The 230,686-nt window shown below is 40.9% G+C and carries 207 protein-coding genes, 1 tRNA gene and 1 other annotated feature (1 of these 209 running past the window's edge); of the genes, 125 read left to right on the forward strand and 83 right to left on the reverse strand.

What is annotated here, in order from left to right:
• From NSMS1_RS18275 to NSMS1_RS18285, 3 genes are all read left to right on the forward strand, one after another.
• A protein-coding gene (locus tag NSMS1_RS18275) for a B12-binding domain-containing radical SAM protein (protein WP_224086199.1) crosses the window boundary here: on the forward strand, positions 1 to 1,233 show its 3' portion. It extends 357 nt beyond the left edge of the window; 1,233 of the gene's 1,590 nt are visible here — the last part of the coding sequence; its start codon lies off the left edge, out of view; it ends in the stop codon at positions 1,231 to 1,233.
• 289 nt (positions 1,234 to 1,522) lie between these two features.
• The gene (locus tag NSMS1_RS18280) at positions 1,523 to 3,871 is read left to right on the forward strand and encodes a glycoside hydrolase family 31 protein (RefSeq protein WP_224086201.1); all 2,349 of its coding nucleotides are present in this window, start codon (positions 1,523 to 1,525) and stop codon (positions 3,869 to 3,871) included.
• A gap of 515 nt (positions 3,872 to 4,386) precedes the next feature.
• Positions 4,387 to 5,073: a RusA family crossover junction endodeoxyribonuclease gene (locus tag NSMS1_RS18285; RefSeq protein ID WP_067775158.1), complete on the forward strand. Its 687-nt coding sequence runs from the start codon at positions 4,387 to 4,389 to the stop codon at positions 5,071 to 5,073.
• 716 nt (positions 5,074 to 5,789) lie between these two features.
• Here the strand turns inward: NSMS1_RS18285 and NSMS1_RS18290 are convergent.
• The 3 genes from NSMS1_RS18290 to NSMS1_RS18300 all read right to left on the reverse strand — a co-directional run bounded on the left by NSMS1_RS18290 (position 5,790) and on the right by NSMS1_RS18300 (position 7,650).
• A complete protein-coding gene (locus NSMS1_RS18290) occupies positions 5,790 to 6,137 on the reverse strand; it encodes a DUF5615 family PIN-like protein (RefSeq protein WP_224086203.1) in 348 nt (115 codons plus the stop codon).
• On the reverse strand, positions 6,134 to 6,415 hold the full coding sequence (locus NSMS1_RS18295) for a DUF433 domain-containing protein (protein ID WP_224086205.1): 282 nt from the start codon (positions 6,413 to 6,415) through the stop codon (positions 6,134 to 6,136). Before NSMS1_RS18295 ends, NSMS1_RS18290 begins: the two co-directional genes overlap by 4 nt.
• Before the next feature lie 281 nt (positions 6,416 to 6,696).
• A complete protein-coding gene (locus tag NSMS1_RS18300) occupies positions 6,697 to 7,650 on the reverse strand; it encodes a ribonuclease Z (RefSeq protein WP_224086207.1) in 954 nt (317 codons plus the stop codon).
• Between the two features lie 144 nt (positions 7,651 to 7,794).
• On the opposite strand from NSMS1_RS18300, the gene NSMS1_RS18305 reads away from it, so the two are divergent.
• Positions 7,795 to 7,950: a hypothetical protein gene (locus tag NSMS1_RS18305; protein WP_224086209.1), complete on the forward strand. Its 156-nt coding sequence runs from the start codon at positions 7,795 to 7,797 to the stop codon at positions 7,948 to 7,950.
• Positions 7,951 to 8,024: 74 nt separating this feature from the next.
• On the opposite strand, the gene NSMS1_RS18310 is transcribed toward NSMS1_RS18305, so the two are convergent.
• Entirely contained in the window at positions 8,025 to 8,171 is a 147-nt protein-coding gene (locus tag NSMS1_RS18310; RefSeq protein WP_224086210.1) for a hypothetical protein, read from the reverse strand.
• A 143-nt stretch (positions 8,172 to 8,314) separates the two neighbouring features.
• Here NSMS1_RS18310 and NSMS1_RS18315 point away from each other — a divergent pair, with 143 nt between their 5' ends.
• The 3 genes from NSMS1_RS18315 (at position 8,315) to NSMS1_RS18325 (ending at position 9,768) form a co-directional block, all read left to right on the forward strand.
• Entirely contained in the window at positions 8,315 to 8,611 is a 297-nt protein-coding gene (locus NSMS1_RS18315) for a transposase (RefSeq protein ID WP_224086211.1), read from the forward strand.
• Positions 8,612 to 8,613: 2 nt separating this feature from the next.
• Complete coding sequence (locus NSMS1_RS18320; protein WP_224086212.1) at positions 8,614 to 9,162, forward strand: transposase; 549 nt, start codon at positions 8,614 to 8,616, stop codon at positions 9,160 to 9,162.
• Between the two features lie 210 nt (positions 9,163 to 9,372).
• Positions 9,373 to 9,768, forward strand: coding sequence for a tetratricopeptide repeat protein (locus NSMS1_RS18325; RefSeq protein ID WP_224086213.1), 396 nt, complete (start codon positions 9,373 to 9,375; stop codon positions 9,766 to 9,768).
• 105 nt (positions 9,769 to 9,873) lie between these two features.
• Here NSMS1_RS18325 and NSMS1_RS18330 read toward each other — a convergent pair whose 3' ends face one another.
• Positions 9,874 to 12,069, reverse strand: a complete 2,196-nt coding sequence (locus NSMS1_RS18330; protein WP_224086214.1) for a CHASE2 domain-containing serine/threonine-protein kinase — start codon at positions 12,067 to 12,069, stop codon at positions 9,874 to 9,876.
• A 691-nt stretch (positions 12,070 to 12,760) separates the two neighbouring features.
• Here NSMS1_RS18330 and NSMS1_RS18335 point away from each other — a divergent pair.
• The 6 genes from NSMS1_RS18335 to NSMS1_RS18360 all read left to right on the forward strand — a co-directional run bounded on the left by NSMS1_RS18335 (position 12,761) and on the right by NSMS1_RS18360 (position 21,514).
• Positions 12,761 to 13,879: a sensor histidine kinase gene (locus NSMS1_RS18335; protein ID WP_224086215.1), complete on the forward strand. Its 1,119-nt coding sequence runs from the start codon at positions 12,761 to 12,763 to the stop codon at positions 13,877 to 13,879.
• Positions 13,880 to 13,890: 11 nt separating this feature from the next.
• Positions 13,891 to 14,568 (forward strand): response regulator, encoded by a 678-nt coding sequence (locus NSMS1_RS18340; protein ID WP_224086216.1) that lies wholly within the window; start codon positions 13,891 to 13,893, stop codon positions 14,566 to 14,568.
• Between the two features lie 42 nt (positions 14,569 to 14,610).
• A complete protein-coding gene (locus NSMS1_RS18345) occupies positions 14,611 to 16,737 on the forward strand; it encodes a substrate-binding domain-containing protein (RefSeq protein ID WP_224086217.1) in 2,127 nt (708 codons plus the stop codon).
• Positions 16,715 to 17,353: an FHA domain-containing protein gene (locus NSMS1_RS18350; protein ID WP_224086218.1), complete on the forward strand. Its 639-nt coding sequence runs from the start codon at positions 16,715 to 16,717 to the stop codon at positions 17,351 to 17,353. The genes NSMS1_RS18345 and NSMS1_RS18350 overlap by 23 nt, the downstream gene beginning before the upstream one ends.
• 155 nt (positions 17,354 to 17,508) lie before the next feature.
• On the forward strand, positions 17,509 to 18,423 hold the full coding sequence (locus NSMS1_RS18355) for a DUF928 domain-containing protein (protein WP_224086219.1): 915 nt from the start codon (positions 17,509 to 17,511) through the stop codon (positions 18,421 to 18,423).
• Between the two features lie 283 nt (positions 18,424 to 18,706).
• On the forward strand, positions 18,707 to 21,514 hold the full coding sequence (locus NSMS1_RS18360) for a beta strand repeat-containing protein (protein ID WP_224086220.1): 2,808 nt from the start codon (positions 18,707 to 18,709) through the stop codon (positions 21,512 to 21,514).
• Between the two features lie 305 nt (positions 21,515 to 21,819).
• On the opposite strand, the gene NSMS1_RS18365 is transcribed toward NSMS1_RS18360, so the two are convergent.
• Complete coding sequence (locus NSMS1_RS18365; protein WP_224086221.1) at positions 21,820 to 23,934, reverse strand: caspase family protein; 2,115 nt, start codon at positions 23,932 to 23,934, stop codon at positions 21,820 to 21,822.
• 175 nt (positions 23,935 to 24,109) lie between these two features.
• The gene (gene sat, locus NSMS1_RS18370; RefSeq protein ID WP_224086222.1) at positions 24,110 to 25,288 is read right to left on the reverse strand and encodes a sulfate adenylyltransferase; all 1,179 of its coding nucleotides are present in this window, start codon (positions 25,286 to 25,288) and stop codon (positions 24,110 to 24,112) included.
• A gap of 404 nt (positions 25,289 to 25,692) precedes the next feature.
• Between sat and NSMS1_RS18375 the strand changes: the two genes are divergently transcribed.
• The 8 genes from NSMS1_RS18375 (at position 25,693) to NSMS1_RS18410 (ending at position 33,404) form a co-directional block, all read left to right on the forward strand.
• On the forward strand, positions 25,693 to 25,893 hold the full coding sequence (locus NSMS1_RS18375) for a hypothetical protein (protein WP_224086223.1): 201 nt from the start codon (positions 25,693 to 25,695) through the stop codon (positions 25,891 to 25,893).
• A gap of 170 nt (positions 25,894 to 26,063) precedes the next feature.
• Positions 26,064 to 26,315 carry a hypothetical protein gene (locus tag NSMS1_RS18380; RefSeq protein ID WP_224086224.1) on the forward strand — a complete coding sequence of 84 codons (252 nt, stop codon included), beginning with the start codon at positions 26,064 to 26,066 and terminating at the stop codon, positions 26,313 to 26,315.
• Between the two features lie 98 nt (positions 26,316 to 26,413).
• On the forward strand, positions 26,414 to 26,683 hold the full coding sequence (locus NSMS1_RS18385; protein WP_224086225.1) for a hypothetical protein: 270 nt from the start codon (positions 26,414 to 26,416) through the stop codon (positions 26,681 to 26,683).
• Positions 26,684 to 26,716: 33 nt separating this feature from the next.
• On the forward strand, positions 26,717 to 28,867 hold the full coding sequence (locus NSMS1_RS18390; protein WP_224086226.1) for a peptidase domain-containing ABC transporter: 2,151 nt from the start codon (positions 26,717 to 26,719) through the stop codon (positions 28,865 to 28,867).
• A 263-nt stretch (positions 28,868 to 29,130) separates the two neighbouring features.
• On the forward strand, positions 29,131 to 30,525 hold the full coding sequence (locus NSMS1_RS18395; RefSeq protein WP_224086227.1) for an HlyD family secretion protein: 1,395 nt from the start codon (positions 29,131 to 29,133) through the stop codon (positions 30,523 to 30,525).
• Between the two features lie 472 nt (positions 30,526 to 30,997).
• Positions 30,998 to 31,657 carry a hypothetical protein gene (locus NSMS1_RS18400; protein WP_224086228.1) on the forward strand — a complete coding sequence of 220 codons (660 nt, stop codon included), beginning with the start codon at positions 30,998 to 31,000 and terminating at the stop codon, positions 31,655 to 31,657.
• A 77-nt stretch (positions 31,658 to 31,734) separates the two neighbouring features.
• Positions 31,735 to 32,412, forward strand: coding sequence for a response regulator transcription factor (locus NSMS1_RS18405; RefSeq protein WP_224086229.1), 678 nt, complete (start codon positions 31,735 to 31,737; stop codon positions 32,410 to 32,412).
• 95 nt (positions 32,413 to 32,507) lie between these two features.
• On the forward strand, positions 32,508 to 33,404 hold the full coding sequence (locus tag NSMS1_RS18410) for a sensor histidine kinase (RefSeq protein ID WP_411908635.1): 897 nt from the start codon (positions 32,508 to 32,510) through the stop codon (positions 33,402 to 33,404).
• A gap of 427 nt (positions 33,405 to 33,831) precedes the next feature.
• Here the strand turns inward: NSMS1_RS18410 and NSMS1_RS18415 are convergent, their stop codons facing one another.
• The 4 genes from NSMS1_RS18415 to NSMS1_RS18430 all read right to left on the reverse strand — a co-directional run bounded on the left by NSMS1_RS18415 (position 33,832) and on the right by NSMS1_RS18430 (position 36,992).
• Positions 33,832 to 34,380: a transposase gene (locus tag NSMS1_RS18415; protein WP_224086212.1), complete on the reverse strand. Its 549-nt coding sequence runs from the start codon at positions 34,378 to 34,380 to the stop codon at positions 33,832 to 33,834.
• Positions 34,381 to 34,382: 2 nt separating this feature from the next.
• Complete coding sequence (locus NSMS1_RS18420; RefSeq protein ID WP_224086211.1) at positions 34,383 to 34,679, reverse strand: transposase; 297 nt, start codon at positions 34,677 to 34,679, stop codon at positions 34,383 to 34,385.
• Positions 34,680 to 35,086: 407 nt separating this feature from the next.
• Entirely contained in the window at positions 35,087 to 35,866 is a 780-nt protein-coding gene (locus NSMS1_RS18425) for an ABC transporter ATP-binding protein (protein WP_224086230.1), read from the reverse strand.
• Complete coding sequence (locus NSMS1_RS18430) at positions 35,856 to 36,992, reverse strand: branched-chain amino acid ABC transporter permease (RefSeq protein WP_224086231.1); 1,137 nt, start codon at positions 36,990 to 36,992, stop codon at positions 35,856 to 35,858. The genes NSMS1_RS18425 and NSMS1_RS18430 overlap by 11 nt, the downstream gene beginning before the upstream one ends.
• Before the next feature lie 213 nt (positions 36,993 to 37,205).
• Between NSMS1_RS18430 and NSMS1_RS18435 the strand changes: the two genes are divergently transcribed.
• The 6 genes from NSMS1_RS18435 to NSMS1_RS18460 all read left to right on the forward strand — a co-directional run bounded on the left by NSMS1_RS18435 (position 37,206) and on the right by NSMS1_RS18460 (position 41,901).
• A complete protein-coding gene (locus NSMS1_RS18435; protein WP_190466064.1) occupies positions 37,206 to 37,403 on the forward strand; it encodes a hypothetical protein in 198 nt (65 codons plus the stop codon).
• A gap of 165 nt (positions 37,404 to 37,568) precedes the next feature.
• Positions 37,569 to 37,826: a cytotoxic translational repressor of toxin-antitoxin stability system gene (locus NSMS1_RS18440; protein WP_224095271.1), complete on the forward strand. Its 258-nt coding sequence runs from the start codon at positions 37,569 to 37,571 to the stop codon at positions 37,824 to 37,826.
• 104 nt (positions 37,827 to 37,930) lie between these two features.
• Positions 37,931 to 39,517 (forward strand): glucose-6-phosphate isomerase, encoded by a 1,587-nt coding sequence (locus NSMS1_RS18445; RefSeq protein WP_224086232.1) that lies wholly within the window; start codon positions 37,931 to 37,933, stop codon positions 39,515 to 39,517.
• Between the two features lie 616 nt (positions 39,518 to 40,133).
• Positions 40,134 to 40,304 carry a hypothetical protein gene (locus tag NSMS1_RS18450; RefSeq protein WP_224086233.1) on the forward strand — a complete coding sequence of 57 codons (171 nt, stop codon included), beginning with the start codon at positions 40,134 to 40,136 and terminating at the stop codon, positions 40,302 to 40,304.
• Positions 40,264 to 41,397: a HetZ-related protein 2 gene (locus tag NSMS1_RS18455; RefSeq protein WP_224086234.1), complete on the forward strand. Its 1,134-nt coding sequence runs from the start codon at positions 40,264 to 40,266 to the stop codon at positions 41,395 to 41,397. The genes NSMS1_RS18450 and NSMS1_RS18455 overlap by 41 nt, the downstream gene beginning before the upstream one ends.
• Before the next feature lie 330 nt (positions 41,398 to 41,727).
• The gene (locus tag NSMS1_RS18460) at positions 41,728 to 41,901 is read left to right on the forward strand and encodes a hypothetical protein (RefSeq protein WP_171843562.1); all 174 of its coding nucleotides are present in this window, start codon (positions 41,728 to 41,730) and stop codon (positions 41,899 to 41,901) included.
• Positions 41,902 to 42,103: 202 nt separating this feature from the next.
• On the opposite strand, the gene trxA is transcribed toward NSMS1_RS18460, so the two are convergent.
• A complete protein-coding gene (gene trxA, locus NSMS1_RS18465; protein WP_224086235.1) occupies positions 42,104 to 42,421 on the reverse strand; it encodes a thioredoxin in 318 nt (105 codons plus the stop codon).
• Positions 42,422 to 42,646: 225 nt separating this feature from the next.
• Here trxA and fabG point away from each other — a divergent pair, with 225 nt between their 5' ends.
• Positions 42,647 to 43,399 carry a 3-oxoacyl-[acyl-carrier-protein] reductase gene (gene fabG, locus NSMS1_RS18470; protein WP_224086236.1) on the forward strand — a complete coding sequence of 251 codons (753 nt, stop codon included), beginning with the start codon at positions 42,647 to 42,649 and terminating at the stop codon, positions 43,397 to 43,399.
• Positions 43,400 to 43,494: 95 nt separating this feature from the next.
• Here the strand turns inward: fabG and NSMS1_RS18475 are convergent, their stop codons facing one another.
• Complete coding sequence (locus tag NSMS1_RS18475; protein WP_224086237.1) at positions 43,495 to 44,604, reverse strand: MraY family glycosyltransferase; 1,110 nt, start codon at positions 44,602 to 44,604, stop codon at positions 43,495 to 43,497.
• A 158-nt stretch (positions 44,605 to 44,762) separates the two neighbouring features.
• On the opposite strand from NSMS1_RS18475, the gene groL reads away from it, so the two are divergent.
• Positions 44,763 to 46,427 carry a chaperonin GroEL gene (gene groL / locus NSMS1_RS18480; RefSeq protein WP_224086238.1) on the forward strand — a complete coding sequence of 555 codons (1,665 nt, stop codon included), beginning with the start codon at positions 44,763 to 44,765 and terminating at the stop codon, positions 46,425 to 46,427.
• Between the two features lie 311 nt (positions 46,428 to 46,738).
• Here groL and NSMS1_RS18485 read toward each other — a convergent pair whose 3' ends face one another.
• Entirely contained in the window at positions 46,739 to 47,455 is a 717-nt protein-coding gene (locus NSMS1_RS18485; RefSeq protein WP_224086239.1) for a heme oxygenase (biliverdin-producing), read from the reverse strand.
• Positions 47,456 to 48,158: 703 nt separating this feature from the next.
• On the opposite strand from NSMS1_RS18485, the gene glmM reads away from it, so the two are divergent.
• From glmM to hpsP, 5 genes are all read left to right on the forward strand, one after another.
• Positions 48,159 to 49,625 (forward strand): phosphoglucosamine mutase, encoded by a 1,467-nt coding sequence (gene glmM / locus NSMS1_RS18490; RefSeq protein ID WP_224086240.1) that lies wholly within the window; start codon positions 48,159 to 48,161, stop codon positions 49,623 to 49,625.
• A gap of 435 nt (positions 49,626 to 50,060) precedes the next feature.
• Positions 50,061 to 51,719: a hormogonium polysaccharide biosynthesis protein HpsL gene (hpsL, locus tag NSMS1_RS18495; protein ID WP_224086241.1), complete on the forward strand. Its 1,659-nt coding sequence runs from the start codon at positions 50,061 to 50,063 to the stop codon at positions 51,717 to 51,719.
• A 132-nt stretch (positions 51,720 to 51,851) separates the two neighbouring features.
• On the forward strand, positions 51,852 to 52,868 hold the full coding sequence (gene hpsN, locus NSMS1_RS18500) for a hormogonium polysaccharide biosynthesis glycosyltransferase HpsN (RefSeq protein ID WP_224086242.1): 1,017 nt from the start codon (positions 51,852 to 51,854) through the stop codon (positions 52,866 to 52,868).
• Between the two features lie 89 nt (positions 52,869 to 52,957).
• Positions 52,958 to 54,133, forward strand: a complete 1,176-nt coding sequence (gene hpsO, locus NSMS1_RS18505) for a hormogonium polysaccharide biosynthesis glycosyltransferase HpsO (RefSeq protein WP_224086243.1) — start codon at positions 52,958 to 52,960, stop codon at positions 54,131 to 54,133.
• A gap of 79 nt (positions 54,134 to 54,212) precedes the next feature.
• A complete protein-coding gene (hpsP, locus tag NSMS1_RS18510) occupies positions 54,213 to 55,382 on the forward strand; it encodes a hormogonium polysaccharide biosynthesis glycosyltransferase HpsP (RefSeq protein ID WP_224086244.1) in 1,170 nt (389 codons plus the stop codon).
• Positions 55,383 to 55,428: 46 nt separating this feature from the next.
• On the opposite strand, the gene NSMS1_RS18515 is transcribed toward hpsP, so the two are convergent.
• From NSMS1_RS18515 to NSMS1_RS18525, 3 genes are read right to left on the reverse strand one after another with little or no spacing between them, the layout of a single operon-like run.
• Positions 55,429 to 56,541 (reverse strand): substrate-binding domain-containing protein, encoded by a 1,113-nt coding sequence (locus NSMS1_RS18515; RefSeq protein ID WP_224086245.1) that lies wholly within the window; start codon positions 56,539 to 56,541, stop codon positions 55,429 to 55,431.
• Positions 56,542 to 56,569: 28 nt separating this feature from the next.
• Entirely contained in the window at positions 56,570 to 57,295 is a 726-nt protein-coding gene (locus tag NSMS1_RS18520) for a hypothetical protein (protein WP_224086246.1), read from the reverse strand.
• A 32-nt stretch (positions 57,296 to 57,327) separates the two neighbouring features.
• Positions 57,328 to 59,040: a VWA domain-containing protein gene (locus NSMS1_RS18525; protein ID WP_224086247.1), complete on the reverse strand. Its 1,713-nt coding sequence runs from the start codon at positions 59,038 to 59,040 to the stop codon at positions 57,328 to 57,330.
• A 363-nt stretch (positions 59,041 to 59,403) separates the two neighbouring features.
• Between NSMS1_RS18525 and NSMS1_RS18530 the strand changes: the two genes are divergently transcribed.
• Positions 59,404 to 60,042, forward strand: coding sequence for a peroxiredoxin (locus NSMS1_RS18530; protein WP_224086248.1), 639 nt, complete (start codon positions 59,404 to 59,406; stop codon positions 60,040 to 60,042).
• Positions 60,043 to 60,224: 182 nt separating this feature from the next.
• Entirely contained in the window at positions 60,225 to 60,809 is a 585-nt protein-coding gene (locus NSMS1_RS18535) for a Uma2 family endonuclease (RefSeq protein ID WP_224086249.1), read from the forward strand.
• 153 nt (positions 60,810 to 60,962) lie between these two features.
• Here the strand turns inward: NSMS1_RS18535 and NSMS1_RS18540 are convergent, their stop codons facing one another.
• Positions 60,963 to 61,712, reverse strand: a complete 750-nt coding sequence (locus tag NSMS1_RS18540) for a Ycf66 family protein (protein WP_224086250.1) — start codon at positions 61,710 to 61,712, stop codon at positions 60,963 to 60,965.
• A 305-nt stretch (positions 61,713 to 62,017) separates the two neighbouring features.
• On the opposite strand from NSMS1_RS18540, the gene gndA reads away from it, so the two are divergent.
• Positions 62,018 to 63,448 carry an NADP-dependent phosphogluconate dehydrogenase gene (gndA, locus tag NSMS1_RS18545; RefSeq protein WP_224086251.1) on the forward strand — a complete coding sequence of 477 codons (1,431 nt, stop codon included), beginning with the start codon at positions 62,018 to 62,020 and terminating at the stop codon, positions 63,446 to 63,448.
• Between the two features lie 66 nt (positions 63,449 to 63,514).
• On the opposite strand, the gene NSMS1_RS18550 is transcribed toward gndA, so the two are convergent.
• Positions 63,515 to 64,681 (reverse strand): DarT ssDNA thymidine ADP-ribosyltransferase family protein, encoded by a 1,167-nt coding sequence (locus NSMS1_RS18550; protein ID WP_224086252.1) that lies wholly within the window; start codon positions 64,679 to 64,681, stop codon positions 63,515 to 63,517.
• A 5-nt stretch (positions 64,682 to 64,686) separates the two neighbouring features.
• A complete protein-coding gene (locus tag NSMS1_RS18555) occupies positions 64,687 to 65,808 on the reverse strand; it encodes a serine/threonine-protein kinase (protein ID WP_224086253.1) in 1,122 nt (373 codons plus the stop codon).
• A 314-nt stretch (positions 65,809 to 66,122) separates the two neighbouring features.
• On the opposite strand from NSMS1_RS18555, the gene NSMS1_RS18560 reads away from it, so the two are divergent.
• From NSMS1_RS18560 to NSMS1_RS18570, 3 genes are all read left to right on the forward strand, one after another.
• On the forward strand, positions 66,123 to 66,443 hold the full coding sequence (locus tag NSMS1_RS18560; RefSeq protein WP_224086254.1) for a hypothetical protein: 321 nt from the start codon (positions 66,123 to 66,125) through the stop codon (positions 66,441 to 66,443).
• Between the two features lie 127 nt (positions 66,444 to 66,570).
• Positions 66,571 to 66,972: a fasciclin domain-containing protein gene (locus tag NSMS1_RS18565; RefSeq protein WP_224086255.1), complete on the forward strand. Its 402-nt coding sequence runs from the start codon at positions 66,571 to 66,573 to the stop codon at positions 66,970 to 66,972.
• Positions 66,973 to 67,178: 206 nt separating this feature from the next.
• A complete protein-coding gene (locus tag NSMS1_RS18570) occupies positions 67,179 to 68,210 on the forward strand; it encodes a hypothetical protein (RefSeq protein ID WP_224086256.1) in 1,032 nt (343 codons plus the stop codon).
• Positions 68,211 to 68,263: 53 nt separating this feature from the next.
• Here NSMS1_RS18570 and NSMS1_RS18575 read toward each other — a convergent pair whose 3' ends face one another.
• On the reverse strand, positions 68,264 to 69,091 hold the full coding sequence (locus NSMS1_RS18575) for a carbohydrate ABC transporter permease (RefSeq protein WP_224086257.1): 828 nt from the start codon (positions 69,089 to 69,091) through the stop codon (positions 68,264 to 68,266).
• A 178-nt stretch (positions 69,092 to 69,269) separates the two neighbouring features.
• Between NSMS1_RS18575 and NSMS1_RS18580 the strand changes: the two genes are divergently transcribed.
• From NSMS1_RS18580 to folE, 5 genes are all read left to right on the forward strand, one after another.
• Entirely contained in the window at positions 69,270 to 69,965 is a 696-nt protein-coding gene (locus tag NSMS1_RS18580; RefSeq protein ID WP_224086258.1) for an aldehyde oxygenase (deformylating), read from the forward strand.
• A 181-nt stretch (positions 69,966 to 70,146) separates the two neighbouring features.
• The gene (locus NSMS1_RS18585) at positions 70,147 to 71,166 is read left to right on the forward strand and encodes a long-chain acyl-[acyl-carrier-protein] reductase (RefSeq protein ID WP_224086259.1); all 1,020 of its coding nucleotides are present in this window, start codon (positions 70,147 to 70,149) and stop codon (positions 71,164 to 71,166) included.
• 91 nt (positions 71,167 to 71,257) lie between these two features.
• The gene (locus NSMS1_RS18590; protein ID WP_224086260.1) at positions 71,258 to 72,238 is read left to right on the forward strand and encodes an acetyl-CoA carboxylase carboxyltransferase subunit alpha; all 981 of its coding nucleotides are present in this window, start codon (positions 71,258 to 71,260) and stop codon (positions 72,236 to 72,238) included.
• A gap of 489 nt (positions 72,239 to 72,727) precedes the next feature.
• Complete coding sequence (locus NSMS1_RS18595; RefSeq protein ID WP_224086261.1) at positions 72,728 to 73,453, forward strand: SDR family oxidoreductase; 726 nt, start codon at positions 72,728 to 72,730, stop codon at positions 73,451 to 73,453.
• Between the two features lie 211 nt (positions 73,454 to 73,664).
• Positions 73,665 to 74,381: a GTP cyclohydrolase I FolE gene (gene folE / locus NSMS1_RS18600; RefSeq protein ID WP_224086262.1), complete on the forward strand. Its 717-nt coding sequence runs from the start codon at positions 73,665 to 73,667 to the stop codon at positions 74,379 to 74,381.
• Between the two features lie 90 nt (positions 74,382 to 74,471).
• Here folE and NSMS1_RS18605 read toward each other — a convergent pair whose 3' ends face one another.
• Both NSMS1_RS18605 and NSMS1_RS18610 read right to left on the reverse strand, forming a co-directional pair.
• The gene (locus NSMS1_RS18605; RefSeq protein ID WP_224085516.1) at positions 74,472 to 75,662 is read right to left on the reverse strand and encodes a transposase; all 1,191 of its coding nucleotides are present in this window, start codon (positions 75,660 to 75,662) and stop codon (positions 74,472 to 74,474) included.
• A 283-nt stretch (positions 75,663 to 75,945) separates the two neighbouring features.
• The gene (locus NSMS1_RS18610) at positions 75,946 to 76,572 is read right to left on the reverse strand and encodes a phosphoribosylanthranilate isomerase (protein ID WP_224086263.1); all 627 of its coding nucleotides are present in this window, start codon (positions 76,570 to 76,572) and stop codon (positions 75,946 to 75,948) included.
• A gap of 122 nt (positions 76,573 to 76,694) precedes the next feature.
• Between NSMS1_RS18610 and psaK (NSMS1_RS18615) the strand changes: the two genes are divergently transcribed.
• The 3 genes from psaK (NSMS1_RS18615) to NSMS1_RS18625 all read left to right on the forward strand — a co-directional run bounded on the left by psaK (NSMS1_RS18615) (position 76,695) and on the right by NSMS1_RS18625 (position 78,624).
• On the forward strand, positions 76,695 to 76,952 hold the full coding sequence (gene psaK, locus NSMS1_RS18615; protein WP_411908636.1) for a photosystem I reaction center subunit PsaK: 258 nt from the start codon (positions 76,695 to 76,697) through the stop codon (positions 76,950 to 76,952).
• A 227-nt stretch (positions 76,953 to 77,179) separates the two neighbouring features.
• The gene (gene psaK, locus NSMS1_RS18620) at positions 77,180 to 77,458 is read left to right on the forward strand and encodes a photosystem I reaction center subunit PsaK (protein WP_224086264.1); all 279 of its coding nucleotides are present in this window, start codon (positions 77,180 to 77,182) and stop codon (positions 77,456 to 77,458) included.
• A 596-nt stretch (positions 77,459 to 78,054) separates the two neighbouring features.
• On the forward strand, positions 78,055 to 78,624 hold the full coding sequence (locus tag NSMS1_RS18625) for an HdeD family acid-resistance protein (RefSeq protein WP_224086265.1): 570 nt from the start codon (positions 78,055 to 78,057) through the stop codon (positions 78,622 to 78,624).
• Positions 78,625 to 78,701: 77 nt separating this feature from the next.
• Here the strand turns inward: NSMS1_RS18625 and NSMS1_RS18630 are convergent, their stop codons facing one another.
• Complete coding sequence (locus NSMS1_RS18630; RefSeq protein WP_224086266.1) at positions 78,702 to 79,241, reverse strand: phycobiliprotein lyase; 540 nt, start codon at positions 79,239 to 79,241, stop codon at positions 78,702 to 78,704.
• 633 nt (positions 79,242 to 79,874) lie between these two features.
• Here NSMS1_RS18630 and NSMS1_RS18635 point away from each other — a divergent pair.
• The 5 genes from NSMS1_RS18635 (at position 79,875) to NSMS1_RS18655 (ending at position 86,978) form a co-directional block, all read left to right on the forward strand.
• A complete protein-coding gene (locus tag NSMS1_RS18635; RefSeq protein ID WP_224086267.1) occupies positions 79,875 to 81,290 on the forward strand; it encodes an efflux RND transporter periplasmic adaptor subunit in 1,416 nt (471 codons plus the stop codon).
• Positions 81,291 to 81,344: 54 nt separating this feature from the next.
• Positions 81,345 to 84,638 carry an efflux RND transporter permease subunit gene (locus NSMS1_RS18640; RefSeq protein ID WP_224086268.1) on the forward strand — a complete coding sequence of 1,098 codons (3,294 nt, stop codon included), beginning with the start codon at positions 81,345 to 81,347 and terminating at the stop codon, positions 84,636 to 84,638.
• Positions 84,639 to 84,881: 243 nt separating this feature from the next.
• A complete protein-coding gene (locus tag NSMS1_RS18645) occupies positions 84,882 to 85,676 on the forward strand; it encodes a hypothetical protein (RefSeq protein WP_224086269.1) in 795 nt (264 codons plus the stop codon).
• Positions 85,676 to 86,902: a DNA adenine methylase gene (locus NSMS1_RS18650; RefSeq protein WP_224086270.1), complete on the forward strand. Its 1,227-nt coding sequence runs from the start codon at positions 85,676 to 85,678 to the stop codon at positions 86,900 to 86,902. Before NSMS1_RS18645 ends, NSMS1_RS18650 begins: the two co-directional genes overlap by 1 nt.
• Positions 86,865 to 86,978, forward strand: a complete 114-nt coding sequence (locus NSMS1_RS18655) for a type II toxin-antitoxin system YhaV family toxin (RefSeq protein ID WP_224086271.1) — start codon at positions 86,865 to 86,867, stop codon at positions 86,976 to 86,978. Before NSMS1_RS18650 ends, NSMS1_RS18655 begins: the two co-directional genes overlap by 38 nt.
• 40 nt (positions 86,979 to 87,018) lie before the next feature.
• Here the strand turns inward: NSMS1_RS18655 and NSMS1_RS18660 are convergent, their stop codons facing one another.
• The gene (locus NSMS1_RS18660) at positions 87,019 to 88,023 is read right to left on the reverse strand and encodes an SDR family oxidoreductase (protein WP_224086272.1); all 1,005 of its coding nucleotides are present in this window, start codon (positions 88,021 to 88,023) and stop codon (positions 87,019 to 87,021) included.
• An 88-nt stretch (positions 88,024 to 88,111) separates the two neighbouring features.
• On the opposite strand from NSMS1_RS18660, the gene NSMS1_RS18665 reads away from it, so the two are divergent.
• On the forward strand, positions 88,112 to 88,810 hold the full coding sequence (locus NSMS1_RS18665) for a TetR/AcrR family transcriptional regulator (protein ID WP_224086273.1): 699 nt from the start codon (positions 88,112 to 88,114) through the stop codon (positions 88,808 to 88,810).
• 200 nt (positions 88,811 to 89,010) lie between these two features.
• Here NSMS1_RS18665 and NSMS1_RS18670 read toward each other — a convergent pair whose 3' ends face one another.
• Positions 89,011 to 89,955, reverse strand: coding sequence for a glycosyltransferase family 2 protein (locus tag NSMS1_RS18670; protein ID WP_224086274.1), 945 nt, complete (start codon positions 89,953 to 89,955; stop codon positions 89,011 to 89,013).
• A 149-nt stretch (positions 89,956 to 90,104) separates the two neighbouring features.
• On the opposite strand from NSMS1_RS18670, the gene rplS reads away from it, so the two are divergent.
• The 8 genes from rplS to rplL all read left to right on the forward strand — a co-directional run bounded on the left by rplS (position 90,105) and on the right by rplL (position 94,283).
• Positions 90,105 to 90,467 carry a 50S ribosomal protein L19 gene (rplS, locus tag NSMS1_RS18675; RefSeq protein ID WP_224086275.1) on the forward strand — a complete coding sequence of 121 codons (363 nt, stop codon included), beginning with the start codon at positions 90,105 to 90,107 and terminating at the stop codon, positions 90,465 to 90,467.
• A 137-nt stretch (positions 90,468 to 90,604) separates the two neighbouring features.
• Positions 90,605 to 90,677: transfer RNA gene (locus tag NSMS1_RS18680), tRNA-Trp, on the forward strand.
• A gap of 194 nt (positions 90,678 to 90,871) precedes the next feature.
• Entirely contained in the window at positions 90,872 to 91,096 is a 225-nt protein-coding gene (secE, locus tag NSMS1_RS18685; RefSeq protein WP_224086276.1) for a preprotein translocase subunit SecE, read from the forward strand.
• The gene (nusG, locus tag NSMS1_RS18690; RefSeq protein ID WP_224086277.1) at positions 91,096 to 91,725 is read left to right on the forward strand and encodes a transcription termination/antitermination protein NusG; all 630 of its coding nucleotides are present in this window, start codon (positions 91,096 to 91,098) and stop codon (positions 91,723 to 91,725) included. The genes secE and nusG overlap by 1 nt, the downstream gene beginning before the upstream one ends.
• A 6-nt stretch (positions 91,726 to 91,731) precedes the next feature.
• A complete protein-coding gene (gene rplK, locus NSMS1_RS18695) occupies positions 91,732 to 92,157 on the forward strand; it encodes a 50S ribosomal protein L11 (protein WP_224086278.1) in 426 nt (141 codons plus the stop codon).
• A 119-nt stretch (positions 92,158 to 92,276) separates the two neighbouring features.
• Positions 92,277 to 92,993 (forward strand): 50S ribosomal protein L1, encoded by a 717-nt coding sequence (gene rplA / locus NSMS1_RS18700; RefSeq protein WP_224086279.1) that lies wholly within the window; start codon positions 92,277 to 92,279, stop codon positions 92,991 to 92,993.
• Between the two features lie 49 nt (positions 92,994 to 93,042).
• Positions 93,043 to 93,209: a sequence feature (ribosomal protein L10 leader region), on the forward strand.
• Positions 93,210 to 93,267: 58 nt separating this feature from the next.
• The gene (rplJ, locus tag NSMS1_RS18705; protein WP_224086280.1) at positions 93,268 to 93,813 is read left to right on the forward strand and encodes a 50S ribosomal protein L10; all 546 of its coding nucleotides are present in this window, start codon (positions 93,268 to 93,270) and stop codon (positions 93,811 to 93,813) included.
• Positions 93,814 to 93,890: 77 nt separating this feature from the next.
• Positions 93,891 to 94,283 carry a 50S ribosomal protein L7/L12 gene (gene rplL, locus NSMS1_RS18710; protein WP_224086281.1) on the forward strand — a complete coding sequence of 131 codons (393 nt, stop codon included), beginning with the start codon at positions 93,891 to 93,893 and terminating at the stop codon, positions 94,281 to 94,283.
• 431 nt (positions 94,284 to 94,714) lie between these two features.
• Here rplL and NSMS1_RS18715 read toward each other — a convergent pair whose 3' ends face one another.
• Together NSMS1_RS18715 and NSMS1_RS18720 are read right to left on the reverse strand one after the other, a co-directional pair.
• The gene (locus tag NSMS1_RS18715; RefSeq protein ID WP_224086282.1) at positions 94,715 to 96,475 is read right to left on the reverse strand and encodes an ATP-binding protein; all 1,761 of its coding nucleotides are present in this window, start codon (positions 96,473 to 96,475) and stop codon (positions 94,715 to 94,717) included.
• Between the two features lie 182 nt (positions 96,476 to 96,657).
• Positions 96,658 to 96,894 (reverse strand): hypothetical protein, encoded by a 237-nt coding sequence (locus NSMS1_RS18720; RefSeq protein WP_224086283.1) that lies wholly within the window; start codon positions 96,892 to 96,894, stop codon positions 96,658 to 96,660.
• A gap of 608 nt (positions 96,895 to 97,502) precedes the next feature.
• Here NSMS1_RS18720 and lepA point away from each other — a divergent pair.
• Positions 97,503 to 99,314 carry a translation elongation factor 4 gene (gene lepA, locus NSMS1_RS18725; RefSeq protein WP_224086284.1) on the forward strand — a complete coding sequence of 604 codons (1,812 nt, stop codon included), beginning with the start codon at positions 97,503 to 97,505 and terminating at the stop codon, positions 99,312 to 99,314.
• A 123-nt stretch (positions 99,315 to 99,437) separates the two neighbouring features.
• Here the strand turns inward: lepA and NSMS1_RS18730 are convergent, their stop codons facing one another.
• Entirely contained in the window at positions 99,438 to 100,160 is a 723-nt protein-coding gene (locus NSMS1_RS18730; RefSeq protein WP_224086285.1) for an SDR family NAD(P)-dependent oxidoreductase, read from the reverse strand.
• Between the two features lie 34 nt (positions 100,161 to 100,194).
• Positions 100,195 to 100,950 (reverse strand): glucose 1-dehydrogenase, encoded by a 756-nt coding sequence (locus NSMS1_RS18735; protein ID WP_224086286.1) that lies wholly within the window; start codon positions 100,948 to 100,950, stop codon positions 100,195 to 100,197.
• Between the two features lie 232 nt (positions 100,951 to 101,182).
• Between NSMS1_RS18735 and NSMS1_RS18740 the strand changes: the two genes are divergently transcribed.
• The 3 genes from NSMS1_RS18740 (at position 101,183) to NSMS1_RS18750 (ending at position 104,191) form a co-directional block, all read left to right on the forward strand.
• Positions 101,183 to 101,494 (forward strand): winged helix-turn-helix transcriptional regulator, encoded by a 312-nt coding sequence (locus NSMS1_RS18740; RefSeq protein ID WP_224086287.1) that lies wholly within the window; start codon positions 101,183 to 101,185, stop codon positions 101,492 to 101,494.
• A 373-nt stretch (positions 101,495 to 101,867) separates the two neighbouring features.
• Positions 101,868 to 103,055, forward strand: a complete 1,188-nt coding sequence (locus tag NSMS1_RS18745; RefSeq protein WP_224086288.1) for a glycosyltransferase family 4 protein — start codon at positions 101,868 to 101,870, stop codon at positions 103,053 to 103,055.
• Positions 103,056 to 103,219: 164 nt separating this feature from the next.
• On the forward strand, positions 103,220 to 104,191 hold the full coding sequence (locus NSMS1_RS18750) for a cyanophycinase (RefSeq protein ID WP_224086289.1): 972 nt from the start codon (positions 103,220 to 103,222) through the stop codon (positions 104,189 to 104,191).
• Positions 104,192 to 104,263: 72 nt separating this feature from the next.
• On the opposite strand, the gene NSMS1_RS18755 is transcribed toward NSMS1_RS18750, so the two are convergent.
• From NSMS1_RS18755 to NSMS1_RS18775, 5 genes are all read right to left on the reverse strand, one after another.
• Positions 104,264 to 105,430, reverse strand: a complete 1,167-nt coding sequence (locus NSMS1_RS18755; protein WP_224086290.1) for a cysteine desulfurase family protein — start codon at positions 105,428 to 105,430, stop codon at positions 104,264 to 104,266.
• A gap of 5 nt (positions 105,431 to 105,435) precedes the next feature.
• Positions 105,436 to 106,062: a type I restriction endonuclease gene (locus NSMS1_RS18760; protein WP_224086291.1), complete on the reverse strand. Its 627-nt coding sequence runs from the start codon at positions 106,060 to 106,062 to the stop codon at positions 105,436 to 105,438.
• Positions 106,063 to 106,306: 244 nt separating this feature from the next.
• Positions 106,307 to 106,786, reverse strand: coding sequence for a thioredoxin-dependent thiol peroxidase (gene bcp, locus NSMS1_RS18765; protein WP_224086292.1), 480 nt, complete (start codon positions 106,784 to 106,786; stop codon positions 106,307 to 106,309).
• An 83-nt stretch (positions 106,787 to 106,869) separates the two neighbouring features.
• On the reverse strand, positions 106,870 to 107,406 hold the full coding sequence (locus NSMS1_RS18770) for a DoxX family protein (protein WP_224086293.1): 537 nt from the start codon (positions 107,404 to 107,406) through the stop codon (positions 106,870 to 106,872).
• 46 nt (positions 107,407 to 107,452) lie between these two features.
• Positions 107,453 to 108,769, reverse strand: a complete 1,317-nt coding sequence (locus NSMS1_RS18775; protein WP_224086294.1) for an NAD(P)/FAD-dependent oxidoreductase — start codon at positions 108,767 to 108,769, stop codon at positions 107,453 to 107,455.
• A gap of 343 nt (positions 108,770 to 109,112) precedes the next feature.
• Between NSMS1_RS18775 and NSMS1_RS18780 the strand changes: the two genes are divergently transcribed.
• The 3 genes from NSMS1_RS18780 (at position 109,113) to NSMS1_RS18790 (ending at position 113,116) form a co-directional block, all read left to right on the forward strand.
• Complete coding sequence (locus tag NSMS1_RS18780; RefSeq protein ID WP_224086295.1) at positions 109,113 to 109,343, forward strand: NifU family protein; 231 nt, start codon at positions 109,113 to 109,115, stop codon at positions 109,341 to 109,343.
• A gap of 284 nt (positions 109,344 to 109,627) precedes the next feature.
• Entirely contained in the window at positions 109,628 to 111,862 is a 2,235-nt protein-coding gene (locus NSMS1_RS18785) for a glycoside hydrolase (protein WP_224086296.1), read from the forward strand.
• Between the two features lie 204 nt (positions 111,863 to 112,066).
• Entirely contained in the window at positions 112,067 to 113,116 is a 1,050-nt protein-coding gene (locus NSMS1_RS18790) for a serine/threonine-protein kinase (RefSeq protein WP_224086297.1), read from the forward strand.
• A gap of 28 nt (positions 113,117 to 113,144) precedes the next feature.
• Here the strand turns inward: NSMS1_RS18790 and pip are convergent, their stop codons facing one another.
• Positions 113,145 to 114,089, reverse strand: coding sequence for a prolyl aminopeptidase (gene pip / locus NSMS1_RS18795; protein ID WP_224086298.1), 945 nt, complete (start codon positions 114,087 to 114,089; stop codon positions 113,145 to 113,147).
• A gap of 246 nt (positions 114,090 to 114,335) precedes the next feature.
• On the opposite strand from pip, the gene trpS reads away from it, so the two are divergent.
• Positions 114,336 to 115,343, forward strand: a complete 1,008-nt coding sequence (gene trpS, locus NSMS1_RS18800; protein WP_224086299.1) for a tryptophan--tRNA ligase — start codon at positions 114,336 to 114,338, stop codon at positions 115,341 to 115,343.
• Positions 115,344 to 115,617: 274 nt separating this feature from the next.
• Positions 115,618 to 116,709: a threonine synthase gene (gene thrC, locus NSMS1_RS18805; protein WP_224086300.1), complete on the forward strand. Its 1,092-nt coding sequence runs from the start codon at positions 115,618 to 115,620 to the stop codon at positions 116,707 to 116,709.
• Between the two features lie 132 nt (positions 116,710 to 116,841).
• Here the strand turns inward: thrC and NSMS1_RS18810 are convergent, their stop codons facing one another.
• From NSMS1_RS18810 to NSMS1_RS18820, 3 genes are all read right to left on the reverse strand, one after another.
• The gene (locus NSMS1_RS18810; RefSeq protein WP_224095273.1) at positions 116,842 to 118,392 is read right to left on the reverse strand and encodes a GAF domain-containing sensor histidine kinase; all 1,551 of its coding nucleotides are present in this window, start codon (positions 118,390 to 118,392) and stop codon (positions 116,842 to 116,844) included.
• 490 nt (positions 118,393 to 118,882) lie between these two features.
• Positions 118,883 to 119,161, reverse strand: coding sequence for a DUF2442 domain-containing protein (locus NSMS1_RS18815; protein ID WP_224086301.1), 279 nt, complete (start codon positions 119,159 to 119,161; stop codon positions 118,883 to 118,885).
• A gap of 3 nt (positions 119,162 to 119,164) precedes the next feature.
• The gene (locus tag NSMS1_RS18820; protein ID WP_224086302.1) at positions 119,165 to 119,425 is read right to left on the reverse strand and encodes a DUF4160 domain-containing protein; all 261 of its coding nucleotides are present in this window, start codon (positions 119,423 to 119,425) and stop codon (positions 119,165 to 119,167) included.
• Positions 119,426 to 119,617: 192 nt separating this feature from the next.
• On the opposite strand from NSMS1_RS18820, the gene NSMS1_RS18825 reads away from it, so the two are divergent.
• Positions 119,618 to 121,000 (forward strand): hypothetical protein, encoded by a 1,383-nt coding sequence (locus tag NSMS1_RS18825; RefSeq protein WP_224086303.1) that lies wholly within the window; start codon positions 119,618 to 119,620, stop codon positions 120,998 to 121,000.
• A gap of 139 nt (positions 121,001 to 121,139) precedes the next feature.
• Here the strand turns inward: NSMS1_RS18825 and NSMS1_RS18830 are convergent, their stop codons facing one another.
• From NSMS1_RS18830 to NSMS1_RS18845, 4 genes are all read right to left on the reverse strand, one after another.
• Positions 121,140 to 122,543 (reverse strand): ferredoxin:protochlorophyllide reductase (ATP-dependent) subunit N, encoded by a 1,404-nt coding sequence (locus NSMS1_RS18830; protein WP_224086304.1) that lies wholly within the window; start codon positions 122,541 to 122,543, stop codon positions 121,140 to 121,142.
• A gap of 141 nt (positions 122,544 to 122,684) precedes the next feature.
• Positions 122,685 to 123,434: a DUF5331 domain-containing protein gene (locus NSMS1_RS18835; RefSeq protein ID WP_224086305.1), complete on the reverse strand. Its 750-nt coding sequence runs from the start codon at positions 123,432 to 123,434 to the stop codon at positions 122,685 to 122,687.
• A gap of 28 nt (positions 123,435 to 123,462) precedes the next feature.
• Complete coding sequence (gene bchL / locus NSMS1_RS18840; RefSeq protein WP_224086306.1) at positions 123,463 to 124,329, reverse strand: ferredoxin:protochlorophyllide reductase (ATP-dependent) iron-sulfur ATP-binding protein; 867 nt, start codon at positions 124,327 to 124,329, stop codon at positions 123,463 to 123,465.
• A gap of 727 nt (positions 124,330 to 125,056) precedes the next feature.
• Positions 125,057 to 125,320: a TIGR02450 family Trp-rich protein gene (locus NSMS1_RS18845; RefSeq protein ID WP_224086307.1), complete on the reverse strand. Its 264-nt coding sequence runs from the start codon at positions 125,318 to 125,320 to the stop codon at positions 125,057 to 125,059.
• Positions 125,321 to 125,461: 141 nt separating this feature from the next.
• Between NSMS1_RS18845 and NSMS1_RS18850 the strand changes: the two genes are divergently transcribed.
• The 7 genes from NSMS1_RS18850 to NSMS1_RS18875 all read left to right on the forward strand — a co-directional run bounded on the left by NSMS1_RS18850 (position 125,462) and on the right by NSMS1_RS18875 (position 135,769).
• The gene (locus tag NSMS1_RS18850) at positions 125,462 to 127,744 is read left to right on the forward strand and encodes an ATP-binding protein (protein ID WP_224086308.1); all 2,283 of its coding nucleotides are present in this window, start codon (positions 125,462 to 125,464) and stop codon (positions 127,742 to 127,744) included.
• A complete protein-coding gene (locus tag NSMS1_RS18855) occupies positions 127,741 to 128,214 on the forward strand; it encodes a response regulator (RefSeq protein ID WP_224086309.1) in 474 nt (157 codons plus the stop codon). The genes NSMS1_RS18850 and NSMS1_RS18855 overlap by 4 nt, the downstream gene beginning before the upstream one ends.
• A gap of 2 nt (positions 128,215 to 128,216) precedes the next feature.
• Positions 128,217 to 131,981, forward strand: a complete 3,765-nt coding sequence (locus NSMS1_RS18860; RefSeq protein ID WP_224086310.1) for a PAS domain-containing protein — start codon at positions 128,217 to 128,219, stop codon at positions 131,979 to 131,981.
• Positions 131,982 to 132,034: 53 nt separating this feature from the next.
• Positions 132,035 to 132,199 carry a hypothetical protein gene (locus NSMS1_RS35465; protein WP_411908637.1) on the forward strand — a complete coding sequence of 55 codons (165 nt, stop codon included), beginning with the start codon at positions 132,035 to 132,037 and terminating at the stop codon, positions 132,197 to 132,199.
• Positions 132,200 to 132,205: 6 nt separating this feature from the next.
• Positions 132,206 to 132,328 carry a DUF433 domain-containing protein gene (locus tag NSMS1_RS35470; protein WP_411908638.1) on the forward strand — a complete coding sequence of 41 codons (123 nt, stop codon included), beginning with the start codon at positions 132,206 to 132,208 and terminating at the stop codon, positions 132,326 to 132,328.
• Between the two features lie 161 nt (positions 132,329 to 132,489).
• Positions 132,490 to 135,108 carry an ATP-dependent chaperone ClpB gene (gene clpB, locus NSMS1_RS18870; RefSeq protein WP_224086311.1) on the forward strand — a complete coding sequence of 873 codons (2,619 nt, stop codon included), beginning with the start codon at positions 132,490 to 132,492 and terminating at the stop codon, positions 135,106 to 135,108.
• A 103-nt stretch (positions 135,109 to 135,211) separates the two neighbouring features.
• Positions 135,212 to 135,769: a shikimate kinase gene (locus NSMS1_RS18875; RefSeq protein WP_224086312.1), complete on the forward strand. Its 558-nt coding sequence runs from the start codon at positions 135,212 to 135,214 to the stop codon at positions 135,767 to 135,769.
• Positions 135,770 to 135,940: 171 nt separating this feature from the next.
• Here NSMS1_RS18875 and phoU read toward each other — a convergent pair whose 3' ends face one another.
• The 3 genes from phoU to NSMS1_RS18890 are packed head-to-tail and all read right to left on the reverse strand — an operon-like array spanning position 135,941 to position 138,772.
• Positions 135,941 to 136,609, reverse strand: coding sequence for a phosphate signaling complex protein PhoU (gene phoU, locus NSMS1_RS18880; protein ID WP_224086313.1), 669 nt, complete (start codon positions 136,607 to 136,609; stop codon positions 135,941 to 135,943).
• A 49-nt stretch (positions 136,610 to 136,658) separates the two neighbouring features.
• Complete coding sequence (locus NSMS1_RS18885; protein WP_224086314.1) at positions 136,659 to 137,960, reverse strand: PAS domain-containing sensor histidine kinase; 1,302 nt, start codon at positions 137,958 to 137,960, stop codon at positions 136,659 to 136,661.
• Between the two features lie 59 nt (positions 137,961 to 138,019).
• Entirely contained in the window at positions 138,020 to 138,772 is a 753-nt protein-coding gene (locus tag NSMS1_RS18890; protein ID WP_224086315.1) for a winged helix-turn-helix domain-containing protein, read from the reverse strand.
• A 536-nt stretch (positions 138,773 to 139,308) separates the two neighbouring features.
• Here NSMS1_RS18890 and NSMS1_RS18895 point away from each other — a divergent pair.
• From NSMS1_RS18895 to NSMS1_RS18920, 6 genes are all read left to right on the forward strand, one after another.
• Positions 139,309 to 140,292, forward strand: coding sequence for a hypothetical protein (locus NSMS1_RS18895; protein ID WP_224086316.1), 984 nt, complete (start codon positions 139,309 to 139,311; stop codon positions 140,290 to 140,292).
• A gap of 52 nt (positions 140,293 to 140,344) precedes the next feature.
• The gene (locus tag NSMS1_RS18900; protein ID WP_224086317.1) at positions 140,345 to 141,424 is read left to right on the forward strand and encodes a hypothetical protein; all 1,080 of its coding nucleotides are present in this window, start codon (positions 140,345 to 140,347) and stop codon (positions 141,422 to 141,424) included.
• Positions 141,425 to 141,494: 70 nt separating this feature from the next.
• Positions 141,495 to 142,139 (forward strand): SDR family NAD(P)-dependent oxidoreductase, encoded by a 645-nt coding sequence (locus tag NSMS1_RS18905; protein ID WP_224095274.1) that lies wholly within the window; start codon positions 141,495 to 141,497, stop codon positions 142,137 to 142,139.
• Between the two features lie 162 nt (positions 142,140 to 142,301).
• Entirely contained in the window at positions 142,302 to 143,045 is a 744-nt protein-coding gene (locus NSMS1_RS18910) for an ABC transporter ATP-binding protein (RefSeq protein ID WP_224095275.1), read from the forward strand.
• A gap of 88 nt (positions 143,046 to 143,133) precedes the next feature.
• Entirely contained in the window at positions 143,134 to 143,505 is a 372-nt protein-coding gene (locus tag NSMS1_RS18915) for a carbonic anhydrase (RefSeq protein WP_263432522.1), read from the forward strand.
• Between the two features lie 454 nt (positions 143,506 to 143,959).
• A complete protein-coding gene (locus NSMS1_RS18920; protein WP_224086318.1) occupies positions 143,960 to 144,694 on the forward strand; it encodes a carbonic anhydrase in 735 nt (244 codons plus the stop codon).
• Between the two features lie 355 nt (positions 144,695 to 145,049).
• On the opposite strand, the gene NSMS1_RS18925 is transcribed toward NSMS1_RS18920, so the two are convergent.
• The 4 genes from NSMS1_RS18925 to NSMS1_RS18940 all read right to left on the reverse strand — a co-directional run bounded on the left by NSMS1_RS18925 (position 145,050) and on the right by NSMS1_RS18940 (position 150,239).
• Positions 145,050 to 146,042: a phosphatase PAP2 family protein gene (locus NSMS1_RS18925; protein ID WP_224086319.1), complete on the reverse strand. Its 993-nt coding sequence runs from the start codon at positions 146,040 to 146,042 to the stop codon at positions 145,050 to 145,052.
• A gap of 343 nt (positions 146,043 to 146,385) precedes the next feature.
• Positions 146,386 to 146,658, reverse strand: a complete 273-nt coding sequence (locus NSMS1_RS18930) for a cupin domain-containing protein (RefSeq protein WP_224095277.1) — start codon at positions 146,656 to 146,658, stop codon at positions 146,386 to 146,388.
• A 22-nt stretch (positions 146,659 to 146,680) separates the two neighbouring features.
• Positions 146,681 to 147,028 (reverse strand): Mo-dependent nitrogenase C-terminal domain-containing protein, encoded by a 348-nt coding sequence (locus NSMS1_RS18935; protein WP_224086320.1) that lies wholly within the window; start codon positions 147,026 to 147,028, stop codon positions 146,681 to 146,683.
• 685 nt (positions 147,029 to 147,713) lie between these two features.
• Positions 147,714 to 150,239, reverse strand: coding sequence for a type II CAAX prenyl endopeptidase Rce1 family protein (locus tag NSMS1_RS18940; RefSeq protein WP_224086321.1), 2,526 nt, complete (start codon positions 150,237 to 150,239; stop codon positions 147,714 to 147,716).
• A 726-nt stretch (positions 150,240 to 150,965) separates the two neighbouring features.
• Between NSMS1_RS18940 and NSMS1_RS18945 the strand changes: the two genes are divergently transcribed.
• A complete protein-coding gene (locus NSMS1_RS18945) occupies positions 150,966 to 152,162 on the forward strand; it encodes an MFS transporter (RefSeq protein WP_224086322.1) in 1,197 nt (398 codons plus the stop codon).
• A gap of 725 nt (positions 152,163 to 152,887) precedes the next feature.
• On the forward strand, positions 152,888 to 153,661 hold the full coding sequence (locus tag NSMS1_RS18950; protein WP_224086323.1) for a hypothetical protein: 774 nt from the start codon (positions 152,888 to 152,890) through the stop codon (positions 153,659 to 153,661).
• Between the two features lie 34 nt (positions 153,662 to 153,695).
• Here the strand turns inward: NSMS1_RS18950 and NSMS1_RS18955 are convergent, their stop codons facing one another.
• Entirely contained in the window at positions 153,696 to 154,466 is a 771-nt protein-coding gene (locus tag NSMS1_RS18955; protein ID WP_224086324.1) for an SDR family NAD(P)-dependent oxidoreductase, read from the reverse strand.
• A 29-nt stretch (positions 154,467 to 154,495) separates the two neighbouring features.
• Positions 154,496 to 154,708, reverse strand: coding sequence for a helix-turn-helix domain-containing protein (locus tag NSMS1_RS18960; protein ID WP_224086325.1), 213 nt, complete (start codon positions 154,706 to 154,708; stop codon positions 154,496 to 154,498).
• Positions 154,709 to 154,905: 197 nt separating this feature from the next.
• On the opposite strand from NSMS1_RS18960, the gene NSMS1_RS18965 reads away from it, so the two are divergent.
• Complete coding sequence (locus NSMS1_RS18965) at positions 154,906 to 155,373, forward strand: hypothetical protein (protein ID WP_224086326.1); 468 nt, start codon at positions 154,906 to 154,908, stop codon at positions 155,371 to 155,373.
• Positions 155,374 to 155,543: 170 nt separating this feature from the next.
• Here the strand turns inward: NSMS1_RS18965 and NSMS1_RS18970 are convergent, their stop codons facing one another.
• The 3 genes from NSMS1_RS18970 to NSMS1_RS18980 all read right to left on the reverse strand — a co-directional run bounded on the left by NSMS1_RS18970 (position 155,544) and on the right by NSMS1_RS18980 (position 157,793).
• Positions 155,544 to 155,873 (reverse strand): YnfA family protein, encoded by a 330-nt coding sequence (locus NSMS1_RS18970; RefSeq protein ID WP_224086327.1) that lies wholly within the window; start codon positions 155,871 to 155,873, stop codon positions 155,544 to 155,546.
• 175 nt (positions 155,874 to 156,048) lie between these two features.
• Positions 156,049 to 156,951, reverse strand: coding sequence for a S1 RNA-binding domain-containing protein (locus NSMS1_RS18975; protein ID WP_224086328.1), 903 nt, complete (start codon positions 156,949 to 156,951; stop codon positions 156,049 to 156,051).
• Between the two features lie 95 nt (positions 156,952 to 157,046).
• Positions 157,047 to 157,793, reverse strand: a complete 747-nt coding sequence (locus NSMS1_RS18980) for a dienelactone hydrolase family protein (protein ID WP_224086329.1) — start codon at positions 157,791 to 157,793, stop codon at positions 157,047 to 157,049.
• 161 nt (positions 157,794 to 157,954) lie between these two features.
• Here NSMS1_RS18980 and NSMS1_RS18985 point away from each other — a divergent pair, with 161 nt between their 5' ends.
• A complete protein-coding gene (locus NSMS1_RS18985; RefSeq protein WP_224086330.1) occupies positions 157,955 to 158,938 on the forward strand; it encodes a GntR family transcriptional regulator in 984 nt (327 codons plus the stop codon).
• A gap of 210 nt (positions 158,939 to 159,148) precedes the next feature.
• Positions 159,149 to 160,408 (forward strand): FAD-dependent hydroxylase, encoded by a 1,260-nt coding sequence (locus NSMS1_RS18990; RefSeq protein ID WP_224086331.1) that lies wholly within the window; start codon positions 159,149 to 159,151, stop codon positions 160,406 to 160,408.
• Between the two features lie 120 nt (positions 160,409 to 160,528).
• Here NSMS1_RS18990 and NSMS1_RS18995 read toward each other — a convergent pair whose 3' ends face one another.
• Positions 160,529 to 160,762 carry a Nif11-like leader peptide family natural product precursor gene (locus tag NSMS1_RS18995; protein WP_067766174.1) on the reverse strand — a complete coding sequence of 78 codons (234 nt, stop codon included), beginning with the start codon at positions 160,760 to 160,762 and terminating at the stop codon, positions 160,529 to 160,531.
• Between the two features lie 433 nt (positions 160,763 to 161,195).
• Between NSMS1_RS18995 and NSMS1_RS19000 the strand changes: the two genes are divergently transcribed.
• On the forward strand, positions 161,196 to 161,411 hold the full coding sequence (locus NSMS1_RS19000) for a DUF2839 domain-containing protein (RefSeq protein ID WP_224086332.1): 216 nt from the start codon (positions 161,196 to 161,198) through the stop codon (positions 161,409 to 161,411).
• 570 nt (positions 161,412 to 161,981) lie between these two features.
• Here the strand turns inward: NSMS1_RS19000 and NSMS1_RS19005 are convergent.
• Entirely contained in the window at positions 161,982 to 162,122 is a 141-nt protein-coding gene (locus NSMS1_RS19005; protein ID WP_224086333.1) for a hypothetical protein, read from the reverse strand.
• Positions 162,123 to 162,355: 233 nt separating this feature from the next.
• On the opposite strand from NSMS1_RS19005, the gene NSMS1_RS19010 reads away from it, so the two are divergent.
• Complete coding sequence (locus NSMS1_RS19010) at positions 162,356 to 162,700, forward strand: DUF1815 family protein (RefSeq protein WP_224086334.1); 345 nt, start codon at positions 162,356 to 162,358, stop codon at positions 162,698 to 162,700.
• Between the two features lie 379 nt (positions 162,701 to 163,079).
• Positions 163,080 to 163,580 (forward strand): acyl-CoA thioesterase, encoded by a 501-nt coding sequence (locus NSMS1_RS19015; protein ID WP_224086335.1) that lies wholly within the window; start codon positions 163,080 to 163,082, stop codon positions 163,578 to 163,580.
• 64 nt (positions 163,581 to 163,644) lie between these two features.
• Here the strand turns inward: NSMS1_RS19015 and NSMS1_RS19020 are convergent, their stop codons facing one another.
• Both NSMS1_RS19020 and dxr read right to left on the reverse strand, forming a co-directional pair.
• Complete coding sequence (locus NSMS1_RS19020; protein WP_224086336.1) at positions 163,645 to 163,842, reverse strand: hypothetical protein; 198 nt, start codon at positions 163,840 to 163,842, stop codon at positions 163,645 to 163,647.
• A gap of 440 nt (positions 163,843 to 164,282) precedes the next feature.
• On the reverse strand, positions 164,283 to 165,500 hold the full coding sequence (gene dxr / locus NSMS1_RS19025; protein WP_224086337.1) for a 1-deoxy-D-xylulose-5-phosphate reductoisomerase: 1,218 nt from the start codon (positions 165,498 to 165,500) through the stop codon (positions 164,283 to 164,285).
• A 485-nt stretch (positions 165,501 to 165,985) separates the two neighbouring features.
• Between dxr and NSMS1_RS19030 the strand changes: the two genes are divergently transcribed.
• Positions 165,986 to 166,540 (forward strand): PEP-CTERM sorting domain-containing protein, encoded by a 555-nt coding sequence (locus NSMS1_RS19030; RefSeq protein ID WP_224086338.1) that lies wholly within the window; start codon positions 165,986 to 165,988, stop codon positions 166,538 to 166,540.
• Positions 166,541 to 166,701: 161 nt separating this feature from the next.
• Here the strand turns inward: NSMS1_RS19030 and NSMS1_RS19035 are convergent, their stop codons facing one another.
• Complete coding sequence (locus tag NSMS1_RS19035) at positions 166,702 to 169,044, reverse strand: PhoX family protein (RefSeq protein ID WP_224095278.1); 2,343 nt, start codon at positions 169,042 to 169,044, stop codon at positions 166,702 to 166,704.
• 396 nt (positions 169,045 to 169,440) lie between these two features.
• On the opposite strand from NSMS1_RS19035, the gene NSMS1_RS19040 reads away from it, so the two are divergent.
• The 9 genes from NSMS1_RS19040 (at position 169,441) to NSMS1_RS19080 (ending at position 181,371) form a co-directional block, all read left to right on the forward strand.
• Positions 169,441 to 170,382, forward strand: coding sequence for a glycosyltransferase family 2 protein (locus tag NSMS1_RS19040; protein ID WP_224086339.1), 942 nt, complete (start codon positions 169,441 to 169,443; stop codon positions 170,380 to 170,382).
• A gap of 199 nt (positions 170,383 to 170,581) precedes the next feature.
• The gene (locus NSMS1_RS19045; RefSeq protein WP_224086340.1) at positions 170,582 to 171,949 is read left to right on the forward strand and encodes an AAA family ATPase; all 1,368 of its coding nucleotides are present in this window, start codon (positions 170,582 to 170,584) and stop codon (positions 171,947 to 171,949) included.
• Positions 171,939 to 172,502 carry a hypothetical protein gene (locus NSMS1_RS19050; protein WP_224086341.1) on the forward strand — a complete coding sequence of 188 codons (564 nt, stop codon included), beginning with the start codon at positions 171,939 to 171,941 and terminating at the stop codon, positions 172,500 to 172,502. Before NSMS1_RS19045 ends, NSMS1_RS19050 begins: the two co-directional genes overlap by 11 nt.
• Positions 172,503 to 172,631: 129 nt before the next feature.
• Positions 172,632 to 173,429 (forward strand): 30S ribosomal protein S2, encoded by a 798-nt coding sequence (rpsB, locus tag NSMS1_RS19055; protein ID WP_224086342.1) that lies wholly within the window; start codon positions 172,632 to 172,634, stop codon positions 173,427 to 173,429.
• Positions 173,430 to 173,772: 343 nt separating this feature from the next.
• Complete coding sequence (tsf, locus tag NSMS1_RS19060) at positions 173,773 to 174,714, forward strand: translation elongation factor Ts (protein WP_224086343.1); 942 nt, start codon at positions 173,773 to 173,775, stop codon at positions 174,712 to 174,714.
• A gap of 270 nt (positions 174,715 to 174,984) precedes the next feature.
• Positions 174,985 to 175,845 carry a hypothetical protein gene (locus NSMS1_RS19065; RefSeq protein ID WP_224086344.1) on the forward strand — a complete coding sequence of 287 codons (861 nt, stop codon included), beginning with the start codon at positions 174,985 to 174,987 and terminating at the stop codon, positions 175,843 to 175,845.
• Positions 175,846 to 175,955: 110 nt separating this feature from the next.
• Positions 175,956 to 178,427: an ATP-dependent DNA helicase RecG gene (gene recG, locus NSMS1_RS19070; protein ID WP_224086345.1), complete on the forward strand. Its 2,472-nt coding sequence runs from the start codon at positions 175,956 to 175,958 to the stop codon at positions 178,425 to 178,427.
• Between the two features lie 189 nt (positions 178,428 to 178,616).
• Positions 178,617 to 180,221, forward strand: a complete 1,605-nt coding sequence (locus NSMS1_RS19075) for an ATP-binding protein (protein ID WP_224086346.1) — start codon at positions 178,617 to 178,619, stop codon at positions 180,219 to 180,221.
• Between the two features lie 91 nt (positions 180,222 to 180,312).
• Positions 180,313 to 181,371 carry an adenosine deaminase gene (locus NSMS1_RS19080; RefSeq protein ID WP_224086347.1) on the forward strand — a complete coding sequence of 353 codons (1,059 nt, stop codon included), beginning with the start codon at positions 180,313 to 180,315 and terminating at the stop codon, positions 181,369 to 181,371.
• Positions 181,372 to 181,525: 154 nt separating this feature from the next.
• Here the strand turns inward: NSMS1_RS19080 and NSMS1_RS19085 are convergent, their stop codons facing one another.
• A complete protein-coding gene (locus NSMS1_RS19085) occupies positions 181,526 to 183,001 on the reverse strand; it encodes a site-2 protease family protein (protein WP_224086348.1) in 1,476 nt (491 codons plus the stop codon).
• A gap of 219 nt (positions 183,002 to 183,220) precedes the next feature.
• Between NSMS1_RS19085 and NSMS1_RS19090 the strand changes: the two genes are divergently transcribed.
• Complete coding sequence (locus tag NSMS1_RS19090) at positions 183,221 to 183,907, forward strand: MBL fold metallo-hydrolase (protein WP_224086349.1); 687 nt, start codon at positions 183,221 to 183,223, stop codon at positions 183,905 to 183,907.
• Positions 183,908 to 183,978: 71 nt separating this feature from the next.
• Here the strand turns inward: NSMS1_RS19090 and ctpA are convergent, their stop codons facing one another.
• Positions 183,979 to 185,232 carry a carboxyl-terminal processing protease CtpA gene (ctpA, locus tag NSMS1_RS19095; protein ID WP_224086350.1) on the reverse strand — a complete coding sequence of 418 codons (1,254 nt, stop codon included), beginning with the start codon at positions 185,230 to 185,232 and terminating at the stop codon, positions 183,979 to 183,981.
• A gap of 372 nt (positions 185,233 to 185,604) precedes the next feature.
• Between ctpA and petB the strand changes: the two genes are divergently transcribed.
• The 3 genes from petB to NSMS1_RS19110 all read left to right on the forward strand — a co-directional run bounded on the left by petB (position 185,605) and on the right by NSMS1_RS19110 (position 187,721).
• Positions 185,605 to 186,252: a cytochrome b6 gene (gene petB / locus NSMS1_RS19100; protein ID WP_224086351.1), complete on the forward strand. Its 648-nt coding sequence runs from the start codon at positions 185,605 to 185,607 to the stop codon at positions 186,250 to 186,252.
• 281 nt (positions 186,253 to 186,533) lie between these two features.
• Complete coding sequence (gene petD, locus NSMS1_RS19105) at positions 186,534 to 187,016, forward strand: cytochrome b6-f complex subunit IV (protein WP_224086352.1); 483 nt, start codon at positions 186,534 to 186,536, stop codon at positions 187,014 to 187,016.
• Positions 187,017 to 187,280: 264 nt separating this feature from the next.
• Positions 187,281 to 187,721, forward strand: a complete 441-nt coding sequence (locus NSMS1_RS19110; protein WP_224086353.1) for an ATP-binding protein — start codon at positions 187,281 to 187,283, stop codon at positions 187,719 to 187,721.
• Between the two features lie 196 nt (positions 187,722 to 187,917).
• On the opposite strand, the gene map is transcribed toward NSMS1_RS19110, so the two are convergent.
• Positions 187,918 to 188,745, reverse strand: a complete 828-nt coding sequence (gene map / locus NSMS1_RS19115; protein ID WP_224086354.1) for a type I methionyl aminopeptidase — start codon at positions 188,743 to 188,745, stop codon at positions 187,918 to 187,920.
• Between the two features lie 179 nt (positions 188,746 to 188,924).
• The gene (locus tag NSMS1_RS19120; RefSeq protein ID WP_224086355.1) at positions 188,925 to 189,437 is read right to left on the reverse strand and encodes a plastocyanin/azurin family copper-binding protein; all 513 of its coding nucleotides are present in this window, start codon (positions 189,435 to 189,437) and stop codon (positions 188,925 to 188,927) included.
• 345 nt (positions 189,438 to 189,782) lie between these two features.
• Between NSMS1_RS19120 and NSMS1_RS19125 the strand changes: the two genes are divergently transcribed.
• The gene (locus NSMS1_RS19125; protein WP_224095279.1) at positions 189,783 to 190,886 is read left to right on the forward strand and encodes an AI-2E family transporter; all 1,104 of its coding nucleotides are present in this window, start codon (positions 189,783 to 189,785) and stop codon (positions 190,884 to 190,886) included.
• A 389-nt stretch (positions 190,887 to 191,275) separates the two neighbouring features.
• Here NSMS1_RS19125 and NSMS1_RS19130 read toward each other — a convergent pair whose 3' ends face one another.
• Positions 191,276 to 192,625 carry a hypothetical protein gene (locus tag NSMS1_RS19130; RefSeq protein WP_224086356.1) on the reverse strand — a complete coding sequence of 450 codons (1,350 nt, stop codon included), beginning with the start codon at positions 192,623 to 192,625 and terminating at the stop codon, positions 191,276 to 191,278.
• Between the two features lie 157 nt (positions 192,626 to 192,782).
• Between NSMS1_RS19130 and NSMS1_RS19135 the strand changes: the two genes are divergently transcribed.
• The gene (locus NSMS1_RS19135; protein WP_224086357.1) at positions 192,783 to 192,977 is read left to right on the forward strand and encodes a heavy-metal-associated domain-containing protein; all 195 of its coding nucleotides are present in this window, start codon (positions 192,783 to 192,785) and stop codon (positions 192,975 to 192,977) included.
• Positions 192,978 to 193,055: 78 nt separating this feature from the next.
• Here the strand turns inward: NSMS1_RS19135 and NSMS1_RS19140 are convergent, their stop codons facing one another.
• A complete protein-coding gene (locus NSMS1_RS19140; protein ID WP_224086358.1) occupies positions 193,056 to 193,445 on the reverse strand; it encodes a hypothetical protein in 390 nt (129 codons plus the stop codon).
• A gap of 170 nt (positions 193,446 to 193,615) precedes the next feature.
• On the opposite strand from NSMS1_RS19140, the gene NSMS1_RS19145 reads away from it, so the two are divergent.
• Complete coding sequence (locus NSMS1_RS19145) at positions 193,616 to 194,956, forward strand: transposase (protein WP_224086359.1); 1,341 nt, start codon at positions 193,616 to 193,618, stop codon at positions 194,954 to 194,956.
• A 382-nt stretch (positions 194,957 to 195,338) separates the two neighbouring features.
• The gene (locus tag NSMS1_RS19150; RefSeq protein ID WP_224086360.1) at positions 195,339 to 196,628 is read left to right on the forward strand and encodes a Glu/Leu/Phe/Val family dehydrogenase; all 1,290 of its coding nucleotides are present in this window, start codon (positions 195,339 to 195,341) and stop codon (positions 196,626 to 196,628) included.
• A gap of 135 nt (positions 196,629 to 196,763) precedes the next feature.
• On the opposite strand, the gene acs is transcribed toward NSMS1_RS19150, so the two are convergent.
• Positions 196,764 to 198,737: an acetate--CoA ligase gene (gene acs, locus NSMS1_RS19155; protein WP_224086361.1), complete on the reverse strand. Its 1,974-nt coding sequence runs from the start codon at positions 198,735 to 198,737 to the stop codon at positions 196,764 to 196,766.
• Positions 198,738 to 199,189: 452 nt separating this feature from the next.
• Positions 199,190 to 199,783, reverse strand: coding sequence for a DUF2808 domain-containing protein (locus tag NSMS1_RS19160; protein ID WP_224086362.1), 594 nt, complete (start codon positions 199,781 to 199,783; stop codon positions 199,190 to 199,192).
• Positions 199,784 to 199,994: 211 nt separating this feature from the next.
• On the opposite strand from NSMS1_RS19160, the gene NSMS1_RS19165 reads away from it, so the two are divergent.
• Positions 199,995 to 200,486, forward strand: a complete 492-nt coding sequence (locus NSMS1_RS19165; RefSeq protein WP_224086363.1) for a hypothetical protein — start codon at positions 199,995 to 199,997, stop codon at positions 200,484 to 200,486.
• Between the two features lie 123 nt (positions 200,487 to 200,609).
• Here the strand turns inward: NSMS1_RS19165 and NSMS1_RS19170 are convergent, their stop codons facing one another.
• From NSMS1_RS19170 to NSMS1_RS19190, 5 genes are all read right to left on the reverse strand, one after another.
• Positions 200,610 to 200,792 (reverse strand): PCP reductase family protein, encoded by a 183-nt coding sequence (locus NSMS1_RS19170; protein WP_224086364.1) that lies wholly within the window; start codon positions 200,790 to 200,792, stop codon positions 200,610 to 200,612.
• Between the two features lie 153 nt (positions 200,793 to 200,945).
• Complete coding sequence (locus tag NSMS1_RS19175) at positions 200,946 to 202,256, reverse strand: DUF58 domain-containing protein (protein WP_224086365.1); 1,311 nt, start codon at positions 202,254 to 202,256, stop codon at positions 200,946 to 200,948.
• Between the two features lie 32 nt (positions 202,257 to 202,288).
• Positions 202,289 to 202,861 carry a type II CAAX prenyl endopeptidase Rce1 family protein gene (locus NSMS1_RS19180; protein WP_224086366.1) on the reverse strand — a complete coding sequence of 191 codons (573 nt, stop codon included), beginning with the start codon at positions 202,859 to 202,861 and terminating at the stop codon, positions 202,289 to 202,291.
• A 3-nt stretch (positions 202,862 to 202,864) separates the two neighbouring features.
• Entirely contained in the window at positions 202,865 to 203,815 is a 951-nt protein-coding gene (locus NSMS1_RS19185) for an AAA family ATPase (RefSeq protein WP_224086367.1), read from the reverse strand.
• 426 nt (positions 203,816 to 204,241) lie between these two features.
• Positions 204,242 to 206,470: a family 10 glycosylhydrolase gene (locus tag NSMS1_RS19190; RefSeq protein WP_224086368.1), complete on the reverse strand. Its 2,229-nt coding sequence runs from the start codon at positions 206,468 to 206,470 to the stop codon at positions 204,242 to 204,244.
• Between the two features lie 215 nt (positions 206,471 to 206,685).
• Here NSMS1_RS19190 and NSMS1_RS19195 point away from each other — a divergent pair, with 215 nt between their 5' ends.
• The 6 genes from NSMS1_RS19195 (at position 206,686) to NSMS1_RS19220 (ending at position 214,200) form a co-directional block, all read left to right on the forward strand.
• Positions 206,686 to 208,140 (forward strand): cobyrinate a,c-diamide synthase, encoded by a 1,455-nt coding sequence (locus NSMS1_RS19195; protein ID WP_224086369.1) that lies wholly within the window; start codon positions 206,686 to 206,688, stop codon positions 208,138 to 208,140.
• A gap of 584 nt (positions 208,141 to 208,724) precedes the next feature.
• Positions 208,725 to 209,009 carry an HU family DNA-binding protein gene (locus NSMS1_RS19200; RefSeq protein WP_010998076.1) on the forward strand — a complete coding sequence of 95 codons (285 nt, stop codon included), beginning with the start codon at positions 208,725 to 208,727 and terminating at the stop codon, positions 209,007 to 209,009.
• Positions 209,010 to 209,035: 26 nt separating this feature from the next.
• Positions 209,036 to 210,133: a threonine-phosphate decarboxylase CobD gene (cobD, locus tag NSMS1_RS19205; protein WP_224086370.1), complete on the forward strand. Its 1,098-nt coding sequence runs from the start codon at positions 209,036 to 209,038 to the stop codon at positions 210,131 to 210,133.
• A 38-nt stretch (positions 210,134 to 210,171) separates the two neighbouring features.
• Positions 210,172 to 211,641, forward strand: a complete 1,470-nt coding sequence (locus NSMS1_RS19210; protein ID WP_224086371.1) for a dihydrolipoyl dehydrogenase family protein — start codon at positions 210,172 to 210,174, stop codon at positions 211,639 to 211,641.
• Positions 211,642 to 211,901: 260 nt separating this feature from the next.
• Positions 211,902 to 212,956 (forward strand): IS630 family transposase gene (locus NSMS1_RS19215; RefSeq protein ID WP_224085966.1). Its coding sequence is split into 2 segments (ribosomal slippage): positions 211,902 to 212,294 and positions 212,297 to 212,956, totalling 1,053 coding nucleotides; the frame shifts between segments, so codons are not numbered across the junction.
• Positions 212,957 to 213,279: 323 nt separating this feature from the next.
• Positions 213,280 to 214,200, forward strand: a complete 921-nt coding sequence (locus tag NSMS1_RS19220; RefSeq protein ID WP_224086372.1) for an ABC transporter substrate-binding protein — start codon at positions 213,280 to 213,282, stop codon at positions 214,198 to 214,200.
• Positions 214,201 to 214,332: 132 nt separating this feature from the next.
• On the opposite strand, the gene NSMS1_RS19225 is transcribed toward NSMS1_RS19220, so the two are convergent.
• From NSMS1_RS19225 to NSMS1_RS19260, 8 genes are all read right to left on the reverse strand, one after another.
• Complete coding sequence (locus NSMS1_RS19225) at positions 214,333 to 215,280, reverse strand: FTR1 family protein (RefSeq protein WP_224086373.1); 948 nt, start codon at positions 215,278 to 215,280, stop codon at positions 214,333 to 214,335.
• Positions 215,281 to 215,460: 180 nt separating this feature from the next.
• The gene (locus NSMS1_RS19230; RefSeq protein ID WP_224086374.1) at positions 215,461 to 215,895 is read right to left on the reverse strand and encodes a bacterioferritin; all 435 of its coding nucleotides are present in this window, start codon (positions 215,893 to 215,895) and stop codon (positions 215,461 to 215,463) included.
• A gap of 245 nt (positions 215,896 to 216,140) precedes the next feature.
• The gene (locus NSMS1_RS19235) at positions 216,141 to 217,178 is read right to left on the reverse strand and encodes a ComEA family DNA-binding protein (RefSeq protein WP_224086375.1); all 1,038 of its coding nucleotides are present in this window, start codon (positions 217,176 to 217,178) and stop codon (positions 216,141 to 216,143) included.
• Between the two features lie 320 nt (positions 217,179 to 217,498).
• The gene (locus tag NSMS1_RS19240) at positions 217,499 to 217,690 is read right to left on the reverse strand and encodes a hypothetical protein (protein ID WP_224086376.1); all 192 of its coding nucleotides are present in this window, start codon (positions 217,688 to 217,690) and stop codon (positions 217,499 to 217,501) included.
• A 22-nt stretch (positions 217,691 to 217,712) separates the two neighbouring features.
• The gene (locus NSMS1_RS19245) at positions 217,713 to 218,180 is read right to left on the reverse strand and encodes a hypothetical protein (protein ID WP_224086377.1); all 468 of its coding nucleotides are present in this window, start codon (positions 218,178 to 218,180) and stop codon (positions 217,713 to 217,715) included.
• 23 nt (positions 218,181 to 218,203) lie between these two features.
• On the reverse strand, positions 218,204 to 218,827 hold the full coding sequence (locus NSMS1_RS19250) for a hypothetical protein (RefSeq protein ID WP_224086378.1): 624 nt from the start codon (positions 218,825 to 218,827) through the stop codon (positions 218,204 to 218,206).
• A 278-nt stretch (positions 218,828 to 219,105) separates the two neighbouring features.
• Positions 219,106 to 219,576: a transposase family protein gene (locus tag NSMS1_RS19255; protein WP_224086379.1), complete on the reverse strand. Its 471-nt coding sequence runs from the start codon at positions 219,574 to 219,576 to the stop codon at positions 219,106 to 219,108.
• A 54-nt stretch (positions 219,577 to 219,630) separates the two neighbouring features.
• The gene (locus NSMS1_RS19260) at positions 219,631 to 220,644 is read right to left on the reverse strand and encodes a multicopper oxidase domain-containing protein (RefSeq protein ID WP_224086380.1); all 1,014 of its coding nucleotides are present in this window, start codon (positions 220,642 to 220,644) and stop codon (positions 219,631 to 219,633) included.
• 630 nt (positions 220,645 to 221,274) lie between these two features.
• On the opposite strand from NSMS1_RS19260, the gene NSMS1_RS19265 reads away from it, so the two are divergent.
• From NSMS1_RS19265 to NSMS1_RS19290, 6 genes are all read left to right on the forward strand, one after another.
• The gene (locus NSMS1_RS19265; protein ID WP_224086381.1) at positions 221,275 to 221,466 is read left to right on the forward strand and encodes a CbtB domain-containing protein; all 192 of its coding nucleotides are present in this window, start codon (positions 221,275 to 221,277) and stop codon (positions 221,464 to 221,466) included.
• Between the two features lie 225 nt (positions 221,467 to 221,691).
• Positions 221,692 to 222,858 carry a hypothetical protein gene (locus NSMS1_RS19270; protein ID WP_224086382.1) on the forward strand — a complete coding sequence of 389 codons (1,167 nt, stop codon included), beginning with the start codon at positions 221,692 to 221,694 and terminating at the stop codon, positions 222,856 to 222,858.
• A 558-nt stretch (positions 222,859 to 223,416) separates the two neighbouring features.
• Complete coding sequence (locus NSMS1_RS19275; RefSeq protein ID WP_224086383.1) at positions 223,417 to 224,340, forward strand: energy-coupling factor ABC transporter permease; 924 nt, start codon at positions 223,417 to 223,419, stop codon at positions 224,338 to 224,340.
• The gene (locus NSMS1_RS19280) at positions 224,333 to 224,983 is read left to right on the forward strand and encodes an energy-coupling factor transporter transmembrane component T family protein (protein ID WP_224086384.1); all 651 of its coding nucleotides are present in this window, start codon (positions 224,333 to 224,335) and stop codon (positions 224,981 to 224,983) included. Before NSMS1_RS19275 ends, NSMS1_RS19280 begins: the two co-directional genes overlap by 8 nt.
• A 41-nt stretch (positions 224,984 to 225,024) precedes the next feature.
• On the forward strand, positions 225,025 to 225,789 hold the full coding sequence (locus NSMS1_RS19285) for an energy-coupling factor ABC transporter ATP-binding protein (RefSeq protein ID WP_411908639.1): 765 nt from the start codon (positions 225,025 to 225,027) through the stop codon (positions 225,787 to 225,789).
• Positions 225,790 to 225,907: 118 nt separating this feature from the next.
• Positions 225,908 to 226,723, forward strand: coding sequence for a Cof-type HAD-IIB family hydrolase (locus tag NSMS1_RS19290; RefSeq protein WP_224086385.1), 816 nt, complete (start codon positions 225,908 to 225,910; stop codon positions 226,721 to 226,723).
• A gap of 354 nt (positions 226,724 to 227,077) precedes the next feature.
• Here the strand turns inward: NSMS1_RS19290 and NSMS1_RS19295 are convergent, their stop codons facing one another.
• Entirely contained in the window at positions 227,078 to 227,944 is an 867-nt protein-coding gene (locus NSMS1_RS19295) for a DALR anticodon-binding domain-containing protein (protein WP_224086386.1), read from the reverse strand.
• A gap of 271 nt (positions 227,945 to 228,215) precedes the next feature.
• Here NSMS1_RS19295 and NSMS1_RS19300 point away from each other — a divergent pair, with 271 nt between their 5' ends.
• A complete protein-coding gene (locus NSMS1_RS19300) occupies positions 228,216 to 228,974 on the forward strand; it encodes a Crp/Fnr family transcriptional regulator (protein WP_015137174.1) in 759 nt (252 codons plus the stop codon).
• 256 nt (positions 228,975 to 229,230) lie between these two features.
• On the opposite strand, the gene NSMS1_RS19305 is transcribed toward NSMS1_RS19300, so the two are convergent.
• The gene (locus NSMS1_RS19305; protein ID WP_224086387.1) at positions 229,231 to 230,646 is read right to left on the reverse strand and encodes an ABC transporter substrate-binding protein; all 1,416 of its coding nucleotides are present in this window, start codon (positions 230,644 to 230,646) and stop codon (positions 229,231 to 229,233) included.
• Between the last annotated feature and the right edge of the window lie 40 nt (positions 230,647 to 230,686).

A 230,686-nucleotide genomic window follows, 5' to 3' on the forward strand; every position in this document is an offset into this window, starting at 1 on the left:
GATGAGGGCGAGTTGACAGTTCCTCAGTTTGTGGAAGCCTTCAAGCAAGGTCAAGAACAAGGAATATTTCGCTCCCTAGAAAAACCTGATGTCAGCCAAAGCCCGATGCCGCGTTTTGACTTGCTGCAACGAGATGCTTACTTGATGATGGCCATCCAGTTTTCTCGCGGTTGCCCCTTCAACTGCGAGTTTTGCGATATTATTACACTCTACGGTCGCAAACCACGCACAAAAGAGCCTCAGCAAACCATAGCTGAGTTACAGGCTCTTTATGATTTAGGCTGGCGAGGGTCACTTTTCATAGTTGACGACAACTTTATTGGCAATCAGCGTAACGTAAAACGCTTCCTGCGAGAGTTAATTCCTTGGGTGAAGCAGCACAACTATCCCTTCACCTTCATCACAGAAGCTTCTGTGAATTTGGCTGAAGATGACGAACTGTTGCAATTGATGAGTCAAGCAGGTTTCTATGCAGTTTTTCTTGGTATAGAGACTCCTGACCAAGATAGCCTGCAAGTAACACAAAAATTGCAAAATACTCGCCATCCTCTCGTGGAAGCCTGTCGCAAGATCAATGAAGCAGGAATGCTGATTTATGCAGGATTTATCCTTGGTTTTGATGGAGAACGCCCAGGAGCAGGAGAACGGATTCGAGCTTTTGTAGAACAAACCAGTATTCCTCAACCGATGTTGGGCATCCTTCAAGCTTTGCCTAATACTGCTTTATGGAACCGTCTGCAAAAAGAGCAGCGTTTATTAGAGAGTAAGGGTATTGGTGGCACTGAAGTAGGCGATCAAAATACCTTAATGAATTTCATCCCCACCCGCTCCATTGATGAAATCGCTAAAGAGTATGTAGAAGGCTTATGGATGTTATATGAACCCAGCAGCTATCTCAAACGCTGTTTTCAGCAATGCCTGAGTATTGGCTCATTAGAACAGCGAAAGCAAACTATGCAATTTTCTCCAGGTAAGGGGTTGCGGCTCGTTGCTCAGTTAATTTGGCATCAAGGCTTACGGCGGCCAGAAATTCGTGGGCAATTTTGGCAACAACTATGGGCAATTCTGTTGAAAAAGCCTCAAGTTCTCAATATGTATTTAGGGCTATGCGCTGCTGGAGAACATTTTTGGAAGTACCGCGCTTTAGCTAGGGAACGGATTACTCAACAATTAGGCTACGATCCACTCAAAGTCTCTGTGTTACCTAAGCCAGAACCAATGTTGATTAAATAAGCGGTTTGGTTCTATTGATTAGGAACTGAATCAGAAATGTATTGACGAAAAATCGTTTTGGATCTAAATCTTATCTTTGCTGTGTCACTCTAAGGAGAAGAAAAATGGGCTATTAGGGCTATTAAGTGTCAACTGTCAACAGATGTATGCTTAAGGAGTATATTCATTTGTTTGGGGTAATAGTAAGCTGAACAATGATTGTTCATCACCCAAGTAATCTGCCTGCCATATAGGCAATTACGAATTACGTAGGCGTAAGCCTTGTCGCAGACTATTACGAATTAATTCCATGCCCCAATACTTTGGACAGTTGCATACTACCGAGCCATCTTGGACTACTTTAGGAGCAGTACAAGCAATTGAAGAAAGCGATCGCCATATCTCATTTCATTGTGGCGGCCCCTGCTTAAAAATTAGTGTCATTGCCGCAAATTTAATTCGAGTTAGAGTAACGCCTACTGGTGAGTTTTCACCGCGTAGATCATGGGCAGTTACACAGGATGATGAACAATGGCAGGCGATAGAATTTGAGGTAAAAGAACAAGCAGATGTTGTGGAAATTACAACACAGCAGCTACGGGTTGTAGTACATCGCCATCCTTGTCGGGTGGAATGCTTTGACTTGAAAGGACAAGCGTTTGCTGAAGATGTTAATCAAGGTGTAGGCTGGCGTAAGGGTGCGCTCGCCGGATGGAAGAAAATAGCGGCTGAAGAACATTTTTACGGCTTTGGGGAACGCTCAGGTTTACTTGACCAAATAGCTACAACTAGAACCAACTGGACATTTGATGCTCTTGATTACGATGTTCTGACAGACAACATGTATCAAGCCATTCCCTTTTTTATGGCGTTACGTCCAGGGTTAGGTTACGGTATTTTCTTTAACACAACTTTTTGGAGTCAGTTTGATATCGGCGTTCAGCAGCCTGGGGTGTGGCGGATGGAAACTCAGGGAGGCGAACTAGACTATTACATCATCTATGGCCCGGAACCAGCAAATATTATTAATACTTATACCCAGTTAACTGGAAGGATGTCCTTACCTCCAAAATGGTCACTGGGTTATCATCAGTGTCGTTGGAGTTACGAATCACAAGATATAGTTCGTCAATTGGTGCAGGAATTTCGCCAGCGTCAAATTCCTTGTGATGTCATCCATCTTGATATTGACTATATGGATGGTTATAGGATATTTACCTGGAACCCCAAACGTTTTAGTGAACCGAAAGCTTTAATTGATGACCTCAAACAAGATGGTTTTAAAACGGTAACAATTGTTGATCCTGGGGTGAAGTATGAGCCGGAAGCCGATTATTTAGTCTTTGATGAGGGATTGAAGAACGATTATTTTGTCAGGAAAACCAACGGTCAATTATTTCACGGGTATGTATGGCCAGACAAAGCTGTGTTTCCTGATTTTGTGCGTCCACAGGTAAGAGATTGGTGGGGTAGTTTGCACAAACATCTTACAGATATGGGTGTGGCTGGTATTTGGAACGACATGAACGAACCAGCATTAGAAGACCGTCCTTTTGGCGACCCTGGTCACAAAATTGACTTTCCTCTTGATGCTCCCCAAGGCCCAGCAGATGAGATTAGTAACCATGCGGAAACTCATAATTTGTATGGGTTGATGATGGCGCAAGCATCTTTTCAAGCAATGGCAAAATTGCGATCGCCTGAACGTTCATTTATTTTGACACGCTCTGGTTATGCGGGTATTCAACGCTGGTCGGCAGTTTGGACTGGTGACAATCAATCTTTGTGGGAACACCTGGAAATGTCTATACCCATGTTGTGTAACTTGGGTTTATCTGGTGTAGCTTTTGTAGGAGCCGATATTGGTGGTTTTGCGGGCAACGCTACAGCAGAACTATTTGCCCGGTGGATGCAGTTAGGAATGTTGTATCCATTGATGCGGGGACACTCGGCAATGAGTACAGAAAGACATGAACCTTGGGTATTTGGCGATCGCGTTGAGAAAATCTGCCGTGAGTATATTGAACTAAGGTATCGTTTATTACCCTATATTTATACATTATTTTGGGAAGCTGCAACCACAGGTGCGCCCATTCTCCGCCCGTTACTGTATCATTTTCCGAGCGATCGCTACACCTTCACCTTATCAGATCAAGTAATGCTTGGGGCTTCATTATTAGCAGCACCAGTTTACCGTCCTGGCATGGAATATCGAGCAGTATACTTACCCGCAGGTCGTTGGTATGATTGGTGGACAGGCGAAGCTTTTACAGGCCCGACACATATTTTAGCCCATGCCCCCCTAGAACGGATGCCATTATATGTCCGTGCTGGTGCGATTATACCGATGGCTCCAGTCATGCAATATGTAGACGAACAGCCGCTTAACTCATTAACCATTCGCATTTGGCAGGGTGAAGGTGAGTTTACCCTATATGAAGATGATGGTCGGAGTTTCGAGTATAAAAATGGAAGTTCCTGCATAACGAGCTACCGTGTTTATACGCAAGAGAAACAACTCATAGTCGAGATTGGCCCACGCAACGGAGAGTATTCACCAAGACAACGAGAAATAATTGTGGAATTAGTTGGGGTTGGGCAACAGCGTTTTGTTGATCATGGCGCAGGAAGAAGGTTAGTTTTTAGTTTAAATGATTAAGCGGGTTACATCTGACGCATAGACGCAAAGAAGATAATTAAATAGCGAAATTCTTGTCTAAACATTCCTTATAGTTAACCATTGTGAGGAAGTTTATGTAGAAAATATCTAAGTGTAGTAATTTAATAAGTGTTTCTTCGTCTACATTTAGACGTTGGGAAGAAGAAGATAAATTGCGCCATGAGAGAACATTAGGTAATCAACAAATATACTGGATGTTGTTCCATTGGAAGTTGTGCAGAAAATTCCGTTTAATAATCTAAATTGGGATGTTATACGGAAAAATTCTTGATAATAGCAAGAGATATACGGAAAAATTCCATATAATTCTCCTATGAATGGTAGTTATACGGAAAGAATCGGTATATTACCAAAATAAGGGTGTAAAAGAAAAGGTTTCCGTATATTCAGACAGGAGTTAGTTGTAACGCTTGATATATTAGGATTGAGAAGAAGATTATACGGAAACTTTCCGTATAATAAATAGTTACACCTCTTAAAACTAAAGTGGATTAATGACTGACGAACTGCTTGAAGAGTTAGATAAAGCAAGTCGCGGCGAAGCACCATCACCATTTGGCAAGGCAGAATTTATAGTCAAAGGTTCTCCTGCATCAGTTCAAGCCAGCAACGACAAGCGCGATCAATATATTAATTCAATTAAAAACCAGTTCAAGCCCCTGAGTTATGTACTGACTGGGGATATCATTCTGAATATCACATGGCTTTTACCGACAAAAAGTCGATATGAAACTGATGCAAAGGCAGATATTGATAATTGTCTTAAACCTATTATTGATGCTTTCACAGGGAGAGACGGATTATTTATAGATGATTGTCAATTAAGAGGTTTATATGTATGCTGGCGGCATATTGAATCTGAAGATGAACGAGTAATCTTTGAGTTTGAATTTGTTTCCAGTGAATTTTCATTAAAGAGTGAACTTGCCTTTGTACGATTAGAAGGTGCTCTTTGCACTCCAGTTAATCTAAATTGGTCACATGCCGCTAAAGTAATGTGGGCAAGTTTTCTGAAATCTGGTCAAGCATCAAAAGGTGTTTTGGAAAAGTTGGGAGTTTCTTATCCAGCAGTTGCAGGTTTTCTAGGTTCTAGCCGACCATTTCATGTAACCAGAGTTAGGGGATTCAAGATTATCAGCCTCAGTGAGTTTGTTGAGAAAAAATCAGTGGGCGAAGTATAACAATCCGCCTGCACCCGACTGTTTAGAGTCTTTTCGTTGAGTTCGAGAGGTTACTAGCGGCGGGTGAGGCGGAACGTTAGGCGGCTTCATCTTTTGGTGGAGATGGTACATCAAACATATCTGTCAACACGCAAGTCCATCGGCATTTCAGGGAACTGTGGGACAAATGGAACAGGCAAGATAAAACTTATTCATTGTGTGATGCAGTTAGTTTTGTTTTGATGCGTCAACGTGGAATGACAGAGGTATTGACCACTCCACTGGTCGACATTTTGAGCAGGAGGGCTTTATTAGGTTGTTACAGTCAGCCTCCTAACACTGCGTTGGTGTGGACGGCACAAAGGTTATCTGTGGGTGGGTGTTCAAGGTTATTTGCCGTCGCACAACTTCGACATTATGTCGCAAGTCTTCTGTAGTAGCCATCTGGAATGAACTTTGTATCTAGTATTTTAAATACTTGCTTCTCAGTCTCCTCGTTTTGAGCCTTATCCCTGTTTTGTCACTCCAGTAAGAGAAAAATCAAAGTAAAATTTTGAACTGTAGATAGAACTGGCATTTGAACGTTTATTTTCTAACACAATGGCTAAAATTATGTTTTTTTGATAAACGTTTTATGCTGACAGCATTCCAGATTATTCATTAAAGAGGGTTAAGCCAAGATAGTAGGATAATATTGACGGAGCAGCATTTTGAGGTTTATGGTGGGGCGATCGCCACTAAATATATCGAACCTGATTTTGCATCTCGTCTGAGGTAACTTGATTGAGAATGACGAGTAATCTTTGTGCGACCTCTTGAGGAGAACGACGAACAGCAAAAATTACTCCGTAGTGCGTCTGTTCCGAATCAAAGTAATTCTGTACAAGTTCCTCAAAATCAGTTCTGTTGTGAGTAACCAGAGTTCTTGCTTGACTTACAGCATAGGCAAGTTGCTCTGCATCAGTTGCGCGAAGTTGCCCTGCATCTCGTGCAGTAATGACATCAAAACCTCTTGCTTGAAGCAAATCGCCTACTAGTACATTGACATCTTCATCCAAATACAGACAAACAAATATGCTACTCACAAATCTCTAACTAATGGATCTATCAATTCGCTAGGAATGCGGTTTTTTTCAATATATTGATTAATTTCGTCCTGGTGGTCGCTGTAGTAAGTTAATGCTCCAAAGACTTGCCCCAAAGTCAGGTGTGGCATCCCTTTGGGGATTTCCTCTGGTGCAATACCCATTCGCCAAGTTTCGACTATTGCTCTGACGGGTGTCCGAGTTCCTCGGATGATAGGTTCTCCATGTAGAATCTCATCATCCCGAACAACATAAAGATATTCCGTTGCTTGAACCATGCTAACCTCTCAAGTTGGCTATTCTTTATTGTATGGTTTAGATCAACTGTCCCAGTGCATCAGGCGGCATAATGGGAACGTTATGCCGCTTAGTCTTGGGTTGGGGCGCAACCAAAAGCTTACCTGTCGGCATTTAAAGTGAATTTTATCGCGTTTAAGAGGTATTGCTAGGATTTCGGCAGCTATGGAGGAAAATAACGCTCAAACGGATTATGTCGTCTATCTGACCGTTGAGAATATCAAGAGTGGTGGGTGAATCAGCGCCCGTCTGCGTTTAAACCTCAAACCTCACTCATCGCCGCTTCTCGCCGTCTAGGCACTTCATAAGCCATAAAATCATAAGCCATATTTGTATTAGGAAAAATAGCACGAGCCTCTTGTAGCAAATCCTTCAACTCCACAGTATTCCCAGGCGCATAACGAGGGCTAAAATGAGTCATCAATAACCGATGTGCGCCAGCCGCCAAAGCAGTTTGTGCTGCCATTGTCGTTGTTGAGTGCAACCTTTGAAAAGCCATCTCTGCATCTTGATGAGCAAAAGTAGCCTCATGAATTAACACATCCGCATCTTTGGCTAATTCCACTGCACCATCACAATAAATTGTGTCTGTACAATAAGCAATCTTCCGCCCAATTTCTGTAGGGCCACATAACTCTGCACCATTAATCACACGCCCATCAGCCAGGGTAACAGTTTCCCCCCGCTTAAGTTGACCATAAACCCGACCTGGAGGAATTTGCAAAGCTTGGGCTTTTTCCACATCAAAACGTCCGGCGCGGTCTTTTTCGGCTACGCGATAGCCAAAGGCGGTAATGCGGTGATGTAAAGGGCCACAAGTTACGGTAAATTCTTCATCTTCATAGACGACACCGGGACGAACAGCATGAACTTTAATCGGATAGGAAAAATGTGTATGGGAGTAACGCGAAGCGGACTGGATATACTCATTTAATCCGGCTGGCCCATAAATATCTACTCGTTGGACATTACCCGCCAAGCCACAACTAGCAAGAAGCCCCAATAAGCCAAAAATATGATCCCCGTGCATATGGGTAATAAAAATTCGGGATAATTGGCTCATTTTCAGGTCACTCCGCATAAGTTGATGCTGAGTACCTTCCCCACAGTCAAATAACCACAACTCGGCCCGTTGGGGTAATCTGAGGGCAACACTGGATACATTGCGCGCTCTTGTGGGTACACCAGAACTCGTCCCTAAAAATGTAATCTGCACAGCGTTTTCTAGCCTTCCTCTTGCTATTGTTAAAGCTATGTTTTCTATAGTGGCACGGTTACAGGATAAATTGTTGGGAATTTGGGGACTGGGGACTGGGAATGTGGAAGCGTTAAAACTCAAGGGAAATCTGGAGGTACAAGGATGAAAAAAAATTATCATCTTGGTTCATCTGTTGATGACTTGTTTGAAGAAGAAGGGACACTTAAAGAAATTAACCTGATTGCTACAAAACGTGTTATTGTATGGCAAACTAGCGAAGCCATGAACAAACAAAATTTGAACAAGATTATTTCGTAGGGCAATGCACTGCCCACCACCCACTTATTGAGAAGGTGCAAGAGATCAGTGAAGTCAGCGATTTAAACAGTGTCTTATGCACCTGCTTTAAACATTCTTGCTATAGCATCAACATCAAAGTATGTTGGTGTGTTTTTAGCTTGTGTGTAAGCAATTATTAATAAATCAGGGTCAATAACTTGTAGCCCGTTGGTTTGAACGTAAGAATTTCTTGTAACCATTAGCACTGCCTGCTGTTGGTAGAAAATGATAGGAGGATTTAGACAATAACTATTGTATGGACTATAGAACCCATTTGATATCTTTTTGGTGATTGAGTAGAATCAACAGAAATTAGGTGCATGGAAGCAGATCAGGATTGAAAATGGGTTATTCAAGCGATTTGACAGACAAAGAGTGGGAAATAATTGAGCCATTATTGCCGACGAAGAAGAAAACCAGACCCCCTGTGTGGACAAAGCGGCAAATCCTTAACGGTATACTTTATCAACTGAAGAATGGTTGTAATTGGGCTGACTTACCTAGAGATATGCCGCCATATTCAACAGTATTCTGGTATTACCAGCAGTGGTGTGAAGGGGACATCCTGACGAAAATCATGACTGAGTTGCATCAGCAGGTGCGGGAACAAGTAAAAAAAAACCGCAGTGGACGACTCTAATCATGATTGACTCACAAGCGGTGAAAAATACTTGTAATGCCAGTGTTGAGTCGAAAGGGTTTTGCTTTTACAAATGCACTAATGGCATCAAAAGACATTTGGCAGTGGATATCTTAGGCTTCCCTTTCTTTACCCACTGCACCAAAGCTAATGTATCTGATGACCAAGGGTTAATTGAAATGCTCTCGAAAAACATTGATTACTTCAAATCTAAACCTGTGGAGCAACCCATGACGACTATTCTGGTAGATAACGGCTATCATCCTGATCAATTGACACAAGCCTTGGAACAGATTTACCCAGAGATTATGACTAAAATTCAATTTGAACTTTCAGCCAAACCATCAAAAGCACAGAAACAGACGAAAGGACTATCTGGATTTGTGCCTGTTGCTGCCAGATGGGTCATTGAAAGATCGAATGCTTGGGTGGAGAGATGTAAAAGTTTAGTCAAAAATTTCGACCGCACACTCGAACGTTCCAATGCCAAGCTCAAGCTATGTTTTATTCGGCTAATGCTCAAACGGCTAGCTGTCGCAGATACCGCCTGAAAAGATATCAAATGGGTTCTATAAAGAATACTGACGACCACAAAAAATGCAGTTAATCTAGAAAGATGACTGCACTATAGCATCTGCCACATAGGTAAGGACATAGAGCTAATTATAAAACTCTTATAGAAAATAGCTTTTGAGCCTGTTTCCTATTACCTGTCCTCTGTTGCCTGCGATAACTAACTCTTACCTTGGAACTCGAAAAAAGTGAATAGCGATCATCAATACCCTAGCTCAGTAGAAATACCAGAGATTAATCGATATATTCAGCAGGCTTATACTCGCTTTGCCCAAGGAGATATCGAGGGAGCGATCGCGCATTTTCATGCAGCAATTTTTCTCCATCCCCAGAGCGCAGAACTTTACACCGCCAGAGCGCAGTTTCGTAAGAAGAATTTAGGTGATTATCGTGGTGCAATAGAGGATTATACTCAAGCAATTTATATTAATCCTCACAATGCCTTCTTTTATTATTGGCGTAGTCAAACCTATCAAGAACTGGGTGAGCAGCAAAAAGCAATTGAAGATTACAATGCTGCGATGAATCTAGCGCCTGAAGGCACTATTTATTATGTTTTTGATAAAAGTAGTAAACAGCCATAGGTGAGAATTAATTGGTAATTGGTAATTGGTAATTGGTAATTATAAAAGTCAGACGAAATTTAGCTTTGGGGCTTTGAATCTGTTTACTTAGAACTCAGCACTCCCCTATAAACTTTCCACAATATTCAGCACTTCTGTTGCTGATTGGTATCTTTGTGTGAAGTCAAGTTGTACCATTTTATCTACCACTTTAGTTAATGCTTCGGTGGTGTCTGCGAGTTCCCACCAATATTTCCAAATTTGTTCACCAGTCTCCGATGTGATGGGAATAATTACCACACCTGTATTGACATCTCTGCGGAAAACTTTGGGATTAACTCCACTTAAGGCTTGTATCACAACTATTCCCAAAGCATAAATATCACTGTTAAGTCTGGGCATACCGCTCATTTGTTCGCCGGGTGCATAAGCAGGAGTGCCAACAGCAATAGTCTGATTTTCTTGTTCCTCAGATTGCATTTGAGGTTGGACTTGTTTGACTGCACCAAAGTCAATCAAAACAATGTGTCCATCGGCTTTTCGCCTCATCAAGTTATTAGGTTTGATGTCTCGATGAATTACATCGTAGCTGTGAACAAAAACTAGAATTTGTAAAACTTCCTTGAGTATACTCATCACATCAGCTCGTGAACGAGGTACTCCAGGAGTTAACTCTTCTGATAAGGGATGACCAGCAATAAATTCTTGGGCTAAATAAAATAGCTGCTCTTCTTCAAAGAAGGCTAATAAATAGGGTATTTGTGAGTGTTTACCTAGAGTTTCCAGAATATATGCTTCATTATTAAACAAGCGTCTTAGCACACTCAAATATTGTTCATCTTGGGTGGCTGGACGCATTTGTTTCACAACACAAACAGGACTTCCCGGACGTTGGATATCCTGGGCTATATAAGTATTGCTAAATCCCCCAGTACCTAAATTTTCAATAATTTTGTAGCGTTTTTTGAGTACTGTGTTCAGCGCCATTGTTTGCCCCATAGGATAGACAGTGGGAGCAATGGTAGCCTGAGTTTGTCTGTTTGGGTTTTGCGAGGCGTATGCTTGTAACTGAGCAATTAAATCCTTTTGCTCTTGCACTCGTTGTAAAATCTTCTCTTTTTCTTGTTGACTTTGATAGGCGCTATAAGCAAGGACACTACCAGCCGCAACTACTAAACCCAATGCTGGGGAAATTACAGGAAACCATCCAGCTTGGATGAAAATGGCATAGTTAATGCCAAATAAGGCAGCTAAAGAACCACCTTCTGCCAATCCTAAGCCTAATGGGTGGCGAATGCGCCAAGCTAAAAATCCCCCCACTACAGACCATCCACCTATCCACAGGACTTCACCCCACCCAGGCAAAAACCACAACAGACGTTGGTTATTCAAAACTGCGCCTAGAATTTGGCTGATAATTTGGGCATGAATTTCTACTCCTGCCATCCTACCCGCGTCATCGGCTTTGCCAGTAGTATATGGTGTATTAAAAACATCTTTTAAGCTCGGTGCTGTAGAACCAATTAAAACAATGCGGTCTTTAATTAATTCCGGTTTGACGCGACCTGAGAGTACATCTGTAACGGTAACTTGTTGAGCTATCTGGCGAGGAGAGCGGTAATTTAAGAGAATTTGGTAGCCTTGAGTATCTGCATTTTCGTAACCACCGGAGTAGTTTTGCAGAGGTTTTAAGACTACATTACGTAATTGCAATTCTTTTTTGGCAGTTAACTGGGGTTGAATACCTGCGACTTCTAAATATTTGATGGATAATTGCCAACTTAAAGAATAAGGGCTTTGGCAAATTTCGGACTGAGCCACATTAACTGAGATCAAATTCCGCCGAATAGAGCCATCGGTATCTTCAACAATATCACTAAAACCTACTCGCTCTGGTTCTACTCCCCGTGGGGGTGCAATACCAGCATTTTTAGCATCGGCGTGTTTACAAACAGGAACAATTAAATCGCTTTCTTGTAGGCGTTTTAGTAGTTTTTCGTGACCTGGTTGTACTGGTAAGTCACGATAAATATCTAAACCGATCGCTCTAGGTTCTAATTGTTCTAGTTTACCTAGCAGTTGGTCTAACACTTCGCCCGGTAGAGGCCAATTCCATTTTTGTAAATCTTCTTCAGTCACAGCCACTATTAACAGACGCGGATCTGTACCACCGTCGCCCTTAGCCTGAATCATCTGGTCATAGACTCTTAATTCTAGAGGCTCTAATATTTGCAGCTTTTGTAGTCCTAGCATGAAAATTGTGGCGATCGCACTAGAAATAATTACTGGTTGTTTTAATATTCTCTTAACATTTTCCAACATTTCACTAGGAATTTATTCAATAAAATTTAAGTATTTATCATGTTATTTTATGTTTTTAATATCACTGGATGATATTTACAATTTTTATAATTAGGTACTGTATATTTTTATATATTTTCTAGAAAAATTTAGGTTTCAGCAGGCAATACTGTTGTCGTTATAACTTATCATCATTATACTGACAGTATCAATTCTGTCTCCTACTTAAAACACTCAAAATTAATATCGAATTAACAAAAAACATTTACTTTCCTTGCCAGCAAATTGAGCAATATTATCAAAATTTTATTGTTCACGATCGCGGTGTGCGTTAAGTGTCAATTATTGGTTAATAATTTTTAGTTCCGTTAAAACGTAACACTGCGATATCTAAAACGGTTTAAACTTCTGTATTTGTGATAGTTGAAGCTGTGTCATAAAACTTACTCTATTAGTTCATTTTTCTTTACATAACCTATTGCAATTGAACATAATCCATTCTGCATAACTTTAGAGTGTTCGTTCATATTAGAACTTACCTATGAAAACAAAAAAGGTTTTGGCAAGGGTATAAAGGTGCAAGGGGTAAGGGCTTTAAACCTATATCCCTATATCCTTACACCCTGTCTCCATAGATAACCTCGGTGCGTAAGTCATACATATTATTGGGCAGTGGAATTAAGTCATTTTAGTGTTCAGAGGTTGCGGTGCTATGAACGGGAAAATTTTTCTACCAAAAAAAGAAATCACTATCCATGATTTAAAACCATCAAACATTCAGACATATTGTCAATTGCAGTCTGAACAATTAACTAATCATTGTCCCATTCTTTTAGCTAGGATTGTCTATTATGATTGTTTGGCAAAAAAACATCAAGAGGTAATTAACCATGCTAAAAATCAAAAGCCATTATCACGGAATAATTTAGCATACTTACGTTCGGAATCATGGCTAAAAGATTTTCCGCCAGTAGGACAAGTATATGAGTTTTCCATGCAGTATCCAAATTTATTTGTATACTTTTGTCCTACAGGTTATAGGAATGAGAAAGCCGAGTATATTCAGATAGTTGCAGAACAACCTATTTCTCAGAATGTTCAAGAGTATATCCAACAATCTGCTATGCTCCTTAGCAATTATGCCGACATATATTTGGACTATGGCAGACAAAAATCGGAAATTAAACTGTTAGAACAAGTGCTACATCGAGTCGGACACCAATTGCGGAGCTATTTAGCATTGGTGGGGTTGTATGCTCATAATTTATGCTTTAGTTTAAAACAAAGTCCTGAATATGAACAAGCAACAATCATTCGTGACAGTATCGAAGATATAGATAATAATCTCACCGAACTGATAAATTGTGGTCAAGGAGAAAAACTCAAAGTTACGCCACAAGATTTAAGAAATTTAGTAGTAGAAAGTATCAAGACTCTGCAACCTCTACTTGATAGCAAACAAGCGAAAATATCAATTCCCGAAAATTCTACCACTTTGTTAATTGACTACTTACAAGTCAAGCAAGTTTTTAACAATATATTAAGTAATGCTGTGTACTTTAGTCCTGAGTCTGGCACGATTACTTGTAGTTGGCAGATTTTTCAAACAGAAGTGTTAATCAAAATTTCCGATGAAGGTCAAGGACTTTCTCCAGAAGATATGCAGAAAATATTTACCCCTTTTTATACTCGCAGACCAGGAGGTACAGGACTAGGTTTAACTATTGCCAAAAAAATTATCTTAGACCATCACGGAAACTTGTGGGCGCAGAGTGTAGCAGAAGGGGGAGCGCAATTTTGCATAATTTTGCCTCGAACCCAGAATATATAGGAGTGTCAAATATGGCTAGTGACAATCCTTTAACGGTTTTGTTAGTAGAAGATAATGAACGCTTTCGCCAAGGCTTACGGACTCTGTTAAGTTTTTATCATGGTAACGGTTCATTACCTCTAGAGATAGTAGGTGAGGCTAACTCTTTAGACCAAGTATTAAAATTAACAGCAGAGAAATCACCAGATTTAATCCTCCTAGATTTGCAACTAGTTGGTAGTGATGGTATTAGTGTTTTGTTTTCTTTAAAACAAATTGGTTACTCTGGCAAAGTCTTAGTCTTATCTGCTCATCAAGAAGACGAGTGGGTTTTTCGTGCTATGCAGGCGGGAGCATCTGGTTATGTGTTTAAAAATCACTTGGGAACTCAACTATGCGAAGCTATTAGCACAGTAACTAAATCAGAAATTTATCTACCTTCAGAGGTTGCAAGTCGATTTTTCCGATTTTTTCAGGCTTATTCCGACTCTTGTTTGCGTGCTTGTCATCAACTACATTTAACAGACAGGGAGCAGGAAGTTTTATACTGGTTAACCCAAGGTGCATCTAATGAAGAAATCGCCAAACATTTATATGTGACTGTTGCTACAGTCAAGGCTCACCTAACCAGTATTTTTGAGAAACTGAAAGTTAATAGTCGGACTCAAGCTATAGTAACTGCATTGAAGTTAGGACTCGTGAGAGCTTGAGCGTGGGTTTATGATGAATATAATTTTGCCAAATACTAATATATGACCTCATTTGGTGGATTTTATCGAGAATATGCCTGTGCGTATAACAATCCTTTAAGTTGCGATCGCCCATTGGAAACGGCACAAGAACTTAAAGGTGCTAAATTTTGTTTAGAATGCGGCTTTCCTGCCACTTTACCAGAGCAAGCTGAGATTAAAGGCAATGGAGGTACTTATCAGGTAAATAGTTATTTAGGGGTGCGGGGTTACGGACGTTTATATGCAGGTGTGCAAGTTAAAGACAAACAGCCTGTAGAAATTAAAGAATATCTCTTACCCAACCGTTGCTTTAATGAACAAGAAAGTTTGCAGCGTAAACAAGTTTTTCAACGGGTAGGGGGAGTCAAATTAGCCGACAGTAGAGTCCAGAATTTTCGTTTAGTGAGTACGATAGAAGCTATTGCCGATGAAAAGGCAGACCGTTGTTATTTAATTAGTCAAAAAATAGAAGCATCCCAAACCTTAAATCAATACCTGACAGAGAAGGGGAAAATGACAGCCTTGCAAGTCAGGGAGGTATTGAATCAAACTCTCCAAACTCTCGAATTTCTCCACAGCCAAAAATTGCGTTTTCCTTCCAATCAAGTCCAGGATGGCATAGCTCACGGTAATCTTAATCTCGATAGTATTTTAATTAAACTCGCTAATAATCAACAGTTTTATATATATCTTTGTGATTTAGCTATTTGGGAGAACTTATTTATTCCGCCAGCTATTACCCAACCTGCACCCGCACAAAAAGAAAAAGATTTAGAAGCTCTAGGATGGGTAGCTTTTTATTTACTAGCAGGACGTACTGTTGATTATTCTAATCAACCTCTTGACCCTAGAGACTCTCAACAATGGTCTACTACAGATACTCATTTAAAACAGTTCATTGAGCGATTAATGGGTTTAGCTGCACCCTTTACCAGTGCAGAAGCGGCTCGTCAAGCACTCATCCAATTGCCGAAAGAGGGTCAGGCAAATAATTCATCATCATCGGCTGAAGATACACCAGAAAATCAGAAATTTAAAAAACTTTTATTGTGGTTATTAATCTTAGCGTTGTTATTGCTAGGAGGCGGAATTGCTTATTATTTCTGGCGAGATAAAGGAGATGATGATAGTAAATATCTCCAATGGTCTAGTTTGTTGCGGCTGTTTGCTGATGTACCTAATGTTAGTCCGGGTAGATTTAGTTATGCGGGGGAGAGAACGGGAACATGGAGTGTGATTATTAGGCAACAAGTCGATAACTCTGTTTTAGAAGATGTACTGACTAATCCTATTCCCAATGCAAAAGCAATATTTCAATACAATCCTGTGGCATCAAATTTACAAAGTCCAAATAGACCTGTAACAGCCGTGAAAACAGGGAATAGCAACTTTGCTATTACAAGTGTGACTAATAATATTACAGATGAATTAGATAAAAAACCTGTTGCTTATGATGGATTACTGGTTTATGTTGAATTTAGTAAGAGAGATACTAATTTGGCAAATGCTTTAGGAGGAAAAATTACCCTTGAGCAATTGCGACAAATTTACACCGGAAAAATTACCAATTGGCAACAAATTAATAGTAAGCTGCCAAATGTGAAAATTACACCTTATAAACCAACTGAACCAGAAGCCATTAGTAAATTTCAAGAAATCGTTCTCAAAAATGACCCGCAAGACATAGCTTTATTTACTAACAACGTCACCGCACTAGATACCACCAGCACTCAAAACCAAATTCGTGAGGAAATTCTTAACACAACAAAAAGTGGGATTATTGCTTTTGGGATTCTGAGTAAGACTAAAGGTCAATGTACTGGCTACCCATTAGCGATCGCCAATGGTAATACTACAGCCATTCAACCCCTATTTCAAAAACGCGATCGCCGTCCTATCAACACCGCAGATGACCTTTGCCAGCATGATGATTACTTTTTTGATGTTGATACTTTTAAAACTTACCCTTTGGGCTACCCTATATTTGTAGTTTATCCCAGAGACAATAGCCTACCACCAGCCGGGTCTAAATTTTCTGAGATACTAACTACTCGTCAGGGTCAGTGTTTACTTAATAAAGTAGGTCTTGTCCCTTTACAACCCATACCTGATGCTATAAAGAACTATGCCTGCCAATCGTTGCCCTAATCCTAGTTGTGAATATTTTAACCGCACCTTACCTAATAGTGCTAAGGTTTGTCCTTGGTGTTCCACTCCCTTGGGTAATGTAGTAGCGCCTACACCCACACCAAGTAGACCTAATCCTCCACAACCCATTCCCCAACAAGTTACCCCTCAACAACCTGTTCATCCATCGCCACCAGTCACACCCCAGCCTACTTACCAACCCCCCGTTGAGCCAGATCGGACAAACTATCAGCAAAGACAACCCGTACAACCAACACCGCCAACCTATAACCCCCAGCCTCCCAGATTACCACTACTGAAATTTATCCACACTTCCGGTAGGGAATTTCAATGGTCAGGAGAAGCAGGTTTTATTGGTCGTCGTGGTAAAAGTGTGAGTATTCCCCCAGAAATTGATTTGACTGGTATCCCCAATGAAGGTATAGTTTCTCGTCGCCATGCGCGAGTTTCTTGGGATTGGTCGCAAAGTAGTTACATGATTGTTGACATGAGTACCAATGGTATTTATTTGAACGGAACTGCTTTAAGTCCTGGCGTGCAGTATCGTCTAATGAATGGTGATTTATTGCAGTTTGGTCAAGAAAATTTAGTGCGGTTTAGTGTGTATGTGATGTGAGGAAAAGAGCGATCGCCACTCAAAAACTAGGAACATAAACCCCAACAATTACGTATTATACTTAGTGGGAGGAATGACAAAAGCGCATAAGCTGCTAGCAGCAATATTTATGTTATCCACAACACTCTAAATTAATAACAATAAATATTTATTTTATGAAACTTCAACTTTGGGCAAGCTGTCTGCTTGTTAGCTTGGCGTGTCTATCCTTAGATTTTGTTAGTCAAAATAAAGTTGTGGCAATCAATCCAGTTGGGGAAATTGCCCAAAATAGTGGCGCTTATAACCAAGCTATGCAACTCGGTTATACAGAAACTAGACGGAGAAACTATCGCCGCGCTTTAGGATATTTCCAGCAAGCACTGCAACTACGCCCTAATGATAAGTATGCCACAGCAGCCGTAAGAAATGTGAGAAGCTACATGCAGCGACGCACTAGTTTAATTAGTTTTGTTCCTGGCAGACCTGGGAGATTAAGAGCTGCTGCATCCAGGGGAAGTTGCTTCTTAAATGGAATATCAGCTGTTCCGCTAATTCCTAGCAACAAGGAAGCACAACTAACAACAGCAGCAAATCCCACTTTCTTTTTCTACATTCCCCAAACACCTAAACCAATACAAGGGTTAGAATTTGTTTTGCGTGATAGTGAAAGTGTGACACCTTTATATAAAAAAAGTTTTCAACCTGTAGGGCAAGCAGGTATTGTTAGTATCACTATCCCTGCACAACAAGCATCATTAAAAACAGGAAAATCTTATAATTGGTCTTTTTCGATGATTTGTGATTCTCAAAATCGTGACCAAGACCTATTCATGAAAGGTAAGATTGAACGTGTGCAAGATGAAAACCTTGCTGAACAGATACAGGAAACCAACCAGCCATTAGACCAAGCAATTATTTATGCAACGGCTGGATTTTGGGAAAATGCCCTCAGTACTTTGGCCAATTTACGCCGCCAGCGTCCTAATGATCAAGAAGTTAAAAAATATTGGACTGATTTACTTAGCTCTGTTGAATTGACAGATGTTGCAGACCAGCCGCTTTTACCCTGTTGTACTGCACAGGAGTAAATAGCTGGACATAAATAATTGTTACTTGGGTAAGGCAAGAGGGAAGAGTTTTTTAGCTACTTGACTAGAACTCTTGTATTTCAGTTTATTTGCGTCTTCCTACTTAACAGGACTTTTGTATATCTCGGCTCAACACTGGGGTAGGTGAAGGTACCTTAACTGAACTTTTCTCTGAAAAATTATCTGAGCCAAAACAGAGGTTTGAACTAATATTTCCTCTAAAATAAACCGTTAATTGTAGTTTATTGTTCACATTATCTACTTTTAATGGAAGGGAAGTAAGATGGCTTCTACTATTTTGACAGTCAATACCACAGCCGATCAAAATGATGGCAGTGCTGCTAATGGTTTATCTCTAAGAGATGCGATTTTAATCGCTAATGCGAATCCAAATACTGATTATGAAATACAGTTAACAGGAGGGACAACGTACAATCTGACATCAAATGGAGTTAATGAAAATGCAGCCCTGACAGGAGATTTAGATATTACAAATCGCAGTAATGTGCTTTATATTGTGTCAGTTGGTGGGAAAGCAACTATTGATGCGTCAGGTTTATTAAATAGCGATCGCGTTTTTCAGGTACTGGATGGTGGTCAATTAAGCTTACAGAATGTAGTGGTTACGGGCGGCAACACATCTAGTAATGGTGGAGGTATTAGGGTTGATTCTAATGCCGCTCTCGATTTGTATAATTCGACAGTTACGGGCAACAAAGCGTCCGGTTCTTATAATAACGGCGGCGGCATCTACAACAGTGGTTTCGTCTCCCTACGCAACGGCAGCACAGTTGGTAACAATATCGCAACTGGAGGCTCTAGTCAAGAAGGCGGCGGCATATACAATTCCGGCGGTACACTGATTGCAACTAACTCAACAATTAGTAACAACCAAGCGGGACTTTACGGTGGTGGCATCTCTACCGTTAGTGGATCGGTGACTCTGGTCAATACTACTGTTAGTGGCAATAGTGCGGGATATGGGGCCGGCATCAGAAGTAACGGCACTTCAGTTGCCTTACTTAATACTACGGTCAGTAGCAATAGTGCTAATTATAAAGGTGGCGGTATATATGCTTCTACTGATGGAGTGTTCAATTTGCTCAATAGCACTGTTACCAATAATACTGCTATCAGCACAGCATCCGGCGACGGCGGCGGTGGTATTTATAGTCTTAGTGCCACAGTTAACCTCAAAAACACGATTGTTGCTGGGAATATAAATAGTAATGCTCCCGATCTTCTCTCTGGTCTTTTGAGTTCAGCAATATTTAATGGTAACAATAACAACCTCATTGGTAGCTTAACTGGTGCTAAAGGCACTGTAGGCACAGGTACAGATATCGTTAACCCCAACCCCGGACTCGGCCCCTTACAAAACAACGGCGGACTCACCCTTACCCATGCTCTCCTTCCTGGTAGTCCTGCAATAAACGCCGGTAACAACAGCTTAATTCCTGCTGATACACAAGACCTTGATGGCGATGGCAATACAACAGAACCCACTCCCTACGACCAACGCGGTTTGACGCGGGTTGTTGGCGGTACAATTGATATCGGTGCATTTGAGGTACAAGCAGCTACCTTACCCAGCCTCAGCATCCAAGATGTTACTGTTACCGAAGGTAATACAGGGACAAAGAACGCTACTTTTACTGTGACTCTTTCTGCCGCCAGTACCTCTGTTGTCACAGTTAACTATGCTACTGCTAACGGCACAGCCACAGCAGGTAGTGATTATACCGCCACCACAGGTACATTAACTTTTAATCCCGGTGATACCAGTAAAAGTCTCAATGTTGCGGTGACTGGCGATCTCACAATTGAACCGAACGAAACTTTCTTGGTTAACCTCAGCAATGCCACTAATGCAACCATTGCTGATAATCAGGCAGTAGGAACGATAACCAACGATGACACTCTGCCGACTCTCTCTATCAATGACATCACTGTTGTTGAAGGGCAAACTTCGCAAGCTGTCTTAACCGTCACTCTGAGCAGTGCCTCTAGTCAACCAGTCACAGTTCAATATGCTACAGTCGCTGGAACTGCTACTGCCAATGCAGACTATACCACCAGCAGTGGAACTTTAACTTTCGCTGCCAATACTACCACTGCCAAAATTACTGTTCCCATTCTCAATGATAGTCTCAGCGAAGCCAACGAAACCTTTAAAGTTAACCTTTCTAGTCCTACCAATGCAACTTTGCAAAAATCCTCTGGGACTGTCACTATCACTGATACTTTGCAAGCTAGTATCACCACAACCTTAGCTGATGGGATCGAGAATTTAACTCTAACTGGAACGAGCAATATTAACGGCACTGGTAATAGTGGCAATAATATTCTGACGGGCAATAGTGGCAATAATATTCTGGCTGGTGGTATTGGGAATGATACCTACGCATTCAATGCTTCTACCCAATTAGGTAGCGATACCATACAAGAGACCAGCACAGGCGGCAGTGATACTATTAGTTTCAGTGGTACTAGTACTGATGTCCGGCTGAATTTGGGTGTGATTACGACGCAGACAGTCAACAGTAACTTGAAGTTGACTCTATCTGCGAATAATGTGATTGAAAATATAGTCAGTGGTAGTGGAAGCGATCGCCTGATTGGCAATAGCCTCAATAATAATCTCAATGGGGGCAGTGGCAATGATGTGTTAACAGGTAGAAGCGGTGCAGATATTTTAATCGGTGGGGCGGGAAATGATATTCTTTCTGGTGGAAGTGAGAGCGATCGCTTTTGGTATAGTAGTGGACGAGCTTTTACCAGTAGCGATTTTGGTAACGATACCCTAACTGACTTTACATCTGCCAGTGATAAGTTGGTGTTGAGTAAACAGACTTTTACCGCTTTGAATAGTATTGTGGGTGATGGTTTGAGTCAAGCTTCTGATTTTGCTACCGTAGATGATGATGGTTTAGCTGCAACTAGTACAGCATTCCTAGTTTACAGCCTCAGTAGTGGCAGTCTTTACTATAACCAAAACGGCAGTGCTGCTGGGTTGGGTACTGGTGCTGAACTGGCTAATTTGATCAATTTGCCTAGTTTGACTACTACTGATTTTACGATCATTACTTGATCCTAACCTCAATAGGGTTAAGTTAAAGGTGCATGAGTTCGACAGATTGTAAAACCCCACTCCAAACCTCTCCCCTGCAAGGAGAGAGGCTTTGAAAGGCTAATTTTTCATTAACAGGTAAGGAAAATTCAGCCCCTCTCTGCATCGAAACAAAAAGTCTGAGCGCTGGCTTCCGGCGCTCAAAACTTTTTAAGAGAGAGGGTTTAGGGAGAGGTTCATCGAACTCACGTTAGTTTTATTTTTACTTTATAAATAACCTCTAATTGGAGAAACCTCTGCGTTTTAAAATATTCCCTCAATTTTATTTATGCTATTTGAAAACTAAAATTGAAACTTGCCCAATTATTTACATCTAAAATATACGAATCTGTAGCTGTACCATTCATTTCTGCTTTGATGGCGCTGCCATTATGTAAGTCTTGCAATAATGCTTGTCCAACTTCTAAGGGATTAATTAATGTAGCTATGGGTTGTTGGTCGCCTGCGGAATATTTAGCTTTTTCTAAAATATCTACAGTGGTGTTAAAGGGTGCAGTGCTGAAAATTAGTTGGTGTTCCCATGTGGAGGCTGTATCAGAAACTACCCATCCTGATGCGGGTGGTGTCTGTGGTAAAGTTATAGTCTCATTAGGGGCAATAATTACTTGTTGGAGTTGGGGTTGGGTGTCGGGGTTAGGTTCTTGTGGAATTTGCCAAGGGTAAAAGGCGATCGCACTACGATGATTCTTCAGTCCCAACAGCATAAAATATATAGGGCGATCGCTCAAATTCTGCACGCGATATTGTATTTTACTGCCAATCGGAATAATCGGATTGTTGAGTGGCTTTTTAGTGGCTTTTTCCGTGTCGAGAGTGCGTACGGTTTGCTGTTGCATTACCACCCGTGGCGATATACTGCTAACTATCTCTAACGTCACCTTAATAGGTAAGCGGGAAGAACCTTGATTTTGGGTGAGTCGCCATAACTTCGCCGCCAACAGCGTGGATAATTTTGCTGATAAACGTTGTGCTGCTACTTTCACCGCTTCCCCCACACCGCCATCTGTGTTAGGAATGATTTCACCACCCAAGGTAAATAAACCGTAGCGGCTGGGAGTCTGCGGTAGTTTGCCAAATAAGTAATCTGCTGGTTGTTCTGTGGCTACGACAGTAGAAATATGACCAACTCCAGCAAAGGCGCTAGTTGCATCTACTCGCTCAATTCTTTCTAACTTAGTATCTAAAGCTAATATTAAGTGAATATTGCGGGGTAATACGCGCACAGTCTCTTGAATTAATTGCCCTTGCAAGGGAGATGTATCGGCAACTTTTGAGACTAGGGCTTTAGCTGTTAATCCTGTACGCGATCGCACCACCAATTGCCCTCCCGTTGCTAAAATAAATCTAGAATTAGCACCGTAATATTCCAAAACCTGAGTAGGTAGCCCTCCTAACCAGACTTGGGCAGTTTTCCCATCTTCTTCTATTGCCAATATCGCCCCTTCAGCACCATTGCGGCTATCTGGGAGTAAATTATCTACAGTCACCACACCCGGTTGATTTTTCTTCTTAGTTAATAACCCAGGCTGTTGTTTACTTCCCAATTGCTGCATAGAACTTGCTGCATGGGAGAGACTGACTTGAATGGCTGTGGCTGGGGTTGACTGCCAAAGTTGTTGTGTTAAAGCATAAGTAAATAAACCTGCACTAAACCCAGACATCATCACTTCTCTGGCGGCTTGTTGTGGTTCAGAAGTGGCAGATAGGACTACAACTGGGTTAAGTTCAGGTTGGGTTTTGATTTGTTTGAGAAAATCGAGTTCTGCGGCGGCTAATTGCGTTGTGGCTGACTCCTGACGGGCGCGGAGTCGTAACCCTGATGGTTGGGTGGCGCTGGGAAGTGAGTAGCTAGTATCTAAGACGGCTGTAACATGATTTGTAGGGAGCGATCGCAACAATACTAATAAAGTATCTTCTAATAAATAATTAGCTATTTGAGAATCTGGCGGTTCTTGATTTTCATTAGTTGTAACTATAGCGTTTTGTAGTGTCTCTGATTCTCCTGATAACTGAGTACCGTAACCGCTAAAGTGAAATACCACCACATCCCCTGGTTTAGCTTGCTTGACGAGATGATCTCCAATAGCTGCTTCAATAAATTCTCTGCTTGCTTGTTCTTCAGTTAACGTCAGAATATCGCTAGCTTGAAAGCCAAACCGATGTATCAACAATTCTTGTTGCAGTTCAACATCGGTGAGACAACCACTCAACGAAGAACTTTTGCGGTATTGATTAATGCCAATTAATAACGCCAATTTTCGCGGTGTAGGCTGCGCCAAAGCTTGATAATAGCTATTGCCCATAGCCAACCACTCAGCCTCAGTTATACCCAACACCGCCAGTATTGAGCCAATTCGTTGTACAAAAGTCCGACGCTTCATAAAAACCATCAGTCCTCAGCCCGTCAGCTAACAGCTTATAGGGCTGAGGGCGGGGTGTAAAGACAGTTGACAGTTGACAGTTGGCAGATGACAGGGGGTAGGAGGCAGAGGTTAAAGACTTTTTCCTTTACCCTTTACCCTTTACCCATACTCCCTACTCCCCATTCAGCACTCCCTAAGCTAAAACCTTCACTCGCATTGCCCGTGCTAATTCGGCTGCTACTTCGGGGCGAGAAAATTCTGGTGGGGGTAATTCACCGCGACGCAGCATTTCTCTGACTTTGGTTCCCGATAAATGAACACGTTCTTCTGGACGGCTGGGGCTGGTTTTGGTGGTTGCCATTTGTTTAGTGCGGGTGCAGTAAAAGGCGTGTTCAAATTTCATGGGTACGATGCCTAATTCCCCTGGCTCAAATTCATCGAAGATATATTGAGCATCATAAGTACCGTAATAGTCACCCACACCAGCATGGTCTCGACCGACGATAAAGTGGGTGCAGCCGTAATTTTTGCGGACTAAAGCATGAAAGATGGCTTCGCGGGGGCCAGCGTAGCGCATGGCGGCGGGATTAATTGCCAAAATTACCCGATCTTGGGGGTAGTAGTGTTCTAGCAAGATTTCATAACAACGCATCCGTACATCGGCGGGGATGTCGTCTTCTTTGGTAGCCCCTACCAAGGGATGTAAGAATAAACCATCCACGGTTTCTAAGGCGCACTTTTGAATATATTCGTGGGCGCGGTGAATGGGGTTGCGGGTTTGGAAACCGACTATGGTTTTCCAACCCTTGTCTCTAAACATTTGCCGAGAAGCAATTGGGTCAATTTGATAATCGGGGAATAGAGGATGAGAACTGCGTTCCAGCAGCCAGATATCACCAGCTAAATGTACAGGGCCTTGGTTATATAGAACTTGTACTCCTGGGTGCTTGGCTTCATCTGTGCGGTAGACGTTGATGGCTTCGCGGGTTTTGTCGTAGCGATATTTTTGGGTGAGTTGCAAAACCCCAATGTACTCGCCTCTGGGGTTATCTAAACGAACTAAGCCACCTTCTTGTAAAGAAGCAGCTTGTTCTTCACTAACTGAGAGTGTGATTGGTATTGACCATACAAGACCGTTAGCCAAGCGCATTTCTGTGACTACGCGATCGTAGTCTTGCTGGTTCATGAACCCGGTAAGTGGGCTAAAACCGCCAATCGCAATCATTTCTAAATCAGAAACCGCCCGTTCGTCAAGTTGCACTCGTGGCAGGAACTCAGCTTTGGAAAGAAATTCTTCTCTTTGTTCTGGGGTGGCTATGCGATTAACCAACTGTCCACCGTGCGCGGCAATGGCATCTGGATGCTGACTCAACTTCAATCCCCTCTTAAGCGATAACTACAATTGTTGCAAACTGTGTACTAACTAACTTATCAAAATGCTGGTACACAAGGTAAAAAAATTTGAAATATGACAGATGATGCTTTTATCCCCATTACCAATTAATTAACTTATATGCAGAAAGGCTGTATGAGAGACGTAATCATCGACAGTAAACAGCATAGAAAGTTCAATTGTATTTTTCAGAAACTTTACTAGCTTAATTAAGTATTTGAGTCTTCTAGGTTAGGCAAATAAGTTTACATAAATTACAAATGAATTAACCCTTCTTTCCTCGATATTGTATTAAGCAAGCAAGGAGTTAAACAGCCAACGCAAAGCAAACAACTCTAAGCTTCACAAAGTACAAACCTAGTTTATCAATGGAGACCAGTCTCATGTTATCTAATACAAAAAATAACCTGTTCACCGTAGTTAATTCTGAAGAGTCCGCTATTGTTAGTGGTGGAGCAACTGCATTGACATTTAATTTAGATGATTACATTTTTCTTGTAGGTGCTGGTCAGTTATATGGCAACCCTGGTTTGACTGCTAATGAACTTGATGCTGCTTGGGAGCAAGCACTAGGTATTAAATAATAACCACAACTGGTTAGTGTTTTAACTTAGCTCCTAACCATTCAGGGTTAATTCATTAATTATACATTCACTAAATACTGAAACTTATTTAACAGTTTCAGTATTTAGATTAATTAACTGAAAACCTACTCCGGAAAATAATTACTAATCGACTGAAGAAGAAAATAGCAATGAATCAAAAATACATCGGTTTTAGTTTACTATCTCATGACGAATCTTGTTCTGTTCGTGGTGGTATTGCTGATCCATCATTTGTAGTTATATCTGAGCAAGAAGGTAAACTTATAAACGCAAACTCGCGTGGTGATAGTGTAACGCTTGTTTCCAATAAGCAGAAGATTACAGAGGGTAATAACATTGTTGATCCTCTCTTGATAGCTTTCCCATCAGTTATTCCCCAAAAGGAGACTACTTGTACTTAGGGGAAGTTTTAACAATTAAGTAATCATAAGTATCATTATTTGATTGATGTTCCAGTTTTGTCAAATATATTATGTGAAACCTATCCTATGAGGAAACAGTGAAAGAACAAAGCCAACTTTTTACAGAACTATCTTCTAAAGAATCTGCTGCCGTCAGTGGGGGAATAGGAGTTAGTTTTGATTTAGATACTTACTTGTTTATTTTAGGCGCTGGTGTTATGTTTGGCAATCCTGGACTTACTTCAGATGAGGTTCATTTCGCCTGGATGAGTGCATTTGTTTTTACAAATAAGAGGACAAGTGATAATGACATTGGTGTCAGTAGAGTCATTAGAAGAAACTCTAGAAGGTCGAGTTTATATTTCTAGCTTTATATATGTAAAAAACAGACATTTTAGGTTATGAAATATATTTATGTTTTACAACACAGTCAAGAAGATTGTGGTGCTGCTTGCATTGCGGCGATCGCTAAATATTATGGACGCAATTTAACTCTCAGTCGCATTCGGGAAGTTGTCGGTACAGGACAATTTGGTACGACTTTATTAGGCTTACAAAGAGGCGCACAAACTCTTGGTTTTAAAGCGCATTCTGTAAAAACTTCACCAGAACTTTTCAACCGCATCAATGAAGCACCATTACCAGCAATTATCCATTGGAAAGGCAATCACTGGGTAATTTTATATGGTAAAAAAGGTAAAAATTATGTAGTTGCAGATCCAGCCGTCGGTATTCGTTATCTCTCCCAAAAAGAGTTAAGCGAAGGCTGGAAAGATTTATTAATGCTGTTGCTAGAACCCGATGCAGAATTATTTTCGCAAATAGAAAGCGATCGCACTTCTGGTTTTTGGCGTTTCTTCAAGCGTGTTTGGAATTTTCGTAGTATCTTAGCACAAGCTTTACCCCTAAATTTACTGCTGGGAGTCTTATCATTAGCTTCCCCCTTTCTATTGCAAATTCTTACGGATGATGTCTTAGTTCGTGGTGATACAAAACTACTGACGACGATGGCGATCGCAGTAGTAGTTATGAATATTATTTCTAGTAGTCTAGGTTGGGTACAATCTAACTTAATTGCTCATTTTGCTCAACGTTTACAACTCAGTTTAGTAATGGAATTTGCTAGACAAATTCTCCGCTTACCCCTCAGCTATTACGAAACTCGCCGCAGTGGAGAAATTGTTAGTCGTCTGCAAGATATTAACCAAATTAATCAATTAGTAGCTCAAGTTGTTATTAGTTTACCTAGCAAATTTTTTATTGCAGTTATTTCTTTTAGTCTCATGACTTTCTATAGTTGGAAGTTAACTATAGTAGCTTTGTTAATATCTGCTATTATGACGACATCCACAATCGTCTTCCAACCGATTCTCCGCAATAAAACTCGTGAACTTCTAGTCCAAGAAGCAGAAGCACAAGGAGTTTTAGTAGAAACATTTAAAGGTGCATTAACCCTAAAAACTACCACATCAGGTTCACAATTTTTTGAGGAATTTAATAGCCGTTTCGGTCAACTTGCTAATTTAACCTTTCGGACAATTCAAATTGGGATTATCAACAATTCATTTTCTAGTTTTGTATCTGCCGTTGGTAGTATATTTTTACTTTGGTGTGGTGGTAATTTAGTCATTAATCCTTCAGAAAATTTGAGTATTGGTCAACTTTTGGCTTTTAACTCCATGAATGGTAATGTGTTGGGATTAATTGCCACTGTCATTAGTTTTGTAGATGAATTTACCCGCGCAAAAACTGCCGTACAACGTCTCACAGAAGTGATAGATACTACACCTGAGAACGCCAATGACGGCAAAAAACCTTTTGCAAAGATTACAGGTAAGGATGACATTATTTGTACAAATGTCAACTTTCACTATGTTGGTCGAGTTGATTTATTAGAAAATTTTACTCTGACAATCCCCGGCGGTAAAGTGACTGCAATTATAGGAAAATCTGGCTGTGGTAAAAGTACCTTAGCTAAACTCATTACCGGATTATACACTCTGCAATCAGGTAATATTCGCATCGGTTTATATAACTTAGATGACCTCTCCCTTGATTGTTTGCGTCAGCAAGTAGTGTTAGTTCCTCAAGATGCTCATTTTTGGAGTCGTTCAATTGTTGAGAACTTACGTTTGGGAGCGCCCTATGTTACCTTTGAGCAGATTGTCAGAGCTTGTAAAATTGCAGATGCTGATGAGTTTATTAGTAAACTACCAGAAAAATATCAAACAGTTTTAGGCGAATTTGGGGCTAATATCTCCGGTGGACAAAGGCAGAGGTTAGCAATAGCAAGAGCGATAGTTACAGAACCCCCAATTCTTATTTTAGATGAATCTACAGGTGGGCTTGACCCGGTAAGTGAGAGCCTAGTATTAGAACAGTTATTACAACACCGTCGAGATAAAACCACAATCTTAATTAGCCACCGTCCGCAAGTAATTAGTCGGGCTGATTGGATTGTTTTTCTAGAGCAAGGTAGATTAAAAATGCAAGGCTCATTACAAGATTTACGTACCCAAGTCGGAGAGCATTTAGATTTTCTAATTCATTAAATAAGTAGGTGGACATAATTATTTAGAAGACGCATTTCGACTACGCTCAATGCTCGATCCTAGACAAGAGGAGGGTTGAATTTCGACTACGCTCAACTTCCGTGCAGTCGAAACCCGGCGACCCCTTTTTTAGTTTAATTTATTCCTTCTACTTATCATAACCTAGCTCCATTGAGTTCGTAGTAAGGACTTTAGTTCTTATTTGCTTCTTAAAGGACTAAAGTCCTTACTACAAACCTAAAATTATTTACACAGTTTTCCTTATGCTTTATATACAAAATCAGAAATATATCCCACGAATCCCAGAAGATGATGCTTTACCACCTGTTAGTGTTTGGACATCTTTATTAGGGCTATTTCTTGTAGCATCTGTTGGTAGTGCGATCGCACTCTCTTCTTGGGTGAAATACAATGTCACTGTGAAAGCACCTTCTGTTGTGCGTCCTATCGGTGATGTACGATTAGTACAACCCGAAATGGAAGGGACAATTCAAAGTATTTTGGTTGCAGAAAATCAAGTTGTCAAACAAGGAGATGTAATTGCACGTTTAGATACTGATCAATTACAAATCAAAAAGAGTCAATTGGAAGGTAATATCCAACAAGGTAAATTACAACTCATCCAAATTGATAGTCAAATCGGCTCTTTAGATACTCAAGTACAAGCTGAATTAAATCTTTTGGAACGAACAATTGCTTCGGCGCAAGCAGATTTAGCCCGAAATCAGCGAGATTATCAAGAACGACAAATTACCACAAAAAGTGAATTTTTGGCTGCTTACGCAGGTTTACAAAAAGCCGCAGCCGATTTACGCAAAGCTCAAGCAGACTTAGATTTTGCTAAAGTGGATCGCGATCGCTATCAGCAATTAACAGAAATTGGTGCTATTGGTAGACGGGAATATGAACAGAAAAAACTCGTAGTTGAACAGACTAAATCAGCATTGGAAGGCGAAAAAAGGTCAATGGAAATAGCCCAAGCTAAGTTGCAATCAGCCCAAGCTGCTGTTAATCCTAGCACGGCAACGGTAGCGATCGCCCAAGAACGTATCGCCCAAGAAAATGCTAAAGGTGCTTCCACCATCGCTACCCTACAAAAAGAGAAACAAGCCTTAATCCAGCGCCGGATAGAGATGCTTTCCCAACTCAACCAATCTCAAAAAGAATTGCAACAAGTAGAAAAGCAACTGCGAACTAGTGTTATTCGTGCTACCAGTGACGGAATTATCCTGAAGCTAAATCTGCGAAACCCTGGACAAGTTGTGACTACTAACGAGGCGATCGCCCAAATCGTACCCCAAAATACTCCCCTTATAATTAAGGCGATGGTTCCTACCGCAGATATTAAAAAAGTGGAGGTAGGACAAAAAGTGCAATTACGCATTAACGCTTGTCCTTATCCAGATTATGGGACTTTAGCAGGTGTAGTGAGCGCAATTTCTCCTGATGCAATTACTCCCCAATCTAACAATTCAACTACGGAATCGGTTGCAGGTTATTTTGAAGCAACTATCCAGCCTCAAAAGAGAGAATTTGGTAATGGCGATCGTCATTGTTATATCCAAACAGGAATGGAAGCGGAAGCTAACATTATTTCTAAAGAGGAAACAGCACTGCAATTTATACTGCGAAAGGCAAGATTAATTACCGATTTGTAGACTCAAACTATTGGGTTAAATCTTTTATAGCGATTTCCAGTTTGAGTTATAGAATCAATATTTTAAACGCAGAGGGGCGCAGAGGTTTTGCTGATTTTATTAGCAATGTACTCGTAACGCAAAAGACTATTCTTTGTGTTCTCTGCGTCGCTGTGGTTTAATTCTTTTTTCTAACTAGAGGGAGATAAAAATATATTTGGTAATTGGCGTGTATTAGTATTTATACACGCTTAATTTATATGAGAGTACAAAATAATTGAGATAAATATAACTAACATTAAGTCATTTTGTATTGTGCCAATTTTACTCCTCGCAGCAACATTTTGGGAGATAAAATTGTAAAATTTAGACAACCAATTTGGCATAAATATATCGTGAAATACGTAATAACATTCTTTTATGATAACAAAATAGCAAACACATTTATTTGTGAGCTAGTTGTAAACAAATTATACTTTTAACTATCTGAGTTATGACCATAATTTCTTTCCTGACACCGTACCATAGAGTTCAAAAAGCATTACAATGGTGGTCTTACAGGCAGTCAGCCAAGCTATTGTGGGAAGCCGAAAAAATTAGGGATGGTCTGTTACAGGAAACTTTCACAATGCGGCGTAACTTAGACTTATTACTTCTAGACAATTTAAACTTACCAAATGACAAAATTATAGACTCATTAAAAAGAGTGGAGAACTTTCACTATTCTTTAGTAAAATTAAGCGATCGCCTATTTCCCGAATCTCTCCAAGATAGTTTTCCTTTAGCAATTGAGTCTTTAGTAGAATCTTGGCTTGTGTCTCATCCTCACATAGATTTTCAGCTAGATATGCCAATCTACTGGCGAAATGAACCGAGCGAACGTGGTTTGATTATTTTAAGTTTCTTGGAAGAGTTATTAACATTAACCTTGTCAGAAGTAACAATCCCAACATCAATTCATCTCAGCTTAAAGTCCCATAATAGTTTAGGCAAGCTAACTGTAAAAATTAATTATTATCAGACATCAACGATTTTTTTTAACTCTCGTCTAATAGAATTAGATTATCTGTCTCACAGTTGCCAATTATTAACATCAGGAAAATGTATTTATCATATTCGTAACCTTACAGTTTCCTGGTGTTTCTCTTGGTAAAAATTACAAAATTAAACATTGTATATAGAAGATATTGATGCTATATACAAAATCATTCAAGAAATATGGTGTTGATTATGAAGCAAAATACACCGGAAAAAGCATTGCTGCAATTTCTAGTCATCGATGATCATCAATCTGTTCTTAATGGAACAGTAGAGTTACTCAAAAGGCACTTTCCCGAAGCTGAATTTATTACGGCTATTAATGCTGAAAATGCTTGTGAACAATTGGCAAGTTTGCAACCAGACCTTTTAGTGATGGATCTTTCTATTCCAGAGAAGCCAGGAACTACAGCGCGTCCAGATATAGGCGTACAACTTCTGAGAAAACTGATGAAAAACTATTGCGATTTGAATATCATAGTTCAAAGCGCCCATATTAGAACATTAGTTAGAATTAGACCTGATATTGATATTCATAAAGGAGGCTTTACAGTAGCCGATAAAAGTCTTTCAACTCAAGAAATGTTGACAAGAGTTAATTGGGCATTACAGGGTTTAACCCATACAAAAGATATTAAAGGTATCCACACTGGCATAGAAATTAAACCAGAGTGGCTGAGGGTGTTAACTTTGGCATTTGAAGAAGGTTTACAAGATAAAGCGATCGCTGAAAAAATGTGTATATCTGAGCGCATGGTGCGGCATTATTGGAGTAAGCTGCAAGATGCTTTAGGCGTTTATCCTGATGATGGCAAAAATATCCGCATTCAAACTGAGAAACGGGCTAGAGAAGAAGGGTTAATTGATTAATTTTTTAGCGAGGACAGTGGACAGGTGTTGAGTCACTAACCGTTAACTGTCAACTGTCAACTATTAACAAAACCTACAGACTAGGAGAAAAGCCTATGCAGCCTGGGCTTAGGAGTATTTTTAAAAAAGACATTTGCAATTGGTATTTAGTATTTACTACTCTGGCTATAGCTAGTTTGTTGATTATTAATTACATATTTATGTTCTGGGGTTGGTGGGTTCCCATCATACCAGCAATTTTAGTTTTGATGATTAATGGTGTGGAACTCATGGCTTTATATAAACATGACCATACCTTACGTTTGGGAATGAAAACACGCCAAGCGGTGATAGAGAACATATTTGAAACTATCCATAATGGCCCGTTACAGAGTTTAGCCAAAGTTTTGAAGTTAGTCAGATGTAAAGATATTAAAACTGAGGATTTGCTACCAGAGATTGAAAAAGAACTAGAAAAGTTAAACTATGAACTGCGAGGAATTTATGAGTTTTTGCAACAAGAATATCCCAATCAAGATAATAAGCTTTATTTAGGAAATAATTTAGTAATTAGTTTGCAAGACCCTTTACATGAAGTCCTCTATCAAGTTTACACCTATACCTTAGACCGGAAATTTCCTTGTTTTAAAAGTATTAAAGTAAAAATTCATGCTTTTGAACCAGTAGATGAGACATACTTAAATCTCGAACAGAAGCGGGGTATTGCTAGATTCTTAGAAGAAGCATTATGCAATGTAGGTAAGCACGCCACAGGAGCAACCAAACTCCAAGTTACCTGCTCATTATCCGCAGGCTGGTACACTTTACAAGTGATAGATAATGGTATAGGCACAAACTTACGCAAACAGGGACGAGGAACCCAACAGTTTATCAATTTAGCACGACAACTCAAAGGAAAATTCAGGCGATCGCCCCTTTCCCCCCAAGGAACCATTTGTGAATTATCCTGGCCTGTAATTTCAAAGCCCTGTAAGCTTTATGGAAAAATATAGATCATACCCGTAAGCAATCATTATGCACAGCACGTTCTAATGAAATCACTGCTTTGGCAAGAAATACACATATCATGCCATTCACCCAAAAACGTTTATACTCGTGGGCCAAATGCTTTGCAATATCTTAGAACAAATATCAAGATTTTCACAGAGGTAGTGAATAAAACTAAATGTAAAGCTAGAGAAAAATATTTTCTCTCAATATGACAATGTTAGAATTTTTAACAGCTATTAATGGTGCTGGACAGCTATGGGCTGGTAATGGACAATTTTTGGGGGTGCTGTCGAGTAATCAATACGATGTGAACTCGATTAGTAATCAGTATGGTATGTACGGAAGTCAACACGGCTTATATAGTATTAGTAATCAGTATGGTATGTACGGAGGTCAACATGGCTTATATAGAACCCATTTGATATCTTTTCAGGCGGTATCTGCGACAGCTAGCCGTTTGAGCATTAGCCGAATAAAACATAGCTTGAGCTTGGCATTGGAACGTTCGAGTGTGCGGTCGAAATTTTTGACTAAACTTTTACATCTCTCCACCCAAGCATTCGATCTTTCAATGACCCATCTGGCAGCAACAGGCACAAATCCAGATAGTCCTTTCGTCTGTTTCTGTGCTTTTGATGGTTTGGCTGAAAGTTCAAATTGAATTTTAGTCATAATCTCTGGGTAAATCTGTTCCAAGGCTTGTGTCAATTGATCAGGATGATAGCCGTTATCTACCAGAATAGTCGTCATGGGTTGCTCCACAGGTTTAGATTTGAAGTAATCAATGTTTTTCGAGAGCATTTCAATTAACCCTTGGTCATCAGATACATTAGCTTTGGTGCAGTGGGTAAAGAAAGGGAAGCCTAAGATATCCACTGCCAAATGTCTTTTGATGCCATTAGTGCATTTGTAAAAGCAAAACCCTTTCGACTCAACACTGGCATTACAAGTATTTTTCACCGCTTGTGAGTCAATCATGATTAGAGTCGTCCACTGCGGTTTTTTTTTACTTGTTCCCGCACCTGCTGATGCAACTCAGTCATGATTTTCGTCAGGATGTCCCCTTCACACCACTGCTGGTAATACCAGAATACTGTTGAATATGGCGGCATATCTCTAGGTAAGTCAGCCCAATTACAACCATTCTTCAGTTGATAAAGTATACCGTTAAGGATTTGCCGCTTTGTCCACACAGGGGGTCTGGTTTTCTTCTTCGTCGGCAATAATGGCTCAATTATTTCCCACTCTTTGTCTGTCAAATCGCTTGAATAACCCATTTTCAATCCTGATCTGCTTCCATGCACCTAATTTCTGTTGATTCTACTCAATCACCAAAAAGATATCAAATGGGTTCTATAGAAATAAACCTATACCTTATCTCTGTGCTTAATTTCTCATACTTCTATCAAAAACACTACTCCCACCAGACAGATTTTTCTGGATGTTGCATAAATCCCAAAATTTTTAAAAGCTGACAGTTAGAAGCACTAATATATTAGGCGTTGCTGATTAATGGGATGATTTTTGTCTCACGCAAAGGCGCAAAGACGCAAAGAGCAAGAGTTTTAAAAGTAGAATCTTATGATTTCATCCCGCATTTATGCAACGCCATATATTACTTCCTTACTTGAAGGTGGGGAGCAGGGGAGCAGGGGAAAAAACAACTGTCAATTGTCAACTGTCATCATTTACCCAAGTAAGCTTCTAAAACTTTAGAATTGGTTTGAATTTCTGCCGGGGTTCCATCAGCTAAATTCTGTCCTTCAGCTAGTACCCAAACGCGATCACACAAAGACATAACCACATCCATGTTATGTTCAATAATCAGAAAGGTCATTCCTTCCCGATTCCAGCCTTGGATGCGATCGCAAATATCATCAATTAATCTGGGGTTAACTCCGGCTGCTGGTTCATCTAGCAAAATCAACTTGGGATTAGTCATCAAAGCTCTACCCATTTCTAGCAGCTTGCGTTGTCCTCCAGACAAACCGCCAGCGTAATCATAAGCTTTTTTCGCCAATCCTACAGATTCCAGCAAAAACATTGCCCTTTCTTGTAATTGCTTCTCTTCTTTAGCTACTACATGGGGTTGTAACTGCACTTGCCAGAAATTTTCCCCTGTTTGTTTCTGTGCAGCTAATAACATATTTTCTAACACCGACAGCTTAGAAAGCGTCCTAGCTACCTGAAAAGTACGCACCAAACCTTGTTGAGCAATTTGGTGTGGTTGTAATTGCTGGATAGGTTCCCCATCAAAAATTACCCGTCCTTTATCTGGGCGAATGAAACTGGACAGGAGATTAAATAAGGTAGTTTTACCAGCACCATTAGGACCAATCAATCCTGTAATACTACCTTGGGCAACTTCAATGCTTGCTTCTTTAACAGCTTTAATCCCGCCGAAGCTTTTACACAGCCCGGAAGCTGCTAACAATGGAAGTGGGGATGACTGGTTATTTACCAAGGGTAAGTTCCTCCTTTTTACCTAAAATACCTTGAGGTCGCCAAATCATCAGCACCATTAAAATTAAACCAATTACCATAATACGGAAAGCACCTAACCGCGCTTCATCTAGGGGAATAATTCTTGGTAAAACCTCACGAGTCACAGCATCATAGGCGAAGTATATTACAGCACCTAAAATAGTGCCGATATTATTACCAGAACCTCCGAGAATCACCATAATCCAGGAGTCAAATGTCAGCTGGGGTTGGAAATTATCTGGATAAATTGCGCTGAGTTGCCAAGCAAACAAAGCACCTGCCACACCAGCGATCGCCCCACCCAACATGAGAGATTGGAGCTTATACCAAAAAACATTTTTCCCCATTGCTTTAGGTATTTCTTCATCTTCGCGGATAGCTTTTAGCACACGACCCCAAGGTGATCGCACCAAATATTCCAAACGCCAAAACACAAACCCTAATACCAACAACGAAACAAGCATTAAACCAGCTTTGGGGATGTAGTTATAAAGTGTGATTACTCCAGAAATATAAATTGCTGTTGCGAGTAACCCTAAAATAATTCCTACACTCAAACGAGAGACAAACTCTTGCTGACTACCAGTTTTGTAAACAGCTGCATCAGTAATACGGGATTTTCGGGCGCTACTAATCCAACGCCACAACGAAAATACTGTCACAGCAAATAGCAACGTTAAAAGCCCAATCATCAACAAGCGGAAAAATAAACTTGGTGGAGTTGATAAAGGTATAGGATAACTTTGCACCCCAAACGCCCCATCTACCCAAGCATTACCCACAGGTAACTGTTGGTTATTCACCACCAAACGAATCAGTTCCCCCGTCCCAATGGTGACAATGGCTAGGTAATCTTCCCGCAAACGCAAAGTAGCAAAACCAATCACCAGCCCCAACAAAGCCGCGACAACCGCGCCCACAATAGCCGAAATAAATAAAGGCACACCCTTGAAGCTTAATAACACTGTAGTATAAGCACCCAAAGTCATAAAAGCGATGTGACCAAAATTAATTAACCCTGTAAAACCCCACTGTAAGTTGAGTCCCAGACTAAACAGGGCAAAAGTTGCTGTAGAAATTGCTAGAAAAATTAAATATTCAATCATTTTGTCAATAGTTAATAGTCAATAGTCATTAGTCCATAGTCCATAGTCACAAGGCAGAACTCTTTAATTCTGAATTTTGAATTAATTACTCTCTTGTCTTCCCCCACTCCCCATAACTAATTCCCGACATTGTATCTCGACGTGACTATCACCGTTAACCATCGATAATTTTTGGGAACAATATCCTTGTGTTTTGGGTAATACAGAGAATGTATGAACTTACTGAGAATTAGAATCCATCACTTAATTGAGCAGTTAAGCGATGAAGAACTTGAAAGCGTATGGCATGACATTCACGCTTTGCATTGTGACTTTTATATGTTAGATGCCATACAACAAGTCAAGCGATCGCAGCAACCGTGGGACATCTTAACTCAGGAAGAAGCAATACGGATGTTGATGTTTGTTTAAGAAAGGGAGTAGGGAATGGGGAGTAGGGAAAGACAGAAGAATCTTTCTTTACTTGCTTTGTCTAACTGGCCTTTTATCCTCCTCATCCTCCTCATCCTCCTCATCTCCCTCATCTCCCCCCACTCCCCACTCCCCACTCCCCACTCCCCCAATATGGTGACTTCAGTGAGTTTAGAAACACGTTATGCCAGGTCGTTTTTAGTAGACCTGAGAAGTTTAGAGCCTGCTGCTTATCAACGAGTGTATGATTTTGTTTTTTTTGATTTTGCCCAAAAGAGGTCTTTACATTATTTGCCCGAATTGCGACGACTGGATGATGAAGGGATCTTTCATCGGTTTACTATAGATAATTATTTAGTTGGCATAGAAATTAGGGGTGAGATTGTAAAATTTCTACGGGTCATACCTATGCCGGATGTTTAAGGTGAAGAAATTTTCAACACTTAAAACTGTATAAGACTAAGCAGGGATGGCTCTAACCTTACATTACACTTGTTTTTGAAGGACACTTTACTAGAGATTTCCCTATGGATGCGAAGGCACTTTGGCAACGATACCAAGAATGGTTATATTTCCACGAGGGATTAGGACTGTACCTAGATGTCAGTCGGATGCGTTTTGATAATGCCTTCGTAGAGTCGTTGCTGCCGAAATTTGACAAAGCGTTTACGGATATGGCGGAATTAGAAAAGGGTGCGATCGCCAATCCAGATGAGCAGCGTATGGTAGGACACTATTGGCTACGCAACCCAGACTTAGCGCCTACACCAGAAATTACCCAGGAAATTGTTCAAACCCTAGAACAAATCGAAGCCTTTGCAGAAAAAATCCAAACGGGTGCTGTTCATCCTCCCAAAGCAAACCGCTTCACAGATATTATTTCCATTGGGATTGGTGGTTCTGCCCTCGGCCCCGAATTTGTCGCTGAAGCCCTCGCCCCTGAATTTCCTCCGCTAAAAATTCACTTTATCGACAATACCGACCCCGCAGGCATTGACCGCATTCTTACCCAATTGCGTAACAATCTTGCCAGCACCCTGGTTTTAGTCATCTCCAAATCTGGAGGTACACCAGAACCTCGTAACGGCATGATTGAAGTCAAGAAAGCCTACGCCGGACAAAACCTAGACTTTGCTCAATATGCAGTAGCTATTACTAGTACAGATAGCAACCTAGACAAATTAGCCAAATCTGAAGGCTGGTTAGCAACATTCCCCATGTACGACTGGGTGGGTGGACGTACCTCAGAAATGTCCTCTGTTGGTCTAGTTCCTGCCGCATTACAAGGCATCGACGTTCGCGCCATGCTAGAAGGTGCAAAAGAGATGGATGATGCTACCCGTGTCCCAGATGTGAAAAAGAACCCGGCGGCGCTACTAGCTTTATCTTGGTACTACTCTGGTAACGGCAAGGGCGAAAAAGACATGGTAGTCCTACCTTATAAGGACAGTTTGCTATTATTTAGCCGTTACTTACAACAGCTAGTAATGGAATCTTTAGGTAAAGAAAAAGACCTAGACGGTAAAACCGTTTATCAGGGTATTGCTGTTTATGGTAACAAAGGCTCAACAGACCAACACGCCTACGTCCAGCAGTTACGCGAAGGTGTACCTAATTTCTTTGCTACCCTCATCGAAGTTTTAGAAGACCGTAACGGCCCATCCCCAGAAATAGACCCAGGCGTAACCTCTGGTGATTATCTCTCCGGTTTTCTCCAAGGAACCCGTCAAGCCCTGTATGAAAATCAGCGCGATTCCATTACAGTAACGATCCCCCAAGTTAATGCCCGGACAGTTGGTGCATTAATTGCTTTGTATGAACGTGCTGTTGGTTTGTACGCTAGTTTGGTCAACATTAACGCTTATCATCAACCAGGTGTAGAAGCAGGTAAAAAAGCTGCGGCTGTCATTCTGGATTTGCAAACTAAAGTAGTAAGCCTACTGCAAAAAGAGAAAACAGCCCTATCTTTAGAGCAAATCGCTGATAAAGTCGGTGCTGCCGACCAAGTTGAAGCAATTTACAAGATTTTACGTCATCTGCAAGCTAATCAACGTGGTGTTGTCTTCCAGGGAAATTTGGCACAACCCAGCACGTTGAAAGTTTCCCTTGGCTGATAAGTTTCAATAAGTTCAACAACGATTTTTGTTCTTTATTTAGAAGCATCCTAAACCGTAGTTTTTAGGATGCTTTTATTACTTGTACTTTATTTAAGTCAGGACTTACGTAACTGGCACAGTAGTAGGTAGGGTGCGTCAGATATGGAAAATCCTTTAATGTGTAAACAATTATTGGGGCTGAAGCACCCTACAGTTAATTTGATTATGACACTTACTTAAGTTACACGAGTATTAAAATTATCTACACCTATATAAGAAGGAGTAACAATACTTAGAAGCTATAGCCAAAGAAGTTGCTTTTTTCGGTAATATCGCCGCCAATCTCCCCTAGACGAAACTTATACGCCTGAAATTGCGTCTACATTAGGGTGTATTATTCTCGCGCTTTTAGTACAAATGTTAGTTTTTCTAAACCTATTCAAAAAATTAGGCATCTGCGTTTACTCTAAGTAAATGCCCCATCAGTGATTTCAACATATAACTTTACAAACTTTAAAATTGACAAAATCGCAGCAAACATCCAATATACAAGGATTTCCACGATTTGAGATTGAAGAAAATACCTGATTAAGGAAATTTCTGCATAAAGTTCGTCAATAGAGACGTAATAACAATGGAATCGTTGATACGTCTTCCACAAGATGACGGACTCACAAGTGGACTGCTAACTCAAAAGATAAGTGCGATAAATGGGGGTTGTGATGCACACTTTAAAGAAGGGTTTCGAGGAGTGCAATCAGGTTATGGCATCGGAAGCAGAAAAACTAGCCCAATTTTGGCGTAAGCGGCTAGTTGCGGAGTATCCAGAACAAAATACAGCCGCAATAGAAAGTATCACTCTGTGGCTGTTAGGACGCGATTCACAACGGCTTAATCTGCTCAATGGTAAAGAACTTGACATTGCCAAGCAAGCAATGGAGTATCGTTGGAAGATTTTAAGCCAACGCTACTTAAATGTAGGACGGGAACGTGCATATCGTAATCTGATTACACGATTGGGTAGTTTGGCAACATTACGGCATAAAATTCAAACTTGGATTAGTTTAAGCCGCGATCGCCAACGTACAGTTATCGACGTTTTGCAAGAGGTAATCCAAGAGTTAATGCAAAACGATACCTACATTCAGCAACAGATGGCTTACATCGCCGAAGTCGCTCTAGACAAAAGACTTAGAGACACTTTGCTGTTTGCCACTGTGGAAGAATATTGTTTACGTCCAGTACGCAACCAGCCCTTGTTGGTGTACCGTTTCGTTAACTACTTACGCCGTTCTCAACGTGGTGGTTTAACTCAAGTCCCAGGAGGCGATTTAGTTCGCTTAGTTTCCGAGGAAGTGCTGACAGATGATAGCGATAATCGCATTAACTTGGTAGATAACCAAGCGATCGCGGAATATCAAGAAGCACAACAATTAGAAGAACAACAAACACTGCGCCAAACAGTACAACAAGAATTTGCTACCTACTTAGAAGAAAACTTGGGAGCAGAAGCAGTTGAATGGTTAAAAATGTACCTGCAAGGTAAAACCCAAGATGAAATAGCTAAGAAATTAAACAAACCCATCAAAGAAATCTATAGACTGCGAGAAAAAATCAGCTACCATGCAGTGCGTGTTTTTGCCCTCAAGGGTAAACCAGAACTCGTAGAAAATTGGTTAGCAATTTCTTTGCAGGAGAATAACCTGGGTTTAACACAAAACCAATGGCAAGAACTGTATGCAAATTTAACTCCCGTTGGGCGAGAAGTACTGGATTTACGCAAAGCTGGTAACTCCATAGAAACAGTAGCCCAAAAATTAAATCTCAAACCTCATCAAGTTATGGGCGAATGGACTAAAGTCTACCTCGCAGCGCAAGCCATCAGAACTCAAGAATAACTATGGTAAGTGTTGTTAGCTGTAGTAGAGTGTTGAGCCTGTACGGAGAAATAAGAACTGAGTGCTGAGGGCTAAGTACTGTTAGCAAGGTGGTGTGTAAGCCTGTGCCTAGAAAAACTCTAGCCTCTAGCCTCTAGCTTCTTGACTGCTTGAAATTATGTATATCCCTTATAAATTACTCGGCATCATTCTTTAGGTAGAAATCCGCAATTGCCACCAGGACAATTGGATATAAATTATGTCATCTTTAACTAGAAATTATATTTGGTAGTTGCACTCTCTAGTTTGAGCTACTGCCACAACATTTAGATAAAATCTTGCTCCTAAGCTATGGCTGATAAACACCACAAAATTAAATTTCCCCTTTGGCAGTATCTCAACCAACCATTGTTGAACCGTGACTTAGAGTTGAATCCCCGACGCTTCGCCTACAATTGGCGTATTGGACTTTTAAAGCGGTGTTGGCATAAAGAATGTGATGCCAAAGGGCCTCAACAGCATTGATAATTTGTAATTCTTAATTTTGCTAGTATCTTGAACTAATTTATCTATCGGATTCTTTCTATTAATGCTGAGTTCGGTAGAACATAACTCCAACCCCTTCTTTTGTGGAAGGGGCTGAAAATCTCTAAACTTAATATCAGACAAATTAATAATAGTTAATATTTAGAGATGCAAGTATTTGCATCTCTAAATTAATAAGTATTTAAAGGAAACTTTGCAGATGTTGAACTAACTGTGGTGCTTGTACTACACCTTCTATCCGCTCTACTGGCTGACCTTGTTTGAACAATACCAGTGTTGGTAAAGCAGCAATTTGATACTGTGTAGCTAGTTCTGTGTATTTCTCAGTGTCAATTTTGACGATGCGTATGCGATCTTGCAGTTGAGTATTCACTTGCTGTAAGATTGTCGCCATCATTTGACATGGGCCACACCAATCAGCATAAAAATCTACTAAAACAGGTAAATCAGAACCAGACAGCATCTCTTCAAAGCTGTTGAATTGTTTTTTAGTAGTCATGTGACACACCAATTTTTTATCGATTGAATTTAATATTAATGTCTGATTTCTGAAAACGGTGTAACATTATTTTATTTTTATTGTTGCGAAGCAGTTAATAATTGACGGTTGACAGTTGTCAAGTTGTTTCCACTGTTGACTATGGACTAATGACTAATGACTGTTTTAGGTACAAATCGCCATAAGATAATTAGCGCGGGAATTTAGAAGCTAAAGGAATATTTTATGGCCGTGTTAACTGAAAATTTAAAAGGACAAGTAGCAGTTGTTACAGGCGCTTCACGGGGGATTGGACGAGCGATCGCTTTAGAGTTAGCGAATTATGGCGCTACTGTCGTGGTTAATTATGCTAGTTCTAGCACTGCGGCTGATGCCGTGGTAGCAGAAATTACTAATGCTGGTGGTGAAGCGATCGCCCTACAAGCTGATGTGTCCCAAGTAGATCAAGTAGACAACCTTATCAATACTGCGATCGATAAGTTCAAGCGCATCGATATTTTGGTGAATAACGCCGGGATCACCCGCGACACTCTCCTACTCAGAATGAAGCCGGAAGATTGGCAAGCTGTAATTGACTTAAATTTAACTGGTGTATTTTTATGTACTCGCGCCGTTAGTAAACTCATGCTGAAGCAAAGGTCTGGACGGATAATCAACATTACCTCCGTTGCCGGACAAATGGGTAATCCTGGGCAAGCAAACTACAGCGCTGCTAAAGCTGGTGTAATTGGTTTTACCAAAACCGTTGCTAAAGAATTAGCATCTCGCGGCATTACAGTTAACGCCGTCGCCCCTGGTTTCATTGCCACAGACATGACTAGCAACCTCAAAGCTGAAGGCATTTTGCAATACATTCCTTTAGGACGCTATGGTCAACCAGAAGAAATCGCAGGTATGGTGCGCTTCCTGGCTGCCGACCCTGCCGCCACTTACATTACTGGACAAGTGTTTAATGTCGATGGCGGCATGGTGATGTAAATTAGTCATTGGTCATTAGTCATTAGTCCATAGTCCACAGTAAACAGTGAAAACAACCTAACAACTGTCAATTGTCAATTGTCAACTGTCAATTGTTACTCACTGTTCCCTGTCAACTGTTCTCTATTCCCTGTTCTCATTCTTTGCCAAACTGTAAAGCCGAGCAGAAGAATAATACTAGTGGCTGTGGCAAATATGACCATGAAGCTCATGCCTTGGACTCTCATCGCTAGTACGTTACAACCCAAGGTGATTGACCATAGGGTAAATGCGGCACGGCGTTGAGAGAATCCCCAAGCGAGTAAACGGTGGTGTAAATGGTCTTTGCCAGGGGTACTTAAGGGGTTTTTGCCTGCCAGTAGTCGCCGAACGAATACTTGGGTAGTATCTAGCACTGGCAATAAGAGAAATAAAACTGTAGGACTGAGAGCAAATATGGTATTACGTTGCAGGCTACCTAAAATACTAGTTGCCGCTAACACATAACCGAAAAAGTATGCTCCAGCATCCCCCATGATGATTCTTGAGGGATGGAAGTTATGGCGCAAGAAGCCTAAAGCTGCACCTCCCAAGGCTGCCAAAACTAAGGTAGCCGCAGCCCGATTAGGAAATTGGGCAGATACGCCTAACAAACTCATGGCGGTGATGAAACTAACTCCTCCCGCCAATCCATCCATCCCATCCATCAAGTTGACGGCGTTGGTAATACCTACTACCCACAGCACAGTGAGCAACATTGAGAGGATGGAATCAATTGGTGTGCCAAATTTCACGTCAACACTGATGCCATTTGCTACCAGTAATAATGCTGTGACAATTTGCGCCCATAAACGTACAGAGGGGGGTAATCCGAACTGATCGTCAATAAATCCGACCAAGACTAGGATTGAACCCCCTAGTAAAATAGTCAATACTTGAGCTAAAACGCTTTGCAGCTCGATGGGTCGCAAGAGGCTTGCTAAGACCAAAGCGGCGATTACTCCCGCGTAAATGGCTAAACCCCCTGCATTTGGCAACGGTTCTCGATTAAGCCGTCGGGCGTTTGGTTGGTCAGCCCAACCCACCCGCAAGGCAAATTTACGTACCGTGGGAATTAAACGCCACGTTACCAGCCAAGCCAACATGAATGTAAATACTACTGCCAACCAGCCGGAGCCGCTAGGGTCAGCAATGCCTATAGACTTAAGGGAGTTGTATATATTCATCTCCCGATTTAACCATCACTGCTATTGTCCCAAATGAGCATCAAGTGTATATTAATCAATTTTTTTTCATTCCACATCCGGTTTGAATTTTTGAAGTATTTAGCACTCTGACCCTGTGAGTGCTAAATTGTCTAATGGAAGCGCTAGAGAAAGGAAACATGGCAAAAATTATTGCATTTGACGAAGAGTCACGGCGTGCTTTAGAGCGGGGTGTTAATGCCCTGGCTGATGCGGTGAAAATCACTTTGGGGCCAAAGGGTCGTAACGTGCTTTTAGAAAAAAAGTACGGCACACCCCAAATTGTTAATGATGGTATCACTGTTGCTAAAGAAATTGAATTAGAAGATCCTTTAGAAAATACTGGTGCTAGATTAATTCAAGAAGTAGCATCAAAAACCAAAGATGTAGCAGGTGATGGTACAACCACAGCAACAGTTTTGGTACAAGCTTTAATTAAAGAAGGTTTGAAGAACGTAGCGGCTGGTAGCAACCCAGTGAGCTTGAAGCGTGGGATTGATAAAACTACTGAAGCATTGGTAGCGGAAATTGCTAAGGTAGCCAAGCCAGTAGAAGGTAGTGCGATCGCTCAAGTTGCTACCGTTTCGGCTGGTAACGATGAAGAAGTTGGCAACATGATTGCCGAAGCGGTGGAACGAGTCACCAAAGATGGTGTAATCACCGTAGAAGAATCCAAATCCCTTACCACCGAACTAGACGTAGTAGAAGGGATGCAGATTGACCGAGGATATATTTCCCCCTACTTCATCACCAACAACGAACGCCAAACGGTAGAACTGGAAAATGCCCGGATTCTGATTACCGACAAAAAAATCAACAGCATCCAAGAGTTAGTCCCCATTCTGGAAAAAGTAGCGCGTTTGGGTCAACCCTTACTCATCGTTGCTGAAGATGTAGAAGGAGATGCTTTAGCAACTTTAGTAGTGAATAAGGCGCGGGGTGTACTTTCCGTTGCAGCAATTAAAGCCCCAGGATTTGGCGAACGCCGCAAAGCGTTATTGCAAGATATCGCCATCCTAACCGACGGTCAGCTAATTTCTGAAGAAATCGGTCTCAGCTTGGATACAGCTTCCATCGAAGCTTTAGGTACGGCGCGGACAATCACAATTGATAAGGAAAGTACCACAATTGTTGCAGGTACTACCACCAAGCCAGAAATTCAAAAACGCATCGGTCAAATTCGCAAACAATTAGAAGAGACTGATTCTGAATACGATCAAGAGAAATTACAAGAACGCATTGCCAAGTTAGCTGGTGGTGTGGCAGTAATTAAAGTTGGTGCGGCTACCGAAACCGAACTCAAAGACCGCAAACTGAGAATTGAAGACGCACTCAACGCTACCAAAGCTGCTGTAGCTGAAGGTATTGTTCCTGGCGGCGGCAAAACCTTAATTTACTTGGCTAGCAAGGTAGACGAGATTAAAGCTAACTTTGAAGAAGAGGAAAAAATCGGTGCTGATATCGTTAAACGCGCTTTAGAAGCACCCTTACGACAAATTGCCGACAATGCCGGTGCTGAAGGTTCCATAATTGTCTCTAGAGTTAAAGACAGCGAGTTCAACGTAGGTTACAACGCTGCTACCGGTGAATTTGAAGACCTGATTGCAGCTGGTATTATCGACCCCGCTAAAGTTGTTCGTTCTGCATTGCAAAACGCCGCTTCCATCGCTGGGTTAGTTCTCACCACAGAAGCGATCGTTGTAGAAAAACCAGAGAAGAAAGCTGCTGTTCCTGCTGATCCCGGTATGGGTGGTATGGGCGGTATGGGTGGTATGGGTGGCATGGGTGGCATGGGTATGTTCTAGAGAGTGCGGAGTGATGAGTGGGGAGTGCTAAGTAGAGAATTTTGATCTCCCTTGTCTTCCTTGTCTCCCTCATCCTCCTCATCTCCTCCATCCCCCTTATTCCCTAAAACATTAGGGGCATCCTCCTTGCGATCGCCTGCTTCTAAAGCAGGTAAACTCAGGGAAGCTGCCCCTTTTTAATTATTCAAAATCCCTTAATTTTGAATTTTGAATTGCTATAGCTGTAGTCGCATAAATGAGGACATCTTGAGGCTTGTTTGCCACCAGCAGTAATGTTGTTACCTCCTGCCTCCTGCCTCCTGCCTTCTTTACTACTCAGCCGTAGCTAATTCGGTGTTGCCGCGTGTGCGTTTGCGGGTCAAGGTGTTGTATACCATCATACCGATCGCCTTGATTAAGTTGCCTTCTAGTTCTTGGAACATTTTCATGTTCATGCCAAAAGCAGCGTTGGCTTCATCAACGATGCGATCGCCTGTAGCATCATCAATTGGTAACTCATCCAAAGTTTGACGGTATTTGGTTTTAAAAGCTTTCTCATCAGGAATATCAGCGAACTCATAAAAGGCTGTTCCTTGTGCGTCGGTCAAGTTCATTGCTGTTACAGCAATATTCTTGAGGATTTGTCCTCCAGATAAATCACCTAAGTAACGGGTATAAGAATGAGCAATTAACAGTTCTGGTTCGGTAGCTGAAATTTCTCGAATGCGTTGTACGTAAGCTTCCCCGGCTGGCGAAAGTTGGATTTGTTCACGCCAGTTAGCGCCGTAGTAATAACTCAGGTCTTGTTCTAAGCTCTGCTTACGGTTCAGTTGGGGAAAATTAATTTTGGAAACAATTGGGTGTTGGCGATGCTTTTCCATCTCCTCTTCCATCGCCGAGTATACGTAGTAGAAGTTAGCCACTAGCTTCCGGTAAGAGCTTTTTTCTACCACTCCTTTTAAAAAGCATTTGACAAAACCTACGTTTTCTGCCATTGTGTGGGCTTTTTTTGTACCAACACGCAGTTTGCTTGCTAAATTGCTGCTCATACTAAATTTCTCAACTTTAAAAGGTCAACTACCGGAGTTTTAAATTACGGACAGCTAAAAAATGCCACTAAAACGTAACATTAGAACTATTTGATGAGAATTTATATTAATATTTTTTAAGTACAGAGAATTTATACTTTTGTTAACTGACACAGCAATCAAGACCGTAATAGTAGTTAACAGTCATCATCAGTTGCGTACACAAATAACTCATGAAATCTTTCTTAACGTCTTCACTACTTGCTCAAGGAATGACCTTTATTTTCATAAGATTTTGATGAATTTGTCTAATTGCTACTGGCAACTATCACAGTCAAAGGTTAGACTAAGTGGCATCAAAATTATTTATAAAATTTTTATGAAAAAATTACACTAAATTAAATTTGTTTCAGTAACAATACTGATAAAAATCAAATTAAATTTCTTATTCAGAGAAAAATAATTATCATATAAAGTAAATCCAAAAGTATTTATTCATAGGTTGTGAATAAAGTGTAAAGTGGCATGAGTTTATCGATAGAGGTAAGCTTACTTCTTTCTTAAGTGACTTGCTTGGCTGTGTCATTCGAGGTAGGAGTAGGATAAGGCTGAAATCTAAAACAGAAAGCGAATTTTCTATTAGTCTCAGTAGTCAGCATTTGAAATTTATCAAACTGACGTTAAATTAATAATTTTTAGTGTGATGTGTGGAGTGTAAAAAATAATGGTTTCATCTATATCTAGAAGCTATATCAGAGAAGTTACACCTGAATCTAAGGGTTTAGGAAAAGTAGTAGAGGGCAGTTTTGCACCCAGTATGATATCTTTACCCGCTACGCCTTTGTTTGGTACGGATGGTATTCGCGGCAAGGTAGGGGAATTATTAAGTGCGCCGTTGGCTTTACAAATTGGTTATTGGGCTGGTTTAGTTTTACGTAGCCATGCCAGTCAATTAGGCCCAGTCATACTAGGACAAGATTCTCGCAACTCTAGCGATATGTTGGCGATGGCTTTGAGTGCTGGTTTGACGGCTGCTGGTTTAGAAGTTTGGTATTTAGGGTTATGTCCTACCCCTTGTGTAGCTTATCTCACCAGCGTTAGTGAAGCTATTGGTGGCGTGATGATTTCTGCTAGCCATAACCCACCAGAAGATAATGGCATTAAGATTTTTAGCGCGAATGGTGGCAAGTTAGCCCAGGCTTTACAAGCAGAAATTGAAGATGGTTTAAGGGGAAATCTGCCTGTTCCAGCGATTCTCGGTAATTGCGGACGGCATTACTCAAGGCTAGAGTTAGTCAGAGATTATGGTGAAGCCTTAAAACAACCCCTGCAAGGCGCAGTAAATCTGCAAGGGATGAAGATTGTACTAGATTTAGCCTGGGGTGCAGCCGTTGGGTTAGCACCAGCAATATTTCAGGAAATGGGAGCAGAAGTTATTTGCTTACATAATGCCGCAGATGGCGATCGCATCAACGTTAACTGCGGTTCTACCCACCTAGAAATGTTACAAGCGGCTGTAGCTGAACATCATGCCGATGTTGGTTTTGCTTTTGATGGTGATGCCGATCGCGTTTTGGCAGTTGATTCCACTGGTCGTCCTGTAAATGGCGACTATATCCTCTACCTGTGGGGATTGCATCTCAAACAACAAAACCAACTGCCAGATAACTTAATTGTTTCTACAGTAATGGCAAATCTGGGTTTTGAGCGGGCTTGGCAACAACAGGGCGGTAAATTAATTCGTACAGCCGTCGGCGACCAATATGTGCAAGCCGAGATGGTCAAAACTGGGGGAATGTTAGGAGGTGAACAATCAGGTCATATCCTCTGCCGCCATTATGGGATGACTGGTGATGGTGTGTTAACCGCTTTGCATTTGGCAAGTTTGGTCAAACAAGCTGGTGTTTCCTTAACCGAATTGGTAGACCAAAGCTTCCAAACCTATCCCCAATTGTTACGGAATGTGCGAGTGGTAGACCGCGATCGCCGTTTAAACTGGCAAAATTGCGAACCAGTACAACAAGCGATCGCCCTAGCCGAGACTGCAATGGGTGATGCTGGTAGAATCCTAGTCCGGGCTTCTGGTACAGAACCTGTGATTCGAGTCATGGTAGAAGCCGCTAACGCTGAACTCGCTAACCATTGGACTAGTGAATTAGTTGCCCAAGTACAGCAGCATTTAACACCATAACATCACCAATAGAGGCGCACAGACATACGCCTCTACTCAGTTTTCACCAATTCATAAATTTATTACAAATTACTTACAATATCCTAGTAAAATTGGCTCTAGTTAAACACTAGGGCTTATACTAACATGATAATATTTACGTATTAAATATACAGTAATAATTACACTGAGAGATTAAAAAGACTAAAACTCTCTTGACCACTTTTAAATCAAAGCCGCCACTAAGTAAATATTAATTTATATCTACGCAACAAAAGTATTTATAGGGTAATCAATGCCCACTTTAGTAAGTTTATTTATAAAACTATTGTTTTAAATATAAACGGGAACAAGAGAGAATCAATTAATTACCAATATAAAAAGATGAACGTAGATAAATTTTTACTTCAGTTCAGTGAACCCTGTAAAGGCTAAGTAATAAATTACAATGCACCTATGGCAGTAACAAAATCAAAATCTAAGCGTTCTCAGAAATCAACCAAGAAGTCACAGGTTGACACCCCTAGCCTGAGTATCAAAGAACAGCTAGCACAAAAGCGTAAAGCAGCACAAGCCCGTAAAGAACTCATTAGCACAATCACTACTGTTACTTTTGTCAGCTTATTTGCAGGACTGGTAGCGTTTTTAGTTAGTGATATTAAAACAGCAGTTCCTGTTGTCTTAGGGATCATAATCATGACCCTGTGTTATAAATATCCGCTTATGGGGATGGTAGCATTTTTAATATATGTACCTTTTGGCGGAACCATCACTTACTACATTGGTAACAGTCCAATTTTGCAACTAGCAAAAGATACTTTCTATTTTCCCGCACTAATTGCTATTTGGCAGGCTTGTCGTCGGCAAAATTTACCTTTAATTGTTCCCCAAGCTATTAGAACACCACTTTTTATTTTGTTAGGTGTGTGTCTTTTAACATTGTTATTTGTCAATGGCGCACAGCAATTTAGTCCTCCTGATTCAGGCCCATTTAGACAAGCCAACAATGGAATACCTTTAGGTATGGGTATTTTAGGGTTAAAAGTACTTATAGGTTATTTACCTTTAATAGGCTGTGTCTATTACTTAATGAAGGACAAAAAAGATTTCCTCTTTATATCGCGTCTCCAAGTTGTCCTTATACTTATCTGTTGTGGATTAGGTATTTTTCAATTTTTACTACTACGGGCTGGGATATGTGAAGGTACTAGATATGCTACGGGGGATGCTTTATTTAAGGCAACATTAGAAGCCAGATGTTACGTAGGTGGTTCTTTAGTTTATAGCCCTGATCAGGGAATGATTAGACTACCAGGAACTTTTGTTGCACCTTGGCAATGGGCATGGTTTTTAATTTCTAGCACTTTTTTGGCTTTTGCTACAGGTTTCTCTGATCCTTCCGTAATTTGGCGGTTAATTAGTCTAGGATCTATGGCTGGTATATTTATTAATGCAGTTATATCCGGGCAAAGAATCGCTTTGGTGTTAGTACCTGTTTGTTTTGTAATTCTGCTTTTCTTGACAGGTCAAATAGGTAATTTGAAACGCTTTATTCCTATAGGTGCAGGGTTAGCGTTTTTGTTAGCAATTGCAGTGTTCTCTAACCCTACGGTTGTTCAAGAAAGATTAGATAGCTTAACTAGTCGCTGGGCAGCTTCGCCACCGCAGGAGTTTATCGTTCAACAATTTGAGGATTCGCTTAGGAGTTCAAATAGTATTTTAGGGAATGGCTTGGGTCGAGCTACTAACTCTGCACGGACTTTAGGCCCCACAAGGTTGATTGAAACTTACTATCCTAAACTACTGTATGAAGTGGGCATAGTAGGTACACTGGCTTTTCTAGCATTAGTTTCTACAATTACTTTTGTAGCTTTTAAAACGTATAGGTCAATAAAAGACAAAAGCTTACGCACTTATGGGGCTGCTTTATGGGTGTTTATCTTGTTTATTAGTTACAACACTTATTACTATCCTCTAGACGTTGACCCGGTAGCCGTCTATTACTGGTTCTTTGCTGGAATGTTGTTTAAATTACCAGAAATAGGTAAACAAGAGAAAGAAGATGCTAATCCTCAACAAAAGAATAAGAAGAAACGTCTACAACTAAAACTTTGATAAAAAGCCTATCCAAGAAAGGATAGAGCTAAAAAGACTGACATACGCAGTGCAAATAAACTACACTCTCAGTAGGTACAAAATAGATATGGCAATCTCAGCAACCAAATCTTAACTAGGTAGAAAAGTTATATGGGTAATTTGCCTTTGATTACCGTAGTCATACCGACCTACGGACGAGAGGAACCGCTAAGAGATAGCATTGTAGATATTCTTAATCAGAATTATCTCAACTATGAGGTTTTGGTAGTAGACCAGTCGCCAACACATAAACCAGAAATTCAAGCTTATTTAGAAGAAGTAGCAGCAGCCGGGAAAATAAAATGGTTTCGCCTTAATTGGGCAAGTTTACCAGGCGCACGCAACTATGCTATACGGCGGTCATCTGGAGACGTAATTCTATTTATCGATGATGATGTCAAGTTAAAACCAGGATTTTTAGCAGCCCATGCGAAAAATTACATCGAAAATCCCGAAGTAGGGGCTGTTGCTGGGCGGGTATTTGACAGAATGAAATTAGGTGATTCTGGTGGAAAGTTGGAGATTGAATATTTACCACCAGAAGCGATGGACCCTGGAATTGCTTGGTATCACATTGACCTCGTACATACGATAAAACCCCAGCAAGTGTTAACAGCTAGGGGCTGTAATATGTCGTTTCGGCGAGAGACTTTCACTAAATATGGACTGAGGTTTGATGAAAGATTTCGCGGTAGTGCAGTCCGGGAAGAATCTGATTTTTGTCTCAGGTTCCGGCGGACAGGGTATAAAATTTGGTATGACCCAGAGGCGGATTTAATCCATTTAGGGGAAGAAACAGGGGGGTGTCATGATATTAGTACGCGATCGCTGCAATATCAATTCACCTTCTACCATAATCATTTCCTCTTAAGTTTGAAAAACCTCAACTTTAGCCAATGTCTACGCCTCTACTCACGTTTATTTGATTGTCACGTTTTGGGTCGTCCCCCTTGTCATAAAAGTGGTTCTCCCATCAAAATCCTTACCCGTGCAGTATTTTTCGTATTAGGTTTTTTCAACGCCTTGGGAAGCCTCATCCAATCACCTTGGAATGATGGTCAAATTTATACTCGTCTTGATAAAGAGTCAATAGTCATTAGTCAAGAGTCATTAGTTCATAGTAAATGACCACTAACCCCTGCGGGGAACAGCAGTTGCTACCAGTCGGGAAACCCACCCAAAGCACTGCCTCACAACTAACAACTAAATAAATATTTATGAGAATTTTAGTTGCCAGTCATACTTATATCGTAGACCTGAACTGCGAAAAACTCCGTGCTTTGTCTCAACTAGAACCAGGAATTGAAGTTACAGTTGTCGTCCCTAAAACTTGGAAACCTGGGGGTGTACAGAATAAAATTATTGAAACCGAATACCGTGATGAAGGTGCATTTAAAATAGTTCCGGTTTCTAATTTTAGTCAAAATCATCAAGGTCTACTCACGTTTGGGGCTGATTTAATTTCATTGTTGCGTGAGTTTCGCCCCCAAATACTACAAGCAGAACAAGGTTCTAGAGCGCTGGCTTATGCTCAATTGATTGTCTTAAACCAAATATTAGGGCTAAAGGCAAAAAATGTCTTTTTCACTTGGTGGAATTTACCTTACGCACTAAAACCACCAATTGCCCTATTAGAAAAATTTAATCTCAACAATAGCCACGGTATTATTTCTGGTAATCAAGATGGGGCTGAAATTCTCAAACAACGGGGATATAAAGGCCCTATTAAAGTTATGCCCCAGTTGGGTGTAGATGAAACTCTATTTACACCCAAAGCACAACCAGAATTAGCTGCCAAGTTGGGCATTAACATAGGTGAATTTGTTATTGGTTTCGTTGGACGATTTGTGCCAGAAAAAGGTTTACTGACACTGTTACAGGCATTAACTAAATTACCCTTAGAAAAACCTTGGAAATTACTATTATTAGGTCGAGGCCCATTACAAGAGGAATTAATTAAAATTGCTTCAGACAATAATATTCAAGATAGGGTTATTTTGGTAGAAAGCGTACCTCATAACGAAGTAGCCAACTATATTAATTTAATGAGTACTTTGCTACTTCCTTCAGAAACAACTTATCAATTTAAAACTTTAACTGCTGCTGGTTGGAAGGAACAATTTGGTCATGTATTAATCGAGGCAATGGCTTGTCAAGTCCCAGTTATTGGTTCTGATTCCGGCGAAATACCTCATGTAATTGGTGATGCGGGTTTAGTCTTTCCTGAAGGTGATGTCCAAGCATTAGCTAACTGTTTATTACAACTGATGGAAAACCCATATTTAACTCAAGAACTTGGTGAAAAAGGTTATCAAAAATCTATGGTGCAATACACAAATAAAGCCTTAGCCAAGCAACAATATGAGTTTTACCAAGAATTAGTTAATATTTAGATAAACTCTTCTCTGTGCCTTTGTGCCTCTGTGGTGAAATTAAACACAGAGGCACAGAGACACAGAGTTTTAAACAAACATGAAAATTCTCCAAATTGTTCCTTCAATTTCTTTGATTTATGGCGGCCCTAGTCAAATGGTATTAGGGTTAGCACCTGCGTTAGCTAAAGCTGGGGCGGAAGTGACAGTAATTACAACTGATAGTAATGGTGATAGTGGTCAAGAACCTTTAGATGTACCGTTGAATGTTCCTATTAAACAAGATGGTTATGAAATCATCTATTTCCGTTGTTCTCCATTCCGCCGTTATAAGTTCTCTTTGGATTTACTCAAATGGTTAAATGTTCACGCTCATGAATATGATATAGCTCATATCCATGCTTTATTTTCTCCTGTAAGTAGTGCGACGGCTACTGTATGCCGTTTCAAAAAACTACCTTATATTTTGCGACCATTAGGAACTCTTGACCCGGCTGATTTACAGAAGAAAAAGCAATTAAAAAAGTTATATGTAGAAATTATCGAACGGCGTAATTTAGCTGGTGCAGCAGCAATTCATTTTACCAGTGAACAAGAAGCAAAAATATCTGCAAGATTTGGCGTAAATACCCATGATTTAGTTATTCCTTTGGGTGTTATCGCTTTGCAAAAACCAGCAGATAATGCAGTGCTGAATAAATTAGGAATACCTCAAGGTGTGCCATTAATATTATTTATGTCGCGGATTGAACCTAAAAAGGGTTTAAATCTATTAATACCTGCTTTAGAAAAGTTACTCGCCTCTAATAATAACTTTCATTTTGTCTTAGCGGGAACTAACCCCCAAGACCCAGATTATGAACAACAAATAAAAGACCAAATTACTAATTCATCACTGCGATCGCACACTACGATTACAGGCTTTGTTACTGGTGAATTAAAAGCTAGTTTACTACAAGTAGCCAATCTATTCGTCCTCCCTTCCTACTACGAAAACTTTGGTATCGCCGTAGCTGAAGCAATGGTTGCAGGTATACCCGTAGTCATTTCCGATCAAGTGCATATCTGGGAACAAGTGCGTGATAGCAACTCAGGCTGGGTAGGCAAAACAGAGGTAGAATCACTTGTGGAATTATTACAACAAGCACTACAAAATCCCCAAGAACGCCAACGTCGAGGACTAAACGCCCAAAATTATGCCTTACAAAATTTTAGCTGGGATGCGATCGCCCAACAAATGATTCAAGCGTATCGGGAGGTGAGGGAGTAGGGGAGATGAGGGAGATAAGGGAGAATAACAACTGTCAACCAACTGACTAATTCGCTCTTTCCCATAGCCGTTGAATTTCGGTGATAGTTTCTGCGTTTGGTGGTGGTATGGTTTGTACGGTTGGTTTTACCTCAGCACCGGGAATATTTTGATTCCAGGGACTTTTCGGTACAGATTTTAAATCAACAGCATCATTTACCGGACGAAAACCATACTCAACCAATACAGACTGTTGTGCAGGTTGGGTTACAAAGTCGAGGAACTTCTTGGCTGCATCTGCCTTTCCTGAGTCAACATCCCGGCGGACAATGGCGGCTGTGGCTGTGGATTCAATCGAAGGATTGAGATAATAAATTTGATAAGGTCTACCACTACTTGCACTTGACTGTTGCCAGCGATAAAGGGCTACACTCTCGTATACTGTAGCTACATCAGCATCATTGGGGCCTCTAGTAATAAACTCTTGCAAGAGAATATCTGTAGAACGGGGTGGCTGATAAACTGATTTTTTCACTAAACTAAACAAAGACTGCACAGATGGGTTATTGAAACTATTATTATTAACTTGTCCGCCTAATTTTGCTTGTGTCCACAGGTTTAACGTTACCTGACCGCTATTAGAACGGGTGGGGTCTGTAGTAACAAAATCAAAGCTACCCCAGTCACTAGAACCACCAATTTTTTGCCAGTTACTAGCCTGCATAGCTTGTTCGACTCTTTGCCATTGAAAGCGGCCATCGGGAAACAGAACTTTACCCCTTTCCTGCCAAGCTATAGCCACCAATATGGTTTTAGCTATAGGTCGAGGCGAGTCGTAAAAGGGGGAAGTGTTATCAGTGGCGCGGAGGCGATCGCTTAATTCTGTTAAAATTTCCCCATTAGCGGGAATTAATACAGTTGGTTTAAAATCATTTTTTTGGTCAATATATTTATTGACCATATCCTGGGAACCTTGAAATTTTAGTTCCAATTTAATATCTGGATGTTCCTGCTGAAACTTGGTTGCTAACTGTTGTAATGGTTCTTGTAATTCTGTTCCACTGACAATAATTACAGTTTGTTGTGACCCAGGCAGTGGGACATAAGTGAAAACTAATGATGCAGCAAGAATTGCAGTGGATGTATAAACTTGGGAAGACTTGGACTTTTTCTTAGCCATAAAATTACTTTCTCATCTTGGTTATCTATTATTTACGAACCAACAAATCGAGATTTTCTGTTAGGCTATTTAGTTCATCACTCAGTAAAATCATGCCATTAATTTGCTCAGAATCGCTCAAGTCTGAGTTACGTATTTTTGTTTGCAAACGCTGTAATAAACCCGCCGAATCTTGAATCAGAGTATAAATATTTATAATTCTTGCAAGTCTAGTATCTTCACCCTCTTTTGTTAATTTTATATTCCGTTGCAAACTATCTGCTAATTGTTGCCAATGTTGTTTAGCAACCCCAGAACTAGATTGAATTTTCTGTTTAACTTCCTGCAATTGTTTTTGCAATGTATCAACTGATAGTAAAGAGTTATTACCATTGATATTCCATACTAGATTATCAATTTTGCCAGGGATTTCAACAAGGCGATCGCCACTCATTTGAATCCCTGCTAAAAGTTCCAATTGAAAAGCATCTGTAAGTAATTTCTTCGCTTCCAATTGTAACTCATTCGCTTGATTAACCAAGGCTAAAGCCGAGACTTTTACATTATTAATTTCCAGTTCCAACTCTGGATTATTTAACTCTAAATACTGTGGTTCCCGTGAATTGAAAAAACTAGCTCCAGCAACAGTAATTCCCACCGCCACAGGAATTATTACCAAACTCGGCAACCGTAAAAACCTCACCCCAACAAATAAACTCACCCCTCCAATAAACACAGCTACCGGATAATAAAATGGATTCGCTAACTTCACCATAATCTCAAAACCCTCAGCGCCTACATCTGTGTTTAAAATTCCACCTGCAAATTTGACATCAACCGCGAAATTGTTTCAGGATCACCCTTAGAATAGTAACCCCCATTTGATTCAGCAATTTTCTTTAAAGCATCGGGATTAAATTCCCCTTCTTTCCCATAACCAACGGTAAAAAAGCCGATGCGTTGGTCAGTAGAAAAACCACTCTTTTGTAATTCTGTTGATAGCTGATCTAAAGATATTTCAGAACTAGAATCTTCACCATCAGTTAAGATTAAAACTGCATTAATTGCCTCTGGACGACGATTTTTCTGTAACCAATTCCGCGCTTGCAAAGCAGCATCATATAATTTTGTGCCACCATCAGCCTTGAGACTACTAATAAATTGCAAACCGCGATCGCGTCCTGCGGGAGTACCATCAACTAATACAGGCTCTCTAATTTGTGAGTCAAAATCAATTAAAGCAATTTGCTCTTTTTTGCCCAAATTCTTAATATAATTTTGTAGAGTATTTTGGACGGCTGGTAACTTATTACCCTCCATCGACCCAGAAGAATCAACCACAACCACAACCAAAGATGGTTTTTTAGAAGCTTCTTGCCAAGACTTCAGCATTGCATCCACGACTTCCGGCTTTGGTGGTCGCAGAGAATCATACTTTGCCTGTGCTACTACACCAAACTCAGGAGAAAACTTTGCCCCCAAAGCTACCCCAGGTGTTCCCGGACGTAAACCTAAGTCAGTGGCAATTTTTTGTGTATCAGGCGATCGCCAATAAGTGATAAACTTGTCCGCAGCCGCCTTCTCATTAGCATTCACCCAAGGCGCATTAGGCACAATAGCCCTCATATTAGAAGTAAATGTGGACTTGGGATAAACCGCCTCATAACGCTCCTGTCCCGGTTGCAAGCTAGAATTGGCAGCAATGACGCTAGATTCATACACCGACCCTACAGAAGCCCAAAAAGGCCCATTCTTCACCATTGCTTGGGCGAGAGAATTGGTAGAAACCCCATAACGAGTAATCTTGCTTTGAATTTGCTGAATTTGCGGCTGAAATTTCTGCACATCAGCCAGCGTCAAATCTTCTGGACGCTTACCAGAAACACTAGTATATTGCGCTACTAATGTTTGCAAACCCGAATTAGAACGAGTTGGTGCAGTATGGACATAATTAACTGTGATAGATGGTGCAGTCGGATCGATATCTTTGTGAGTTTTTGCCGTTACCAAAGCTTTGTAAGGATCTGGAACCTTACGTAAACCAGAGGCTACATCTGCCTGTGCCATAAACACCATTGGCGTATTAGCCAACAATGGTGCGTCAGTAATTTCGGGAATATAATTCTGCCCAGGAAAAACTTGATTAATCCGATAAATTAACTGACTGTGATAAATATCGCCATCTAAAGAGATTATTGTCGGAAATTCATCTGATTCCTCGTCTAAAGTCCCATTCTTCAATCTAGTTGCCAAATTTACCAACTTGGTAACGATATCACCACTACCCTGTGCTTCACACTCCACCCGAAAAGCATTACCATTATCTAACTTGGGTTGCGTTGCATTAAAATTTTTTGCGGCTTGGTTACAAAAGTCTCCTAAAGCACTACCTACCAAAACTTTGATTTTTAAACCCGTAAAATTATCCGTTGAGTTCGATGCACTGGTACAAGCGGTTAGTAACAGAACACTCCCAACCACTACGAGGCACTTATTTAACCAAGACCCTTTGCGAATCATGTATTTATCCTAGTATGCCGTTTATGCAAAATCTCGACATTATATAACTAGTAACGATTCATTTATTAACACAATCCATGCAAATTAGTGTCAAATGGCACTAATTACCAAAAACCACAAATCTTGACCCAACGATTCCAGAAAATTAGTCAAACAAATTAATTAACCACCAGGAAAAAAGTCATCCTATTTATGTAATAATCAGAACTCGCCAGTGTTATTCCCCATCAAAACAGTCTGCTTGAGGGTTGAGAAATTAAAATTTTGTTAAAAACTACTTAAAGCCGATGGGGAAACCGATATTTGTTGATCGTTATGGCAAGATAGAATACACAGGCCTTACTTAACTACAGGGAATCTCTTATGGCTCTCCGTCTTGGTGATACAGTACCCAACTTTACACAAGCCTCCACACACGGCGATATAGATTTTTACGAATGGGCTGGTGACAGCTGGGTTGTGCTGTTTTCACACCCTGCTGACTACACCCCAGTTTGCACAACAGAATTAGGCACAGTTGCCAAACTCAAACCAGAATTTGACAAGCGTAATGTTAAAGCGATCGCCCTCAGCGTTGATGATGTAGAATCGCATAAAGGCTGGGTAGGTGATATCGAAGAAACTCAAAGCACCACCCTCAACTATCCAATTTTGGCAGACGCAGATCGTAAAGTTTCTGACCTTTACGACATGATTCACCCCAACGCTAACGCAGCCGTCACAGTACGCTCTGTATTTGTGATTGATCCCAACAAAAAACTGCGCCTCACCTTCACCTATCCCCCCAGCACTGGACGCAACTTTGACGAACTGTTGCGAGTAATCGATTCCTTGCAACTCACCGACAACTACAGCGTAGCGACCCCAGCCGATTGGAAAGATGGTGAAGATTGCGTAATTGTTCCTTCCCTCAAAGACCCAGAAGTCTTAAAAGAAAAATTCCCCAAAGGCTACAAAGAAGTTAAACCCTATCTGCGTTTAACACCCCAGCCTAACAAGTAATACCAATTCAAAATTCAAGAACTTATAACTTACAAGAGTTTCTGAGTTTTAGATAATTGGTGTAAACCCAAAAACCAATCCCATCTATATTTAAGACGCAAAGAAGCAAAGTTTAATCTTCGCCTCTTTGCGTCTTTGCGTCTTTGCGTGAGAATAAAAATAAATCCGTTGGGCAAAGCATCATGCTATCATCACCCTTAATAATTCAAATTCCGCCATCAATGCAAATGACAGACGAGCAGTTTTTTGAGTTCTGTCAAATCAACCGTGACTTACAAATTGAGCGCGATAAATTTGGACACATTTCAATCATGCCGCCTACAGGTTCAGAGACAGGAAATCGTAACTTTAATGTAGCTTTACAGCTAGGGGTTTGGTCAGAGAAAGATGGTACAGGTCTTTGCTTTGACTCCAGCGCAGGATTTACATTATCAACAGGAGCAGAACGTTCTCCCGATGCCTCATGGATAAAATCAGAACGATGGAATAGTCTCACACCCCAACAGCAACAAAGATTTGCGCCAATATGTCCTGATTTTGTCGTAGAACTGCGATCGCCTAGTGATAACCTGCAACCCCTCAAAGATAAAATGACAGAATATATGCAGGAACCAGGGGTACAGTTAGGCTTGTTAATTGATAGAAAAAATCGTCAACTATATATTTACCGCCCTCAACAACCACTTCAATGTTTAGATAATCCTGACACAGTTAGCTGCGACCCTGAACTACCAGGATTTGTCTTAAATATGACTAAAATTTGGTAAATAAAAACTTTTATAAATTGAAACCCAATACTGTGTTCCATCAACACTGAGTTCTATTTCAATAATATTAATTTCTATTCAAAAATAATTATTGAGGAATAGGAAAGGCAGTAATCAACAAATGATCCTACTCCCTATTCCCCGCTCCCCGTATTAGCTAGTCGGCGGCAATGCTTCCGGTGGTGCTTCTGCGGGGGGAGCAAGTACCGCATCAGGCGCAATTTCTTCTACAGGTATGGGTTCCTTATCTTCCGGTTCAGGATGTGGCTGTGCAGCTTCCACCAATTCAGGGGATGGGGGATTAGGTGGAATAACTTCTGGGATCACTTCCGTTGTAGATTCTGTCTTAGTAGCAACATCTACCACTGGAGTTTCCACTGTAGGAGAGGTTTCAATAGTAGTAACTGCCTCCTGAGTTGGTTGTTCTGTTTTATCGATAATCTCAACAGATGGTTTTTTTGTACTTGCTGTTGGGGTAGTTGTAGCTTTTTTAGTATCTGTCTTTTGTGCCTTATTTTTCAACCCTCCCAAGGTGTTGCCAATACCTTGCTGTAACTGAGCAACTTTTTCTTGTAAAGAGAATTTAGCTGCTTGTTCTTGGATAGTTGATTTTACAGCTTCAGCACTAGGAACGGCGGTTTGTTGTGCCTGTGGGGTTACTAAGCGACGTAATGAGAGAGTTTGCCAACCAAACCAGACTAACAGCGCCACACTAGCTATATGACCCAGTAATAATCCTCCAGTAATTTTCGGTGCAAACACCCACAAAACTAGAGCATAAAAAAGTCCTACTCCACTCCAAATAAAATCATTCTTGCGGTGGATTTCGGGGAAGAAGAAAGCTGAAATGTATATTGCTAAACTACCAAGGCCAACCACCAAGGCTAGGATATTTGCCAGCATTTTATAGGTTACTCCTTTTGTTTGGAATTGGGGGTCTGGAACAGTGGACAGTTGACAGTGAAAAGTGAACTGTGGAAATAAGCTGACAACTGACAACTGTTCCCAGTACCTAACCCCCAACCCCCAATTTCGCAAATTTTACAAGTTAATTGCGGATTTGGATACAAATTAAAACTATTTATCTGTGTTCCCTGCGAGCTTTTATTCTGCAAATTAACTCTTAATGTCTTCTTTAGGGGAGAAGTGAAAAACTCGTTTTACCCTTAAAGATGAAAGAACCTGCAAGAGTTAGCCAAACATAGTTTATGACACTACAAAGCTTTGGTGTGATTGGTTTAGCCGTTATGGGCGAGAATATCGCTCTGAACGTAGAGCGTAATGGCTTCCCAATTGCAGTTTATAATCGTTCCAGAGAAAAAACCGATGCCTTCATGGCACAGCGTGCTGGCGGACGCAACGTTAAAGCTGCTTTCACCCTGGAAGAGTTTGTTGCTGCACTAGAACGTCCCCGCAAAATTCTAGTGATGGTGCAAGCTGGTAAACCAGTGGATGCAGTTATCCAACAGCTAAAACCCCTGCTAGATGAAGGCGATATCATCATCGACGGTGGCAACTCTTGGTTTGAAGATACCCAAAGACGGACTCAAGAACTAGAACCAGCAGGCTTACGCTTCCTGGGCATGGGTGTCAGTGGTGGTGAAGAAGGCGCTCTCAACGGCCCTTCACTGATGCCTGGCGGTACACAAAGTTCTTACGAGTATCTGTCACCCATTTTCAACAAGATTGCTGCTCAAGTCGATGACGGCCCTTGTGTTACCTACGTTGGCCCTGGTGGTTCTGGTCACTACGTGAAGATGGTACACAACGGCATTGAGTATGGCGATATGCAGTTGATTGCTGAAGCCTACGACTTGCTCAGAAATGCTGGTGGACTGAGTGCAAAAGAACTACATGAAGTATTTGCTGAATGGAATACTACCGACGAACTCAATTCTTTCTTGATTGAGATTACAGCGAATATCTTCCCCTACGTAGACCCAGACACTAAGCAACCCTTGGTAGACTTGATTGTTGACGCAGCAGGTCAAAAGGGTACTGGACGCTGGACTGTACAAACTGCTTTGGAATTGGGCGTTTCTATCCCCACCATTACCGCAGCCGTAAATGCTCGGATTATCTCTTCAATTCGAGATGAGCGGATAGCAGCATCTAAGCAGCTAACAGGCCCCAGTGGCAAGTATGATGGCTCTACCAAAGAGTTTATCAACAAAGTCCGGGATGCACTTTACTGCTCTAAGATTTGTTCTTACGCTCAAGGTATGGCGCTGCTATCCACAGCTTCTACCACATTTAATTGGAATTTGAATCTGAGTGAGTTGGCGCGGATTTGGAAAGGTGGCTGTATTATTCGCGCTGGCTTCTTGAATAAGATTAAGAAGGCATTTAACGAAAATCCCGCATTACCCAACCTGCTACTTGCTCCTGAATTTAAACAAACAATTCTCGACAGACAAACAGCTTGGCGGGAAGTCATTATTACAGCTGCTAAACTCGGTATCCCTGTACCTGCGTTTAGCGCCTCCTTAGATTATTTTGACAGCTATCGCCGCGATCGCCTACCCCAAAACCTCACTCAGGCACAACGCGACTACTTCGGCGCTCACACCTACCTGCGTACCGATAAAGCTGGCACATTCCACACCGAATGGGTTCCCATCACTGAAGCTAAAAAGTAAGCTTATCGTTTCCTGATTTCTCAACTTATTTTTTGGTGACTCTATATATTTAGGGTCACTTTTTTATTAATTTAGTAGATAATCAGCAGTTAAATATTGAGGCTCAAGTTGATTCTCTCTAGGAAGATAGATAGCAATTGGAATCCCTATATTATGTAAGTAACGACACATAACTGGTCCAACTTCAGACCAATTTAAGTTACCTAAACCGCAACCCAAAGCTGGCATTGCTAAAGATTGAATACCAAGTTCATGATAATTTTTCCTTACCCAGTCTAAACCGCCTTCAATGTCATCTAAACGGGAATTTTCTCGCCATTGTCTTTTCGTAGCAAATAACAAAAACCACTTTACAGCATTGGAACTTACAAGAGGGAGACTTAAATCAGCTAGTTCTTGGTCTAAGGAAGCCTCGCGTTTATAAAGATAGGGTTTTGTCGCAGTAAGTTGTTTATTTCGGCAAGCATCTTGATAAACTACATATACATCAGGAAACTGATATTTTGCCCGTGATGCTAATCCTTTACCCATTACGCCTTGAAGATTGACACTAATTGTTAAAGTTTGCATCTTGGAAAAGAACATATCCCCATCGATTAAGGAAATATTATTGCCAATCTTGGCAGCAGATATGGGTTGAAAGAACATATTGGGTTCAGGAATCACTGGTACTCTAGCTGAACCTATAAGTTTTTCTACCTGCTCTTTAGCTTTATAATCTGCTACAAAAATAGAATGAATTAGCTCTGGGCTAATCATTTCTGGCACTAAGCATTCAGCCATGATTTTGCGTTTTGAACCATCAAGCTCATTCCACCATTCATTTTGAATAATTTTCCATTGTTTCTTGAGTAGTTCTACACCTTCTTTAATAGGAAAGAATTGCGTTGGATCATTGGCAGCATTTCCATCTGTAATTAGTCCGCCTGCTGCTGTTAACACATCCGGTTTAACTCCAATAACTGCAATATCCCTTCTGTCTTTTTCATGAACTACCCGATACATCATGGGGTTACGCGGCTGGAAGTATAAATTAGCATACTCCCATAAACTACTCCTTGCAGGTGTAGCTTTATCTTTCCGTTTACTGACAATGCTACTGTCGTAAATTGGTGTGTATGAAACTGTTAATTCTTCAACTTTTTTGTGGGATAAAATTCCTCTTTGTAGTATTGAAGGTAAATTTTCAATGTGTGTGATGTAGTAGAGACTTTTAATATCTGATTTTGTCATTGAGTTTATACGTTATTATTACCAAGATATTTAGCTTTTAATTCCTCTAACTCTTTATCAATTTCACTTTTCTTGGTTGGGGTATTAGTTGTAGGCTGTGGTTGTATGTTTTGTGGTTTTGGTTTTCCTCCAACTAAAAATTGAGTTTTTAATTCTTCTAGTTCCAAATCTATCTGACTCTGGGTTTTAGCCATAGGTGCTGGTGGTGGTGCTGGATGATTTACCTTAGCTGGTGGATTTGGTACAGGAGAATGTTGATTTAAGTCTTTGAGAACTTCATCTACCGTTTGATAGCGTCTAGCAGGAATACTTTCTAACATTTTGTTGAGTACCTGCTGTAAATTATTGCTAACTGGCGTGGTTACATATTGCTGCCAAATCCAAGTATCGTTATTAGTGTCGTAGGAATCGAAAGGCGATCGCCCAGTTAATAAATTAATACAAGTTGCCCCTAAACTATAAATATCACTGGCAAATAAAGCTCTACCTCTCATCTGTTCTGGAGCCACATATTCTGGTGTACCGATACTTGTACCAGTGTGACTTAAGGCTGTACCAGTGGCAGATTTGGAAGCACCAAAATCTACTAAAACTAATTTGCGATCGCTACTACGTAAAATAATATTTTCTGGCTTAATATCTCGGTGAATTACTTGTCTGGCATGACAAAATTGCAGAACAGGCAGTAAATCATGAAGTAACTGCCGAATCTGTGTTTCACTGAAAGCACCTTGATGTGCTAGTTCCTGGGCTAAATTTAACCCATCGATAAATTCTTGGACTAAATACTGGCGATCGTCTTGGGTAAAATAGGCTAAGAGTTCGGGTATCTGTAGATGTTTACCCAATTCATCAAGCTGCACAGCTTCTTGGTTAAATAACTCCACCGCCTTTTGGACTGTATTAGTACCTTGGGCTTGGGGGTAAAATTGCTTAATGACACAGCGAGGTTTAGACGGTTTATCCTCATCTACAGCCAAAAAAGTTCTCCCAAAACCACCTTGTCCAATAGGTTTAACGGCGCGGTAACGTTCTTTGAGGTGTAGCTTAGAACCGCAACTCAGGCAAAACTTAACATCATCAGAGTTTTCGGGTTTTGGACAACGGGGGTTAAGACAGTAACTCATTGGCAGGATGGCGTTTTTGTTCGCTCTTACTGTCTTTATTTTGCCCTGTACTAGCCAAGAGTGGTCATGTTTGCCAATTATCTATTTGAATACAGAAGGCATTACAGGTTGGTAATGATTGTTTACATAGTAAACGTTACCCATAATCTAAGTAAAGTTCTGTAAAACAGTAACAATTGTTGCTAATAGAACCTATTACTTGCGCTAGGATATCTGCACTAAGTTTGATAATCAACTCATAACTTAGCTTTAACCTAAATTAAATAATTACATCTTCACTCTTGAGAAAAACTTGATAATAGTTACAACGAGAAATGACGAATTTTAATGGGTTTCAAAAACTGATAGCAATTGCCAATGAATATGGAATTATTTGCTATGCAACTCCAGAGGAGTGCTTGGTTGCATCTTTACCCGGATATGATGATTTTTTATTAGCTTTTAGTTGGTCTGGTGCTTTTGAGGGAGAACCACCAGAGCATGAACTGATAGCGATTAGTATACAGGATATTACTAAAGAAGTAACTGTTGCTGCTTGGCAAATTCCTACTTATCTGTTTGGTAATGTTTTAAGACAGGCACAGATGCTTGTTACTGCTCACCAAGATTTTATTCTAAGAACAAATAATTCATAGTTAAAAGCTATACATATCATTTTCAGTCTTTACTATTACTTTGGTTGGTATACCTCCGAAGATAGATACTATTTACTGTTAAAAAGTTTACCTTTATGAAGAACTGTAAAGGGATAAATTAAAAAATATGGCAGACATTGTTGATACTGCTGTGAGTGCTGGCTCATTCAATACTCTAGTTGCTGCTGTTGAAGCTGCTGGACTAGTAGATACTCTAAAAAGCCCCGGCCCTTTTACCGTTTTTGCACCAACTGATGAAGCATTTGCAAAGCTTCCAGAAGGTACAGTAGAAGCGTTGCTCAAGGATATTCCCAAGCTTAAGAAAATCCTGACCTATCATGTAGTTTCAGGTAAAGTATTGGCATCTGACGTAGTAAAGCTGAAGTCAGCTAACACTGTTGAAGGTTCTGGTGTAAAAATTGATGCTTCAAATGGTGTTAAAATCAATGATGCCAATGTTGTAACCCCAGATGTTGCAGCTGATAACGGAGTTATTCACGTTATTGATACAGTATTGATTCCTGCATAAGTTAGGTCTTAGTATCTAAATTTATAGTTGCAGGAGAGAGGCCGTAGCCAATCTCTCTCCTGCAACTTTTTAGGTGTAATTTAAAGCATAGAAAATTTATAACTTTGCGTAAGCCCTTATCTAGTCTTGAGTTGAAATATCAATAGAGCCAATGTCCCCAGATTGTGTAATAATAAGCCGACTCCCAGAGTAATAAGTTACCAACTGTGCAATCAACGGACAATATCAACGACCTTGCTGCGGCTTTACAACAGCCTGCGGATCTCACCTTTGAACTGCCAGATCCCGAAGATGAACAAATTCCTGAGTCAGATTTCCAACAACAACTGGATGTAGCATGGCAGGTATGCGATCGCTTTGATTTGCAAACCGAAATTTGGCGGGGGCGCATCTTAAGGGCTATCCGCGACAGAGAGAAAAAAGGCGGTGATGGACGCGGTACAGGCTTCCTCAACTGGCTCAAGGAACGAGAAATTAGTAAGAGTCAAGCTTACGCCTGGATTCAACTAGCCAATAGTGCTGATACCCTTTTGGAAGAAGGTAAGCTTGAGCCTAGCGCAGTTAATAATTTTAGTAAACGCGCTTTTGTGGAAACCTCCAAAGCCTCCCCAGAAGTGCAACAAATGGTAAGCGAAGCCGCAAGTAAAGGCGATCGCATCACTAGGCGCGAAGTCCGTCAACTCACTGACGAATGGACAGCCATGTCGTCAGATTTGTTACCAGAACCAGTTAAGGTAAAAGCAGCCGAAAATTCCCTTCCTCCCCGCTACATTGCCCCTTTGGTGAAGGAAATGGAAAAGTTGCCAGAAGCACACCAGAAATTCATCCAAAAAGAAATAGCTGCTAACCCAGATGTGGACACCCTTAAACAAGCCACCACAGAAGCCCGTCAACTAGCTAAATATCTCAAATCCGCCGCCCAAGTCCAAGCCTTAACAGAGAATGATGTAGACATCGAAACAGCCCTAGAAGAAGCTCAGAGAGTCGGCTGTTTGAGTATAGCTGCTGACTTAGTAAATCAAGCATCCCAGATGGAACAAACCATTGCTAAGTTATACATGACTTGGAAACGCATCAGTAATTTGGCGGATAGGTTATATGTAGATACTGGTGCAAGTACCCCCAACTTGCGATCGCTCCTGGGTTGCATAGAACCGCTAGGTACTGAAGTCATGGAAATACAACTCACTGGTGCAACTGAACACACCGTCCGTTTGCAAATTCAGGAGACGAATTAGTCAGTTGACAGTTGACAGATTATTTCCATTGTCAATTGTCAATTGTCCACTGCTTAATTCTTAATCCCCGTCGTAGCAATACCCCTGATAAACTGACGCTGACCGATGAGGAATAGCACCATCACGGGTACGGTAGCAATAGTTACGGCTGCCATCATCAAAGGCCAATTGTTGGTAAACTGCTCCTGAAAGTCTGCTAAGGCTAACTGGACTGTTCTTAATTCTGGTCTTGTGGTGAAGACTAAGGGCTTAAATAAATCATTCCATTCACCGATGAAGGTGAACAGAAACAGTGTCACCAAGGCAGGACGGGCTAAGGGTAACATGATTTGCCATAAAATTTGTAGTCGGTTTGCCCCATCGATGGTTGCAGCTTCTTCCAACTCTACGGGAATTGTCTGAAAATACTGACGTAAAAGGAAAATCCCAAAGCCATTGACAGCCGTTGGTAAAATTAATGCACCGTAGGTATTAATTAAGTGACCCCACTTCAAAACTAAAAAGATGGGAATCACCAATAATTGAAAGGGAATAATTAAAGTTGCTAAGACAATTAAAAGTAGTGCTTGCCTACCTCGGAATTTCAGTCTGGCTAAAGCGTAACCCGCTAAAGCCGAAGTCACAATCTGAAATGCCGTCACTGCGATCGCTACCAAGGTAGAATTAGCAAATGCCAACAAAAATTTGCCTCGTTGCCAAGCTTCGCGGTAATTCGCTAATGACCAATTATTTTTAGGTAAAAGTTCTACATTTGAACCTGGAGGTAAAAAGGAAGTAAGAAAGACCACAAAAAGTGGTAACAGGACGATGAATGCCCCCAGTAGTAGCACTGCTAAACTCCAAAAGTCAGCAGATTTCCAATTCCAGTTTAATTTGGGCATGAGTTAAATAGTCAAACACTTATTTCTTTAGTATTAGTAAGAAAGACACCAGCAACCGCTAATCTATAACATAGGCAATTGTTAAGTAAAATTAAACCACAATGAGTAATACCCTAAATTCATAGGGTAAATTAAAGTTTGGTATCAAATAATTCTGGTTTACAGGAGTAAACATATCATGCAGCAGGTTGCAGCCGATTTAGAAATTGATTTTCAGAGCGAAAAATATAAAGATGCTTATAGCCGTATAAATGCGATCGTTATTGAAGGTGAACAAGAAGCCTACGAAAATTACATCCAACTAGCTGATCTGCTGCCAGAACACAAGGAAGACTTAATTAGGCTATCCAAGATGGAAAGCCGCCACAAAAAAGGATTTGAAGCCTGTGGCAGAAATCTGGCAGTTACACCAGATATGCAGTTTGCTAAGGAATTTTTTGCTGGACTACACGGTAACTTTCAAAAAGCGGCTGCCGAAGGTAAAGTTGTTACTTGCCTACTGATTCAGTCTCTCATCATCGAATGTTTTGCGATCGCCGCATACAACATCTACATCCCTGTTGCTGACGACTTTGCTCGTAAAATTACCGAGGGTGTAGTAAAAGATGAATATAGTCACCTCAACTTTGGCGAGGTTTGGTTACAGAAAAATTTTGCCGAATCAAAAGCAGAATTAGAAGAAGCTAATCGTCAGAACCTTCCTATAGTCTGGAAAATGCTTAACCAAGTCGAGCATGATGCCGCAACCTTAGCTATGGAAAAAGAAGCCCTAGTTGAAGACTTTATGATTCAGTACGGCGAGGCTTTAGGTAATATTGGCTTCACTACCAAAGATATTATGCGCTTGTCAGCACATGGTCTCAAAGCAGCATAAATAATGCCTTTGTTGGTAGTAAGGACTTTAGTCCTGCATTTTCTAAGCCCTAAAGTGCTTACTACAAACTTAGACTCACTAATTACTTTTACACCTTCTGTAGTATTTTTGAGAGTTAAGTATTATCTCTTACTAACTGATTGCACGCATTCGCCAAGCCACACGCTTAATATATCACTCCATGTTTGGTCTAATTGGACATTTAACAAGTTTAGAACACGCTCAAGCGGTAGCTCAAGAACTGGGATACCCCGAATACGCCGACCAAGGGCTAGATTTTTGGTGCAGCGCCCCACCGCAGATTGTTGATCACATCAAAGTTACTAGTATTACTGGAGAAGTAATTGAAGGAAAATACGTAGAATCTTGCTTTTTACCGGAAATGTTAGCAACTCGCCGGATTAAAGCCGCAACCCGTAAAGTCCTTAACGCAATGGCTCATGCACAAAAGCATGGTATTGATATTACAGCCTTGGGTGGTTTCTCCTCTATTATCTTTGAAAACTTCAAATTGGAGCAGTTCAGCCAAGTTCGTAATATTAAGTTAGAGTTTGAACGCTTCACTACAGGTAATACTCACACAGCCTATATTATTTGTCGGCAGGTAGAACAAGCATCAAAACAACTTGGCATAGAACTTTCCCAAGCAACAGTGGCCATATGTGGTGCTACTGGTGACATTGGTAGCGCCGTCACTCGCTGGCTTGATGCTAAAACTGATGTCAAAGAACTGCTATTAATCGCCCGTAACCAAGAACGGCTGCAAGAGTTACAAGCAGAATTGGGACGTGGCAAAATCATGGCTTTGGATGAAGCACTACCCCAAGCTGATATCGTTGTTTGGGTAGCTAGTATGCCTAAAGGTGTGGAAATTGACCCCACAGTTTTAAAGCAGCCTTGTCTATTGATTGATGGTGGGTATCCGAAAAACTTAGGTACAAAAATTCAGCATCCTGGCGTTTATGTGCTAAACGGTGGTATTGTAGAACATTCGCTGGATATTGACTGGAAAATTATGCAAATAGTCAATATGGATGTGCCAGCACGCCAATTATTTGCTTGTTTTGCGGAATCTATGCTTCTGGAATTTGAGAAGTTGTACACGAACTTTTCTTGGGGGCGTAATCAGATTACCGTAGACAAAATGGAGCAGATTGGTCAAGCATCAGTAAAACATGGGTTTAGACCACTGCTGGTTTAGTCAATAGTCCATAGTCATTGGTCATTAGTCTAGACTTGGGCTTTTGACTTTTGACTTAATAACTCAACCCTTAACCCTTATAAATTTTACGATGGCTACAACTGAGCGTAAACCACTACTGTTGGATTTTGAAAAACCACTGGCAGAACTGGCAAACCGGATTGATCAAATTCGGCAATTGGCAGAGGAAAATGGTGTAGATGTGTCTGGTGAAATTCGCAAGCTAGAAACACGCGCCATGCAGCTACGGGAGGAAATTTTTAGCACTCTCTCCCCAGCCCAAAGATTACAAGTAGCCCGTCATCCCCGTCGCCCCAGTACCCTCGACTACATCCAAGCGATTAGTGATGAATGGATGGAGTTGCATGGCGATCGCTGTGGTGGTGATGATCCAGCTTTGATCGGTGGTGTAGCGCGGTTGGCTGGTCAGCCTGTGGTTATGTTGGGTCATCAAAAAGGGCGGGACACCAAAGATAATATTGCTCGAAATTTCGGCATGGCTACCCCAGGTGGTTATCGTAAAGCGATGCGCCTGATGGAACACGCCAATAAATTTAGAATGCCAATCTTAACATTCATCGATACTCCAGGCGCATTACCTACAGTAATAGCAGAACGCCAAGGCGCTGGGGAAGCGATCGCCTATAATCTACGGGAAATGTTCTCTTTAGATGTGCCAATTATCTGTACCGTCATTGGTGAAGGCGGTTCTGGTGGTGCTTTAGGTATTGGTGTAGGCGATCGCTTATTGATGTTTGAACACGCCGTTTACACTGTAGCTACCCCCGAAGCCTGCGCCGCCATTTTGTGGAAAGATGCCAGCAAAGCGCCCCAAGCAGCCGTTGCCCTCAAAATCGTTTCCCACGATCTGAAAAACTTAGGCATCATTGACCAAATCTTACCTGAACCCATCGGTGGCGCGCATTCCGAGCCTTTAACAGCCGCTACAACCCTCAAGCAAGCCCTTTTAGACAACCTAGAAGAACTCAACCGTTTAACCTCTCAAGAACGCCGCCAACTACGTTACGATAAGTTCCGCAAAATAGGCGTGTTCGCAGAAGTTAATCATTAATGAGTGCTGAGTGCTGTTAGCGGAAGCGGCGCGTTTAGCGCGTGCTGAGAAATTCTTAATTTTGAATTTTGAATTTTGAATTGATTTGCCTCCCGTCAACAACCCTAAGTAAGAGAATCTTTTCTTAATAACGCCCTCAATTGATTTATTCCCCAAAAGCAGTGTTATAATTACCTGTGGCTACTTAAAGATTTTTAACAATCTTCTCAGCCACAGGTATTTATATCTCAAAAAAGCCACCAAATGTAAATGTGTGGCTGTACCAAAGTATTTGCTAGTTAATTTCTATGACCTAGCTAGTTTTTGAACTAGCTGGCGTTATGTCTGTATGAAAAACAGTTGAAGAGAAAACTAATAATAACAATAAATCGTAGCATTTGTCAGAGAATATCATCGAAATTTAAGCTTAATTTAATCTTTTTAAGTCAAAAAATTTCGATAATTAGGTGGCAAGGGCTTGCAAAAACTGCCTAAAGACTGGGAGAAAGCATGAGTTGGGAGCAGAAACGACGCGCTCTAATTACAGGGGCAAGTAGTGGAATTGGTAAAGCAACAGCGTTAGCTTTTGCGAAAGCCGGAATAGATGTAGCTTTGGTGAGCCGTTCCCAGGAGAAATTAGCATCTGTAGTAGAAGCAACAAAACACACAGGAGTTGTAGCCAAAGCCTATAATGTAGACTTAGCCGATGTATCGCAAGTAGAGACTAAAATACAAGCGATCGCCACCGATTTTGGAGACATAGATATTCTCGTAAATAATGCAGGCATAGGGTATACAGGTACTTTAAGCGAAACTCCTTTAACAGACTGGCAGCAAGTAATTAACTTGAACTTGACCAGTGTTTTTGAGTGTATTAAAGGGATACTGCCCAGAATGCGTGATCGCCATACAGGCACAATTATTAATGTGTCTTCGATTGCCGCAAAACAAGCTTTTCCTGGCTGGGGAGCCTATAGCGTCAGCAAAGCCGGATTAATGGCACTTTCTCAAACCTTGGCACAAGAGGAACGTGTTAACGGCATTCGTGTGACCGCTATTTGTCCTGGTGCTGTTAATACTGAAATTTGGGATACAGAAACCGTAAAGGCTGACTTTGACCGCTCTAAAATGCTGACCCCAGAAATTGTCGCGCAATCAATTCTCCACGTTGCCTTGTTACCACCACAAGCTGTAATTGATGAATTGACACTTATGCCCAGTGCCGGCGCACTTTAATTAGTCCTTGTTGTCTATCCATAGTCATTTATTGTTAAGCTGTTGTACATTTAACTTGCATAACATGGGCGGGCAAGATGCCCACCCTACAAGACTTTGATTTAATTTCAAGGTGCAAAATAAATGTCTTCTACTTTACCCATAACAAATGACTAATGACCAATGACCAATGACCAACGATCAACGATCAATCCATAACCAAGACTGAATCATGACTATTGCTAGTTCCAACGGCTCCAACGCTTCCAACCGCTCTCAATCACCTTTAATTACCGACTTGACAGAAGCCATCAATCCCAGACCCGACCGCAACACCCACGATGGAAGGGAACCCGATTTGCATCCGCCTTCAGAAGAACACATGGAGCAAATGATGAATGCTGTCAGGGACATATTAGTGGGTGTTGGCGAAGACCCAGAAAGAGAAGGTCTATTGAAGACACCAAAGCGGGTCGCAGAAGCAATGCGGTTTTTGACTAGCGGCTATAACCAATCTTTAGAAGAATTACTCAACGGTGCTGTCTTTGATGAAGGCCATAACGAGATGGTACTAGTTCGGGATATCAACTTCTTTAGCTTGTGCGAACACCACATGTTACCCTTCATGGGTAGAGCGCACGTTGCTTATATCCCCAACCAAAAAGTAGTAGGACTAAGTAAATTAGCCCGTATTGTGGAGATGTATTCTCGCCGCTTGCAAGTCCAAGAAAGGCTAACCCGCCAAATTGCCGAAGCAGTACAAACAATTTTGGAACCGCAAGGTGTAGCTGTTGTCATGGAAGCCAGTCATATGTGCATGGTAATGCGCGGTGTACAGAAACCAGGTTCTTGGACTGTAACCAGTGCAATGTTAGGTGTCTTCCAAGAAGAACACAAAACTAGAGAAGAGTTCTTTAACTTGATTCGTCATCAAGCAGCATTCTTCTAGGGAGTAGGGAGTGGGGAGTGATGAGCGCTGAGTAATTTTCTACACATCTCCCCCCACTCCCCCTACCTGACAGGTGTAGGTTTTTTACAATTAGGAGGAATTGAAGCAAAAGAAATCGTCAACAGGAGTATGAGGAAAAGCACTCCAACTGGGAAGATGAATAGGAAGATGGTTGAGTAAATCAGCAATCAGGGTCAACAGGCCTAACAAAAAACAAGAAATCTGACGCTGAGGATGAAGGTGGAAAGGCTGAGAAAAGACAACATGTCGAGGTGGAAGTTGTTCGAGAGTTGGGGGAGAAGATTGATTTTCCGCTTCGCCCCCCAGCATCACCATCCAAAGAGTGGCAACAGCGATGGCTAACCACAAACGTTCAGCACGTTGTGGTGAGAGCAAACGAGTATGATGCCAATCCCAACCATCTCCTTTGACATCCCGATAAACACATTCTGTAGAAGGACGTAAACCGTACCAGAGTGCAGAGGCGCTCATGGGTTCAAGGTCAGTCAAAATCAACCAAGGGTCTTTGTAACCAAGATCCCAACGGGCAAGCAATGTACATTCAACGGGATTGGTGACAAAGCAAATAATTCGACCTGACCAAGATGTTCCAGGGGTACAAACCACATCTTTTAGTGGATGCCATGTATTCCCAGATGGCAGGCGATAAGTTCCTTGATGGTTAATACGTAAAAACGGATGCCAGCCAGCAGCCACAATCAATTCATACAACCAACAAGCATACAGTCCTCTGTCAGCAGTGACTATGACATCAAACTCAGTTGGGATGGCATCTTTGATTGCTGTGAGCAGATTGTGCCAATGCCCTTTCCAACTTCCTGGCTCATGTGCTTTGACCACACACCATGCTATCGGGATTCCACAACCCGCCAAGAGTATGTTTACTGATAAGACTACAAACTTATTGCCGATACTGGTTGCGTCTAGTGCTAGCGCAATACGCTTGATATTGGTAGGTAGCAAACTGATCACCCATAACAGCAATGGCGCAAAACAACTACTTACATCTAGAGTCCGACGATGAAGCCCTTTTTTGGCAGAGGCTTCCTCATACCATTCTTTTAATCTTTGACGTACTGTATTTGCCTTTTCTGAGTTGACTTGAGCTATGAATTTTGACACTTTGCTCAAGCTACTTGATCTTGTCATCACTATGCCAAAACTCCATGTTGCCAGCCCTACCACTTGTGGTAACGTCAGATGTGGCATTTTCTGTGACACTATATTTGTCCATTGTTTGAGGTACTCATTTTTCAGCATTTGAGCCTCTGTTTCACTTTGTCAGTCTGCTTTTATTTTCTGTCAAGCGTGAATGAATGCTCACACTCTTGTAAAAAACCTACACCTGTCAGACTCCCCCTACCTGACAGGTGTAGGTTTTTTACTTTGTATTCCAAAAACGTTGGTTTTAGGGTGTAGGGGTGTAGGGGTGTAGGGGTATAAGGGTGTAAGATTTGATGAAACAATAATTTTCTCCTTAGTTTTAGAGTCCGTACTCACTGCTTAGTTAAAAACCTACACTTGTGAGACTCCCCCTACTCCTTCATCTCCCCAGCCTCTCAAATAACAACGCCACCTTATCCAAGTCCTTATCCCCTGGTTTAAGTTCAACACCACTAGATAAATCAATGCCATCAGGGTTAAGTTGACTTAAAGCTTCTAATACATTTTCTGGTGTGAGTCCTCCAGCTAATAACCAAGGGCAACTGGGACGAAATTGTTGTAACATCTGCCAATCTAAAGTTTGGCCAGTACCGCCCAATTGTTGGGGATGATAGGCATCAAGTAATAAAGTATCTATATATTGGGTGTAAATAACTGCTTGTTCTAGATGCTCCAGATTACGTACTCTCAAAGCTTTGAGGATTTCAACTTCAGGTAGAGATTCACGCAACTGTTCACAAAATTCTGGGGTTTCGTCACCATGTAACTGCACACCAGTTAACCCAGAATCATGTACTGTTTGACTTATTTGGGCAACACTACTATTGGCAAAAACGCCGATTGTATCAATATCTTCTGGCAAGGGTGTCACAGCTGCCCGAATTTGTGTAGACGTGACGTAACGAGGAGAGGAGGGTACACAGATAAATCCTAGCGCTGTTGCACCCAAGGAAGCGATCGCTACTGACTGTTGTGGTTGAGTAATGCCGCAAATTTTCACACGCATAAGCATTTCCGATATTGGGAAGTAAAAATGAATTTGCTAGATGAAGTTTGTTGTGTCCTAACTAACTCTATAATTTTCTAGGTCTAGATTAACTTTGTCTTATATATTTAGGAGACAAGAACTTGATTACATCAGCTTTATTAGCAGCAGCTTCTGCAACCGTACCTACAACACCCCAATGGTCGCCTACCGTAGCAATTATTATCAGTGCTAGCAGTGTGGTGGCTCTTTTATTCGCTCTGAGAATTGAAAAGCCTCAAGTCGGCCCTAAATTCCCTGGACTACCTATAAGCATTCCTACCTTTATCGGTGCAATGGCTTTCGGTCATCTTCTTGGTGTTGGTATTGTCTTGGGATTGACTAATATTGGTCGTCTGTAAAATTTGATATTGCTAAGACCTAGTATTCTGGGTCTTCTCATCTTGGTTCTTTCTCCAGCCGTGGGACTTGCGAACTTAGTGCAGTTAGCTTCTAGATCATTACCTCAACTTTAGAAGGAGATTAAAACCTTTCTTGTGAAAGAGGATTCTTCGACTTCACCAAGAGGAGTATTGATGTTGCTGCTAACTGACAGCTAAATCAATTTTTTCACGCAGGAGAAAGAACTATGCTCTCATCAATCCTACTAGCGGCTCAACCCACAGTAGCTAACACAGGTACAACATGGAACTGGACTGGCACACCTATTATTATTGGTAGTTGTTTATTAATACTTTTAATCGTCGGTAGATCAATTCGCTATCCACACACCGGGCCAAAAATGCCTTTGCCTTTCCCTTCACTATTCAATAATCCCAGCGTAGGTACATTTTTGGCAGCTATGAGTTTTGGTCATATTATTGGCGTTGCTGCTGTGTTGGGATTGACTAACCGGGGTGTTATTTAAGCAACTCGGACTCAATTCTCCGCTCTACACCAGGGGCGCAATCGCATTCTATTGTATAGATTGCCACAAATTTAACGATTTGGATTTTTGAAGAGTCCGGCTACTAGCAAAACAATGCCAATTGAAAAAATATAAATACTCTGGAGTAAAAAACAATCACCACTAAGTCTTAAGTAGGCTGCTCTTATTTGTGGATCAGTGTTAAATCTACTACCAAGTATCCAATTTATACTGATTCCAAATTGTAATGGTAGTGACCAGATGCTGATAAAGGAGATTATAGTTAGTACAATACCAGTGATTATTAAAGTCTGATTGAGTGAAAAGCGTCGTAACATGGTTTAGATAGTGAAATTTTGAGCTACTAAAATAGTATGGGAATATGCAATCAGGTTCAAAAATTACTTTAAGGCAGAAAAATTAATTATGTTTGGGTTTTTGGGACAATAACCACGAAAAAACTGTTGTCACAAGCTACTACTATTCCTCATAACTAAAAGAATTTACTAAAAGGCTTATTTCTTAGGGTTATTTCACAATTTACAAAAATTTCCTAGCCTAATCTTAGGTTCGCTAAAGCATAGGGTAATATTTGTATGACAGCTAATGTTTCTAATGACATCAATAAGAATATCAATGGATCGCTAGTAATTGGCGTTCTCTTGGTTGTTTTAGGAATTATTGCGATCGCTATACCCACTATTTCTACAATTTTTGCGGAAACTTGGGTTGCATTGATTCTAATTTCTTCAGGATTTGCCAAACTAGTTTATGCTACTCAAACCCGCCAGCAAGGTGGTTTTATTTGGAAAATATTATTGAGTGGTCTTTACATCGCTACAGGTATGATGTTGTTTGTTTACCCCAGAACAGGTATTCTGACACTCACCTTGTTATTGGGTAGCTTTTTACTAACAGAAGGTACATTCGAGCTAATTCTCGCTTTCCGCATACGTCCTCAACAAAACTGGACTTGGGTTTTGGGTGACGGCATTATTACCTTAATATTAGGCGCAATGGTTTGGTTCCAATGGCCTTTCGACGCGCCTTGGTTGTTGGGAACTCTAGTAGGTGTTAGCGTTTTATTTACAGGAGTCTCCCGCGTTATGCTTTCCTGGAATGCACGTACTGCACTCAATGAATCTGATTCAGCAGCAAGTGTTTAATTAGTTGTTAGTCATTAGTCAATAGTCAATAGTCATAAAACTGCAACTATTGACTGTTGACTATGGACTATGGACTACTAAACTATTCTCTTTTCTAAATATTGACCTATCATTATCTGTTCACCTGCACGAGAAATTATGGTCTGTCTGGTACGGTATTTGTTACCTATTAGCTTTAATTCTTCTTCAAATACCGAACCCTTATATTCAGTTCGCAAATATAGAGTTTTGGTGTTAGGGAAATTATACTTGGCGGTGACTGGTTTGGATGTAGCGAAACCGCGATCGCGGTACAAGTTGTTTCCTAACGCACCAAACAGAGTTGAACCTTGCGACTCAGTTCTATCTTTTAGAACATCCGTACTGCACCAATTCACTTCTGCACCACACACTAAAATAACTGACTCAGGTAATTCATGTATCTGAGCCAGTTTTTGTAGTTCTTCACAGCCTTGTTCTAAAAATCGAATATTGATAATACTCTCCATCTCCTTGGTTTCTCCATCAGGGAGAGTATAGTAACGTCTCTCGGAACGCCACTGACCAACAGATTCTTGAAAGAACTCAATAATTTGCGACTCATCAGCTGTGTGTGCAAGTTTTAGCGGTAATGTCACTCTTATTTTTCCTCGCTTAAATAAAATAAATAGTTGATTTTACCCGTATAATACATCGTAACAAAACACAATTTATCTTAAGAAAAGTTAATATTCTTACGAAATACTCAAAATTTTTTATGACATAGTTAGTATTTTTGCTAATATTTATGTATATTTAGATTTACTAAATATCTGTATCTTGTGTTAAAAACTGAGAAACTAGTTTAGTTTCCCTACTATCTAAACATAGATAAAACCAAGTTCATAGAAGAAACTAATACCAAATATATATTCCATTCAACAATGGACAATAGACAATGGACAATTAATAATTGACTTTTTCCCTCTCGCGCTTAAGTAAGAGGATTGGAGACAAGGATTTATTTTTTGATTTTTTCTCCTTAAAAGGAGAGGTCTTAAACCTTGAATGAAACAATTGTCAATTATCAATTGATAAAATATCAGCCTTTATTTGTACTTTATATGTCAAAAGTAGTAATTTCTAATGCCAAGAATTAGGTTATCTTAATCATATTTTGCAGCCCGTACTGTATATAGAGAATCGCTAGGTAAAACAGGCTGTTATTGTAATAACTTCGTCACAAAAACGAACTATAAATGATTTTAAACAACAACATTAGAGCAAAAATCATGAAACAGCAAACTTACCCAGCTATCACCCCTTTACGGAAGACCAAGGTTCAATTTATGGAAGCAGATTTTGCCAACAGCCAAGGACTTCCTCAATGGCTATCGGCAAAATCTATCTTATTGTTTACTTGTCTGTTGAGTATGGGAGTATTGACCGCAAGCTGTGGTTCAATGCCTAAAGAAGCAGCAGAAGCTCAATCACAACGGCAGGGAGGGAGAGAAAGAGGAGGGTTAGCACCTGTAGACGTAGCGATCGCCAGTACAGATAGACTAGAAACACAACCAGAATACACAGGTACAACCATACCCTTCCGTACAGTATCATTGCGATCACAAGTAGAAGGTAGGTTATTATCCCTAAACACTGATGTAGGTAACACCGTTAAACAAGGGCAAAACATCGGGAGATTGGATGATGTCCTACTAACTACAGAATTAAGAAGGGCAGAAGCAGAACTCGCCGCCCTGCAATCTGAAGTAGCTAGAGCTACAACTCAAGTAAGTAATGTACGTACCCAAGTTGAAAGAGAAAGGCTACAGGTAGCCCAAACAGAAGCCGATGCCAAACGCCAAGAGAGATTATTCAAAGAAGGAGCCATTTCCGAACAAGCCGCCCAGCAAGCACGCACCGAAGCCAACACAGCCGCCCAAGCACTACGTGCAGCCATAGCCCAGGTACGCACAGAACAACAAGCCGTTGCTGCTGCTAAAGGTAGAGTATTCGCCCAACAAGCCTTAGTTGCTCAAACCAAAGAGCGCCGCTCCTATACAAACCTCATATCACCTATTACTGGTGTCATCAGCGAAAAAGCTACAGAACCTGGTAATCTTCTACAAGCAGGCGGAGAAGTTTTAAAAATTGCCGACTTGAGCCAAATCAAAGTAGTAGTGCAAGTTTCCGAATTAGAACTAGGACAAATTCGACTCGGACAACCTGTACAAGTTCGCTTAGATGCCTTTCCCAACCAAACAATTAATGGTAGAGTCATCCGCATTTCCCCAGCCGCCGATGCTACAGCGCGTTTGATTCCAGTAGAAGTAGTAATTCCCAACACTCAAGCCAATATTGGTAGTGGACTACTCGCACGGGTTAACTTTGCCAACCAGACACCAGAAAGAGTAGTCGTGTCACAAACAGCTATCCAAAAAGAAGGACGAAACCAGGAAACCTCTGCAAATACAGGGCGACAATCACAACCCCAGAACGGCACATTATACGTAGTTACAGATAATCAAGGTAAACCAACAGTCACAGCACGCACCGTCAAATTAGGAAAAAGTGCTGATGGCAAAGTAGAAATTTTATCTGGTTTACAACCAGGAGAACGCTATGTTGCGCGTAGTGGTAGACCTTTAAAAAATGGTGAACCAGTACGCCTCTCAATTCTTTCCGAAAAGATCCCGGCAAGGAATTAAAAATTCAAAGTAAAGATGAGTTTTTTGAATTTTGAATTGGAGTAAAGCAACCTAATGCAGCAAGTAACCAAAAGTAGTGGATTTAGCATAAGTGCTGTATCCATTCGCCAACATATCGGTACACTCATGCTTACCCTAGCAGTGATAGTGCTGGGTATATTTTTCATTATTAATTTGCCTGTAGATTTATTACCTTCCATTACCTATCCTCGGATTGGTGCGCGGATAGAAGCACCAGGAATTTCTCCAGAGGTAGCAATTGATGAAATAACTAGACCTTTGGAAGAAGCCTTCTCCGCAACAGAGGGTGTAGTACAAGTTTTTTCCCAAACTCGTGAGGGACAAGTTAGTTTGGACTTGTTCTTTGAGCCGGGGGGTAACATCGACCAAGCCTTAAACGATGCTACCGCCGCCTTTAATAGAGCTAGAAGCACTTTACCTGACACCATTGAAGAACCACGTCTATTCAAAGTTGACCCTTCGCAATTGCCAGTATATGAATTTGCCTTAACTTCCCCCTCATTAGAAGGGCTAGATTTACGAGTATTTGCCGAAGAAGAATTAGCTCGTGAATTAGGCGTAGTATCTGGCGTAGCTGGGGTAGATGTATCCGGTGGAGTGCAAGAAGAAGTCACAGTCAATATCGACCTAGACCGCTTGCAGGCTTTGGGTGTAGGCTTAACCAATGTCCTAGATGAACTCAGAGATCGCAACGTCGATATTTCTGGCGGTAGGATTTTGGGACAAAATTCCGAACCCTTAACCCGTACAGTAGGACGCTTTAAAAGTGCAGAAGAACTAAAAAATCTGTCCTTTGAAGTGTCTTCAACAGTCAACAGTCAACAGTCAGCAGTCAACACTTCGGCAAGCTCAGTGCAGGGCAGTCAACAGCCAACAGCCAACAGCCAACAGTCCCCAATCCGTCGCGTCTATCTCCGTGACTTTGCCCAAGTCATCGATGGTTCAGAACAACAAAGAATATATGTCTCACTCAATGGTCAACCAGCCGTAAAAGTAAGTATTCAAAAACAACCAGATGCCAACACTATTAATGTTGTTGATGCTGTCAAAAAACGTTTAGAAGAATTGCAACAATCTGGCGTAATTCCTGAAGGTACGGTGATTACACCTACCTTAGATGAATCAAGGTTTATCCGCAATTCTATCTCCAATGTTACTAGTTCTGGCTTGATAGGTACAGCATTAGCTGCGATCGCTGTTCTTCTCTTCCTGGGTTCCATCAGACAAACCTTGATTATCGTTGTTGCCATCCCCCTAGCCACCCTCGCCGCAATCATCTTAATGGGGTTATTCGGCTTATCCATCAACGTCTTTAGCTTGGGTGGTTTAGCCTTGGGTGTGGGTATAGTTGTTGACAACTCCATCGTCATGTTAGAAAGCATCGCCGAAGGTGTGGGGATGACTCCTGGGAAAGACAACAAAAGCCGTTTAAGTAAACAGCAATTGCTTTCCCAATCTGAACAAAGTAGCCGAGAAGTAGAATCAGCCTTAATAGCTTCTACTAGTACTAATTTAGTAGCAGTGTTACCATTTTTACTTATTGGTGGCTTCATCGCTTTACTGTTTAACGAACTCATCCTCACCATCAGCTTTTCCGTAGCAGCTTCCATCGTTATTGCTGTTACTATAGTACCGATGCTCGCCTCGCGGTTATTGGGTTGGAAACTTTCTAGCGGCTTAAGCAACTTCTGGCCATTGCGGAAATTTAACGAGCGTTTTGATGCGGCGACTAGAGGATATGGTAGATTTTTGGCTGGGATATTACGCTGGCGATTAGTTACAGTTGCGATCGCTATTCTCCTACTTGGTGGTGGTAGTTTATGGATGGCTCCCCAAATACCCCAACAAATCCTCCCCCGTATTAGTACAGGACAAGCTAGCTTATTTGCTCAGTTTCCGCCGGGTACGCCCCTAGAAACTAACCGCAAAGTCATGAATGCGGTAGATGAAATTATCCGTCAACAGCCAGAAACAGAATACACCTTCACCACAGCAGGCGGTGCTTTATTTAGCAATACTACCAGTGAAAACCCCTTACGCGGTACTAGCACCATTACCCTAAAATCAGGTACTAATGTCGATGCTTATGTAGAAAGAGTTACCCAAGAATTAAACAAATTAAATTTAGCAGGTATTCGTTTACGCTTGTCTCCTGGTCAAGTCCGGGGATTAATTACCAATAACTCCCCTGTACGTAACGCTGATGTTGATGTAATTCTCCAAGGGAATAACGCAGACACATTACAACAAGCCAGCCGTCAGGTACTAACAGCTTTAGAAGAACAAGTCACCCAAGCTAGATTTCGTCCTGATGCAGATGAACGACAGCCAGAAGTGCAAATCCTCCCAGACTGGGAAAGAGTCTCTGCATTAGGACTAACTACGAGAGAAATCGGGGACACAATTCAGACAGCTTTAGAAGGTAGCATCCCTACACAACTACAACGCGGTAATCGCTTAGTAGATGTGCGCGTCCAGTTGAACGAGTCAAAACTGCAAACAGGTTCCCAACTGGAGAGATTACCTTTATTTGTCGATAACAATCGCCAAGTTCGCCTAAGTGATGTGGCTAAGATTACCGAAGCTCAAGCACCTGGAGAAATTCAACGTATTAACCAACGTCAAGTGGCTATCTTTGCCGGGAATTTAACCGAGGGAGCAAGCCTTAGCCGTGCTATAGAAGAGGTAAATAACGTTATTAGTAACCTACAACTACCAGAAGGCGTAAGTGTTTTACCCAGCGCCGCCGCAGAATCGAATCAACAATTGCAAAGTTCATTGCAACTATTAGGTGGGTTAGCTAGTTTCCTTGTATTTGTAGTCATGGCGGTACAATACAATTCCCTCATTGACCCTCTAGTAATTATGTTTACTATTCCCCTAGCATTAGCTGGGGGTATTTTCGGACTTTACATTACTCAGACTGCGATCGGTGCAACCGTGATTGTGGGTGCAGTGTTACTAGTGGGGATTGTGGTAAATAACGCTATTATCATGGTCGAATTGGCAAATCAAATCCGCGATCGCGACAAAGTTGACCGCCGCACCGCCATTTTGCAAGCCGCCCCCCAACGCTTACGCCCTGTATTAATGACTACCATTACCACGGTGTTGGGTATGTTCCCCCTAGCCTTGGGAATTGGTGAAGGCTCCGAATTTCTGCAACCATTAGGTATAGTAGTGTTTTCCGGTTTATCCTTAGCAACAGTTTTGACACTGTTCATCATCCCTTGCTTTTATACCCTACTCCACGATTTACTCGGCGGCGGTTGGAGTAAGCCTTTGTCTACTCAGTTACAAAGATTGACGAAAAGGTTTAAGTTCTAAGTGGGTTGAGTGGGGCGATGGCTTAGGTGTAAGACTGATTTTAGAATAACCCAACAGTATTAAAGTATTGTTGGGTTATTTTAATTTAACGTGATGAGAGTGCATGGATGAAGAGAGGCGATCTCCTTACGTAAGGTATCAAAATTTTTCTATAATTATTAATATATAGTCGTTATCGATGAAATCTTTAAGGGTAATCTGGATTTATACTTGATTATCTTAGTAAAAAGCTCAAAATCTGTAGTGACTGACGAAAACTTGTATCTCAAAAGATTTTTAGATCCGATCAAAGTTTGTAGACGTTACAAGCCAAAATTTGGCTTAGGGAACCGAGAGGAAGGTCTAAATTTAGAAGGATTTTTATCACTTTACGGTGCAGATCCGTTTTATTCTTGGATCGGTCTGAACTCAGATTTAATGTATGCTGCACACAAAGCTGCTGGTGGTATGACTTCGGTTTATCGACAAGTTGGCAAAGGCTGTGAGAATTTATTTAGGCAGATTGTGATAGACAGCACTGGATATGAAGATCCACGTAATGCAACTTCGTCTTACATTGCTAAAACAAAAAATGATAAAGATAAAACACTATCATTGGATGCTCGATTAGAACTTGATGCCATTCAAAACTACGATGTGAAAGCAAGAGTGATTCGATGGTTAGCTGACTACAGTACATCATTAATGGTGCCTCATCCAGCCAAGGGAGCAGTATTTGAGGTAAGACAAGGATATAAAAGTAAAGACAGCAAGAGACAAAATGCCGACATAGACAATATTGCCGTCGCTTGGGCTAATGGGTACCTACCAGTTTTTGCTATTTTTTCCTCACAAATTGATTCAGACTTAGTTTTACGATACCGAAACAGCCGTGGAGGAATAATGATTGGTACTCCAACAGGCAGCAATCAAACTTCATTATTTGTGTTCTGTCAGGAAGTTTTGGGGTATGATTTAGCAAGTTTCTTTCGTCGTAATTGTGAGCAAATTAGAAGCGAAGTTTACGAAACACTGGAAGCTTTACTAAGTGCAAACTAATGCTAACTACTGCCAAACAAAAATCCGAGTATACTTTCAAAGCAAATCGAAACCTTGGGCGGCATGGATGGCTTAGACTTACACCAGCATACAGTGTAAAGCTAGTTGAAAAACTTCTTATCTGTTTGGAAAAAGATGCAATTATTGCTGACCCTTTCTCTGGTACAGCTACAACAGGACTGGTTGCTGCTGAAAAAGGATATAAAGCGATTACATTTGATATCAATCCGTTTCTAATTTGGCTCGGTAAAGTCAAGTGTGAAAACTATTCTGAAAATTATTTGGCTGATATTCGCCTTCAGGTGCAAAAAGCTCTGGCAGAGTACAAAGCCATAATTCAACAAGAAAATTGGGTTCCACAAATATTTAATATTGAAAGATGGTGGTCTAGACAAACACTCCAAGTTTTAGCAGCGCTGAGAGTTGCCTTAGTAGAGCAATTTGGAGAGCCAATAGAAAATAGTAGTTGTGGTTTAATCTGGGTCGCTTTTTGCCGCCTAGTAATTGAAACTTCATCAGCAGCTTTTAACCATGTTTCTATGTCATTCAATGATAAAGTAACTCATTTCGAGATTGAATATATTGAAGAGCTTTTCTTAAATATTCTCAATTTTATCTTAAAAACTGCCGAGAACAAAATTCTTGGTAATACTAATATTATAGAAATGGATGCTTGTAAGATTTCAAAATTAAGCAATATAAAAGTTAATACAATAATAACTTCACCTCCTTATCCAAATCGAATAAGCTATATTCGTGAACTTCGCCCCTATATGTACTGGACAAAATTCTTAAATGAAGCAAAACAAGCAGGAGAGTTAGATTGGTCAGCGGTTGGTGGAACATGGGGAATCGCAACTAGCCGACTCCTCTCTTGGGAATTACTGGAAAATAATTTACCAGAAGAAATTTTTTCTACGGTAGAAAAAATAAGGCTATCTGATGGAAAAAATGCTCAACTGCTATCCATTTATGTGCTGAAGTATTTTCATGATATGCACCTGCATCTGAGTTCATTGAAATCAATTCTGCAAGATAAAGCGGAACTACATTATATTGTGGGAAATTCTACCTTTTTTGGAAACATGGTTGATACTGCAACATTACTTTCTGCCTCTATGCGTCTTCTTGGCTATTCAGATATTCAGTCAGAAATAATTAGAAAACGTAATTGCAATAAGGCATTGTATGAATATTGTGTCTCTGCAAAGTGGTCATCCTCCTGATAATTGGCATGACTTACTCGCAGAGGCAAAAGGTGAAATTAATCGTTTAGAGAAAGCAGCCAAAGCAGAAATTTAACTGAAGAGAGCGCAAATATTCCTCTAAGTAAGCGACTGTCTTATAAATAGCCTTGAGACTGATACCATAACATCGTATCTTTCAAAGTATGTCTGATAGGGCGAAAGGTTGCGCCTAACTCTCGTTCAGCTTTAGCTGAACTTAAGCTTGCTTTCTCAAATAAAGTCTGGATACCAGCTAGTGGCATCGGGTTAACTCCACCAGTTATACTTGTTACCTGTTCCAAAAACCAAGCGATCGCCAACGCCACACCATCAGGAATTTCTATTCTGGGAGCTTTCACCCCTGAAATCGCTTCCACTTCTAAAGCAATCTCTTTCATACTTGTCAGTGGCCCCGCTACAAGATAACGTCCACCTCGTTCTCCTCGTTCAGCAGCTTTCACCGTGGCCGCCGCCACATCTCTGACATCAGTTAATGAAGCGCTACCATTAATCACCCCTGGCAGCTTACGTCTTAACAAATCTAACACCAGTTGCCCCGCAGAAGTCGGTGCAGCATCCCCAGGCCCCATCATCCAACCAGGAAGAATCATCACTACATCCATTTTGCTAGTCTCTAGAAACCGATAAACTTCCTGTTCTGCCAAAACCTTAGTTTTGAAATAGAGATTCTTTTCGGCAAACGTGCTGTAGGGAGCAGTTTCAGTGGCAGGTCTATCTGGATAAGCTTGAATAACTCCACTTGATGAGATAAAAACAGTCCTTGCTACTCCCTGCGCCTCTGCTGCTTGCAAAAGTTTTATCGTGGCATCGACATTGATACGCTTCATCTTCTCCCAGTCACTACCCGGCTGATAATACTCCCGGAAAAAGGCAGCCGTGTGAAATACCACATCTACTCCCTTTAGTTCTTGAACAAAGGCAGGGACATTCTCCATATCACCTTGAATAAATTCAATCCCACTGTTGCCCAAAAAACGTTTTGCCTTATCAATGGAACGCACCAGACCCTTTACCTGCCATCCTTGCAATACCAACTCTCGACAAAGATTGCTACCTAGTAAACCAGTTGCGCCAGTCACAAACGCTATTTTGCCGCTCATGATACTTATTCCTGTTGATTCTATGAGTTGTAGTTTGAGTCTGCACTTTGTTAATGTGAGTAATAACTCACATCATATTTTGTAGTGTATGAGCAAAAGCTCACATCGTCAATCCCCTGGTGATAAAAAAGTGAAATCACAATCCGAAGATGAAAATCCCATATCTCATCAAAGTCGCCGCAAACCATCAGGCGATCGCGGTCGGCAAAGGCGTGATTTAATCTTGAATACAGCCGCCGATTTACTAGCAGAGGGCGGAGTCGAAGCCATCAATACCAACGCCTTAGCCGAGCGTGCCAATATTTCCATTGGGTCTGTATATCAGTATTTCTCCAACAAGCAGGCAATCCTCACTGCTTTGGGGGAGCGATATATGCAGCAATTGAGCAGTAATACCTTAGCTGCTCTCAAACAGGATGTCTCCAACTTGGATTTTCCTACTATGATTGATCGGGTAATTGACCCCATGATTAGCTTTGAGCGCAAACATCCTGCATTTAGACAGTTAAATGCAGGTCAAGAAGGAGAAGGCACGCTTGCAGAAGAAGCCAAACGTATAGATCAAGAAATATTAGTGACTATCTACGATTTGCTTCTGAGAGTTTCTCCTGGACTGAACCCCACTCAAGGCTGGCATACTGCGCGGGTGACAAAAGCTCTTTATAAAGGTATGAGTTATTTGATACAACAAGAAAAAGAGATTCAGAACGCTGGCGGAAATGTTGATGCTATGATTGCTGACATGAAGCGGATGATGGTGAATTACTTAGAAAATCAGTTGGGGTAAATACTATAATTTTACAGAAAATTGTAATTACTTATGTCTGAACACTGATGATTTATTTGATGTGTTTCTCAACAATTTTCTAGGGGTGAATATTGAGCAGGCGATCGCAGCCCTTAAATTAGCATTAAATTGTATGTAGTAAGGACTTTAATCCTTCTCCAATTCAAAATCAAGGCTAAAGCCTTTACTACAAACAGTAATTACGATTCAATCAATACCAATTTATTAACACGTTCATTACTCATTTGAGATTTGCGTGAATAGACAGCATTGAGCAACAATTTCCAGGCAGAAATGGAAAGTATAGATGTATCTAACATTGACAGGAAACTTGGCAAATTATTCTGTTTCAAAGCAACTATAAGCCAATGAAGTTTTAAGTAATCTTTTATATGCCCTAAGGATGGAATTTGCAAACGATGCTTTTCATTTACTAAGGCATAAATCTTTTCCTTCATCAGAATATTTGTATCCAAACGCTGCTTTAAAGAAAACTTTTGATTATAAGCACCAGTCCAAATTGTCCGGTAAGCCAAGCACTGATTGAGGAAAATAGCATGACCAAACTGGGCAATTTTAATCCAAGAATCAATATCATCACAGTTAGTATTCAGTTGAGCATCCCAACCGCCAGTTTCTAAGAAAGCATCACGGCGACAAGCAACTTGCACTGGTGTACCAAATGGCACAAGCTCCATCAGCATCCCATAATGAATATCGGTTTGGGGAATATAAAAAGCTAAACCAGGTTCAGTCTTAGGAGTGCGACTCAGTTCAACTCCGTTACTATCCACCTGCGCGGCGACACAAGAACAAATCACCGCATCAGGACAGAGTGCGATCGCACAAGCCATCTGTTCTATACATTTAACATCTAGATAATCGTCATCGTCTAAAAATTTAATCCAATCACCGCTAGCCTTTTCCACCCCGGTATTGACGGCCGAGGAGTGACCTTGATTGACATCATTGCGATGATAGACAACACAATCACCCAAACTCCTCACATAGTTTTGTGTCTCATCCGTTGAACAATCGTCAACAACAACCACTTCACAGGGTACAGTCTGTTGCAGTGCAGAATCAATAGCCCGACGTAGCAAATCCAAACGGTTATAAGTGGTGATGACAACACTAAATTTCATAAGTATTACACCTGTAACAAATTCTTCTGCAATATAGCTTTTCTTTTGTGGCTGTCGTATCTGTAAAATTATCTATCAAAAAAGCAGTGGACTGAAACATGATTCTCGATTTATGATGGATGATTGTGAGTTTTTAAAACAAACAGGCCATGAACGCTCAAGAGATCATTCGTTCCATAGAAGCGGAACAAATAAAATCTGACCTGCCCGAAATTTATATCGGCGATACCGTCAGAGTCGGCGTAAAAATTAAAGAAGGCGACAAATATCGTGTACAGCCATACGAAGGTGTTGTCATTGCTAGGCGCAACGGTGGTATAAACGAAACCATTACAGTTCGTCGTGTATTCCAAGGCGTGGGTGTAGAACGGGTATTCCTGTTACACTCTCCCCGCATTGATAACATTAAAGTATTGCGTCGTGGTAAAGTAAGACGTGCTAAACTTTATTATCTGCGCGGTCGTGTAGGTAAAGCAACCCGGATCAAGCAACGCTTCGACCGTTCCTTATAATTTTGTTCAGGGTATGGGAGAAATCTCAGTGAATCGGCGGCATCTGCCGCTTGCTCCCTCAACAAAGGTATGCTATGATGAGGAATCAGTTATGTTAAACAAAAAAGTTTAACATAATAAAAACCAAACCAGCTTGTGCGCTCTTAGTTCAGTTGGTAGAACGCAGGTCTCCAAAACCTGATGTCGGGGGTTCAAGTCCTCCAGGGCGCGCTCGAAAGTAAAAAACACAGCCCGAACCAATAGTACATCTGCTAAAATGGCGGAAAGTGCTATTGATTTCGGGTGTAGTTGTTTTATACTTGCAGCTTTTTTGCTTCCAGTAAATTTGATGGAGTGAAGCTGTCAACCTGGATGAAAATAAGCAGAGTATAGCTGTATTGACTAAAGACGGGGGATAGACGACCGTGGCCAAGAAAAATGAGGCAGAAATCGCAGAGACTTCTGGTGGCGGGTTTAACTTTGGCAACTTCTTCCAAGGAACCAGAGAAGAGTTAGACAAAGTAGTTTGGCCTAGCCGTAAGCAACTAATCAGCGAATCAGCCGCCGTGTTGCTCATGGTGACACTCTCCGCTTCCTTAATCTATTTAGTCGATGGATTGTTTGGTTGGGTAGCAAAGCAGGTATTCTGATGACTTCTGCGACAGACGAACCAATTAACTCGCCGCAGTCAGAGGAAACAGCAGAAACAGCGTCTAAAGAAGCACGTTGGTATGCAGTGCAAGTAGCCTCCGGTTGCGAGAAACGGGTCAAAACGAATTTAGAGCAGCGCATTCAAACTTTTGATGTAGCTGAGAAAATTGTCCAAGTAGAAATTCCCCATACGCCAGCAGTGAAAATCCGCAAGGATGGTAGCCGCTCACACACAGAAGAGAAAGTATTTCCTGGCTATGTGTTAGTGCGGATGGTGATGGATGATGATACTTGGCAGGTGGTACGCAACACATCCCATGTAATTAACTTTGTGGGAGCAGAACAAAAACGTGGTACAGGCAAAGGTCGTGGACACGTTAAGCCGTTACCCCTAAGCCATTCTGAAGTAGAACGGATCTTCAAACAAACCACCGAACAAGAGCCAGTTGTCAAAATTGATATGGCAAGTGGTGATAAGATAGTCGTGCTTTCTGGCCCATTTAAGGACTTTGAAGGCGAGGTAATTGAAGTGAGTCCAGAACGGAGTAAACTAAAAGCCTTGCTCTCGATTTTCGGGCGAGACACACCAGTAGAACTGGAATTTAATCAGGTAGAAAAACAGAGCTAATAAAAAATGGCGAAGAAAGTAGTAGCGGTCATTAAGTTGGCCCTGAATGCTGGAAAAGCCAACCCAGCACCCCCAGTTGGCCCTGCTTTGGGTCAACATGGTGTTAACATCATGATGTTCTGCAAAGAGTACAACGCCAAAACAGCAGACCAAGCTGGGATGGTAATTCCTGTAGAAATCTCGGTTTATGAAGACCGGAGTTTCACATTTGTACTCAAAACGCCACCAGCATCAGTATTGATTCGCAAAGCGGCAAAAATTGAAAGAGGTTCCAACGAACCTAATAAGAAAAAAGTCGGTTCAATTACCAATGCACAACTGCGGGAAATTGCTCAGACTAAACTCCCTGACCTCAACGCCAACGATATTGATGCGGCAATGAAGATTGTTGCTGGAACCGCCAAAAATATGGGCGTAACCATTACAGATTAGGGAAACAGAGTCCATAGTCATGAGTAAACTGTTACATACTCATAACTCAGCACTCAAAACTCATAACTAAAATTATTGGGGGAGAAGCCAAGCTTCGCCAACAACCCCTGGAGATAAAAATGGCAAAGAAAATATCACGCCGCTTGCGGGAATTGCAAGCAAAAGTAGAAGATAGAGAATACGCCCCTCTAGATGCTCTAGGTCTGTTAAAAGAGACAGCTACAGCAAAATTTGCCGAAGCGGCAGAAGCGCATATCCGTTTAGGTATTGATCCAAAATATACAGACCAACAATTACGGACTACAGTGGCATTGCCCAAAGGTACAGGGCAAATTGTACGAGTAGCTGTAATTGCTCGTGGTGAAAAAGTTACCGAAGCCTTCAACGCTGGTGCGGACGTAGTTGGTTCGGAAGAACTAATTGACGAAATCCAAAAAGGCAGAATGGACTTTGACAAGTTGATTGCTACACCAGATGTAATGCCACAAGTGGCTAGACTTGGTAAGTTATTAGGCCCTCGTGGTTTAATGCCATCACCAAAAGGTGGTACAGTCACATTTGACATAGCAAGTGCGATCGCTGAATTTAAAGCTGGTAAACTAGAGTTCCGGGCTGACCGTACAGGCATCGTTCATGTTATGTTTGGTAAGGCATCCTTCTCGCCTGAAGATTTGTTGGTAAACTTGAAGGCGTTGCAAGAAACAATTGACCGTAACCGTCCTTCAGGAGCCAAAGGTCGCTACTGGCGCACGTTTTATGTGTCTGCCACAATGGGACCATCTATTAAAGTCGATATCAACGCTCTAAGAGATTTTAAACTGACTGAAGCAGCATAAACTTGGTAATGGGTAATAGGTAATCGGTAAAATACCATTACCAATGACCAAAATTAAATATACAAAGCCGGAGACAGCAGGTGCTAATTGCTTAAATATCCTGCCGAGGTGAAAGCTCTATGACTGCAGGTGACGCATAATTTTTTGTGTCACCGTAGAAACAAGAGTCTTGATACTGAACCCCGGCTGAGATAGCTGGGGTTTATTGTTTGCACTAGTCAGCCAAAAATCATCACAAGAGAATCGACGATTATTTTGAGGAGGTGAAACCGAGATGGGTAGAACGCTAGAAAATAAAAAAGAAATCGTAGCTGACCTCAAAGAAACTCTGAATGAGTCAACTTTGGCACTAGTAATTGATTACCAAGGTCTGACAGTTGCCGAAATTACAGACTTACGGCGGCGGCTACGTCCTACTGGCACTGTCTGCAAGGTGACTAAGAACACTTTGATGGGTATTGCCATTCAGGATGATGAAAAATGGCAGGCTTTATCAGAGTTGCTCAAAGGTTCTTCGGCATTTTTGTTAGTTAAAGAAGATTTCTCTGGAGCAATTAAAGCTTACCAAGATTTCCAAAAAGCTAGCAAGAAAACAGAACTTCGCGGTGGAGTTTTGGAAGGACGCTTGCTCAAAGAGCCAGATGTTAAGGCTCTAGGAGATTTACCATCCAAGGAACAACTCATTGCTCAAATTGCTGGGGCTATCAATGCTGTGGCGACACAATTGGCTGTGGGTATCAACGAAGTTCCTGGTGGCTTGGCGCGTGCATTGCAAGCTCTCGCTGATAAAGAAAATGGCGATACTGATAGTGCAGCCTAATCAAAGTATTAGTTGTTAGCGCTACTGACAACTGACCACTAACAAATAACTAAATCAACATTACAGGAGTTATATCAATGTCTGCTGCAACCGATCAAATTTTAGACCAATTAAAATCCTTGACTTTGTTGGAAGCTGCTGAATTAGTTAAGCAAATCGAAGAAGCTTTCGGCGTAAGTGCTGCCGCACCTGCTGGTGGCATGATGATGATGGCGGCTCCTGGTGCTGCGGCTCCTGCTGAAGCAGCAGAAGAGAAAACCGAGTTTGACGTTGTTCTCGAAGCTGTTCCAGCCGATAAGAAGATTGCTGTATTGAAGATTGTTCGTGAAATCACTGGTTTAGGTCTAAAAGAAGCTAAGGACTTAGTAGAAGCTGCTCCTAAAGCCATCAAGGAAGCTGTTGCTAAGGAAGCTGCTGAAGACGCTAAGAAGCGGATTGAAGAGGCTGGCGGTAAGGTAACAATTAAGTAATTTGTAATACTTCTTTGGGAAAGCAAGCTACGTAATTCGTAATTTGCAATTACAAAAGTTGGATTTAATTACTGAGATATTCTTCTGATGAAAAAGGAGTCCAATTGGACTCCTTCTTTTGTATTTAGTTATGGACTGTAGAGAATGACCTTCCAATCTGTAAATTATTAATTGTCATAAATTCATACAAAATTACTTTAAGAGACTATTTATAAAGTAAATCTTAAGTAGGGTGCGTCATGGCTTCAGCATAACGCACCCTTAGATCAGATGGTGCGTTAGGCGCTTCTATCAGATTTTTCATGAGAACCTATAGTCAAAGTCTGCGCCTAACACACCCTACAAGAATTTTATTTTTACTTTATAAATAACCTATAAGAGAATTTATCTAAAAAATATTAATTGTGAAACTTGGAAGTGGGAACGAATATTTATTGATTAATACTAGAACTACTATCACTAGAAGATAACATCACTGGTTGTTGGTACAGAGGTACTGTGAAGGTGACTGTAGAACCTAATCCTTCACCAAGGCTGTAAAAATGTACTTCCCCGCCCATAGTCTCTACAAGTTTCTGGGATATGGCTAGCCCCAAACCTGTACCGCCATACTGACGAGTGCGGGAACCGTCTACTTGAGAAAATAGTTGAAATAGTTTGTCTTGTTGGTCTAAAGAAACACCGATACCAGTATCGGCTATCCTGACTCTCACCATCCCAGGAAATTGCTGTTCTTGGAATTTCCCTTTTTTTAGTACCACATCAGCTGTGACTGTAATCCCACCTTCATGAGTAAATTTAATCGCGTTACCGACTATATTTAACATAACTTGCAGCAGCCGTTGGTAATTACCTTCAACGACAATTTCATCTGAGGTGGGGGGTAACTGCATTCGGAAACTAAGGTTTTTTACCTCTGCTTGTGGGCGCATGAAGTTATCTACATCACAAAATAGCTCTTCTAGCTTGACGGGAGCGCAAACTAACTCCATTTTGCCGGCTTCAATTTTGGCTATATCTAAGATGTCGTTAATAATGTTGAGCAGGTGTAGCGATAATTGATGGGCTTCGGATAAAAATTGGTTTCTTTCTTCGGCATCATCTGCCATACCCTCTAAAATTAGCTTGAGGAAACCAATCATGCCATTTAGAGGGGTGCGAATTTCGTGGGAGACGTTAGCGAGAAACTCACTCTTGAGGCGGGAAGCTTCTTCGGCTTTTTGTCGTGCTGCTTCTAATTCTTTGTATAAGGTAGCATGAGCGATCGCTGTTCCTAACTGGTCTGCTACTTCTTTGGCTAGTTCTATTTCCGAGTTAGTTAGCGGACAGCATTCATCAGGTAAGTTGATAGCAATTAAGCCATTGGCTTGGTCTTGATAACAAGTCGCTACTACTAAAATCTTTTGTTGAGGGCAAAGATCATACCCTGGAACTTCCATAATAATCGGTTCCAATGTTGACAAAGCTTGAGCGAAAGCTTGTTCTTTAGTTACATCTATTTCCAAACCCAACATAGAAACGCGGTCTGGCCGATGATATTCGGCAATTACGCGCACTTTTGAGCTACATGGTTGGTAGGGGCAAATAATACAACGCTCCAGCCTGAGTGCTTTGCCCAAACTATCTACTGTTTGCTGCCAAATCGCGTCTAAGTCTAATGTTCTGCGAATATTTCTGGTAATTTTATTTACCAGTCTTTGGTGCTGCTGCGATCGCGAAGTTAGGTCTATATGTGTTGGTGTAGTAATAGATACATTTATTTCTTGGTTATTAGCTTTAACTTGTAATAACCTTCCCATAACTAGGACAGTGGTGGCAGCCGTTCCTAAAGGCGGAATAATCGGACTCATCACCAATTCCAACTCAAATAGATTTTGATGACAACTAAACCACAAGGCGAACTTTTCTGGAACCGAATTGTTCATTACTCGATGCAATCTTTCGGTGTAAGAAATCTTCTCCACTGGGGCAAAGATTTCTTGTGAATTGCCATCAGCAACTATCTGCTCTGGGTTGAACCCTAACAGATCGCTTTTTTGCCAATAAAAGGACAGGTAACGTCCTGTTCCATCCTGCACATATACCAACTCAGCGCCGAGAGTAGCTAATAAACTATTAGCCTTATGATTATTGATTGATTCCAAGTTTTGGGGAAATCTATTTGGCAATTGGGAATTGGCAGTGATAGTCATTGCATCGAATTGAGTTGGATGGACAAATGGCAACTCACAACAGTTTCATGAAGGCTGGACAAAGCTTGGCATAAAATTTTACAGCTTATACATACTGAGTATTGCGTATTTTAAGTTTTATGTCCTTGGAATTGAAAAACTTCACATTTTTCTGCTTGATTCTTTACAGCCTATTCATGAAGTCAATCATTCCATTCTCCACGAGGAGGAACAGGAACCCGATGGGGGCTGCGGGTGAGTTCATCATCTCTGAGAGCCTCACCTCGTAACCATTGGCGAATAGCGACTTCAATCACCTTACTGGGGTCATTAGTCAGGTGCTGAATTTGTTCCAGTAACTCCGAATCCAGTTGGACAGCGATTTCTACCTTATCGGCTTGATTGGATTCCGCGTCGGTAGACCTTTCTTTCATATTCATAGGTTTATATACTCAGAAACTGTCTTGTGACAAGCTTTGAAAAGCGGTTTTATCTGCTGTTCGGGTTATTTTACTGACACAATATGAGAAATTTATAATTACATAGTTCCCCGAAATTTCACCAAACTAACAGCATCAGATAGCTGGGTGGCAATTTTCATAGAACACTCTAGACAATTAGCGTAAAGTCAGAGCGGAGGCTTCCTCCGATCTGAACTTTGTAAAAAGCCTAGAAGTTTTGTCAGTAAATCAGAGATTCCGAGCAAATACTGGTGGTAATTGCCCATCATATCTACACTATGTACTTATATATATTTATTGTACGCTCCAGGTAGATGATTACTAGCAGAGAAAAATAGACTTTATAGAGATTCTTAAAAAGTCTGTGAGTAATCTTTAAATTGGGGAGTGGGGAGTAGGGAGTGGGGAGTGGGGGGAGATGAGGGAGATGATGATTATTAACTCCTTCCTGCCTTTTGACTTTTGACTATGGACTGTTGACTAATGACTAATGACCAATGACAACTGACTAATGACTAATAAAGCATTAAAATACATGAAGTAAATGCTCTTTTAACCTTGGTTGCTGCTTCAGCAAGAATTAGTATATGACTGACGTTCCCGCAGTTCGCATTCGCAATTTTTGTATTATTGCTCACATCGATCATGGGAAATCTACCCTGGCCGATCGCTTACTGCAAGCCACTGGCACTGTTGACGAGCGGCAGATGAAGGAACAGTTTCTCGACAACATGGATTTGGAACGGGAGCGCGGCATTACAATTAAGCTGCAAGCTGCCCGGATGAATTATCAAGCCAAAGATGGTCAGCAGTATGTACTAAATTTAATTGATACGCCGGGACATGTGGACTTTTCTTATGAAGTATCGCGCAGTTTGGCGGCGTGTGAAGGTGCTTTGCTTGTGGTAGATGCGTCTCAAGGTGTTGAGGCGCAAACTTTGGCAAACGTCTATTTAGCACTAGAACACAATCTAGAAATTATCCCAGTTCTCAACAAAATCGACTTACCAGGGGCAGAACCAGACCGGGTAATTAGTGAAATTGAGGAAATTATCGGTCTCGATTGTAGTGGGGCAATTCTCGCCTCAGCTAAAGAAGGAATCGGTATTAATGAAATTCTAGAAGCGATTGTCGAACGTGTTCCACCAGCACCAGATACAACTAAAGAACGCTTACGGGCGTTAATCTTTGATAGCTACTATGACAGTTATCGGGGTGTAATTGTATACTTCCGGGTGATGGATGGGACGCTGAGAAAAGGCGATCGCATCTACCTAATGGTATCTGAGAAAGAATATGAAATTGACGAATTAGGCGTTCTTTCTCCTACACAAAAGCAAGTAGATGAACTCCACGCTGGGGAAGTGGGTTATTTAGCAGCTGCCATTAAGGCGGTAGCTGATGCGCGGGTAGGTGACACAATTACCTTATCTAAAGCTAAAGCCACCGAACCTTTACCCGGTTACACAGAAGCCAACCCAATGGTTTTCTGCGGTATGTTCCCCATCGACGCTGACCAATTTGAAGATTTGCGAGAAGCCTTAGAAAAGCTGCGGCTGAATGATGCTGCACTGCAATACGAACCAGAAACTTCCAGTGCGATGGGTTTTGGGTTCCGTTGTGGGTTCTTGGGTTTGCTGCACATGGAAATTGTGCAGGAACGCTTGGAGCGAGAATACAATCTGGATTTAATTATTACAGCGCCTTCAGTGGTTTATAAGGTGATTACCATTAAGGGCGAAGAACTGTATATCGATAATCCCAGCCATTTACCTGCGCCTAACGATCGCGAAAGGATTGAGGAACCATACGTCCAAGTAGAAATGATTACACCGGAAACCTTTGTCGGCACTTTGATGGAGTTGTCGCAGAACCGCCGGGGTATCTTCAAAGATATGAAATATCTCACCCAAGGACGTACCACCTTAACTTATGAGATTCCTTTGGCAGAAGTTGTCACCGACTTTTTCGACCAGATGAAATCGCGATCGCGCGGTTATGCCAGTATGGAATATCACCTCATCGGCTATCGGGAAAATCCTCTGGTGAAGTTGGATATCATGATTAATGGTGATCCTGTGGATTCCTTAGCCATGATTGTCCACCGTGATAAAGCCTATAACGTCGGACGGTCAATGGCGGAAAAACTTAAAGAATTAATCCCACGCCATCAATTTAAGGTTCCCATTCAAGCATCTATTGGTAGTAAAGTTATTGCCAGTGAACACATCCCCGCCTTGCGTAAAGATGTACTGGCTAAGTGCTACGGCGGTGACATTAGCCGGAAGAAGAAACTATTGCAGAAACAGGCGAAGGGTAAAAAGCGGATGAAAGCTGTTGGTACGGTAGATGTACCACAAGAAGCTTTTATGGCTGTTTTGCGCTTAGACCAAAGCTAGAGGTGGGAATTTCTTCCATAAATGCGACATTGCATAAACGCGCATAATTGTATTAGTTTTTTGGGACGGGCATTTTGCCCGTCCCTTATTTTTATTCCCTGTTGCCCGTTAAATTGTTATTACTTAAGCAGCCGCCTTTTCATACAAGCGTAAGACACTTCCATTAACCATTGATGCTGCATCACTAGCCAGCCAAGCTGTAAATTCACCAATGTCATCAGCACTAACCCAAGTTGGTTGACTACGTTCTCGGCTGCTACGGGTTGCTACCCAACTATGAACAACAACTTCATTAATCCGCACAGCACTACCCTTGTTTTCCTGTATCAACACTTGAGCTAACATGAGTTGTCCAGCAGCAGTAATACTGACAGGACTGACATTAGGAACGGGAACTTCGGCGGCCGCGCCACCAATTAGGGTGTAACTAGTACCCTTATGTTCCTTGAGAACTGGGATAAAGGTACGCGCGGCGATGAAGTGACTGGTTAAATTACTATCCAAATATTGTTGCCATTCGGCAATTGATACTTCAGTTACAGGTTTGTTTCCCGACCACCAACCGCCAAGGGAAGCAACTACGGCATCAAGCTTACCAAATTGTTTGAGTAGTTGGTCACGGATAGTTTCGGCACTATCAACTGTACCAATATCCCCCACGATAGGAATAAAGCGTTCTGGGTGAGCTAATTCACCTAGAGAAGTGCGTAGTTCCTCAAGTTTCTCTGCTTTTCGTGAAGGTACGGCTACTATAGCACCAGCTTTGAGGAATGCTCTGACGATACCTTCACCAACATTACCTGCACCACCAAGAATTAAGGCGATTTTATTGTCTAGTTTGTTCATAATATATGTATGTTGTTGGCTCAAATTGAGGTAATCACGCTGCGAGGATGCCACCATCGACAGCCAGGGTATGTCCATTTACGAAATCGGTAGCATCGGCACATAACCAAAGCACAGCATTGGCAATGTCATCGGGTTTACCTAAACGTCCGGCTGGTACAAAACTCTCAAAGGCTTTGTTATTACCACCTGTTGCTTGACTGAGCATTTCCGTTTCAATTGGCCCTGGTGCGATCGCATTTATACGGATTTTGTGAGACGCATATTCCAAAGCTGCGGCTTTTGTCAGCATGATTACAGCCGTTTTTGAGGCATCATAAATCGATAAGCCAGGTGATAGGGGTCGAAAACCATTGATGGAAGCTGTATTGACAATTACGCCACCATTGCCTTGTGCCAACATCTGAGTAATTTCGTGTTTCATACACAGAAACACTCCCTTCACATTGACATCAAAAACTTTGTCATAGCTTTGCTCAGTTTGCTCTGCCAGCAAGGCATTTTGTCCTAGCATCCCTGCGTTATTGAAGGCAATATCTAAGCGACCAAACTTATTAACAACGCTGGCAATGGTTGATTTTATATCTGCTTCTTGAGATACATCGGCTTTGACAAATAAACCCTCGCTTCCCGCCTGCTGAATCGAACTAACGGTTTCCTGGCCTTCTTCTTCACGCCGCCCAACGACAACAACTTTAGCACCAGCACTAGCTAAAGCGATCGCTGTAGTCCGTCCAATACCAGAAGTTCCACCAGTGACAAGAGCAACTTTGTTTTCTAACGATACCATCCAAATTTCCCCGCTTTCACCAGTAATACCAATTCTTTAAAACAGAACAACAAATGCAGTCTAGAAAAGTCTTGCTACATCTGGGTTTCTTAATTACGAATTACGAATTGGTATAAAGCAGTGTGCCTGATTTGGATTTGCTTCACAAGTACGAACTTTTTGGTAATATAGTTACCTCATGGTATCCAAAAATAACCAAATACTTCTTAGCGCTGACTGCCCTATGCGCCGAATGCTCGATCTGGTAGGTGATAAATGGACACCACCAATCTTGTATCTTTTATCCTCTGGTACTAAGCGTTACACTGATTTTCAACGACAAATCCCCGGAGTTTCCAAAAAAATGCTGACACAAACCCTGAGAAGGTTAGAGTCGGCTGGTGTTGTGCAACGCACTGTCTATCCTATTGTGCCGCCCAAGGTGGAGTATAATTTGACTCCCTTTGGCGAAAAGTTGATTGAACCGATCGCAGCTTTAGCAGATTGGGCTTGGCAGCATCAAGAAGAGTTGCGGCTGATTTACGAACGTCAACAGATACAGTAAACACTCAGAAATAAAAAATTCACAGATTTTCCTGACTTACTCAGGAGTTATTTGAAGAGTTTGTAATTATACAGCTAATAACAAATCAATACTTTCAAATTGCTTCTTTTGGCAGATATATTTTAGGAAGCTGGCACTATAAGCTTTTCTAATTTTAAATCTTACGCTCCTGATACCAATAGGGGGTAAAATACTTCGTTTTATTTTGGCATTTATCAGTTAAACTAATAAACCTGATTTGTGTAGTTTAATAATTTTTGATTACTTAAAACCAAAAAATGTAAAAAAATCCGAAAATTTTAGTAAGTAAATTTGCTATAAGTGCCGTCCTCATAATTTTTAGATATTTACAAGGCATTGGGGAGTCTAGTTCATGAAGATACTGGTACTAAGTTGGGAGTTTCCACCAAGAATAGTTGGGGGTATTGCGCGTCATGTGGCGGAGTTATACCCAGAATTAGTTAAGCTAGGGCATGAAATCCATTTAATTACGGTGGAAGTTGGTCAAGCTTCGATGTATGAGGTGGTGGAGGGTATTCACGTACATCGAGTACCAGTGTCTCATAGCCATGACTTTTTTCATTGGGTGGTGAATTTTAATCAAAGCATGGGACATCATGGGGGCAAGTTAATTAATGAGGAAGGCCCGTTCGATTTAATTCACGCCCATGATTGGTTAGTAGCAGATGCTGCGATCGCTCTCAAGCATAACTTTAAAATTCCCCTCATTGCTACTATCCACGCTACTGAATACGGTCGTCACAACGGTATCCACAACGACACCCAACGCTACATCCACGGCAAAGAAAACCTACTAGCTTACAATGCTTGGCGAATTATTGTCTGTACAAATTATATGCGCCAAGAAGTAGAAAGAGCGCTTGCCAGCCCTTGGGATAAAATCGATGTGATTCATAACGGTATCCGACCAGAAAAGAAACAGCATCACGAAGATTTTCATGCTCAAGATTTTCGTCGCCAGTTTGCCGAAGACCATGAAAAGATTGTCTATTATGTGGGGCGAATGACCTACGAGAAGGGTGTATCAGTTTTACTCAATGCAGCGCCCAAAATCCTATCCGAATTGGGTGGTTACGTAAAATTCGTGATTGTTGGTGGTGGCAATACTGACAATCTCAAACGCCAAGCTTGGGATTTGGGAATTTGGCACAAATGTTACTTTACCGGATTTCTCTCAGATGAATATTTGGACAAATTCCAAACTGTAGCTGATTGTGCGGTATTTCCTAGCCTTTACGAACCCTTTGGCATTGTAGCTTTAGAAAGCTTCGCCTCGCGGGTTCCCGTAGTGGTGTCGGATACAGGCGGCTTCCCAGAAGTAGTCCACCATACCAAGACGGGGATAGTAACTTGGGTGAATAACCCTGATTCTTTAGCTTGGGGAATTTTGGAAGTTTTGAAAAATCCGGGATATCGCCAATGGCTGGTAGATAACGCTTATGAGGATTTGCAACGCCGTTTTAGCTGGCCTAAATTAGCTCAACAAACTGAAGCTGTATATCAACAAGTGGTGCAAGAGCGATCGCAAGTTGATTGGTAACACAATGTAAAGATAAGCTGAGGTTTTTGCCGAATAACTCCGGGAATTAATCGCTACTTTGCTTTATTGGGCGTTAACAAACAGTACAAGCCTTGTACGCTGGGAATTATAGCCTTGGGAGTGCGAAATTAAGCTATAGTTGCCGTTTGCTCCAAAAGGTGCGTATGACAAGAGCATTCCCAAATATAGCAAAGTACATCAAGAATTTAATATCTCGTCTTACAGCATACCTGAAACTCTTGTTTGGGGGCAACACTGTTGATGTTCTTCCTGCCCTAGCTGGCCCTGTCCTTAACTTGGGTGGGGGTGGACTGGATGTGGAAGCAGCTATTCAGTGGATGATTAACCAAGTCAGGGGAACGAGTAGAGTCAATGTTGTCGTTCTGCGTACTTACGGCAGCGATGACTACAATCATCTCATTTATCGGATGACTGGCGTAAACTCTGTACAAACACTGATTGTCAGTAATCGTCAAGATGCTAATAGAGATGATATTGTCCAGAAAATCCACAATGCTGATGTAGTCTTCTTTGCTGGTGGCGACCAATGCCAATATATTCGTAGTTGGAAAAACACCAAACTGGAGGCGGCTGTAGCATCAGTATATCGCCGAGGCGGGGCTGTGGGTGGTACTAGCGCTGGGGCGATGATTATGAGTGATTTCGTCTACGATGCTTGCGCCTGCGAAGACCCCATCGAAACGAAGGACGCGCTAGAAGATCCTTACCAAAATATTACCTTTACCTACAACTTCTTCCAATGGTCGCATTTACGCGGAACTATCATTGATACCCATTTTGATAGCCGTAAACGCATGGGTCGCATCATGACTTTTATCGCCAGACAAATTCAAGATGGTGTGTGTAAGAGTGTGTTAGGGATAGCTATTAGTGAGGAGACATCCGTTGTTGTAGATAAATATGGTAAGGCAAAGGTGCTGGGGAGAAACGCCGCATATTTCGTTTTAGGCGACCATCCACCGGAGGTCTGCAAACCGCGAACCCCACTCACATACCACGACTACAAAATCTGGCGAGTTCCCAGTGGTGAAACTTTTGACTTAAATAACCCACCAGCCAGGGGTTACTATTACCGGAGTGTGAAGCGGGGGAGGTTTGATTCAGATCCGTATTAGTTGACAGTTGACAGTTGTTAGCTTATTTCCACTGTCCACTGTCAATTGTCAATTATCAATTGTCCACTGTTCCTAAACTAAACTTGCCTGTTTGCGTAAACTCTGAATAGTAGCGATCGCATGTTTCGCTACTATATCAATTTCCTCTGCTGTATTGAAGCGTCCAATACCAAAGCGAATTGAGGCGTAGGCTAGTTTTTCTGGGCTTCCCAAGGCGGTGAGGACATGGGAGGGTGAGGTTTTGGTAGTGGAACAGGCGGAACCGGAAGACACCGCCACTACTGGCTGTAAACCTAGCTGGAGTGCAGCACCATCTACGCCTTCGATACTAATATTTAAGTTTCCGGCTAGGCGTTGTGTGGGATGTCCGTTGAGGCAGATACCTTCTAGTTGTGATAGTTGTGACCACAATCTTTCTCTTAGCTGGGTGAGGCGTTGATTTTCTTGTATCTGTTCAGATAGGGCGATTTCTACAGCTTTGCCAAAACCTACGATTTGGGGTGTATACAAGGTTCCAGAACGCATCCCCCTTTCATGTCCTCCCCCATGCTGTTGGGGTGCGAGTTGGACTCTGGGGTTGCGTCTTCTGACGTATAATGCACCGATACCCTTCGGCCCGTATACTTTATGGGCTGTCAGGGACATCAGGTCGATATTCATTGCTTGCACATCTAGGGGAATTTTGCCTATAGCTTGGGCTGCATCTGTATGGAAAATTATATGGCGATCGCGGCACATTTCCCCAATTGCTGCCAAAGGTTGCAATACCCCAATCTCGTTATTAGCAGCCATTACTGATACTAAAATTGTGTCATCACGCAACGCTTTTTCTAATTGTTGTAAATCAATTAAGCCATCTGCTTGAACTGGCAAAATCGTAATCTCAAAACCCAGTGTTTTTAAATATTCACAAGGGTCAAGTACAGCATTATGTTCAGTTGCAACGGTAATAATATGCTGACCTTTCTGAAAATAAGCTTCAGCCACACCCTTAATAGCTAAATTATTCGCTTCCGTCGCCCCGCTTGTAAAAACAATTTCTTCTGGTGTAGCGTTAATAGCTGCTGCTAAAATTTCCCGCGCTTGTTTTACACCTGCTTCTGTTTCCCAACCGTAAAGATGACTAATACTAGCAGGGTTGCCAAACTTCTCTGTAAAGTAAGGTAGCATTGCACTCAGTACCCGCTCATCTACTGGTGTGGTGGCGTGACAATCAAGGTATATAGGACGATTAGACATAGCTTTTAAGTTAAAATTTGACTTAAATTCTTCAAGATAGCTATAACTTCATATAGCTCATTCTTTCGTTTTAATAACGAAAATTCATCAGATATATCGTACATGGGAATATCAGTTTTATTTAATTTCAAAAAAAGAAAATGGCTACCATTTGTCAGTAATCCAAATACAGGCTTTTCTTGATTAGGGCTGGTTAACATATAAGCCAATGCTTGAGGAATATTCTCTAAAAGAGATATACCAGCCCTTTTTGATTCAATTACTAGCAACCATAATTGTTTTTGAATAACTAAAATATCTATTCTTCCTCTAATAATCTCTTCTTCATCTTCTAGAGAAATTTCTACAGATTCCTCAGTCCCAATAGAAAAAGGCTGGCTATAAAATCCTGCTAAATCTAATAATGGCGACAAAACCACCATTTTAACTGCATTCTCTAAAATTGGTGGTCTTTGTGCTAAGTTCAGGAAATTAGATTTCACTCTATCTAAATACTGCTTTTCTAAATCTGTAATTTCTGGCAACTTCTCTAACCATTCCCTAAAAAAGGACTCATCTTCTGCTTTTTGCAGCCCAAATCTTTCTTGCAGATAAGCCAGCCCTATATTTTTCGCTTGGATGATTTGAACCATATTTCATAAAATAGATAGTAACGCACCTACCACCAAGGACTTTGGTGCGTTAAGGCTTACGCCTAACACACCCTACATATACTTAGATTTTTATGGCTACCCCACGCTACGCGAACAGAAATCAAATCGGATTCCTATACTTATTGTAAATAAACTTTTCCTGAGATTAGTTTAATTACAAAAATACGTAGAGCGCAGTATGATATAAATCATTGTAGACTGCGCCAATAGTTTGATAAATATCTCAAATATTTGTTAATTCTTGTATTTTTTGTAAAACTGCTTGAGCATGACCTTTAGCTTTGACGTTAGGCCAAGCATAGGCAATATTTTTATCAGGTGAAATTAAAAAAGTTGAACGCGCTACACCCATGTATTCTTTACCCATGAATTTCTTTAAGCGCCATGCACCATAGGCTTCAATAAGTTGATGTTCTGGATCACTTAAAAGAGTGATAGACAAATTATGCTTATCAATAAATTTGCAATGTGCTTTACCAGAATCAGGACTTACACCTAAAACTTTTGCTCTTAACTTACTAAATTCTGAATATAAATCTGTAAAATCTTTGGCTTCTGTAGTACAGCCTGGAGTATCATCTTTGGGGTAAAAGTAAATTACTACCCATTGATTATTAAAATCGCTCAGGCTTACTAAATTACCATTTTGGTCAGGGGTTGAGAAATTAGGTGCTGGCTGTCCAGTTTCGGGGATGTTGCTCATAATAATATGGGGTTAAATCACAATTGCTTTTAGATTGTACCTAGATTTAGGTTTGTTCTTGTTTCTCTCACCCCTGACTTTATCTAAAAATTGTGGCGTTGCTGTCGGCGGCGTTTTCCACGTAGTTTATTCATGAGGAAGTTAAATATACTCGGTTCAGATGTTGTTGTTGATTCTGTCAGGTTTTGTTTACTGCTTCTCCAATAGTCTACAGAATATATATTGAACCCATGACCAGCAAGTAAGATAAACAACACAATTCCATAACTTAACATTGAGGTTGCTGCACTCCAATTTTGTACTGATGTCACTCCTAATTTCAAAATGATCATGAGTGCAAAAGTAACGATTAAAGCACTACGAGTTGCTAAACCAATTGTGATTAATATACCTACAATTAGTTCGACTGGGGGAACTAAGTAGGAATTAATTCTTACCAGAAATTCAGGGAAGTAAGAATTTTCTAATTGTTTGACAGTGGCTTCCACAAAGCCGGGGATATTACCAATGCGGGTAAATCCATGATTGAAATAATTTACACCTATAAGAATGCGTAAAAGTAAATAGGCGATCGCAATATCTTTGCGATTGAGTCCTAGATAATTTCTGTTGTCAGCCATGATTTTCTACTCCAACTTGAATTAAGTTTGATTGCAGAGATGGAAATCAACGTGATTCTTGTAGATAATGCACATCTGCTTGAGTATTCTGGACACTCTTGCGTTTAGGAGCAAGAATTAAACGAACGTGGCGATCGCTAAATAAATAAGTATGTAGCCAAGTCAGTAACACTAGTAATCTGCTGCGATAGCCAGGGAGGTAAACTAAATGAACCCCCAGCCACATCAACCATGCCAAGAAGCCTGTAAACGCAACCGTGCCAATTTTCCCCACACCTGAATAACAGCCAATAATCGCCAACCTACCTTTGTTGAAATAGCTAAAAGGCTTTGGTGATTTACCTCTAATTTGCAGCCGGATATTCCGCGCTACCGCCACACCTTGCTGGAGTGCTTCCGGCGCAACTCCAGATAATGACTTACCCTTCTGTTCCACATAAGCCAAATCTCCAACTGCATACACATTGGGATGTTCCAACACTTGTAGAGTGGGATGCACTACTATTTTGCTTTTATGCGCTACAGCTAACTCCTCGGAAACTCCGGGGAGGTTGGCTTCTAAACCAGCCGTCCAAATCACGGTTTTGGAGGGGATAATTTCTTCGTTTTCCAGATGAACAAATCCATCGGTAACTTGACTGACTCTAGTTTGCAAATAAACTTCCACCCTTAGCTGACGCAATTTTTTGTAGGTATGGACTCCTAACTTTTTTGGCAATTCCACTAACAAGCGATCGCCCGATTGCACCAAAACGATTCTCACTTCTCTAGAATCTATAGTGGAGTAATATCGGCGTAAGCAGCCTCGCACCATCTCAACTAATGCACCCGCCAACTCCACCCCAGTTGCACCACCGCCGACAATGGTAAAAGTTAGTAATTGTTGTCTTCTAGCTGCATCAGATTCTTGAATAGCTTCTTCAAAACACGAAAAGATTTGATTTCGTAGCGCCACAGCTTCTTCTAAACTTCGCATAGAAAAAGCATATTCTTCAGCACCGTCAACTCCCCAAAACTGAGTACGGCTACCAGTCGCCAGCACTAAAAAATCATAATTGATTGCACCATGAGTTGTTTTCACAACTTGCCCAGCAAAATCAATATACTCAACCTCAGCCATGAGAAACTGAACTTGAGGCTTTTGATATTGACAAAAGGAACCCCGTAAAATTGTGCGGATGGGGTAAGCAATGTACTCTGGTTCTATTTGTCCTGTCGCTACCTGATAAAGTAACGGAACAAAAGTATGATAATTATTGCGATCAATTAATAATACATCTGCACCAGAGTTAGCTAAAGATTGGGCAGCTTGTAAACCACCAAATCCAGCACCAACAATAACAACGCGGCGATTCCTCATCATTCCCCTCTTGATTGAGTTGGCTGGCTAAACTATTTAATGTTAAAAATTTGTAATAAATCGATATTATAGCAATTATAAATAAGTTGTTAGAAAATATACCCTATACCCAAAGGTATAGGGGTGTAAAGGCATAGGAAATGAAAAACCTTCATGTGCTTCTCCAGAGAATGTTGAGATTAGATATCATAGGTTTTGGAAGAAACACAATTTAGCAACAATTCGATCTAGGATCATCTTAAATAAAGCTCAAAATAAAATTTTGGCTGGGTAATGGGAAATTATAGAACCAATCTCTAAGACCCAAAGCCCAATTTACACCGTTAACTTATTAGGTATCAAGCACATGGAACTCACACTGGAAAACGTTGAAACCGTTTTAGATGAAATGCGTCCTTACCTGATTTCTGATGGCGGTAATGTGGAAGTTGTAGAACTCGATGGGCCGGTTGTTAAATTACGTTTACAAGGTGCTTGTGGTTCTTGTCCTAGCTCTACCATGACCTTGAGAATGGGTATTGAGCGCCGTCTGCGGGAAATGATTCCTGAAATTTCTGAAGTTGAACAGGTACTATAAGGACTAGGGATTTGGCAGGAGACAAGGATAAGGAGAGAGTAGGGGAAGATAAGCATAATCTTACCCTCCTGATCTCCCTTCATCCTCCTCATCTCCCGACTGGTGAGCGCAGTCGTACCACTCCGTGGAAGCAAGCTACGCGGAGCGTCTGTCTCCGACACGCTACGCGAACGCAGAGAACCACATCCCCATCCTGCGGGTACTCTGCGAGAACGCTTGCGCGAACGCGTAGCGTCTCGTAAGAGAAGCCAGTTACATCTTCCTTATTCCTCTACCAAATCCCTATGACTCACCCTCTTTACGTTGCATTTATCTGGCATCAACACCAACCGTTGTATAAATCTCCAGACAACGGCCTTTCTGAATTATCCAGTCAGCAGTATCGCCTGCCTTGGGTACGCCTACACGGTACGAAGGATTATTTAGATTTGGTGTTGATTTTGGAAAAGTACCCGAAATTACACCAGACGGTGAATTTAGTTCCTTCCTTAATTCTGCAACTAGAAGATTACATTGCGGGTACAGCTTTTGACCCTTACCTCACGGCTAGTCTGACACCCACTGAGCAACTGACTCAGCCACAAAAACAGTTTATCATTCAGCACTTTTTTGATGCTAATCACCACACCTTAATTGACCCTCATCCCCGGTATGCCGAGTTGTACTACCAAAGGCAGGAGAGAGGACAGGCTTGGTGTTTAGAGACTTGGCAATTACCTGATTACGGTGATTTGTTGGCGTGGCATAATTTGGCTTGGATAGACCCTCTGTTTTGGGATGACCCAGAGATTGAGGCTTGGTTAAAACAGGGGCGTAACTTTACATTAAGCGATCGCCAGCGTATCTATTCCAAACAGCGTGATATTCTCAGCCGCATTATACCCCAGCACCGGAAAATGCAGGAGTCGGGGCAATTGGAAGTTACCACTACACCCTACACTCACCCGATTTTACCTCTGTTAGCCGATACCAATTCTGGGCGGGTGGCAGTACCCAATATGACATTGCCTAATTCCCGGTTTCAGTGGACTGAAGATATTCCTCGTCATTTAAGAAAAGCTTGGGAATTATATTCAGATAGATTTGGGCAAGAACCGAGAGGTTTATGGCCTTCGGAACAATCTGTTAGTCCAGAGATACTGCCGTATATTATCAAACAAGGTTTTGAGTGGATTTGCTCAGATGAAGCCGTGTTAGGCTGGACGTTAAAACACTTCTTTCATCGGGATGGTGCAGGGAATGTAGAGCAACCAGAACTCTTGTATCGACCTTATCGCCTAGCAACTCCAGCCGGAGATTTAGCCATTGTCTTCCGTGATCATAGATTATCAGACTTGATTGGCTTTACCTATGGGGCAATGCCAGCCAAACAAGCAGCCGCCGACCTAGTGGGACATTTGCAGGCGATCGCCAAACAGCAAAGAGAACGCCCCAGCGAACAACCTTGGTTAGTTACCATCGCCTTAGATGGCGAAAACTGCTGGGAGTATTACCCCCAAGACGGCAAATTATTCTTAGAAGCTTTATATCAACGTTTAAGCGACGAACCTCATATTCAACTCGTTACTGTCTCCGAATTTTTGCAAAAATACCCAGCCACAGCCACCATCCCCGGAGAACAACTGCATAGCGGTTCCTGGGTTGACGGCAGCTTTACCACCTGGATTGGTGATCCTGCCAAAAACCGGGCGTGGGATTACCTGACGCAAGCGAGAATCATGCTGGCAAACCACCCAGAAGCCACAGAGGAAAATAATCCCGAAGCATGGGAAGCGTTATATGCTGCCGAGGGCTCGGACTGGTTTTGGTGGTTTGGCGAGGGACATTCCTCAAACCAAGATGCCATTTTTGACCAGTTGTTCCGAGAACATTTGTGTGGGCTTTACAAAGCCTTAAATGAACCCATCCCCGCCTATCTCAAGCAACCAGTAGAAGTTCATGCAGTCAAAACAGATCATTCTCCCACAAGCTTTATACACCCTGTAATTGATGGTAGTGGTGACGAACAAGACTGGGACAAAGCCGGACGGATAGAAGTAGGTGGGGCGCGAGGGACAATGCACAACAGCAGCGTTGTTCAACGCCTATGGTATGGCGTAGACCACTTGAATTTCTACTTACGACTAGACTTTAAAAGCGGTGTCACACCAGGAGGAGATTTACCTCCAGAATTAAACTTGTTGTGGTTCTATCCCGACCAAACAATGCACAACAGCCCAATTCCCTTGGCAGATGTGCCGGATCAAGATCCACTTAATTATCTGTTCCATCACCATTTGGAAATTAACTTGCTTACCCAATCAGTTCAGTTTCGGGAAGCCGCAGAAAATTATCAATGGCATCCCCGTGTCAGCCGCGCCCAAGTCGCTTTAGATAAATGTTTGGAAGTGGCGATACCTTGGGCAGATTTACAAATTCCGCCTGATTATCCTTTACGGATGATTGTCGTGCTTGCTGATGAAGGACGGTTTAGTAAGTATTTGCCGGAGAATGCTTTGATTCCGATTGAAGTGCCTTAATTGGAGTGGGGAGTGGGAGAGATGAAGGGGATGAGGGGGATGAGGGAGAAATGTTTACTCATTACCCATAACTCAGCACTCCTCACTCAGCACTCATCACTATATAACAACTCATATTGATTTAGTAAAGTCGCCGTAATGCTACTGGCATAGATGTAATTTTGAGGTTAGATTAATAACATCTTCAGTAGCTAGCGTTGGGCTATGAATCGCGTTTTGGGAAACATTACAAATTTACATCAGTACAATTTGCAGCAGAACCATCTGGTGCAAATGTGTGGCTCCAAAGACTTATTTTGCGATCGCTATCGCATTTTGCGAATATTAGGTAGGGGTGGTTTTGGCATCACATTCTTGGCGCAAGATGCTATGTTACCCGGAAATCCGTTATGTGTGATTAAGCAGCTTTGTCCAAAAGTTGCTAGTGCCAAAACTTGGCAAAACGCCTGTCAACGCTTTGAAAAGGAAGCCAAAACTCTAGCTAAACTTGGTAGCCATTCGCAAATTCCCATGCTGCTTAACTATTTTGAAGGTAATGGGGAGCTTTATTTAGTCCAAGAATACGTGCGTGGTTATACTTTGGCGCGGGAAGTTAAACAAAATGGGACAAAGACTGAAACAGAGGTAAAGCAATTTTTACAGGAATTACTGCCGATATTGCATTATCTTTATCAAAATCAAGTAATTCATCGAGATATTAAACCGCAAAACTTAGTGCGCTGTGCTGATGATGGACGGATAGTCTTAATAGATTTTGGTGCAGTTAAGGAACAGTTAGCTGATATATGTATAAATTCAGTTCATCAAGCCCAAACTAATTTTGTCGGGACAATGGGATTTGCACCACCAGAACAGTTTTCCTTACGTCCAGTTTATGCTAGTGATATTTATGCTTTAGGGATGACTTGTATTTATCTGTTAACTGGTAAATCTCCTGTAGAACTAGAAAATGACAGCCAAACCGGGGAGATACGCTGGCTCAATGACGTAAATGTCAGTCACAATTTTGCCAGAATTATCAGCAAGATGGTGAAAATGTCTTTAGATGAGCGTTTTCAGAAACCACAAGATGTCATTAAAGCTTTAAATTTAGCAACTGACTTGCCAAACTTGAGTGATTGTTTAACTAGCAAACCCTTAAGTACTAGATATCAAACAAAAGTAGAAACTACAGACAGTTACCTTCCTTCTGTAGCTAGAACTGCGATCGCTATTCGAGAATGGAAGGCTAAACTTAAGCAAAGATCAGTTTAAATTAATTCGTAATTCGTAATTAGGAAATTTAATCAGCAAATTTATCTGTAGCCTCAACCAAAGCACTGCGGATTCCCGTTTCACTCATAGAATGACCCGCATCAGGAACTACAATCAATTCAGCCTCCGGCCAAGCACGATGTAATTCCCAAGCTGAGGTCATCGGACAAACCACATCATAACGTCCCTGCACAATCACAGCCGGGATATTGCGGATATGATGAACATTTAATAATAGTTGATCCTCTGTCTTAAAAAATCCCTTATTCACAAAATAATGACATTCAATTCTGGCGAAAGCATCAGCAAAATTATCTGCACCGAAGGTTTGCATTAGCTGAGGATCAGGAAATAATCTGCTAGTGCTGGCTTCCCAAATTGACCAAGCACGCGCTGCTTTTAGTCGAATTTGCGAATCTGGGCTAGTTAAACGTTTATAATAAGCGCTGAGTAAATCATCACGTTCATCTACCGGAATTGGTTTAAGATATTCTTCCCAAGCATCAGGAAAAATATAACTAGCACCTTCTTGATAAAACCAACGTAGTTCTTTTTGCCTGAGTAAAAATATTCCCCGTAAAATTAATCCTAAACAACGCTCAGGATGAGTTTGGCTATAAGCTAATGATAAAGTGCTGCCCCAACTACCACCAAAAACTACCCACTTATCTATTCCTAAATGTTCTCGCAGTTTTTCAATATCATTAACTAAATCCCACGTTGTATTTTCTGTTAATTCCGCATGGGGTTGACTTTTACCGCAGCCGCGCTGGTCAAACATGATCAAGCGCCATTTTTCGGGATGAAAATACTGTCGATAAAATGGTGGACAGCCGCCACCAGGGCCACCATGCAGTAAAATTACAGGTTTACCTTGAGGATTTCCTGATTCTTCAAAATGTATTGTGTGTAATTGAGAGACTTGTAATTTACCTTCTTTATAAGGTTCTCGGAGTGGATAAAGTTCACGCATATTTATATCTAAAATAGTGACAGCACATTTTACCCTAGTAAATTATACAAGGGCAGGCAAGATGCCCACCCCACAAGATTTATCATATTAAATATGTAGTATATTTATTAACCCTCGCTCAAATCCAACCAATAGCACTGTTGACTATGGACTATTGACTAATGACTATTGACTAATGCCAAAATGAAATGGTTTTGCGATCGCCACTGTAATAAGGTGGGAATTTGAGATAACTAACTAGGATTTATGGGTAAGCAGCGCGTTCTGTCGGGAGTTCAACCAACTGGTAATCTACATTTAGGAAACTATTTAGGGGCGATACGCAACTGGGTAGAGATTCAAGACCAGTACGATAATTTCTTTTGTGTAGTGGATTTACACGCAATTACTGTACCGCATAATCCAGCTACATTAGCGGCAGACACTTATGCGATCGCTGCACTTTATTTAGCCTGTGGCATTGATTTACAATATTCCAACATCTTTGTCCAATCCCATGTCTCAGCCCACAGTGAACTGGCTTGGTTGCTTAACTGCATCACTCCCCTCAACTGGCTACAAGACATGATTCAGTTTAAGGAAAAAGCACTCAAGCAGGGAGAAAACGTCAGTGCAGGCTTGTTAATTTATCCAGTACTGATGGCGGCTGATATCTTGCTTTACCAAGCCGATAGAGTCCCGGTAGGAGAAGACCAAAAGCAACATTTGGAACTGACAAGGGATATTGTTAATAGATTTAATCATCAATTTGCCAAAGATGAACCTGTACTGAAACTACCAGACCCTTTAATTCGCAAGGAAGGGGCGCGGGTAATGAGTTTAACAGATGGGACACGGAAAATGTCCAAATCTGACTCCTCAGAGTTAAGCCGGATTAATCTTTTGGATACACCAGACCAGATTGCTAATAAAATTAAACGTTGTAAAACTGATCCAGTCAGAGGTTTAACATTTGACGACCCAGAACGCCCAGAATGTAATAATTTGCTAACGCTGTATATGCTCCTTTCTGGTAAGAAGAAGGAAGAAGTAGCAGCAGAATGTCAAGATATGGGCTGGGGACAATTTAAGCCACTGTTAACAGAAACAACAATTAACGCCCTCAAACCCATACAAGATAAATATCACCAAATCACAGCCGACAAAGGCTATCTAGAGTCAGTGTTGCGTGATGGGAGAGAAAAGGCTGAAGCCGTTGCTAATAAAACCTTAGCAGATGTGAAAGCAGCGATGGGGTATTCTGTGCCTGTGTAATTCGTAAGTAGTGAGTGCTGTTTGGGGTAGCGAAACCTGCCCTTGAAAGAGATTAGGGAGTGGGGAGTGGGGGGAACAGGGAGCAAGGGGAAAAATTATGGACTGTTGACTATGGACTAATGACTAAATTTCTTAAATTATCAGTGCAAGACTTGTACAAAAAGAGATAATATTAATCTTCTGGAAGGAAAAGTTGCAAAACATGTGTTTGTTTATTCTTTCCATTTATTAAAATCTTCCATATCCAATCCTTAGCGAAAAACTTTTAAATCCCGTGACTTTGAGCTTGTCTGTTGCTAAATCTCATAGCCAACCCTGGCCCGGACTGATAGAAGCCTATCGTGAGTATCTACCTGTTACTGAAAACACTCCAGTTGTGACATTGTTAGAAGGTAACACTCCCCTCATTCCCGTACCAGCGATCGCAGAACGTATCGGCAGACAAGTCACTGTGTTCGTAAAATACGATGGTCTTAACCCCACTGGCAGTTTCAAGGATAGGGGTATGACTATGGCGATTTCCAAAGCTAAGGAAGCTGGAGCCAAAGCTGTAATTTGTGCGAGTACAGGCAATACCTCAGCCGCCGCCGCAGCTTATGCTCGGCGTGGGGGAATGAAGGCTTTTGTCTTGATTCCCGATGGTTATGTAGCTTTGGGTAAGTTAGCGCAAGCACTACTCTATGGCGCGGAAGTTTTAGCAATTAAGGGTAATTTTGATAGAGCCTTAGAAATTGTCCGCGAGATGGCGGAAACCTACCCCATCACCTTAGTTAATTCGGTCAATCCCTACCGTTTGGAAGGGCAGAAAACAGGAGCCTTTGAGGTTGTCGATGCTCTAGGTAATGCCCCAGACTGGTTATGTATACCAGTGGGCAATGCAGGGAACATCACAGCATATTGGATGGGTTTTTGTCAATATCATCAAGTCGGGAAATGCGATCGCCTACCCCGAATGATGGGATTCCAAGCCGCAGGTGCAGCACCCTTAGTCAATGGACAACCTGTCGCCCATCCTGAAACCATCGCCACAGCCATTCGCATTGGCAACCCCGCAAGCTGGGATAAAGCGATCGCTGCCCAAACAGCCAGTCAGGGCAACTTTAACGCCGTCACCGATGAAGAAATCCTCGATGCCTACCGCCTGTTAGCATCATCAGAAGGTATTTTCTGTGAACCCGCCAGCGCTGCTTCCGTCGCCGGCTTATTGAAAGTCAAAGACCAAGTACCAACAGGCGCTACAGTAGTCTGTATCCTCACTGGTAACGGTTTAAAAGACCCAGATACCGCAATTAAACACAGCAATAGCCAGTTTAAACAAGGTATTGAGGCAGATTTAGGATCTGTAGCCAAAGCGATGGGATTTTGAGAGGCTAATGGCTCTTGCTAATTCGTAATTCGTAATTAAGAGACGCAGATGTAGCAAGTATTTCTTGGCTGCATCTGTTGTTTATTTTTGGAGAATTGATATTACTCAATCCTCAGCACTCCCCACTCCCTACTAAATCTCGCTGACTTCGGAAGTTGTAGGTACTTGTAAAGGTAAACTGAGCAAATAGCGATGCCCTGATTCTGGTGAACCTTGAATGGAAATTTGTCCACCATGCAGTTCTGCCAATTGACAACTCAACAATAAACCTAAGCTTTCACGAGACAAACTTGCTTTCCCTTTGGTTGAGTTATCATTAGTGTCTACATCCAAAGTATTAGAGAAAGAATCACCCAACGTTTGTAACTTCTCCAGTGTCATTGGTACACCTCCTACTTCTTCTCGAAATTCAGCAGGTATATCATAAAGGTCTGCTTCACTGGGTAAATCCATTACAGATAATGAATTAAGTCTTAAGTAAGGGTCAACATCAGTGATACCATCTCCCAACCAAGGATGGGAAACCCAAACTGTTAAATTAAGCGTATTTTCTTTATATGAAACATGAATACGCACAATACTACCAGTAGCAGACAATTGAATCACACTGAAAATTAAGTGATACAACATTTGCCGCACTTTGTCTTTATCTAAAGGCCAAATACGGCTACGTCCTGGTTCTATAGATAAACGAATATCTTGTTCTCGACGGTTAGCAGCTTCTTCTAAAGTATTGATTGCTTGTTGGCATAACATTTCAATATCTACAGGCGCGATATTGAGTATATGGGCGTTTTCATCGATTGCGCCTAATTCGGCAATTTCATTCACCAGAGAAAGTAAATACCGCCCACTATGTTGGATGATATCTACATATTCTCGCTGCTTAGTAGATAATGGCCCATAAATCTCTCGCCCTAAAACACTCGCCATCCCTAATACAGATGTCAAAGGTGTCCGTAATTCCTGGGTGAGTTGGGCTAAAAGTTCGATTTTGACTTGCTTTGTTGAATCAGGACGTTTTTCTACACTAGGTGATGTAACCTTAATATTATTAACTTCTTCATGAATTGTGAAGCTTGGAGCGCTCTTGAAGCTACTTGGCTCTGGTTTTCCTTGCATGAGTAGGCGGTTACGCTCAAACTCACTCATGCTCCAACGAGCGATAATTTGTAAAAATTCAATATCTCTGGTTGTAAAGTTGCGCGGTACTAAATCCATGACAGCTAATGCACCAAGGCAATTGCCAGCCGCATCAATTAAGGGTGCGCCTAAATATGCACGAATGCCATAGTCCTGAATTAACTTACCAGGCGCAAGTGCAGGATTAGTAATTTTATGAGTATCATTGATGGCAAGTATTTGATGACTCTCCACTACTTGGGTGCAGAAAGATTCCTGGCGCATCAACTGACGACTTTGCGCTAGTTGATTCATCAGCCCCAGTCTAGATAAACCTATCGCCGATTTAAACCAATGACGCTCTTGATCTATGAAACCCAAAATAGAAATAGGTGCTTCCAAAAAATGAGCAGCAGTTTGAGTCGCCTCTTCAAAGACTGGTATCGTTTCTGGTTGTCGCAAACCTAATTCTAATAGCGCTTTGAGACGTTGTTGTTCTCTGGAGTCTTGAGAAACCCAACCATCTTTGAGGGCAAATAACTTGTTTTCCGGCTCTAACATCGCCACTGCTACCTTAATAAATGCTAGATAATGTAATTTATATAACCGCTAAATATTGGGTTATTATTTCCTATCCTTCATAATTCCCCAATTTGACTGCTGATAAACACGTTGGGAAGAAAATTTTTCTACACCTAAAAAAATAAAGTGCAGGTAACTATGTATTATGTCTTATCAGTAATTATTGCACGACAGTATATTAACCTAATTATTGTTTGAGTTTTAAATAGCAGATAGTGTTAGTTTACAATTTTAAATGGGTATAATAATTAATATTTTTTTGGCGATCGCTAGTTGATGAGTGAGTGCGATCGTTAATTTTCACATTAGATATATTCCCATAACATTAAACGCATTAACCAATTTAGAAATAATTAATAACGTCTTATTCATCATAGTGATATTTACAGGACAGCCTTTTGTTTAATTCCACTCAGCCTAGCTTATATGTACTCTAGTCTACTTATTATTTAAAGCTTATTTGCTTACTTTATTCAATAAAACTTGTTTCATATTTGGGTATAGATTGTTGAGTAACTACAGCATATAAAACATCAGGATCTAAGTCTGCCCCATTATCCCAGTGTATTGTTCCCCATTCACGATTAACCTTAACACTTTTAAAATATTCAATATCATTTAAACGTGCGAAAATCCCTGTAAATTCAATTAATTCTTTAAGATTTACCACTCCTGATTGTCCATCTTCAAACTTCAAATATAGTTGGTAATTATCTTGAGGAATAACTTCTATGATGTCTTGAAGCATAGTTTATTCTAAAGGTTCAATTTTTGTTAATGGGTCATTTTGTCTTGCAAATTGCCAGTTTTCTAAAAGTTCAGACTTGTGCAGAGTTGCCCACTCAATTACTAAATCCCGAACTCTAGGAGTAAGTTGACCTTCTAGAATTGTCAAACTTTCTATCTCAATGATTGCCTTTTGTTGATTATAGCGTACATGAAAATGAGGCGGCGGGTGATCATTGTAGTACATAGTAATAATAATTCCCAAAAAACGACATATCTCTGGCATAATGTTAATTCCTAATTTCTATCATTTTAATACTCTGGCGATCGCTCCTATTCTCCCCTATATTTTTATACTCCTAGCTTATAAGATAAACCCCAACCCAAACTGGGAATACTAACTAGAGTTATAGCTACCAGTTACTTAAATACAAGGTGGCTATTTATTCAGAAAAAGTTTAGCAGTGAGGAGAATATTGTGAGTTTACCAGTAACAGTAACATTCATGCTTGCTGATTGGATTGTCAAAGGATTAGCAAATGGAAGCTTAGAACGAGTTGGAGGTGTAATTCGAGAGGTAGTCAGTAAGCAAGTTGTTACTTGGTTAAGAGACATACCTAATAATTCTCCAATACAAAATAATTCCTCTAACAATTTACTCAATCTTATGTTTTCTGGAGTAAATCTAGTTGCTTCAGGTGCTAACGCTGCTGTGACAGGAAAGGGTTTAGCAAATGTTAACGAGCGTTTAGGCGGACTTGAACAAACAAATTTAGGCAATCTTGCTGTTTCAGGAGGAAATTTAGTTGCAACTGTTGCTAATGCTGCTTTGACAGGAAAAGGTTTAGCAGATGTTAACGGACGCTTAGGTGGTATTGAAAATCAATTACAGGAACTAGGGCAGAATTTACAATTAACTCAAGGAATTTTACATGTAACTACTGCTACTAGTATATTTAACCTTGGTGTTTCAGTGATGGGCTTTGCTCTAATAGCACAACGTCTTAAGGAATTAGAACAACGTTTACAAGAAGCGCAAGAGTTATTAATCAAAATAAATCGAAAAATTGACCTTAGTTTTTATGCTAATTTTCGTGCTGCTATTGAATTAGCAATTAATGCTTTTACAATGACTAAACCTGAAAATCGTAGAAGTAGCGCTTTACAAGCAATTAATAGGTTTTTAGAAGCAGAACATATTTACACAGAATTTACGGATATCGAAATTGAACAACAAAGCCAAATTGCGGATGAATATCTTCTTACTCTATCTTTAGCATACCTAGCTGAAACACGTTGTTATTTAGAATTAGAAGAACATGAAACAGCATTACGTCGTTTTCAAGAAGGATCAAGAGTAATTCGTTCTCGTATTCAAAAGTATGTCGATATTCTTCTGACTTCTAACCCAGCAGCATATCTACAACCTCATTTAAAAGGTCAAACTGATTTAAAAAGATTAACCAGAATTTACCAATGGATCGATACAAATCTAGATGAAAATGATGTATTTGAAATGCACAGAGAAAATCTATTTAGGATAGCACAAGATCATAATAAATGGATAGAATCACTACCACAAGCAATCTTAAGTCGTGTTGAAGTTCAAGGAGGCTGGCTTGGCCCCAATTCTAATGATTTAAAACGAGAAGCGGATAAACGACTTCCTCAAATGCTAGAAGTTATGGAATCTATGATAGAAACCAATTGTCGTTTTGAATCATATCAAACAGAAATACAAGCAATATCTCAACTTGGTATTAGCTTTCATGAATGGCTAAAACTATCCCCATCCTCAGAAACAAAACCCGAAGGTGCAGAATTAATGTTTATTATTCCTTCAACACCTTTACAAATATAATCTCTACACTTCTTATTTCCTTTGCGCCTACCCTGCGGGTTCCGCTTTAGCGGTATGCGTGAAATAAAAAAGGCGAACCTTAATGTTCGCCTTAAATACTCTTTCCTCTGTGTTTCTGTGTCTCTGTGGTTTATAAAACCTAAATCTTCGCCTCCTCCCTTACCAACTTATCCCAACCCAAATCTTTCAAATTATTATTACGACGTAGCGGACGAGTTACCAATTCCAAAATGTCACGCGCATTGGTAAAGCCGTGAATTTGAGCAAAAGTAAACTCCACCGACCACTTAGTATTAATACCCCGCGCTTCCAATGGGTTAGCATGAGCCATACCAGTAATTACTAAATCTGGTTTCAACTCATAAATTCGCTGTACTTGATTATAGTTATCTGGCTTCTCGACAATCTTCGGCAAGGGTACGCCCATTTCCTCACAAGCTTTTTCCAGCATTGCCAACTCAGCAGCTTGGTAACGCTTATCCATGTAAGGAATGCCAACTTCTTGAACAGTCATTCCACAGCGCACTAAGAACCGCGCTAAGGAGACTTCCAATAAGTTATCACCCATGAAGAATACAGACTTACCACGAATAAGTTTTACATAATCTTCCAAACCAGCCCAAATTTGCGCTTCCCTTTCTTCCAAACCTTGAGGTGTAATACCAAACACAGAGCAAATTTTTTCTATCCAAGCACGGGTTCCATCTGGGCCGATGGGGAAGGGTGCGCCGATGAGTTTGCATTTGCGACGACGCATCAAGGTTGTGGCTGTACGGCTGAGGAAGGGGTTAACACCAGCAACATAATAACCTTCTTCCAGCACTGGTAATTCTGTAAAGCGTTTAGCGGGTAGCCAGCCGGAAACTTTAATACCTTGTTTTTTTAATTCTAAAGTTAACTGAGTCACCACAGGATCAGGAAGGGAACCAAACAGAACCAGAGGAGGATGGTCTACATATTCTGATTCTTCTTGGGCTACATCTTCTTTCTTCTTGCCGAAGTTTAAAAGCTTTTGAATGGCATTACGTTCGTTTTTCTCTGCTTCTGCTACTGGTGATTTATCTGGACAACGGTTAGCCATTGCGGCGAGAACTGTGTCTTCCCCTTGGGTAAAGGCGTAATCTAAGCCGTTAGCACGGGCAACCACAATAGGAATGCCGATTTCGCCTTCCAGCTTGGGTGCAAGCCCTTCCAAATCCATTTTGATGATTTCGGTGGTGCAAGTGCCAATCCACACAATGACGCTAGGGTTGCGATCGCGCTTTATTTGGTCGCACAATCTTTTCAACTCCTCATAATCATTCAATTGTGCGGAAATATCTCCCTCTTCCAACTCTGCCATTGCATAGCGGGGTTCTGCAAAAATCATGACCCCCATCGCATTTTGCAGAAAGTACCCACAGGTTTTAGTGCCAATTACCAAAAAGAAACTATCTTCTATTTTTTGGTATAACCACGCCACACAGCTAATTGGGCAGAAGGTATGGTAATTGCCAGTTTCACACTCAAAGTTTAAAGCTGTTGGTTCTTGCGCAATGGTCATTTTGGTTATCTCCCCTTTTAAATTAAAAGCAGGAATTGGAGGGGAGTGGGGAGTGGGGAATGGTAATTTTACCCTACTCCCTACTGCCTATTCCCTATTCCCTTTTCTTGGCACATAGCACCAACTACCAATCCCTTGTATTTATGCGTTGGGGAAGAGACGGGCAATTTCCGATTCATCAAAAACGCCAGCCGGTAATTCTTCACCCAAAAAATCGTTATTATCTTCGGTCTTTTGCAGCGATGTCTCATCACCCCAAACATCAGATAACACATCACTGAAAGCATTTTCGTCTGGTGTGTTCAATTCACTGAGAATTTGTTCTTCCAGTTCTTCTGTTGATTCAGCGATGGTATCGAAGTTGACTTCATCAAAACCTTCTGTTTCCTTACCGTTTGTATGCTGGAACTGGTCTTGTAGTTTAGTTCCATTGGTAATAGAAATTTCCTCTAGGTCATTGAAGCTTGCTACTGCCTCAATTATTAGTGTTTGGTGTTCAGAATCTAGCCCAAAGCCATTTGTTTGGGTGCTTGCCAAAGTTTCATCTTGGATATTGTCTTCAATTGCTGACTCGTACTGATGTGTTTCTTCTTCTTCTTGAGGAACTGAATGATTACCCAATACGATATCTGGGTCAAAATTTAACTCCAGTACCTCAATCAAGGTATCGGCATCAGGATTCAATTTAGAAAAAGGAAACATTAGCTGGGCTAGTTTTGGTTCCAGTGCATTGACTACCCCCAGGATGAGGTAAGAGGGTGGCCGCTTGCCACCGTCTGGCGTATAAACTGACTCCACTTCCATGTGGAGTTTTATCCAGTCACGGTTAGCTTGGAAGAATTGCAACCACTTCTGTTTTATCGAATCTGTAAAACTATTAAAGAAAGCCATATTGACCCCATCCTGAAAATCAGATGATTTATACAATCATCAAGTCTAATTCCTCTTCAGGATTAGGAACCTGGGGTTTACGCGGATTTAAATAAAAATCTGATAATAAAGAGAATAATTCACGATCAGGGGCATCATTGGGAACAACTCCTTCAGGACGCGCTAAAATCTGGTCGGCAATGTTGAGGTAGTAGTCGCAAACGTAGTTCAGGGAAGGATCTGACTCTGCCATTTCAAATAAAGTTTTACCTTTAACGCGGGAAACGCGAATATCTTCAATTAAGGGTAAAACTTCCAAAACTGGCATTGGCACAGCTTCTATATATTTTTCAATCAAGTCGCGCTTGGAAGTACGGTTGCCAATCAACCCAGCTAAACGCAGGGGATGAGTCCTGGCTTTCTCTCGCACTGAAGCCGCAATCCGATTTGCTGCAAACAAGGCATCAAAGCCATTATCTGTAACAATCATGCAGTAATCAGCGTAGTTGAGGGGTGCAGCAAAACCACCACAAACCACATCACCAAGAACGTCAAACAAGATGACATCGTATTCATCAAAAGCGTTGAGTTCTTTTAGTAATTTTACAGTTTCACCTACGACATAACCGCCACATCCAGCACCCGCAGGTGGGCCGCCAGCTTCTACGCAGTCTACACCACCATAGCCTTTATAAATGACATCCTCTGGCCAGACATCTTCATAGTGATAATCTTTCTCTTGCAGGGTGTCGATAATTGTGGGAATCAAAAACCCGGTGAGAGTGAAGGTACTGTCATGTTTAGGATCGCACCCGATTTGCAGCACTTTCTTACCGCGTTTGGCTATGGCGACGGATATATTACAGCTAGTTGTGGATTTACCTATTCCACCTTTTCCGTAGACTGCTAGTTTCACTGTGCTTGCCTCTTATCGTTTTTTATCAAACCTTGTGGCTAAAACATTTGCCTTCACCTAGCCGCAGTTGGCAATGTGTGAGGTATGTGATCGTGATTATTGACTATTTCTCTCGAAAAATAAAGGGGTGGTAAATATGCAAGATGTAGATATTAGCCGTAAAAACTCAATAAATAGAGCAATAAGGTTTATATCCATTTAAGTAGCTATAAATATCTTTTAAAATTAATAAAACAATATTTATACTCAAATTAAATAAAAAGAGTAACAAAAGACAAAAAGCTATGTTTCATACAATTTAAGAGTTTTGACAGATTTAATCAACTCTAAAAGCCGCATTTTAGTGTAATGAGAGCTATCGCCATTAAAATCATGAGTTTGTGGTTAAGAAAAAATCCTCTCTTTGTGGAAGGTACAGTGTACACACAAGTCTGATAATCCATTATCCATAAGGTTTTTATCTCCCCAAGCTACATTTGAAAAAAGAGGGACTTAGGGGGATAAATCTACATTTTGTTCGTAACTCTAAGATTTGTGTACACTGTATCCTTGTGGGGATAAGTTGATCGCCTTGATGTGAAGTAGAGAATTTATAGCTTTAGCACTCTCAAAATCTCAATAATTTAGGGCGCTCATGATGCCTACCCAGAAGATAAATAGTTATTGATTAGTTAACAAGCATGATGTTGTAAAAAATTATTAATTTATCAATAAATATGCTCTTAGCTCATTCCCTACTCCCCACTGCCTTATCTGCTTCCTCAATTTCTTGCAATGATTGCCAGCCGGCTTGCCACTGGAAACCATCTTGTAACAACTTGGCGTTGAGCCAAAAGCGGATTTTGGGGTCACAAGCTGCGACCATCTCGGCATAAACCCATTTACCTTGATTTTTGCGGTTAACTACCTGAAAGTGTCGCCAACCATCTATTTTCTTTGTTGCTGTCCACTTGGAGCCAACTAGGTAAGGAAATTTCTGTTTTTTAGTCATTAGTCATTAGTCCATAGTCAACAGTCTTGCACTGTGTTTGAAATTTAACCACGTTACAGCCTAAGATAACGGCAATTGGCTAATTGAGAATATTTTTTATTCTTACTCATTCATTTTATTTTAATTTCTAATGAGAAATTTATGTCTACTCCTAAAAGCGATGGAAAAATAGGAAAACAAGGTTTGGTTGATGAAGTGGTTGATTTGACAAACTGTGACCAAGAACCGATTCATATTCCAGGGTTAGTCCAACCTCATGGGGTTATTTTAGTATTACAAGACCCTTCCCTAAAAATTATTCAAGTAAGTAGTAATTCGCAAGAAATAATTGGGCAAAAACCAGATAAATTGCTAGGCAAACCCCTGTCATACTTATTGGATGTTAAGCAAATTAATAAGATTCAGCAGTGTTTGAGCGAAGATTTTGAAAGTATTAATCCCATAAATATTTCTATTACAATTTTCAAAAGATCAATTGATTTTGATGGGATTGTGCATCGTTTAGATGAGACAATTATTCTAGAAATAGAGCCACAAAAAGTAAAGGTAAAAACTAACTTTTTTGACTTTTATAATCAGGTGAAGGGAACAATTACGCGCATTCAGAAAGCACCCACTTTGCTAGAAATGTGCCAAATTGTTGTCAAGGAAATCCGGCGTATCACTGATTTTGAGCGCGTTATGGTCTACCGCTTTGACCCAGAAGGTGCAGGTAGTGTCATTGCTGAAGATACTGACCAAGAAACACCTTATCTCGATTTACGCTACCCGGCCTCTGATATTCCCAAGCAAGCCCGACATCTCTACACCCTCAACTGGTTACGCTTGATTCCCGATGCTAACTACCAACCTGTTCCTTTAATTCCAACAAATAATCCCATAACTAATCAGCCATTAGATTTAAGTCTAGCGGTGTTGCGGAGTGTGTCTCCAATTCACTTGGAATATATGCACAATATGGGCGTGACTGCTTCCATGTCTATTTCTCTGATGCAGAATCAAAAGCTTTGGGGATTAATTGCTTGTCATCATTCATCACCCAAGTATATTCCATATAATATTCGCACTGCTTGTGAGTTTATTGGGCAGGTGATGTCTGTAGAACTGGCAAACAAAGAGGCCAGCGAGGACATCGACTACAAAATGCAGTTAAAGGCTTTGCAAACTCAATTTGTTGAGGCTTTGTCCCAAGCTGAGTATTTATTAGATGGGATGGTGCAACTCAAATCTCAATTACTCCATTTGGTAAACGCTACGGGGGCGGTAATTTTCAGTGGTAAGCAGTATATTCATGTAGGTGAAACACCTTCAGAGGGTGAGGTTCAAGCTTTACTCGATTGGATTAAGCCGCATCTGCGTGAAAGTTTGTTTGAAACCCGATCGCTCTCTCAAGATTATCCCCCAGCCGCGTCGTATGCGGCGATCGCTAGTGGGGTTTTAGCACTAGAAATTTCGCGGGTTCATCGTAATTACATTCTCTGGTTCCGTCCAGAGGTGATTCAAACTGTGAATTGGGGTGGTAATCCTAATAAGCCTGTGGAAGTTTCCGCCGATGGTAGTTTACGCATGTCTCCGCGCAAATCTTTCGATTCGTGGCAAGAAACGGTGCGGGGTCGTGCTTTGCCGTGGAAATCTTGCGAAATTGCCGCAGTTTCCGAATTACGTAGCTTGATTGTCGGTATTGTGCTACGTCAAGCTGATGAATTAGCTTCGATGAACTTTGAATTACAACGCAGTAATGAAGAACTCGATTCTTTTGCTTACATTGCTTCCCACGACTTGAAAGAACCACTACGGGGTATTCACAATTACGCTAACTTCTTAATGGAAGATTATGCAGAGGTATTAAATGATGATGGGGTAGCGAAGTTGCAAACCCTGGTGCGTTTGACACAACGCATGGAAGACTTGATTAATTCCTTACTGCATTTCTCCCGCTTGGGACGCGCCGAACTGATGCGACAAACGGTAAACTTGAATGAGTTAGTACAGCAGGCGATCGCCACCTTGACAATTGCCCGACCACAAACTGAAGTAGAATTTCGCATACCCCAAACCTTACCCAACTTAGAATGCGATCGCGCCCAAGTTAATGAGCTTTTCACCAACTTGATCAGCAACGCGATTAAATATAATGATAAACCCCAAAAATGGGTAGAAATCGGCTATATTCAGCAGGAATTACCCTCCCCCATTTTCTACGTCCGTGATAACGGTATCGGTATCTCACCACAACACATTGAGAAAATTTTTCAGATTTTCCGCCGTTTACATGGACGCGATGAGTTTGGTGGCGGGACAGGCGCAGGATTAACCATTGCCCGAAAAATTGTGGAACGACATGGAGGCCGAATTTGGGTAGAATCTACACCAAATCAAGGTAGCACATTTTACTTTACGCTCTCGGCGGAGGAAATCTCTTGAACCGCGATTTAACCTTGTTTGTGCAGAAAAAGCCGCCACTTTTAGTTGTGGAAGATAGTAATGAAGACTTTGAGGCAGTGCAACGGTTTTTGCAGCGATCGCCCTTGACAATTCCTATCCAGAGGTGTGTGAACGGGGAGCAAGCCTTGGCGTTTCTTTATCGGACTGGCAACTATAGCGATCGCCAAAAATTCCCCCGTCCTGGCTTGATTTTGCTCGATTTAAATCTACCCGGAACCGATGGCAGAGAGGTATTGCGACGCATTAAAGAAGATGATAATTTAAAAACTATTCCAGTTGTAGTATTTACTACCTCTGATAACCCTAAAGATATTGATGACTGTTACAGATACGGAGTTAACAGTTATATCGTTAAACCGATCAACTTTGAGCAGCTAAAACGGGATGTGCAAACGCTAGTAAACTATTGGTTTGAAGTGACAACGCTGCCTGAGCGTTCAGAGGATTAATCATGGTTAAAGCTTGGCGTAAAATCCTCATTGTCGATGATTCTCCTGAAGACCGGGAGATGTACCGACGTTATCTATCGTGCGATCGCGATTACGCCTATAATTTTTTAGAAGCAAATCTAGGAACCCAAGGGCTGGAACTTTGGCAAAAACACCAACCCGATGCAGTATTGCTTGATTATAGACTACCTGATTTAGATGGAGTAGAATTTCTTACTCGTTTACAATCATTGACGCAACAGACCTACTTACCCGTGATTATGGTAACGGGGCAAGGTAATGAAGCGATCGCTGTGCAAGCGATGAAAGCAGGCGCACAGGATTATCTCATCAAAGAACAGATGACCCCGGAAGTTTTGCAACTAGGGGTGAATGTAGCGATTGAGACGGTACAGCTACGCATCCAACTGCAACAACGCATCGAGCGAGAGCGGTTAGTATCGCAAATTACCCAAAAAATTCACCAATCTTTAGATTTAGCAGAAATTCTGCAAACGACAGTAACGGAAGTCCGGCAATTTCTTCAGACCGACCGGGTGGTGATTTTCCGATTGCAGAATGGTTGTGGTATTGTGGCAACTGAATCCGTGGGTTTGGGTTGGACTCCCCTGTTATCTACCACTTACCATGACGCTTGCTTTAACGAAAACTACGTTGAAGCCTTCCGCCAAGGGTTAGTAACAGCTAAAACCGACATTTATGATGGTAGCGTCAGTTCCTGCCATGCAGAATTACTAGCAAAATTGCAGGTGCGAGCAAATTTAGTCGTGCCGATTTTGCAGGATAACCAACTATGGGGAATGCTGATTGCCCATCATTGTACAGCACCCCGCCAGTGGCAAACCTTAGAAATTGATTTACTCCAAGAATTAGCAACTCATTTAGGTATTGCATTGCGGCAAGCAGAACTGTATCAACAGGCACAGCATGAACTAGTCGAGCGCCGCAGGGTAGAAGCAGAACTACGAGAGAGCGAAGAACGGTTGCGAGTGGCACTAGAAGCTTCGCGGATGGGAACCTGGGATTGGCATATCCAGACGGGTGTGATTACCTGGTCGGAGAATTTGGAAGCCTTATTTGGCTTGGCAAAGGGCGAGTTTGATGGCTCCTTTGGGATGTTTGTCGAGCGGATACATCCAGAGGATCGCGATCGCGTACTCGCAGCCGTAGCTCATGCCGTCGCTACCGGGGAAGATTATGACATTGAATTTCGGGTAGTTTACCCTAACGGCACAATTCGCTGGGCATTGAGCCAAGGTAAGGTGTTCTATGACCAGAATGGTCAACCACTGAGGATGGCAGGTAATGACATTGATATTACAGAACGCAAACGGTCAGCCCAAGCGCTACGGGACAGTGAGCTAAAGTTTCGTCAGTTAGCAGAAAATATTGATGCGGTTTTCTGGATTAAAGAGGTGGATGAGAAGCGTGTCAGCTATGTCAGCCCTGCTTATGAACTGCTGTGGGGATTGAAGCCGGAGGAATTATATGCAAACCCAAATAACTGGTTTAATTTAATTCATCTTGAAGATCAAGTATCAATTCGTCAAGCTTTTGAGGAAAAAGCGATCGCTGATCAATTTGATGAAGAGTACCGCATTATTTTACCCAATGGCAAAATTCGCTGGGTTAGAGACAGATGCTTCGGGCTGAAAAATGAGGCAGGAAAGGTGTATCGCTTTACAGGTATTGCCGAAGACATTACTGAGCGTAAACAACAGGAACTTAACAAGCAATTTCTCAACCAACTAGACTTGCGGTTGCGTCATCTCCATGATGCGTCAACAATGATGTGGGAAGCAATCAGCAGCCTGGGACAATACCTAAAAGTGAACCGATGCAGCTTAGGCAAGATGGATAGGCAACAAGGTATATACATACTAGAGCAAGAGTGGTGTCGAGATGTGGCCAGCAGTGCCGGAACTTACCAACTATCAGATTTTGCCACACTAGAATTTCAAACTACATTTGCAGCCAATCAACCCGCGATCGTGCATGATATCATCACAGATCCACGCACAGGTGCTTTTGCCAGTCACTACGCCAGCAACCAAGTGAGAGCCTTTGTGGCTATTCCCTGTGTCTATCAGGGACAGTTGGCAGCCGTCTTATGTATTTCCTCAACAAAGGCGCGTGTGTGGACTAACGATGAAGTTATACTACTGCAAGAAAGCGTAGCCCGAATCTGGTCTTTAATTGAGCAAACACGAGCCATGCAGGCATTACGTGACAGCGACGAACGGCTAAACATGGCACTCAATGTCACCGGCATGGGGGTATGGGACTGGAACATTAAAACCAACGAGGTGATCTGGTCGCCTCAACACGAAATTTTGTTAGGGTATGCACCAGGAAAACCCTATCGCACCTATGAAGAGTGGGCGCAACGGGTGCATCCAGAAGACTTAGCCCGTGTCGAAGCTTCTCTACAAGCAACGATGTTGCAAAAAAAGGATTATCAGTGTGACTACCGTGTAATTTGGCCAAATGGTAGCATCCAATGGCTGACAGCTTTGGGGCGATATATCTATGACTCAGAAGGTCAAGCGGTACGAATGCACGGTGTTTTGTTTGATACTACAAATAGCAAACAAGCCCAAATCGAACGCGATCGCCTCTTAGAACAGGAGAAAGCAGCCAGAGCCGAAGCTGAACGTGCTAACCGAATTAAAGATGAGTTTTTAGCCGTTCTTTCCCACGAATTGCGATCGCCCCTGAACCCGATTCTAGGTTGGGCAAAACTACTACAACACCGCAAGTTTGACCCCCAGAAAACAGCCTCAGCCCTAGCCACCATCGAACGCAATGCCTACATCCAAACCCAACTAATCGATGACCTGCTGGATGTTGCCAAGATTTTACGCGGTAAATTTAGCATGGATGAAACTCCCGTCAATTTAGTCATGGTGATTGAGGGAGCGCTAGACACCGTAAGAACATCAGCCGTTGCCAAATCTATCTTCCTGCATCCAGTCCTAGCCCCAGTTGGGCAGGTTTCAGGCGACTCGGCTCGACTCCAGCAAGTTGTGTGGAACCTGTTGTCTAACGCTATTAAATTTACCCCTGAAGGTGGACAGATAGATATTCGCTTAGAGCGAGTGGGCAATCAAGCACAAATTAGCGTTAAGGATACAGGCAAAGGCATCAACCCTGAATTTTTACCTTATATCTTTGAGTCGTTCCGCCAAGAAGATGCTTCCACCACTCGTAAGTATGGAGGATTAGGGTTAGGATTAGCGATCGTCAGGCATTTGGTTGAGGCCCACGGGGGAACCATCCAAGCTGATAGTCCAGGGTTAGGACAGGGGGCAAAGTTTACAGTGTGGTTGCCCTTGTTAGAAACCACAGCCCAGGAAATTCCACCCGACGAATTAACACCAGAAGCAGATTTAACAGGGATTAAAGTCCTGATTGTTGACGATGAACCCGATGCTCGTGAATTAATTCAAGTAGTGCTGGAACAATATGGGGCAGAAGTGTTAGCTGCTACTTGTGCAGATGAAGTTTTAGCTTCTTTGCCATCGTTCCAACCCGATGTATTCATCAGCGACATTGGTATGCCAGACATAGATGGTTACGCCCTCATGCAGCAGGTACGTTCTCTACCACCTGAAAAAAGAGGACAGATAAAAGCGATCGCCCTCTCAGCCTACGCCAGAGTAGAAGATCAGCAGCGTTCCTTAGCAGTCGGTTTTCAACACCATATGTCCAAACCAGTTGATTTAGACAAGCTGGTACAAACAGTCTTTGAATTAGCTAGTTCGTAGTGAGGACTTTAGTCCTCTTGCATTAATACTTTGGCGTTGCTGACAATATTATTTTGAGGCTCACGCATTCGCCGTTAGGCGTTCCGCTTGCGGTAGGCGCAGAGGCACAAAGAAGAACAGAAGTTATATATATGGCAAGAGATTTTATGAATCAATCGGCAGTCACTACCGCATCCCCAGATGCGATGAGTGGTACGTCAGTCTTCGCAAGAACATGAGTACCAGTGGAAACCTTGCTAGATTATTTAAAGGCAGGAGAGTCTATTGATGATTTTTTAGAAGGTTTTCCTACAGTCAAGCGAGAACAGGTGATTGCTTTTTTAGAAGCAGGAGGTAGGAGGGAATAACTGTAGACTGTGGACTAATGACTAATGACCAAATAGAGAAGTAATACTACTCTCAAAAGACGTGAAGACCGATCCCGCTAGTGCTGCGACTCTCCGTAAAATGACGATAGAGAACAAATTGTTCCATCTGCATTTATAAATGGTCGTCCCTCAATCAGCCTATGCAACCAACTAACCCTAATCAATTTACAGAAAAAGCCTGGGAAGCGATCGCCCACACTCCTGAGATTGCTAAACAGCATCAACAGCAGCAGATAGAAAGTGAACATCTGATGAAGGCGCTACTGGAACAAGATGGTCTGGCCAGTGGGATTTTGACCAAAGCAGGTGTGAACTTACAAAAAATTAACGATCGCACTGACCAATTTATCAAACGTCAGCCCAAAGTCTCAGGTAACAGCACCTCAGTTTACCTGGGACGGAGTTTGGATACTTTGTTAGACCGGGCAGACGGATATCGCAAAGATTTTAAAGACGAATATATTTCTATTGAACATTTATTCTTAGCTTACGCCAAAGATGATCGCTTCGGCAGAGCTTTGCTGCAAGAGTTCGGCTTAGATGAAAACAAACTAAAAAATATTATTAAGCAAGTTCGTGGGAGTCAAACAGTGACCGACCAAAATCCAGAAGGCAAATACCAATCGCTGGAAAAATACGGGCGTGACCTCACAGAAGCAGCCCGTAAAGGTCAACTTGATCCAGTTATTGGTCGGGATGATGAAATTCGCCGCACCATCCAAATTCTCTCTCGGCGCACCAAGAATAACCCTGTGTTAATTGGTGAACCCGGTGTAGGTAAAACGGCGATCGCGGAAGGTTTAGCCCAGCGTATCGTCGCTGGTGATGTACCCCAATCCCTCAAAGACCGCAAGTTAATCTCCTTAGATATGGGGGCGATGATTGCGGGGGCAAAATTCCGGGGTGAATTTGAAGAACGTCTCAAAGCTGTATTAAAAGAAGTCACCGAATCCGGCGGTAATATAGTTTTATTTATTGATGAAATTCACACCGTTGTCGGTGCAGGTGCAACTCAAGGGGCAATGGATGCTGGTAACTTGTTAAAACCGATGTTGGCGCGGGGTGAATTGCGCTGTATTGGGGCGACAACCTTGGATGAGTACCGCAAATATATCGAAAAAGATGCGGCATTAGAAAGACGCTTCCAACAAGTTTACGTAGACCAGCCTAGTGTAGAAGATACAATTTCTATTTTACGTGGGTTGAAGGAACGTTATGAAGTCCACCACGGGGTGAAGATTTCCGATAGTTCCTTGGTAGCTGCCGCTACATTGTCCAGCCGTTATATTAGCGATCGCTTCCTCCCAGACAAAGCCATCGACTTGGTAGACGAAGCCGCCGCTAGGTTGAAAATGGAGATTACCTCCAAGCCAGAAGAACTCGATGAAATCGATCGAAAGATTCTGCAATTAGAGATGGAAAAGCTATCTCTGCAAAAAGAAAGTGATGCAGCTTCCCGCGAACGGTTGGAAAGGTTAGAGAAGGAATTGGCGGATCTCAAGGAAGAACAAAGAACTCTCAGCGCCCAATGGCAATCTGAGAAAGATGTCATTACTAAGCTGCAATCTGTCAAGGAAGAGATTGACAAGGTTAACTTAGAAATTCAGCAAGCGGAAAGAGATTACGACCTCAACCGCGCCGCCGAATTGAAGTATGGTAATTTAACCAACTTGCACCGCAGATTGGAAGAGACAGAAAGAGAACTAACTCAAGCCCAAGGCACAGGTAAATCCTTATTACGCGAAGAAGTCACCGAAGCAGACATTGCGGAAATCATTTCTAAGTGGACAGGCATCCCCATCAGCAAGTTAGTAGAATCTGAGAAAGAGAAACTCCTACATTTAGAAGATGAATTGCACCATCGGGTAATTGGGCAAGATGAAGCGGTTACAGCCGTCGCCGATGCGATTCAGCGATCGCGTGCTGGTTTGGCTGATCCTAACCGTCCCATCGCCAGCTTTGTCTTCCTCGGCCCCACTGGTGTAGGTAAAACCGAACTGGCGAAGGCATTAGCCTCATATATGTTCGACACCGAAGAAGCAATGGTGCGGATTGATATGTCTGAGTACATGGAGAAACACGCTGTTTCCCGGTTAATCGGTGCACCTCCAGGGTATGTAGGCTACGAGGAAGGCGGACAACTCACCGAAGCTATCCGTCGCCGCCCTTACGCCGTGATTCTTTTCGACGAAATCGAGAAAGCACACCCCGATGTATTCAATATTTTCCTGCAAATCCTTGATGATGGTCGCGTCACCGATGCTCAAGGTCATACTGTGGACTTCAAGAACACAATTATTATCATGACCAGTAACATCGGTTCGCAGTACATTCTCGATATCGCTGGGGATAACTCCCGTTACGACGAAATGCGCCATCGGGTAATGGAAGCGATGCGAAATAGCTTCCGTCCTGAGTTCCTCAACCGAATTGACGAGGTAATTATCTTCCACAGTTTGGATAAGCGAGAATTGCGGCAGATTGTCCTGTTACAAGTCGAAAGGTTACGCCATCGATTGGGCGATCGCAAGATTTCCCTCCGCCTCTCTGATGCAGCCCTTGACTTTTTAGCGGAAGTGGGTTATGACCCCGTATTCGGGGCGCGTCCACTGAAACGGGCGATTCAGCGCGAGTTAGAAACGCAAATTGCTAAGGCGATTTTGCGCGGTGAATTTAACGATGGGGATACGATTTTTGTCGATGTACAGAATGAAAGGTTGTCCTTTAGCCGATTACCTGTTGAGGTGTTTACTAGTTAGTTGAAGGAAGATTGGCTCACGCAAAGGCGCAAAGACGCAAAGTAAGAAAGGTGCGTCTTTGCGTTTTTTGTATGTATTACCATCAAACTAAGATTCTACAACAATGCTAAAAGATATTATCTTAATTGGCCCTATTGGAACTGGGAAAAGTACACTGGGTAATTTACTAGCCCAAAAGCTCAATTTGCCTCAAGTTTCAATGGATGAATTGCGCTATGAATACTATCAGCAGATTGGTTATGATGATGATTTAGCAAAGAAGCTAAGACTTGAAAAGGGATTTTTAGCAGCATATCAATATTGGAAGCCATTTGAGGCTTATGCAGTAGAAAAGTTGGTTGCTGAACACAGCAATTGTGTAATTGATTTTGGTGCAGGTCATTCAGTTTATGACGATGCTGGGTTATTCTATCGTGTACAGAAGGTACTAGAACCTTACCTAAATGTAGTTTTGGTGCTTCCCTCTCCCGATTTAGATGAGTCGATAAAAATTATTAAAGAGAGAATTGGCGAGTTTCAGGATGGTGAAATGGACTTGCACGAATACTTTGTTAAACATCCTGCAAATTACAAGTTAGCCAAGATTTTAGTTTATACGAAAGGTAAAACCCCAGAAGAAACACGCGACGAAATTTTGAGCTTAATCAAAACTAGTTCTTAGCAAGGAATACAGAATCAATATGCAGTTGAAGTTAGCATATTAGGCTGGGTAGCCGTCCTCTTTTCTAAATATAAAGAATTAACTTGTTCTACTTCTGTAGTAAGTCTGGATGACAAAAAATCCCACCTCTTGATAGGGATGGGACGATCGCCTAAAATATTTCCAACATGATTACGATCGCTGACCAGTAACAATGTATGCTACTCGTTGACCGATGTTAGTTGCATGGTCTGCCATCCGTTCTAGACAACGAATTGCCAAAGCTAGAAGGATAATTGGTTCAACCACACCTTGCACATCTCGTTGTTGGGCTAACATTTGATAAACTCGGTCGTAGGCATGATCTACAGCATCATCTAAGTGCTTGATACTGCGTCCCCCAGCTTCGTCTAAATCTGCCAAAGCTACTAAGCTAGTTGCTAACATGGCTTGGGCATGATGCGCCATAATGGCAATCTCTGGTAGAGATGGGTGGGGTGGATAGGGAAAGATTTTGATTGCTATTTCAGCTAAATCTTTAGCATAATCGCCAATACGCTCTAAATCGCGTACTAACTGCATAAAAGCACTCAAACAGCGCAAATCTTGTGCTGATGGTGCTTGTAAGGTCATGATTGATGTACAATCTGATTCTATTTGTCTATAAAAACGGTCTATTTTTTTATCTAAGCGGGGAAGTTCCTCAGCTGCTGTTAAGTTGCGGAAAAATAAAGCTTGGTGGCTGAGGCGGAATGATTGTTCTACCAAAGCACCCATGCGTAACACATCCCGTTCTAAGCGCCTTATGGCGCGTGCTAACTGAGGATTTTCCGAGTTGGGGCTATACACGACAGCTTTCACACTTGTATTCTCAAACGTGAAGATAATTCTAACTATAGTCTTGGCTTTGTTAGTTTGCCACCACTTCAGGTATATGAATTTGTATCCATGCACCACCTGTTTGGGGATGATTCATAGCTTTGATGGAACCACCATGAGCTAAGATAATCTGCCTGACGATCGCTAAACCTAAGCCATTACCTACAATATTAGTATCTGGCAAAGCTGTGTGCTTACGCGCTTTGTCTCCTCGATAAAATCGCTCGAAAACGTGGGGTAAATCTTCATCAGCAAAGCCTTCACCAGCATCGATGAGGTTTATTTCTAACATTGCCGGATGAGAATTATCTTCATGATTCTTCTTAAAAGATAAAATTTCTGCTTTAATTTTAATACTACTATTGGGCGAACTGTATTTAATACTGTTATCGAATAGATTGAGGAATACCTGATAAATCCTGGCTGAGTCGGCTTTAATTAAGAGCTTTTCCGGGCCAGTATAGGAGATAGATAAGTTTTGACGCTGTGCTAGGGGTTCTAGAGTTTCCCACACAGAAGCAATGAGCGATCGCAATTCTACCGTTTCCATGTGCAGTTGCATGGTAGGGTTAGCTTCCATCTGGGTGAGTTCTAGCCAGCTTTGTACTAAGTTCACCAACCTATCAACTTCCTGCATCAAACGGTCTACCCAGCGATTTAAGGGCGGTTCTAAGCGATTTTGCAGGGTTTCTACTACCAGTCGAATGGAAGTTAGGGGTGTGCGTAATTCGTGGGCTAAATCAGAGAAAGACCTCTCCCGCACTTGATTCATATCTAGTAGGGGTTGGCGATTTTCTAGAAAAACTCCTACTTGTCCATTGGGTAAGGGTAAACTAAAAGCCCGCAACAAAAGCGATTTGATGGTGGGCATTTCTGCCGCATTATCACAGGAGGGATGAAATATCCATTCTTTAGTTTGCGGTTTTTGGCGATCGCGTGTTTGCTCAATTAAGCGGTCAAGTTCATAAGACCGCACCAATTCTAGCAACAAACGCACCTGCCCTGGTTGCCATCTTTGTAAGTAGAGAATTTCTCTGGCTAGTTGATTACACCACAACAGTTGATTTTCTTCATCAACTTGTAAATAACCGACTGGCGCAATTTCTAGTATGTTTTGGTATGTTTGGACTGACTGCTGCAAATCATGCCCATGCTGGTTGAGGGTGGCAATTTTTCGCCGTAAAAGAGGAAGCAACGGCAACGCCACCTTCATTTTAGAATTACGATGTGCAGGTTGGGCGACTTGCGTCAGGTAGCGGTTTAATTGAACCTGTTGCCAAATCCAAAACCCAAGGCCTACCGCTAAACCCAGAAGAAATCCCAATAAAAGCATTTGAGGAGAGAGTTGTTAGTTGCGGGTGATTATTAAAAACTAACAACTATCTCCATAGCTTATCCGAATCGATATCCAAATCCTCTTACAGTCACAATATATTCTGGGTGGCTGGGGTCTAGTTCTAGTTTTTCCCGCAACCAACGGATGTGGACATCCACAGTTTTGCTATCGCCGACAAAATCCGGCCCCCATACCTGGTCTAGCAATTGTTCCCGCGACCATACCCGCCTAGCGTAACTCATGAATAACTCTAGTAAGCGGAACTCTTTGGGTGAAAGATTTACCTCTTGTCCCCGTACTAACACGCGACACTCTTGAGGATTCAAAGATACATCTTTGAATTTCAGCACTGGTAGTTGAGGTAACGCACTTAGGCGTTGACGACGGAGTAAAGCGCGACAACGTGCCACTAATTCCCGCATACTAAAGGGTTTAGTTAAGTAGTCATCTGCCCCTACTTCTAAACCTAAAACGCGATCGGTTTCGCTACCCTTAGCACTGAGCATTAAAATCGGTACTGGGTTGCCTTGATGACGTAGTAAGCGGCAGATATCCAGCCCATTGATTTGAGGTAACATCAAATCCAGAATAATCAAATCGAAGGGAAAATCCCCCCCGTTAGGTTCAAAACTTTTGAGATACTCTATAGCCGAACGCCCATCAGGTGCTGTAACGACTCCATAACCTTCCTCTTCCAGTGCTACTGCTAGCATTTCTTGGATGAGTTCTTCATCTTCTACTACCAGAATCCGACTGGTTTGTCCAATCTCTGTTCTAGCCGAATACTTAATCGATTCACTGGTGTACATTGATATCACAAAAGTTTAAGCCCTGTGTTTGTATCAATATTAATTGAGTTGATTTCTCGTACTTTCACATCTTGGCGATCGCAAATGATTGCCTACGTAATATATGTAACACTGCCAAATATACCATAAATCATTCTAGATACATGCTGACGATAATCTCTATGGTTAAATAGCGCTATACAAAATTTAAAATACACCAGATGGGGGTCACTGGAACGCAAAATTCCAAAAGTCTACAGATTCGAGCTTCATGAAAAAAGGTCAAATTAAAAGCAAAATCAGTTGACAGGCGTTAACTCGTTTGAGTATATTTGTTAGTACATAAATACTATAACTTAAGTAAAGCATACCAAAGAAGCAATAAAGTTCTTGGGGTGAACATACAGATGTTCGCGCTAATTAAAGTTTATTGCTTGATTACAGTATTTCCACTGCGCCGAAAAAGCTGATTTTCAGGCTACCTTGATATGTGCATAGGGTAGTCCTTGGTATTGCTTGTTACTGAAATAATCATCGTTTATTCAAGGAGTTGAAATATGACTACAGTTGCACCCAAAGATAGTAAACAGCAACTAATGCAGGCATTTCAACAAATTCTAGCAGAGCAGAAAAAGCTAGAATCCAAAATCGCCACAAAACAAGAAGAAGCAGATAAGGTAAAAAATCAGGAAATTTTAGCAGCAGCTTCTACATACACTGTTGATAGCATCGTCAAAGGTTTAGCAGATTTACAATTAGAATTTGGCAGTACTATTAACACTCTTGCAGAAAATTTAGCTAAAGAAAACTCAAAATTAGATGAATTAAACCAAGCAATAGAAATTGAGAGTAAGCATTTACAAGAACTTCAAAGAATTAGAATAGTTGCTGATGCCTTGGATGTCTTGACACAAGAACATCAAGAAAAGTTAAAGGCTCTAGAACAAGATATTGCTAGTAAGAAAGAAGTTTTAGAAAAAGAATTATTGACAAAGCGTAAAGAGTGGCAAAAAGAACAAGCAGAGTATGAAGAAGCACTACAAGCATATAATAATTTGTTAACTAAAGAGCGCCAGAAAGAGCAAGAAGAATATCAATATAAGTTAGAAACAACTCGTAAACTGAATACAGACGCTTACGAGTCTAAAAAACGTAATTTGGAAAGAGAAATCCAAGAAAAAACGCAACAGAAAGAAAAAGATTGGACTGAAAGAGAGAAAATTGTCTCGGAACGTCAAACTCTGTTCACTGAATATCAGCAAAAAGTTGCTGCATTCCCCGCCGAGTTGGAAGAAGCAGTTAAGAAAGCTAGAGAAGAAGCAATTAAGGATACCAGCCAGAAGGCAAAAATTGAAGCTGATTTATTTGAAAAAGAATGGGAAGCAAGTAAGCAGAGTTATGAATTGAAAATTAAATCTCTGGAAGAAACTATTCAAAAACAAACAGAACAAATTGAAAGTATGTCTACACAACTGCAAGCAACATTAAAACAATCACAAGATTTAGCAATGAGAGCTTTTGGTAATTCTACATCTAAATAAAGATTAATTTTGTCATATCTGCAATTAGTTGTGTAAATAAGTAGAGGTTGTTATGCCAGTAAAAAAGTTAACCGATAAGAACACAAAAGCAGAAATTCTGCAAGCTTATGAAGATTTAACTAAAGAAACCGCAGCACTTAAGTCTCAAATTAACCAAGTATCTAAAGAGATTTCATCTGCTAATAAAGAAAAACCAAAATCAGAACCAAATACACCTATGAATCAGCCTGCTAATATCCAACAGAGAATGAATTATACAATTGAAAGTTTAGCAAAAATTCAATTAGGATTTGGTAGCGCTGCTAATGAATTATCAGAAAAGTTAACAACACAAGCTTCTAAATTAACAGAAATTAGAGAAGCGGTAGAAACAGAAGTTGAGCAATTACAACAATTACATAACTTAGAAGTAGATGATGACACTTTAAATACTTTGATAACTTCCTATGAAGAAAATGCCAAAGGTTATCAAGATGAGTATAACCAACGCTATGAAGTCCTTTCGCAAGAGATTTTAGAACAAAGAATTACTTGGCAGAAAGAACAAGAAGAATATCAAAGAAATCTCAAAGAACGCAACGAAAACCTCAATAAAACCCGTCAAAGGGATAGTTCAGAGTACAAATATGATTTAGAACTGCGTCGTAAATTAGAAACAGATGAATATGAACAGCAGCAAAAAGCATTATATAAACAATTAGAAGAATTTCAACAGGAAGCAGAAAAACAGTGGACGGAACGGGAAAAGGTAATTGCTGAAAGAGAAAAGCAATTTGAAGAATATAAAGCAAAAGTAGAAGCTTTTCCCAAAGATAAAGAAGCAGCTATTAAGAAAGCGACTGAAGAAGGTAAAGGTATTGCTCACTATCAAGCTAAAGTTAAATCTGATTTATATGCTAAGGAAGTAGAAGGGCAAAAACGTTTTTATGAACAAAAACTACAATCTTTAGAACAGACAATTAGTAATCAAGAAACACGGATTCAAAACTTATCTAAACAATTAGATTCCGCACTCAAACAAGTACAAGATTTAGCAGTAAAAGCTATCGAAGGTACTGCCAATGTTAACTCTTATCAAGCAATCAAAGAAATAGCTTTAGAACAGGCAAAAAGCCAAGTAAAAAATAAATAACTCAAGTTGAAAATTCTTTATGTCTCTGTGTTAAGTAGAAGGACTAAATTAAACTTAACTTGATAGCGCGATCGCTACATTTGGTCGAATTGATGTGCTGGTCAACAATGCTGGACATGGACTTATTTCCGCACTCGAAGAAGTCAGTGATGTTGATATTCACCGATTTTTTGAAACCAACTTCTTTGGAGCGCTCCGTCTGATACAAACTGTCTTACCTGTGATGCGTCAGCAAGGCAGAGGTCACATTGTCAATATGTCATCCACCGCAGGATTAGTGGGATTTGCTGGCAGCCGCCTCTACTGTGGAGCTAAATTTGCTCTGGAAGGTACGTCTGAAGCCTTGGCGAAGGAGGTCGAATCCTTGGGAGTTAAGGTCACTTTAATTGAACCTGGGGCATTTCGCACAGATTTTAACGGGCGCTCTCTGGCAACAGCCAAACAATCAATTGATGCCTATGCTCCAATGATCAATGCTTCATTGCAGTGGTTCAAACAGATGGATGGTAAGCAACCTGGCAATCCACAAGCAGCTGCGCAAGCCATCATTCAAGCTCTGGAAAGTCCTGATCCACCGATGCGACTGGCATTAGGCACGGATGCCATGAGCCTGATTCAGGAAAAACTGGAATGGCTCAAAAGGGATTTGGATACTTGGCAGCAGGTTACTGTAAGTACGGATTATACAGATAGGTGTAGCAACCTGCAATGCTAATCTCTAAATGAGAGGTGACAGGTGATCACAATTCTTTGTGTACTGAATTTTATGATTGATGTAAGTCGTAATGTATCTGGTTGCTGAGGTAAATTATAATTGAGTTTTTTCGCAAACATAGGTTGAACGCCTATGTTTTATCATTTAAAAATAAAGGATTTTATGTCAGGTTCAGCACCAAACTCTGCTCCTCTGCTAGAAGTTGAGAACGTCCATGCAGGATACATCAAGGATGTAGATATCTTGCAAGGTGTCAATTTTCGCGTTGAACCAGGAGAATTAGTTACAGTAATTGGCCCTAACGGTGCTGGTAAATCGACCTTAGCAAAAACCATTTTTGGGCTTCTGACACCCCATACAGGCACAATAAATTTTAAAGGGAAGAATATTGCTGGACTCAAATCAAATCAAATTGTCCGGCTGGGAATGTGCTATGTTCCACAAATTGCCAATGTCTTTCCTTCGTTGAGTGTAGAAGAGAACTTAGAAATGGGGGCATTTATTCGCAATGATAGTGTACAACCATTGAAAGACAAAATCTTTACGATGTTTCCTAGATTAAGCGATCGCCGCCGTCAACGAGCTGGTACTCTCTCTGGTGGAGAACGCCAAATGTTAGCGATGGGCAAAGCTTTAATGTTAGAACCCAGTTTACTAGTATTAGATGAACCTTCAGCCGCTTTGTCACCAATTTTGGTAACACAAGTATTTGAACAAATTAAACAAATTAACCAAGGTGGAACAGCTATTATCCTCGTCGAACAAAATGCCCGTAAAGCCCTAGAAATGGCAGACCGTGGTTACGTACTAGAATCAGGACGCGATGCCATATCCGGCCCTGGACAAGAGTTGTTAAATGATCCCAAGGTAGCCGAACTGTACTTAGGCGCGGGAAAGGGGCATTGATTAGAGGTGATGAGGGAGATGAAGGAGAAATACACCCCTAGCCTTTCTCAGACGAGAATATATTGATAACTATGGATTAATAACTAAGGTGCAGGTGGCTGGTAATGTTGCTAGTGATATGGCGATCGCTAGCTTAGAATATGCTATGTCTGTGCTTGATACAAGGTTAATTGTGGTTCTAGGTCATGAACAATGTGGCGCTGTGGCAGCCAGCGTTAAAAATGAAGCACTTTCCGGTAAGATGAACTATCTTGTGGAAAAAATTAAACCAGCCTTAGCAAAAGTAGAACCAACAAATAATAATTTTTATCACGCAGCAGTTATTGCCAATATTCAATATCAAGCTGAAATACTCCAACAAAAATCAAAAATATTGAGTCAATTAATTGATAAAAGTCAAATAAAAATTGTTAGACATGTCTACGATATTGATACAGGAAAAGTAACAACTATTGCTTAATTTATAACCACATATCGCAAGTATGGCTTTTAATTTTTTGTCTTTGTATACATTATTAATATTTTACTGATGCCTTAATATTATTTGATTATATATTAATTTCTCTGTATATAATATTACGTTAAGTAATATTCAAATAGGGATACTTAGATGGTTGCGAGACTCTCTTATGCCTTATTTAATTGAGAAATTAATAAATTATTACTGTTTTATAGATATAAATCTTTTGTATCCATAATTTTATTGAATCATACATTTATTCAATTGCTAGACATGATTTTGGTATATTCCAGAAAATAACAAAGCTTGATATTACTAGGTTGCAATAATTCGTAACTTTTTTACTTCCCTAAAGGTGGTTTTCAATTTAATTGTTTATACCTTTAGGTAGAGAATTTATGAGTTTTTCAACAGCGATCTAGTGGAATTGTGTGGTTTAATAGTGAGGTGTATCATGAGCCGAATTAACGGGTTTGTTGGCAGACGAAATTTTTTGAGATTAGCTGGTGTAGGTAGTGTTGGTATTGGTGCTAGTGCTGTTGGTAGTTTACTTTGGCAAGGAGAAACAGCTGTTGCTCAAAAACCAACAAATACTACAGAAAAACCTCAACCAGTAAATCCACAAGCAGCTTTGGCTAGGTTACTTGAAGGAAATAAGCGCTTTGTTGAGGGTAAGCGTCTCAATCCTAACCAATCAAGATTGCGTTTACAAGAAACGGCAGTGGCACAATATCCTTTTGCCGCTATACTTGGTTGTGCAGATTCTAGAGTACCTGCGGAGATAGTTTTTGACCAAGGATTAGGGGATTTATTTGTTGTTCGGGTTGCAGGTAATGTAGCTAGTCAAACTGCTATAGGTAGTTTAGAGTTTGCCACAGCTGTATTAGGCGCACAATTAATTGTAGTTGTAGGTCATGCAAGATGTGGTGCAGTAATTGCAGCAACTAAGGGTGATCCTCTTCCGGGAAGAATTGGTGTTTTTGTGGAAGAAATTAAGCCTGCTGTGGAAAGAGTGAGAAATAAAACTGGCGATTTAGAAGAAAATTCTATTATTGCCAATGTGCAATATCAGGCGGAAAGATTAGCAGAAAGTTCGACTATTTTAAGAGGTCTAATTAAAGAGGGTAAACTCAGAATTGTTGGCGGTCGTTATGATTTAGCTAGTGGCAAAGTGACTTTGTTAACTTAAGTTTTGATTTACTGTTTTTAGTGGGGAATATTAATAAAGTAAAATCAGCTAGAAGACATTTATTTGGCATCGTGAAACTAAATAAAAGTCTTGTAGGATAGGCATATTACCCGCTCATATTATGCAAGTTAAATATGCAACAGCTTATTTACTTTATTAAGTATTTTCCTAATAGACTTTGATAATAAGAACCGCCGATATACGCCGATGGAAGTTACACAAATTATGGAACTGGTAATTGACTAAATGGTTTGCGTCCCCTCATGTACAAAGACCCACCAAGGCGTTAGTGCAGCAAAGCTAAACCTGTGCCTTAGCGAAAAATCCTAATTTTTCATCAGCGTATATCGGCGGTTTATATCCTCCCACCATCCTCACCCCATAGCCATCGTTGCTGTTGGGAAGCTCTAAAAATAGAAATACAGACAATTAACCATAACAAACCTGCTGCGTAGCCAATTAGTACGTCAGTAGGCCAATGTACACCCAGATAAAGTCGACTAAAACCGATCGCCAAAATTAGAGTTACAGTAGAGGCTAGAATTGGTTCGCGCCATTGGGGAAATTCTTTGGCTAAAGCATAGCCGATATAGCCGTAAACTGCGGTAGAAACCATTGCATGACCGCTAGGAAAACTGTAATGAACCGCATGTACAGTATAATCCCACAATGCGGGACGCGCTCTAGCAAATATCTCTTTTAACAAGTAATTTAATCCAACTGCACCCACTGTAGCTATACCCAAACTGGCTGCGTCCCGACGGCGATGATTATGCCACAGTTGCAAACCGAAGCTGGAAGATATTAATAACAAGGGTAGTGGTTCCCCTAAAAACGTGGTGGATTGCATAATCCGATCAAGCAGGGGATTATGGAGTTGCTGAATCGCTAGTAATATACTTTCATCTAAACCATATCTAAACAAAAGTCCAGCACTAGAGGTCAGGATAGCGGCTGTTGCTAGACAGGGGATCAATTTGTCTAATTGTGGTTGATGCTCAGGTTTTGTCGCTGACTGTGCAATTGTGGGGAAATTGACTGAAACCTTTCTGTAATCTAAAACAATATTTTGCAGCAAAGAGGCGATCGCATCCAAGGTAAACTTGGGATCAAAAATGACCAGCACATTACCCGTTAGTGGATTTGCCGTTGCCTGAGTAATGATATCTAGCTTTGATAAACGTACTTCCAGATATTTTTTCAGCGCTTCACAACGATAAAGTCCATTTACCTTAAATCTAACTCTACCTTTAACGCCAGTATGTACTGCTCTAATGAAAGAGTAGCCTTTGGATAGATGACTAGAACCATCGTTAATTGTTGATTTTGGCGATCGCTGTAATAACATTCCACGAGGAAATAAAATAGGCTTTTATCTCCTAATTTTAGCGACAAGTTTTGTAGTAAGCGGCTCTAGTCCTCCAAAAATACTAAAGTCTTGACTACGAACTCGATATACGCAGGAATCCGCTCAGGGTTGGCTATTTACTTGTAAAAATATTGTTTAGGCTATGGAGTCGCTACGAGTTCTGAAAAACAACTGATATAAGCAAATTATCTATTGTGCCATCTTAGCTTATAACACTCGCTGCAACTCCATATAATCTCTCAATGAGTGATGAGATATTGAAATTCTTCTACAGTAGAGAAGATGAGAGTCTCACAGAAGCAACCTGATGCCAAAATTTTGGCTAGTTAGCAGAATAATGTTTCTTTACGCCGCCTTTAATTTCCCATATACAAGACATCCCAGACGCAAAAGTAACTAAATCTCTTTTACCTATTTTTATTGGTTGTCTACTATCAGGCGTAACAATAACATCACCCTCTAAAAAGTAACACGTTTCTTGAGTATCATCAGTCCAAGGAAATTTGGTGATTTCTTTTTGCCAAATTATCCATTTGCAAACACCTAACTTTTGAAGGATTTCGGGACTAGGTTGATGCTCAATTTTGATTTCGATGTATCATGTTCTCGCTTGCCAATTAGCAGTAGGACTGGATATCCTCTCCACATTGATCAACTAAATAACATAAAGCGCGAAAACGTAAACCAATAAATTGCTCATACAAGGGATTAAGTTTACACATAGGAGGAATATGGGCAATTATGCGACCAAACAATACGATGTCACGCTCGAAAGGACACTGAGCAGGAATTAATTTAGCAATAAAGTGAGCTACTTTACGATTTTGAATTTCTAGTGCATCAATCCACTGACGTAAAGGTTGCAATAAATCAACTTTACGTTGATGATTTTTTTGTCGATTAACAATGGGGTTAATAACAGCAGATAAGACAATATGTTTTTTTTCAGTCTGTAGCACAGTCATAAGATTCATTCTCCTTTGAGCGCATTACACTTGAGCATTTGGCAATTTACCATACAACTTAAAACCTGAAATTATCGAACTTTGTGAGAATTGACAAACAAGACACAAAATGGTTAATTTATCGGCAATTTGTAGGTAAATAAGACTATCTAATTGTTATTTAATCTTACGAGATGAGTTAGAACTGTCCCGTTAAATACAAAATAACAAAGAAAATATAAAAGTGCTATTTCTTTAACTTATTGATTGCTGATATTGCAGATAGCAATCACATATATTAAATCTAAATCTCTTGTACCCAAACAATACAGTACCTTAAGAGGCACTTTTACCTAAAAAATTCAACTTCGCTGAGGCTATAGCTATATTTCCTAAGAGTTAAACTATACGGACAACTGATTTTAGAATACGCGGTATCAAATAAAATGTTATGTAGGTTACATAAGCTGACATGAATATTATTTAATAAGTTCCCAATTACCCTTTGATAAGGACAATTTAATCTACTATATGCCCAGTCTTCATTAAAGCTTGAATAAACTGGCATATTCACACAGGGAAAATGTCCTTTTATATGGTAAAAATATTCAAAAATTCAAAATTAAAAAGGACAAAATGTGTATTCGACAGAGAATGAGCAGAAATTTAGGCTATGGATTGTAGACCGTTGACTGCTGACTATAAACTAATAACCAATAAGCTTTTTTCCGCCTCCTAAAGCTACTAGCCAGACTGATACTACAATCCAATGGATGAAGACGATCGCCCACAAAGAACCAGTCAAACCATAGGCTATTGTACAGCACAAACCTAAAAGTCCGGTTAAGGTGAGAAAGATGGGATGAAAAAAGGTGGGAAATCCAGCCCGGTAGAAGGTTTTGGCGTTTAAGGGATGATAGAGGATAAATAAGAGTAATATCAATCCTGCCCATAATGTCCATCCATACCAGTTAATTACTTCCAAGGGATGGGGAAGGGGTAATACACGGAAAGCTAGTTCTTCGATTAGGGCGGGTGAGATGATGGTACGGAAGATGATTGCTAGTTGATAGAAGGGTTTGCTGGGGGTAAAACTCCAAAACAAAAAGCCAGAACGTAAACCTAAAGGTATGGCGATCGCACAATATATTAAAACTGTAATGCCCACGATGAGCCAATCACGCTTTTCTGGGATTACCAAGGATGCTAATATGCGGTTTAAGAAAATGGGTATAGGTGCAATGTTAGTGAAGGGGATCGTGATATCTCCTAATCCCAGCGTTGGGGCGACGGGGGCGATATCCGGGTTTTCGCCACCTATTTGATTGGTGCGTAAAAACCAGAGTTTAGCACCATGTCTCAGGAATAAAGAGGCTAGTTCATCATGTGCTTGTCTGGGAACCATTGTCCGCCAACTAGTCAAAGCTGCCCAAAGACTGCGCTCGCGGAAAGGTTTTTTCTCATAATCGATCCCCATGAGATAATCTGCATTGCTTTGCCAGTCTGCACGCACGATCCCCAAAGGTGTTAACTGTCGTTTCAAAGACGAACTCAAACTGACTAACTGTGCAAAGCGTAAAGTCTGGGGATCATCAGGATGATTACTCAACCATTGCTGAATTGCTGGGTTGGAGGCGACTTGCTTAGTGATAATTTGTATGGCAGTGTAAAGTGCTTGGCTAGCATCTTGAACGCAAGAGGTGGCTGGGGAAACCGTGGCGCTACCAGTACCATCACCTGTGCGATAGCGTGCCATCATGACTTTTAACTGTCGCTGAAATTCTGTGATGGGGGAAAGCTTGATCCCGGAAAAATCATAATCTTGAGTCACTGGGGGAAACTTAATCAATACATCAGATATCGGTCTTGTAGCTGCCCATCCCCATTGTAAGTTGCCCATGAAATCTGCCCAAGTATGTCTGCCAGAAATGATCCCATCGGCGTTATTGGCATAAATTTGTTGATACTCAATGGCAAATTGTAATTCTTTGGTGATGGGATCACGCACTACTTGGGCTATACCAAACGCGAAATGTCCTGTGATTGTAAAAGCAGCACTACCTTCAGTCTTTCTCCCACCAATACCGCCAAAGTTATGTAAGACTATGGCGCGTTCGCCTATTTGCCAATTAGATGCAGCGACTTGGGGTTGGCTGGTACTGGGATCAAGTAAAACAGTCCTGATTGTCCCTTTATCTTGGGGTTTAATTTGCCAATTCTGGTTTCTAATATAAACTAACCCTGCTTGTTCCCCTAAGACCACATATTGCGGCTGGAGTTGTAAGAGCGATCGCGGTACTATACTCTGGACAGTAAATATACCTTGAGTATTTTTAGCACCATAAATATACCAACCCGCAATTCCGGCTGGTGATTTTTCTATCTGTCTAGGGGTAGAAGGGGGAATATTTCTAGTATCTACGACCTGTTGGGGAATCCTAATGGTTTCCTCTACACCGTCAAAATTTCCAGAGGCGGGATTATAATGACGCACACGAAAATAATCGCTGGGACAGGGGGGAGTACCTGGACAAGTTGGGGGTACAGGATATTGACGGCTGGTAGGTTCGGGATTGAGAATTTTGACTAAACCATAAAACCTGCCTGTAACCATTACGGGTTCCTGGACAATTTGTAGGCGTGGCTGACTACCGCTTCCAACTAATTGGGCATCATCTAGAGTGACAATCACATCATCATCAGGTCTAGCGCCAGCCAGAGATTGCAAAGGCCCCACTTTTTCACGTCCATCCAGGCGATACGGGTGAATAATACCTTGGGATTGACTCTCCCTTGTACCATCAGTAAAGTTGATATTTTGCTGTATCGCTTGCACATAGGACTGTAACTGGGGTTTATTTTGCCATTCCAAGCGTATAATTTGTCCTACTAGGTTTTGGGCTTCTGGTGGCGCGTGTTGGACTTCCATCCATACCCAATCTGACCCCGGTTGTATCTGCTGCTGATTTGGGAGTAATAATCTACCTACCCACTTTCCCAAAGGTTGATAAAGATTGGAGTTGAGGGTTTGCTTGATAGGATAAAACCATGATTGATTGAAATCTTGCCGTTTGTGAATGGCGTAATTGCTGTCTTTCACAACTGCCGATAGTGATGTTTGATAAAGCAGCAAGATGGCGATCGCACTTAGTACTATTAAGACAGCGAAGGCTCCTATTCCTTTTGTATTTTGATACAACCGTTCTTCCTTATACGGTTTTTTATTTCTCATTGCTGTTAAATCATACCTTTAAGATGACTGAGGTCAGCTTGATCTGTAAGTGTAAGACTATACTAAAGCTTTGCTGAAAGATATGATACTCAAATTTTTTATATACTTAGTGTCTGCTATCAATATTTAAGTATTAGTAATGATTTATTTTTTGTATTTGTGAACACGAATAATATTAACTACTGAAAAAACATAAACTTTGGTAATTTATATATCATTTATAATAGTAGAATTGCATCTCTAATTTTAAGTATATACATATACTTATATATAAAAAATATTTTTAATAACACTTTTAACGAAAATTTCGTACTAGTATTTCCCACATTGTTACTAGTTATACTAAACACTAAAAAAATATCAATTTCCGATTATTTAGGACTCATCGTTAATTGATGAAAAATACACAGGACGTGCTAGCATCAGCGTAACGAGAAGCACCTCAAGCTATTGCTACGCTAACCTACTGCATCATACTGAGATATTTTAGATATAAACTCTGATTCTTATATACTGCTATTAAAAATTTTTAGACATCCGGGCTACTAGTATAAATAATTGAATAAATTAAAAACTAATTTTTTATTATGATTGTGAAGGTGAATATGTTATGTGGAGAAATAAGTAGTTGTACAAGTAGAGACAAATTCTGCATTTTTTAATGCGATTTTCCTCAGATACGTTGTTATACAATTCCACAACCATCTAGAAAATTTCGGCAAAATCATGATTAACTCGGTAAATACCCGCCCCGAAATTTTATGGCGACAAGTTTGGGGATTAGCCACCTTACTTGCAGCCATCGTTTTTAGTTGGATGGCTTACGGATTTTATCAGCCGATAATCTTAGAAGAATTAAAATTTGCCGAACTGGTTGGTTGGTTGGGGATATGGCAAGGCTTATTAGTAGCCATCATAGAACCGATAATTGGCGGACTGAGCGATCGCATCCAGCAGCGTTCGGGTAGTCGCTTATCTATGATTAGTGTTGGGGTAGTATCGGCGGGTTTAATTTTTGTGGTTGTATCGCTGTTAATTCAGCAAAATCTACCAATAGGCATACGCTGGATTGTACCCATGTTGATGACTGTGTGGGTAATCACCATGATGATTTTTCGTACCCCAGCGATCGCACTCTTAACACAATTTGCCCCCAAAAGTGAACTACCCCAAGCTAACGCAGTGTTGGTATTTGTCTTGGGGGGAATAGGCGCTATTGGGCCGATTCTGAATATTTTACTTAATAGTATGGGCGCGTCAGTTACCTTCTTAGTAGGCGCGATCGCTTTAATTTTTGCAGCATATATCCTCCAGCTATTCACTCCTAAACACTCGCTGCATATCTGTAGCATCAATCAGCAGCAGATAGCTAACACCCCTACACAGATGTTTGTGCTGATTTTCATCATTGGTTTAGCAACAGGAGTGGAAATTAATCTGCTACTATCAATATTTCCACAACAATTGCAGACACAATTACCCAACCTCACAGTAGAGTTTATTGCTTCAGCGATATTATTAGTATCTGCGATCGCTTCGGTTCCTTTGGGAGATTGGACAGCACAACTAGGCGCAAATAAATCAATGCTGCTTGGTTTGGGTATCATGACAGCTGCAATGGGATTGACTGTGTTAAATGACAGCGATAAATTAGCGATCGCCTTTATACTAACTTTCGGTATCAGCTTCAGTTTAGTTTTTATTAGTATGATCCCCTGGGTATTGAGTAAAATTCATCCCAGCCGTGCAGGCTTAGGTACAGGATTATATTTCGGTGGTAGTGCTGCTGGTATGGCTATAGTGTCTCTGTTTATCAAACAACTGGGAAGCACATCTATGGGTGCAGCTGCATTTTTGTTGGCTGAACTAGTTTTTATAGTAGCGGCTGTATGTATTGTTATGAGCCAGAAATTTCGTTACTGATTATGGTTCGTAGTTAGTACTTTAGTCCCTCTTTTGTTTCCTTCGGCAGAGAATAATCCTAAACCCCTATTTTTACGTCTATTTTCAACAAGGCGATTTAGATGAGAAAATTAGGATGCGATCGCACAATCCATTATTTTGTTTAGCTTTCAGAATAGGGACTATATTTTTCTCTCCTCGTAGTAACAAAAGAGGGTTAGTACTGACTACGAGCCAATTTAGATATGGAAAGATGTTTTTATTGCAAATTAAGTATAAACATGCAAATTAAACATCAAGTTTATGAAAAATTTAAAAACAACACGAAGCTTCTACATCGCAGACATACAAAGGTTTCTGGGCTTTTAATGTACTTTGACTGAGTACAAATACTTATCCAAATTCTTCAATATCTTTTCAAAATTTTGTAGTATTGTGTTGTTACTGATGGTGTCAAAAGTATCAACACTATTAATTCACTTACATGCTTAAGTATTATCTAGAGTGTGTCAGGCGCAAGCAATAACGTACCGAAACCATTGCTTAAGAGCGTTACGGTGATGCTAACACCACTTGTATTCTATAAATCAAATGTAATCCTTGTATTAGTTTACTTACATACTTAAGTAAGTAGATTGATAAGTATATTTTTTAGTGTTTTTTTTATTTCAGAGCTTAATATGAAATACAACAATTTTTGCTTCTGTACTTTAGCAACAGGCACGAGATACCGTAACCATGCCAAAATGCTTGCTGATGATATTCAAAAGCATTCACATAACACACAATTTATTATCCTGACTGACAAACCTGCTGAGTTTAAACAATATTCTCACGTTCAAGCATTTTACCACCGCCTTCAAAGTGTTAAGGGCTACCATGATAAAAGGTTCGTTCTGCAAAAAGCACTTGAACTGTACGATACTTGTATCTTCCTTGATTCAGACGTAAGAATACTCAGTACAGTATCGGCTGATATGGAATTTCTTCCTGGAATCACAGCCAGAGCAGGATGTAATATACTCAAACACAACAATTCAGATCAACTTAAGCAAAAAAAACTACCTCTTTTTTTAGAATTATCACAAAAACTCTCAATAGACCTAGAGAACACAGGATGGCTTCATGAGTTTATGTTTACTTTGAAAAAAGATCATGGTAAAGAGATAGAGTTTTTAAAATTGTGGGGAGAAATTTCTAAAGTTTTTGAATTACAGGGAATATACAATGGAGAAGGATCAATTATTGGTTTAGCATCTGCTGCATCAGGGTTAACAATCAGGTACGATTCTCACGATAGATTTTTATTTTTTAAAGACATCATCGAAAAAGTCAGAATCCAAAAATGTCAGTCTCAAGCTAACGAGAAACAGCATTTGTTCGACATCCACAGAAGTATTGAATATCCTCAACGTTCTGTATGGGAAAAAGGTACTGATAAGCTAATTAAAAAAACAGTATTTATGTATCGCTTATTGAGATTGAAATTTATAACTAGCCAAGAAGATTTCTTGAATTAGAGTATTGAATAGAAGTCTTTAAACGAACACGAGATTACCAAGGTAATCTCGTTCCATCCCAGGAAAAAAACTGCCCACTATCACCTGCTTGAAGTTGTTCAATCACTGTTAATAATTGGTTAACAGTGCGTTCAACTGTAAATAATTTCTCCGCAGCCACATTTTTCTGAAAGGGACGAGAAAGACTTGTATCTGTGGTTCCTGGATGTAAAGTTACTACCGTAGTTTGAGGACAGCTTCTACCATACTCAATGGCGACAGTCCGCATAAACATATTCAGCGCAGTTTTAGAGGCGCGATAGCCATACCAGCCGCCGAGTTGATTGTCGCCTATGCTGCCCAATTTAGCAGAAATAGTCGCAAAAATACTCTTATCAGTATGTCTAAACAAAGGCAAAAGGTGTTTAGCGAGTAGAACCGCGCCTATACTATTGACTTGAAAGTAACGTAGTAAATTGTCTGAATTGATTTGTCGTAAGCTTTTTTCCGGTTGTAAATTTCCCTCGTGTAACAGTCCTACACAGTTAATTACTAAATGTAATTTACTCGTTTCATCACTAATCTTTTGCAAGACTTCGGTTATCTGCAACTCATCTGTAATATCTAGTGATAGACAAGTTAATCGGGGTGAATATTCATCCTGCAATGTTATTAACTCGGATGTTAAATCTAATTTACGATAAGTGGCATAAATTTTAGCAATTCTCTCGTCTTGTAGCAACTTTTTGACAAAACCTAAGCCGATGCCTTGGCTAGCTCCTACAATCAAGACATTAGCATGAGAAATTTCATCAATAAAAGCCATACAACATTAATATAATCGCTGACTGCAAACTACTCTTGCACCACCTCAACCAACTCCTCAATCATCACATCAAAAGTTTTGGCTAACTTTTGAATGGCGGTAAAATCTACAGTTGCTAATCCAGGCGATCGCGCATAGGTTCTGAGAGTGCTATAAACTACACCAGAACGGTCAGACACTTCCTTCAAAGTCCAACCCCTCACAGACGCATACTCACGAATCTTGAGGCGAATCATTCCCATAAATATACTGAATAAGTGACTTGTATGAGTCGCTAAATAATTGTATCATATAAAACGATCGCCCCCCGGCCTAGGAAACTGAGAGAGCGAGCGTCGTTCTTAAAATAAACATCCCGTAAAAAGCGAGAATTTCCTTTTTTCGCAAGAATTATCTTTTCTTACGAGGATGATCTTTTTTCTTATCAGGATTATCTTTTATGGTATCATCACTCAAACCAAAAGCAATTGTCATCCGTTCATCAAAAATTGTTCACAAATCTTTAACTCCACATCCTCTAGCCAGATTTGTCACAGAAGAAGCAATTTGTTTGATGTTTCGGATTGGGTTTGACGATATCTACACAGTTGAATGTTGGCGGTACGTAGTTTACGTCCACGCCAAGGGTGTAAGTTCATTTGTCAGTTATGCTGATTTCCCGCCAAGAGTTGGAGTTCAACCACCAACCAGAGCAGATTTTATCAAATGGCGCAGGCGGTGGCGCAAACAACACGACCAAGCTCACCGCAAGCAAGCACCAGAATGGTGGGAAGAATATTTTATTAGTGAATTTTGGCAAGCACCAACTGAGTCAGTGTTAAACAGTTGGGGTGAATTAGTTGGGAGTATTAAATTTGCTTTTAGCGAAGATACTTGGTCAGAACTCCGCCGCAACTATCCCCTTTAACAATTCAAAATTCAAAATTCAAAATTAAAGACATTTTCAGTCGGGGCTTAAATCCCCGACTAAAAATATACTACGTATAGACGTAGGGGTCTTAAACCCTCGGATTTACGATAAAAATGATATTACTATCAACATGGTTGTTGGTTTTAGCAAGTTTTATATCAGTCAATTTAACTTCTAGGGGCGTACATCATCACTAAAACGCCTACAAGAATAATAGCGGTTCCTATCCAATCCAAGCGATCAGGTGGAATCTTATCGATTAGCCATCCCCAGATAATGGAAAGGATAATAAAAATACCACCATAAGCAGCATAAGCTCGTCCAAAGTTAGCGGGTTGAAGTGTAGCGACAAATCCGTATGTAGTGAGAAGAATTGCTCCTGCTAATGCTAACCAAACACTTTTTCCCTCACGCAGCCACAACCATATCAAATAGCCACCGCCAATTTCACACAAACCCGCCAGAACAAATAGCAGTATCGAAAAAACATTTGTCATAGACTGGCAGTTTACACGAGATTTGCCCGAATACTTCCAAGCCAGAAGACAATCATGTTTGCAATTAGCATTGCCCTGAATCTATATTGCACAGCCGCTCATGAGATTCGTTAGCTGTCAACCTTTAACAGTCAACAGCCAACAAAAAACATGTACAAATTAGTTGAGCGATCGCTTATTCGTTTACTTTATTAGCGGCTCGATGAGCGCGTGCTTCGGCGGAAGCCATGACTTCATCAAAGTTTTCTAGCACTTCGCCAGGGAAGTTTTCTAAAGCTCTGGTAGAGATAGCTACTCGATTTTTGCCTTCATCTAAGTCAATAATGACTGCTTTGAGTGTTTGACCAACTTGAAAGACTTTTTCTAGCGACTCAATAAATTTTTGGCTGACTTGCTTGATATGTAGCAAAGCACTCAAACCATCTATATTGACAAATACGCCAAAAGGTTTAATTCCAGTTATCTTACCTTCTACTAACTGACCAATCTCTAACTGACTGAAGTTACTAGAACGGGTTCCTAAACGTTGAGACAGAACAAGTTTTTTAGTATTGCGGTCTACTTCTAAAAAACCAGCCGTTAAAGTTGTACCTTTAAGCGATTCTAAATTATCACGTTCTAGCAAGTGCGATCGCGGAATAAATCCCCGCAAAGATTGGAAATCTACGGTGACACCACCCTTATTCACACCAGTCACCCGTACTTCCACCGTCTGGGAATCTTCTTGCAATTGTGCTAATTTTTCCCAGATGTGCTGAATTTCTAATTGCCGTCGAGAGACAGTTACTTGACCTTCTTCATTCTGTTCACGAATAATCAGAAACTCAAGCTCCTCATTCAACGGCAGTACTTGCGCTAAATCGGTAACTGTTCTCAAAGAAGCCTCTTCGCGGGGAAGATAAGCTGACGACTTACCACCAATATCAACGTAAGCTCCATCAGGGTCAAGTTGAAAAACTTTACCGTAAACAACTTGTCCCTTTTGAAACTGATAATCGTGGTTTTCTAGTGCTTTAGCGAAGTCGTCCATTGTGAAAGACGAACTGGCTTTTTGAGATAGTTTCGATTCGGAGTTCATGACTATTGAAATTAAATTGTTTTTATTTACGCTTTGCGTGTCAGTTGACAATTGACAGTTGACAGTTATCAGGTTATTTCCACTGTCCACTGAATTTAGGCTGCCAGTACAGTTCCAAATAGCTGCTTTACTTGTTCCCAAGCGTCAGCTGCTGCTTGTGGATTATAGCTGGCTCGATGGTCACAGAAAAATCCGTGGTCAGCTCCATCGTAGCGGAACACACGATGAGAAATGTTGTACTTTTCTAACTCATTTTCTATTTGGTCTACCTGCTCTAGAGGGATACTGGCATCTTCTGTACCAAAGAAGGCGTAAATAGTACCCTTGATTTCTGGTGTACGGGTAACGGTAGGATTTCCACCGCCAAAAGTGCGAGTAGTTATCCCTGCACCGTAAAAAGATGCCGCAGCTTTGATATCTGGTAAGGTAGCGGCAAGGTAGGTAACATGACCACCAAAGCAGAAGCCAATACAGCCAAAGCCTTCTTTTTTCACTTGGGGCAGAGTTTTGAGGTAATCTATGGCTGATTGAATATCGCCTAATAACTCTGATGCTGTGGTTTGCATGGCATAGTCTCTGCCGACTTCAATATCTTGAGGTGTATAGCCAGTTTCAAAGCCTGGTGCTTGACGTTGGAATAGTGCTGGTGCGATCGCTACATACCCCAACTTGGCAATCCGTTCTGTTACTTCCCGAATATGGGAGTTAACGCCAAAAATTTCTTGTAATACTACGATTCCTGGATAAGAACCGGGTGCTTGTGGTTGTGCTAAGTAAGCAGCGATTTGTAGATGATCTTGCGAAAGTTGTACCGTCTCCGTAACTACTGCTTGCTCAGTCATATAATTTTTACCTGTGCTGTGTGGTTAATTTTTCTGATTATTTGATATAACTAGGCTACTTCTATCAGATAATCAACTACCAATAGTTAAGTTAGTTCGTAATTCGTAATTTGTAATTTGTAATTCTTAATTACAAATGTCAGCATTGAGGAGGTTGGGTGATGATTCAATTCCGTATTCAGCCAGATAGTGAAATTCCTGCATCAACCCAACTATTTAACCAAATTCGGTTTGCGATCGCATCTCGGCAATATCCACCCGGATACAAATTGCCCAGCACAAGGGCATTAGCGATGCAAACAGGGTTACACCGTAACACAATTAGTAAGGTATACCGTCAGTTAGAAGAAGATGGTTTTGTCGAAAGTTTGGCAGGTTCAGGGATTTATGTCCGCGCTCAAGGTCATGAGGGCGGTAGCAGGCTACAATCGCCAATTCTGACGCAACACCCCGAAGCATCGAAAGTTTTGCAGCAAGCCCTGGATGAACTCCTAAATCAAGGCTATTCACTCAGCCAAGCACGGGAAATATTCTTGGCAGAAATTGACTGGCGCTTGCGTTGTAGCGCACGGGTATTAGTAGCCGCACCAACTCAAGATATGGGTGTCGGGGAATTAATGGCTTATGAATTAGAAGAAGAACTCAAAATTCCCGTACAGATAGTAGCCATAGATGAATTAGCCTCTGTACTAGATAAAACTACCTCAGCAACAGTCGTCACCAGTCGCTATTTTATCAACGACGTAGAAGCGATCGCAGCTCCTAAAGCCATCCGCGTCATCCCTCTGGATATCTACGATTACAACAAAGAAATTACCCTCCTCAAACAATTACCCAAAGATAACTGTGTGGGAATAGTTAGCTTGAGTTCAGGAATTGGTCGCCAAGCAGAAGTCATCCTCCACGGTTTACGCGGTGACGAATTATTAATCATGACCGCCCAACCAAAAGATAATTACAAAATGCAGGCGATCGTCAAACGAGCTGAAGTAATTATCTGTGACCAAGCCTGTTACGCCATAGTCCAAGCAGCCGTACAAGCCGCCTCAGAAGACATTATCCGCCCACCAAAACTAATTAAGGTCGAGAATTACATAGGTACAAATTCGATTAACCTACTTAAACGAGAGTTGGGACTGGGTTAGGGAATGGGAGTAGGGAGTGGGGAGTAGGGAGTAGGGGAGATGAGGAAGAGGGGGGAGGCAAGGAAGCAGAGGAGCAGAGGAGCAGAGGAGAACAACTATGGACTGTTGACTATGGACTAATGACTAATGACTAATGACTAACAACTAACTTGCCCAAATAAAGGCGATCGCGTAACAATAAGAGTTATGATTGCTTAATTTCTCTTAACAATGGCGCTAACGCAGCTTAATCAAACTATTTCTCCTCAACCGACACCGCCAGACCAGCGAGGTTACGACTATGATTTAGTCATCGTCGGCGGTGGAATTGTTGGGTTAACTCTAGCCTCAGCATTAAAGGATTCTGGCTTGAATATACTGTTGATTGAGGCTAAAGTCTCATCAGCAGCCGTGGCTAAAGGACAAGCCTACGCAGTCCACATGCTGTCAGCACGAATCTACCAAGGCATCGGCATTTGGGATAAAATTCGCCCTCAAATTGCTAAGTACAGCCAAGTCCGCCTTTCTGACGCTGATTATCCTGGTGTGGTGGAGTTTGCAACCAGCGATTTAGGAACACCAGAATTAGGTTATGTAGCCGAACACCAAGCTTTACTGGAACCTCTACAGGAGTTTGTCCAGAATTGCCCAAATGTCACCTATCTATGTCCGGCTGAAGTGGTGAGTACCAAGTACCACAATGACGTAGTAACTATAGAAATTAAGGTTGCTGAACAATTACGCACAGTCCGCAGCAAATTAGTTGTAGCTGCTGATGGTTCACGATCGCCTATTCGTCAAGCGGCTGGGATTAAAACCCACGGCTGGAAGTATTGGCAATCTTGTATAGTTGCCTTCGTCAAGCCAGAAAAACCCCACAATAATACAGCTTACGAAAGATTCTGGCCTAGCGGACCCTTTGCAATTTTACCTTTACCTGAGAACCGTTGCCGCATCGTTTGGACAGCGCCCCACGAAGAAGCCAAAGCTTTGTGTGCTTTGAATGACGAGCAATTTTTGCAAGAACTTGCCAAGCGTTTTGGTAATCAGATGGGTAAGTTGGAATTATTAGGCGATCGCTTCGTTTTTCAAGTACAACTCATGCAAAGCGATCGCTATGTTCTCCCTCGTTTAGCATTAGTTGGCGACGCAGCGCACAATTGTCATCCTGTAGGTGGACAAGGCTTAAATTTAGGTATCCGTGATGTCGCAGCTTTGGCGCAGGTAATCCAAAAAGCGCATCAAACTGGTGAAGATATCGGCAATATTCGCGTATTGAAACGTTACGAACGCTGGCGACAAGTAGAGAATCTGACAATATTAGGCTTCACTGATATGTTAGACAGAATGTTTTCTAACCAATTTCCGCCAGTAGTATTTGTGCGTCGCTTGGGTTTATGGTTTTTGCGTAGCGTTCCCGCACTCAAAGTATTTATGCTCAAGTTGATGATTGGTTTAAAGGGAAGAACCCCAGAATTAGCGAAACGTTAACTTAGTAGGGAACAGAATATAGGTGGCGATATAGTTATTTTTCTGGTAACAGGTAATAGCGAATAGGTAAATATTTTCTACGATTACCCATTACCCATTACCTATTACCTATTCCCTAATTTATCTAGGATGAATGTGTTTTCTAGGTCCCCAACCTGGATTGATGATAGCAGCTAAATCTTCTTCAGATAATTTGTTAATTTCTGTTTCCAGTTCTTCCTGTGTGAAGTCATAGCCGCTCTCTTTAGCAATCTTAATAAAGGCTTCTGGATTCTCAGTTGCTTTTAGTCTTTGTTTTAATGCTTGATTTTCCTTCACAGCCTTCAAAAGTTGAGCAGCATTTTGTTGAGCCATGATAGCCTCTCCTGTATTAAATATTAGATTTAAATTTAGAGCCGATAAAATTTAAGAACAACAGCTTAAATTATCTGTATTGCTCTATTCCTAGACTTGCACGATTTTTAGTTATTCGTCGTGTACCATAAGAAAGAATAAATAGATTAAAAATCTTGAATAATCTTTGATATTGGTTATTTAATAATAAAAATTAATAAAAAAATATAATAATTAATGATGAGTAAAATTTTTTTACTTTTGCTTTTTATTAAACTTCTTGTCACTTCTACTCGCCTACTCCAACTCCTTATAGGTATAGGATACAATATGCGATCGCCTCTGGTGCGGCAAGCTTCATTTTCAATAAATCTCAACAGTAAAAAACAACGCTAACATCGGAAAATAGGAAATCATCAGTGAATTAATAACCTAGACTGAATGGGGGATAACTATGGGTGAAGCGAAACGTCGTAAAACTACAATGGGAGAAAAATATGGTCAAGACACTCGTATCTTACCTTGGGTTCCCATTACTAAATCTCAATCTGAACTATTTGTTACCTGGACTACTCGTGGTGCGTGGGTAGGCATTGGAGCTATGGTTGTAATTTGGGTAACTATCCGTTTTATTGGGCCAGCTTTTGGTTTGTGGCAAGTAGCAGACTAAAATTTCTCCCATAAGATAGGGGTGTAGGTGTTTATCAGCTCTACACCCCATACACTTAATAAAATCGTTATGTAATTCGTGGCGAATTTACGGCTAATGTCCTAACGTTACAAGCATAATCGGGCAATTTATATTACTATTTAAGCTTTGTATCTATAACTCTTGCTAGATTGACTTAGTGTTAGTCTTAAATATGATTAGCTACAGAGGTATGAGAAACAGCATTCTGCTTAAATGTTGTTTCAAGGGGGAATTATATAACTTACTTAACTTTCTGTTACGTTTAAAGCTACAAAAAATACTGCCGAAATGGCAACATACTTATCTTGAGTTTAGCTATGCTCGGTTTCATGCTTATAAGCATTAGAGCTATAGTGATATTTTTTGCAAGTGTAACTAATTCCCTACCATACTCCGACCATTGCGCCTAACTTTGCACTCTCAAGGTTGTACTATACTGGATTCAACACTTATAGCAGGAAAGTAATATTTGAGACAAAAAAAGTTTGGCTGAATTGTCAATAGTAAATCTGTGATTATACGGCACAACAAGCTAATAGAAAATCTCAACTAGATGTAAAAACTGTGAAAATCACTATTATATAGTGCCAAAATTACAGAAAAACAATCAGTGATTCTCCTCTGGTTGACAAAGGCTAAATCTGAGTTAATCTTGATGCGATCGCTGCTAATAATCATCAACTTAGGCAAAGTTATGTAAATTATACTTAATTTTCTTAACTTACCTGATTATTTTGATTCTGCAAAGTGAATTGTTTGATACGGCAGAGCGTGCAGTTTTCTCTTACCCTGAGCAAGTAGCCAATTAATGGCTGCAATAAACTTTTGGTAATTGTAATGAATAGTTTACAATACCAATTGGTGAGAGAATCTAAAAAAAATATAAAAGAGACTAAAATGACTGTGGTGTCTGGAGGACAAAAGTGTTTCTAAGACTAGCGCATCAACATCGGCAGTTCGTCCAAGACTTGGTAATGAACCTCCAAGCCTTGGCAATTGTACTAGAACGACGGGGCTATCCTGCGTCCTGTTATACCTGTGGCGACCAAATGAACAGTGCTTCATTTATGGTGAGTTTGGGTAATAATCATCTAATTCGCTTCCTAGTATCTGACTACGGCATCACTTGGACAGAAATGCGAGATGATCGCGAATTAATGAAACTAGAAGGTGCAGAAGCAATTAACCAATTAGAGGAATTAGCCAATCTTGTGAAGCAACCTACCCCAGTTACTTCAAGCAACAAGGCATTGGCAAAACGGGTTTAACATCAACTATAAATAGGTTTTTCTAATTAAATTTCACCCAAAATCTAGAGAATTAAAGCTTGTTCGCAATTATTAGCTATTAATAATTACCTTTGCGTAATTAATTAGCTAATCCTTGCACTTGTTTGAATATGGGTGCTGAAACCTAATATAGTTAGTATGTACTTATGTTCCAGACGATAAAGATTTGGAACTAAATTTTGTTTTTCAATTATGTATAGCAGGGTATAGAGAATAGCCACTTAAGCAGGCTATTACGAATTACGAATTATATAAGGCGATCGCAGCTTAGATCGGCATTATTCTTATAAATGCTACAACTCAACTCCTTTTTATGTTATCCCAGAGGTGGAAGAACTAACTGCCGAGTAACAAAAAGATGTCTGAAGAACAATCTAGCCAGGCACAATTGCCTCCTACTGATGCCATAGAACTTGCATCACTACGTCAGTTTGAGAGTTGGTTTGAGTATCCTGTGAGAGTTCATCCCCATCATACTGACTACGCAGGTATTGTTTGGCATGGCACTTATATAACTTGGATGGAAGAAGCAAGAATGGAATGTTTGCGTTCCATTGGTGTTGAATTTGCAGATTTAGTGACTTTAGGCTGCGACTTACCCGTGGTAGAACTTTCTGTGCGCTACCATCGTGCTGTAGAGTTAGGCATGGCTGTGGTGGTTAAAACTCGCATGGTTGATGTTACAGGTGTCCGCATCAACTGGGATTATGCAATTGTCTCCACAGATGGACAGCAATTATTTGTCACTGCCAAAGTAACTTTAGTAGCCTTAGATAGAGAAAGAGGCAAAATCATGCGCCAGTTACCTACAAGCGTTAAAGATGCTTTAGCAAAGTTTTCAACTTTACACAAAAATTGATTAAAGCTAGGTGTATCAGTTATCAGTTTTATTAAACCATGTTAACTGATAACTGATGAAACTTCTACTTCCCAACTTTCACTTGTGATAAAGTTTGTGCAAACTGCATGATTTGATGCCATATATCTTGAGGTGTGATACCAAAACCAACGTTGAGTAACACAAGAACAGATGCAATAGTTATAGCATTGATAATGGTTGCTTTTAATACTTTCCAAACTATGACAAATACAATCCAAGCTACAATAAGAGTAGGGATCATAATATAAATTCCTTAAAACTTAGCTTTGATTTCCAGGCTACTCAATCAGTAGACGTATATTTTTATATTTAATAATCACTGATAAATCTAACGCCAATGTGGTATTATTTACATAATGTTTCTTCCAATAATTGCGTAAATTATTGAGTAATGAGCGCAAATTGATTATACATAAAATAATTACTAGATTTTTTAATTAAAAATAAATTTTTGGCCAAATTTATCAAAGATATTTAATTTAGGAAAATACATACGGCAAGAAACAGGGATAAAAGCCTGTTGATCTATGAATTTTTGCAGAAAATTTGTAATACATTCACCTACAATCTGCTGTATAACTTAACCCTCTTGAACTGTGTGCTGAAAACAGACAGAAATCTTTTACCGCATAAGACCAAAGTAGGGACGCATATCTGTACGCCCCTACGAAAGATATATGTTTATGAGGATTTTTGTAAAATGGGTTGTACAGAAATTATCTGAGGTTGAGTTGCTAAATTTTTAGTAGCTGTTAAAACTTCTTGTCTTGCCCATTTATCTGCTGCCAAAATGTCATCTAAAGAAGGATTTGCACAGTTATCGTTTTGATGGCGATCGCAAACTAATTCGATACAACGAGGAATATCTAAAAATCTGATTTTCTCATCCAAAAATAAAGCCACTGCTTGTTCATTAGCAGCATTTAACACAGCCGGCATAGAACCGCCAGCTAACCCAGCCGCGTAAGCTAACTGCATACAAGGATACTTATGATGGTCTGGTTCACGGAAGGTAAGATTGCCAGCTTTGACTAAATCCAGGCGTTCCCAGTCAGTATAGATGCGTTCCGGCCAAGATAAAGCATACAACAGGGGTAAACGCATATCTGGCCAGCCCAGTTGAGCTAAAACAGAGGTATCCTGTAACTCAATCAATGAGTGAATAATACTTTGGGGATGGATGACGATTTCGATATCTTTGTAATCTAACCCAAACAAGAAGTGCGCCTCAATCACTTCTAAACCTTTATTCATCAAAGTGGCTGAGTCTACAGTAATTTTCCGCCCCATAGACCAGTTAGGATGTTTCAAGGCATCAGCAACAGTTACTTGTGCTAATCTTTCCACATCCCAATCCCGAAAAGCACCACCAGAAGCTGTAAGTATAATCTTCCTTAAACCACTTTTAGGTACGCCTTGGAGACATTGAAAGATAGCAGAATGTTCAGAATCGGCTGGGAGTAATTTAACACCGTGTTTTTCAACTAAAGGCAACACTACAGGGCCGCCGGCGATGAGGGTTTCTTTATTTGCCAAAGCGATATCTTTACCTGCTTCTATGGCGGCGATAGTTGGTAGTAAACCTGCACAACCTACAATACCAGTAACAACTGTTTCCGCATCGCCATAACGGGCAACCTCAATCACTCCCGCTTCACCCCCTAGTAAAATAGGTTGGGGATCAAGGTCTTTAATAGCTGCTTCCAATGCTGGCAATTTTTCCGCAGCAGAAATCGCCGCTATCTGCGGACGAAACTTGCGAATTTGTTCTGCTAACATTTCTACATTACTTCCCGCCGCCAACCCCACAATCCGAAATTTATCTGGGTGCTGGGTGACGATATCTAAAGTCTGAGTACCAATTGAACCAGTGGAACCAACAAGAGTAATACTTTTCACAATTGCTTAAGAATTTACCGACAACTCTCACTATAAATTGCTAAGGACTCATTAATATAGAGCGATCGCCACGCATTGCACAATTAAGGTAGTATATTTTCTCCGAATCCCAAATGTTATGGAATTATAACCTTTCTTAATCTACTGAGGTACTGAGTACATCACGAATAAAATTGGCTAACCCTCCTACAGAACTTTCCTCTGTGTAACTCTGCGTTTAAAAATATTAAATCTGTTTGTTTTCTGTAAGAGTTTGATGATTTTAAGGTTTGTAGTGAAGATTTTAATCCTCTCTGCGTTCCCTACGGGACGCTACGCGTTCGCGTAGCGTGTAGTAGACAGACGCTCCGCGAACAAGAAAAGGCTAAAACCTTAACTACTAGCTTAACCATTTATTCTATTTTTCTTAACCTTTTGTCATTACTTTAAAGCTTATTTATGTGAAATCACAATAACGGTGACTTTTTTACTTTGGAGCTTGTCTAATGAAATTAAGTACAAATCTTGGCCTAGCTACTTTTGCTCTTGCCATTTCCTTAACTACTTTTGAAGTTAAGCCAACACAAGCTGCTGTAGTTAATTACAACTTTACTGTAAATGCTACATCTGGTGCTAATCCAGGTCAGTACTTTGGTTCTTTTAGGTACGACGACTCAAATTTGAATGGAATTGGAGAAGAGAGTCTAGATATTAGCAATGGATTATTATCTGTTGTTTTTGATTATTTGGGTACTCGATATACAGAAGTAGATGATATTGATTTTCCAACGGGTTTAGCACCATTAGTTAGCTTTAGAGATGGTCAACTTTTAGGACTGAGTTATTTAGTTGAAGACCAGTTTTTTATCGGTGGGGATTTAAATACTCCCTTCTTAGGCGGTAACACTTTTTATAGTATTGAGAGTGCTGATTTATTAACCGCTAATCAAGTAGGCACAGTCAGTTACTCTACCGTACCAGAACCTCTGGCTGTTTTGGGAACTGCGATCGCTTCTTTTGCTGGGTTATGTGTAAACCGTCGTAAAAAAGCATTCCTATAATTTACTAAAATTGGCAATTTTTGCTAATTTTATAGTACATTTACACTATTAAGAAAAATCCTGATTCAATCACTCCCCACTCTATCCAGTGGGGTTTTCACATAACAAAAGGGGTGTACATATCATACACCCCAAGAAAAAATTATTTTATGTGAATAGTTTTAGACAAAACTGCCATTGGAATTTTTAGGATAGATACCAATAACACTGGGACGAGGAACACTTGTAGGTTGACCTTTACCACCATCAGCAATGGAGATGTTGCTAGGCCAGCTACTACCACGAGGGACAGTACGAGTTTGATTGAATGTTGTACCATTCAAATTGAGAATTTCTATGTCACGGCTGAGGATAGTGCCATCATTAACGGGACAATCTTCACCAGGATGCTGTACAGAGATAATTAAAGTATCTCCGACAAAAGTCGGCCCAGTCATTTCACAACGCACAGGCCCGTAGGCAAAGGGGAATACTTGTCCAGCATGAGAACCACTGGTGGGAATATAGAATAACCAGTTATTACCAAAGACACCTGTGAAGTTGGAAACGTTACCACTAGCAGAGTGATTAATAGTGGTAGGATTACCAGAAACACCAGTGTTGAAACCGTTGTGGGTGTCGGTGGACATATCTGTTACACCCCAAATATTGGCTTTATTATCGAATGCTAGGTTATCGACATTCGCAAAACCAGCACCATCTATTGAACCAGCTTCTCCACCTTGGGCAAATTTTTGCCAACGGAAGGTTAAACCTGTACCATCAGCGCTATCTTCAATAATTTTGTACAGACCACCTGATTGTTGTGTAGCATTAGGCGCTGTATTGTACTTGGCGACTACGAAAATACGAGAATCTGGATAACCGTCACTACCGGGCGCACCATCGGTATAAGCGATGAATACTTCTTTGGTGCTGGGATGGACTTCGATATCTTCTGGACGTGCGGTGGGTGTACCACCAACTAAGTTACCTGCTAAGAAAGCATCAACGAGAACAGCACCTTGGGAAGTATAAAAGTCAGAAAGACGCTTGTTTTGATAGGCTGGTAATGATGTTGCTTCATTGGTGCGATCGCAAGCAAACGCACCACCATCTTGAGTCTGTCCTGCAATACCATTGCGTCTTGGTAAAGGTAGCAGTCCGTTTCTTTGCGCTGAACCCAAAGCAGCAAACTCTACAGAGGATAATACCGATGGCGGAATTGGATCGGTAGGAGTGTTTAATTGTAAAGGTATCCAGCGACCTGTACCATCTGGGTTATAACGAGCCACATACAAAGTACCGTTTTCCAACAAACTGCTGTTGGCTTTGCTGGTGGGTGAAGACACTACCCCCGAACTGACATATTTCCAGGTGTGTCCCCCACGTCTATCGTCACCCAAATAAGCAACTAATCTCTTTCCTGCTTCGACACGGAGAGCGATGTTTTCATGACGGTAGCGACCTAACGCCGTGTGTTTGCGTGGACGAGAATTGGGATTGACTATATCAATCTCTACCATCCAACCATATTTTTCCCCAACTAAACCAAATCTCTGACCGATGCTGTTGGCAATGTAACCTGTTTGAGTACCATCAGGTTTGACTGCTTCTTGCACAGTACCTTGGAAGTTTTCTTCCGCAGATAAGATCGTTCCCCAAGGTGTAGTACCACCAGAACAGTTAAAAGCAGTACCGATGATTTTATTACCGAGTCCATCGGCACTGAGGTTAAACACTTGAGTAGCAGCTGGGCCAGTACCTACCAAATAGTTATTATCACCTTGTTGATGGCTACGGCTACCCCAAGAAGTCACATTGGCATAACCATCAGTTCTTTGACTATTGATTCCTAACCCGGAAAGACCGTGGATACGGCGGTTTCTTGCATCACCACTGACGACAGTGTAACGTTTTGTGGCGTTACGGCGGTCAATTCTGACAATTGAGCCACCTTGATTATATAGAGATTCGCCATCAACTTCCAGATTCCTAGTTTCGGGTAAAGCCCAACCAATTACAGGCTCAAACGCATCTGGAAACTGTCTTAAATCGCTATTATTGCTGAGTATGGCTTTGGCAAAGGGATAACTCACATATTCATGGTTTACCCACAAATAGCCTATATCGTTAGTTCTGCCGAGGGGGATAAAAGCTGTGTAATCGCAGTTAAAACCAAAATAATCATCACGATTGGGAAATACGCGATCGCCCCAACCTATAATTACGTAGCGTTCATATTCTGGTGGTACTACAACATCATCAATTACGTTGTAAACACTTAAACTGGGATTTGGAGATGGGTTTAGTATCTGTCCTTGTTGAATTCCTGTAGGTAAATAACTTCTTTGTTGTTGATAAATTGGTAAAGGATGAGGTAAGCGTACTGGCGTAAAGCCTAATGGAGTAGTGATTGCTTCTGCAACGTTAGTAAAGCCTTCTAGGAGTTTGTCACTTAATACCGCAGCCCCAGCACTCCCAGCAAAAAATATTAAAAGTTGTCTCCGACCTAACTTAGACATTAAATGCCCCTCTTTTGTAACAGATAAATGTGCAATTAAGAACTCTACAAATTCACTGAAAACATCAGTAATCTGAGATTTCATCGAACTTTCAATATTAAATTTCCAGGCTTCAAGGCTGATGAAAATCGAATTACATCGCTCAACTGCCAAAAAATGACCCACTTTTGCAAAAGTTATTATTAAATGATTAACAAGAGGTTATGTATCGTTTAATTAATAATTATCAGTATTTAGAATAAAAAGAATTACCTTGTTTTTTTGAGCTGATTGTATGAAGCCACTCTTTACACGCAGCCTGAACAAACAGCCTTGATGCGTAAGCTTTGACCAGGAACAGTCTGAAGTACCACACTGTCCTATGCTGGAGATGGATAGTACTGTGTAGGTGAGACTGTGTTTATTAGTGTTGTTATACCGACTTACAACCGCCGTCCGATTTTAGAAAAGTGTCTACGCGCTTTAGAAGTGCAGACGCTGAGTGCATCAACTGCGATTAAAGGCTACGAAATTGTTTTAGTAGATGATGGTTCTACAGATGGCACATTAGATTGGTTAGCAGCACATAAACAAGAGTTTCCTCATGTGCGATGGTTTGAACAAGACCATGCTGGCCCTGCGGCGGCGCGTAATTTAGGCGTAGAGCAGGCACTAGGCGATATTATTATCTTTATTGATAGCGATTTAGTAGTGTTGAAAAACTTCCTACAAGCTCATGCTGATGCGTTGGTGCAGGGACAAGAGAAACTAGGGAGCGATCGCTTTTTTACCTATGGTGCAGTAATTAATACTTGCAATTTCGATAATCCCACGGCTGAACCTTACAAAATCACAGACTTCTCCGCCGCCTTTTTCGCTACAGGTAACGTCGCCATCCCTAAACATTGGCTAGAAAAAGCAGGTTTATTTGATACAGGGTTTCAACTCTACGGTTGGGAAGATTTAGAGTTAGGTGTCAGGCTCAAAAATCTGGGATTACAACTAATTAAATGTCCTGCTGCTGTCGGCTATCATTGGCATCCACCATTTAATTTAGACCAAATACCCAACTTAATAGACAAAGAAATTCAACGCGGACGCATGGGTGTTTTATTCTACAAAAAACATCCCACATGGGAAGTACGGATGATGATTCAAATGACATGGTTGCACCGTTTACTGTGGGGAATACTTTCACTCAACGGTGCATTGAATGAAAAAACAATGGCTCCTTTATTGCGGTGGTTAATCAAATCTGGTAGACCCCAATTAGCTTTAGAAATAGCGCGAATTTTCCTCAACTGGTACAACGTCAAGGGAGTATATGAGGCTTATTCTCAGATGCAGAAAGTTTCATAACGGACTGGAAGCAGCAAGTTAATTCAGCTTTATATTGTGCATAATCCAAAATAATTTAAGGTGTTATATTATATAAATATGTAATATAAATCACCTTCTTGTTGTGAGATTATTATATATGTAAAAAAAATTATTTATAAACATAATTAAATCAAAGACAGATAATTAAAATAAGAATATTACATCAAAATGAGAACTCATGAGTCAGGCAAATTCAGCTAAAAGTAAAAAAAGAGAAACAACAGAAGGAATTACAAAAGTTTCAGTCAGCCGCTATAAGTCTATTTATGAAGAGTGTAGTTTAGCAGTACGTCCATTAACGATTCTTGCAGGTGCTAATAGTTCTGGGAAATCAAGTATTATGCAGCCGCTACTGTTGCTTAAACAAACTCTAGAAGCCACTTATGATCCTGGATCTCTCCTACTGAATGGACCAAATGTTCAGTTCACTTCTACAAAACAATTACTATCTAAATTTCCTGGGAAAGAACGTAATAATAGTTTTAGTATTCAAGTTAATTTATCTGAGCAAAACTTTTTTAGAGATACATTTAAACAGCAACCCAGAAAAGGAATTGAACTGATCGAAATGGCATATAATCTTGATCAAGATAAAGCAATATTAACGCCTGAGATGGATCTGGAAGATATTATTAGAGCCTTGCCTGAACATCTTAAAATATTGCGTACAACGTTATTAGGAGATATAGAATCTACAACAGAATGGAATGTGAAACGGAATCGATGTTTTTTAGGTTTTGAAATATCTCGTAAATCCTCAAAAGATAAGTTAGCAGGAACATCACTTGTTTCTGTTAGTCCTGGTAATATATTCCAAACACATATTCGAAAAATTATTCATGTTCCAGGACTACGAGGAAACCCAGAACGTACTTATAAGACTACAGCTATAGGTAAAGAATTTTCTGGAACTTTTGAAAATTATGTTGCTAGTGTGGTCAATAACTGGCAAATAACTGAAGTTTCACATCTTAAAGATTTGGGTAATGCACTTGAGACCCTTGGTTTAACTTATGCAGTCGAGGCAAAAAAACTTGATGATACACAGGTTGAGTTGAGAGTTGGTCGCCTTCCGCGCCGTTCCAAAACTAGAGCAAATGACATGGTAAACATTGCTGATGTTGGCTTTGGAGTTTCCCAGACTTTACCTGTATTAGTCGCATTACTGGTAGCAGAACCAGGACAATTAGTATATCTTGAACAACCGGAAATACACTTACACCCCCGCGCTCAGGTTGCTATGGCGGAAATTTTAGCTAATGCTGCAAAGCGGGGTGTGAAAGTAGTCGTAGAAACACATAGCGATAGGTTAATTTTAGCAATTCAATCTTTAGTGGCTGAAGGCAATTTATCGCCAGATTTAGTTAAATTACACTGGTTTACACGCCAAGAAGATGGTATAACAAGAGTCAATAGTGCTGACTTAGATGAAACTGGTGCTTTTGGAGATTGGCCAGAAGATTTTGGTGATGTATCTCTACAATTAGAAAACCGTTATTTAAGTGCTGCGGAAGCTCGGTTAATTCAAGGTATACATGGCGGATAAAATAAGTAAGCGTCTTGTTATAGATGCTTCTGTGGCTCGTTCGGTTGGGGGTGAAGAATCTACTTATCCAACTTCAGTACATTGTCGAGAATTTTTGATAGCTGTTTTAAATATTTGTCATAAAATTGTCATGACAGACGATATAAAAGATGAATGGAATAGGCATAAATCGGCTTTCTCGCGTAGATGGCTTATAGAAATGTATTCAAAGAAAAAGGTTCATTATTTGAATATATCAATAGATACTAATTTATGGAAACAAATAGAAAGTATAGCTGCCAGTATCAGCAATAAAAGAATAGAAGAAATGACGAAAGATTTATGCTTAATCGAAGCAGCAAACGCTACAGATAGAATTGTCGTATCATTAGATGACAATACTGCTAGAAAATATTTTAGCGAGGCATCGGCTAAAATAGATGAACTAAAAAATATTGTTTGGGTAAATCCAGATAAAGTAGAGGCAGAACAGCCGATTGCATGGTTACAAAATGGCGCAGCAGCAGATAGCGATCGCCTGCTAGTAAACTATCAAAACAAACGTATGGGTTGACCCAGTGTGTTAACCTATGTGCTAGCCTAGTATGGCTAACCAAATTCCGCACATCTGGGGATTCGGGTGTTTTCCTGTGGGGAAATACGCCCAGGTGGAGGTTTAACCCGAATAGGAGTTACAAAATATATGCCAGTTGTTTCATTGGCTCAGATGATGGAGTCTGGGGTTCACTTTGGGCATCAAACCCGACGCTGGAACCCGAAAATGTCTCCTTACATTTACACCTCTCGCAATGGTGTACACATCATTGACTTGGTGCAAACAGCCCAGTTGATGGATGAAGCTTATAACTATATGCGATCGCAAGCCGAGCAAGGGAAGAAGTTTCTCTTTGTCGGGACAAAACGTCAAGCAGCAGGCATTATCGCTCAAGAAGCTGCTCGTTGCGGTTCTCACTACATTAACCAGCGCTGGTTGGGAGGAATGCTCACTAACTGGGCAACCATTAAAACCAGAGTGGACCGCCTCAAAGACTTAGAGCGTCGTGAAGAAAGTGGCGCTTTAGACTTACTGCCGAAAAAAGAAGCATCCATGCTCCGGCGGGAACTGGCAAAACTACAAAAATACTTGGGCGGCATTAAAACAATGCGGAAAGTTCCCGATGTTGTGGTAATTGTAGACCAACGCCGGGAATACAACGCAGTTCAAGAATGCCAAAAACTGAGCATCCCTATTGTATCCATGTTGGATACAAACTGTGACCCAGATGTAGTAGATATACCCATTCCAGCAAATGACGACGCTATCAGATCAATCAAATTGATCGTTGGTAAATTGGCAGATGCTATTTACGAAGGTCGTCACGGTCAACTGGATGCAGAAGAAGAGTACGACGATTACGAAGGCGCTGAGGAAGAATACGATTACGATGAAAGTGATTACACTGATTCGTTAATTCCCGACGAAGAAGAGGAAGAAGAATAATCCAAAGAAAGAGGATGAAGGATGATGTTGCAAGTTAAAACTTCACATTTTATCCTTCAGACTTAAAATTACATCCCTTTTTCTTCCCCAGCCCTGAGTAAGATAGAAATACTCAACACAGTTGCGTAGTTCTGAGTGCTGAGTACGATCTCAAAAGAAATTTTAGGAAGAATGAGCAAAAAATTGTTGATTTTTTCCCAAATGATTAAGAGTAATAAGTAAATACTTTTAAATTATTTACTTATTACTCAGCACGCGCTAAACGCGCCGCTACCGTAACACAACTCAGCACTTTAATTACTCAGCACTGTTTTATCAAGGTAAAGTTAGGAATTGAGGCAACATGGCGGAAATATCTGCAAAACTCGTCCAAGAGCTACGCCAAAAAACTGGTGCTGGCATGATGGACTGCAAAAAAGCGCTGAAAGAAACTGAAGGTAACGTTGAAGAAGCCATTGATTGGCTACGGAAAAAAGGCATTGCCTCTGCGGGTAAAAAAAGCGATCGCATTGCGGCAGAAGGTTTAGTAGATACCTACATTCAGCCTAGTGGTAAAGTAGGTGTACTGATTGAAGTTAACTGCCAAACAGATTTCGTCGCCCGTAACGATGCGTTCAAAAATCTCGTTAAGAAACTAGCTCAACAAGCCGCGACAGCTGATAGTGTTGAGTCATTGCTAGGACAATCTTATATTGAAGATACTAGCCTTACCGTAGATGAAGCTATTAAGCAAGCGATAGCTAACTTAGGTGAAAACATCCAAGTAAGACGCTTTATCAATTTTGATTTAGCAAATCAGTCAGGAGTAGTAGACAGCTACATCCACACCGGCGGTAGAGTTGGTGTGTTAGTCGAAGTCAACTCTAAATCTGATGCTGCGGCTGCTAACGAAGAAGTACAAAACTTGGCAAAAAATGCAGCCATGCAGGTTGCAGCTTGTCCCAACGTTGAGTATGTTAACGTAAACCAAATCCCGGCTGAAGTTGTCCAGAAAGAAAAGGACATCGAATCAGGTAAAGAAGATTTGGCGAATAAGCCAGAAAACATCAGAGAAAAAATAGTTCAAGGCCGGATCGAAAAACGCCTCAAAGAACTAACTCTGGTAGATCAGCCCTACATTCGTGACCAAAGTATTTCTGTCGAAGACTTGATCAAGCAAGTTAAGGCGAAAGTCGGCGAAGACATCGAAGTAAAACGCTTCGTGCGCTACATCCTTGGTGAAGGTATCGAGAAGCAAGAAAGCAACTTTGCTGATGAAGTCGCCGCTCAGATGGGTGTGAAGTAATTAATTGGTCATTAGTCATTAGTCCATAGTCATTAGTCAACAGTCAACAGACTAGATATGGTGGACTATAAACTTTAGTCAACAGTCAGCAGTGATTTGACTATGGACTATGGACTTTTGACTTTTGACTTTTGACTCTTATTAAGCAGGTCAAGCAGTTTGCGTGACCTGTATTTTATTTATCAGCTATATTAAACTTTTTCGGTAATTATTTTAGAATAAAAGCGTACATTTGTACCATAAATAGGTTCAGGTGGACAAATAGAAAATATGGGTAGACCAATAGAGCGAATTGAGCAGGATATTGTAGTTTTGCAGGAAGCGATAAAAGCGATCGCCTCAGAACTCCACAGCGCTTATGCTGGTTATTTAGGGGTTTTAGGTCAAGCACTAGGCAAGCAGTTAATTCTGGCAAGTTATCATCTTTGTACCCAAGGCTACCCGGAAAATTTCTTGAAGTTGTCCCTAAATCAACGGCAGCAATTACAACAAGGTATCCGTAAATTAGGTAAACAAGGGGCGGAATTGTTGTTGGCTCAGTTGGTGATTCAGGGAGATGAGGGAGATGAGGGAGATGAGGGGGATGAGGGAGATGAGGGGGATGAGGGAGATGAGGGGGATGGGGGAGATGAGGAGGTAACTTCTGTGGCTCCGGCTTCTCAGGTTTATGTGCTGGATACTTCCAACCCTGTAGAACTGGCAAAGTGGCAAAAGCGTGTGGAAGAAGAAACACAACGGACGTTGAGAAAGGTTTCTCACGAAGCCAATATTTTGCTGCAAAAAGCCGATATCCTACCCCAAAAATTACCAGAACCTATTTTAGAAGCGGCGGCGGCGGCATCTGAAGCATCGGCGGAAATGATGCCAGGGCCGCCTAACCTCCTTAGCTTGGTAATTGAAATTGAAAATGAGCAGGATGAGGAGGAATCTAGCCTCACACAAATTACGACAATTAATTTAAGGTTAGGGGAAATAGAATTTGCTGACCCTGCTCTTTCTTCCAGCCGTAGCCAAATTCGCCATGTTTTAGGCAAACTTAATCAACTAGGACGAGAGTATCAAAAAAAGCAAAGGGAACGCTCAATTGCCGAAGCTGAAGCCGCATGGCGTTCTAGTTGGTATGAGGATTAGTCAATAGTCCAAAGTCCACAGTCCAAAGCTGTGTTGACTATTGACTATTGACTATTGACTATTGACCAATGACCAATGACCAATGACCAATGACCAATGACCAATGACCAATGACTAATGACCAACCCGATTGGATAAGATTGCATAAAGCCTTGGCAGTAGAAGCAGACAACGGCTTTACTGACTTGCTGGGTAAACAGTACCGCTTCAGTGAATTTCTCAGCCTTACTTTTGGGAAATTCCCGACTGTTTTACCTGCAATTGAACGTCGTCGTTGGCAAGAGTTAGCACTTAAATTTGCTGACTATCCAAATTTAGGTCAGAAAGAAAGGCAACACCTGATAGCGGAAACTCGTAGGTATCTTTACCAATTGCAAAAGGAGCAGGAAGAACCGCAGGAGGAACAGAAGAGGAGTTATAAACCTAAAATTCCTAATGCTACGCCAGTTGTGGCGGAAGTGAGCCGGAGACTAGCTCCGAAAATTGACCAAAAACTGAGTGATTTACCAGAAATAGGGATTCGCAAGGCTGATAAGTTGGCGGCTTTGCGGTTGTATACGGTGCGGGATTTGCTTTTTTACTATCCCCGTGACCACATTGACTATGCGCGTCAGGTGAATATCCGTGAGTTGCAAGCGGGTGAGACGGTGACTATAGTAGCTACGGTCAAAAAATGTAATTGTTTTACTAGTCCGAAGAATCAAAAATTAACGATTCTGGAATTAACTCTTAGAGATAATACAGGACAAATTACAGCAAGTCGTTTTTGGGCGGGTGCGCGGTTTGCTAGTCGTGGCTGGCAAGAAAGTTTAAAGCGTCGTTATCCAGTCGGTAGTGTGTTGGCGGCGTGCGGTTTAGTTAAAGGTAGTAAGTATGGCCGCTTATCACTGGATAATCCAGAATTGGAGGTTTTAGGGAACCCTGGCGACACAATCGAATCTTTAACTATTGGGCGAGTAGTGCCAATTTATGCACTTACTGAAGGGGTAATGGCAAGTTTGGTGAGACAGGCTGTATTAGCAGCTTTACCTGCGGCTGTTCATTTGAAAGACCCATTACCTAAAGGTTTGCGGGAAAAGTATAATTTGATGGAATTGAAGGATGCGATCGCTAACATCCATTTTCCTGATGAAAGTGCTACCCTACAAGCGGCTCGTCGTCGCCTCGTCTTTGATGAATTTTTCTATTTGCAATTAGGTTTACTACAACGTCAGCAGCAAGCCAAAGCTATTCAAACCAGTGCTATCCTCGCTCCCAAGGGTCAGTTAATTGAAAATTTCTACGAAATACTACCCTTTCAACTCACTGGCGCACAGCAACGAGTGCTTAACGATATCCTCAACGACTTGCAAAAAACCACAGCAATGAATCGTTTGGTACAAGGTGATGTGGGTTCTGGTAAAACAGTCGTGGCAGTGGTAGCAATTTTAGCAGCAATTCAATCTGGCTACCAAGCCGCACTCATGGCTCCGACAGAAGTTTTAGCCGAACAGCATTACCGTAAGTTAGTTAGCTGGTTTAATCTATTACATCTACCTGTAGAATTGCTCACAGGTTCCACCAAAACCGCCAAACGCCGACAAATACATGCCCAGTTAGAAACGGGTGAATTACCTTTGTTGGTGGGAACTCACGCCTTAATTCAAGATCCAGTAAATTTCCAACGCTTGGGTTTAGTCGTCATTGATGAACAGCACCGCTTTGGGGTAAAACAACGGGCGTTGTTGCAGCAAAAAGGCGAACAACCCCATGTTTTAACTATGACAGCTACACCCATTCCCCGGACGCTGGCGTTAACCATACACGGGGATATGGATGTGAGTCAAATTGATGAGTTACCACCAGGAAGGCAAAAGATTCAAACCACATTGTTAAGTGGCCAGCAACGTTCTCAGGCTTATGACCTCATCCGCCGGGAAATTGCCCAAGGTAGACAAACTTATGTAGTGTTGCCCTTGGTGGAAGAATCTGAGAAACTAGATTTGCGATCGGCTGTAGAAGAACATCAAAAGTTACAAGAGAGTGTTTTTCCAGAGTTTAAGGTGGGGTTACTCCACGGTCGGATGACTTCGGCTGATAAAGACGAAGCTATCACCAAGTTCCGCGATAATGAAACACAAATTCTCGTATCTACAACCGTTGTCGAGGTAGGCGTAGACGTTCCCAACGCTACAGTTATGTTAATCGAAAATGCGGAACGGTTTGGTTTATCGCAGCTCCACCAATTGCGGGGGCGTGTGGGTCGTGGTGCAGCACAATCTTACTGTTTATTAATGAGTAGTTCTAGAAGTCCTGATGCACAACAACGTTTAAAGGTATTGGAACAGTCCCAAGATGGTTTTTTCATCTCCGAGATGGATATGCGTTTTCGCGGCCCCGGTGAGGTATTGGGAACCAGACAATCGGGTGTGCCTGATTTTACCTTAGCTAGTTTGGTTGAAGATGAAGAAATTTTATTACTAGCAAGGCAAGCAGCCGAGAAAGTGATAGAGATAGATGTAACTTTAGAGCGTTGGCCTTTGATGAAAGCAGAGTTGCAATATCGCTATGAACGTTTGATGGGTGGAGCGATTTTAACTTAATATTGGGTTCATTTTTAAATAAATAAATCTTTAATACTGTTGTTGTGTCTGTATAGTTGTAAATAATTACAGTTGGCAAAAATCTCTGTAATTATGAAAATTTTAGGCTCTTGCATTTACGTTAAACTAAGAAGTTTTAATTTTTACTTGTAACTCATTGGAGGTATCTATACAATTAAGGGCGATCGCATGGATAATTTTTTTGTTATTTATCAGCTAAAATTAATATTTTGTCTAGCTGCTTGTGTAAATGTAATATTGCTAATATTTTTGTGTAACATCCTGTGGCGCTACAAAATTAAAAATCAGCAGGATGAAGAAAGATTTAATGAACAAGCAGCAATTTTAGATGTTGTTAATGATGCAGTTTTAGTAATCGATATTCACCAGCAAATTACTTTTTGGAATAAAGGCGCAGAACTTTTGTATGGCTGGAAGTCTGAAGATATATTAGCAAAGAATATTACAGAACTTTGGTATGAACAAAATTCAACGCAATTACAAATAGCAATATCAACTGTTATCAATCAAGGTGAGTGGGAAGGAGAGTTACATCAACTAAATAAAAATAGTGATGAACTCATTGTTTTTAGTCGTTGGGTTTTACTTAGAGATGAGAAGAATCAACCAAAATCCATTGCAATTGTAAATACACAAGTTGTAACCAAGAAACCATCGCCAGCACAATTATTGCGATCACAACGCCTCGAAAGTATTGGTACACTGGCAAGTGGTATTGCCCACGACCTCAATAATATCCTTTCTCCAATTTTAATGGCGGTGCAGCTTTTGCAGATGAAATCTCAAGATGTACAAATGCAAAAGGTGCTAAATACTTTAGAAAGCAATGTTAAACGTGGTGCAAACTTACTCAAGCAAGTTTTATCTTTTGCACGAGGTATTGAAGGTAAAAAAACAATTGTTCAAGTCAGACAGTTAATACTAGAAATCGAGCAAATTGTCCAGCAAACATTTCCTAAATCAATTATTTGTCAGATAAACATTCCTGAAAATCTATGGTATGTCTTAGGAGATGTAACCCAATTACATCAAATATTGATGAATCTGGTAATTAATGCTCGTGATGCTATGCCTCATGGTGGAATTTTAAAAATAAATGCTGATAATGTCGTGCTATCTCCTCAAGGTGGAAACTATATTTCTATCTGTATAGAAGATACTGGTTCAGGCATACCTGCGAAAATTCAAAAGCAAATTTTTGAACCATTCTTTTCTACAAAAGATGTAGGTAAAGGCACAGGCTTAGGGCTATCTACAGCAATGAGTATTATTGATAATCATGGTGGTTTTATTAATGTACAGAGTGAAGCAGGCAAAGGTAGTAAATTTCAAGTTTATTTACCTGCTATCGTATCTAATAGCCAACCAGTGAATTGTGTAGAGATAGAATTAGCTATAGGTAATGAGGAATTAATTCTCGTTGTAGATGATGAGGCTATTATCCGTGAGATGACTAAATTATCTCTAGAGGCATATAACTATAAAGTATTAACTGCCAGTGATGGTAAAGAAGCTTTATCAATTTATACTCAGTATCAAGAGCAAATTAGTGTAGTGCTACTAGATATGATGATGCCATTAATGGATGGAGCGATCGCTATCCACAAATTACAAAAAATTAATCCGCAAATCAAAATTATTGCCATGAGTGGGCTATTATCTCAACCAGATGAGAGTGCGATTGCTAACATGGGAATAAAGGCATTTTTATCTAAACCCTGCACAACCAAAGAGTTAATGCAAGCAATTAATGCCGTCCATACTGATAATTAATAGTAAATTTATACAATCTTCCTGAAGAGATAGATTTTTTTTCTGAGTGCATTTGTTAATATTATTGAAATTTTTATATAAAATTAACACTATGGCTTTATATGCAGAATTGCATAGACATCTGGGTGGTTCCGTCGTTCCCCGTGTCTTATGGCGTTATTTTGAACGACACTCATCAGAATTAATTTCCCGTTTTGCTGAGTATCCAGAGTTTGAAGACTTTTACACCCGTCCCCGCAATACTTTAGATGAGTATCTAGAACTACATACCCTTGTAGAAAAAGTGCAAACTGTAGATACCCTACCCTACTTTATTTATCGTCTGGTACGTGGTGCTTACATTTTTGAAAATTTAGCTTATCTGGAACTACGCTACACCCCATACTTACGCACACCAGAACACCTGAGTCAGTCCGAAAGAATTGACAAGATGGCAGAAATTGTCAAAGTCGTAGGGGAAGCTAGTAGTCAGCCAGAATACCCAATTGTTACTAGCCAAATTTTGTGTATGCACACACGCCTACCCTATGAGGTAAATAAGGCAATTGTTGATTTGGCAGTACAAAACAGAAACTATGTTTGTGGGATAGATGTAGCTGGGGGTGATAGCCATTACGCCGATCACATGGAAGAATGGATTAGCTTATTTGAGTATGCGCGATCGCAAAACATCAACACCACTGGTCACTTCTATGAAACTCCGGCTGGATGTTACGCCGAACTGTTACCCTACCTCATGCGAATTGGTCACGGTATCCAAATTCCCCTATTGTACCCAGAGTTACTACCAGAGGTAGCTAGGCGCGGTCAGTGTTTGGAGGTTTGCCCCACAACCTATATCAAAACTGGCACTTTACAAAACATTCGCCAACTCAAGTTAGTCTTTGACCGATGTTTTGATGCTGGAGTAGATATCGCCATCTGTACTGATAACGCTGGTTTACACAATGTCCGTTTGCCCTTTGAGTACGAAAACCTTCTGACTTACGACATTATTAACTTTAAACAGCTACAAGCTTGCCAGGATGCTGCTTTCCGCCATGCCTTTGCTTGGCCTTACGCTCAACGTCCTGCATCTTTATTAACTGGGTTGCTACAGCCAGAAACAAACAACGTTTTGGCGAATGAGAAGTTAGGCGCTAGAGGTTAAACCAATTTTGGATTTTGGATTTTGCGGAAAGTTCTGTAGGCGGGTTTCCCGCCGTAGGAAACTTTTCAAGACGGATTTTGGATTGAAAGCTGGATTATTCCTCTTGTGGGGTGGGCATCTTGCCCGCCCATTTTTATTCAAAACCGCGCAATATCTAAATCTGTAGCAGATTGGCGATCGCCTGCGGCATTGGCAACACAATAATTATCAATAAAGCGATCGCTAATAAACCTAAAATGTCACGTTTGGTATCCAATTCCGTCACATCATTCAAAGCTGGTTCATCAACTAAAGGAATAAATAATAAAATAATCGCCCAGACAAAAAATTCAGATTGAACTAACGAAAGTAATAACAACAACAGCCGGGCAATTTGACCAATAAACATAGCTGTTCTTTGTCCGAACATAGCATGGACAATATGTCCACCATCTAATTGACCCACAGGCATCAGATTTAAAGCTGTGACAATTAATCCTAAAAAACCAGCCACGGCAACAGGATGTAAATCAATGGCTGATTTTGCAGTTAGCGCACTTCCTAAAGCTAACTTAGCCAGCAACGACACCAAAATTGAGTATTGAGGATTTAAAGCATCAGGATTTAGTAACCCTGTTCTGTCAGTTAAGGGAACTACATCCGAATGTGCCAAACCCCAAATAATTAAGGGTAATGTGGCAATAAATCCAGCTAGAGGCCCGGCAATACCCACATCAAATAAAGCCTTGCGGTTGGGGATGGGGCTTTTCATTTGAATGAATGCGCCAAAAGTTCCTAAGAAAAAAGGGATAGGAATAAAATAGGGCAGCGTCGAACGGATTTTGTAGAACCTAGCCGTTAAATAATGCCCCATTTCATGGATACCCAAAATAGTCATTAATGCCAAAGCATAGGGTAATCCCTGGAAAAATATTCTTGGGTTAGTTTGTACTTGTGTGAGGTTAACACCAGCAATTTTTACACCTACCAAGGTAGTAGTAATTAAGGTCGCAGCTAACAGTAATAAAGCCAAACCTGGGCGTGTCAACTGTTCAGATTGTTTGTTTCTAGCTTTAGCAGCTTGTGTGTTAGGAACCAATACAAAAAATGGTTTACCGTTAAAACCTTCTTGAAAGATGAGTAAGAAGCGATCGCCAAATTGGGCTTCAATATTGTCTCTAATCTGCTGGTAAGCTTGTGTAGGTGAAGTCCGCAACTGTCCTCGGCAAATCACAGCTTGGGGTCTATACTCAATATTCTGGACGTAGTATATAGACCAGGGAAAACAGTTGCGTAGTTGGGTTTCTTCCGTTGGTTCAATGGGACGCACAGGCACTGATTCTACGGTAGGATTAATAGCCGATTGTGATGCTGGGGTCTGGGTTGCAGTTTGCGTATCCTTGGGCGTTTGCCGTCCCCACTGAAACAATACCCAGTATAACATAAGACAGACAATTGATGGCCAAAATATCAGTGATGGCGGCGGCGGTTGTTTTACCCCGTAAATCAATGTCCATCCAGTTAACACTAGTGCAGGTGTCATCAACACCAGCCATAACAGCCAGATAGGGGTTTTGGTGATGTTAGCAACACTGCGCTGCACCATCAAGTAAGTAGCAATTCCCAATAGGAGGAGAAACCAAAATGTCATGTTTTCTTCAGTATTTTTGAAAAATGTTCTGCCAGGAGTGTTGACAGTAAAGCCATCACTAAAAGCAGACCTGCAACCCCAGATTTTTAGATCACATTTTGTGTGTCAGTTTTTTAATTGTCTATTAGCAATGACGACTTCAAGAGTTAATAGTGTTTCCCTATCGAAAGCCACCGACTACTGACCACTGACCACTGACCACTACGTTTAGTTTTTCTTATGTGTCCCTTACCTCAACAGCCTAGCCATACAACTAAGTCACCACGGGATGTTTTAGACAGTATTTTTGCCTTTTCACCAAATCGGGACACATTGGGGGCAACCTCTTATTTCATTGTAGGAAATGAAGGGAATATCCTCATAGATTGCCCTGCGTTAGATCAAGCAAATTTAGATTTTTTGCGATCGCACGGCGGCGTGAAATGGTTACTCCTCACCCATCGCGGCGCTATTGGTAAAACCGCAGAACTTCAACAAAATTTAAGCTGTGAAATTCTCATCCAAGAACAAGAAGCCTACCTACTACCAGGCTTAACTGTTACTACTTTTACTCAAGAACTCACCATCACACCCACAGCCAAAGTCATCTGGACACCAGGACATTCCCCTGGTTCCTCTTGCTTGTACTATAACAATTTGGGTGGTGTATTATTTTCTGGTCGCCATTTACTTCTCAATCAACAAGGCGAACCAGTTCCCTTAAGAACAGCTAAAACCTTTCACTGGCCAAGACAAATCAACAGTCTCAAAACAATCATCCAAACCTTTACCCCAGAAACCCTCAACTACCTCTGTCCTGGTGCTAACACTGGCTTCCTCAGAGGTAAACGCTTCATCGACCAAGCCTATCAACGCCTCGCCGCCTTGAATTTGCAGGCTTTGTTAGAGACACAGGCGATTTTGTAGGGAGAAAATTGACAGTGGACAGTTGACAGGTTAAGTTCACTGTCCACTGTCCACTGTCCATTGTCCACTTCCTACTCCCTACTCCCCAACTTAGCCACAACAGCATTATTACTCAACGCATCCAAAGCAGCTTGATATTGCAAATCTGTTTCGGTGGAGATTTCGTCGCGGGTGAGTATTTGTTGGGTGACAACTGTATCTGGTTTGATGCCTAATTTGTTGATATCGCGGTGGTTGGGTGTTTCGTACTTAGCAATGGTTACAGCTAAACCAGCACCATCAGATAACTCAAATAAGGATTGAATTAAACCTTTGCCAAAGGTAGTTTCACCTACTAATGTGGCGCGGCCATTATCTTGGAGTGCGCCGGCAAGAATTTCGCTGGCACTGGCGGTTCCTTGATTGACTAAAATTACGAGTGGGTCGTCTGTCAAAGCTGGGCCAAAGGCTTCAAAGCTACCTTGAATACCTTGGCGATTGACAGTGTATACAATAGTACCTGAGTCTAGCCACAGCCGGGCAATTTCGACACCAGCTTGGAGTAAGCCACCGGGATTGTTTCGCAAATCTAAGATGTAGGCAGCAGCACCTTTTTTCTCTAAACTAGAAATAGCGTGTGCCAATTCCATAGAGGCGTTAGCATTAAATTGAGTCAGGCGTAGATAGCCGAAAGGCGTGCCTTGGGGGGATGAGCGTAATTCTGCCACAACAGGGTTAAGAGCGATGCGATCGCGCGTCACCCTTACTTCCTTTTCGCCTTCGCCGTCGCGTTCAATCAACAGCGTGACTAAACTACCAATGGGGCCGCGCATTCTGGCGGCTGCTTCGTCGAGTGTCAAATCTGTAGTAGAAATGCCTTCAATTTTGACAATGCGATCGCGTGGTCTAATTCCCGCTTTCTCGGCTGGCGAACCCGCAATAGGCGCAACTACTTCTAACTTGCCACTTTGGGCGTTGAGAGCAATTTGTAAGCCAACTCCTGTCAGTTCTCCAGATGTGTTCACCTGTAAACTGTGATATTGCTCAGGGTCTAAAAACCTAGTAAAAGGATCATCTAAGGTCTTGAGCATATTTTGAATAGCGCCATAAGCAGCTTTTTGGTCTGAGATCGGCTTTTCCAATACCTTTTGTCTCACAGCCGCCCAATTTTGATGATTAAACGTGTCATCCAGATAAGTGCGATTGACAATTCGCCACACTTCCGAAACCAGTTTTTGTTCATCCGTCAATGCTGCGGCTGGTTGAGCAAATATTCCTACCGCCAAACTCAAAGCTACTAATAACGAAAATCCTAACCGAAAAACCTGTTTTTGCATGAACCCCATTTTCAGTTTTACCTCAAGCCAAATTGCCTAGAAGAATTACCTAGTTGCCCGATCATTGATGAAATCTATCTCTCGACTATGTTACTTTTTTTATAGAAGTGGTGCATTATTCTCATCAAGTCTTTATGGCAGCTGATATTAGTGCATCCCCTCCACCAAAAGGTTTATGATCTACTTTGTACCCACCAATCGGGTCGGCTTGCAAAGAGAACGCAATATATTCCATATTTACAGAGTGTTAAGTTTGTGAAAACTCTTAGCATTCTGCAAGAGTGAAAAACAAACAAAAAAACCTCCTCTTAAAAGAAAATCCCAAAATTGCCAATTGGGAGATTGAATCAACCGCAACCGATTTTAGGAACTTGAGATTGTATGGCCAACGTTTACGACTGGTTTGAGGAACGCTTGGAAATTCAGGCAATTGCCGAAGATGTGACAAGCAAATATGTACCTCCCCATGTCAACATCTTCTACTGCTTGGGTGGCATTACCCTAGTTTGCTTTTTGATCCAGTTCGCTACTGGATTCGCTATGACGTTCTACTACAAGCCAACAGTTGCTGAAGCATATTCCTCGGTAGAGTACATCATGAACGAGGTTAACTTCGGTTGGCTAATTCGCTCCGTTCATCGCTGGTCTGCCAGCATGATGGTGCTGATGATGATTCTGCACGTCTTCCGCGTTTACCTGACTGGTGGTTTTAAAAAGCCCCGCGAATTGACCTGGGTTAGTGGTGTTATCCTCGCTGTAATCACCGTTTCTTTTGGTGTTACAGGCTATTCTCTACCTTGGGATCAAGTCGGTTACTGGGCTGTGAAAATCGTTAGTGGTGTACCAGAAGCGATTCCCGTAGTCGGTGTACTTATCTCCGACTTGCTGCGTGGTGGTTCCAGCGTCGGTCAAGCAACCCTGACCCGCTACTACAGCGCCCACACTTTTGTTTTACCTTGGTTAATTGCGGTATTCATGCTGTTCCACTTCTTGATGATCCGCAAACAAGGTATTTCCGGCCCCTTGTAATCCAGCATTTAGTTTTTAGTTAGGAGTGCTGAGTGCTGAGTAGTGAGTGCTGGGTGCTGAGTATTGAGTGTTGGCTTGAAAGACTGGACAAAGTATTTAGCACATCAGCCAACAACCTAGAAGTACTAACTCATAACTCAGGACGGGCTGAACGCCATGCTTTTGCTAACATAACTCAGGACTCATAACTCAGCACTATAATTCACTAGTATCTGACAACTAAAAGTTGCAAACAACCTAAAGGCTTTAACTGAATTTTAAGCAGGAGAGCGCATTTAAACATGGCTACACTAAAAAAACCTGATCTGAGCGATCCTAATTTAAGAGCCAAACTCGCCAAAGGTATGGGTCACAATTACTATGGTGAACCAGCTTGGCCCAACGACTTGCTGTATATATTCCCAGTTGTAATCATGGGTTCCTTTGCTTGTATTGTGGCTCTAGCCGTACTAGACCCCGCAATGACAGGCGAACCAGCTAATCCTTTCGCCACACCATTGGAAATTTTACCTGAGTGGTACTTGTACCCAGTATTCCAAATTTTGCGATCGCTTCCTAACAAATTGTTGGGAGTATTAGCAATGGCTGCCGTACCCTTGGGACTAATTCTCGTTCCTTTTATTGAGAACGTCAACAAGTTCCAAAACCCCTTCCGTCGCCCAGTTGCTACCACAGTGTTCTTGTTTGGAACCTTGGTAACTCTGTGGTTAGGAATTGGTGCTGCGTTACCTTTGGACAAATCTTTGACCTTGGGCTTATTCTAAGCTAATAACTTAGAAGTTTCTTGACACCTGTAGGTTTCAGGGGCGCATATCATATTTAAAGATATGCGCTCTTGAAGACACAAAACAGGTGTCAATTTTAGTGATATGGTACAGTCAACAGTTAAAGATTTTGACTATAGACTATGGACTAATGACTAATGACTAAATTAATTTTGGACACAAAAAATTATCCAAAATCTAAAATAGACTGAAGATCATAGATTACATAAATTCTTACTCATAGTTACATTAAACTTACGGTCAATGCTTGGCATCATGCAGCACGACCAACTAACAATTAAGAGCGAACTGAAGCTCCTTAACCTAGTACAGCAATGGTTTGAGGACTTTTCCTTAAAATACCTGTCTCAACTCGGCTGGACAGAATCGCAACTTTATCGCCTCAACTTAGCACTGGCGGAAGGCTTTACCAATGCAGTCCGCCACGCTCATCGTAGCTTACCACCAGAGACAACCATAGAAATTGAGGTTAGTCTATGGATTAACAAAATAGAACTGAGAATTTGGGATCATGGTAAACCTTTTGATCCGAATGCGATCGCCGAACCAGAGCCGGGTACATTACAAGTGGGTGGTTATGGCTGGTTTCTCCTGCGACGCTTGGCTGACCGTGTGGTATACGAGCGTGAAGATGGGCGAAATTGTCTAGTAATAGTTAAGCATCTCAAAGAAGGACAGCATTAAGGAAGGAGTGGGGAGTGATGAGTGCTGTTAGCGGTAGCGGCGCGTTTAGCGCGTACTGAGTGGGAGTAGAGAGTTCTTTCTGAGTTATAAATCTCCCTTATCTCCCATTTGGTGAATCTCGACTGCGCAGTAGTTGAGTACAGCCGAAACTCAACTACCGAGTATCTGAATCACATTCCCCCTCCTGCGTTCTCCTTTAAACCTTAGTGCGGTCGGTCAAAATCTCATAACCTGTTTCGGTTACTAAAACTGTGTGTTCAAACTGTGCTGATAGAGAATTATCTACAGTTACAGCCGTCCAGCGATCGGATAAAGTTCTAGTATGTTTAGAACCTGCATTTAAAATTGGTTCAATTGCTAACGTCATTCCCGCACGTAGCTTTACATTAGGCATTTCTCTTGTGCGGTAGTTAAATACAGACGGTTCTTCGTGGAGGTTACGTCCTACACCGTGTCCTGTAAATTCTTCTACCACAGTAAAGCCATTTACCTTTACATGATCTTCGATCGCTCCAGCCAAATCAAGTAGATATGCGCCAGCTTTGACTTGTTCAATCCCTTTATACAAAGCCTCTTCAGCTACACAAATCAGTTTAGCGGCTTGTGGAGTTACCTCACCAACAGCAATAGTAATGCAGGAATCACCATGAAAGCCCTGAAAATATGCACCTGTATCTACTTTTAATACATCCCCAGCCCGAATCACTTTCTTAGGGCTGGGAATACCATGTACAACTTCATTATTAATACTGGAGCAAATAGAACCAGTAAAACCGTGATAACCTTTAAAGCTTGGGGTTGCACCCATTTCGCGGATACGCTTTTCTGCGTAAGCATCCAAGTCAGCAGTAGTCATTCCTGGTTTTACCAACTCAGAAATTTCCTTGAGTACAGTGGCGACAATTTTTCCTGACTGTCGCATAATCTCAATTTCGCGCGGAGACTTAATTTCAATCCCCCGGCGTTGTTTCTTTACAGGTGTTGGCTTAGGTGTTTGAGAAAGCAAGTTGGTGAGAATGTTCATGGGAAATCAGTAATTACTTGTGCCTTGCCGCTAAAATTGCAGGTTATATCTAAATCAATTGAGAAATAATATCTATTATTTACGTTAACTTATTTTTGTTGTACGTTACGTAATTAGGAATTGTTGACCCTTCGGCTACGCTCAGGGTTAACTGTTGACTCTGGACTAATGACTAATGACTAATGAACAACAATTTCTCCAGTCATCCCTGCTTCAGTATGCCCTGGTATGGGACAGCGTAAGCCGTATTTTCCAGGTTTTAGGGCTACGAACACCCATTCAGCTTCAGCACCAGGCTTCAGTTCTAGTTCATGAATTGCCCCTTTAATTTCTACTTTGCCAGCTTCGAGTTTTTGCGTCCAAATTCCATCAGCGAAGTCTTTGGCTGTAAAATAATGTTTTAATTGGCTGGGGTTGTTGAGGCGTAGCAGGTAGCGTTTACCTGTTATAAATTCCAAGTTATTTGGCTCAAACTTGAGTTCGTTAGCTGCGTTACCTAAAGAAACTTTAATTTCTGTAACTGGTTGTTTGAGCAAATCACTAGATTCCTTTACCGCTAATGCAGTATTTGCATTGGTTAACAAAAAACATAGCAGTAAGCAATATAGTACACAAGTTTGACGAAGGATAGGCGATCGCAGTGAAATAATGAGGTTGATAACTTCGTTAACTTTATTAAATAAGCAGATCATTATTACCGTATTCCTCAATTAGAGTATTTAGCAAGAATTTGGCAACATCTCACTTTCGATAGGTTAACAGGTATTCCTTATGATTGTTTACCTATTGGCACTAATTTGTGTTTATCTCCTCATCATTAGATGATTTTTACTTATAAATATTTGAAGTATGTAAAACTTGAATATTAATTCAAGCTATTGTTTATATATGTGAAATATTAGTATTCGACGATAAGAGGTCATGGAAGGGGCAGATAATTTAAAATTAGTGGAATGAATGTCCATTATATCGTACTATTGATAATAGCAAATCCTGAATAATTCAAATTAACAAAAGGAGAATGAATCATATTAATGATGAATATATCACTTAATCAATTACTTAAATGGTTAATTATAACTTTGTTATTGCCACTAGTTTTTTTAAACGCCTGGCTCATCATTCAAGTTTTTAGTTATTTTAAACCATTAGTAACAATCTTTATATTGGCAACTTTGTTTACTTTTATTTTAAATTATCCTGTGTCATTGCTGCAAGAGCGAGGCGTGAAGCGCGGCTATGCAGTTGCAATAGTTTTTATTTTCACAGTAGTAATTTCAATTGCTTTAGGTATTACTTTAGTACCCATAGCATTAGAACAATTTCAGGAGATCGCTAGAGTTCTTCCTCAATGGATTGATTCTAGCCAAACAAAGCTCCAAAGTTTAAATGATTGGGTAATTGGCCAGAACTTAAAGTTGAATATTGGTCAATTATTAAATAGGGTTATGGATAAGTTACCAGATGAGTTGGAGTATTTTTCTCATAGAATATTTAGCGTTATCATAGAGACTATTGATAGTATTTCCGAAGCTATAGCTACAGTTGTCATCACCTTTTATTTGTTATTAGACGGGCCGAGAATTTGGGAAGGTATATTTAAAAAGTTACCTTGGTCTTTAGCAGGAAACGTAAATCAATCTATTCAAAAAAACTTTCAAAATTATCTTATTGGTCAAGGTACTTTAGCCTTACTGATGGGAACTTCTCAAACCCTGCTATTTTTAGCATTTAAAGTCCAATTTGGCTTACTGTTTGGCTTGACTATAGGCTTTTTAAGCCTCATTCCTTTTGGTGATGTTGTTAGCTTGATTGTAATTACCTTGATTGTAGCAACCCACGACATCTGGCTAGCGTTGAAAATTTTAGCAGTAGCTGTGGTGATTGACCAAGTTATCGATCAGGCGATCGCACCCCGTCTTTTAGGTAGCTTCACAGGACTAAGACCAATTTGGGTGTTAACTTCTTTGCTGGTTGGTACTTATGTTGGTGGGTTGCTAGGATTGTTGATTGCTGTCCCTGTTGCTGGACTGATAAAAGATACAGTAGATGGATTTACTTCTTTACCTGCTGGTATTAATAATGCTTTACCAACTGAAACTGTAACAGAAGCATTCAAATCAGAATCGACATCATTATAATTTAAAGTAACTTTTATTACTTTATTAATTAAGTATTTAGGATTTTCTTGATTTTACGCCTGATTTAGTCGTGGAGATTGGCATTTAAAGTATCAATAGCATACACTTTTCGCCACCGAGATCACACTGAGTTGCAAAATAATCATTAAAGTTATGCGATTTTTGCATTTATGCGGATGCACTAAAGTTCAGTTGATGGCATTCTCTATATTTAGGAATAGAGTTGATGGCATACTTAACACCCCTGGAATTGTCTAGGGGCTTTTTATTTTTTGGTCATTGGTCATTAGTCATTGGTCATTAGTCCATAGTCAAAAGTTTATTCTCCGTTGTCTTCCCCTCCTCCCTCATCTTCCTCACCTCTGCGTTAAGATGATGAAACAAACCATTTAACGTTTGCGTTTCTTTTTTTTGAGTTTGTTTTCTCTATATAGTTTTCGTTCTCGTGGATTTAGCGCTAAATATTGACGGATATCGGCTATTATCTCCTGGCGCTCTTCCATTCCTTGGTAAAGCTTAAAAAGTTCAGAATAGTTTAGAAACCCAGTTTTGAGAATTGCTGATATAGCAACATAAGCAGCTTCATGTACACCTAAAATAAAACGATCCTGAACAAAATCTCGCCAGAAAGAAACACTACGGGTTAGGCGCGTATCATTTGCCAAACACATCAGCAACGGCTCAATTGCTGCTTCACCTTCTGCTATTAAGGCTTGAGTGATGGGATCTTGGCGCAAATGGGGATAACCTGGTTGACCATTTTGGAGGACGGCTACTTCTTCCAAATCTTGAATTAATGCACTGATGCGTTCTTGCTGGTTGGAGTAATTTTCTAGACCCACTGTTAAAGCCTGTTCACGTTGGGGCTGTTTTGCCCGACGTTCTTGGTCAGTTAATAATTCCGGGACTTGTTCTAAAAAAGGAAAGAAATGTGATTCACTATCTGTGTAGCGATACAGGCGATGAAAATTAAAACCACGCTGTTTAGCCTCTTCTTCTACAGCATCCCCTGCAAAGAAAAGTAATTCGGCGCTTAACCGTGTTAGGTTATCGTCTCCTCGCATATGAGCGCAAATAGCCCGGTCGAAAAGCGCCCATAGCCATTCGCTAGCAAGCATCAAATATGGGTCTTTGACATTAACATCATCATTGTCACTTTCTGGTCTGTCACCCCAATTAATTGACCAGACTGCTTCGGCTAGTTCTACTTCTCCCAGTTGCAAAAGCAAGCAAGCCTTAATTGATAGCAATGTTGTGTGGCAAAGAGAATAACTTTCCGGTGTCGCCTTTTCAGGAGAATAAAAGCGGGTAGTATTTTCATATCCACGCTCTTTTGCCTTGATTTTTGCCATCTCTTTTAAGGCTAAAGAAATATCCTTGTGTATATCAGCCTTTGCACCAATTGACGCAACTGGATACACTAAACCATTCCAGCAGATAGCAAAACCCTGTTGATTTTCTGATGAAGTCGGTATTACCCACCCATGTACCTTCATTATCCCGCTATCGCCTTCCCAACAATTCCCAGTCCCCACCTCAATTTCTCGATATTCGCATCCTCGCGGGTCAGCCAGACCTTGCTCAAATAATTTTGATGTGGCGGCGACAAATAACGGGGGTAATTTCGTTGTAGGTAATTGGTTAGGAGTAAATTGTTGTGGTGGAGTGGGGAAAGAGTCTCCCGTAAACTTTGGTGAAGGACGAAATGGGAACTGTTGATTTCCGTAAAAAATTGGCATAGAAATTGCCCAGTTATCAGCAAATGGGAAATTTAATAGAAAACTTGTAAAATCCGCTAGACTCTCTACTCAGGTGGAGAGTTTAGGATAGTTTCAGGCAGTCGCCTCAGTTGTCAAGCTAAGTCTTGATAGTTTTTTCTATTCACATCGTAAATTTATGACAATCCAACTCACAGTTCCCAACATGGCTTGTTCCGCTTGTGCCAATAATATTACAAATGCAGTAAAGACAGTTGATGCTGATGCGATCGTTCAGGCTGATCCTCAGACTAAGTTGGTGAATGTAGAAACACAAGCATCAGAAACATCCATTAAAGATGCGTTAGCTGCTGCTGGCTATCCTGCGGCGTAAATTATGGATACATTGAACCCCAATTTTTAGAAAAACTGGGGTTCTTGTAAATTATGAACTACGAATTACGAATTAACCTCAAAATCTAATACCCAATTGTCCATTAATACCGCGCACAGAATTATAACCAGCACCCACAAATACGTTATCACTAGCGCCTACCTGCACACCACCAGAAAAAGCTACTCCTTTATCCTCGGAATAATACCCCAAACCCACATAGGGAGAAATTACTGGCAAACGGATAAACCTCAACACATCTACGCCAGTAGCGCCATCTGTCCCTACGCCTAACTCTACGCCAAAATCTAAAGCCCTAGCACCCACAGCATAGGTAACATCGCCATCTTTACCACCAACTGACACCCAAGGTTGTGGTACAAGTTGGGCAGAGGCTTGAGAAGGGGTTAATAAAGCCAAAAGTCCTAATGATGTGATAAATGTTGTTGCTAAAGTCGCTATTTTCACATTCTGCTCCTACACTACCAAATTGTTACTCAACTCTAACTGAGCGATCGCCTTAATTAATTGTTTCCCAAGTAACAATACCTTAGCCAAAATAAGAGGGTGAAGAGAGAGGGCTGATGTAGTAGAGTTATTGTCTTCCCAAACGACAACTCAAAAGCCACAATCAACCCATGCCCGATATCTTATCACTCCTGCAATGCCTCCTGCCGCAGATAAACGCTACGACGATGCGGCAATTGAACCAGATAATCCTGGCCATGTTAGCAATGAGTGGCCGAGTGACGATGTTGGGAATTTCTCGTTGGACAGGTAGTGGTGGCAGTTATCGAACGATGTTGAGATTCTTTCATACGGTAATACCTTGGGCGACATTGTTTTGGTTATTCTTTCACAAGCATTTATTTCGTCCGAATGAGATATATTTGCTAGCGGGAGATGAAGTTGTGATAAGTAAATCAGGAAAACAAACTTATGGACTGGATAGATTTTTTTCTAGCCTGGCTGGTAAACCCATATCAGGGCTATCTTTTTTTACATTATCATTAGTCAGTGTTGAGCAAAGGCACTCGTTTCCGATTCAGATAGAACAGGTGATAAAGAGCGATATAGAAAAAAGTAGCTCGTCACCAACCAAAGAAATAAAACCGCAAGAAAAACGTGGGCGTGGGCGACCAAAGGGAAGTAAAAACAAGAATAAAACCCAGGTAGTTCTCACATCTGAATTACTCAGAATTCAGAAGATGATTAAGTCGCTATTTAAGTTATTAGCTAAATTTATTCCCCTTACTTACTTAGTATTGGATGGACACTTTGGGAATAATAATGCCTTGCAGATGGCTCGTCAAGTTAACTTGCATATAATTTCTAAGCTTCGCTCTGATTCAGCATTATATATACCTTATCAACACCCTGACCCCAATAGTCGCTCTCGTCGTAAATACGGAGACAAAATTGACTACAACAACATACCTAAGAAGTATTTATGTCAAAGTACCGTTGATGATGATATCCAAACTGACGTTTATCAAGTTACATTACTTCACAAAGAATTTGCCCAATCTCTAAATGTAGTTATTCTCGTCAAAACCAATCTTAAAACTCATGCTCGTAGTCATGTAATTCTATTTTCTAGTGATCTAAAATTGTCATCTGAAAAAATAATTGACTACTACAAGCTACGCTTTCAGATCGAATTCAATTTTCGAGATGCCAAGCAATTTTGGGGATTGGAAGATTTTATGAACTTAAGTCAAACTGCTGTAACTAATGCTGCTAATCTAGCATTCTTTATGGTCAACTTATCCCATCATCTTCTCGCGGATTTTCGTCTCCTTAATCCCGACTCCGGCATCCTTGACCTTAAGGCTCACTATCGTGGTTTTCGATATGTCCGTGAAATTTTAAAAATGCTTCCCGAAATACCTGAGCCTATTTTATTAACTCAGATTTTTGCCAAACTTACTTCTTTGGGACGTATTCATAACGTTTCTACAGGCGTTGAACCCTCGTAAATTGGCTAAGGTATTGAAGTAATAGATTTCATCTTAAGTAATTAGGAAAAAATCACCATAGTTTTGCATGTGGAAACTATGAAGAAAACCACATACTGTCAAGGCTTTGGAAGAATTAGGTAAAGTGCGTGCAAAAAGCTTTCAGCGATGAACTGACAAATATTGTCGAACACGTAAGTATGAAACGTAAATTACTTACATTTTATATTCTTGCTGGCAACCTTTAATTTATCCTATATTTTCACACCCAACATCTCTTACCAAAAAATTAAAATAAAATTGTAACAAAAACTACAAAATTAGCTTTTTTTATAAAAAAATAAGATAAGCTAGGCATATATATATCTAGTTCGCAAAGATACTGCGAATAGGAGAAAATTTTATGGTTTCCATGCCGACGCTACCATTGGCAGGTGCTACTCCAGGTCATATTTGCCCCTTTGATCAAGCCTGTAGTTACTTAGAAGCTGCTGCTAAAGAATTAAGGTTAGATCAAGGAACACTGGAAATTCTCAGCCACCCACGTAGAGTAGTTACAGTTTCTATTCCTGTAAAACTAGACAATGGTGATATACGGGTTCTAGCAGGGCATAGGGTACAGCATTCTGATATTTTAGGCCCCTACAAAGGCGGAACACGTTACCATCCGGCTGTAACTCTCAACGAGGTATCCGCATTAGCAATGCTGATGACTTGGAAATGTGCGTTGTTGGGTATTCCCTATGGTGGCGCGAAGGGAGGTATCGCCATAGATCCACAAAATTATAGTGTGGGTGAATTAGAGCGAATTACTCGTCGTTATACTAGCGAGTTGATTAAAGATATTGGGCCTGCACTCGACATTCCAGCGCCAGATGTAGGGACTTCCGCCCGTGAGATGGCTTGGATGATGGATACTTACTCTATGAATGTTGGTCACGCTGTACCAGGAGTTGTCACAGGTAAGCCGATTTCCGTCGGTGGTTCACGGGGACGAGAAATGGCGACTGGACGGGGTGTGATGATTATTGTGCGGGAAGCACTTGCAGATATAGGTAAATCCCTAGAGGGCGTACGAGTAGTTATTCAAGGTTTTGGTAATGTTGGTGGTGCGGCGGCTGAATTATTACACCAAGCTGGAGCAAAAATTCTGGCTGTCTCTACAGTTGCAAGTGGAATATATTCTCCTGACGGTTTAGATATTCCTGCATTAAAAGCCTACGCTGCGGAAAATCATAAGAGTATTGTTGGTTTTCCAGGATCTACGGCTATTAGTAATGCAGAGTTGCTAACTTTACCTTGTGATGTTTTAATTCCTGCCGCATTAGAAAACCAAATCACAGAGGAAAATGTAGATCAGATACAAGCACAAATAGTGGCGGAGGCGGCTAACGGCCCTGTGACGTTGGAAGCTAACCGAGTGCTAGAGGCGCGGGGTGTGACTGTATTACCAGACATTTTGGCTAATGCTGGGGGTGTGGTAGTGAGTTATTTAGAATGGGTACAGGGACTTTCTTATCTGTTTTGGGATGAGGAGCGTGTGAACAAGGAAATGGAACACTTGATGGTGCAAGCTTATCGTCAAGTCATGCAACAATCTAAGATACGGCAAGTTCCCTTAAGACTAGCAGCTTATACGTTAGGTGTAGGTAGGGTTGCTCAGGCTTTGCATGATCGGGGTCTTTATCCTTAAGGGATTGTGGATGGGGTAGGGGCGGGCAAGATGCCCACCCCACAAGGGTTAAATCTAATTTCAATATGCAAACTAGATGTTTTCCAACTTACCAAGCAGCGTTTGAGCCTGTAACCTCTACTCTATCCGCGATAATTATGCGCCTTCTCTTAATTTATCTAAGACGCTTCTATCTTCTAGGGTGGAAGTATCACCTGAGACTTCTTGTCCGGCGGCGAGATTTCGTAGTAGGCGGCGCATGATTTTACCCGATCGCGTTTTGGGTAATGCGTCTGTAAAGCGGATTTCACCAGGACGAGCGATCGCACCAATTTCTTTCACTACATGCTGTTTGAGTTCTTTACTCAAGTCATCGCTGGCTTGGTAAGTACCCTCTAGAGTCACAAAAGCTACTACTTCCTCACCCTTGAGTTCATCTGGCTTACCTACTACCGCCGCCTCAGCCACGGCTGGGTGAGATACCAGAGCTGATTCTACTTCCATCGTACCCAGGCGATGCCCTGATACATTCAATACATCATCCACACGCCCCATAACCCAGAAGTAGCCGTCCTCATCTTTTCTCGCACCATCACCAGCAAAGTATGTATAGTTGCCATCTTTGGGGGGAATATGTTCCCAATAGGTGCGGCGAAAGCGTTCAGGATCGCCGTATACTGTCCGCATCATGCCTGGCCAGGGGTATCGCACTGCTAAATAACCACCTTCGTTCTCAGGCACAGAGTTACCCTCTAAATCCACAATATCCGCAAGGATGCCAGGGAAGGGACGAGTGGCGGAACCGGGTTTGGTAGGGATTGCGCCGGGTAAGGCTGTAATCATAATACCTCCCGTTTCAGTTTGCCACCAAGTATCAACAATGGGGCAGCGTTCACCACCAATCACTTTGTGATACCACATCCAAGATTCTGGGTTGATGGGTTCACCAACGGTTCCTAATAACCTTAAGGAAGATAGGTTCCTGGCTTTGGGATGGTGTTCGCCCATTTTGATAAAGGCGCGAATGGCTGTGGGTGCGGTGTAAAAGATGTTTACGCCATATTTCTCAATTACATCCCAAAAACAACCGGGATTTGAAGCACGGGGCGCACCTTCATACATCAGCGTGGTTGCACCGTTGGAGAGGGGTCCGTAAACTATGTAGCTGTGTCCGGTAATCCAGCCTACATCTGCGGTACACCAGTATACATCTGTATCTTGCAGGTCGAAAATCCATTTGGTGGTCATGTGAGTATATAGGTTATAACCACCAGTGGTATGTACAACACCTTTGGGTTTGCCTGTGCTACCAGATGTGTAGAGGACGAATAGCAAATCTTCACTGTCCATTGGTTCGGCGGGACAGTCGGCAGATGCACCTTTTTGTAAATCGTGCCACCAATGATCGCGTCCTCCCAACTGCATATAAATGTCTTGTCCAGTTCGTTTGACGACTAGGACATTTTCGACGCTGGGAACTGCACCATCAGCTAAGGCTTTATCTACCTGTTCCTTGAGAGGAACTATCGCATCTTTTCGCCAGCCACCATCAGCTGTAACTACTACTTTAGCTTTGGCATCAATTAAGCGATCGCGTAATGCTTCCGCACTAAAACCACCAAATACCACACTATGGGGTGCGCCGATTCTGGCACAGGCTAACATAGCGATCGCCGCTTCGGGTATCATTGGCATATAAATACCGACGCGATCGCCTTTCTGCACTCCCAGTTGTTTCAAGACGTTGGCAAACTGACAAACTTCCCGATGCAGTTGGGCATAAGTAAGGGTGCGGGAATCTCCCGGTTCTCCTTCCCAAATGAGTGCAGCTTTATTTTTGCGCCAAGTTGTTAAATGTCTATCTAAACAGTTGTAGGAAATATTAATCTTCCCATTTACAAACCATTTAGCGAAAGGTGGTTGCCAATCTAGTACTGTATCCCATTTTTGGAACCAGTGTAGTTCTGTTTCGGCTAACTCTGCCCAAAACTTTTGCGGATCGGCTTTGGCTCTATCATAAAGTTGCTGATAGTCTTCTAAACTTTTAATCTGGGCCTTTTGGGAAAACTCGGCACTGGGATGAAATAAACGTTTCTCTTGCAGGATTGATTCTATAGTTGGCTGCGGCATAGTTATAAGGATGAACAGTATTGTTACTGAAAACTATTTTTATCGGAGTTGTGTCCAACAATGTTGAGATCCACTCTAGTTTTTACTTTTCGCAATGTGTCAATTTATTCTTTGTGTCAAGTTGTAGCTAAAGATTGTAACTTGGGCTGGGAGTGGGGAGTAGGGAATAGGGAGTAGGAAGATTATGTTGGCACACAATTTAGTATAAGTAAGATAGGTAGATAGCAGGCTGCTTTTACACAGATACAACCTGTCTACTCATTTGTATGTAAAAAGTTTAATTCTTTGTTAGTTTAAGTAGTTATTATTGCTTAGGTTACACAGTAAAGTCTAGAAACAGGTTCTATAAAGATTTATACAACGTATGTGCATTAATTACAAATTACATGGGCATTAGCCTTTGCTGCGTAACGTTACCATAAATTTGTAGGGTATTAGAAATTACCATTACCTTACCAGAAAGGAGAAAAGCTTCTACCGTAATTGTAAAATTGCAATCTGCCGAAACCGAGAAATTGGCTATGTGTTTTTTCTCCTGGAGGAAATGCTGTCACACCAAATAGATAGACTCCTGAGATTGAGGGATTTTGCAAAGGTTTTAAGCCTATAGTGATTGTTTTACCTGGCTCTACTGGTGGATCAAATGTGATGGATACTGTTCTAGCCTGACGATTCTGCACTACATCTTTTAACCCAATGGGCTGTCCTTTGCGGGAGCGTGTACCTTCAAAAGCTACACTGTTTTTGAGGTCGAAGCGAATATTATCTACTCCCTCACGCTGGTTAATGGTGATTTGTTGTAAGGGTTCGCTGGCCTTTTCTGGCAAACTAACGGTGAAATAGTACGTTGCACCCCAAATATTGACTTCATTGTAAGTTGTAGCAGCTTCTACAAGGCGCGGCGGCTCAACAAAATATACTGTACCATCTTGCAATTGAACTGCTTGACTTGGGGGCATGGTACAGCCTTCGAGTATGACTACGCTAGCGATCGCCAAGGGCGGGGCGTAGCCCATCGCTGTCCTTAATAATACTGCAAGGCGCATAACTCTACTTGTTTGACCAGTTAGATAATAATTATATCGTTTATATATTGCTAAATGATTTTACAAAAAACTTTACATTTTTTAGCAATAGATTACTAATATTACGATTGTTACTTAACAATACAATTGTTTTGTAAAAGATAATTGATATCTATTGTCAAAGCTACTATGTAAGTTAGAAACTAAAAATATAACACCAGCAATTATTCCTATGAATACCATTTCTAAAGTTACAGCCAAGCATCCGAGTTGGCAAACTGCGATATTGTTTGCTCTGGGCTTTTGGCTCAGTTCCAGCCTAGTTTTAGATTGGGTAATTATGCCTAGTCTTTACTTATCAGGTATGATGAGTCAAACAGGTTTTACTACAGCAGGTTATGTAATTTTCTGGGGCTTTAATCGCTTAGAATTGTTATCGGCGGCTGTAGTTTTAACTGGCGCATTAGTCTGGCGAAAAAACCATGACTACTGGAACCTGAACATTACATTCGCAGCAATAATTTTGTTTGCGATCGCTATCCTCAATACTTATTTGTTAACTCCGCAAATGTGCGCTGTGGGAGTTGATCTTAATCTGTTTGAAACAGCCTCTACTGTTCCTGCACAGATGAATTTATTACATGGCAGTTATTTTCTGTTAGAAGTCGTTAAATTAGTTGCAGGTGGCGCACTCTTTTATTGGTGTTGGCAACAACCAGAGTAATAATTTATGATGTGATCGCCATAAATTATTTCGTATAGTTTTAGGAATATTTTTTAAATAAAAAGACACAAATGAATACTTTGTGTCTTTTTTAATTTTTAATTACAAGTTTAGGCTTTGTTGTTACTGTCCAAACTCTAGCCTGGCTTGTTCTACTAACTCGGCTGTGACTATATCTTGTTCTGCTTGACGAGCTAACTGTTCAATTCTGGCTTGAGCTTGAGAACGAGCAAAAAAGGGAATATTTTTTAACTTGATTTTTGCTTCTGATGTCCAGCGTAAGCTATCAGTATTATGTTCGCTCATATCACGTCTACCTTTTCTAATCCAAGTTGCTGAGTTGGGCTTGCCAAATCAGACTCGTCACAAAACTTCATCAAAATGACTGTAAATTATCTGATATATCAATGTTTTTATACTAGTTTTCTGTACATCAAAACTATTTAATAACAAATATTATTAAAGTTGATTACGCGCTTTGAGTTGTAAATATCGTTCGACCAACTGGTCGGTAATTTGGTTAGCTGGTGCATCAAGGACTAAAACACCCTTTTGTTTTAACTGGGCAAAAGCTACTTGTCTTTGTGCCAATAAATCCAATGCTACTGCACGGTTATAGGTTTGGGTGACATCTTCTGTAAAAGTGTGGGCTAAACGGTCTACTTGCGGGTCGCGCAAGGTGACGCAAAATGGCAGATAGCGTGGTGCTAGTCGAGTAAGTGCAGCCAAGAGTTCTGTAGAAGCGGTGACATCCACTAAATCGGTAATTACTACCACTAAGGCGCGGCGGGTTTGCTGTTGTACGACATTTGTCACAGCGCCCAGGTAATCTGACTCTAATAGCACTGGCTGAATGGGTGTGAGATGGTCAACTAGACGACTTAAATGATGTTGACCTCGTTCTGGTGCTATCCATGTGTGCATGAGACGGTCAAATACACCCACTCCCACGCGATCGCCACGATGTAATCCGGCTAGAGCTAATGATAATGTAGCATTTAAGCCCCAATCAAACCGTTGTAGACCTTGGACTCTAGCAGTCATTAACCGACCGCGATCTAATAAAATAATCAGTGTTTGTTCTTGTTCTGGTTCCAATACCCGCACCAATGGCGGCCCCACACGACGGGCTGTAGCCTTCCAATCAATTAGCCGTAAATCATCACCAGTGCGATAGTTTCGCAGTTCGGCAAACTCTGTACCAATGCCTAACTGTCGTGATTGTCGCATAGAGCCAGATGATTGTAGCGTCAAACGAATCGAGAGCGATCGCAACCCAATTAAATCAGGGTAAACTTTCACCTGTAAACTTTGGGGAATCTGCCAATCATCCCAAGCTAAACCCCAAGGCGCTAACTGTCGCACTTGAATATTTCCCCAAGCAAATTCTCCACGCTGTTTTGGGTTGACTGTATATTTTATTTCTTCCTGACCTTGCAGGGGAATAGTTGCTTGTAGTACAGGGATAGATACATCAAAATCACTGGGATAATAATCGCGGATTTGAATTACTGCGTCAGTCTTTGCTGATGTAACTCTTAATATCACTGGGTTATCCCGACCAATAGATAAGCGTGGTGGTAATTGACGCTGAATTTCTACCCTTAAGGGACGTACTCGCCTACTATCGATTACCATCAACACTAAAACGGTGATATCAAATAGCAGAGTTAGAGTGATACTCGCAAAAATACCAATTAACAATGATAGGATGGGTGCGATCGCCAGTCCTAAAAGTAATAATAAATAAACTCGTTTAGCGGGAACCATTTTTAATTTGTAATTCGTAATTAAGAAGATAATTATGGGGTGAGTTGTGCGTAACCACCCAGAAAGAGTAACCACATTACTACAATTACCCAGTGAATAAAAACGGAAGGCCAAATAGAACCACTTTGGTAATAGATAATATTACAAGTAATTCCTAAAAGTCCTACCAATAATAAAAAAACTGGATTTAGAGAAGTTTGCCGTCCTGGGGGATAAACTGTTAGACCTTCAAGGGGATGGTAAAGAATGAAAGCCACTACACTAGCAAATCCCCAGAGAAATTGTTGACTAGTTGTAGGATTTTCTGTTAAGTGAGGCAGTAGTAAAACCCGGAATGTAAGCTCCTCCAGGATAGCAGGGATGAAAAGACAACCCGTGACAATCGTAATAATTTTTACTGGTGAGTTTGGTAAAAACTCAAACTTGAGGAAATGACTGTAAAAACCAATAGATAAGGCGATCGCAGTAAAAAGCAATAAAATTACTAATGTCGTTAACCAAGCTTGGATATTAGGCAGCGTAGAGAAAGCTGCTATTGACCGATATCTTAGTTTTGATTTGAGAAATTTCCATTGCTGTTGTATTTCCCCGCGCATAATAGCCATTCTCTACCTTGGTACAGGGACTTGGTTAACTACAGCCGCAATTACCCCATCCATTTGTAAATCATCTAACATAGCTTCAGGCTTAAGAATCAAACGATGACGTAATAAAGGTGAGGCTAATGCTTTCACATCATCTGGAGTAACAAAATCTCGTCCTGCTAACCAAGCTACAGCTTGAGAAGTTTGCAACCAAGAACCAGCCGCGCGGGGTGAAGCACCCAAAGCCAAATCAGGATATTGGCGTGAAGCCCTCACCAGTGCTAACAAATAATCAATGATAGCTTCGGATACCTTGATAGACTTGACTGCCTGCCTTGCTTGTAAAATATCTGCTACTGTTGCTATTGGTTGCAGATTATTAATATCTAAACGTCGTGCAGCAAAACCAGCTTGACGATTGAGTAACATTTGCTTTTCTGCCGCTTGGTCGGGGTAATCTACTACTAATTTAAAAAGAAATCTATCTAGTTGTGCTTCTGGCAAAGGGTAAGTACCCTCAAACTCCAAAGGGTTTTGCGTAGCGATGACCCAAAATAAATCCGGCAAAGGTAAACTTTCCCCATCCAGAGTTACCTGCATTTCTTCCATTGCTTCTAGCAAAGCTGCTTGTGTCTTCGGTGGAGTTCGGTTAATTTCGTCTGCTAGTAAGACTTCGGTGAAGACAGGGCCTTTTTTCAAGGTAAAATTACGGCTGTTTAAGTCAAAAATGTTTGTTCCTGTAATATCCGATGGTAAAACATCCGGTGTTAGTTGCACCCGACGAAACTCGGCTTGAATCAACTGGGCTAAAACTTTTACCAAAAGCGTTTTACCTGTTCCTGGTACTCCTTCTAAAATTACATGTCCACCTGACAATAACCCTATCAGTAGCTGCTGTATCAGTTGCGATTGCCCTACGATGATTCGGTTAAGTTTTTCACTTAGGCTAAGAAAGATGGAATAGGTTTCACTCATAAGTTTTCTTTATAAAAATGGCAGAAGCAGGCGGGAAGAGAAAAAAGTAATAAATTATACTCTTAACTCAGCACTGTTGACTCTGTGAGTCGCTGATTTTGATGTTTAACACATTGTGGTTAATGTACCTCATCAAGTTCAGAATGGCTACATTAGTCATGCGTGTAATGTCTCAGGAAGTATAAGCAAATTTCCATTATGGCTGTTGAATGTTCAACGATAATTAATTTACGACTTTTCCAAGAAATAATTAATGCTTACTCTAACTGCAAAGAGTATTAAAAATTCGGTTTTTTTTTAATAAAACAATGTCCTTTTTTGGATAGGTAATAGCTAATGGATTTTTTTTTGCTATTACCTATTACCTATTAGCAATTACCAGCCCCCACACTATGCTAAATATTTAGCAAACTTGTGATCAAATTTTTAAATGCGATCGCGGAAACCTTGTTTGCCATTTACTGAGTCATAAAGTACATCGTACTGATCAATAAAGGCGATGCTACTATTGACAACCAGAGATTGCTCTATTTGTGGGGAAAGATTCGCATTCCATAGATTAAATCCGTTGCGGTTTCCTGGGGTAACACTATATTCAAAAATACGCGGAATCCCTACCTTGAGAGTATTTCCTGGGGCTAACCTTCCGGGTTTGAGCTTACCCATCAGCGAGGCAGATTTAAACTCAATAAAACTGGTGTTTATGCCAGTATCCACAACCATTCTGCCATTACAAGTATTATTCATGCTACTCTGGGCGATCGCTACACAAACTCCGTTAATTCTAGAGTCCCATCTATTACCAGGAACACCAGTCATTGCTGGCTGTGGAGTTAGAGAAGTTAAATTAAAACCATTACTGTTCTGTGGTGTTAAACCAAAAATTATATTCCCGTTATTATCTCCACGATTACCTGTAATGATAAATCCATTACTTAAATTTCCAGGTAATTTCCTTAAAGGATTATAAGGCAACGACTTTTCTGAATAATTAACACCGATAATACCAGAGAAAGGTTTTCCACTTTTGGCAGAGCAATTAGGTTTTTGGGCAGTACATCGGCGGCTAGTGACGACTTGTATCGGCACAGGTTCTTCAGTAGAAATTAGACCAAACTGCACATTAGCATAAACTATTTCCCCTTCTAAAATAGTCCCATCATGTAATACATGCTTGACTACTTGACCAGTTTTATTAATAGGAGCATTGCCTAAAAATTCTTTAGGAACTCTCAATCCCGCAGACCCCGTATCCAGAAGCACACGCCTTGGACGACCGTTGGCTACTGCTAATTCGACAAAATAACCGCGATTTGTTTGAGCAACGGAACCTTTAGAATACAAAGGAAAGGACACAGTATTAAAACTAGGTTTTCTGGGTCGAAATTGAGAAGTATCACGCCAAGCAGGATTAGTAAATAATGCTTGAAATGTAGCCTGTCGTTGTGAAGCAGGTTCTGGCCCAAACTCCCATAGGCTTTCGTAATAAAAGAAAACCGCACCTAAACCGCGTTCTCTCGCCGCCTGTACTTTTGCCTGAATTAGCTGTATTGAAGTTGGACGATTTCGCAAACCTGTCATAATACCAATGCCAGTAGGTATTAATTGCTGTGCTTCTGTAATTTCTGGAGTGCTAATTGTTGTAATAAAACTGGACAAATCATTGCGGTAAACCTGGACTGCAAGCTCGTCTACAACACCCAAACGCACCCAATTAATCCAATCTTGTAATTGCAGTTTATATGCAAAGTCATAGTAATTAGGTGAAACTGCAAAAATTGCATTAGGTTTTCTGGCTTTTACAGCTTGGTTTAGTCTCACCATAAAAGCTGTGATTTTATCGGCACGCCATTTTACCCAACTTTGAGCTTGAGGATTAGTAGGCGGTGGGTTTCCAGTTTCCTGAGTGTACAAGTTAACAGTGTATTTGTCATACCCAAAATCAACAGGTAAACTCATGTGGTCGTCAAATTGAATCCCATCAGCGTTGTATTTGGTAATAATTTCTACCACAAGGTCGGTAATAAACTGCTGCACTTCTGGGTGGAAGGGATTTAGCCATGCTACTTCACCCGCAGCTGAAATTGATGTTTGGGTTCCATCCTGTTTTTGCGTCAGCCAATTGGGCTTTTGCGATGCTAGTTCGGAAGTTAGGGGAACCATAAAACCAAACTCAAACCAAGGTATAGCCACTAAACCTTGACTACGAGCTTGATTGATGATGTCTGCAATTACATCTTGCCCTTGTGTACCTTTGAAGAAATAAGGAATACCCATACGTTGGGTAATGGCACTAGGATACTTAGTATAACCATCATTCCAAACCACAGGATAAATAGTGTTGAAATTTAACTGCCGCAATTGAGTCAAGGTTTCTTGTACTTTAGCGGGGTCTTTGAGAATATCAAAGTCATTATTCGTCAGCCATACTCCGCGAATCTCTTGGCGTGGCGACTCGGTGAGTTGTGCGGTTACTGGAGTAAGATTCTGTAGTAAAAGTGCTGTGACAAATGATAAGGCAAATAGAACTGGCAGCAATGGGCTATGCCTTGGCGATCGCCTAAATAACCGAACAAAAAACAATTTGAGTAAAGATAATAACTTAGTTAACCAAGTGTTAACTCGGATGCTGTGGTACAAAAATTCAGTTGACATTACTGGCTCAAGATAAATCCTTAATTGAGAACGTTTGCTGCAAGGCAGTCCTAAATAGTTTGTAATAAAGACTTCCGTCATGAAAAAAATCAGGGCTAAAGTCCCGGCTACGAACTTGACGTAATTAATAGCTCAGGAGTGCCAAGTTAGAATTTTAACTGGGACGGTATACTACTCTTCTAAGATTTCAGATCGATCAGACCTTTATCCTTACTATGACTTTAGTTATCGCTGGGGAACGTAGCGGAGTGGGTAAGACAACAGTCACCCTCACCCTTTTAGCATCTTTATCTCGACGCAGTGCCAGTGTGCAGTCCTTCAAAGTCGGCCCAGACTATATCGACCCTATGTTTCACAGTTATGTAACTGGTCATGCTTGCCGCAATTTAGACCCAGTATTAACTTCAGAAGCTTACGTTCAACAATGCTTTGTTCATCATGCTCAAGAGAGTGAATATGCTTTAGTTGAGGGGGTTATGGGGTTATTTGATGGAGTAGGGAGTGAGGGAGAAATCAATTCAAAACTTAGTACTGACTTTGCTAGTACTGCTCATGTGGCACGGCTGTTAGATGTGCCTGTAGTCTTGGTGATTGATTGTAGCCGCTTGTCGGGTTCTGTAGCAGCGATTGCTCACGGTTATTGTTCTTTTGACCCCAGGCTGAAAATAGCTGGGTTGGTATTAAATCGTGTAGGCAGCGATCGCCATCTGTCGTTACTAAAAGATTCCCTTAAACCCTTGCAATTACCAATACTGGGTGTACTGCGTCGCCAAGATGACATCACCATTCCTGATCGCCATCTAGGTTTAATTCCCACCGCCGAACTCCCAGAATTAGATGCGGTAATCAATCGCCTAGCTGACTTAGGTGACACCTGTTTCGATTGGCAAAGGTTATTACCTCTATTGGAGGCAGGAGGCAGGAGGCAGGAGGTAGGAGGTAAAAGGCAGGAGTTAGAAGGCAGAAGTGAATTATTATCCCCCTCATCTCCCACCCTGCGGGAAGCTAAAGCTACATCTCCCTCATCTCCCAAAATCGCCATAGCCCGCGATCGCGCTTTTAATTTCTACTACCAAGACAATCTTGATTTGTTGCAAAAGCTGGGGGCTGAACTGGTGTTTTGGAGTCCTTTAACGGATGAGGAACTACCGTCAGGTGTACAGGGGATGTATTTTGGGGGCGGTTTCCCAGAAGTTTTTGCCCAGCAACTTGCCGAAAACGGCAGCGCTCGTCACTCTGTAAAACAAGCTATTTTGGCAGGAATGCCCACAATTGCCGAATGTGGAGGATTGATGTATCTGTGTGAGCAAATTGTAGATTTTGATGGTAAATCTTGGCCGATGGTAGGAATATTACCCTCATCTGCGGCTATGGGTAGACGTTTAACTTTAGGCTATCGTCGTGCTGTGGCTTTGCAAGATAGCTTGTTAGTAAATGCAGGTACAAAGATTTACGGGCATGAATTTCATCGCTCAAGCTTGATTACACCACCTACTCAGCCCTTATTTGAAACTTACCGCTACGATTCCTCAGAAGATATGGGACTTGAAGGATGGAGTTTACCTAAAAATATTCATGCTTCCTACATTCATCTTCATTGGGGAGAGAGTATAGAGATTCCCCTGCGGTTTATTCAGCAGTGTAGTTTAGTGCTGAGTCATGAGTGGTGAGTGCTGAGTAAAAGTTTCTAACCTCCTACTTCCCATTTTTTGTTAATATTTTGTTACAAATTGCCATAGCGATCGCCTTATAGCTCTTGCTGTGTCTGCCAAGGATTAACCTTAGTCACAAAACTTAACATTTAGTCTTTAAGTGGTCTAAACTGTTGTTCTGAAGCTACAAAACAAAATGGTTGATTTAAAGCTGTCATCCTTTGTCAGTAAGGTTTTCACTAATTTACAAGCAGCCATTTTGAATTTTGAATTTTGAATTTTGAATTGCCAAAGTTACTCTAGCCACAAGGGTATTTACTAGGTATTTTTTCCTACTTTTGCCGTAGTTTTGAGGGTAACAATGAGGCAAAAAATAAAAAAAATCCCGAAATCCATATAAATTAATGGTTTCATCTATCCACTTCTGGCTTGAACACCTTAGAATGATTCATTGAAAAGTAGAGCCGATGGGATGTACAGCCATTTTGAGTATAAATACTCCCAAAGGAAGACTTTTGTATCTCTCCAAACAGAGATTTCAGTACAGATGCGACAAAGTGCATTCGTACTGAATATCGAGTAAACATTACAAGGAGTTCCAAATGAACAAAGGTGAATTGGTTGATGCAGTAGCTGAAAAGGCGAGTGTAACTAAAAAACAAGCTGATGCCGTCTTAACAGCCGCTTTGGAAACGATTATTGAAGCTGTTTCTTCTGGCGATAAAGTAACGCTAGTAGGATTTGGTTCATTTGAATCACGGGAACGTAAAGCTCGTGAAGGTCGTAACCCCAAAACTAACGAAAAGATGGAGATTCCAGCGACAAGGGTTCCTGCTTTCTCCGCAGGTAAATTGTTTAGAGAAAAAGTAGCACCCCCAAAAGCGTAGGTTCTACTGTTAGGAAGCTTAATTTGATGCGGCAACCATCTCATGGGGGAAATTTAGCTTGGGCAGCAGCATTAGCTGGCTGTTCTGCGGATGCAATTGTGGATTTTTCCGCAAGCATTAGCCCGTTGGGGCCGCCTCAAAGTGCGATCGCTGCTATTTGTTCACAAATTAGTAATCTCAGGCATTATCCAGACCCTGATTACAGTGAACTGAGACTAGCTCTAGGTCATTTCCATGAATTACCTATAGAGTGGATTCTGCCGGGCAATGGTTCAGCAGAATTACTTACCCTCGCAGGTAGGGAATTAGCTCAATTAGCAGCAACAATTTTACTAACTCCAGCCTTTGGTGATTACTACCGAACCTTAATGGCCTACAATGCCAAAGTCCTGGAGTTTCCCCTTCTTAGTGCTGAGAGACGAGTACTGAGGGACGAGTACCAATTACCACAACTCATCAGCCCCGCTACCGCTAACAGCACTCATTACGCTTTATTACTGAACAATCCCCACAACCCAACAGGAAAGCTATTTACACGCGAGGCAATTTTGCCTTTATTATCACAGTTTGCTTTGGTGGTGGTGGATGAAGCATTTATGGATTTTGTCGCACCAGATGAGGAACAAAGCCTGATTCCGGTGGTACAAGAATATCCCAACTTAGTAGTATTGCGATCGCTCACAAAATTCTATAGTCTCCCCGGACTGAGATTAGGATATGCGATCGCTCACCCCGACCGTTTGCAAAAATGGCAGTTGTGGCGTGACCCCTGGCCTGTCAACACCTTGGCGGCGGCGGCGGCCATAGCTGCCCTTACGGATAGAGATTTTCAACAACAAACTTGGCAGTGGCTACCACCAGCACGCCAAGAATTATTTCAAGGATTAACCGCCATCCCAGGATTACAACCCCTCCCCAGCGCCGCCAACTATTTATTAGTGGAGACACAACAATCGAGTTTGCAGTTACAGCAAAAATTACTCCAACAACACCAGATTTTAATCCGAGATTGTCTAAGCTTTAAAGAACTAGGCGATCGCTTTTTCCGCACAGCCGTCCGTTCCCACACCGATAACCAACGCCTATTAACAGCCATTAAATCAGTGCTGAGTGCTGAGTTGTAAGTCAGGAGTGTTGACTATGGACTATGGACTAATGACCAATGACAATTGATTACGATGTCGTGATTATTGGCGGCAGTCTTGCGGGGCGCTATGCTGCCTTAACTGCCACACAACTAAGAGCTAAAGTGGCATTAGTTGAGCCTCAGCTAAATAACAGCGTAATTTTTCACCAAGCCATCAGTGAGGTTGCTAACCTTGCCCAAAAATCCCGTGATTTGGCTGGTTTTGGTATTAATACTATACACGCTGATACTGCCGAAAAGTGCCAAATCTCTGTAGCATGGACAGAAGCATTGCGATCGGCGCAAGGTGTTGTTGCTAATATCCAAGAACAAACATCACTAGCTAACTTGGCAGCACAAGGAGTTGATGTCATTGTTGAAAGTGGTCAATTTGAAACTACCCCTCATTTAGCATTTGCTATTAATCAGCGTTTACTAAGAGGTCGTACTTACTTACTCGCCACTGGTTCTCTCTCAGCAACTCCTCAAATTGAAGGACTACAAGCTACTGGCTACCTAACACCTACCAATCTTTGGCAATATCTACATAAGCAAGCTTTCCAATCTCCAGAACTACCTAAAAATTGGGTAATTATTGGTAGTAGTCCTCAAAGTATTGAAATATCACAAACTTTAGCAAAGTTGGGTTGCAACGTGACTTTGGTAGTTAAGTCTCCTCATCTTCTACCTCATCTCGACCCGGAAATTGCCCAATTGCTGCAAGCACAGTTAGAAGCTGATGGTGTGCGGGTGCTGACTCAAAAAGTAGTCACGCAAGTTATGCGCATTGAGGATAAAAAATGGATTCAAGCTGGAGAAAAAGCTATTGAAACTGATGAGATTGTAGTAGCTATAGGACAGCAACCAAACATAGCATCTTTAAATTTGCCACAGGTCGGGGTGAAATGGCATCAGCATCGTTTACTCGTCAATGATCAACTACAAACTACTAATCGCCGAATTTATGCTTGTGGGGATGTCATTGGTGGTTACGACTTACCCAACATTGCTAATTACGAAGCCAGAATTGCCCTCAACAATGCTCTATTTTTTCCCAGGTTAAAGGTTGATTACCGACCTATTCCTTGGGCAATATTATCTTCCCCAACCCTAGCGCAAGTAGGTTTGACGGAAAATCAAGCAAACCGACAATTTAACAAACAAGAAGCTTTAATTTTACAAAATTACTATAAATCAATAGCAGCATCACAACTCAGGAATGAAATCAGTGGTGTTTGTAAGTTAGTTGTGAGGCGCAACGGTGAGATTTTAGGCGCAACTATATTTGGTGCAGAAGCTGGAGATTTAATTAATATCATTGCGTTAGCTATCTCTAGGAATATTTCGATTCAAGATTTAGCTAATTTATCTACTATTTATCCCAGTTTTTCGGAAATTATAGACCAAACAGCAAATCAGTTTAGTCAGCAGAAGTTAAATAACAACTCGGCTCGACAAGAATGGTTAGATGACTTCTTTCAATTGCGCCGTAATTGGAATTTATAGTTTATCTGATATTCTTCTTGGTTAAAAATCATACTTATAGAAAGTTTAAAGAAATAGTGATTTGTTATCTATACAACATTGTTTTTTTCGGTTTATCACTATATATTATGTAAAGCTTTTCTACAAAACCTTGTATATTCTAAGGCGAGTAACACAGTCATCAAGATTTGCTTTTGAGAGTATAAGTAGAACAAGGTGAAAAAACCAAAGTGTGTAAAGATAAGTAAATACATAAATGTGTCTACCAAGGTAACAGGGATATGGGCAGCCGTTTAAGGGTATTTCTGACTCCTAAGCAAGATAAAATTTTGTTCAACCTGAGAACGGCAGATGTACCCCAGAAAGTGAAAGACCGAGCCGAAGTGATCAGATTAAGCGCACATGGTTGGTACGTAGAGAAGATAGCAGATCACTTTGACTGGACTGCCCAAACAGTAAGAGAAGTTTTGCATAGATGGGAAAAACAAGGTCTAGAAGGACTGTGGGAGAAAGCAGGGCGGGGAGGAAAATCAAGGTGGGCAGAAGCTGACATGGCGTTCTTAGAAAAATGCTTGGAGCAAGAACCACGTACATATAATAGTGTTCAATTAGCCCAAAAATTAGAGCAAGAACGCTCCGTGAAATTGAGTCCTGACTGGTTAAGGCAGGTACTCAAAAAAAGGGGGTCATTTGGAAGCGAACTAGAAAAAGCCACAAAGGAAAGCAAGACAAAGTATTGCAGCAAATCAAACAGGCAGACTTAGAGATGTTGGAATTATCTGCTGCTGCTGGAGAAATCGATTTAAAGTATATGGATGAATCAGGGTTTTGTGCCTGGAGTGAACCCAGTTACAGTTACTACTTCCGAGGTCAGCAAAAACGCCTGGAGCAGAGTAAGCGTCGGGGTCGAAGGTTAAGTATTATTGGGTTTCTTCAACCCCTAATTAGTTTTGTGTACGGTCTAGTGATTGGTGGCGTTTCACGCAAATCCTATATTCAAATGATGGAGCTTGAAGCACTTGAAGCCCAAAAAGCAGGTCGTATCAGAGTCATCGTTCAGGACAACGGCCCGATACATCGGTGCAAAGAAGTTCAGCAATTATGGACAAAGTGGGAAGAGATGGGTTTGTACATCTTCTTTTTACCTAAATATTGCTCAGAGATGAATCCAATTGAATTGGAGTGGCAACACCTGAAAAAAAATGAACTAGCTTCTCAAAGTTTTGAGGATGAATTAGACCTTGCCTATGCTGTCATTGATGGAGTTCAAAATAGAGGAGAAAAGGGAAACTACAGTACGCAACGTGTAAAATTTAACTCTTATTCTTCTGCTTAATTCTTTGTTACATACTTATAAATTTTCTCCACGACTTACTTAGACTAGTGTTTATACTCGCTTTTTTTCTTCAATATGTAGCAACTAATAGAACTGTTTAAAAGTGGATGACTTAAATTCCTGGCTGGGGAGAGGCTGAAAAACTTGATTATTGTATACCAAATAAAACGACGTAAAAAACCGAACTATGTAAACAATAGTGAAATAGGCTAGAGCCTTCTTCGCTCCTGCTTGGTTAATTTCGACTACCGCCTAGCCGAACCACCACTGCCTTCTGCTATATTGTCTTTGCTATATTTTTGTAGCGAAAAAGGAATTTTGATATGCTGCGTCGCTGGATAGTATCTACTTGTGCCATTCTTTTATGTATATTTTTAATAGCGTGTAATACTACAAATACTCCGCAACTACAGACACAAGCTAAACCAAGTATTACAACAGCTAATAGTGAATCTCAAGAATTACCCAAAATATCTGCTAAAAGAGTTATCACTCTTTCTTCTTTAACTACTGATATTATCGCTCAACTTGATAAAACAAAACTTGTGGGTATTTCTGGTAGTGCATTGTTTAAAAGTGACCCACGTTTTCAAGATATTCCTCGTGTTAGCGAAGGTCAAAGTCCTCCTAATTTAGAAAAAATTGTTGCCCTTAAACCAGATTTAGTCATTGGCGCAGAAGGCTTCTCTAACCAACCAATTCAACGTTTACAGCAATTAGGTATTGAAACTTTGCTCACTCAAATAAATACTTGGTCATCTTTGGAAGATATTACTAAAAAACTTGCTCAGTTAATTGATGCTAATCCTCAACCTTTATTAGAAAAATATAATAGTTTTCTTCCAGAGGGAACAAAAACAAATATTTCGACTTTAGTTCTGGTAAGTAGTCAACCAATTTTAGCTCCAAATAAGAATAGTTGGGCTGGAGATTTGTTAGAAAAATTCCAGGTAAAAAACTTAGCCGCAGAGTTACAAGGTAAAAGTCCGATTTCTGGTTATGTGACTCTTTCAGCAGAGAAGGTTTTAGAAGCAAATCCAGAAGCAATTATTTTAATTAATTCTCCTCAAAGTAGTTCCAAAACGGCAGTTTTGGATGATTTCAAAAAGCAGGGTTTTTGGCAAAAATTAGCAGCAGCTAAAAATAATCGAGTATATGTTTTTGATTATTATGGATTAGTAAACCCAGGTAGTATAGAGGCTATAAAAAAAGCTTGTGAGCAGCTTAAGCAAGATTTCTTATAGGTAGTTAACACAGTTAAGTTAAGGCTAAAAATTAGAACTAGTAATTTAAAAACAGATGATAAATAATTCAAAGTTTGTAGTAAGGATTTTAGTTCTAAAAAAAGGGCTAAAGCCCTTACTACAAACGAAATTTTATCTTTGAGAAACTGATACGGTTTTTGTCGCTTTCTCCGAACCACCTGTTAAACTGCGGAAATATAAACCGCCTACAGTGAGTAAAAATACGAGATAGCCCACTGCTTCTACAATATAAAGATGTTCTCTATAACCAAATAATGATTTAAGAACTATTCCTGGAAACTGCTCATCAGGTAATATTTTTTCAGTATTCCAAACAAGCGGTCCTAAAATACAAGAGTGAATTTTAGTAAAGTGTTCGTAATAGAAACAAAGGTCTTCTGAGGCGCGGTTGCTTAGAGCTAAATTAGCTATAGCTTCATCAAAATGATTTAGGGCAGAAACTACTAATCCTGCAACAATTAAAACTAATAAAACGCCCATCACTTGGAAGAACTGGCGGATATTAATTTTAACGCCCAGCTTAAATAAGAGTACACCGATCGCAGTTGCACTAGCTAAACCCGCGATCGCCCCAACTGCTGGGACAATTCCCTGTTGAAAGTTAGCGGCAACAAATAATACCGTCTCAAAACCTTCGCGGACAACGGCAACTAATATTAAACTAAAAACCCCCCAGCCAGCATTAGCATCTTGCGTTAGCGCCTCAGTAATTGCCCCTTCAACTTGGGCTTTCATGAATCTGGCTTGTTTCGTCATCCAGAGTAACATCCAACTGAGCATGGCGATCGCCAAAACACTAAACACACCTTCTAGCATCGGCTCAACTACAGAGGCGTATTGAGGATTAGCAGCTGTGACTACCTTAATTATCCAAGTGAACAGCACCCCAATCAGCGCACTAACAACAATACCAACGCCGACACCAGCATACACCCAAGAATTGAGGCGGCTTTGCTTGGCTTTTTTCAGTAAAGCCAACACAATACCAACAACTAAGGCGGCTTCTACTCCCTCTCGGAGTGTAATGAAATAAGTAGGTAGAGCAGTACTAAAGTCCATGATGTTAGTTATTAGTCAACGGTCAACAGTCAACAGTCAGCAGTCAACAGTGAGTCCAGTCCTGTAGGCGGGTTTCCCGCCGTAGGGAACTGGCGAACCCGTTCGCGTTAGCGTCCCGTAGGGAAGGGTCAATAGTCAACAGTATTAAACTATAGACTATGGACTATTGACTCTGGACTATTAACTAAAATCTCTCAGCATTTTTTTCAATTCGAGATTGTGCATCTCTTCTTGTCCAATCATGCCACGAGCAAATTCTTCTAGGTAAACACTGGCATTAGTTACAGTATCTAGCAAAGCTTTATACATATCCAATGCCCTTCGTTCATGGTTCAAGCTTTCTTCTAAGATATCCTTGACTGAATGCTTATGGGTTTCCTCCATTGGGGCAATTCTTAAGCTAGGATGTCCATCTAATCCCGTGAGAATTTCGCCTGCTTGTTGGGCATGAAGTAAGGATTCGCTGGCTTGTGCTTTGAAGAAAGCCACGATGGGAATGCGATTAGGCCCAGTCACCATCAAAGAATAATGGGTATAGCGTACTACCCCAGCCAGTTCAAATTCCATGATGGCATTGAGTAAGTCGATGGTCTTATTGTGGTCAAGCTCTTGCATTAGTAGATAATCACAATTATGAATGGAGCGTCATGAGTAAAAGGTTACAGGTGTTAAAAGGTTAAATAATGTTCACTTTTAACTTTTAACAACCTTATACCAATTCTTTGAAATTAAGCAACAGATATTAACTCCAAAACCCTTGTAATATCTGGTTTTCTTAATTTTAAATTTTGAATTTTGAATTGGTATTACTCCCCATTTATTTTAAACTTGTCAGTTTCCGCATCCAACCGAGTAGTCAGCTATTTTTGCGCTTGTGTACTTGATTGATCAATCACCTTTTGAGAGTTTGCCTCAATATCTTTGATTAATTTAGTTACTTCTTGGGTGGTTTTAACTGGTGTTGCTGGAGGGATGGCGGCTGGCCAGACTTTTTTGAGTTCAGCAAAGCTAGTTTGTATGGCTTTGTTGGCTTCAGGGTTTATTTGCGCTAATTGAGAAGAAATCCCTTGATAGAGTTCGTCAGCGTAGAATACAAAGCCGCGAGAGTCTTGATATTCGATGGCAGCAGAAATTTTACCATCTGCGATCGCCGCGCCGTATTCGGAGTTAGCTGCATCTAATAAACCGTTGACTACTTGCAAGACAAATCCGGGTTTGTTGCGTTGGGCTTCTGGTAAAGTGGCGATCGCGCCATTAATAGACTGCTCTGAAGCACTAAAATTAGTCTTGACTTTGGCATCTTTTGGTTTAGATTTGACTAAATCTTGCAAACTTACCAAAGTTGTCTTAAATTCTTTAACCTTACGTTCATTTAATTGGTCTTCCACATCCACGTAGATTTCCTCTACAGGGTGTCCAATGTGGGGTTCTGCTTGTTTGGGCTGATTTTGGTCAAGTAGTTCTTGGGCTACTAATAAATGTCCTTTCATCAAGCCCAGCTTTGTCATGTAATCAACATCTTTGGCTTCACCCACTAACACAACTTCTTGTACAGTCACCTGATCCTTAATTTGGTCGAACTGTTCTTGAGTAATAACTTTCTTCGTTACTAAATCTTCAGGACTACCGTAGGGACGACCAGCTTGAATTTTGTTTGATAAGGCTGGCACACCTAACTTACCTTCAAACTTATCCAACTCTGACAAAATAGCTGTGTTGATATTGATTTTGGCTTTACTAGCATGTCCAGCATGATTGACAGTTTCCGTCGTCTGAGCGGTAGAGTTAGCAGTACCTGATTGGGAATTATCTGCTGTGGGTGTTCCTCCAGTGCAAGAACTTAGGGAAACGATGAAGCAGGCGGCGACAGCCAAGCAGATGTAACGAAGTTTAACCATTGTTGTTTCTCAAGGTAGGAAAAGCTAGTAATTACTAGGTTTTTAAGCTATTGCTTATGAATAAAATTTGATATATTTTTGCAATAGATATTATGAATGTTTACCATAAATGATATTCTTTATCAACTATCAGAAAAATTTTCCTATTAAACTTAATGATATTTTCCAACTTACTGAGTAATTTACAAAACTATGAGTTTTATAATCCAATCAGGCCCTTGCCTAGTTTTAGCAATTCCCAGGTTGCCGCCTGGGAATCAAAACATACGAAACAAATTAGACTCTATGTTCGCCCACTGCTTTTAGGCTGCATAGGGTCTTTACTTTACTGAATCTGCGTATAATTTGCCTTCTACTGTCAGAGATTTTACATGAAACCCCTGGAATTTTTCTTTCTGACTAACACGAAACATAGCTACAGGGTAGCTAACAGCCATCAGGCTAAAAACACCAACTAACATCCAGACGTATTTGTGCATTTGTCTACTTGATGTGTGGTTTGTTTGCCGCATAAATTTACTCCTGTGTGTACTTTTAACTCAACGGTAAATAAGGGAATAAAGGATGCCAAGTCATAGCTGTAGCGGCAATAAATAAAACAAACATCCAGAAAAATATGGTTCTAGATTTAATTTGTTTATTTCGCCAAATCATTGAGAGAAACACCCAACTAATTAGCCAACCTAGCAGCAACATAGTTTCTTTGCCTGTGTAACTGCCAATATTGCCCCACAATTTACTCGTACTTTGGCTTCCAGGTATCCATTTTCCTAGTTCCCAAACTAGTTTTTCTGTGTCTTTGGATGTATCCGATAAATGATGCGTCACCATCATGGCAAAACAGCCAATTCCTGCACTAATTAAAGCCGCAGCCGCCGGGCCAGAAACAATTGGGGGATTTTTTGCACCCTCTGCTAGAAATTTCGGAAATCCCTTCAACTGATTCCATATTTGACTATAAATAGGTTCATAGTCTGATGGTGAAGATATCTGCCTTGTCATTACTCTTTCCTTCAATATTGCGATTACAAAGCGTGAATTTTCGCCACACCCAAACCTGTAACTAAGCCACCCATAGAGAAAAACATCATTGCCATTAAAGCCACACAAGTTGCTGTTAAAACTGGACGATTTTGTTTCTCTAAAATTGAGTCGCCATACTTCCATAAAATCCAAGTACAAGCTACGCCTAAAGGCAATGTAAACAGTACACTAAATTCGTGATACTCCATGAGTACATACTGTCCCAGAGGCGAATTTTCTTTTAACCACGCCCTCGCACCACCAAATTCTACCCCGGCACGATAACGCATATATGCCAAGTTACCTGTAGCTATTCCCAAAAATGTAATTAAGCTCGACCAAAATGTGAGGGTTCGCATTTGTGGCAGAATTTTACTTACACCCCTCAACAAAGGAAAGGCTAAATGTCCTGTGTATACAGCTACAACTGTTGCTAATAATGCACCAAAACCATGAATTGTTCCCATCCATCTTTGCCAAGGGCTAGGATGTAATAAATTGAAGAAAGGCAGACTCAGAAACATTCCTGCTGACAAAATGCTTAATCCATAAACAGCAACCTTAGCAATATCTAGCTGTTTAGGAAAATCGTAGGAATTTGCATCTACCTGTGAGTTTAGTACCATAAAAGCCTCTAAGGAGTAGTAAACGTTATTAGTTCTAATACAATGGCAGGTAAAACTTTTTCTCCATTCGATTACCAGAAGAATGAAGAAATATTTTTCGTACTGATTAGAATTAATTAACTCTTAAGGTTGATGTAATTAACAATACCTAGTTATTGGAATAAAATAAATGTTTATCAATACGAAATATTCTATTTCTTTCCAAAATGGTGATAATTTTTTCTTATTTTATTGAAGACAAAAATAGTTAAATTATTTTAAATTTTATTGTAATAGATTTAATATTTACTACACGGTTTTAACGCACTTGTTATCTGTTGGGATTGCTGCTTGTGCTGTACATGATTGAATATATTCTTCACTTGTTCAATATTTAATTTTTCTTGTTGGCTAACCTGCTCAACTCCTAAATTATTAACTTGCGAGTAAATACTCACTTCATATCTTTGTGTATATTTTCGGCGATAATCAATAAAATCTAGATGTTCGGTAAAGTAACGCTGACAAATTCGACAGTAAAATTGGCGGCGAGGCAAATTTAAGTAAACAGGTTTACCAAATGCGGCTAAGTCTCTGACTAAAATTGGTCTGACTTGGTGTAATTCTTCTGTGTAATGAGAATGTGGGCAATACATTCCTTTAGCCGAAATTGTTAAGTTAAAAACGATCGCTTCTTCAGAAATATCCTTGGATTCTACTTGCACGCCTTGTAAATCCAGTAGGTTTGTTAACTCCATATTCATGTCCATATCTTCTCAAAAAATAAATGAGATAATTTATCATTTAATTGATATGATTGAAGATTAAGCAGATGAATTTTGAGGATTGTTCGCAACAACTTCAAATTGACCCATACAACCGTTCTCGGCAAGTGCATCTTGATGAGGATGGAACATATACTTACCTGGATAGCGAAACGCAAACTCTAGTATGTGTCTTTCCGCAATTCCCATCGTCAAGACATCAGTTTTCTCACTAGCCTGCATACTCATGCCATATCTATACACATCAAAGAAGTTGGCGTGGAGGTGAAATGTTACAGCCGGATCAAATTCGATAATGTTGAGGACATATAACCGCACTAACTGATTTTGATAAATCTGAATCGGATTATCCATATAGTGATGGGGTAATCCGTTAAAAGCATAAAACTCATTATGGTTATCATCGTTAATGTCATAACCAGCCATCACCAGCACTATCTCATCAGCCGGAGGACGAGGTGTCGGCGGATCGATGATAAACATTCCATATAAACCTTTGGCGATGTGGCGGGTAACAGGTTCAATATGACAATGGTACAAGTGAACGCCGTAAGGTTCTGCGTCAAACTCGTAAATTGTGGCGCTATTATTACTTACTGGACGTATCCCATCCATTTCGGCTGGATGTACACCATGAAAATGTAGCGAGTGGGAATGTCCAGCTTGGTTGTGAAATAGTACTCTAATGCGATCGCCTTGTTTTGCTCGTAGTGTCGGCCCTGGTATGCGACCATTAAGATCCCAGATGTTGTAGGATACTGCACTATTTAGCTGAATAACCGAAGTACCAGCCGTTAACTGAAACTCTCGAATAGTGCGACCATTTTCTTTTTTCACCGTTCCATAATCAAACTCTCGCAGCATCCGCATGGGTTGCGCAACATTGTCAGGTGCGTCCATTTCCATTTGCGGCACTCTGATCACAGACTTACTCTGTGACAAGGTATTCCACAGCACCGCCGCACCCGTTACGCCAGCACCCGATATCCCCAATTTCAGTAATTGACGACGACTCCACAGACTTTGATTACCCAGCACAAAATTATCGGGCATGACATTCAACCACAAAAACAAAACAAGTTGCAAATCTTTTGCAACTACACTTGTGTATACTATAGGACACGAGAATTATTGTCAATAATATCAGGAAGTTATCAGAATTTCCTCAACACAATTTTGCCTACTTTGCACCGTGTAGCTCCTGACTGTGTTCCGATGCGTTAGCTGGTTATAATAAATTTATTTCATGAATACGGCAAAGGTTAAACCTCAGCGAAAGATGTATTGTAGAATTTATTAAGGCTAAAAATAGTATTACTTAAAAATCCTGTGTACTTCTTTTGTTATTTATATGTACTTTCTGTGTCAATTTTATTTATTAGAGCAAACAGATAGCCAATAGTGAGCAAATAATAACTCAACTCAAACCTTGCTGTCCATATCTTCCAACCTGCTTGATTCTATCGATAACTATTGATACTTGATATGGTAAATCAACAGATGTATGTCATATTGTTTCTTAAATGGATTTAGCCAAACCATAACAAGCTCTTCTTTAGAAAAAGAATATTTAATACATTTTATACACACTTGTCAAAAGTAAAGTTGATCGTATATCTTTTGTCAATCAAGCAACAAAAAGTTTCTTGATGAATTACCTAATTTAATTATAAGAGGTCAAAAATGACAGCTTTTTCTTCTAATCCAGTTTTACGTAAGACAGCGAGTGTTACTCTATCTAAGCCTGTGCAAGTATCACTTTATATGATGCTATCTTCTCTCGTTATCTGGACTGTGTTCTTCTCTACTTATCCTGCTGCTCACAACACAACACACTCATTACGCCACCATACAATAGGTGTTGCTTGCCACTAATTTAGGGTCTTTACTTGAGAAGTATTTCATGTAGTGTAGATAAAGCAAAGCAAAAAGTCTTTACACTACATGAACTTTCTCTAAGAAGATGTATGATTTATGACCAATGTTTTAACAATTATTTTTTAAATATGTAATAAAAGCTGAATATAGTTATCTTGGCTTCAAGCTTGTTTGACAGGAAACTAGTCAAGTGTAAAATTATCTAACTTTTGTGAATATTTTATGCGGAAATATAGATTATTTGGGATGATTAGCGCCGTTTGTATTGCTCTTTCGGTGCTTTATTCATTTGTGGGTGTAACACAAACTTCTGTGCCTAAAGTGCAACTTACGACTAACCCACCCCTAGAAAAGATTCTTCCCTTTGAAGCGGAAGCGGAGAAACCACAATCTCCTGTTAAACTGACGTTGCAAGCAGTTGATGCTAGTAACAAACCATTAAAAAATGCCTTGATTAATGTAGAACTTTTTACCCCAGCATCTAATTTTTGGTTGACTACAGATTTTCCCATTGTAGAAGGAACAAAATTATTGCAAATGAGCGCAGCTGCACCTGATGGGAAGCTAGAATTTCAGCAAATATTGCCTATTCGTGGTCATTACCAAATAAAGGTTAATGTATCACCTTTAATAGCAAATTCTTTTGCTCCTTATGAGCAAACCTTAAGTTTAAACGTGCGAGAGAATCCTGTTAAATATAGATATTTTGCTGTTGTGGCTGCTATTTTATTGTCAATAGGATTACTTGGTGGCTGGGTAATTGGTGGACAAGAAGAACTCCGACAAGGGGAAATAGCACCACAATCTGTGCGTTTATTATTAAGTGCATTAACTATAGTAGCTATAGTTACGTTACTCTTTATCAATATAAGTGCAGAAGTAGCTGAAGCTCATGGTAGTGGACACTCAACCACTCAAGAACCTATCGCACCCCCGACACAAAAAATTCAGGGGTTGGAAGTCAAACTGGAGGGAGACAAAACCGCGACTGTAGGTAGGTTGGCGAATTTTAGTGTACAGGTCATAGACGGTAACACAGGACAGCCAATCAATGATGTAAGTTTACAAGTAAAAGCGATCGCTTTAGAACATGATTTACCAGTATTTATCTACAAAGGCTTTACCAGTCAAGAAGGCAAATTAATCTGGTTAGAACAATTTTTTGATGGTTCACCCCACAAAGTAGAAATAGAAGCTACTTCATTACCCGAATCCCAGCGTCAATTCGCACCAATAAAAGTTGCACAAGTCATTGAAGTAGAAGGTATTGCTCCACCAATATATATTCGATTGATTTGCTTATTCTATTTTACTGCGATCGTCGGTATTGGGATGATAATTGGTTTACTAATACAGCAATGGAGAAAACCACAACTCAATTTTAAGTAAGTGCTTTATAGCTTGCTTACTGAATATAGCTAGAGCATTTATGACTCAATAAAACACCCAGTTTTATCAAAAAGCTGGGTATTTTATTTGCATTATATCTATCATATTAATTCATTAAACTTAAGTATAAATCTGCCGTAAACCTTCTTACGGCAGATTTCTGCTTGAGAGTGGTCTTAAAATATCAAAAGTTATTGACTATCAACAAAACTTTGCTTACATGAGGATAGAGCTTTATTTTTGATAAATATTTTGCCAAGGAATTTGCGTTTTACTTTATAAATCATCTTTAAGAGAGATGACATTTTTGGTATAGAGCAAATATCCCAAATTTTCATTACGTAAACTTGATTTAAGTTTTAACTTAATAAAAATAAATATCTTGCTAAATAAGTAAATTGTTTGCATATTTTTTTATTATTTTTATTTTCAAATTAAGGCTTAAAATCCCCTGGTAGGGCATTGAAAACGAAAGAAAAATAGTGTTTTTAATAATTTAAAGACTAAATTAAATTATTTTTAATTGAGTGAGATTAAAAGTTAGTTACGGGGAAGATCATGCACATTCCTGATGGATTTGTGTCTGTGCCAGTGGCAGGCGCAACGGGTTTGGTAAGTTTGGCAGGACTATTAATTGCAAGTGCGCGATCGCAAGCAGCATTTGGTGTTCGTCGCGCTCCCATACTCGGATTAACCACTGCATTTATTTTTGCGGCTCAAATGATTAATTTCCCAGTAGCAGGGGGAACTAGTGGACACTTACTAGGAGGGACATTAGCAGCGATCGTTTTAGGTAGCCCTTGGGCGGGGATGTTGTGCATCGCCACAGTTTTAATTATTCAAGCTGTGTTATTTGCCGACGGTGGGATCACCGCTTTAGGAGCAAATATTTTTAATATGGCATTTGTAGGAGTTTGGGTAGGCTGGACGTTAACCCAAACATTGCAACGCTTATTTGGTGGTTCCACGAAGCGCCTACCCTTAGCAGCTGGGATTGGGGCGGCTGTCAGTGTAGTAGTAGCAGCTATCGCTTGTGCGATTGAATTAGCCCTTTCAGGAACCGCACCCATAGGTATAGCTTTACCAGCCATGACTGGTATTCATATCTTGATTGGTGTAGGTGAAGGCTTAATTACAGGCGGTGTATTGACTTACCTAGCGACAGCACGACCTGATTTACTTCCAGGCGAACAACAAAAATTTCGTGGTTGGTTAGTACCAGTCGTTAGCATTGTATTAGTAGCTGGTGTATTGTCACTTGTCGCCTCAGCCTGGCCAGACGGTTTAGAAAAAGTAGCAGGAGACTTAGGTTTTATCAAACTAAGTCAACAAGTCAGAATCGTTGTCCCCACACCCTTAGCAAACTACGCAATTCCCGGTTTAGGCGCAATTGGTACAAGTATTGCTGGACTTCTGGGGGCTGCGGTTTGCTTCGCTGTTGCCTTTGGAATTGCCAAAGTAGTGAGACCGAAGAATGCTTAAAATGTCCTTGCCCTTACGGTTGCATCTGTCTCTAGTGATTGTTGTCGGGGCAGCTTTATTAAAGCATCATGCTTGGTATTGGTTGGGTGCGTATGCTGCGATCGCCTTAATTTGGGTAGCCTTATTGCGCGTATCCTTAGCCAAATTAGGAGGACTGGTAGGTACAGAGTTAATTTTCCTCTCCCTCGTAGCCTTACCCTTGGGATGGGAGAGAGCGATTTTTTTACTCGTTCGTTCCCTGGTGTGTTTAGTCGTCATGAATAGCTTTTTATTGACCTTACCACCCCACAGTTTCGGCATTGCCCTCAAAAGCTTACCAGTACCAGCAGCCTTAAAAGAAAACTTACTTCTAGCTGGACAATACCTCGAAATCTTACTAGCCGAAGTCACACGGATGCAGCGCAGCGCCCAATTAAGAGGTATCAACGGTGCAGCTGGCTGGCTACGTTACGCTAGTGCATCTATGATTGGCGCTTTATACATCCGCACCCTAGAAAGGGCAGAACGAGTCAACGCCGCCATGATCATTCGCGGCTACAACGGAACACTACCCATCGATTCCCACTTCAGAATCAAAGAACGCTTCCTACTTCTATTCGCTTGGGCGATCGCACTTTCGTTTACAGCCACTTCTTACCTGTGAGTCATTAGTCAACAGTCAACAGTCAACCCAGAGTATCTACCTTGACATCCTTAACTTCCCAAACCCAACCCTCTAGCCGTCATCCACAAACAGGTGTGATCGAGGTACAAAATTTAGTCTTCGCCTATCCTCGCCAAGAACCAGTCTTGCATAATCTATCATTTACCTTAAATCCAGGCGATCGCGTGGCGTTGATGGGTGCAACCGGTTCTGGTAAAAGTACTTTATTAGAGAACCTCATTGGTTTAAAACAACCACAATCAGGCAAAATCTCGGTTAATGGTATCCCCTTAGAACCTCAAACCCTACCTCAAGTAAGGCGATACATTGGCTTTGCTTTTCAAGATGCCAATGACCAATTATTTATGCCCACAATCTTAGAAGACATTACTTTTGGGCCTCGTAATTACGGCGTACCTCCCGCAACCGCCACCGATAAAGCAAGACAGTTACTCGCTGACTTCGGTTTAGAAGCTTACGCTAACCGTTCAGCACATGAACTTTCGGGAGGGCAAAGAAGACTTGTAGCTTTAGCTGCTATTTTGGCACTAGATCCGACAATCCTGATTTTAGACGAACCAACCACTGGTCTTGATCCTGCATGGCGGCGACACTTAGCGCAAGTTTTACTCAATTTACCAGTGCAAGTGATTTTAATAGCATCCCATGAACTAAACTGGTTGGGAAAGGTGACTCAACGTGCTTTAGTCTTATCAGGTGGACGCATACAAATAGACAGCGATATTCAGCCCTTGTTACAGAATGGTGACACCTTAAATCAGTTGGGTTTACCAATAGACTGGTAAATTGTTAACTGTTGACCGTTGACTGTTGACTGTTGACTAAGTGGTAAGTACTGGGTGCTGAGTGGGGTTATTAATAATAACAGTTGACTGTTGACTAATGACTATGGACTAATGACCAATGACTAAATTACTCGTACTAGATATAGACGGAACCATTTCTGGCGAGTCCAATACAATCAGCCAACGTGTTAAAGAAGCGATCGCCGCCGTACAAGCAAAAGGTATTCAAGTGGCGATCGCAACTGGACGGATGTATCGTTCAGCCCTACGCTTCCATCAGGAAATTAACTCTACCTTACCCTTAGCAGCTTATCAAGGTGCATGGATTCAAGACCCAGCTAACCAAAAGATTCATCAGCATTTACCTTTGGCGAGAAAAACAGCCCAGCAATTACTAGATTACTTTGAACAACCACAGTGGCGATCGCTGCTTTCCATCCACTTCTACATAAATGATCAACTCTATGTGCGGGAAGTCACTAGAGAAACGGCAATTTACGCCCAACGTTCTGGTATTACTCCCATTGCGGTGGGTGATTTACGCCAAACTCTAGATAATGAACCGACAAAAATTTTAGCCTTGTGCGACGACACAGAAGCAATCAGCAACCTCTTAGGAACATTACGCCGTCAATACACCCCGGCTGAACTTTACTTGACAACATCCGTCGCTACCTTTTTTGAAGCAACCAATCCCTTTGTCAACAAAGGTAATGCAGTACGTTATCTAGCCGAAGAACTATTAAGCATACAAAGCACCGATGTCATAGCTATTGGCGATAACTTCAACGATGTAGAGATGTTGGAATACGCTGGTATTGGTGTCGCTATGGGTAATGCGCCTGATGGAGTGCAGGCGATCGCTCAATGGGTAGCCCCCACCGTTGAAGAAGATGGTGCAGCTGTAGCGATTGAAAAATTTCTACTTTCCTAAGCCTTACTTGTTACTTTTTGTAAAGTACAAATTAATATTTCGTACTGAATAAATTGAAAGTAAATATCTAACAAGCAATCTAGTTATAAAAAAAATAACCTAATAAAAAACCCTATAGATCAGAAAGAACACCGACGACTGGCCGTGTTTCGTCTCGGTGTTCTTGCTGGTTCGCTCCTCACACTCTAGAAAATATATCCGACAATAGATAATACGTCAATACTTAGTTATAAAAGTTTTGATTGTCATTGGTCATTAGTCAACAGTCCACAGTCCATAGTCAAAAGGCAAGGAGGCAGAAGGCAAAACTTTTGAATTTTGAATTTTGAATTTTGAATTGATGACTCCCTACTCCTAAAGCTCAAAAGGCGCAACACTCCCCAGCTTTGTCACCAGTAATACCCTTAAAACTATCTGGGTAGCCAGCACTAATCCCAGTCTGGCTTGAGTGAGTTCGGGACAATTAGCCTTGACTTCACCCCAAATTCGACACTGACTCCAAAAAGTTTCAAAAGCTTGGCTTACATCTAACCCTAATTTTTCCCAATTCATCTGCTTATTATCTTGGGGAAATATCAAGCTATCTACCGCACCTATTAACTCAGAAATTAAATACCTTTCTGCTGAGTGGTTAAGAATAAGTTGTGTTTCACTATTTAACCAAGGTATTTGCATAGCCGATACCAAACCTGAGAGCGATCGCTCTTGCCAATTTTCTGGCAATGGTTCGTTAAATTGGATAATTCCTTCACGTTGAGCTAGCAATATTAACGAAAAACAACGTGCATGAGCGTACTGTATAGCAAATAAGCAATGAGTGTTAATAATTTGCTTAAGCTCTCTTTGTTCCTCATCTGGCAAATCAACGGTTGTTATATGTTGTAGCCAATTTACCAGCAACCGATCTGTTAACTCTAAATGAATCCACCCAGGTGCAACAATTCTTACAAGTAAGTTTTCTTTACAGATTGCTAATACTTGAGAAGTGATAATCTCGGCTATCTCCATAGATTTAAGATTATGATATTTTGCCAGCCGCAGAGCTACACCAGAAATGTATAGAACTCGATTATCATCTCTAACTTTGTACAGTGGTATTTGGTTTTGTATTATGCTTTGCTGTTGCTGATGGTAGTAAAATCTATCTATCGATGCTAGTAAATAGCTGTATAGCAGCTTTCTGATTGCTGTATATTTACTGACTAGTATATTGCAATACACTTGAATTTTATGAGAGATTAAGTTTCATAAAATACTAAGGAGATTGTCATCTGCCGTTAGATAGAATATTCTTCTGGTCGAAGAAAAATGAGAATACCATAAAATTTGATAAATATTCGATGAATAATATGTAAACTTTACTACCATCATTGTACAGTAGGAAGTATAACAAAATAGTAGGGCGCAAATTGCTCTCTACTTTTTGGATGGCTGACGCTGTTGGGCGTTAAGCCTACTTCAAACAAAACAAAGACACTCCTTGCACTTTTTTATGTCGTCTTTGTCTTCAGCCGAACGCTCTTTGTTACCTATGCAATCTCCATCCTCCTTTTCTGAGGCATCACGCCCTTTCTTAACTTGGCAACGCATTCTTGACTGGGCCCAAGAACACTATCGCTGCCGCACCTTTAGCAAAGATGAGCGCATTCCAGCCAGACCTGGTTTGCTCTATCTAGTGCAAAGAGGCGCGATCCGCATGGTAGGAACCGCTCAGGTAAGTGCGACAGCCAGTCAGTTGACTTCTCGACGGATCAACAGAACCCCAGAAGAAGCTTTCTTGGGATTTGTAGGTGCTGGACAGCCGTTTGAAATTGTTGCTCAGTCTCCATTCACGCTCCAAGCCTACGCTCACGTTGATCAGACTGCCGTACTTTGGATGTATTGGCACGATTTGGACAACTGGCCTCACTTCCGTCGTGAAGTGATGGATGCCTTCAGATACCAACACCAGCGTAAATTGCTGTGGCTCAGTGCCTTGGGTCAACGGCGTACAATTGACAGACTCTTAGGATTCCTCACCTTGTTGATTGAGGAATATGGAGAACCAGCCATGAGTGAAACCGATCCCGATGTCATTCGTGGTTACTGTCTGCCTTTTCCCCTTACTCATGCCCAAATTGGTAGCGCTATCGGTTCAACTCGTGTAACCGTTACCCGCTTAATGGGCAAATTGCGTCAACGTGGTTTAATCCTCACCCAAGGGGATAATTTGATTTGTTTGCCAGCAGAGTCAATCAACAGAGCTAGCTAAAGCTTAATTGACTGTTTATAGGGCATCTACGGCTAGGAACTACCATTCTGGCTAACAGCAATAGCAGATTTTGGTACAGTTTGGCGGTCAAGCTCCGCACATCGTTTCCTACCCCCGATCAGTCAGCAGTAAGTCGTCGCCAGCAACACCCGCTTACTGCTCAGTCCCATCAATCTGTTTGGCCACCACAAACAGATTGTCCCATCGGGCAAGTTTGTATTTACAGGTTGAATTGACAGATTATATTTCAGGAATATTATTTCAACACTGATGAGTGGATTGGCTCAAAGTCAAACCCAGTACGAGAGCGACCACCAGTAGCTATTCTGACAAGTTGCACTGTAGCATTGCGATCGCCTAAACTAGAAAACCGAACTACACCAGCAGCACCGGGAGCAGAAAAGTCAGGTGAAGAAAGAGCTTGCTGTACTCCAGTACGTGTAGGATTAAGATTTAAAGCAGCGATCAGAGCTACAGTAGCATCGTAAGCCATTGCTGTGCGCCAGTTGACATCAGCGCCCCACAACTGACGCGATTTCTGGGGAAAACTTGCTTTAGGATTACCGTCAATATGCCAAGGAACAGCTAGAATCATGCCTATAGCTTGTTCACGTCCTACTTCTAAAGTCTTCACAGTATAAACATCGTCACCTGCAAGCAGAGTTAACTTTTTCTGGTTAAGCTGCACTACTTGTAATGCTTTATCCAAGGTTTCATTATTAGCCGCTAACATTAACACTTCTGCACCTTGTTTATTGGCTTGCTCTAAACTTTTAGCTGCACTAAAATCTGCCTTAGACAAATCAAATTCACTAGATACTTGTCCACCTTCTAAAGACACAGAGGAAACAAACTCAGACTTTAAAGATTGACTATAATTACTTTGGGAATTAAAAAATACTACAGCATTTTTTTTCTGCAAGCTTCTTGTCATGTAATTAGCTAAAGTTCTTGCAGCTATAAAATCACTAGGAACCGTCCTAAAAACGTAACGGCTAAAGTTAGAAATTTTTACAGAAGTGCTAGTAGGAGAAATGGCTACAAGTTCGCCAGAATTATATATAGCACCTGCGGCTAGGGTAGCATCGCTAGTATTAGGCCCAATTACGCCTAAAATTTCTGGATTATTGACAAAGTTACTAGCAATTTGTTGAGAAATTTTTGGATTATCTTCGTCATTGGCGATCGCCACTTTTAACGGTATGCCTTTAATACCCCCAGATTGATTAATCTCATTCTGAGCCTGAGCAATACCACGTAAAATTTCTAATCCAACGCCAGGATCAGTGCTTAAAGGTAATGATGTAGCAACAGTATAAGTTTGATTATAACCGCTTCGAGCATTATTTAAGTATATAAGTGCTTCTGGGTCGTTACGATTGCGTTTAAGGGATGCTTCTAAGTTAGCGATCGCTTGCTGATAATTTCCTTTAGCTAAAGCCTCAATCCCGGCTTTTTTTTCAGGTGTAATCTCACCTGTAATTAGACTTTTATCGCCAAAACTAATACGTTCTTTTATTTGCTGCTGATTAGCGGGTGCTGATGGTGGGGTGAAAACATTAACCTTAACTCCCGCAGGCTGGCCAAAAAACCACCAAGCAATACCGCCTAATATTCCCACTGTAAGCAGCAGAGATATTACTAAAACAGTAGTTTCATTCTTTTGCGACATGAACTAATTTTAATTATTTTCCAGTATTTTTATATTAAAA

The organism is Nostoc sp. MS1, assembly GCF_019976755.1.
GTDB lineage: Bacteria > Cyanobacteriota > Cyanobacteriia > Cyanobacteriales > Nostocaceae > Trichormus.

Coding starts and splice junctions, on each gene's coding strand:
- NSMS1_RS18280 (WP_224086201.1), top strand. CDS start 1,523: ATGCCCCAATACTTTGGACAGTTGCATACTACCGAGCCATCTTGGACT.
- NSMS1_RS18285 (WP_067775158.1), top strand. CDS start 4,387: ATGACTGACGAACTGCTTGAAGAGTTAGATAAAGCAAGTCGCGGCGAA.
- NSMS1_RS18295 (WP_224086205.1), bottom strand. CDS start 6,415: ATGGTTCAAGCAACGGAATATCTTTATGTTGTTCGGGATGATGAGATT.
- NSMS1_RS18305 (WP_224086209.1), top strand. CDS start 7,795: ATGAAAAAAAATTATCATCTTGGTTCATCTGTTGATGACTTGTTTGAA.
- NSMS1_RS18310 (WP_224086210.1), bottom strand. CDS start 8,171: ATGGTTACAAGAAATTCTTACGTTCAAACCAACGGGCTACAAGTTATT.
- NSMS1_RS18315 (WP_224086211.1), top strand. CDS start 8,315: ATGGGTTATTCAAGCGATTTGACAGACAAAGAGTGGGAAATAATTGAG.
- NSMS1_RS18320 (WP_224086212.1), top strand. CDS start 8,614: ATGATTGACTCACAAGCGGTGAAAAATACTTGTAATGCCAGTGTTGAG.
- NSMS1_RS18330 (WP_224086214.1), bottom strand. CDS start 12,069: ATGTTGGAAAATGTTAAGAGAATATTAAAACAACCAGTAATTATTTCT.
- NSMS1_RS18335 (WP_224086215.1), top strand. CDS start 12,761: ATGAACGGGAAAATTTTTCTACCAAAAAAAGAAATCACTATCCATGAT.
- NSMS1_RS18340 (WP_224086216.1), top strand. CDS start 13,891: ATGGCTAGTGACAATCCTTTAACGGTTTTGTTAGTAGAAGATAATGAA.
- NSMS1_RS18345 (WP_224086217.1), top strand. CDS start 14,611: ATGACCTCATTTGGTGGATTTTATCGAGAATATGCCTGTGCGTATAAC.
- NSMS1_RS18350 (WP_224086218.1), top strand. CDS start 16,715: ATGCCTGCCAATCGTTGCCCTAATCCTAGTTGTGAATATTTTAACCGC.
- NSMS1_RS18355 (WP_224086219.1), top strand. CDS start 17,509: ATGAAACTTCAACTTTGGGCAAGCTGTCTGCTTGTTAGCTTGGCGTGT.
- NSMS1_RS18360 (WP_224086220.1), top strand. CDS start 18,707: ATGGCTTCTACTATTTTGACAGTCAATACCACAGCCGATCAAAATGAT.
- NSMS1_RS18365 (WP_224086221.1), bottom strand. CDS start 23,934: ATGAAGCGTCGGACTTTTGTACAACGAATTGGCTCAATACTGGCGGTG.
- NSMS1_RS18375 (WP_224086223.1), top strand. CDS start 25,693: ATGTTATCTAATACAAAAAATAACCTGTTCACCGTAGTTAATTCTGAA.
- NSMS1_RS18380 (WP_224086224.1), top strand. CDS start 26,064: ATGAATCAAAAATACATCGGTTTTAGTTTACTATCTCATGACGAATCT.
- NSMS1_RS18390 (WP_224086226.1), top strand. CDS start 26,717: ATGAAATATATTTATGTTTTACAACACAGTCAAGAAGATTGTGGTGCT.
- NSMS1_RS18395 (WP_224086227.1), top strand. CDS start 29,131: ATGCTTTATATACAAAATCAGAAATATATCCCACGAATCCCAGAAGAT.
- NSMS1_RS18400 (WP_224086228.1), top strand. CDS start 30,998: ATGACCATAATTTCTTTCCTGACACCGTACCATAGAGTTCAAAAAGCA.
- NSMS1_RS18405 (WP_224086229.1), top strand. CDS start 31,735: ATGAAGCAAAATACACCGGAAAAAGCATTGCTGCAATTTCTAGTCATC.
- NSMS1_RS18410 (WP_411908635.1), top strand. CDS start 32,508: ATGCAGCCTGGGCTTAGGAGTATTTTTAAAAAAGACATTTGCAATTGG.
- NSMS1_RS18415 (WP_224086212.1), bottom strand. CDS start 34,380: ATGATTGACTCACAAGCGGTGAAAAATACTTGTAATGCCAGTGTTGAG.
- NSMS1_RS18420 (WP_224086211.1), bottom strand. CDS start 34,679: ATGGGTTATTCAAGCGATTTGACAGACAAAGAGTGGGAAATAATTGAG.
- NSMS1_RS18430 (WP_224086231.1), bottom strand. CDS start 36,992: ATGATTGAATATTTAATTTTTCTAGCAATTTCTACAGCAACTTTTGCC.
- NSMS1_RS18435 (WP_190466064.1), top strand. CDS start 37,206: ATGAACTTACTGAGAATTAGAATCCATCACTTAATTGAGCAGTTAAGC.
- NSMS1_RS18445 (WP_224086232.1), top strand. CDS start 37,931: ATGGATGCGAAGGCACTTTGGCAACGATACCAAGAATGGTTATATTTC.
- NSMS1_RS18450 (WP_224086233.1), top strand. CDS start 40,134: ATGGAATCGTTGATACGTCTTCCACAAGATGACGGACTCACAAGTGGA.
- NSMS1_RS18455 (WP_224086234.1), top strand. CDS start 40,264: ATGGCATCGGAAGCAGAAAAACTAGCCCAATTTTGGCGTAAGCGGCTA.
- NSMS1_RS18460 (WP_171843562.1), top strand. CDS start 41,728: ATGGCTGATAAACACCACAAAATTAAATTTCCCCTTTGGCAGTATCTC.
- trxA (WP_224086235.1), bottom strand. CDS start 42,421: ATGACTACTAAAAAACAATTCAACAGCTTTGAAGAGATGCTGTCTGGT.
- fabG (WP_224086236.1), top strand. CDS start 42,647: ATGGCCGTGTTAACTGAAAATTTAAAAGGACAAGTAGCAGTTGTTACA.
- NSMS1_RS18475 (WP_224086237.1), bottom strand. CDS start 44,604: ATGAATATATACAACTCCCTTAAGTCTATAGGCATTGCTGACCCTAGC.
- groL (WP_224086238.1), top strand. CDS start 44,763: ATGGCAAAAATTATTGCATTTGACGAAGAGTCACGGCGTGCTTTAGAG.
- NSMS1_RS18485 (WP_224086239.1), bottom strand. CDS start 47,455: ATGAGCAGCAATTTAGCAAGCAAACTGCGTGTTGGTACAAAAAAAGCC.
- glmM (WP_224086240.1), top strand. CDS start 48,159: ATGGTTTCATCTATATCTAGAAGCTATATCAGAGAAGTTACACCTGAA.
- hpsL (WP_224086241.1), top strand. CDS start 50,061: ATGGCAGTAACAAAATCAAAATCTAAGCGTTCTCAGAAATCAACCAAG.
- hpsN (WP_224086242.1), top strand. CDS start 51,852: ATGGGTAATTTGCCTTTGATTACCGTAGTCATACCGACCTACGGACGA.
- hpsO (WP_224086243.1), top strand. CDS start 52,958: ATGAGAATTTTAGTTGCCAGTCATACTTATATCGTAGACCTGAACTGC.
- hpsP (WP_224086244.1), top strand. CDS start 54,213: ATGAAAATTCTCCAAATTGTTCCTTCAATTTCTTTGATTTATGGCGGC.
- NSMS1_RS18515 (WP_224086245.1), bottom strand. CDS start 56,541: ATGGCTAAGAAAAAGTCCAAGTCTTCCCAAGTTTATACATCCACTGCA.
- NSMS1_RS18520 (WP_224086246.1), bottom strand. CDS start 57,295: ATGGTGAAGTTAGCGAATCCATTTTATTATCCGGTAGCTGTGTTTATT.
- NSMS1_RS18525 (WP_224086247.1), bottom strand. CDS start 59,040: ATGATTCGCAAAGGGTCTTGGTTAAATAAGTGCCTCGTAGTGGTTGGG.
- NSMS1_RS18530 (WP_224086248.1), top strand. CDS start 59,404: ATGGCTCTCCGTCTTGGTGATACAGTACCCAACTTTACACAAGCCTCC.
- NSMS1_RS18535 (WP_224086249.1), top strand. CDS start 60,225: ATGCTATCATCACCCTTAATAATTCAAATTCCGCCATCAATGCAAATG.
- NSMS1_RS18540 (WP_224086250.1), bottom strand. CDS start 61,712: ATGCTGGCAAATATCCTAGCCTTGGTGGTTGGCCTTGGTAGTTTAGCA.
- gndA (WP_224086251.1), top strand. CDS start 62,018: ATGACACTACAAAGCTTTGGTGTGATTGGTTTAGCCGTTATGGGCGAG.
- NSMS1_RS18550 (WP_224086252.1), bottom strand. CDS start 64,681: ATGACAAAATCAGATATTAAAAGTCTCTACTACATCACACACATTGAA.
- NSMS1_RS18555 (WP_224086253.1), bottom strand. CDS start 65,808: ATGAGTTACTGTCTTAACCCCCGTTGTCCAAAACCCGAAAACTCTGAT.
- NSMS1_RS18560 (WP_224086254.1), top strand. CDS start 66,123: ATGACGAATTTTAATGGGTTTCAAAAACTGATAGCAATTGCCAATGAA.
- NSMS1_RS18565 (WP_224086255.1), top strand. CDS start 66,571: ATGGCAGACATTGTTGATACTGCTGTGAGTGCTGGCTCATTCAATACT.
- NSMS1_RS18575 (WP_224086257.1), bottom strand. CDS start 69,091: ATGCCCAAATTAAACTGGAATTGGAAATCTGCTGACTTTTGGAGTTTA.
- NSMS1_RS18580 (WP_224086258.1), top strand. CDS start 69,270: ATGCAGCAGGTTGCAGCCGATTTAGAAATTGATTTTCAGAGCGAAAAA.
- NSMS1_RS18585 (WP_224086259.1), top strand. CDS start 70,147: ATGTTTGGTCTAATTGGACATTTAACAAGTTTAGAACACGCTCAAGCG.
- NSMS1_RS18590 (WP_224086260.1), top strand. CDS start 71,258: ATGGCTACAACTGAGCGTAAACCACTACTGTTGGATTTTGAAAAACCA.
- NSMS1_RS18595 (WP_224086261.1), top strand. CDS start 72,728: ATGAGTTGGGAGCAGAAACGACGCGCTCTAATTACAGGGGCAAGTAGT.
- folE (WP_224086262.1), top strand. CDS start 73,665: ATGACTATTGCTAGTTCCAACGGCTCCAACGCTTCCAACCGCTCTCAA.
- NSMS1_RS18605 (WP_224085516.1), bottom strand. CDS start 75,662: ATGCTGAAAAATGAGTACCTCAAACAATGGACAAATATAGTGTCACAG.
- NSMS1_RS18610 (WP_224086263.1), bottom strand. CDS start 76,572: ATGCGTGTGAAAATTTGCGGCATTACTCAACCACAACAGTCAGTAGCG.
- psaK (WP_224086264.1), top strand. CDS start 77,180: ATGCTCTCATCAATCCTACTAGCGGCTCAACCCACAGTAGCTAACACA.
- NSMS1_RS18625 (WP_224086265.1), top strand. CDS start 78,055: ATGACAGCTAATGTTTCTAATGACATCAATAAGAATATCAATGGATCG.
- NSMS1_RS18635 (WP_224086267.1), top strand. CDS start 79,875: ATGAAACAGCAAACTTACCCAGCTATCACCCCTTTACGGAAGACCAAG.
- NSMS1_RS18640 (WP_224086268.1), top strand. CDS start 81,345: ATGCAGCAAGTAACCAAAAGTAGTGGATTTAGCATAAGTGCTGTATCC.
- NSMS1_RS18650 (WP_224086270.1), top strand. CDS start 85,676: ATGCTAACTACTGCCAAACAAAAATCCGAGTATACTTTCAAAGCAAAT.
- NSMS1_RS18655 (WP_224086271.1), top strand. CDS start 86,865: ATGAATATTGTGTCTCTGCAAAGTGGTCATCCTCCTGATAATTGGCAT.
- NSMS1_RS18660 (WP_224086272.1), bottom strand. CDS start 88,023: ATGAGCGGCAAAATAGCGTTTGTGACTGGCGCAACTGGTTTACTAGGT.
- NSMS1_RS18665 (WP_224086273.1), top strand. CDS start 88,112: ATGAGCAAAAGCTCACATCGTCAATCCCCTGGTGATAAAAAAGTGAAA.
- NSMS1_RS18670 (WP_224086274.1), bottom strand. CDS start 89,955: ATGAAATTTAGTGTTGTCATCACCACTTATAACCGTTTGGATTTGCTA.
- rplS (WP_224086275.1), top strand. CDS start 90,105: ATGAACGCTCAAGAGATCATTCGTTCCATAGAAGCGGAACAAATAAAA.
- nusG (WP_224086277.1), top strand. CDS start 91,096: ATGACTTCTGCGACAGACGAACCAATTAACTCGCCGCAGTCAGAGGAA.
- rplK (WP_224086278.1), top strand. CDS start 91,732: ATGGCGAAGAAAGTAGTAGCGGTCATTAAGTTGGCCCTGAATGCTGGA.
- rplA (WP_224086279.1), top strand. CDS start 92,277: ATGGCAAAGAAAATATCACGCCGCTTGCGGGAATTGCAAGCAAAAGTA.
- rplJ (WP_224086280.1), top strand. CDS start 93,268: ATGGGTAGAACGCTAGAAAATAAAAAAGAAATCGTAGCTGACCTCAAA.
- rplL (WP_224086281.1), top strand. CDS start 93,891: ATGTCTGCTGCAACCGATCAAATTTTAGACCAATTAAAATCCTTGACT.
- NSMS1_RS18715 (WP_224086282.1), bottom strand. CDS start 96,475: ATGACTATCACTGCCAATTCCCAATTGCCAAATAGATTTCCCCAAAAC.
- NSMS1_RS18720 (WP_224086283.1), bottom strand. CDS start 96,894: ATGAATATGAAAGAAAGGTCTACCGACGCGGAATCCAATCAAGCCGAT.
- lepA (WP_224086284.1), top strand. CDS start 97,503: ATGACTGACGTTCCCGCAGTTCGCATTCGCAATTTTTGTATTATTGCT.
- NSMS1_RS18730 (WP_224086285.1), bottom strand. CDS start 100,160: ATGAACAAACTAGACAATAAAATCGCCTTAATTCTTGGTGGTGCAGGT.
- NSMS1_RS18735 (WP_224086286.1), bottom strand. CDS start 100,950: ATGGTATCGTTAGAAAACAAAGTTGCTCTTGTCACTGGTGGAACTTCT.
- NSMS1_RS18740 (WP_224086287.1), top strand. CDS start 101,183: ATGCTCGATCTGGTAGGTGATAAATGGACACCACCAATCTTGTATCTT.
- NSMS1_RS18745 (WP_224086288.1), top strand. CDS start 101,868: ATGAAGATACTGGTACTAAGTTGGGAGTTTCCACCAAGAATAGTTGGG.
- NSMS1_RS18750 (WP_224086289.1), top strand. CDS start 103,220: ATGACAAGAGCATTCCCAAATATAGCAAAGTACATCAAGAATTTAATA.
- NSMS1_RS18755 (WP_224086290.1), bottom strand. CDS start 105,430: ATGTCTAATCGTCCTATATACCTTGATTGTCACGCCACCACACCAGTA.
- NSMS1_RS18760 (WP_224086291.1), bottom strand. CDS start 106,062: ATGGTTCAAATCATCCAAGCGAAAAATATAGGGCTGGCTTATCTGCAA.
- bcp (WP_224086292.1), bottom strand. CDS start 106,786: ATGAGCAACATCCCCGAAACTGGACAGCCAGCACCTAATTTCTCAACC.
- NSMS1_RS18770 (WP_224086293.1), bottom strand. CDS start 107,406: ATGGCTGACAACAGAAATTATCTAGGACTCAATCGCAAAGATATTGCG.
- NSMS1_RS18775 (WP_224086294.1), bottom strand. CDS start 108,769: ATGATGAGGAATCGCCGCGTTGTTATTGTTGGTGCTGGATTTGGTGGT.
- NSMS1_RS18780 (WP_224086295.1), top strand. CDS start 109,113: ATGGAACTCACACTGGAAAACGTTGAAACCGTTTTAGATGAAATGCGT.
- NSMS1_RS18785 (WP_224086296.1), top strand. CDS start 109,628: ATGACTCACCCTCTTTACGTTGCATTTATCTGGCATCAACACCAACCG.
- NSMS1_RS18790 (WP_224086297.1), top strand. CDS start 112,067: ATGAATCGCGTTTTGGGAAACATTACAAATTTACATCAGTACAATTTG.
- pip (WP_224086298.1), bottom strand. CDS start 114,089: ATGCGTGAACTTTATCCACTCCGAGAACCTTATAAAGAAGGTAAATTA.
- trpS (WP_224086299.1), top strand. CDS start 114,336: ATGGGTAAGCAGCGCGTTCTGTCGGGAGTTCAACCAACTGGTAATCTA.
- NSMS1_RS18810 (WP_224095273.1), bottom strand. CDS start 118,392: ATGTTAGAGCCGGAAAACAAGTTATTTGCCCTCAAAGATGGTTGGGTT.
- NSMS1_RS18815 (WP_224086301.1), bottom strand. CDS start 119,161: ATGCTTCAAGACATCATAGAAGTTATTCCTCAAGATAATTACCAACTA.
- NSMS1_RS18820 (WP_224086302.1), bottom strand. CDS start 119,425: ATGCCAGAGATATGTCGTTTTTTGGGAATTATTATTACTATGTACTAC.
- NSMS1_RS18830 (WP_224086304.1), bottom strand. CDS start 122,543: ATGACCATTGCGCAAGAACCAACAGCTTTAAACTTTGAGTGTGAAACT.
- NSMS1_RS18835 (WP_224086305.1), bottom strand. CDS start 123,434: ATGGCTTTCTTTAATAGTTTTACAGATTCGATAAAACAGAAGTGGTTG.
- NSMS1_RS18845 (WP_224086307.1), bottom strand. CDS start 125,320: ATGACTAAAAAACAGAAATTTCCTTACCTAGTTGGCTCCAAGTGGACA.
- NSMS1_RS18850 (WP_224086308.1), top strand. CDS start 125,462: ATGTCTACTCCTAAAAGCGATGGAAAAATAGGAAAACAAGGTTTGGTT.
- NSMS1_RS18860 (WP_224086310.1), top strand. CDS start 128,217: ATGGTTAAAGCTTGGCGTAAAATCCTCATTGTCGATGATTCTCCTGAA.
- clpB (WP_224086311.1), top strand. CDS start 132,490: ATGCAACCAACTAACCCTAATCAATTTACAGAAAAAGCCTGGGAAGCG.
- NSMS1_RS18875 (WP_224086312.1), top strand. CDS start 135,212: ATGCTAAAAGATATTATCTTAATTGGCCCTATTGGAACTGGGAAAAGT.
- NSMS1_RS18885 (WP_224086314.1), bottom strand. CDS start 137,960: ATGCTTTTATTGGGATTTCTTCTGGGTTTAGCGGTAGGCCTTGGGTTT.
- NSMS1_RS18890 (WP_224086315.1), bottom strand. CDS start 138,772: ATGTACACCAGTGAATCGATTAAGTATTCGGCTAGAACAGAGATTGGA.
- NSMS1_RS18895 (WP_224086316.1), top strand. CDS start 139,309: ATGACTACAGTTGCACCCAAAGATAGTAAACAGCAACTAATGCAGGCA.
- NSMS1_RS18900 (WP_224086317.1), top strand. CDS start 140,345: ATGCCAGTAAAAAAGTTAACCGATAAGAACACAAAAGCAGAAATTCTG.
- NSMS1_RS18910 (WP_224095275.1), top strand. CDS start 142,302: ATGTCAGGTTCAGCACCAAACTCTGCTCCTCTGCTAGAAGTTGAGAAC.
- NSMS1_RS18920 (WP_224086318.1), top strand. CDS start 143,960: ATGAGCCGAATTAACGGGTTTGTTGGCAGACGAAATTTTTTGAGATTA.
- NSMS1_RS18925 (WP_224086319.1), bottom strand. CDS start 146,042: ATGTTATTACAGCGATCGCCAAAATCAACAATTAACGATGGTTCTAGT.
- NSMS1_RS18935 (WP_224086320.1), bottom strand. CDS start 147,028: ATGACTGTGCTACAGACTGAAAAAAAACATATTGTCTTATCTGCTGTT.
- NSMS1_RS18940 (WP_224086321.1), bottom strand. CDS start 150,239: ATGAGAAATAAAAAACCGTATAAGGAAGAACGGTTGTATCAAAATACA.
- NSMS1_RS18945 (WP_224086322.1), top strand. CDS start 150,966: ATGATTAACTCGGTAAATACCCGCCCCGAAATTTTATGGCGACAAGTT.
- NSMS1_RS18950 (WP_224086323.1), top strand. CDS start 152,888: ATGCTTGCTGATGATATTCAAAAGCATTCACATAACACACAATTTATT.
- NSMS1_RS18955 (WP_224086324.1), bottom strand. CDS start 154,466: ATGGCTTTTATTGATGAAATTTCTCATGCTAATGTCTTGATTGTAGGA.
- NSMS1_RS18960 (WP_224086325.1), bottom strand. CDS start 154,708: ATGGGAATGATTCGCCTCAAGATTCGTGAGTATGCGTCTGTGAGGGGT.
- NSMS1_RS18965 (WP_224086326.1), top strand. CDS start 154,906: ATGGTATCATCACTCAAACCAAAAGCAATTGTCATCCGTTCATCAAAA.
- NSMS1_RS18970 (WP_224086327.1), bottom strand. CDS start 155,873: ATGACAAATGTTTTTTCGATACTGCTATTTGTTCTGGCGGGTTTGTGT.
- NSMS1_RS18975 (WP_224086328.1), bottom strand. CDS start 156,951: ATGAACTCCGAATCGAAACTATCTCAAAAAGCCAGTTCGTCTTTCACA.
- NSMS1_RS18980 (WP_224086329.1), bottom strand. CDS start 157,793: ATGACTGAGCAAGCAGTAGTTACGGAGACGGTACAACTTTCGCAAGAT.
- NSMS1_RS18985 (WP_224086330.1), top strand. CDS start 157,955: ATGATTCAATTCCGTATTCAGCCAGATAGTGAAATTCCTGCATCAACC.
- NSMS1_RS18990 (WP_224086331.1), top strand. CDS start 159,149: ATGGCGCTAACGCAGCTTAATCAAACTATTTCTCCTCAACCGACACCG.
- NSMS1_RS18995 (WP_067766174.1), bottom strand. CDS start 160,762: ATGGCTCAACAAAATGCTGCTCAACTTTTGAAGGCTGTGAAGGAAAAT.
- NSMS1_RS19000 (WP_224086332.1), top strand. CDS start 161,196: ATGGGTGAAGCGAAACGTCGTAAAACTACAATGGGAGAAAAATATGGT.
- NSMS1_RS19015 (WP_224086335.1), top strand. CDS start 163,080: ATGTCTGAAGAACAATCTAGCCAGGCACAATTGCCTCCTACTGATGCC.
- NSMS1_RS19020 (WP_224086336.1), bottom strand. CDS start 163,842: ATGATCCCTACTCTTATTGTAGCTTGGATTGTATTTGTCATAGTTTGG.
- NSMS1_RS19030 (WP_224086338.1), top strand. CDS start 165,986: ATGAAATTAAGTACAAATCTTGGCCTAGCTACTTTTGCTCTTGCCATT.
- NSMS1_RS19035 (WP_224095278.1), bottom strand. CDS start 169,044: ATGTCTAAGTTAGGTCGGAGACAACTTTTAATATTTTTTGCTGGGAGT.
- NSMS1_RS19045 (WP_224086340.1), top strand. CDS start 170,582: ATGAGTCAGGCAAATTCAGCTAAAAGTAAAAAAAGAGAAACAACAGAA.
- NSMS1_RS19050 (WP_224086341.1), top strand. CDS start 171,939: ATGGCGGATAAAATAAGTAAGCGTCTTGTTATAGATGCTTCTGTGGCT.
- rpsB (WP_224086342.1), top strand. CDS start 172,632: ATGCCAGTTGTTTCATTGGCTCAGATGATGGAGTCTGGGGTTCACTTT.
- tsf (WP_224086343.1), top strand. CDS start 173,773: ATGGCGGAAATATCTGCAAAACTCGTCCAAGAGCTACGCCAAAAAACT.
- NSMS1_RS19065 (WP_224086344.1), top strand. CDS start 174,985: ATGGGTAGACCAATAGAGCGAATTGAGCAGGATATTGTAGTTTTGCAG.
- recG (WP_224086345.1), top strand. CDS start 175,956: ATGACTAATGACCAACCCGATTGGATAAGATTGCATAAAGCCTTGGCA.
- NSMS1_RS19075 (WP_224086346.1), top strand. CDS start 178,617: ATGGATAATTTTTTTGTTATTTATCAGCTAAAATTAATATTTTGTCTA.
- NSMS1_RS19080 (WP_224086347.1), top strand. CDS start 180,313: ATGGCTTTATATGCAGAATTGCATAGACATCTGGGTGGTTCCGTCGTT.
- NSMS1_RS19085 (WP_224086348.1), bottom strand. CDS start 183,001: ATGACATTTTGGTTTCTCCTCCTATTGGGAATTGCTACTTACTTGATG.
- NSMS1_RS19090 (WP_224086349.1), top strand. CDS start 183,221: ATGTGTCCCTTACCTCAACAGCCTAGCCATACAACTAAGTCACCACGG.
- ctpA (WP_224086350.1), bottom strand. CDS start 185,232: ATGGGGTTCATGCAAAAACAGGTTTTTCGGTTAGGATTTTCGTTATTA.
- petB (WP_224086351.1), top strand. CDS start 185,605: ATGGCCAACGTTTACGACTGGTTTGAGGAACGCTTGGAAATTCAGGCA.
- petD (WP_224086352.1), top strand. CDS start 186,534: ATGGCTACACTAAAAAAACCTGATCTGAGCGATCCTAATTTAAGAGCC.
- NSMS1_RS19110 (WP_224086353.1), top strand. CDS start 187,281: ATGCTTGGCATCATGCAGCACGACCAACTAACAATTAAGAGCGAACTG.
- map (WP_224086354.1), bottom strand. CDS start 188,745: ATGAACATTCTCACCAACTTGCTTTCTCAAACACCTAAGCCAACACCT.
- NSMS1_RS19120 (WP_224086355.1), bottom strand. CDS start 189,437: ATGATCTGCTTATTTAATAAAGTTAACGAAGTTATCAACCTCATTATT.
- NSMS1_RS19125 (WP_224095279.1), top strand. CDS start 189,783: ATGAATATATCACTTAATCAATTACTTAAATGGTTAATTATAACTTTG.
- NSMS1_RS19130 (WP_224086356.1), bottom strand. CDS start 192,625: ATGCCAATTTTTTACGGAAATCAACAGTTCCCATTTCGTCCTTCACCA.
- NSMS1_RS19135 (WP_224086357.1), top strand. CDS start 192,783: ATGACAATCCAACTCACAGTTCCCAACATGGCTTGTTCCGCTTGTGCC.
- NSMS1_RS19145 (WP_224086359.1), top strand. CDS start 193,616: ATGCCCGATATCTTATCACTCCTGCAATGCCTCCTGCCGCAGATAAAC.
- NSMS1_RS19150 (WP_224086360.1), top strand. CDS start 195,339: ATGGTTTCCATGCCGACGCTACCATTGGCAGGTGCTACTCCAGGTCAT.
- acs (WP_224086361.1), bottom strand. CDS start 198,737: ATGCCGCAGCCAACTATAGAATCAATCCTGCAAGAGAAACGTTTATTT.
- NSMS1_RS19160 (WP_224086362.1), bottom strand. CDS start 199,783: ATGCGCCTTGCAGTATTATTAAGGACAGCGATGGGCTACGCCCCGCCC.
- NSMS1_RS19165 (WP_224086363.1), top strand. CDS start 199,995: ATGAATACCATTTCTAAAGTTACAGCCAAGCATCCGAGTTGGCAAACT.
- NSMS1_RS19170 (WP_224086364.1), bottom strand. CDS start 200,792: ATGAGCGAACATAATACTGATAGCTTACGCTGGACATCAGAAGCAAAA.
- NSMS1_RS19175 (WP_224086365.1), bottom strand. CDS start 202,256: ATGGTTCCCGCTAAACGAGTTTATTTATTATTACTTTTAGGACTGGCG.
- NSMS1_RS19180 (WP_224086366.1), bottom strand. CDS start 202,861: ATGGCTATTATGCGCGGGGAAATACAACAGCAATGGAAATTTCTCAAA.
- NSMS1_RS19185 (WP_224086367.1), bottom strand. CDS start 203,815: ATGAGTGAAACCTATTCCATCTTTCTTAGCCTAAGTGAAAAACTTAAC.
- NSMS1_RS19190 (WP_224086368.1), bottom strand. CDS start 206,470: ATGTCAACTGAATTTTTGTACCACAGCATCCGAGTTAACACTTGGTTA.
- NSMS1_RS19195 (WP_224086369.1), top strand. CDS start 206,686: ATGACTTTAGTTATCGCTGGGGAACGTAGCGGAGTGGGTAAGACAACA.
- NSMS1_RS19200 (WP_010998076.1), top strand. CDS start 208,725: ATGAACAAAGGTGAATTGGTTGATGCAGTAGCTGAAAAGGCGAGTGTA.
- cobD (WP_224086370.1), top strand. CDS start 209,036: ATGCGGCAACCATCTCATGGGGGAAATTTAGCTTGGGCAGCAGCATTA.
- NSMS1_RS19210 (WP_224086371.1), top strand. CDS start 210,172: ATGACAATTGATTACGATGTCGTGATTATTGGCGGCAGTCTTGCGGGG.
- NSMS1_RS19220 (WP_224086372.1), top strand. CDS start 213,280: ATGCTGCGTCGCTGGATAGTATCTACTTGTGCCATTCTTTTATGTATA.
- NSMS1_RS19225 (WP_224086373.1), bottom strand. CDS start 215,280: ATGGACTTTAGTACTGCTCTACCTACTTATTTCATTACACTCCGAGAG.
- NSMS1_RS19230 (WP_224086374.1), bottom strand. CDS start 215,895: ATGCAAGAGCTTGACCACAATAAGACCATCGACTTACTCAATGCCATC.
- NSMS1_RS19235 (WP_224086375.1), bottom strand. CDS start 217,178: ATGGTTAAACTTCGTTACATCTGCTTGGCTGTCGCCGCCTGCTTCATC.
- NSMS1_RS19240 (WP_224086376.1), bottom strand. CDS start 217,690: ATGCGGCAAACAAACCACACATCAAGTAGACAAATGCACAAATACGTC.
- NSMS1_RS19245 (WP_224086377.1), bottom strand. CDS start 218,180: ATGACAAGGCAGATATCTTCACCATCAGACTATGAACCTATTTATAGT.
- NSMS1_RS19250 (WP_224086378.1), bottom strand. CDS start 218,827: ATGGTACTAAACTCACAGGTAGATGCAAATTCCTACGATTTTCCTAAA.
- NSMS1_RS19255 (WP_224086379.1), bottom strand. CDS start 219,576: ATGGACATGAATATGGAGTTAACAAACCTACTGGATTTACAAGGCGTG.
- NSMS1_RS19260 (WP_224086380.1), bottom strand. CDS start 220,644: ATGCCCGATAATTTTGTGCTGGGTAATCAAAGTCTGTGGAGTCGTCGT.
- NSMS1_RS19265 (WP_224086381.1), top strand. CDS start 221,275: ATGACAGCTTTTTCTTCTAATCCAGTTTTACGTAAGACAGCGAGTGTT.
- NSMS1_RS19270 (WP_224086382.1), top strand. CDS start 221,692: ATGCGGAAATATAGATTATTTGGGATGATTAGCGCCGTTTGTATTGCT.
- NSMS1_RS19275 (WP_224086383.1), top strand. CDS start 223,417: ATGCACATTCCTGATGGATTTGTGTCTGTGCCAGTGGCAGGCGCAACG.
- NSMS1_RS19280 (WP_224086384.1), top strand. CDS start 224,333: ATGCTTAAAATGTCCTTGCCCTTACGGTTGCATCTGTCTCTAGTGATT.
- NSMS1_RS19290 (WP_224086385.1), top strand. CDS start 225,908: ATGACTAAATTACTCGTACTAGATATAGACGGAACCATTTCTGGCGAG.
- NSMS1_RS19300 (WP_015137174.1), top strand. CDS start 228,216: ATGTCGTCTTTGTCTTCAGCCGAACGCTCTTTGTTACCTATGCAATCT.
- NSMS1_RS19305 (WP_224086387.1), bottom strand. CDS start 230,646: ATGTCGCAAAAGAATGAAACTACTGTTTTAGTAATATCTCTGCTGCTT.